A 230686-nucleotide genomic window follows, 5' to 3' on the forward strand; every position below is an offset into this window, starting at 1 on the left:
GCGGCGCCAGCTCCGCGTTCTCCAGGATGTCCCGCAGGTGCTTCTCGGCGACCGGCAGCACCTCCTCGATGGTGATCTCCCGGCCCAGCTCGTTGGAGAGGGACGTGACACCCGCGTCGCGGATGCCGCACGGCACGATCCGGTCGAACCAGGTGTTGTCCGGGTTCACGTTGAGCGCGAAGCCGTGCATCGTGACACCCTTGGCGACCCGGATCCCGATCGCGGCCAGCTTGCGGTCCTCGCGGCGCTGGCCGGCGTTGGACGGGGCGTACTCGGGGCCGTTCAGCCGCGGGTCGAACTCCTCGTCCTGGAGCCTCGGGTCGAAGTCCAGCGAGAGGCCGCCCAGCGCCTGGCGCTGCTCGACCGGATCACCGAGCACCCAGACGCCGCTGCGGCCCTCGACCCGGGAGGTCTCCACGCCGAAGTCGGCGGCCGTGCGGATCAGCGCGTCCTCCAGCCGACGGACGTGCGCGACGACGTCGACCGGGCGCGGCAGCTTCTGGATCGGGTAGCCGACGAGCTGCCCGGGGCCGTGCCAGGTGATCTTCCCGCCGCGGTCCACGTCGATGACCGGAGTGCCGTCCAGCGGACGCTCGCTCTCCGCCGTGCGACGCCCCGCGGTGTAGACGGGCGGGTGCTCCAGGAGCAGACAGGTGTCCGGCACCCGGTCCTCGAACCGGTCCGCGTGCACCTCGCGCTGCTTCTGCCAAGCCTCCGTGTACTCGACGGCCTGTTCGCCGAAGCCCAGACGGACGAACCGCAGTTCGCTCACCGATGCCTCCCTACGTGGGTCCCGGGTGCCCGGAGGGGTGTCCCCGGGGTGACGGAACCCTGCACTGATCGCGCCCGCGTCCACTGTACGACCGTCGCCCGGACGGCCCCCCGGCAGGTGCGGGACCGGTGCGGCGGTCCGGTCCCGGGCCCGTCGGCTGCCCGGGGCCGGACCGTCCACGGGCCGGACGTTTCCGTCAGCTCCGCCCGGAATCCTCACACGATCGGATGAACGTGGAGCAAAGGGTGGCTGTGGCCGCTCCGGTGGCCGCTAAATTCGCGCCGTTCCCATGAGGGCTGCCCGTCCGGCCCCGAAGGCAGGAGACCGTACAGCTGATGTCGGAACGACCCCCGCAGCGCACGCCCAACCGCAGACTCGCCTCACTCATCGCGGAAGCCGGCTTCTCGCACGCCGGCCTGGCCCGCCGGGTCGACCAGCTCGGCCTCGAACACGGCCTCGACCTGCGGTACGACAAAACCTCGGTCACTCGCTGGCTGCGGGGGCAGCAGCCGCGCGGCACCACGCCCGCGCTGATCGCCGAGGTGTTCACCCGGCGGCTCGGGCGGCGGCTCTCCGCCCAGGACCTCGGGCTCGACGCCTGCGCGCCCGTCTACGCGGGGCTGGAGTTCGCGGCCACCCCCGCCGAGGCGGTCGACATCGTCAGCGGTCTCTGGCGCAAGGACTCCGGCACCCACGTCGAGCTGCGCAAGATCGCCTTCACCCCGGCCGGACTCGTCGTCCCCAGCCGTGACTGGCTGATCGGCCGGGCCGACGAATGGGTGGCCCGGGACGGAGCCGCCGCCCGCCGGGCCGGGGGAGAGGCCGCGGCCCCCTCGCCGGGCCGCCCGGACGGGGCGCCGCGCACCGAGGCCAGGGGACTCCCGCGCCCGGCCACCGGGCCGGGCCGGCCCACGCCCCCGGGCCCGTCCGCCACGCACCCGCCCGTTACGTACCCGCCCGCCACGCATCCGCCGGCCACGCACCGGTCCGCCACGCACCCGACCGCCGCCGGGGCGTCGCCCGGGACCGCGGCACTGCCCATGGTCCCGCGCCAGCGCCAGACCGACCGCGGCCCCGGACAGCGGGTCGGCGGCGGGGACGTCGCCGCGCTGCGCTCGGTCGGCGAGCTGTTCCGTACCCTCGACCACGCCTACGGCGGCGGCCACGCCCGGCAGGCCCTCGTGCGGTATCTGGAGCACGAGGCCGAGCCGATGCTCCGGGGCACGTACGGCGAGGCCACCGGAAGGCGCCTGTTCGCGGCGGTGGCCGACCTGACCCGGCTGGCCGGCTGGACCTCGTACGACATCGCCGCCCACGGCCTGGCCCAGCGGTACTTCGTCCAGGCACTGCGGCTCGCCCAGGCCGCCGGGGATCGCGGGTACGGCGCCTACGTCCTGATCACGATGAGCCGCCAGGCGGTCTACCTCGGGCACGGCAGGGAGGCCGTCCAGCTCGCCCGCGTGGCCCAGCAGGGCGTCGGCTCGGCCGCCCCGCTCCTCGTCCAGGCGCTGCTGCACGCGGTCGAGGCGCGCGGGCACGCCGTGCTCGGCGAGGCGCGCTCCTGCACCGCCGCCCTGACCCGGGCGGAGCACGCCCTGGAGACCGCACGCCCCGGCGACGAGGTGCCGCACTGGGCCCGCACCTTCGACGAGGCGCAGCTCGCCGACGAGCTGGGCCACTGTCACCGCGACCTCCAGCAGTGGCGGGCCGCCGCCCAGCACGCCGAGCGGTCGCTCCAGCTGCGCGCACCGGCGTACGCCCGGAGCAGGCTGTTCTGCCGGGTGGTCCTCGCCTCGGCCCGGCTGGGCCTGGGCGAGCTGGACCAGGCCTGCCTGCTGGGCGCGGAGGCGGCCCAGCAGGCGGCCGAGATGCGCTCGGTGCGCGCAGCCGAGTACGTACGCGCCTTCGAGCGCAGCCTGGAGCCCTACCGGGACGCGGTCGCCGTACGCGGCTACCGCGACCGGGTCGCCGCCCTCGGCTGACCCGGCCGGGCGCGTGGCCGGAGCGCGGCCGGGTGCGTCACGCGGCATCCGGCAGGCGCGGGCTCCCCTCGTGCGTGCCCGGGACCGCCAGGTCGGTCAGGATCGCCTCGGCCGCCCGCCGCCCCGAGTGCAGCGCGCCCTGGACCGTGCTCGTGTCGCGGTGGTCGCCGCACACGTACAGCCCGGCCAGCACCCGCACCGGCCGGCGCGGATCGTGCGGGGCCTCCATCGCGGGCACCGCCTCCGGGTCGTGATGGGCCGCCAGCAGCTCCCAGCCGTCCGTCGGCACCCCGTACAGCGCCGCCAGGTGCGTCCGCACCGAGCGGTCCAGGTCCGGCGGCGGGGTCCCGAGCACCGTGGAAGTGATCAGCGTCCGGCCCTCCGGCGCCCGCGACGGATCGACCTCGCTCATCACCGCGGTGTACGCCACCGGGCCCGACCGGTCGCCGTCCAGCACCAGCGACCTGCCCGTGGGCGGCGGGGCGGGCGCGGTGTGGTGAAGGACCGTCACCGGGTGGAAGGACGGCACCCGCAGACCCGGCAGCAGCTCGGCCGCGGCCCCCGCGCCGGTCGCCAGCAGCAGGGAGCGGCACCCCAGTTCACCGTGCTCCTTGGTGCGTACGGAGGTGATGTCCGCGGCCGTGACGTGCACCCCGGTCCGGACCGTGCCCGGCGGCAGCGCGGCCGCCAGCAGCTCCGGCAGCACGGACGACCCGCCCGCCGGTACGCACAGGCCGCCGCGTGCGTAGTCCCGCAGGGCGAGATCGGCGCGCCGGCTCGACGTGGTGAGGGCGGGGTCGCTGAGCAGGGCCGTGAGCAGGGGGCGCAGGACGCCGTCCACCGTACGGGCGGGCAGGCCGACGCCGGGCAGGGCGCCGCCGGCGGTCCGCTCCGGGCGGGTCAGGAGCCGGGCCTGGGGGGTGGCCGCCAGCCGGGACAGCGCCGCGCCCAGCCGGGCCCGGTCGATCGCACCGGTCACCACGGCGCCGCGGCCACCCCCGCGCGCCGGGGCGCCGTGCTCGTGCCCGTACGCGCTCTGCGCCGCCCAGGGCGCGCGGGAAGCCCGGGCGGTTCGGAGGGCTCGGGGGGCTCGGGGGGAGCTCGAACGGGTGCGCACTGCCTTGAGTGCGCCCCTCGCGCTCCGTATGTCGCCGGTGAGCTGGCGGCGGCCCTCGCTGTGGACCAGGACGCCCGGCGCGAACTCCCGCAGCTCCGGAGCGTCGAGCCCCGGGGTGCCGGTCAGCTCGGGCCAGGACGTGCAGAGGAGGGGGCCGAGCCGGTCGAGCCGGAACCCGTCCGTCTCGTCGGTGGTGAGCCGGCCGCCCACCCGGGGCTCGGCCTCCAGGACACTGACGCCGAGCCCCGCCCGGACGAGCAGGTGGGCCGCTGACAGGCCGGCGATTCCGGCCCCGATGATGATCACGTCTGCGTGGTGTGCCGTGCTGCGCACGTGCCCCTCCCCGAGTCGGTGCGACTGGTGAGGGGCTCTTTCCCTCAACAGGCCCCAGGAATACCGGAGTTCGCAACGAAGCTAGGAGGATGGCTGATACTCGGTCAGACGCGCGTGCCGGGGAGCACGGGGGCACGGGGTCGCACACGCGCCCCGGTGCGGCCGGTCGGCCTCGTGAGAAACCGGGAGCGCGGCCGGTCGGCCCCGCGAGAGACCGCGACCGCGGCCGGTCGGCCCCGCGAAGAACGGCGCATGACCGCGAGGGACCGGTGGACGCGCGGCAGGATCAGCGCAGCGCGGCGCGGATCGCCCCGTCGATGCCGGGGAAGGCGAACGAGAAGCCGGAGTCCAGCAGCTTCGCCGGGATCACCCGCTGGCTGCCCAGCACATCCTCCGCGAACTCACCGAGCACGAGCCGCAACGCGGGCGCCGGCACGGGGAACAGCGTCGGGCGGCGCAGCACCCGCCCCATCGCGGCGGTCACCTCGGCGTTGGTGACGGGCTTCGGCCCGGTCAGGTTCACCGGGCCGGTCAGCGTCTCGGTGTCCAGGATGTGGCGCAGCGCGGCGACATGGTCGTGCAGCGCGATGAAGCTCCAGTACTGGCGGCCGCTGCCCAGTTTCCCGCCCAGCCCCGCCTTGAACAGCGGGAACAGCCGCCCCCAGGCTCCGCCCTCGCGGCCGACGACCAGCCCGGTCCGCGCGTGCACCGTGCGGACGCCCGCTTCCTCGGCGGCGGCGGTGGCCGCCTCCCACTCCTCGCAGACCGAGGGCAGGAACCCGTCCCCGGGCGGCGCGCCCTCGTCCACCGGGCGGTCCCCGGTGTCGCCGTAGAAGCCGATGGCGGACCCGGCGAGCAGCACGCGGGGCGGGGTGTCGAGCGAGGCGACGGCCTCGGCGACGGCGGCGGTCCCCAGGACCCGGCTGTCCCGGATCTCCCGCTTGTAGGCGTCGGTCCAGCGGTGGTCGCCCACCCCGGCCCCGGCCAGGTGCACGACGGCGTCGCAGCCGACGAGGCCGGCCACGTCCACGTAACCGCGCTGGGGGTCCCACTCGACCTCGTCGCCGGTTCTGGCGGCGCGGCGCACCAGGCGGGCCACCTCGTGCCCGTCGGAGCGCAGCGAGCGCACCAGCGCTGCCCCGATGAGTCCGGACGATCCGCTGACGGCGATACGGGAGCTCGGCATGGGCCCATCCTGCCCCATGAAACGCCTCGAACACCGGGGGCACCGCGTGACAAAGTGACCCCATGGCCGCACTCACCCTCCGCCCCGTCCGCACCGCCGCGCCCGCCGACGACGACCAGCTCGCCGAGCTCGACCGGTCCACCTGGTCGACGCTGCACGCGGTCCTGCCGCGGCCGACGCCCCCGTACGACCCCTTCTTCGGGGAGCGGTATCCGCCGGAGGACTTCCTCGTGGTGGAGGCGGACGCGGAGACGGAGGACGGCGCACCCCGCATCGCCGGGTACATACGCCTCGTCCCGCCCACCCCGCTCGCCGCCAACGCCCATGTCCGCCAGATCCGGGGCCTCGCCGTGGCGACCTGGGCGCGCGGGGCCGGTGTGGGGCGGACCTTGCTGCGGGCCGCGTTCGCCGAGACCCGCCGCCAGGGCGCCAACCGGATCACGCTGCGGGTGCTCGCGCACAACGACCCCGCCCGCGCCCTGTACGTCTCCGAGGGCTTCGCCGTCGAAGGGGTGCTGCCCGGGGAGTTCTTCCTGAACGGGCGTTACGTCGACGACGTCTGCATGGGACGCTCGCTCGGCCCCGCCTGAGCACCGGGCGGCCGGACGGGAGTTAGCGGGGCCCGAAGCGGTCCCACAGCTCGGGGAAGCGGGCGGCCAGCGCCTCCTCGTCCTCGAAGTCGACCGGGGAGCCCAGCGGCTCCGCGGCCTGCGGCGGCAGCCCCAGGTCCGGCGCGACCACACCGGTGAGCTGCTCGTACGCCTCGTCGGCCGCGTAGCCCAGCTCCTCGCCGTCCCCGTCGATGTCCTCGTCGAAGTCCTCCAGCAACTCCGCCAGGCCGTCCGGATCGTGCAGCGCCCCCTCGAAGACCTCCCGGCCCTGGCCGATCAGCCAGCAGCGGAAGTAGTCGAACGCGTCGTCGCTCGCCCCGCCCAGCAGCACGGCCGCCGCGCCCCACAGATCCCAGTGGTAGGCGCGGTTGTAGCGGGCCTCGAAGTGCCGGGCGAAGTCCAGCACGGAATCGGGATCGAGCTGCACCAGCCGTTCCACCAGCAGGTCGGCGTGGTCCTCGGGGTCGCCCTCGGCGGCCTCGCGGGTGCTGTCGATGATCTCCCAGAATTCCGTTTCGTCCATCACGGGTCCAGCATCCAGCCTGGCGGGGGCTCCCGCACGCGCAGACACCGAATTGACGCCTTTCAGCGATACATTTCGCGCAGACGTTCGGCGGCGTCCGCGAACCGGATCCGCAGCGACTCGGGTGCAAGGACCTCCAACTCGGGCCCCAGCGCCAGCAGCTGGCCATAGGCCACATCCAGCGATTCCACCGGCAGCGTGAGGGTGCGCAGCCCGTCCGGACCCGGCTCGGAGGCCTCCGCGAGCGCGGTGGCGGCCGCCGCCCGGTCACCGGTGTACGCCAGCATCCGCGCCCCGCGCCCGGACACCCGTACGGTCACCTCACTGCGCAGCAGGGAACGGGCGAACCCGGTGGCCCGCTCCTCCCAGAACCCGGGCAGGTCGAAGCTCACGTCCCGGTCGAAGCGTTCGTCGGCGGGCTCCACGGCGGTGAAGCGGTCGATCCGGTAGACCCGGAAGTCCTCGCCCGCCCGGGCGCAGAGATACCAGACCCCGGCCTTGAGGACGAGACCGTACGGAGCCAGCTCCCGCGCCACCTCCGTCCCCTCCCGCTCACGGCCCCCGCCCGGGCGGTAGCGGGCCCGCAGCAGCCGGTCGTCCCAGACCGCGTCGGCGATGACGGGCAGCAGTTCGGGGGGCTCCGGCTCGTGGTACCAGGAGGGCGCGTCCAGGTGGAAGCGCCGGGCGGCGGAGGAGGAGGCGTCGCGGAGGGAGGGCAGCAGCGCCGCCGACACCTTGAGGCGGGCGGCCGACGCCGCGTCCTCCAGCCCCATCTCGCGCAGCGCGGCGGGCAGCCCGGAGAGGAACAGCGCCTCCGCCTCGTCCCGGGCGAGGCCGGTCAGCCGGGTGCGGTAGCCGCCGACGAGCCGGTAGCCGCCGGCCCGGCCGCGCTCCGCGTACACCGGGACGCCCGCGTCGGAGAGCGCCTGCGCGTCCCGGGTGACCGTACGCTCCGACACCTCCAGCTCCGCCGCCAGCTCGGCGGCGGTCATCGCGGGGCGGGCTTGCAGGAGCAGCACCATCTTGATCAGCCGGGCAGCGCGCATGGCCCCATTGTGGCGGCACCGGCACCGGCACCGGCACCGTGGACCACGCCGGAACCCCCGGCCGCCGGGGCGGGCGCGTTGTCGGACGCGTCCGCTCCGGTGACCGGGGGTTCCGGCTCTGTACGGGAGCGGGCTCAGAGCCCGTAGCGCTCCCGGGCCTCCTTGATCGCGGAGGCCGGGACCTCGCCGCGCCTGGCGAGCTGGGCCAGCGAGGCCACCACGATCGACTGGGCGTCGACGCCGAAGTGGCGGCGGGCCGCGGCGCGGGTGTCCGAGAGGCCGAAGCCGTCCGTGCCGAGCGAGGACCAGTCCTGCTCCACCCACTGGCTGATCTGGTCCGGGACCTGGCGCATCCAGTCGCTGACCGCGAGCACCGGGCCCGGCGCGCCGGAGAGCGCCTGCGTCACGTACGGGACCCGCTGCTCACCGCGGAGCAGCGCCTCGTCGGCCTCCAGCGCGTCGCGGCGCAGCTCGCCCCACGAGGTGGCGGACCAGACGTCGGCCGTGACACCCCAGTCGGCGGCCAGCAACTCCTGGGCCTCCAGGGCCCAGTGGATCGCCGTACCGGAGGAGAGCAGCTGGATGCGCGGCGCGTCCGCCTTCGCGGGCGTGCCCTCCTTGAAGCGGTACAGGCCCTTGACGATGCCCTCCTCGACGCCCTCGGGCATCGCGGGCTGGGGCTTCGGCTCGTTGTAGACCGTCAGGTAGTAGAAGACGTCCTCGGCCTCGGGGCCGTACATCCGGCGCAGGCCGTCCTTGACGATCACCGCGACCTCGTACGCGAACGCCGGGTCGTAGTTGAGCGAGGCCGGGTTGGTGGCCGCGATCAGGTGCGAGTGGCCGTCCGCGTGCTGGAGGCCCTCACCCGTCAGGGTCGTACGGCCCGCCGTCGCGCCGACGATGAAGCCCTTGCCGAGCTGGTCGGCGAGCTGCCACATCTGGTCGCCGGTCCGCTGCCAGCCGAACATCGAGTAGAAGATGTAGAACGGGATCATCGTCTCGCCGTGCGTCGCGTACGACGTGGCGGCGGCGATGAAGTCGGCCATGGACCCGGCCTCGGTGATCCCCTCGTTGAGGATCTGGCCGTCCTTGGCCTCCTTGTAGTACATCAGCTGGTCGCGGTCGACCGGGTCGTACGTCTGCCCCAGCGGCGAGTAGATGCCGGCGGACGGGAAGAGGGACTCCATACCGAAGGTACGGGCCTCGTCCGGGACGATCGGCACCCAGCGCTTGCCGGTCTCCTTGTCCCGCATCAGGTCCTTCACCAGGCGGACGAACGCCATGGTGGTGGCCATCTCCTGCTTGCCGGACCCCTTGTACAGGGCCTTGAACGCGCGCTCCTCGGGCTGCGGCAGCGGCGCGGAGGCGTGCATCCGGCGGGCCGGGGCGGGGCCGCCGAGGGCGGCACGGCGCTCCTGGAGGTAGCGGACCTCGGGGGAGTCGGCGCCGGGGTGGCCGTAGGGGACGAGACCGTCCTCGAAGGCGCTGTCGGGGATCGGGAGGCCGAGCAGCTCGCGCATGCCCTTGAACTCGTCGATCGACAGCTTCTTCATCTGGTGGTTGGCGTTCTTGGACTCGAAGCCCTTGCCGAGCGTGTAGCCCTTGACCGTCTGGGCCAGGATCACGGTCGGCGCGCCCTTGTGCTCGACGGCCGCCTTGTACGCCGCGTACACCTTCCGGGCCTCGTGGCCGCCGCGCGAGGTGTAGAAGCACTCGCCGATCTTCGCGTCCGTGAGCAGCTTCGCCAGCTCGGCGAGCGCGGGCTCGGCGCCGAAGAAGTGCTCGCGGATGTAGGCGACGTCGCGGGTGGCGTACGTCTGGAACTGCGCGTCCGGGACCTCTCGCAGGCGGCGCAGCAGCGCGCCTGTGGTGTCCAGCTGGAACAGCTCGTCCCAGGCGTTGCCCCAGAGCGTCTTGACGACGTTCCAGCCGGCCCCGCGGAACTGCGCCTCCAGCTCCTGGACCACGCGGAAGTTGGCGCGGACCGGGCCGTCGAGGCGCTGCAGGTTGCAGTTGATGACGAAGGTCAGGTTGTCGAGCTGCTCACGGGAGGCCAGCGCGAGGGCGGCCGTCGACTCGGGCTCGTCCATCTCGCCGTCGCCCAGGAAGGCCCAGACGTGCGAGTTGGCCGTGTCCTTGATGCTGCGGTTGGCCAGATAGCGGTTGAAGCGCGCCTGGTAGATGGCCGAGAGCGGGCCGAGGCCCATCGACACGGTGGGGAACTCCCACAGCCAGGGCAGCCGCCGGGGGTGCGGGTAGGACGGCAGACCGTCGCCGCCCGTCTCCTGGCGGAAGTTGTCCAGCTGCCGCTCGTTGAGCCGGCCGTCGAGGAAGGCGCGGGCGTAGATGCCGGGGGAGGCGTGGCCCTGGATGTAGAGCTGGTCGCCGGAGCCGTCCCCCTCCTTGCCGCGGAAGAAGTGGTTGAAGCCGGTCTCGTAGAGCCAGGCGGCCGAGGCGAAGGTGGCGATGTGGCCGCCGACCCCGTACCTGGCTCCCCGGGTCACCATCGCGGCCGCGTTCCAGCGGTTCCACGCGGTGATCCTCGACTCCATCTCCAGGTCGCCGTCGAACGCGGGCTCGGCGGCGGTCGGGATGGTGTTGACGTAATCGGTCTCCAGCAGCTTGGGCAGCGCGAGACCGGCGCCCTCGGCGTGCTGCAGCGAGCGGCGCATCAGGTACGCGGCACGGTGCGGGCCGGCGGCCTGGGTGACGGCGTCCAGGGAGGCCGCCCATTCGGCGGTCTCCTCGGGGTCACGGTCCGGGAGCTGGTCGAGCTCGCTCGGAAGCTTTCCTACGGGGTCGGTCATGATCGCCGCCTTCCGGAGAGGAGGGGGGTGGAGAAGGCTCTATCTGGCAGGACAGAGCGATGGGGCCGGTGGGCCCGCGGATGAACTGTAAGGCGCTGATCGATGATCGATCAAAGGATTGAAGGCAAAACTTCTCGATACGAAGAAAAGTGGCATGGGGTGCCTCGAAAGGGGGCACGGAGTGACGCGAAATAGCGTGCAAATGGGGCGCTGACCTGCACGGAAGAGCGGACCGGGCGCCAGATGATCGGAGTTTCACAGGGGTCGTCGGGCGAAGGGCGCCGGGAGGCTCGCAGGCACCGGGAAGGCTCAGGCCCGAGGCGCGCAGCCCAGCACGTGCGCCTTCACCAGGGCCCCGATCGCCGGGTCCTCGGCGAGGAACGCGTCGATGAGCGCCTGGTGCTCCTCCGCGTACGACTTCTGCACCGTGCCCAGCCAGCGGATCGACAGGGCCGTGAACACCTCGATGCCCAGCCCCTCCCAGGTGTGCAGCAGCACCGCGTTCCCGGCCGCCCGCACCATCTCCCGGTGGAAGCCGACCGTGTGCCGCACCTGCGCCTCGCCGTCGGCCAGCCGGTCCGCCTCGTACAGCGCGGCCACGTGCGGGGCCAGCGCCGAGCAGTCCCGGCCGAGCCGCGGGGCCGCCAGCTCCGCCGCGATCTGCTCCAGCCCGGCCCGGACCGGGTAGCTCTCCTCCAGATCGGCCGCGGTGAGGTTGCGGACGCGTACGCCCTTGTTGGGGGCCGACTCGATCAGCCGCAGCGTCTCCAGCTCGCGCAGCGCCTCGCGCACGGGCGTCTGGCTGACCTCCAGCTCGGTGGCGATGCGGCGCTCCACGATCCGCTCACCCGGCTTCCAGCGCCCGCTGACGATCCCCTCCACGATGTGCTCGCGGATCTGTTCGCGCAGCGAGTGGACGACGGGCGGGGTCATGGAGGGCTCCTTCAGGGCAGACCGGTGCTGCCTACATCATCACGGCGGCGGTAGGCCTTCTGTGGTGGTTAGACAATACGGCGGCGCCCCCGCCCGGATGAGTTCCGGACGGGGGCGCCGCTGGTGAGGCTGGTTACAGCAGGGGAGTTCAGAGGCCGAGCTCGACCTCGAACTCACCCGCCTCCAGGATCGCCTTGACCGACGTCAGGTAGCGGGCGGCGTCCGCGCCGTCCACCAGACGGTGGTCGTAGGAGAGCACGACGTACGTCATGTCGCGCACCGCGATCGTCTCGCCGAGGTCCGGGTGGTCGATGACCACCGGACGGCGGACCGTGGCGCCGATGCCCAGGATGGCCGCCTGGTTCGGGGGCACGATGACGGTGTCGAACAGCGCACCGCGCGAACCGGTGTTGGTGATGGTGAAGGTGGCGCCGGACATGTCGTCCGGCGTCAGGCCGCCACCGCGCGCCTTGCCCGCGAGCTCCGCGGTCTTCTTGGAGATGCCGGCGATGTTCAGGTCGCCCGCACTCTTGATGACCGGGGTCATCAGACCCTTCTCGGCGTCCACGGCGATGCCGATGTTCTCCGAGTCGAAGTACGTGATGGTGCCCTCGTCCTCGTTGATCCGGGCGTTGACGACCGGGTGGGCCTTCAGCGCCTGGGCCGCCGCCTTCACGAAGAACGGCATCGGGGACAGCTTGACGCCCTCACGGGCGAGGAATGCGGCCTTCGCCTGGTTGCGCAGCTTCATCAGCTTGGTGATGTCGACCTCGACGACCGAGGTCAGCTGGGCCTGCGAGTGCAGCGCCTTCATCATGTTCTCGCCGATGACCTTGCGCATGCGGGTCATCTTGACCGTCTGACCGCGCAGCGGGGACGCCTCCAGCTTCGGCGCCTTGGCGGCCGCCGGAGCAGCGGCTGCCGGGGCCGGAGCGGCTGCGGCGGCCTTGGCAGCCTCCGCGGCGGCGACGACGTCCTGCTTGCGGATACGGCCACCGACACCGGTGCCCTTGACCGCGCTCAGGTCCACGTTGTTCTCGGACGCGAGCTTGCGGACCAGCGGCGTGACGTACGCGCCGTCGTCACCGGAGGGCGCGGCCGGGGCGGCCGGCGCCGGGGCGGCGGGGGCGGGCTGCGCCGGAGCCGGGGCGGCGGGAGCCGCCGGGGCCTGGGCCGGAGCGGCCGGAGCCGGAGCCGCGGGGGCGGCCGGAGCGGCGGGGGCCGGGGCGGGAGCCGCGGGGGCCTCCTGCTTCGGCTCCTCGGCCTTGGGGGCCTCGGCCTTCGGGGCCTCCTGCTTCGGTGCCTCCTGGGCCGGGGCGTCGGGCTGCGCCGGAGCGGCGGCCGGAGCCGAGCCCGGAGCGCCGATGACGGCGAGCTTGGCGCCGACCTCGGCGGTCTCGTCCTCGCCGACCACGATCTCCAGCAGCACACCGGCGACCGGGGCGGGGATCTCGGTGTCGACCTTGTCCGTGGAGACCTCCAGCAGCGGCTCGTCCTCGGCCACCTCCTCGCCGACCTCCTTGAGCCAGCGGGTGACGGTGCCCTCGGTGACGCTCTCGCCGAGCGCCGGGAGGGTGACGTCGGTGCCCTCGGCGGACGAAGCACCGGTGGTCGCCTCGGCGGTCGGGGCCTGGGCCGGAGCCTCGGTCTCGGTCGACGGGGCGGTGGGCGCCTCCTCGGCCTGCGGGGCCGGGGTGGAGGCGGGCTCGGCGGCGGGGGCCTCGGCGGCGGGGGCCGCCGCCTCGGCCGGCGCGCCCGAGCCGTCGTCGATGACGGCCAGCTCGGCGCCGACCTCGACGGTCTCGTCCTCGGCGACCTTGATGGAGGCCAGAACACCGGACGCGGGGGCCGGGATCTCGGTGTCGACCTTGTCGGTCGAGACCTCGAGCAACGGCTCGTCGGCCTCGACGCGCTCGCCCTCGGCCTTCAGCCAACGGGTGACAGTGCCCTCGGTGACGCTCTCGCCGAGCGCCGGAAGGGTTACGGAAACCGACATGGTTTCAGTTGCTCCTTACGAAATTGCGGAAGTGGTCGGTCGTCGCGCCCGGGACCGGGGGATCAGTCGTGGGCGTGGAGAGGCTTGCCGGCCAGCGCCAGGTGAGCCTCGCCCATCGCCTCGTTCTGCGTCGGGTGTGCGTGGATGAGCTGGGCGACCTCGGAGGGCAGCGCCTCCCAGTTGTAGATCAGCTGTGCTTCGCCGACCTGCTCGCCCATGCGGTCGCCCACCATGTGGACGCCGACCACGGCACCGTCCTTGACCTGGACGAGCTTGATCTCGCCCGCGGTCTTCAGGATCCTGCTCTTGCCGTTGCCCGCGAGGTTGTACTTGAGGGCGACGACCTTGTCCGCGCCGTAGATCTCCTTGGCCTTGGCCTCGGTGATGCCGACGGAGGCGACCTCGGGGTGGCAGTACGTCACCTTGGGCACGCCGTCGTAGTCGATCGGAACGGTCTTCAGACCGGCGAGTCGCTCCGCCACCAGGATGCCCTCGGCGAAGCCGACGTGGGCGAGCTGGAGGGTCGGGACGAGGTCGCCCACGGCCGAGATCGTCGGGACGTTGGTCTGCATGTACTCGTCGACCAGGACGTAGCCGCGGTCCATCGCGACGCCCTGCTCCTCGTAGCCCAGGCCCTGCGAGACCGGGCCGCGGCCGATGGCGACGAGCAGCAGCTCCGCCTCGAAGGTCTTGCCGTCGGCGAGCGTCACGCGGACGCCGTCCTCGGTGTACTCGGCCTTGTCGAAGAAGGTGCCGAGGTTGAACTTGATGCCGCGCTTGCGGAACGCGCGCTCAAGAAGCTTGGAGCTGTTCTCGTCCTCGACCGGGACGAGGTGCTTGAGACCCTCGACGATCGTGATCTCGGTCCCGAAGGACTTCCACGCCGAGGCGAACTCGACGCCGATGACGCCGCCGCCCAGCACGATCGCGGACTTCGGGACGCGGTCCATCTTCAGCGCGTGGTCCGAGGAGATGATCCGGTTGCCGTCGATCTCCAGGCCGGGCAGCGACTTCGGCACGGAGCCGGTCGCCAGCAGCACGTGGCGGCCCTGGACGCGCTGGCCGTTCACGTCCACGGAGGTGGGGGAGGAGAGCTTGCCCTCACCCTCGATGTAGTGGACCTTGCGCGAGGCGATGAGTCCCTGGAGACCCTTGTACAGCCCCGCGATCACATCGTCCTTGTACTTGTTGACGGCCTCCATGTCGATGCCCTCGAAGGTCGCCTTCACGCCGAACTGGGCCGACTCGCGGGCCTGGTCCGCGATCTCGCCCGCGTGCAGCAGTGCCTTCGTGGGAATGCAGCCGTTGTGCAGGCAGGTGCCGCCGACCTTGCCCTTCTCGATCAGGGCGACGTCCAGGCCCAGCTGCGCTCCGCGCAGGGCCGCGGCGTAACCGCCACTGCCACCGCCGAGGATCACTAGGTCGAAAACGGTGCTGGCGTCGTTCGCCACGTCACGTCCTCCATGCATGTGCGCCGTACGCCGGGCCCCGTCGCTGGGGTGTGACCGGCCGGTCGGCTGGTGTGCGGCCGCTTTTGTCTTCGGCCCTGTGGTGGGGGCCCTGTCCTGCCGAGAACCCATCTTCGCACTTGTCGACGGTGGGCGGGACGCGGGGCCCGGGTCCGGGACGGATGATCGTCCGTCCCGGAGGGTTACTGCTGCGTAGATACCTACGGTTTCGGCCGGTGTTCGTCGAGAGCGAAACCCACTCGCCGCCCGTCGCTCATCCGTCCTGTCCCGCTCATCCTTGCCGCTCCCGCTCAGAGAACACGTACGGCCCCGGACCTATGCCCGGGGCCGTACGCGACGGAAGGCGGGGACTCAGCCGAGGTCGCCGGCGGCGGTGCGCTCGGCGAGCCGCACCAGGGTGCGGACCGCGGAGCCGGTGCCGCCCTTGGGCGTGTAGCCGTACGGCGCGCCCTCGTGGAAGGCGGGGCCCGCGATGTCCAGGTGCGCCCAGGCGATGCCCTCGCCCACGAACTCCTTCAGGAACAGGCCGGCCACCAGGCCGCCGCCCATCCGCTCGCCCATGTTGGCGATGTCGGCGGTGGGGGAGTCCATGCCCTTGCGCAGGTCGGCGGGGAGCGGCATCGGCCAGGAGGGCTCGCCGACCTCCTCGGCGATCTCGTGGATCGAGGTGCGGAAGGCGTCGTCGTTGGCCATCACGCCGAAGGTGCGGCTGCCGAGCGCCAGCACCATCGCGCCGGTCAGAGTCGCCACGTCGACGATCGCGTCCGGCTTCTCCTCCGAGGCGCGGGTCAGCGCGTCGGCCAGGACGAGCCGGCCCTCGGCGTCGGTGTTGAGGACCTCGACGGTCTTGCCGCTGTACATGCGGAGCACGTCACCGGGGCGGGTGGCGTTGCCGGAGGGCATGTTCTCGGCCAGCGCGAGCCAGCCGGTGACGTTGACCTTGAGGCCCAGACGGGCGGCGGTGACGACGGCGGCGAACACGGCGGCGGCGCCGGCCATGTCGCACTTCATCGTCTCGTTGTGGCCCGCCGGCTTGAGCGAGATGCCGCCCGAGTCGTAGGTGATGCCCTTGCCCACCAGGGCCAGGGTCTTCTCCGCCTTCGGGTGCGTGTAGGCGAGCCTCACCAGGCGCGGGCCGCGCTCGGCGCCCTGGCCGACGCCGAGGATGCCGCCGAAGCCGCCCTTGACCAGGGCCTTCTCGTCGAGGACCTGGACCTTGACGCCGTGCTCCTTGCCCGCGGCGGTGGCCACGGCGGCGAAGGACTCCGGGTACAGGTCGTTCGGCGGGGTGTTGATCAGGTCGCGGGCCCGGTTGATCTCCTCGACCAGGGCGAGGGCGCGCTCGACGGCGGCCTTGTAGGCCTTGTCGCGCGGCTTCGCGCCGAGCAGGGCCACCTCGGCGAGCGGCAGTTTCGGGCCACTGTCCTTGGACTTCGCGTCCTTGGGGGCGAGCTTGTTCTCGCCGCCCTGGTAGGCGGTGAAGGCGTACGCGCCCAGGAGCGCGCCCTCGGCGACGGCGGCGGCGTCCTCGACGGAGGCGGCGGGCAGCGCGAAGCCGGCCTTCTTGGAGCCGGTCAGCGCACGGGCCGCGGTGCCCGCCGCGCGGCGCAGCGCCTCGGCGTCGTAGGCGTCCTCCTGGTCCGGGACCGGACCGAGACCGACCGCGACGACGAGCGGGGCCTTGAGGCCGGACGCGGCGGGCAGCTTGGTCAGTTCGCCCTCGGCACCGGTGGCGCCCAGGGTCGCGAGAACGGCGGCGAGCTTTCCGTCGAACGCCTTGTCCACGGCCTCGGCGCCGGGCGCGAGGACCAGGCCCGACTTGGACCCAGCGCCCTTGGCGACGCCGACGACGAGTGCGTCGGCGCGCAGCGTCGCCGCACCGGCAGTGCTGAGAGTGAGAGCAGTCACGGTGGTGAAATCTCGCTTCCGTTGAGTTCGAGTTCGGTCGAGGGGTGGGCCGACCGTGCCCGGCGCATCGTAGACGCCCCGACGATGTGCCGGGAATGAGCCTACGCGCGCGGTTCCTGCTCCGGGACGGCGGCGGGGCTTCCCGGCCCCTTTCCGACCGTCGAGGCGGTCCGGAACGGCCCCCGGGAAGCACGGCGGCCGGTGTGCCCCTCCGTCAGGCCCCGAGCGCCAGCGCCACCAGGGCCGCCGTCGCCGCCGTCTCCCCGACGCCCCCGAAGACGTCCCCGGTGACCCCGCCGAACCGCCGCACGCAGTGCCGCAGCAGCAGTTCGCCCGCGGCGAGCGCCACGAGCACCGCGAGCGCGTGGCGCAGCGCCCCGTACGGGCCGAGCGCCGCGCCCGCCACCGCGCACAGCGCCACCGTCACCACCGCCGCGAGCAGCGCCCGCCCGGCCGGGACGGTGGACGCCACCACCGCGCCCAGCCCCTCCGGCCGGGCCGCCGGGACGCCCTGACGGGACGCCAGGGTCAGCGTGAGGCGGGCGGCGACGCCCGCGACGACGGCCCCGAGGGCTCCGTGCGCCCAGCCCTCCCCGTACAGCTCGAAGAGGACGGCGACCTGGGCCAGCAGGACCAGCAGCAGCGTGATGACACCGAACGGCCCAATGTCGGACTGCTTCATGATCCGCAGCGCGTCCTCGGCCGGCTTTCCGCTGCCGAGGCCGTCCGCCGTGTCCGCCAGGCCGTCCAGGTGCAGCCCCCGGGTCAGGGCGGCGGGCACCGCGACGGAGGCGACCGCCGCGAGCAGCGGCCCCGAGCCGGCCAGCAGCGACAGGGAGCCGAGGGCCCCGGCGAGCAGCCCCACCACGAGCCCGGCGAGCGGGGCCCAGAGCATGCCGGAGCGGGCGGTCGCGCGGTCCCAGCGGGTCACGCGGACGGGCAGCACGGTCAGGGTGCCGAAGGCGAAACGTATGCCGTGGCTGTTCAGGGAGGTCACCGCGCGCAGGCTAGCCGCTGGGCCTCGCCGATAGATTGGGCGAAACGCGCCAATCGCCGCGAAACCTGACGTATCGGGAGTGGGTGGCATGGGTCACTGGTGGCACGACAACATCGCGGAGCCGGGCAAGACGCCCCTGCTCCTCGCGCTGGCCGCCTTCGTCCTGACCTTCGCGATCACCCGCACCGTCACCCGCATGATCCGCGCCGGGAAGGGCCCGTTCCGCGACATCACCCCGGGCGGGGTGCACATCCACCACGTGGTGCCCGGGGTCGTGCTGACGGTGATCGGCGGATTCGGCGCGGTGGCCGGCGGGCGGCACGGCGTGGCCGCGGGGATCTGCGCGGTGATCTTCGGGGTGGGGGCCGGTCTGGTGCTGGACGAGTTCGCCCTGATCCTGCATCTGGACGACGTGTACTGGACCGAGGAGGGCCGCCAGAGCGTGGAGGTGGTCGTGCTGACCGTCTCGCTGGTGGCGCTGGTCCTGGCGGGCTTCTCGCCGCTCGGCGTCGACGACGTCACCGACGAGGAGCAACAGGGGAGGCTCGGCCTCATCACGACCTACGTGATCAACTTCTGCTTCGTCCTGATCGCCCTGTTCAAGGGCAAGGCGCGGATGGCGGTGCTCGGCACCCTCGTCCCGTTCGTCGCCCTGGTCGGCGCGGTCCGGCTGGCCCGCCCCACCTCCCCCTGGGCCAGGCGCTTCTACCGCCACCGCCACCGGGCCCGCTCCCGGGCCCTGCTGCGGGCCTACCACCACGACGTACGCTGGGCCGGGCCGCGCCGGAAGTTCCAGGACCTCATCGGCGGCGCCCCGGACCGCGTCCCGCCGCCGACCGTGCCCGGATCCTGAACGCGCCGCCGCCCGCGCCACTCCCGTACGCGGCACACCACCAGGACGACGGCGATGGCGGCCAGATGCTCACGGCCCGCCAGGTTGTCCTTGACCAGGACCTCCACGACCATCGCGAGGACCACCAGCGCCCCGGTGAACCAGGCGCGATGCCGATGGCAGACGTAGACCGCGAGCCCCACGACGGCCGCCGAAGGGCCGGTGTCCACCACCTGCGCGTCGGAGGCGGGCAGCCCGAGGAGCGTCTCCGGACCGAGCGCGATGCCGATCCGCGCGTACAGCGTCCCCGCCAGCGTCGCCAGATACGCCACCGCGAGCGTGCGCCACCGGCCCAGGCACACCTCCGCGACGCCGAACACCAGCAGGATCTGGGCCAGCGCACCCCACACCGGCAGATCGAGCGCGGGTACGAACAGGGACAGCGGCGTACGCGCCAGGGCGAGCCAGAGCGGGTCCTCGGCCCGTACGGCTCCGAGGCTCTGCACCGGCCCGTAGCCCCAGGCCTGGACCTGCACCACCTGCACGGACGCGGTCAGCGCCACCGCGACCGTCGTCAGCGCGAGCGCCCGCGCACCGCGTCCGGCGGACCCCCGCCGTACGGCCGTGAACAGCGGGCCCCACTCCCGTACCGCCGCCCGGCGCAGGGCGGGCAGACGGCTCATCCGCTCTTCTCGGACAACAGCATGGAACGGGCCCCCGGTCGGTCGGACGGACGGTACGCGGCAACGGCGAGGAAGCGTGCCAAGCCGCGATCCCTCTCGAAGACGGACCGGGAGACGGCACAGTTGAGCGACGCCCGAGTGATGCCGATCTCGTCCGCGCGGCGGGGAGCCGGGAGCCTCAGACCCCGTCGACGGCAGCCGCCCCCGACTCGGCGTCCTCCGTGTTCTCCGCGTTCTCGTCCTCCACGGTCTTCTCCGGTTCCCGCTCCGGCAGTTCGGCGGCCAGCGCCGCCGCCGCCCGCACCAGCGGCAGCGCCAGCAGCGCACCGCTGCCCTCGCCCACCGTCACGCCGTGGTCCAGCAGCGGGGTCAGAGCCATCCGGTCCAGCGCCTTCGTCTGCGCGGGCTCCCCGCTGACCTGACCGGCCAGCCACCAGTCCGGCGCCCGGAACGCCGCCCGCTGCGCCACCAGCGCGCAGGCCGCCGAGACGACCCCGTCCAGGATCACCGGCATCCGGCGCACCGCGCTCTGCAACAGGAAGCCCGTCATCGCCGCCAGATCCGCCCCGCCCGACGTCGCCAGCAGCTCCAGCTGGTCGCCGAGCACCGGCCGGGCCCGGCGCAGCGCGTCCCGGATCGCCGCGCACTTGCGCATCCACGCCAGGTCGTCGATGCCCGCACCGCCGCGACCGGTCACCACGGAGGCGTCCGTTCCGCAGAGCGCCGCGACGAGGGTGGCCGCGGCCGTGGTCCCGCCCACGCTGAGGTCGCCGAGCACCACCAGATCGGTGCCGGAGTCCGCCTCCTCGTCGGCGATCGCCATGCCCAGACGGACCGCCTGCTCGGCCTCCTCCGCGCTGATCGCGTCCTCGACGTCGATCCGCCCCGAACCCCGCCGCACCCGGTGCCGCACCACGGACTCGGGCAGCAGCTCCGGATCGCAGTCCAGGGAGACGTCCACGATCCGCATCGGCACCGAGAAGCGCCGCGCCAGCACCGAGACCGGGCTCGCCCCGTCAAGGGCGGAGCGCACCAGCTCGTACGCGCTTCCCGCGGGCCGGCCGGAGACGCCCAGTTCCGCCACCCCGTGGTCACCGGCGAAGAGCACCAGACGCGGCTGCTCGACGGCCCTGACCGGCACGGACTGCTGCGCGGCGCTGAGCCACTCGCCCAGCTCGTCGAGCCGTCCGAGCGCCCCCGGGGGCACGGTCAGCCGCTCGCGCCGCTCCTCGGCATCGCGCCGCACACCCCCGTCGGGGCGTTGGATCAGGTCGGAGAAGTCGTCCAGGTTCACGGAGGTCTGCCTCGCGGGTCGTCACGTCGGGTCCGGTCCGGGAACCCGGCGGCGGGCCCCCGGGGCTGTCCGGATCAGCACCGGACAGGCCCCAGCCGGAACAGTACCGGTCGGCCCGCCCGGAGGACCGCGTCCCGAACAGGGGCTGAGGGCCGGCCCCCGCCCCCGCCACGAGCCGCCTACCCCCGCAGCACCAGCACCTGCCCCGCCACCACCAGCAGCACCTGCTCGCACTCGGCCGCCACCGCCGCGTTCAGCCGCCCCAGCTCGTCCCGGAACCGCCGCCCCGCCGACGTCGCCGGCACCACCCCGGACCCCACCTCGTTGGTCACCAGCACCACCGGCCGCCGGGCCCCGCGCACCGCGGCGACCAGCTCCACCACCCGCTCCCGCAACGCCGCCTCGCCGCCCCCGTGCCACCGCTCGTCCTCCCAGGCCTCCACCCGGTCCATCGCGTCGGTCAGCCACAGCGACAGGCAGTCGATCAGCAGCGGCGGCCCGTCCGCCCGCAGCAGCTCCGCGACCTCGCAGGTCTCCTCGGTCCGCCAGGCGCCGGGCCTGCGCTCGCGGTGCAGTCCGATCCGGGCCGCCCACTCCGGGTCCCCGTCGCGGCGGCCGCCGGTCGCCACGTACACCACCTCCGGGAACGTCTCCATGCGCTGCTCCGCCTCCAGCGACTTCCCCGACCGCGCGCCCCCCGTCACCAGCACCCGGCGCGGCACGTCCGGCACCGCGTGGTACTCGCCCACCAGCAGCGTCGTCCCGTCCGGCACCGCCCGCGCGCCGGCCGCCGCCAGCCGCCGGTCCAGCGCCGGGCCCGGCGGGGCGTCGTGGTCCAGGTGGACCGCGATCACCTCAGTGGCCGGCCCGACCGCTCCGGCCGCCCGCAGCCGGGCCACCGCGTCGGGGCGCCCGATCACATCGAGGACGACCATGTCCAGGGGCCGGTCCAGCCGCTCGGGCAGGCCGGAGGGGGCGGCCCCCGGCGGCAGGTACAGCAGCCGCTCGCCCTCCGGGGCGGTCACCTCGTAACCGGTCCCCGGGGCGTCCATCGCCATCGCCCGGACCCGGTGCCCGCTGATCAGCGTCAGGACCTGGCCGTCCGGAACCCGGCCGGCCGGCGGCAGCAGGGCGGGCAGCTCGACGGCGGGCCCGTCGTGCGGGTGCGTCAGCAGCACCTGTCGGACCGCGCCCAGCGAACGCCCCGCGCGGGCGGCGGCGAACACCGCCCCGGGGGTGAGGTCCAGCAGCAGCGCGCCGTCGACCAGCAGCGCCGTCGCGGCCCGCGCCCACGGGCCGCGGGCCGAGGCGCAGGCCGCGCAGGGACAGGAGGGGCGGGGCAGCCCGTCGGGGGCTCCGGTGCCGAGCAGAGTCAGTTCCACACCTTGATCCTCCCGTGTCCCCGCGTGAGGTGCGCGTCCGGCTACGCTTCGGGAAGCAACGTGACCCAGGAGGCTGGCATGGCGTGGACGTGGCGGTTCGAGAAGTCCGACGGTACGGAGACGGAGCCGGCGTTGCAGCCGGAGGAGTTCACCACCCAGGGCGACGCGGAGTCCTGGATCGGTGAGTTCTGGAAGGAGCTCCTGGAGGGCGGCGCCGCACAGGTGACGCTCTTCGAGGACACCACCAAGATCTACGGCCCGATGAGCCTGAAGGCGGACAGCGCCTGAGGTTCGGCCGACAGCGGAAGCCGGCAGCGGAAGCCGGCAGCGGAAAGGGCGGTACGGGAGACCCGTACCGCCCTTTCCGCTGTCGGAGGGGCTCAGATCTCCCCGAGCGTGACCTCCGCCGTCCGGCTGTCGCCGTCGCGCGTGTACGTCACGGTCACCTTCTGGCCGGGCTTGTCGCCCGCCAGCGCCTCGGAGAGCGAGGTGATCGTGGTGACCTCGCTGTCCTCGATCTTCGTGATGGTGTCCCCGGGCCTCAGCCCCGCGTCGTCCGCCGCGCCGCCCCGCTCCACGCTGACCAGCGCCACCCCCGCGGGGCGGTAGCTGTCGTCGACGACCGTGCGGCCCGTGATGTTCAGCGCGGCCCGGCCCGAATCGGTGACCTTGCCGTCCTTGATGATCTGGTCGGCGACCGTCCTCACCATCGAGACCGGGATCGCGAAGCCGATGCCCGGCGCCGCGCTGTCGCCCATCTGCGGGTCGGTCGCCGCGAGGGTCGGAATGCCGATCACCTGGCTGTCGAGGTTGACGAGCGCCCCGCCGCTGTTGCCCGGGTTGATCGCCGCGGACGTCTGCACCATGTTGGCGATCGTCGCGCCCGTGCCGCCGCCCGCCCGGCTCTCGCTCACGGTCCGGCCGAGCGCTGAGACGATGCCCTGGGTGACGCTGCTGGACAGGCCGAGCGGCGAGCCCATCGCCAGCACGATCTGCCCCACCTCGACCTTCTCCGCGTCGCCGAACTTCGCGGGCTTCAGCCCGTCCGGCACCTCGTCGAGCTTGATCACGGCCAGGTCCTGCTCCGGGTAGGAGGAGACCAGCGAGGCGCTCAGCACCGCCTCACCGGTGGCGACGCTGACCTTGAACTTCTCCTCGTCGCCGACCACATGGGCGTTGGTGACGATGTGCCCCCTGTCGTCGTAGACGACCCCGGAACCGAGGCCTTCCGAGGCGTCGATCTGCACCACCGACGGCAGCACGTCGTTGATGACGTCCTGGTAGGCGTTCTCCAGGTCGTCGGGGGCCCGCTTCGCCGCACCCTGCGCCGTACCGGACGCACTGGCTTCGGGGGCGGGAGCCGCCGGACTCGTACCGGAGCAGCCGCCCGCCAGGGCGATGGCGCAGACGGCCGCGGACAGGGGAAGCAGCAGCCTGCGCGCCCGGCTGCGGGAGGGGAATACGTCCATATCCGGAGTCTGGGGCCCGCCCCGTCCGGGTGCCCGAACTGATGAGCCGAACGGGCCTCCATGACGAACGGGCCCCATGACGAACGGACCCTCATGACGACAGGGCCTAGCCGCGCACGCCGCACAGGTGCAGCAGCGCAGCCACTCCCCGGTAGGGGTCGGTGCGCCCGGCCCGGTCCTCCAGGGCCAGGGCCCGCTCCAGCTCCTCGGCCGGCAGCTCCGCCCCGTCCGCCACGATGTCCGTGAAGACCCGCACCCCGTACCAGGCGTGCAGCGGGGCGGCGATCCCCGCGAGCGTGGCCCGCAGCGCGTCGAGCCGGTCGGCCCGCACGGTGAGGCCGAGGCGGTTGGTGTACGTGGCGGTGTCGAAGGCGGTCAGGGCCGCGCCGAAGTCACCGGCGAGCCCCGGGCGCATCGCGAGCGCGTCCGCGTTCCGTACGAGCAGGGAGAGCAGCCCGCCGGGGGCCAGCATCCGGGCGAGCCCGGCCAGCATCGGGTCCGGCTCCTCGACGTACATCAGGACGCCGTGGCACAGCACCACGTCGAAGCTGCCGGGCAGGAAGTGCACACCGGTGTCCCGGCCGTCGCCCTCGATGAGCCTGACCCGCTCCCGGATGCCCTCGGGCTCGGTCGCCAGGGCCTCACGGGCCGCCGTCAGCATCCCGTCGTCCGACTCCAGGCCGGTCACCGAGTGACCGGCCCGCGCCAGCCGCAGGGCCTGGGTGCCCTGGCCCATGCCGACGTCCAGGACGCGCAGCCGCTGCCCCACCGGGAACCGCCCGGCTATCTGCTCGTCCAGCTGACGCGCGACGAGCTCCTGGCGGACCAGGTCGCGTACGCCGCCGAGACCTGCCGGCCACGCCGAGGAGGCCCCGGTGAAGCCGGAGGCCTCCGTGCTCAGGGCCGCTCTCCGCGCTTGACCTGCGGCTTCGGAAGCCGCAGTCGGCGCATCTGGAGCGTACGCATCAGGCCGTACGCCACAGCTCCGCGCTTCGGCGTGTCCGGGAAGCGCTCGCGCAGCTGCTTCTTCAGGCGCATCGAGATACCGATCGAGTCGATCACGATCAGGATGATCACGCCGAGCCAGAGCAGCAACGAGATGCTCTGGATGTTCTGCACCTGGATCACGCTGAGGATCAGGATGATCACGGCGAGCGGCAGGAACCACTCGGCGATGCAGAAGCGCGAGTCCACGTAATCGCGGACGAAGCGCCTGACCGGGCCCTTGTCGCGGACCGGGAGGTAGCGCTCGTCGCCCGAGGCGAGCGCCTCGCGCTGCCGGGCCAGGTCGGTGCGCCGCGCTTCGCGCTGGCGCTTCATGGCCGCCTTGCGATCGGTCGGCGCACTCGACGCGGCACGACGGCGCTGCGTCTGGGCCTCGCTGCGCTTGGGGGTGGGGCGACCCTTGGGAGCCTGCGGGTCGCGGGGCTGCTGGGAGAGGTCCGCCGTCACCTTGTCGGTGGGGGCCTTCTCTGTCTTGGCACGGCTACGGAACACAAAACCCAAGGGTACGGGGTCGGCGCGCGGGCCCGGAGACCCGGGCGGGAACGATCCGGCAACGGACGGCGTGCCCACAGGTGTCCCGACGGGGCGAAAGGGGTGTCAACCACCCGTTCCCGCACCCGTCACCAGAATGTTCCGGGGCCTCACCTACACCCTGGGCGGGAGTGTTCACGGGGCGCAGTCGTCCTTGGGGAGGAGCACATCGACGTCCGAACAGTGCGGTAATAGAGACAGGCCCCGTACTGTGGGTTCTATCGGGAGTGCTGGAGTCCAGTCCGTCAGAAGGGGGCGCGCGAAGCCCATGAGCGGTGTCATGAAGCGTATGGGGATGCTCTTCCGCGCGAAGGCAAACAAGGCCCTTGACCGGGCCGAGGATCCGCGCGAGACCCTCGACTACTCGTACCAGAAGCAGCTGGAGCTGCTTCAGAAGGTGCGCCGCGGCGTCGCAGACGTGGCGACGTCCCGCAAGCGCCTGGAGCTGCAGCTGAACCAGCTGCAGGGCCAGTCGTCCAAGCTGGAGGACCAGGGCCGCAAGGCGCTGGCGCTGGGCCGCGAGGACCTGGCGCGCGAAGCGCTGTCCCGGCGCGCCGCCCTCCAGCAGCAGGTCACCGACCTGGAGACGCAGCACACCACGCTGCAGGGCGAGGAGGAGAAGCTCACCCTCGCGGCCCAGCGCCTCCAGGCCAAGGTCGACGCCTTCCGCACGAAGAAGGAGACCATCAAGGCCACCTACACGGCGGCCCAGGCCCAGACCCGGATCGGCGAGGCCTTCTCCGGCATCTCCGAGGAGATGGGCGATGTGGGCCTCGCGATCCAGCGGGCCGAGGACAAGACGCAGCAGCTCCAGGCGCGGGCCGGCGCCATCGACGAGCTGCTCGCCTCCGGCGCCCTGGACGACCCGACCGGCACGGCGAAGGACGACATCGCCGCCGAGCTGGACCGGATCTCCGGCGGCACCGACGTGGAGCTGGAGCTGCAGCGCATGAAGGCCGAGCTGGCCGGCGGCTCCTCGTCCTCGCAGCAGTCCATCGAGGGCGGCGCACAGGACAGTGGGCAGCAGCCGCAGCAGTCGTCCCCGCACAAGTTCGACAAGCAGTAAGGCAGCGTCATGATCGTACGGATCATGGGGGAGGGCCAGGTCAAGCTGGCCGACAGTCACGTCGTCGAACTGAACGAGCTCGACGACGTCCTGCTCAAGGAGATGGAGAGCGGCGACGGCCCCGGCTTTCGCACGACCCTCCACGCGCTCCTGGACAAGGTGCGCGAGCTCGGCACTCCGCTGCCGGACGACTCCCTGGAGCCGTCCGAGCTGATCCTGCCGGCGCCCGACGCCACCCTCGAAGACGTCACCGCCATGCTCAGCGACGGCGGGCTCATCCCCAACTGAATCCACGGGCCGGCCCCGGCGGGCCCGTGGATCGCCGCACCAGCACCCCGCACCTGCCCCGCGTCCGGTCCGCCGGAGGCGGGGCAGCGGCGCCCCGGGCCGCTCCCCGGGGAAGGCTCCCGTCCCCGAGCGGGGGCCGCGTACCGTAGCTGGACGTGACCACCCTCTCGTCCGGCTTCGCGCGCGCCCGCCGCTGGCTCCGGGACCATCCCCTCGCGTTCGACGCGACCCTCGCCCTCGGCTCCCTCGTCGCGATGATCGCCGGTTCGTTCGCGGACCCGGGCAGCGGACACGGGCCGACCTTCGGCACCCGCATCCCCGAGCCGTTCAGCGTGCTTCTGATGGTCCTCGCCGCCGTGGCGCTGGTCCTGCGGCGACGGCGTCCGATGGCGGTGCTCGCCGCCACCGGGGTTCTCTCGGCCACCGAGTACATCCTGATGGACCCGCCTGCCCCGGTCGTCATGAGCACGGTCATCGCGCTCTACACCGTCGCCTCGCGCACCGACCGCCCCACCACCTGGCGGGTCGGGCTGCTGACCATGGGGGCGCTCACGGCGGCCTCCATGGTCTTCGGCTCGACGCCCTGGTACAGCCAGGAGAACCTCGGCGTGTTCGCCTGGACCGGGATGGCCGGGGCCGCCGGGGACGCCGTACGCAGCAGACGCGCGTTCGTCGACGCCATCCGGGAACGCGCCGAGCGGGCCGAGCGCACCCGCGAGGAGGAGGCCCGCCGCCGGGTCGCCGAGGAGCGGCTGCGGATCGCGCGGGACCTCCACGACGTCGTCGCCCACCACATCGCCCTGGTCAACGTCCAGGCCGGGGTCGCCGCCCACGTCATGGACAAGCGCCCGGACCAGGCCAAGGAAGCACTCGCCCACGTCCGCGACGCCAGCCGCTCCGCGCTCAACGAACTCCGGGTCACCGTCGGCCTCCTGCGCCAGCAGGGCGACCCCGAGGCGCCCACCGAACCGGCCCCCGGGCTCGCCCTCCTCGGCGAGCTGGTCGACACCTTCCGCAACGCCGGGCTCCCCGTCGAGGTGGCCGGTTCCGACCACGGGAACCGGCTGCCCGCCGCCGTCGACCTCGCCGCGTACCGGGTCATCCAGGAGGCCCTGACCAACGTCCGCAAGCACGCGGGCGCCGGGGCCAGGGCCGAGGTGAGCGTCGTACGGGTGGGCGCCACCGCCGAGGTCACCGTGCTCGACAACGGCCGGGGGTGCGCCGCCCGACGGCCCGGCGCCGGAGCCGGCGACGACCTGGACAGCGGCGGTCACGGCCTGGTCGGCATGCGTGAACGCGTCACCGCCCTCGGCGGGGCCCTCACCGCGGGCCCTCGGTACGGCGGCGGATTCCGGGTCCATGCGATCCTTCCGGTCGAGGCCCGCAAGGGTGAACCGGAGCGGCCGGGCACAGCGGGCGGAACGAGGCTCTGCCGATGACCCAGCCGACGCCGGCACCGGAACCGACGACCGTGCCGCAGCAGGCTCCCATCAAGGTGCTGCTCGCCGACGACCAGGCGCTGCTGCGCAGCGCGTTCCGGGTGCTGGTGGACTCCGAGCCGGACATGGAAGTGGTCGGCGAGGCCGCCGACGGGGCCCAGGCCGTCGAGCTGGCCCGCGCCACGGGCGCCGACGTGGTGCTCATGGACATCCGGATGCCGGGCACCGACGGCCTCGCCGCCACCCGCATGATCAGCGCCGACCCGGAGCTGTCCGCGGTGCGGGTGGTCATGCTCACCACCTTCGAGGTCGACGAGTACGTGGTCCAGTCGCTGCGCGCCGGGGCCTCCGGCTTCCTCGGGAAGGGCGCGGAGCCGGAGGAGCTCCTCAACGCCATCCGGATCGCCGCGGCCGGCGAGGCGCTGCTCTCGCCCGCCGCGACCAAGGGGCTCATCGCCACGTTCCTGGCCCAGGGCGGCAGCTCGGGGGAGGGGCCGGACAGCGCGGAGTACGCGGAGCGGCTGGCGGCACTCACCGGCCGCGAACGCGAGGTGCTGGTGCAGGTCGCGGGCGGCCACTCCAACGACCAGATCGCCGAGCGGCTCGCGGTCAGCCCGCTCACCGTCAAGACCCATGTGAACCGGGCGATGGCGAAGCTGGGGGCCCGGGACCGGGCCCAATTGGTGGTAATCGCCTACGAATCGGGCCTGGTGCGTCCCCGGGCGGAGTGACCGGTGGAGATTCGGCGTACTGCGGCGTACTCCACCTGCGGTATGCGCGGCATAAGAAAGCAGCCCGGGGGGCGACGTTTCGGCGGCGCGGAGCGGAGATCGTAGGACTGGGCTGGAGGTGTAGGTCCCTGACGTTTTCCCCCTCCCCGCCCTCTGCCGCGTACGCCACAGAAGAGAGACCCACCCATGTCCTGGCTGTCCAGATTCAGCCTCGCGCAAAGGGCCCTGATCGGGCTGATCTCGATTGTCGCGCTGGTCTTCGGCGCGATAGCGATACCGCAGCTCAAGCAGCAGCTGCTGCCCACCATCGAACTGCCGATGGTCTCGGTGCTGGCGCCCTACCAGGGTGCGTCTCCCGATGTGGTCGAGAAGCAGGTCGTCGAGCCGCTGGAGAACTCCCTCAAGGCCGTCGACGGCGTCGAGGGCATCACCTCCACCGCCAGTGAGGGCAACGCCCTCATCATGGCGACCTTCGACTTCGGCGACGAGGGCACCAAGCAGCTCGTCGCGGACATCCAGCAGGCGGTCAACCGGGCCCGCGCCCAGCTGCCCGACGGCGTCGACCCGCAGGTCATCGCCGGCTCCACGGACGACATCCCGACCGTGGTCCTCGCCGTCACCTCCGACAAGGACCAGCAGGTCCTGGCCGACCAGCTCGACCGCACGGTCGTCCCGGCCCTGGAGGACATCGAGGGCGTCGGCCAGGTCGCGGTGGACGGTGTGCGGGACCTCCAGGTCTCCGTCGTCCCCGACGACAAGAAGCTCGCCGAGGCCGGCCTGGACGCGGGCGCGCTCGCCCAGGCCCTCCAGGCGGGCGGCGCCACCGTGCCGGCCGGCTCCTTCTCCGAGTCCGGCAAGAGCCGCACCATCCAGGTCGGCGGCTCCTACACCTCGCTGAAGCAGATCGAGGACCTCCAGGTCGTCGCCAAGGACCCGGCGGGCGGTGCGCCCGGAAAGCCGGTGCGCCTCGGTGACGTGGCCGAGGTGAAGCAGGAGCCGTCCAACGCGGTCTCCATCACCCGCACCAACGGCAAGCCGAGCCTCGCCGTGATGGCGACGATGGACAAGGACGGCAGCGCCGTCACCATCTCGGACGCGGTCAAGGACAAGCTCCCCGACCTCCGCAAGGACCTCGGTGAGGGCGCGGAGGTGACGGTCGTCTCCGACCAGGGCCCCGCCGTCTCCAAGTCGATCTCGGGCCTGACCACGGAGGGCGCGCTCGGCCTGGTCTTCGCCGTCGTCGTGATCCTGGTCTTCCTCGCCTCGATCCGCTCGACGCTGGTCACCGCGGTCTCCATCCCGCTCTCGATCGTCCTCGCGCTGATCGTGCTCTGGACCCGCGACCTGTCGCTCAACATGCTCACGCTCGGCGCGCTCACCATCGCCATCGGCCGGGTCGTCGACGACTCGATCGTGGTCCTGGAGAACATCAAGCGTCACCTCGGCTACGGCGAGGAGCGCCACGCGGCGATCATCACCGCGGTCAAGGAGGTCGCCGGAGCGGTCACCTCCGCCACGCTCACCACCGTCGCGGTCTTCCTGCCCATCGGGCTGGTCGGCGGCATGGTCGGCCAGCTCTTCGGCTCGTTCTCGCTGACCATCACCGCGGCGCTGCTGGCCTCCCTGCTGGTCTCGCTGACCGTCGTTCCGGTGCTGTCGTACTGGTTCCTGCGCGCGCCCAAGGGCACCCCCGAGGACGCGGCGGAGGCCCGACGCCTCGCCGAGGAGAAGGAAGCGGCGAGCAAGCTCCAGCGGATCTACGTCCCGGTCCTGCGCTTCGCGACCCGCCGCCGGGTCACCAGCCTCGTCATCGCCGTCGCCGTGCTCCTCGGCACCTTCGGGATGGTCCCGCTGCTGAAGACGAACTTCTTCGACGCCGGCGAGCAGGAGGTCCTGACCGTCAAGCAGGAGCTGACGCCCGGCACCAGCCTGGAAGCCGCCGACGAGGCGGCCCGCAAGGTCGAGAAGGTCATCGAGCAGGACAAGGGCGTCAAGGACTACCAGGTCACCGTCGGCTCCTCCGGCTTCATGGCCGCCTTCGGCGGCGGCACGGGCGCCAACCAGGCCTCCTACCAGGTCACCCTGAAGGACGCCGCGGACTACGAGGACGCCCAGGACCGCATCGACGAGGCCCTCGGCAAGCTCGACGGCATCGGCGACACCACCATCGCCGCGGGCGACGGCTTCGGCTCCCAGGACCTGAGCGTCGTCGTCAAGGCCGCCGACGGCGACATCCTGAAGAAGGCCGCCGAGGCGGTCCGCACCGAGGTCGCCACCATCAAGGACGTCACCGACGTCCAGAGCGACCTGGCGCAGAGCGTCCCGCGTATCTCGGTCACCGCCAACGACAAGGCGGCCGCCGCCGGATTCGACTCCGCCGCGCTGGGCGGCATCGTCGCCGGAGCCGTACGCGGCACGCCCGCCGGCACCGCGACGCTGGACGACACCGAGCGCGACGTCGTCATCCGGTCCTCCACCCCGGCCGCCACCATGGCCGAGCTGAAGGCCCTGCCGCTCGGCCCGGTCAAGCTCGGCGACATCGCCGACGTGAAGGTCGTCCCCGGCCCGGTCTCGATGACCCGGATCGACGGACAGCGCTCGGCGACGGTCACCGCCAAGCCCGTCGGCGACAACACCGGCGCGGTCAGCACCGATCTCGCCAAGAAGATCGACGCCCTGGACCTCCCGGACGGCGCCACCGCCACCATCGGCGGCGTCACCGAGGACCAGAACGAAGCGTTCATGCAGCTCGGCCTCGCCATGCTGGCGGCCATCGCGATCGTCTTCATGCTGCTGGTGGCCACCTTCCGGTCGCTCGTCCAGCCGCTGATCCTGCTGGTCTCCGTCCCGTTCGCGGCGACCGGCGCGCTGGCCCTCCTGCTCATCACGGGCACCCCGCTGGGCGTCCCCGCGATGATCGGCATGCTGATGCTCATCGGCATCGTGGTCACCAACGCGATCGTGCTGATCGACCTGATCAACCAGTACCGCGCCCAGGGCCTCGGCATCGTCGAAGCCGTCATCGAGGGCGGCCGCCACCGCTTCCGCCCGATCATCATGACGGCGCTCGCGACCATCTTCGCCCTGCTCCCGATGGCGCTCGGCGTCACCGGCGAGGGCGGCTTCATCTCGCAGCCGCTGGGCGTCGTGGTGATCGGCGGTCTGATCAGCTCCACGTTGCTGACCCTGCTGCTGGTGCCGATGCTGTACGCGATGGTCGAGCTCCGCAAGGAGCGCCGCGCCAAGAAGAAGGCGGCCAAGCGCGCCGCGAAGACGGGCGTCCCGGACCGGGCGGAGCCGGAGGAGGCCCGCGAGGCCGAGCCGGCGAAGGCCTGACACGAGAGAAGGGGCCTGTCCCACGCGAGTGCGTGGGACAGGCCCCTTCCGCGTTTCCCGCCTACTTGACCGAGGAGATGAACGCGTCCCAGGCGGTGGCCTGGAGGACGAGGGCTGGTCCGGTGGGGTTCTTGCTGTCGCGTACGGGGACGGTGCCGGGGAAGTCGTCGCTGATCTCGACGCATTCGCCCCCGTTGGAGTTGCTGTAACTGCTGCTGCGCCAGGTGGCGGTGCTCAGCTCGGGGGAGTGGGTCATGGTCGGTAGCCCTCCATCGCGGTACGAATCCGTTCCGCCGACTCGTCCAGCGTGAGGGAGTTGGCCCGCAGCACGTCGTACTGCCGCCGCCACTTCTTCACCGCGACCGGGTCCTCATAGAGGTGGCCGGCCTGGATGCCCTCCTCGTACGCCACACATGTGCGGTCGGGCAGGGTCAGGAGAGTCAGCGCGCCACCCAGGAGCGAGTGGAGCCCCGCACTGAACGGCATCACCTGAACTTTACTGTCCGGAGTATCCACCTGCTTCAAGAGCGAGGCCAGTTGCTCGCGCATGCAGGCGGCGCTGCCCATCTGACGTCGCAGTACGGCCTCGTCGATGATCGCCCACCGGAACGGCGGGTTCTCCGAGCGCTGCCGCTCCTGCCGCGACATGCGCGCTGTGACGCGTTCCTCGACCTGCTCGGCGCTCAGGTCTTCCTGGCAGCGGAGAAACGTGCGCGCGTACTCCTCCGTCTGCAACAACCCCGGCAACGCCTGCGCCCCGTACTGCTCTATCACCTCCGCCCGGAACTCGAAGTCCATGTACCGCTGGTACTGGTCCGGGTGGATCTCCCGCCGGGCCAGCTCGTAGAGCCCGTGGAAGTGCTTGTCCGTCCCGAAGGCGATGTCCAGGCGGCTCGGGATGTCCGGCGGCGGCATCAGCTCGGCCGTCTCGATGCGGCCCAGCGTGCTCTTGCTGGAGTTCACGATGCCCGCGAGCTGGACGAGAGACAGGGCCGCCCGCTCGCGGTGGCGGCGTTGCTCGGAGCCGAAGTAGTGGCGGGCGGACACATAGGGCGTGAGGGGCTGGGGCTTGAACGTCACGGTGCGTGCCTTTCGTGTGTCCCGTTCCCAAGGCCGGGACAGCTGCGCTCTGTTGAGGTCACATCCCGTAGGGCGACGATTGCGGCACACACCGTAACCGTCCTTTCGTGCAGTGCACCAGAGGGCCTTCTCCGGAGGTAGCGACCGAGATGATGTTCGACGGCAAGGGCCGGGCCCTGCGACTGCTCCCGTGGACCAACGACTTCGGGGGCCCGTGCTGGCTCAGCACGACGGACCCGGACAGTCGCGTCTCCCGGATGGCGGACGAACTGGAGGCCGCCATGCTCGCCTGGGCCGAGGAAGTGCTCTTCGAGGCGCGGGAGTTGCTGGCGGAGTCGGTGGTGGGGGAACGGGAGCTGCGGTTCGCGGGCACTCGGCTCGCCGAGTCGCTGGGAGACACCCTGCGGATCGCCGTGAGCCGGGGCGGACGGCTGGAGAACCTGGAGAACACCGACTGAGAGGCCCGGGCGGCTAGGTTGCGGCCATGGAGATACAGTCCCGCCCCTACCGTCACCCGCACGTCTCCCGGCTGGTCGACCGCTTGCAGGCGGAGTACGTCGAGATCTACGGGTCACCCGACGACAGCCCCACCGACCCGGGGCAGTTCTCGCCCCCTCGCGGGTCGTTCGCGGTCGGGTACGTGGACGGGGAGCCCGTCGCCATGGGCGGCTGGCGGCTCCGCGAGGACGGGCGCGCGGAGCTCAAGCGCATGTACGTCACCGACGAGCACCGCGGCCAGGGGCATTCACGCACCGTCCTGGCGTGGCTGGAGGGCTCGGCCGCCGAGGCGGGAGCGTCGGCCATGGTTCTGGAGACGAACCAGCGGCACCCGGCGGCGATCGGCCTGTACCGCTCGTGCGGCTACACCGAAACGCCCGCTTTCGGCCACTACGCCGACGACCCGCTCACCGTCTGCCTGGGCCGGCCGCTCCAGCCTCCTCGGGTGCGGCCGGCCGCCGTCGCCGACGGCGGGCCGCTGCCCCTCAGGCCTCCCCGCCCAGCGCCTGAATGATCCGGTGCCACGACTTCCCCCGCTGGTCGGGGAGCCGGGCGCTGAGGGCCACCGTCTCCCGCACCAGCTTGGCCCGGGTCTCCTCGGAGGCCTTGTGCAGGAGCGCGGCCAAGTCGTCCGGCTCGAAGCCCTCGGTGGCCCCCGCGAGGACCAGGGCCACCTGTGCGTGGGTGAGCGAGGAGAGCCGGTCGCCGAAGACCTGGCCCTCGATGCCCCCGCCGTGCATCAGCGCGACGCCGTCCCCGGCCTCCAACGCCCGGTCCACGTACGCCTGGAGGGCCTCGCGGTCCTCGACGAGGCGGTAGGCGGCGTCCAGGCCCTCGGCGCGGCCGATGTCGAGCATGGCAACGTGGGCCAGCGGGGTGTCCCCGGGCGGCTGGACGGTCAGCAGGCGCGGGTGCTCCTCCAGGTAGGCCCGCGACTCCGCCCAGTCCGCGCACTCCAGCCACTGCGCCAACTGCTCCTGGAGGATCAGCGGATCGTAGGCAGCGGTCACCCCGTGGGCGAGGACGGCCTCACGGAGCAGGGCGTGCCGCTGCGCACCGTGCGGGTCCAGGACGGCCAGCTCGTCCAGGGCCGTCGCCGCCTCCTCGCCGCCGAGGACCTCGGCGTGCTCGGACCAGAAGTCGCGTGACCGGGGCCAGTTGGGTGCGAACATCCAGGCGCTGACGAGGTCCAGCGTCCCCGGCGACAGGGCGAGCCAGTCCGGCACGGGCGTGAAGGTCTCGTCCTCCCAGGCCGTGTGCACCGCCGCGATGTCACCGTACGAGCGCAGCGCCTGCCGGGCCCGTACGGTCACGGTGTCCGCGCCGACGGTCCTCTCCGCGTCCTCGTCGAGCCAGTTCACCAGCTCGCTCACCCCGGTCGCGGGCCACGGGTCCGGGCAGCGCAGCAGGAAGGCGCTCCGCTCCACGGCCAGACGCCGGGCGGTCGCCGGCGCGGCCCCGGCGAACTCCTTGAGTGTCTCGTCGAACTCCTCGATCGCCGCCGCGTGCTCGCCGGTACGGGCGAGCGCCCGGGTCAGGCCGTCGAGGGCGGAGACCAGGGCGGCGTCGGGGGCGCCGGGAGCCTCCAGCGCCAGCGACCGGTGGAGGGCCACCGCCTCCCAGAACGCCTCCACCGCCCCCTCGGCGTCCCCGTTCAGCTCCACGTACGTGCCGAGCACCTGGAGGGAGTCGGCCAGCTCGGCCAGGACGGCGTCCCCCTGTTCGCGCAGGAGGTCGACGGCCTCCCGCGCCGGGGGCAGGGCCCCCTGCGGGTCGCCGGTGCCGGCCAGGCTCCGGGCGAGGGTGCGCAGCGCGGCTGCGAGGCCGGGGCGGCAGGCCGTGGGGTGACGGGCGGCCGGCTCGCGGCAGAGCGCGACGGCTTCCTCCGCCACCCGGAGGCCCGCCCCCGCGTCACCGGCCTTGTTGAGGTGACCGGCCAGGCCGTCGAGCGCCGTGGCCAGCTCCGGGCGGAAGACGTCCGGTCGCCGCGCGGCGAGCGCGCGGAAGAGGCCGCACGCCTCCTGGGCCGCTTCGACCGCCCCGGAGGCGTCGCTCACGGCCGCGCGGTGGCCGCCGAGGGCGTGGAGAGCCGCGGCGAGCCGGGGGAGGAAGGCCTCCGGATCCTCCTCGGCCAGGCCCCGGAGCAGGCCGACCGCCTCCTCTGCGTGGGGCACGGCATCCACGGCCTCCCCGGCGTCCGCCAGACGTGCGGCGTAGTTCAGGAGATACGCGGCGAGCGCCGGGACGGACGCGCCCGGCTGCTCCTCCTCGACCAGCTCGCGCTGGAGCCGCACGGACTGCTTCGCGAACGGCACGGCGGACGCCCGGTCCCCGGTGTCGGCGACGCGGTCGCCCAGGGCGCCCATGGCCAGGGCCAGCTCCGCCTGGAAGTCGCCGGGACGCTTCATGCCGAGTTCGGCGTAGATCCGGGCGGCCTCCTTCGCCGGGGGCAGGGCGCCGGTGCGGTCCCCGGCGGCGGCGAGCAGGTCCGACAGCCGGTGCAGGGCCCCGGCCAGCGCGGGCAGGCCGGTGGCGGGGTCCTCCTCGGCGGCGGCCCGCAGGCCGCTCACCTCCTCCCGCGCACGCGCCAGCTCCGCACGCGCCGGCTCCGCCTCCGACACCTCGGAGGCAGCGTCGTTCTGCCGGACCTCGTGCCCCGCGTGCCCCGCGCCCGCTCCCACCGCCTTGTCGCCGACGCCCGTTCCACGGTCCTCGTAACCCATACCCGCCCCATCGTTCTCGCCGTCCGTTCCGATCGGCCCCATCGGGCCTCACCGGTCCCGCACGCGAAGAAGCGCTGCGGTGAGTAGCAGCGTAGTTACGCGGTGGCGTCATCGGTCGCCGTATGGGAGAACCGGCCCGACCGGAACGTTCCTGCCCGCCCGCCCCGACCGCAGTGTCTCGGCCGGTGCGTCCCGGGCATACGGGAAAGCCCCGGCAACGACGCAGGTGGGCATTGCCCGGGCATACGGGAAAGCCCCGGTACGCCGACCTGCGGCGTACCGGGGCTTCCAGGTTCTCGGGGACCCGCGCGGCGCTACGGCAGCGCCAGCATCCGCTCCAGCGCTAGCTTCGCGTACTTCTCCGTCTCCGGGTCGACCTCGATCCGGTTGACCAGCTTGCCCTCGGCCAGCGACTCCAGGGTCCAGACCAGGTGCGGCAGGTCGATGCGGTTCATCGTCGAGCAGAAGCAGACCGTCTTGTCGAGGAAGACGATCTCCTTGCCCTCCGCGGCGAAACGGTTCGCCAGCCGGCGGACCAGGTTCAGCTCCGTGCCGATGGCCCACTTCGAGCCGGCCGGGGCCGCCTCCAGGGCCTTGATGATGTACTCCGTCGAGCCCACGTAGTCCGCGGCGGCGACGACCTCGTGCTTGCACTCCGGGTGCACCAGCACGTTGACCCCGGGCATCCGGGCCCGGACGTCCTCGACCGACTCGACCGAGAAGCGGCCGTGGACCGAGCAGTGCCCGCGCCACAGGATCATCTTCGCGTCGCGCAGCTGCTCGGCGGTGAGGCCGCCGTTCGGCTTGTGCGGGTTGTAGAGGACGCAGTCCGTGAGGCTCAGCCCCATGTCCCGCACCGCCGTGTTGCGGCCCAGGTGCTGGTCGGGCAGGAAGAGGATCTTCTCGCCCTGCTCGAAGGCCCACTCCAGGGCCCGCTTCGCGTTGGACGACGTACAGATCGTGCCGCCGTGCTTGCCGGTGAAGGCCTTGATGTCGGCGGAGGAGTTCATGTACGAGACGGGCACCACCTGATCGGCGACCCCGGCCTCCGTCAGCACGTCCCAGCACTCGGCGACCTGCTCGGCGGTGGCCATGTCGGCCATCGAGCAGCCGGCCGCCAGGTCGGGCAGGACGACCGCCTGGGCGTCCGTGGTCAGGATGTCCGCGGACTCCGCCATGAAGTGGACGCCGCAGAAGACGATGTACTCGGCCTCCGGACGCGCGGCCGCGTCGCGGGCCAGCTTGAACGAGTCGCCGGTGACGTCCGCGAACTGGATGACCTCGTCGCGCTGGTAGTGGTGGCCGAGGACGAACACCTTCTCCCCGAGCTTCTCCTTCGCGGCGCGGGCGCGCTCCACCAGGTCCGGGTCGGACGGCGAGGGCAGGTCGCCGGGGCATTCGACGCCGCGCTCGCTCCTCGGGTCGGCCTCGCGGCCGAGCAGCAGCAGCGCGAGCGGTGTCGGCTGAACGTCCAGGGGCTGGGCCGTGGTCACGTCACGCACCCTTTCTAGTCTGCGAACTCAAGATCACTCCGCGAACATCCGCGAAGAGCTTCGGCGAACTCGCCTTTTCGTCTATTTGACGCTATCTATCATAGCCGCTTCGTGTCAGTTTGACGATGCCGATAGCGTCGATGTGACGCATCCCCCGGGCGGCCCGGTGTGCGAGCATGAAAGGGAACAGACAAGCGCTTGGCCCGGAATGAATCCGCGGGTCTGGCGGTTGAACCGTCGGCAAGCAGTCCGTACAACCCGGGAGAGAAGCAGATGTCCGTATCGGACGAGACCACCACCGTGAGCGACGGCATCCTCCTGTCCGACGCCGCCGCCGCCAAGGTCAAGGGCCTGCTGGAGCAGGAAGGCCGCGAGGACCTGGCGCTGCGCGTCGCCGTTCAGCCCGGCGGTTGCTCGGGCCTGCGTTACCAGCTCTTCTTCGACGAGCGTTCGCTCGACGGTGACGTCGTGAAGGACTTCGACGGCGTCAAGGTCGTCACCGACCGGATGAGCGCTCCGTACCTGGGCGGCGCCTCCATCGACTTCGTCGACACCATCGAGAAGCAGGGCTTCACGATCGACAACCCGAACGCCTCCGGCTCCTGCGCCTGCGGCGACTCGTTCAGCTAAGCGCTGCGCGTACGGCATACAGAGGCGGCCCCGGGATCAGTCCCGGGGCCGCCTCCGTACGTACAACACCGCTCACCCGCTCACCCGCTCACCCGTTCATCCGCTCATCCGCGCGGCACCGCACCGCCCGACGCCGCGTCGATCACCGTGCGGTCGCCCAGCGGCTTCTCCAGCGTCACCGTCCGGGTCAGCTCCTTGGCGATCATGATGCAGGCCTTCTTGCCCTCCTGCGGCTTCTCTGTCACCGAGATCGCCACCTGGCCCGCGCTCTCCTTCGCGCTCGCCGTGTACGTACTGCACACGCCGCCCCAGAACGTCACCTCAAGGGTCCGCCCGTCCGCGCCGTACGACGTCACCTTCCGGTCCCCGGAGGGCGCGGGCGCCTCCGGCTTCTCGATGAACTTCGGGTCCACGGCGACCTGCGTGACCGTGTTCTCCGGGCCGCCGGGAGCCTGGCGGACCGTGAACAGCCAGGACGGCACCAGCGTCTGCCGGCCGTCCACGTAGTTCAGCGCGAGGCCGAACACCGCGTCCTCGACCGTCTGCTCCACCGGTGCCCGCTTGCCGTTCGACGGCACGCACTGGGGGTCCGAGGGCTTCGGCTCGCCCTGGTGCGGTACGGGAGTGGCGCAGCCGCCGACGTCCCGGCCGGCGTCGCCCTTGCCCCGGCTCACCGCGTTCCACTGCTTCAGCGCCTCGTCCGCGCCGACCGCCGGGTAGGTGCCGCCCTTCTCCAGCGCCTTCAGATGTCCGCTGCCGCCGGTCACCTCACCGTCCGGGCCCACCTGGACACCGGTCGACCAGCCGTAGGTCGGCAGCCCGTCGACCTTCGGGTCGGCGTTCACCACCCGGACGTCGCCCATCAGCTGGCCCGCGTTCAGCGCCGCGTCGTCCTGCCCGGCCGCCTTGAGCACCGGGATCGCGGCCGCCTTCGCCGCCTTCTCGCTCACCGGGTCGCCGCCCGGCTCCGACGCCCCGTTCGCGCACATCGTCCCCGGCTCACAGGGCTTGGCCGGGGTGGTGCCGGCGAACGTCCAGGTGCCCGGGGCCTGCTTCCCCACCTTCAGGAGCGCCCCGGGCCCGTCGTCGTCGCCGACCACCCAGGACGTGCCCTGGGTGCGCGGCGAGCCGGGGATGCCCAGCGCCTCGGCCAGCCGGGCGACGTCGGCCGACGCGACCGTGCCCTTCGCGTGGTGGACCGCCGCCTCGTCCGGGCCGTCCGGGAGTTCACCGGCGGCCCGGTAGATCACGGGCGGGCCGCCCGGGTCCGGTTCGCCGGGTGCGATGCCCGCGGGAGGGGTGTCCGAGGCCGAGGACGTGGAGCCCGGGCCGTCGCCGACAGGAGCGTCCAGGGCCAGCGGCAGGGCCTCGCCCCGCGCCGACGCATTGCTGTCCGCCGCGCCGCCGTCGCCCGCGGCGGTCGAGGCCCAGTACGCCCCACCGCCCCCGGCCAGCAGCACGGCCGCGGCCACCGAGGCCACCGCGAGCGGCGGACGCCGCCGCCGGGGGCCGGTCACGTCGTTGTCGGGTCGCTCGGTGCTCACCGGATCGCTCCTTCGACTGCGTTGCCGTCGCGGTGCCTGCCGCGTGTCCCCGGACGGGGACACCGGTGGGACGGAGCGGAGGAGCGCGCGGTTCCCGCGGCCGGGACCGGACCGGACGCGGACACCGTGCGGTCGCCGCCGGAAGCCCGGACGGAATGGCCGAAAGGTGATGTCGTCCGTGCCGGCGCGGTCGGTCCTCAGTCGCCGTACTCGGACATCGCGTCGATCAGCCGCGCCGACGAGGGCGGGACCGTCACCCCGTTGATCAGGGACGGCTTCACCGGAACCGGGGCGCTCTTCACGGACGCCGTCCAGTGCGGCGCCATGCGCGCGCAGTCACCGCGCAGTGCGGCCAGGCTCAATTCCGACTCGGGCAATGCGGTGTGCTTCGACATATCCGCACCGTAACCACGGTCGAGCACAGGTAGAAAGCCCTACTATCGGGTAGTTTTCCCTTTTCCTGGCCGTCGGCTCACCCGGTAGCGTGAACTGTCACGTCGTCCCGGAGGGCGCACACTCACGGCCCTTCGCCTTCCGCAGGAGTAGCCTCCCGTGCGCATTGCAGTCACCGGCTCGATCGCCACTGACCACCTCATGACCTTCCCCGGCCGCTTCGCCGACCAGCTGGTCGCGGATCAGCTGCACACGGTCTCCCTCTCCTTCCTGGTCGACAACCTCGATGTCCGCCGGGGCGGTGTAGCCGCCAACATCTGCTTCGGCATGGGTCTGCTCGGCACCAGCCCGATCCTGGTCGGCGCCGCGGGCGCGGACTTCGACGAGTACCGCTCCTGGCTCGACCGGCACGGCGTCGAGACCGGATCGGTCCGTATCTCCGAGGTACTGCACACCGCCCGCTTCGTCTGCACCACCGACGCCGACCACAACCAGATCGGCTCCTTCTACACGGGCGCGATGAGCGAGGCCCGCCTCATCGAGCTGAAGAGCGTCGCCGACCGCGTCGGCGGCCTCGACCTCGTCTCCATCGGAGCCGACGACCCCGAGGCGATGCTCCGCCACACCGAGGAGTGCCGCTCCCGGAACATCCCGTTCGCCGCGGACTTCTCGCAGCAGATCGCGCGGATGGACGGCGAGGAGATCCGCATCCTCCTCGACGGCGCCACCTACCTCTTCTCCAACGAGTACGAGAAGGGGCTCATCGAGTCCAAGACCGGCTGGAGCGACGAGGAGATCCTCGCCAAGGTCGGCCACCGCGTCACCACCCTCGGCGCCCGCGGTGTCCGGATCGAGCGGGTCGGCGAGCCGGTCATCGAGGTCGGCTGCCCCGAGGAGGACACGAAGGCCGACCCCACCGGCGTCGGCGACGCCTTCCGGGCCGGTTTCCTCTCCGGCCTCGCCTGGGGCGTCGGCCTGGAGCGCGCCGCCCAGGTCGGCTGCATGCTCGCCACCCTCGTCATCGAGACGGTCGGCACCCAGGAGTACACCCTGCGCCGTACCGCCTTCATGGACCGTTTCACCAAGGCGTACGGCCACGAGGCCGCCGCCGAGGTCCGGCAGCACCTGGTGTGATCAGCTGAGCCGGCGGACCACATAGGCCGAGCCGCGGTCCGCCGGCTCCTCGCCCACGTACTCCTGGCCCCGCATCTCGCACCAGGCCGGGATGTCCAGCCGCGCCGCCTCGTCGTCGGCGAGCACCGTCACCGTGGCGCCCACCGCTACCTCCCCGATCACCTTTGCGAGCTCGATCACCGGGATCGGGCAGCGACGGCCCAGCGCGTCGACCACCAGGGACGCGGCGGGCCCGGGGGAGCGGGGTGCGGAGACCGGGGCGCCGAGCCGCTCGCGGACCCCGGCGACCACTCCGGGCAGGACCTCCAGGAAGCGGTCCACGTCCGCCCCGTCCGTGCCCGGCGGCAGCGACACCCGGATGTTCCCCTCCGAGAGCACCCCCATCGCCTTGAGCACATGGCTCGGAACCAGGGTGCTGCTCGTGCAGGACGAGCCGGACGACACGGAGAACTCCCTCCGGTCCAGCTCGTGCAGCAGGGTCTCCCCGTCGACATAGAGACAGGAGAAGGTGACCAGATGCGGCAGCCGCCGCTCCGGATCGCCCACCACCTCCACATCCGGCACCCGCTCGGCCACGACGGTCCGGATCCGTTCCACCAGGGCGCGCAGCCGCCCCGACTCCGCCGCCGCCTCGCCCCGTACCGCGTGCAACGAGGCCGCCGCCGCCACGATCGCCGGCAGGTTCTCGAACCCCGCCGCCCGCCCCGACTCCCGCTCCCCGGCCGGTCCCCGGGGTGCGAACCGCACCCCCTTGCGGACGGCGAGCAGCCCGACCCCGGCCGGGCCGCCCCACTTGTGCGCGCTCGCCGTCAGCAGCGACCAGCCCGCCGGAACGGGCCCCCAGCCGAGCGACTGGGCCGCGTCCACCAGCAGCGGCACCCCGGCCTCCGCACAGCGCGCCGCGACCTCGGCGACGGGCTGCTCGGTGCCCACCTCGTGGTTGGCCGACTGGAGGCAGGCCAGCGCGGTGTCCGCCCGCAGCGCCCCGCCGTACACCGCCGGATCCACCGCCCCCGTGCGGTCCACCGGGACCTCGGTGAACGAGCCGCCCGCCGCCTCGTGGGCCGCCGCCGAATGGAGCACCGACGAGTGTTCGACCGCCGAGAGCGCCAGATGGCGGCCGACACGCCGACGCCCCGAAAGAGCTCCGTCAATTCCCGCGTGCACCGCCGTCGTCCCGGACGAGGTGAAGACCAGTTCGTCGGGGCGGCATCCGACGGCCTCCGCGGCGGCCTCCCGGGCCGCGTCCAGGAGCAGCCTGGCCCGCCGCCCCTCCCGGTACAGGCGGGCGGGATCGGCCCAGCCCTCGTCGAGCGCGGCAAGCAGGGCCTGGCGTGCGACGGGGTGCAGGGGGGCGGCGGAGGCGGCATCGAAGTAGGGCACCTGGCCACGCTAGCCCGCACCCGGCCCCACCTCGCCGGGGGCCGTTCCTACCGGACGGGCGAGTGGCCGTCAGATGAGGCCCGGAGGCCCGGATTCCACCCCATGGGCGTGTCGGGCGGCGCGTTGGGCACCCTCCCCGCGCGACCCTAAATAGCGTCCAGTAGGGTTTGGTCCGCATAAACATCCAAACCCCTGCCCGCGTCAGGGCCGGCGACCGACCAGAGACATACGGGCGCGCCGACCGTGCGGGCGAGACTCTCGGGAAGGCGCTACGTGAGTCCCAACGGCTCCGACCGCTCGTCGCGGCGCCCGATGCGGCGGAAGCTGCCGCAGGTGCTGACTGCGGGCCTGGTCCTGGCGACGGCCTCCGGTTGTTCATACAACTGGGAGGATTTCCCCCGCCTCGGAATGCCCACTCCGGTTACGGAAGAGGCCCCTCGGATCCTCTCCCTCTGGCAAGGCTCGTGGGCGGCAGCGCTCGTCACGGGTGTCCTTGTCTGGGGGCTGATCCTCTGGAGCGTCTTCTTCCACCGGCGTAGCAGGACCAAGGTGGAGGTACCTCCGCAGACCAGGTACAACATGCCCATCGAGGCGTTGTACACAGTGGTTCCCCTCATCATCGTCTCGGTGCTCTTCTACTTCACCGCACGTGATGAGTCGAAGCTCCTCGAGCTCTCCGACAAGCCCGCCCACACCATCAACGTGGTCGGCTTCCAGTGGAGCTGGGGCTTCAACTACATCGAGAAGGTGGATGGCCAGCCCGCGGCGGGCCCCGAGATCCCCAAGGAACTCGACGCCATCCCCGACCGGTTCCGCAAGGACTTCCCCGAAGGCGCCGGCGGCGTCTACGACGTGGGCATCCCCGGGACCCGTAACCCGCAGAACGGCAACCCGGGTCCGACCCTGTGGCTGCCGAAGGGTGAGAAGGTCCGCTTCGTCCTCACTTCGCGTGACGTCATCCACTCCTTCTGGGTGGTGCCGTTCCTCATGAAGCAGGACGTCATCCCGGGCCACACCAACGCGTTCGAGGTCACTCCCAACCGGGAGGGCACCTTCATGGGCAAGTGCGCCGAGCTCTGTGGCGCCGACCACTCCCGGATGCTCTTCAACGTCAAGGTCGTCTCCCCGGAGCGTTACCAGCAGCACCTCAAGGAGCTGGCTGAGAAGGGTCAGACGGGCTACGTGCCGGCAGGCATCGCGCAGACGGACCCGGCCAGGAATGCGGAGAAGAACCAACTGTGAGCATCCTCAACGAACCTCAGGGTGCCGCTCCGGCAGACGACTCGTACGAGGACGAGCTGCCCGTGCGGCGCAAGCAGCCGGGAAACATCGTCGTGACGTGGCTGACCACCACTGACCACAAGACGATCGGTACGCTCTACCTGGTCACGTCGTTCGTGTTCTTCTGCATCGGCGGACTCATGGCGCTCTTCATGCGCGCCGAGCTGGCCCGTCCGGGCACGCAGATCATGTCGAACGAACAGTTCAACCAGGCGTTCACGATGCACGGCACGATCATGCTGCTGATGTTCGCGACGCCGCTGTTCGCCGGATTCGCGAACTGGATCATGCCGCTGCAGATCGGCGCGCCCGACGTGGCGTTCCCGCGGCTGAACATGTTCGCGTACTGGCTGTACCTCTTCGGCTCGCTCATCGCGGTGGCCGGCTTCCTCACCCCTCAGGGTGCGGCCGACTTCGGCTGGTTCGCCTACTCCCCGCTCTCGGACGCGGTCCGTTCGCCGGGCGTCGGCGCCGACATGTGGATCATGGGTCTGGCCTTCTCCGGCTTCGGCACGATCCTCGGCTCGGTCAACTTCATCACCACGATCATCTGCATGCGCGCACCCGGCATGACGATGTTCCGCATGCCGATCTTCACCTGGAACGTCCTGCTGACCGGTGTCCTGGTCCTGCTGGCCTTCCCGGTCCTCGCCGCCGCGCTCTTCGCGCTGGAGGCGGACCGAAAATTCGGTGCGCATATCTTCGACTCCGCCAATGGCGGCGCACTGCTCTGGCAACACCTCTTCTGGTTCTTCGGCCACCCAGAGGTGTACATCATCGCGTTGCCATTCTTCGGAATTATTTCCGAGGTCATCCCGGTATTCAGCCGCAAGCCGATGTTCGGCTACATCGGTCTGATCTCCGCGACGATCGCCATCGCCGGCCTTTCCGTGACGGTGTGGGCACACCACATGTACGTCACGGGCGGTGTGCTGTTGCCGTTCTTCTCCTTCATGACGTTCCTCATCGCCGTGCCAACAGGCGTGAAGTTCTTCAACTGGATCGGCACGATGTGGAAGGGCTCGTTGTCCTTCGAGACACCGATGCTCTGGGCCGTCGGCTTCCTGATCACCTTCACCTTCGGTGGTCTGACCGGCGTCATCCTCGCCTCGCCCCCGATGGACTTCCACGTCTCGGACTCGTACTTCGTCGTCGCGCACTTCCACTACGTCATCTTCGGCACCGTGGTCTTCGCGATGTTCTCCGGATTCCACTTCTGGTGGCCGAAGTTCACCGGGAAGATGCTGGACGAGCGGCTCGGCAAGATCACGTTCTGGACGCTGTTCGTGGGCTTCCACGGCACGTTCCTGGTGCAGCACTGGCTCGGTGCCGAGGGCATGCCGCGTCGTTACGCGGACTACCTCGACGCCGACGGCTTCACCGCGCTGAACACGATCTCGACGATCTCCTCCTTCCTCCTCGGCCTGTCGATGCTGCCGTTCTTCTACAACGTCTGGAAGACCGCGAAGTACGGCAAGAAGATCGAGGTCGACGACCCGTGGGGTTACGGCCGTTCGCTGGAGTGGGCGACCTCCTGCCCGCCGCCGCGGCACAACTTCCTCACGCTGCCGCGGATCCGTTCCGAATCCCCGGCGTTCGACCTGCACCACCCGGAGATCACGGCGCTCGAACAGCTCGACCACCTCTCCGAGTCGGACAAGGCTCTCGCCGGCTCCAAGGAGGCAGGCAAGTGAAGATCCAGGGACAGATGTTCATCTGGCTGAGCGTCTTCATCCTCGCCATGGCCATCGTGTACGGCGTGTGGTCCAAGGAGCCGGTCGGCACCACGGCCCTCTTCCTGGCCTTCGGGCTGTCCGTCATGATCGGCTTCTACCTGGCCTTCACGGCCAACCGGGTCGACGCCATGGCCCAGGACAACAAGGAAGCGGACGTCGCCGACGAGGCGGGCGAGCTGGGGTTCTTCTCCCCGCACAGCTGGCAGCCGCTCTCCCTGGCGGTCGGCGGAGCCTTCGCCTTCATGGGCGTCGTCTTCGGCTGGTGGCTGCTGTACTTCTCCGCCCCCCTGCTCCTGATCGGCCTCTTCGGCTGGGTCTTCGAGTACTACCGGGGCGAGAACCGCACCCAGTGACACCGCACCCCGTGACACCGCACCGCCGGTGACACGCGCTACACCACGAAGGGCCCGCATCGCCGACAGCGACGCGGGCCCTTCGCTCGTTTGCAGTCACAGAACGCGCTGGAACGGATGAATCTTCTTAGCGTGGACGGCATGAACCACACGCCGCGCATTCGCACCGTAGTGAGCTGCACCCTGCTGGTCGTGACCCTCGCCGCGGGTGCGACCGCCTGTGGCTCGCCCGACGGCCACCCGCTCTCCACGAAGCCTTACGACGCGGGTGACCAGGTCTCCTTCAACGGCCCCTCCGACAAGGAGAAGGCCGACCCCGACAAGCCCCTGGAAGTCACCGTCGAGGGCGACGACGGGCGCATCACCGACGTCAGCGCCGTGGACACCGGCGGCCGCCACCTCGCGGGAGAGCTCTCCGCCGACGGGAGGCGCTGGCGCTCCACCGCCCCGCTCGCGGCCGGCACCGGATACACCGTCAGGGTCGCCACGGAGAACAGCGACGGCGCCCCAGGCGTCCGTACGCTCTCCTTCGACACCTCATCGCCCAAGAAGCTGCTCAAGGTCGCCTTCGGCCCGGAGACGGGCACCTACGGCGTCGGACAGCCCATCACGGCGGAACTCAGCGCTCCGATCACCGACAAGGCGGCCAGGGCCACCGTCGAACGCGCCCTGAAGGTCCGCTCCACCCCGGCGGTCACCGGCTCCTGGTACTGGGTCGACGACAAGAAGCTGCACTACCGCCCGAAGGAGTACTGGCCCGCGAACGCCACCATCGAGGTCCGCTCCAACCTGGCGGGCATCAAGGTGACCAACGCGCTCTACGGAGCCGAGGCCAAACCCCTGAAGCTCGCCACCGGCGACCGGATCGAGGCCATCACCGACGCCGCGGACCACACCCTGACGGTGCTCCGGAACGGAGAAGTGATCAACACCATTCCGGTCACCACCGGCAAGCCCGGCTTCTCCACCCGCAACGGGGTCAAGGTGGTGCTCGCCAAGGAGCAGTTCGTCCGTATGCGCGGCGAGAGCATCGGCATCGCCGCCGGCTCCTCGGAGTCGTACGACCTGCCGGTCTACTGGGCCACCCGGGTGACCTGGAGCGGCGAGTACGTCCACGCCGCCCCCTGGTCCACCGGCTCCCAGGGCAACGCCAACGTCAGCCACGGCTGCACCGGCATGAGCACCGACAACGCCGAATGGTTCTTCGACACCGTGCGCGAGGGCGACATCGTCAAGGTCGTCGGCAGCGCGGGCGAGGACATGGACCCGTTCGGCAACGGGTTCGGCGACTGGAACCTCTCCTGGGAGAAGTGGCAGAAGGGCAGCGCCCTCCACGAGGGGGCGCCGGACAGCCCGCAGACGCTCCAGGCCGCCCGGCTGCGTCCCCACGTCTGATCCGGGCAGGAAGGTGCCGTACGGCGCCGGACGCCCCTCAGCGGGCCGTGGGGGCCTCTCAGGCCTCCACGGCGAGCCGCTGCCGCAACAGCGCCGCCAGCGCGTCGGCGAACTCCACCGGGTCCACCGGGAGCGTCACGGCGGCCTCCGCCCGGCTCCAGGTGGCCAGCCACGCGTCCTGCGGGCGGCCGATCAGCAGGAGCACCGGCGGGCAGCGGAAGATCTCGTCCTTGATCTGGCGGCAGACGCCCATCCCGCCGATGGGAGCCGTCTCCCCGTCCAGCACGCAGACGTCGACGCCGCCGGCGTCGAGCGCCTTGAGGACGGCCGGGAGCGTGGCGCACTCCAGGAACTCCACCGGTGGCACGTCCGCGGCAGGCCTGCGACCGGCTGCCAGCCTCACCTGCTCGCGGATGTTGGCGTCGTCGCTGTAGACCAGGACCGTGGCGGTCGCCTGCATTGTTCCTCCGTGACATCGACGTCGTCGGGGCTCTCGGGGCATGAACCGATGCGCGGATCGTACTCCGCCCGACCGGCCGTCAGCACCGGTAATGACGACCTTCCGATGGGCCGTTCGGCGCAGGGCGCGACCCCTGCAGACGGTACGGACACACCGAACGGCACCCCCCGGGGTGAGGGCGGGATAAGCGACCGACATAATGTCGGTCGTGGCGACAGCAACGACAGTAGAAACCGGGCACGCGCACCCGTCGGTCAATCGGCCGAACCTCACCAGCGTCGGAACCATCATCTGGTTGAGTTCCGAGCTGATGTTCTTCGCGGCCCTCTTCGCGATGTACTTCACCCTGCGATCGGTGATGGGACCCGAATACTGGAAGGAGATGTCCGATCATCTGAACTTCCCGTTCTCGGCGACGAACACCACGATCCTGGTGCTCTCCTCACTCACCTGCCAGCTCGGCGTTTTCGCAGCCGAGCGGGGCGATGTGAAGAAGCTCCGCACCTGGTTCATCATCACGTTCGTGATGGGTGCGATCTTCATCGGCGGCCAGGTCCTCGAGTACGTGGAGCTGGTCAAGGACGCGGGGCTCTCCCTCTCGTCCGACCCGTACGGATCGGTGTTCTACCTGACCACCGGCTTCCACGGCCTGCACGTGGCGGGCGGCCTCATCGCCTTCCTGCTGGTCCTCGGCAGAACGTACGCGGCCAAGAGGTTCACCCACGACCAGGCCACCGCAGCCATCGTCGTGTCCTATTACTGGCACTTCGTCGATGTCGTATGGATCGGCCTGTTCGCAACGATCTACATGATCAAGTAACCGGGCTCGCACCCGCCCACCATCGACGCAGAAGATCCTGACACCGGGGTAATCCGTGAAAAAGCTCTCCGCACGACGACGCCATCCGCTGGCGGCGGTCGTCGTACTACTCCTCGCGCTGGCGGCTACCGGGGGGCTGTACGCCGCGTTCGCGCCTGCGGGCAAGGCGCAGGCCGATGAAACCGCCCAGTCCCTCGCCATCGAAGAGGGCAAGAAGCTCTACGCCGTAGGCTGCGCCAGCTGCCACGGAACCGGCGGTCAGGGCACCACCGACGGGCCGTCCGTCGTGGGCGTGGGCTCCGCCGCCGTCGACTTCCAGGTCGGTACGGGCCGTATGCCCGCGCAGCAGCCGGGCGCCCAGGTACCGAAGAAGAAGGTCATCTACACCCAGGCGGAGATCGACCAGCTCGCGGCGTACGTCGCGTCGCTCGGCGCCGGTCCCATCACGCCGACCGACAAGCAGGTCGACCCCGCGGGCGCGGACGTCGCCAACGGTGGCCAACTGTTCCGCAACAACTGTGCCCAGTGCCACAACTTCACCGGTAAGGGCGGAGCCCTGACGGAGGGCAAGTACGCCCCCGACCTCGAAGGCGTGAGCCCGAAGCACATCTACGAGGCCATGCAGACCGGCCCGCAGAGCATGCCCTCCTTCCCCGACACGACGATGCCGGCGCAGGAGAAGAAGGACATCATCGCGTACATCGAGACCGTGAACGGTGACGAGACGGAGAGCCCCGGCGGCCTGGCCCTCGGCGGTCTCGGTCCGGTCAGCGAAGGTCTGTTCGCGTGGATCTTCGGACTCGGCGCGCTCGTCGCAGTCGCCGTTTGGGTCGCGGCCCACACCGCTAAGGCCAAGAAGTCATGAGTAGCCAACAGATTCCAGAAGACAACCTGCCTGTGGTGCAGGAGACCGCGCACGGCGCGGTGGAGCGTCACGACGACCCGTTCGCCGACCCGGGACTGCCGGCCCACCAGCCGCGCATCCAGGACCTCGACGAACGCGCCGCGAACCGCTCGGAACGCGCCGTCGCGTTCATGTTCACCCTCTCGATGCTGGCGACGGTGGGCTTCATCGCCTCCTACGTCATCTTCCCGGTGGACAAGATCGTCTACATCTGGCCCTTCGGCCATGTGAGCGCGCTCAACTTCTCCCTGGGGCTCACCCTGGGTGCGGCGCTCTTCTTCATCGGCGCGGGAGCCGTCCACTGGGCGCGCACCCTGATGTCCGACGTCGAGGTCGCCGCCGACCGCCACCCGATCGAGGCCCCGCCCGAGGTCAAGGCCCAGGTCCTGGCCGACTTCAAGGCCGGCGCCGAGGAGTCCGCGATCGGCCGTCGCAAGCTGATCCGCAACACCATGTTCGGTGCGCTGGCCCTGGTGCCGCTCTCCGGCGTGGTCCTGCTGCGCGACCTCGGTCCGCTGCCGGAGAAGAAGCTCCGCACCACTCTGTGGGCCGAGGGCAAGCAGCTCATCAACATGAACACGATGAAGCCGCTGCGCCCCGAGCACATCACCGTCGGGTCGCTGGCCTTCGCCATGCCTGAGGGGCTCGACCCGGAGTCGCACGACTTCCAGACGCAGATGGGCAAGGCGGCCCTGATGATCGTCCGCATCGAGCCGGACGACATCAAGGACAAGCGCCAGCGTGACTGGGCCCACGAGGGCATCGTCGCGTTCTCCAAGATCTGCACCCACGTCGGCTGCCCGATCAGCCTGTACGAGCAGCAGACGCACCACGTGCTCTGCCCGTGCCACCAGTCCACCTTCGACCTCTCCGACGGCGCTCGCGTCATCTTCGGTCCGGCCGGCCACCCCCTTCCGCAGCTGCGGATCGGTGTCAACAGCGAGGGCAACCTCGAGGCGCTCGGCGACTTCGACGAGCCCGTCGGTGCTGCCTTCTGGGAGCGCGGATGAGTACTGCGACAAAGAACCCCTCCGCCGCCGGACCGGCGAGCGGGCGCAAGGCTCCGGCCGGTGAGCGGGTGGCCGACTGGGCGGACGGCCGGCTGGGCATCTACGGCCTCGCCAAGGCCAACATGCGCAAGATCTTCCCGGACCACTGGTCCTTCATGCTCGGTGAGGTCGCGCTCTACAGCTTCATCATCATCATCCTCACGGGTGTGTATCTGACGCTGTTCTTCCAGCCGAGCATGGGCGAGATCGTCTACCACGGTCCGTACGAGCCCATGCAGGGCATCCGGATGTCCGAGGCCTACGCCTCGACCCTGAAGATCAGCTTCGAGGTCCGCGGCGGTCTGCTCGTCCGGCAGATCCACCACTGGGCCGCGCTGATCTTCCTGGCCGCCATGTTCGTGCACATGATGCGCGTCTTCTTCACGGGCGCGTTCCGCAAGCCGCGCGAGATCAACTGGCTCTTCGGCTTCCTGCTGTTCGTGCTCGGCATGTTCACCGGGTTCACCGGCTACTCCCTGCCCGACGACCTGCTCTCCGGTACGGGTGTCCGCTTCACCCAGGGCGCGATCCTGTCCGTGCCGATCGTCGGTACGTACATCTCGATGTTCCTGTTCGGCGGCGAGTTCCCCGGCCACGACTTCGTGGCCCGGTTCTACTCGATCCACATCCTGCTGCTGCCGGGCATCATGCTCGGCTTGCTGGTGGCGCACCTGATCCTGGTCTTCTACCACAAGCACACGCAGTTCGCGGGTCCCGGCCGGACCAACAAGAACGTCGTCGGCATGCCGCTGCTGCCCGTGTACATGGCGAAGGCCGGAGGGTTCTTCTTCCTCGTCTTCGGCGTCATCGCGGCCATCTCGGCCATCGCCACGATCAACCCGATCTGGGCCATCGGCCCGTACCGGGTCGACCAGGTGTCCACCGGCGCCCAGCCCGACTGGTACATGGGATTCGCCGAGGGTCTGGTCCGTGTGATGCCGGGCTGGGAGATCAACCTGTGGGGCCACACGCTCGCCCTGGGCGTGTTCATCCCGCTGGTCGGCTTCGGCGTGGTCCTCACCGCGATCGCGGTGTACCCGTTCATCGAGTCCTGGGTCACCGGCGACAAGCGCGAGCACCACATCCTGGACCGTCCGCGCAACGCCCCGACCCGTACGGGCTTCGGCGTCGCCTGGATCACGGCGTACTTCATCGGCCTCGTCGGCGGTGGTAACGACCTGTGGGCCACGCACTTCCACCTGTCGATCAACTCCATCACCTGGTTCGTCCGGATCTTCTTCTTCGTCGGACCGGTCATCGCGTTCATCGTCACCAAGCGGATCTGCCTCGGCCTCCAGCGCCGCGACCGGGAGAAGGTGCTGCACGGTCGTGAGACCGGCATCATCAAGCGCCTGCCGCACGGTGAGTTCGTCGAGATCCACGAGCCGCTCAGCCCCGGGCAGCTGCACACGCTCACGGCGCACGAGCAGTACCAGCCGCTCGACCTCGGCCCCGCGGTCGACGAGAACGGCGTCAAGCGCAAGATCTCCCCGGTACAGAAGCTGCGCGCCAAGCTCAGCAAGGGGTACTTCGCCGACGGGAACCAGATCCCCAAGGCAACCCCCGAGGAGTACAAGGAGATCAGCGAGGGCCACGGCCACCACTGATCACCTGAACTGATCGCCACCGTGAGAGCCCCGTCCATCCGATGGACGGGGCTCTTCGCGGTCTCCCCGGCTGGATAGGGTGGAGCCATCTTTCCTGACCGGCTGTGGACCCTGGAGCGGACCATGAACGTTGTGACCCCGAACGGCGGCGACAGCGTGGCGGACCGTTCCTGGCCCGGCCTCCTGAACCCCCTCCTGCGCGGCGAGAACCTCAGCTCCGAGGAGACCGCCTGGGCCATGGACCGCATCATGAGCGGCGAGGCCACCGACGCGCAGATCGCCGGGTTCGCCATCGCGCTGCGGGCCAAGGGCGAGACCGTCGACGAGGTCACCGGACTGGTCCGCGCGATGTACGCGCACGCCAACACCATCCACGTGCCGGGCCGGACCGTCGACATCGTCGGCACCGGCGGCGACCTCGCCAGGACGGTCAACATCTCGACCATGTCCGCGATCGTCATCGCCGGCACCGGCGCCAAGGTCGTCAAGCACGGCAACCGGGCGGCCTCCTCCGCCAGCGGCTCCTCCGACGTACTGGAGAAGCTCGGCGTCAACCTGGAGCTGACCCCGCAGCGGGTCGTCGAGGTCGCCGAAACGGCGGGCATCACCTTCTGCTTCGCCGTGAAGTTCCACCCCGCCCTGCGGTACGCCGCCAAGGCCCGCAAGGAACTCGGCGCGCAGACCACGTTCAACATCCTGGGCCCCCTCACCAATCCGGCCCAGGTCCGCGCCCAGGCCGTCGGCGTCGCCGACGCCCGGATGGCGCCCATCGTCGCGGGCGTGCTGGCCGACCGGGGCAACTCGGCCCTGGTCTTCCGCGGTGACGACGGCCTCGACGAGCTCACCACCACCGCCACCTCCCGGGTCTGGGTGGTGCGCGACGGCGCGGTCCGCGAGGAGCCCTTCGACCCGCGCGACGTCGGGCTGCCCATCGTCCCCGTCGAGGCGCTGCGCGGCGCCGACGCCTCGTACAACGCCGATGTGGCCCGCCGGCTGCTGGACGGCGAGGGCGGCGCGGTACGCGAGGCGGTGCTGCTCAACTCGGCGGCGGCCCTGGTCGCCCTGGACCCGGGCCCCGGCACGCTGACCGAACAGCTCGCGGCGAAGATCCTCGTCGCGGCCGAGGCCATCGACTCCGGGGCCGCCAAGCGGGCCCTGGAGCGCTGGGTGGTGGCCAGCAACGCCTGAAGCGCGACGGAGCCGCCCGCGGCCCCCACGGTGTGACACAGGGCGCAGTCCGGATGCCGGACTGCGCCCTTGCGTGTGTGCACACGTATGGCAAGATGCTGCGCAGGTCATGAGTGACAGCGACTACGGCCCCGGCCCGCTGTCCGGCAACCCTCCGTCCGTGGCGGGGTGCCCCGGGTGAAGACCAGGCCGCAGGCAGCGAGGTCTGCGGCAAGCGCGGGCCCCTCGGCATCCAGCGGATGCCAGCTCCCGGGGTCCTGGTCCCTAGGGAGTCTTCTGTGAGCAAGCGAATGCGCTAGGGCTTGTAGCCCTCCTTCCGCGCACCCATTTCTCTTCCCCTCCCTGCGCTGCCGCGTACTGCCGGCGCATGGATTTCGCCTGCCTGTTACGGGAGTTCGTCATGTCTGTCCCCACCGCTGCCCTCGACTCGTCGGTTTGTGCCCCCCTGCCCGTTCTGGGGCAGAACGTCACGGTCCCGCTCGTCACCGGCGGTGAGGTGACCTACGCCGCGCTCGACTACGCCGCCAGCGCCCCGGCCCTCCAGCGCGTCTGGGACGACGTCGCCGCGTACGCCCCGTACTACGGCAGCGTCCACCGTGGCGCCGGCTACCTCTCGCAGCTCTCCACCGACCTCTTCGAGAACAGCCGCCGTACGGTCGCGGAGTTCCTCGGCTGCCGCGCGGACGACCAGGTGGTCTTCACCCGCTCCACGACCGACTCCCTCAACCTGCTGGCCGCCGCGATCCCCGCCGACTGCCAGGTCTTCGTCTACGAGACCGAGCACCACGCGTCCCTGCTGCCCTGGCGTGACGCCCAGGTCACCTACCTCAACGCGCCCCGCACCCCGGCCCAGGCCGTCGAGACCCTGGAGCGCGCACTCGCCGACCGCGACCCCTACGGCCCCGCCCTCGTCTGCGTCACCGGTGCGTCCAACGTGACCGGCGAGCTGTGGCCGGTACGGGAACTGGCCGCCGCCGCCCACGCACACGGCGCCCGGATCGTCCTGGACGCCGCGCAGCTCGCCCCGCACCACCCCGTGGACATCGCCGAACTGGACGTCGACTGGGTCGCGTTCTCCGGCCACAAGCTGTACGCGCCCTTCGGCTCCGGCGTCCTGGCCGGCCGCGCCGACTGGCTCCAGGCCGCCGAGCCGTACCTCGCCGGCGGCGGCGCGTCCCGCAAGGTCGCCCGGCGCGCCGACGGCGGCGTGGACGTCGACTGGCACACCACGGCCGCCCGCCACGAGGCCGGTTCGCCCAACGTCATCGGCGTCTACTCCATCGCCTCCGCCTGCAAGGCCCTGACCGAGGCCGGCTTCGAGGGCCTGGTCGCCCGGGAGCAGGAGCTCGTGGGCCGGGTCCGCGAGGGGCTCGCCGAGGTGCCCGAGGTGCGGGTGCTCTCGCTGTTCGGCGACGACGCCCCCCGGGTCGGGGTCATCTCCTTCGTGGTGAGCGGCTGGAACAGCTCGCACTTCGCCGCCGCCCTTTCCGCCGAGTACGGCATCGGCGTGCGCGACGGCCTCTTCTGCGCCCACCCGCTGGTGCGCACCCTGCTCGGCAGCGACCCGCAGGACCCGGGCGAGTGCGGGGCGCCGGAGGCGGAGCCGGGCGAGCGGTCGCTCAACGCGATCCGCGTCAGCTTCGGGGCCGGTACGCCCGACGAGCACATCGACCGGTTCCTGCGCGCGGTCTCCGAGCTGGTCCGTGAGGGCGCCCGGTGGAACTACCGCACCGAGGACGGCCGCTGCGTCCCGGACCGGGGCGAAGCCGCCCAGGTCTGACACGTTCTGATGAAACACCTCGGCCGGGGACAGGCGCGCCGCCCGTCCCCGGCCGAGGTGCGTCGCCGGTGTTCCCCAGGGTCCGTCGTCAGGCCCTACGCGTCGAGGCCGATGGCGAAGGCCGCTTCCAGGTCGTGCTGGGAGTACGTACGGAACGCCACGTGCGTGTCGGTGCCCTCGACGCCCGGGATCTTGCTGATCCGGCCGGGGATGACATCGGCGAGGTCGTCGTGCCGGGCGACCCGGACCATGGCGATCAGGTCGTAGGTACCGGTGACGGAGAAGACCTCGCTGACACTGTCCAGCGCGGCGATGGCCTCGGCGATCTCCGGAATCCGGTCCACGCTGGTCTTGATGAGCACGATCGCGGTGATCACGGCTGGCTGTCTCCCTCGGTGGCTGGAACCCTCACTCTAGCCCTCCGTCCATAGCCCACCCAGGCGCACAGGAACCCGGCCGCGAAGCCCGCCACATGCGCCAGGTACGCCACCCCGGGCCCGCTGCCCGCCCCCTGCGCCGCCGCCCACTGGAGCCCGAACCAGAAGACCAGCACCATCCAGGCGGGGAAGCGCAGAGGCAGGAAGAAGAGGAACGGGAACAGGCTGGTCACCCGGGTCCGGGGGAACAGGTAGAGGAACGCGCCGAGCACCGCGGAGATCGCCCCCGACGCACCGACCAGTGTCTGCTCGGAGTCCGCGTGCGCCGCCGCGTAGCAGACCAGGGCCACATAGCCACAGCCCACGTAGAACAGGGCGAACCGCAACCGGCCCATGCGCTCCTCGGCCATCGCGCCGAACACGTACAGGAACAACAGGTTCCCCAGCAGGTGCAGCCAGCTGCCGTGCACGAACAGCGCGGTGAACGGTGTGATCAGCGCATGCGTGGACCCCGCCCACAGCTCGGCGGGGACCACCCCCCACCGCTCGAAGTACCCGGCCTGCGCGGCGAGAAGCGCGTCCTCGCTCCCGTGGCCGGCACCGCCGAACCCGGAGAGCGGGCTGATCAGGAAGATCACACCGCAGACGGCGATCAGCCCGTAGGTGACCGGGGCGCCGCTCGACGCCGCCGCGTCCCGGAACTTCCCCGCCGTGGTCCGCCAGTCGGTCTGCCGCCCATCGATCATGGACAGAGCATGACGTACCGGGGGAGAAGCGGAGGAAGCGCCTCGCCGTGCCGATGCCTATACGCGAGGCCGTAGGGTTACGCCAGGACTTCCGCAGTTCGACGGCGCACCGCGAGATCCTTGACGTAGACAGGCGGAGACGCGGCGGCGCGCCCGGCGCGGGCTCCTGGCGACGACGAAAGAGGACGCAACGATGACGACGGTTCCCCTGCCGACCGACGGGACCCGCTGGCGCTGCACGTTGTGCGGCAATCTCACGCGCTTCGACGTGACCCGCTCCTCCAAGGTCGTGGAGTACGTGCATCTCGACCTGGCCGGTGAGTCGAGTGTCGAGGAGCGGGAGGTCGTCAGTGAGACCATCGAGTCGGTCCGCTGTCGTTGGTGCAACGCGGTGGACCAGATCGAACTGGTGGACAGGCCGGGTGCCGCTTCCTGAGGGAGCGCACCCTTCAACATATCTATGGGGTGACGGACGGTGGATCAGCCGACCAGCGGCGCCGGACCGGCCGATGAGGCCGACGGCGGTGCGGAGGTGCTCGGCCGTCCGCTGCCCGAGGGTGTCCGGCGGCGGGTGATCGCGCTGGTCTCGGACGCCTTCGGTGGCCTGACCGTCTCCGAATTGCCCGCCCAGCTACGACAGTACGCCCGGTTCACCCCGACCCGGCGGGCGAAGTTCGCGGGGAACGCGATGGCCGCCGCCCTGGAGAGCGACGCCCTCTTCCGGCAGCGCATCGGGGAGCGGCTCGGCCAGTCCCAGCCCGAGCTGACCGGCGCGCTGGAGGCCGGTTCGCCGCCCGCCGCCGCCGACCCCCTCGATGTGGCCGCGGCCGCCTACGTGCTGCGCCCGGTCGGCTGGGTCAAGCTGGTCGAATCGGCCGGCGAGGAGGTCCAGCGCGCCGACGCGGAACGGGCCGACGAGGAGACCCGGCGCGAACTGGAGCACCTGCGCGAGGAGCTGGAGCGGGCCCGCGCCCACACCCGCGCTGAGACCGAGCGGCTGCGCACCGAGCTGGAGGCGGCCCGCAAGGAGGCCGAGTCGCTGCACCGCAAGCTGCGCAGCGCCCTGAGCGAGGTGAAGCGCGGCGAGGCCGCCCTGCGCCGCGGCGCCGCCGAGGCCGACACCGCACGCGCCGAGTCGGCCGCCCAGCTCTCCGCCGCGGAGAGTGAGTCGCGCCGGCTCAAGGGGCGGCTGGGGGAGGCCGAGGCTGCCCTGGAGGCGAGCCGCCGGGCCGCGCGTGAGGGCCGCTCGGTGGAGGACATGCGGCTGCGGCTGCTCCTGGACACCGTGCTGGACGCGGCCTCGGGGCTGCGGCGGGAGCTGGCGCTTCCCCCGGCGACGACACGTCCCGCCGACACCGTGGACGCGGTGGAGCCCGGCCGGATGTCACCCAAGGACATCGCTGCCAGGGCCCTTTCGGAGACCGATCCGGCGCTGCTCGACCAGCTGCTGGCGCTGCCGCAGGCCCACCTCATCGTGGACGGCTACAACGTCACCAAGACCGGCTATCCCCAGATGCCGCTGGAGAAGCAGCGGTTGCGGCTGCTGGGCGGGCTCTCGGTGCTCGCGGCGCAGACCGGCGCCGAGATGACCTGCGTCTTCGACGGGGCCGAGCTGGCGGCCCCGGTGCTGCTGGCCCCGCCCCGGGGCGTACGGGTGCTGTTCAGCAAAGCCGGGGTCACGGCGGACGAGCTGATCCGTCAACTGGCGCGCGCGGAACCGCCGGGGCGGCCCGTGGTGGTCGTCTCCACCGACCGGGAGGTGGCGGACGGCGTGGCCAAGGCCGGTGCGCGACCGGTCGCGTCCGTCTTGCTCCTCAAGCGCCTTTCGCGCGTCTAGCGGAATATGCGCGACATGTGTGGCATGCCGGGTTTCTGGGAACGTACCGTCAAGTCGCCGCTACGCGCGGTGGGGTGAGAGTAAAGAAGTGCCTGGTGTGACGAGAAAAATCCTGTGAGGATTTGAACTGATCACAAGATGGTCACTAGGGTCAGGCCTCGAACCTTCGCACGGTTGATCACCCACTGGGGGTGGCGGCGAAGGAACCGCCGAGTCCGTCATGTGCACGGAGCCGGGGAATCTTTCCCCCACAGCCCGGTAGGCGGCTCTGAGGAAGAAGGAGCTCGCCTTCGTGGCGTCCCACCGTCGTCCCAAGCAGCCGAGCCGCACCCGCGTGACCGTGCTCACCGCGACCGCCGCCGCGGCCGTGGCCCTGACCTCCCAGGCCGCCCACGCCGACCCCAAGCCGAGCAAGAGCGAAGTCAAGGCGAAGGTCGACAACCTCTACCACGAGGCCGAGGCGGCCACCGAGAAGTACAACGGGGCCAAGGAGCAGCAGGACAACCTGAAGAAGGAAGTCGACGCGCTCCAGGACAAGGTCGCCCGCGGCCAGGCCGAGCTCAACACGCTGCGCACCGAACTCGGTTCGATCGCCACCGCGCAGTACCGCTCCGGTGGCATCGACCCCTCCGTGGCCCTCTTCCTCGCCTCGGACCCGGACAGCTTCCTCGACCAGGCCTCCGCGCTCGACCAGCTGACGGTCAAGCAGACGGAGTCGCTGCAGAAGATCCAGTCCAAGCAGCGCACCCTCGCCCAGCAGCGCAAGGAAGCCCAGGACAAGCTCGGCGACCTCGCCGACGTCCGCAAGGCGCTCGGCGAGAACAAGAAGAAGTACCAGGGCAAACTGGCCGACGCCCAGCAGCTGCTCAACACGCTGACCCAGGCCGAACGCGCCAAGATGCAGAAGGACGAGCAGCGCGCCAGCCGCGCCGCCAGCGACCGGGTCGAGCTCGGCAACGAGTCCCCCGCGTCCGGCCGTGGAGCCGCCGCCCTGGCCGCCGCCGCCACGCAGATCGGCAAGCCGTACGTCTCCGGCGGCTCGGGCCCCAACTCCTACGACTGCTCCGGGCTGACCCAGTGGGCCTTCGCCCAGGCCGGCGTCTCCATCACCCGGACCACGTTCACCCAGCACAACGACGGCACGAAGATCGGCCGCAGCCAGCTCAAGCCGGGCGACCTGGTCTTCTTCAACAACCTGGCGCACGTCGGCTTCTACGCCGGCAACAACCAGATCCTGCACGCCCCGAAGCCGGGCACCGTCGTCCGCTACGAGTCGATGGACTACATGGGCACCTTCCAGTTCGGCGTCCGCATCTGACGTCACGGCATGCCCGCGGCACGCCCGAACGAGGGAATCGCCGGGCACCACACTGACGCACCGCCCCGCCGGAGACCAAGGTCACCGGCGGGGCGGCGGCGTTGGACCCCTCCGCCGCCACCGGCGCGGTCTTTTGCCGGTGCGTAGTCGCGCGATTACTGTCTGGCTGCCGCGCAGCTCCCGGTCTCCGTCCGCCCGTCCCGGGCGGCAGGGGCTGCGCACTACCGCGTCAGCGGAAGGGAGTGCGGCTACCTGTGGTGTCCCATCGCCGTTCCACACCGTCCGGCTTCACCAGAGGCGTCCGGATCACGGTCGTCTCGGCGGCCGCCGCCACCGCGGCCGCGACGCTGACCGGGGCCCCGGCGAGCGCCGACCCGAAGGAGACCCGCGAGAGCGCCAAGGCAGCCGTCGACCGCCTCTACGGGGAGGCCGAGCAGGCCACCGAGCGCTACAACGAGGCCGGGGAACGCGTGGACCGGCTGCGCGGCGAGGCGGACCGCTCCCAGGACGCCACGGCCCGGGGCCAGGAACGCGTCAACCGGATGCGCGACGCGCTGGGCGCGATGGCGGGCGCGCAGTACCGCACCGGCTCCATCGACCCGGCGCTCGCCCTGCTGCTCTCCGCCGACCCGGACACCTACCTGGAGCGGGCCGCCGCCCTCGACCGGGCCGGCGCCCGCCAGGCGATGACCCTGGACAAGCTGCGGCACGCCCAGCGCAAGCTCGCCCAGACCCGCGCGGAGACCACCCGGGCCCTGACCGAGCTGGAGCGCAACCGGGCCGCCGTCACCCGCCACAAGCACGCCGTCGAGTCCAAGCTCCGCGAGGCCCGCCGACTGCTGGAGTCGCTGCCGCCCGAGGAACGCGCCACCTTCGACCGGGCCTCCCGCTCCGGCCGCGAGGGACCGCCCGACCTCTCCGGCGTCGCCCCCGGCTCGGGCCGCGCGATGTCCGCCGTGGCCGCCGCCCACCAGGCGCTCGGGAGACCCTACGTCTGGGGCGCCAACGGGCCCTCCGGATTCGACTGTTCCGGCCTGATGCAGTGGGCCTACGCCCAGGCCGGGGTGAGCCTGCCCCGCACCTCCCAGGCCCAGCGTCACGCGGGCCGCATGGTGCCCCTCTCCCAGGCGCGGCCGGGGGACCTGGTCGCCTACCGCGCGGACGCCAGCCACATCGGCATGTACGTCGGCAACGGGCAGGTCATCCACGCCCCCTACCCGGGCGCCCCGGTCCGCTACGACCCGGTCGGCATGATGCCCGTCTCCTCGGTGACCCGGATCTGACCGTACGACAGGATCTGACCGTACGATCGGCAGGGTGGCCGTACGAGGACGTGACGCGCGAGGGGGACGCCCCCGGGGACGACGGCGGGCGGCGGGCCCGCTGCTCGCCGTGCTCCTGACCGCGGCCGCCTGCACGGCCCCCGCCGACACGGACACCCACCTCACCACCGGTGCCCTCGACGCCACCCTGGAACGCCGCGCGGCGGCGGTCCTCGCCCACGACCCGGCGGGCTACGTCGACGGCCTCGCGCCGGACGCCGCGAAGCTGCGGGCCGCCCAGCGCACCGAGCTGGACCGGCTCGCCGACGTGCCCCTGAAGTCCTGGACCTACGACGTCAAGGACATCACCCAGCAGGACGGGCAGTGGGCCACCGCCGACGTGGAGCTGCGCTACCGCATCGACGGGTACGACACCGCCCCGGTCGCCACCCGCCGCGTCCTGGAGCTGATGCGCGACGGCGAGCGCTGGTACATCACCGCCGACCGGCCCGCCGAGGGAGCCTCCGGGCAGCTGTGGCAGCAGGGGGACGTCGAGGTCGTCGAGGGCGCCCACAGCATCGTCCTGGGCGTCGGACGGTCGGAGAGCGAGCTGCGCCAGGTCGCCGACACCGTGGACCTCGCCGTGCCGGCCGTCTCGGACGCCTGGCCGAGGCCCTGGACCCGCCGGGTGGTCGTCCTCGTCCCGGACTCCGTCGAGTCCATGGCGGGGTTGCTGGGCTCGCCGGAGTCCAGCTACCGGGGCATCGCCGCCGTCACCACCGGCGAGGTCGGCGGCACCGGCGAGCGCCCGGCCATCGCCGACCGGGTGATCGTCAATCCACAGGCGTACGCCACCCTGGGCAGCTTCGGGCAGCGGATCGTCCTGACCCATGAGACGACCCATGTCGCCACCCGGACCAGCACCTCCACCGCCACCCCGGTCTGGCTCTCCGAGGGCTTCGCCGACTGGACCGCCTACCGGGGCGAGGACCGCGCCGCCGACACCATCGCCCCCGAACTGGCCGACGCCGTCCGCAGCGGCCGGACCCCCGCCGAACTCCCCGCCGACCCGGACTTCGGCTTCGACGGCGACCCGGCGAAACTCGCGGGAGCCTACGAGGGCGGCTGGCTGGCCTGCGAGCTGATCGCGGAGCGGTGGGGCAAGGAGAAGCTGATCGCCTTCTACGAGGCCGTCGGCGCGCACGACGGGCGCGAGGGGGCGGTGGAGCAGGCGCTGAACGCGGTGCTCGACACCACCCCCGAGCAGTTCACCGCCGACTGGCGCGACTACCTCGCCACCCGGCTCGGCTGACCCCCGCCCGCGAGAAGGCCGCCCTGGACGCGCGGCCTCCCCGGCACCGTCGACCGCCACAGCCGCCGCGCCGCGACCAGCGAGGCGGCCACCAGCAGCCCGTTCCGTACGAGAAGGAGCGCCACGCCCCACGCGTCGCTCGCCACCACATGGCCGAAGCCGACCGGGAACTCCAGCAGCGTCACCCCCGCCGCCACCAGCACCAGCACGGCCGGAAGCGTCATCGCCGCCCCCCGGAACACGAGGCACACCGCCGCGAGCCCGACCAGCCACACCACGTACTGCGGGCTGATCACCCGGCTGGTGACCGTGAACAGCAGCACCGCGGTGAACGCCGCCTCGGCCGGGGTACGGGCGGCGAACGTCCGGGCCCGCAGCCGCCACAGCAGCAGCCAGCCCAGCGCCAGGACGCCGAGTCCCAACGCCAGCGTCGACACCAGCTCCACGTGCGGGCCGACGAACTCCAGCGAGCCGTAGCGCAGCTCCACCCGCCCCTCCCAGCCGAACCGCCGCGCCACGTGGAAGACCAGCGCCCCCAGGGACTCGACCTCGGTGCCCCGGTCCCGCTGGAAGGCCAGGAACGCGAACGCCCCCGGCATCCACAGCGCGAACGCCGCCGCGAGCCCCGCCGCCGTCAGCGCCGCCGACGTCCACGCGGCCCGCGTCGGACGCCCCTTGCGGACCCCGACCAGCAACAGCGCGGGCCACCCCTTCAGCAGCGCCCCGAACGCCGCCAGCGCCCCCAGCGCACGGGGCCGGCGCACCCCCGCCAGCAGCGCCGCCACCGCGACCGCCGTCACCATCAGGTCGTAGCGGGCGTAGACCGTCGGACCCAGCAGCGGCACCCCCGCGACCCACACCCAAGCGCCCGCCTCCCTTATCCCCGGCCGTCGGCCCGCGTACAGCAGCAGCCCCAGCACCAACGCGTCGCAGAGCAGCACCAGCACGAAGAACGCGGTCGCGTACTCCAGGAACGGCAGCAGGGCGGGGGAGAGGATCGCCAGAGCGGCCCCGGGCGGGTACTGCCAGGTGACGTCGGACAGCGGATACGTGCCGGTCAGCAGCGTCTCGTACCAGCTCCGGTAGATCACCGACACGTCCACCGTGACGTCCGGGCCGGGCACCGTGGCCACCTTGAACACACACGCCAGCAGCCAGGCCCGGGTCAGCGCCCACAGCGCGTACGGCCACGGACCGGCACCGACGGGTTCTCGTGCCGCCATCGCCGTCATCGCCGCCTCTTCGTCGCTCGTGTCCGGCCGGGTCTCCCGGCGGCTCATGATGCCGTCGGGAGAGCGCGTCAGCGGTGAAGCGCGGCCGTTCGGTACTGTCGGCGACGATGGACAAGACCTTGATCGTGACCAACGACTTCCCGCCCCGCCCCGGTGGCATCCAGGCGTTCCTGCACAACATGGCGCTGCGCCTGGATCCCGACCGGGTCGTCGTCTACGCCTCCACCTGGAAGCGCGGCGAGGAGGGCGCGGCGGCCACCGCCGCCTTCGACGCCGAGCAGCCGTTCCCCGTGGTCCGCGACCGGACGACGATGCTGCTGCCGACCCCGCGCGTCACCGACCGGGCCACCGGTCTGCTGCGCGAGCACGGCTGCACCTCCGTCTGGTTCGGCGCCGCCGCCCCGCTCGGCCTGATGGCCCCCGCGCTGCGCCGCGCGGGCGCCCGGCGGCTCGTCGCCACCACCCACGGCCACGAGGCCGGCTGGGCGCAATTGCCCGCCTCCCGACAGCTGCTGCGCCGGATCGGCGACGCCACGGACACGATCACCTATCTCGGTGAGTACACCCGCTCCCGGATCGCCGGCGCCCTCACCCCCGAGGCCGCCGGGCGCATGGTCCAACTGCCGCCCGGCGTCGACGAGAAGACCTTCCATCCGGAGTCCGGCGGGGACCGGGTCCGGGCCCGCCTCGGGCTCTTGGACCGCCCCGTGGTCGTCTGCGTCTCCCGTCTGGTGCCGCGCAAGGGCCAGGACACGCTGATCCTGGCCATGCCCGCGATCCTCGCGCGGATCCCGGACGCCGTGCTGCTGATCGTCGGCGGCGGACCGTACGCCAAGGACCTGGAGCGGCTCGCGGCCCAGACCGGGGTCCAGGACTCGGTGCGCTTCACCGGCCCGGTGCCCTGGGCCGAGCTGCCCGCGCACTACGGGGCCGGGGACGTGTTCGCGATGCCCTGCCGCACCCGGCGGCGGGGGCTCGACGTGGAGGGCCTCGGGATCGTCTACCTGGAGGCGTCCGCGACCGGGCTGCCCGTGGTGGCCGGCGACTCGGGCGGCGCCCCGGACGCGGTGCTCGACGGCGAGACCGGGTGGGTGGTGCGCGGCGGCAGCGCCGAGGAGTCGGCGGACCGGATCGTGACGCTGCTCGGCGACCCGGAGCTGCGGCAGCGGATGGGGGAGCGGGGCCGGGCCTGGGTCGAGGAGAAGTGGCGCTGGGACCTGCTGGCGGAGAAGCTCAAGACCCTGCTGTGACCACGCCGTACGACGGAGGGGCCCGCGCCCGGTCACCGGGCGCGGGCCCCTCCGTCCGCGTGACACCGCTCAGGCGCGGTCCATCCCTCAGGATCGGTAGATCGACTCCACCTCGTCCGCGAAGTCCTTCGCCACCACGTTCCGCTTCAGCTTCAGCGACGGCGTGATGTGGCCCGCCTCCTCGGTGAACTGGGCGGGCAGGATACGGAACTTGCGCACCGACTCGGCCTTGGAGACCGCAGCGTTGCCGTCGTCCACCGCCCGCTGCACCTCGGCCAGCAGCTCCGCGTCCTCGCGCAGCGACAGGGCCGTCGAACCGGCCGGCTTGCCGTTCTCCTCGGCCCAGCGGCTCAGGAACTCCTCGTCCAGCGTGACCAGCGCGCCGACGAACGGACGGCCGTCGCCGACCACCATGCACTCCGCGACCAGGGCGTGCGCGCGGATGCGGTCCTCGATCACCGCGGGGGCGACGTTCTTGCCGCCCGCCGTCACGATGATCTCCTTCTTGCGGCCGGTGATCGCGAGGTAGCCGTCCTCGTCGAGCGTGCCGATGTCCCCGGTGTGGAACCAGCCGTCGGCCAGCGCCTCGGCCGAGGCCGACTCGTTGTTCCAGTAACCGGTGAACAGGTGCTCGCCGTGCAGCAGCACCTCCCCGTCGTCCGCGATCCGCACGACCGAACCGGGCAGCGGCTGGCCGACCGTGCCGATCTTCGGCCGGTCCCACGGGTTGAACGCGGTCGCCGCGCAGGTCTCGGTCAGGCCGTAGCCCTCCAGGACCGTGAAGCCGATGCCCCGGTAGAAGTGGCCGAGCCGCTCGCCCAGCGGAGCGCCGCCCGAGATCGCGTACTCGCCCCGGCCGCCGAGGACGGCGCGGAGCTTGCCGAAGACCAGCTTGTCGAAGAGCTTGTGCTTGAGCCTCAGCCCCAGCGCCGGGCCCTGCGGGGTGCTCAGCGCCCGGCTGTAGGCGATCGCCGTGTCGGCTGCCCGGTCGAAGATCTTGCCCTTGCCGTCGGCCTGCGCCTTGGCGCGGGCCGCGTTGTAGACCTTCTCGAAGACCCGGGGCACGCCCAGGATCAGCGTCGGCCGGAACGAGGCCAGCTCGTCCGTGAGGTTCTTGATGTCCGGCACACAGCCGAGCTTGATCGGGGCCATCACCGAGGCCACCTCCACCAGCCGGCCGAAGACGTGCGCGGCGGGCAGGAACAGCAGCACCGAGCACTCGCCCGTACGGAAGAGGGGCTTCAGCCGCTCCACCACGTTGCCGCACTCCGCGAAGAAGCTGCGGTGGGTGAGCACACAGCCCTTGGGGCGGCCCGTGGTGCCCGAGGTGTAGACGATCGTCGCCGGGTCGTCGGCCTTGGCGCTGCGCGTGCGCAGGTCCATGGTCTCCTCCGAGACCTCGGCCCCCGCCATGCCCAGCGCGTCCACCGCGCCCGCGTCGATCTGCCAGACGTGCTCCAGCTCCGGCAGCGCGTCCCGTACGGACGCCACGGAGGCGGCGTGTGCCTCGCTCTCCACGAGCACCGCCACCGCCCCCGAGTCACCGAGGATCCACTGAACCTGCTCGGCCGAGCTGGTCTCGTACACCGGCACGGTCACCGCGCCCGCGCTCCAGATCGCGAAGTCCAGCAGCACCCACTCGAAACGGGTGCGCGACATCAGGGCGACCCGGTCACCGGGCTGCACGCCCGAGGCGATCAGACCTTTGGCGGCGGCTCTCACCTCGGCCAGGAACCGCGTGGCACTGACATCCGTCCAGACGCCGGCCACCTTGCGGCTCATCACCGCGACTTCGGGATGCTGAGCGGCATTGCGGCGGATGAGATCCGTCAGGTTGCCGTCCGTCGGGACCTCGTACAGGGCCGGAAGGCTGAACTCGCGCAAGACTGCTGCTCCTCATCGGGCTCCGGTGCCACGGCTCTGTGTGACGCACCGGCTGCGGTCCAAGATTGGCGGGTGCTCAGTGGGGTGAGCACGACTGGACTGCCCGGACGTTACCCACCGGTACTCGGTTCCGGATAGGGGGTTCCGGCCAGATGTCTTATGCATCACACATATAAATGGCCCTTTCGCGCACAGTAGTCCACCGCCGTCCCGACGTGGAAGTAACCGCAGGTCCGGACGGTCTACCAGCGACGGAAGCGGCACCCTAGGGTGATCCCATGCGAGGCAGCGAACCGGACAGCCGGGGCCGGGCCGGAGGATCGACCCGGATCCACGTGGTCAGCGACGTACACGGGAACACCGAGGCCCTGGCCCGCGCCGGGGACGGCGCGGACGCCCTGATCTGCCTCGGTGACCTGGTGCTCTTCCTCGACTACGCCGACCACTCGCGCGGAATCTTCCCCGATCTGTTCGGCAGGGAGAACGCCGACCGCATCGTCGCCCTGCGCACCGCCCGCCGCTACGACGAGGCCCGCGCCTTCGGCCGCGAGCTGTGGGCGGGCCGCGACCGCAACACCGAGATCCTCGGCGCGGTGCGCAGGCAGTACGCCGAACTCTTCGCCGCCTTCCCCACTCCGACGTACGCCACCTACGGCAACGTGGACGTCCCCGACCTCTGGCCCGAGTACGCCCGCCCCGGCACCACCGTGCTCGACGGCGAACGCGTCGAGATCGGCGGCCGGGTCTTCGGCTTCGTCGGCGGCGGTCTGAAGACCCCGATGAACACCCCGTACGAGATCAGCGACGAGGAGTACGCCGCCAAGGTCGAGGCGCTCGGTCCGGTCGACGTCCTCTGCTCGCACATCCCGCCCGAGGTCCCCGAGCTGACGTACGACACCGTCGCCCGCCGCTTCGAACGCGGCAGCCGCGCCCTGCTGGAGGCGATCCGCACCACCCGCCCCCGGTACGCGCTTTTCGGCCATGTTCACCAGCCGTTGGTCCGCCGGATGCGGATCGGTACCACCGAGTGCGTCAACGTGGGCCACTTCGCCTCGACCGGAACACCCTGGGCGCTGAGCTGGTGACCGCGGGCGGCCGGGGCGTGGACCGGAGCGCCTTGGGCACGCGATAGCCTGCACAGCGGCAGGCTCCTGCCGAACGCGACCGGTTACACCGCACTGGAGGGCCACGGCGATGGCTGAACACACCAGCTCGAGCATCACGATCGAGGCGGCACCGGCCGACGTCATGGGCGTGATCGCCGACTTCGCCCGCTACCCGGAGTGGACCGGCGAGGTCAAGGAGGCCGAAGTCCTCTCCACCGACGACCAGGGCCGCGCCGAGCAGGTCCGCCTCGTCCTGGACGCCGGAGCGATCAAGGACGACCACGTCCTCTCCTACACCTGGACCGGCGCGAACGAGGTCAGCTGGAGCCTCGTCAAGTCCCAGATGCTGCGCTCCCTCGACGGCACCTACGCGCTGGCCCCGCTCGGCGGCGGCGAACGCACCGAGGTCACCTACAAGCTCGCCGTCGACGTCAAGATCCCGCTGCTCGGCATGATCAAGCGCAAGGCCGAGAAGGTCATCATCGACCGCGCCCTCGCCGGCCTGAAGAAGCGCGTCGAGTCCGCACCGGGGAACTGAGGGCCGTGCGTACGGTCCTGGTCACCGGCCCCGGCGGCGCCGGCCGTTCCACCGTCGCCGCGGCCACCGCACTGGCCGCGGCCGCGAGCGGCAGCCGTACGCTCCTGGTCTCCGCCGAGGCCGTCCCCGGCTTCCCGGCCGCCCCGGAGCCGACCCGGGCCGCCGACCGCCTCGACCACGCCCGCATCGACTCCGGCGAGCACTTCCGCGCCGAACTCACCGAGCTCCAGAAGCGCGCCTCCGGCGTCCTGGACCTGCTCGGCGCCGGCCGGCTCGCCGGCGAGGAGCTCACCGAGCTCCCCGGCTCTCCGCAGCTCGCCCTGCTGCACACTCTGCGCCGGGCCGCCGAGGGCGACTGGTCCGGCTACGACACCCTCGTCGTCGACCTCCCGCCGCTCGCCGAAGCCCTGGCCCTGCTCGCCCTGCCGGAACAGCTGCGCCGCTACCTGCGCCGGCTGCTCCCCGCCGAACGCCAGGCCGCCCGCGCCCTGCGCCCGGTCCTGGCCCAGCTCGCCGGGGTCCCGATGCCCGCGCAGTGGCTGTACGAGGCCGCCGCCCGCAAGGACGCCGAGCTGGCCGCCGTCCAGGCCCTGATCGAGGACGGGGCCACCACACTCCGCCTGGTCGCGGAGCCGGGCCCCGCCGGCGAGGACACCCTGCGTGCCGCCCGTACCGGCCTCGCCCTGCACGGACTCCGCGCCGACCTGCTGGTCGCCTCCCGCGTGCTGCCCCGGCACTCGCCCGACCCCTGGTTCGCCGCGCTCGCCGCCCAGCAGGAGAAGTGCCTGGACCACTGGCACCAGGACGTGGCCCCGGTCCTCCCCGTGCACGAGGCCCTCCACCTGGGCCGCGACCCGCAGGGCGCGGAGGACCTGGCCGCGCTGGAGATACCCGCCCCCGACGACCGGCCGGCCGGCCGGTCCGAGGACCCCTGGTGGATCGAGGAGGACCCGGAGGCCGAGGACGGGACCCGCACCCTCACCTGGTGCCTGCCCCTGCCCGGGGCCGTCAAGGAGCAGCTGCGCCTGGTCCGCCGGGGCGACGAACTGCTCCTGACCGTCGGCCCCTTCCACCGCGTCGTGCGGATCGCCTCCGCGCTGCGCCGCTGCACCGTCTCCGGCGCGGCCCTGGCCGACGGGGTGCTGCGCGTGCGGTTCACGCCGGATCCGGCCCTGTGGCCGCGCACCTCCTGAACGGCCCGCGGCCATTCGGGTAACGTCGGTAGTACGTGTACCGCAGGCCGACCGTCGGCCGCCCCGCGTAGCAGGAGTCCGCCATGAGTGAAGCCACCGATCGTCCCGTCGACGGCGACGCGTGGGCCGACGCCTGCGCCGAGGACCTCGCGGCCGAGAAGGCCCGCCGCCGGGCCCAGTACGGCCCCCGGCCCGGATCCGCCGCCGAGGAACTGCGCAAGCTGGTCGACGCGGTCGCCGACAAGGTCTCCTCGCTCCAGACCCCGCTGCTGGGCGCCGCCGCGCAGGGCGCGGTCCAGCAGGCCATCCGGCAGGCGAAGTCGGCCGTCGAACCGGTCATCGAACGCAACCCCCAGCTCTTCGACCACCTCGCCGCCGCGGGCAGCGAACTGCTGGCCGCCTACCGCTCCGCGGTCGAGGGCCAGGAGAGCCGCTGGACCCGTACCACCGAGGGAGCGTCGGGCGCCGCGCGCCCCGCCGACCCCTCGAAGAAGGCCGCCGACGACCCCTCCGACCCCCGGGACGAAGGCCCTTCCGGCACCGAGCGCATCGACCTGGACTGACCGGGCACATCGGCCGTCACCGACCGGACGACAGGCCGTCACCGACCGGACGACTGGCCGGTACCCACAGGACACATCGGCCGGGACCGACCGGCCCCGGCCGGGCCGGGCCACGCCTCGGGTACGGTTGCCCCTAGCGGGGCTCGACCGAAACTGAGGGATTCATGGGACTCACCATCGGCGTCGATATCGGCGGCACGAAGATCGCGGCTGGAGTGGTCGACGAAGAGGGCCGGATCCTCTCGACGTTCAAGGTGGCGACCCCGCCGACGGCCGAAGGCATCGTCGACGCGATCTGCGCGGCGGTGGCCGGCGCGAGCGAGGGACACGAGGTGGAGGCCGTCGGCATCGGCGCCGCCGGTTACGTCGACGACAAGCGCGCCACCGTGCTCTTCGCACCGAACATCAACTGGCGTCACGAGCCGCTCAAGGACAAGGTCGAGCAGCGCGTCGGCCTGCCGGTCGTCGTCGAGAACGACGCCAACGCCGCGGCCTGGGGCGAGTATCGCTTCGGGGCCGGCCAGGGTCACGACGACGTCATCTGCATCACGCTCGGCACCGGCCTCGGCGGCGGCATCATCATCGGCAACAAGCTGCGCCGCGGACGCTTCGGCGTGGCCGCCGAGTTCGGCCACATCCGGGTCGTCCCGGACGGACTGCTCTGCGGCTGCGGCAGCCAGGGCTGCTGGGAGCAGTACGCCTCCGGCCGCGCGCTCGTCCGGTACGCGAAGCAGCGCGCCAACGCCACCCCCGAGAACGCCGCCGTGCTGCTCGGCCTCGGCGACGGCTCGGTGGACGGCATCGAGGGCAAACACATCAGCGAGGCCGCCCGCCAGGGCGACCCGGTGGCCGTCGACTCGTTCCGCGAGCTGGCCCGCTGGGCCGGCGCCGGACTGGCGGACCTCGCCTCGCTGTTCGACCCGTCCGCGTTCATCGTCGGCGGCGGCGTGTCGGACGAGGGCGAGCTCGTCCTCGACCCGATCCGCAAGTCGTTCCGGCGCTGGCTGATCGGCGGCGAATGGCGCCCGCACGCCCAGGTGCTGGCCGCCCAACTCGGCGGCAAGGCAGGGCTCGTGGGCGCGGCCGACCTGGCCCGCCAGGGCTGAGAACGGCTGCACCCGACCCACCGGACGCCCGTCGTCGCCCTCCCGGGCCACGGCGGGCGTCCGTCGTATCGTGGCCCGCATGGTCCTGACGCCCCTGCCCGTCTCCCGTACCGAGCCGGACGGTTCAGCCGTCATCAGAGTGCTGAGCTACAACGTCCGGTCGATGCACGACGACACTGCCGCGCTGGCCCGCGTCATCCGCGCGTGCGCGCCCGACCTGGTCCTCGTCCAGGAGGCCCCGCGCTTCTTCCGCTGGCGCAAGGCCGCGGCCCGGCTCGCGAAGAGCAGCGGCCTGGTGGTGCTGAGCGGCGGGGCCACCGCCGCCGGACCGCTGCTGCTGTGCTCGCTCCGCGTGGCCGTCGAGCGCACCGAGGACGTCCTGCTGCCGCTCACCCCCGGCCTGCACCGCAGGGGCTTCGCCACCGCCGTGGTGCGGATCGCCGGGACCAGGCTCGGGGTGCTGAGCTGCCATCTGAGCCTCCAGCGCGACGAACGCCTCGCCCAGGCCGGCCTGTTGCTGGAACGGCTGGCGGCGATGGGCGTGGACCACGCCGTGGCGGGCGGCGACCTCAACGACGTACCGGCCGGCAAGGCGTTCCGGCACCTGGCCGGGCCCCTCCAGGACTGCCGGGCCGTCGCTCCGTGGGGCGGCGAGCTGACGTTCCCGCCCGCCGAACCCCGTAAGCGCATCGACGCCGTCTTCGCGACCCCGGGCATCAAGGTGCTCGGCTGCGGTGTGCCGAGCGGGCTGGACGGGGTGAGCGGAGACGACCTGAGGGCGGCCACGGACCACCTGCCGGTCCTGGCCGCCCTCAGGATTCCCGCGGGCTAGGTCCTGTCGTCGAACTCCCGTCGTCGCCCGGAGGGCGGCCCTGCGGGGTCAGGCGGGAGTTCGACGACAGGGCCTCGGGCCCGTCCCGCCGGGAACAGCGGGACAGCCCTCACACCACCGCGCCGCGCCCCGGGTCGCCGTAGGTGTCGTCATCGTCGTCGTGCGGCATCCGGGCCACCAGGGTGGCGAAGCCGCCGAGGAAGCCGCCGACGCAGAGCGTGGTGAGCCACCACGTCATCTCCCAGCGGAGCATCACCGCGATCAGCATCAGGACCGGCCCGCCGATCACCGCGAGCCAGGCGAACTTCGCCGTGACGTCGGCCTCCGGCAGCGGCGGCGGCTCCGGGGGCACGAAATGGCCCTCGTCCCCGTCGTCCGGCTCGCCGACGCCGTCGTCCTTGGACTCGGGCAGCTCGTAGTCGCGGGGGCCGGCGACACCGGGCGCGAAGACCACGGAGCTGCCGAGCGGCTTCTTCTCCGGCGGCTTCGGGGGCGTCTTGCCCGACCCCTTGTCCGCCTGATCACCGGCGGAGCCGTCCCTCGGCCCCAGCACGTTGCGCTGATCGTCCTCCAGCAGCGCCAGGTCCTCGACAGCCTTGAACGGCTTGGCGCCCGGCGGGTCCGGCGGCTCCTCCCCGTAGCCCTCGACGATCGCGGCCCACGCCGCGTCCTCGTCGATCGCCCGCTCCTGCTCCGCTCCCTGCTCCCCCTCCGGCTTCGTCCCCTCAGGGACGGCCGCGGGCTCCGTGGGGCGCGGCTCGCGCTCCTCGTCGCTGCCTGTGCGTTCCGCGTCGTGCTCAGCCACCGGACGTGCTCCCCTTCATCCCGACGCTCGGTGCGAGACGGCCGATGAACCGGTAGCTCTCATCGAAGATCCGCTCCGCATCATGGTCCAACGTCGCCACGTGGTAGCTCTGTTCCAACAGGATCTCCGAGACGTCCGTGGAGGAGATACGGCTCAGGATCCGCGCGCTGTCCGCGGGCGGCACGACATGGTCCTGCGGGCTGTGCAGCACCACCACGGGCTGGGTCACCTGGGGCAGCTCCCCGTCGACCAGCCGGAAGAACTTCCGCACCGAGTGCGCGGCGTGCAGCGGAACCTTGGCGTAGCCCACCTCGTGCGAGCCCGGAAGCGCGATGTCGTCGGTCAGGCCCTTGGTCGTCCGCACCAGATGACGGGCCACCGGCAGCGCGTACGCCGAGAGGCCGTGCACCTTGTTGGCCGGGTTGACCAGCACCAGACCGCTGATCGCGTCCCCGTGCTTGGCCGCGAGCCGCAGGCTCAGCGCGCCGCCCATGGACAGACCGAAGACGAAGACCCGCTCGCACTTCTCCCCGAGGACCCGCAGCTCCCGGTCCACCTCCGCGTACCAGTCCTGCCAGCCGGTGACCGCCATGTCCTCCCAGCGAGTGCCGTGGCCCGGCAGCAGCGGCAGCGAGACCGTCAGCCCGCGCTCGGCGAGATAGTCCGCCCAGGGGCGCAGCGACTGCGGCGATCCGGTGAAGCCATGACAGAGGAGGACGCCGACCTCTCCGCCCTCGTGGCGGAACGGCTCGGCTCCAGGGAGGACCGGCACCAGGGTCTCCTGTTCGTGGGACGGGGCGGGCGGGCACCTGGGGGAGTGCTTGACGGATGACTTCACCGTACGCGACCGGACCGACACCGACCAGGGCCGTCACGCCCCCCTGGGGCCGCCCCGCACGGCCCGCGCGGGCAGTCCGGTCCGCCCATGCCGGGCACAGGCCGCGAGGACCTCACAGGCTAAGGTCTCCACGACAGCACACAGGAGGCACAAGAGTTGATCTACGGCGCAATGAAGTTCTCCATCGGCGGGTCCCTGAAGCTCGCCTTCCGGCCGTGGGTGGAGGGCCTGGAGAACATCCCCGAGCGCGGTCCGGCGATCCTCGCGAGCAACCACCTGTCGTTCTCCGACTCGTTCTTCCTCCCGGCCGTGCTGGACCGCAAGGTCACCTTCATCGCCAAGGCCGAGTACTTCACCGCCCCCGGGGTCAAGGGCAAGCTCACCGCCGCCTTCTTCAAGGGCGTCGGCCAGCTCCCCGTCGACCGCTCCGGAGCGCGCGGCGCGGGCGAGGCGGCGATCAAGGCGGGCATCCAGGTCGTCGAGAGCGGCGGCCTCTTCGGCATCTACCCCGAGGGCACCCGCTCGCCCGACGGCCGCCTCTACCGGGGCAAGCCCGGCGGTCTGGCCCGGGTCGCGCTGGCCACCGGAGCGCCCGTGATCCCGGTCGCCATGATCGACACCGAGAAGATCCAGCCGCCCGGCCAGGTGATGCCCAAGCTGATGCGCCCCGGCATCCGGATCGGCAAGCCGCTGGACTTCAGCCGCTACCAGGGCATGGACGGCGACCGCTTCATCCTGCGCTCGGTGACCGACGAGGTCATGTACGAGATCATGAAGCTCTCCGGCCAGGAGTACGTGGACGTCTACGCCACCGCCGCCAAGCGCCAGATCGCCGACGAGGCGAAGGCCAGGGCGGAGGAGGCGAAGGCCAGGGCCGAAGAGGCCAAGCGTGACCGGAAGCAGGCCGCCGCGAGCGACGAGAACGGAACGGAACGGTCCGGCGCGTAACCGCGTCGTTCACCGTCCGGGGGGTGTGGGGCCATGGCCAAGCGTGAGCGGGTCGTACGTATGTCGGTCGAGCAGCCGCTCTGGCGCGCGCTGACGGGCTACCGCGTCCTGACGATGCTCTACGCGGTGCTGCTCGCGATCTTCGGGAAGGACGACTTCGGCCGGCAGAGGTTCGAGCGGCCCTGGGTGGCCGTCGCGTATCTCGCGTTCCTCCTCGTCTGGACGCTCGCCACGCTGCCGAAGGTCCGCTCGGCCGCGAGCTGCACCAAACGCTTCCTCGTCGCGGACCTGGTCGTCGCGCTGACCGGCATCCTGCTCACCCCGCTCGCCGACTTCGACTCCCAGTCGTTCGACGGCCCGACGCTGCCGTCGATCTGGACGGCCGGCGCGGTCCTCGCCTTCGCGATCAAGGGCGGCTGGCGGTGGGCGGCCTTCGCCTCCACGTTCGTCGCCGCCGCCAACATCATCCAGCGCGGCGAGCCCAGCCGGGACACCTACCACAACGTCCTGCTGGTCTGGGTCGCCTCCATCGCCATCGGGTACGTCGTCGAGGTCGCCCGGGCCAGTGAACGCACCCTGGCCCGCGCCCTGGAGATCGAGGCCACCACCCGCGAACGCGAACGGCTCGCCCGCGACATCCACGACAGCGTGCTCCAGGTCCTCGCCATGGTCCAGCGCCGGGGCACCGCCATCGGCGGCGAGGCGGCCGAGCTGGGCCGGATGGCCGGGGAGCAGGAGGTCGCCCTGCGCACCCTGGTCTCCAGCGGCCTGGTCCCACCGACCCGGGTCTCCGAGGACGCCGCCGAGGGGGCCGTGGTCCGCACGGTCGACGTGGACGACGACGAAGGCGCCGGGGCCGCGTGCGACCTGCGCGCCCTGCTCGCCCCGCACGCGGGATCCCGCACGAGCTTCGCGGAGCCGGGCGCCCCGGTGCTGCTCCCCGCCGAGTCGGCCCGTGAACTGGCCGCAGCCGTCAGCGCCGCCCTGGACAACGTGACCGTGCACGCCGGTCCGGACGCCCAGGCGTGGATCCTGGTCGAGGACGAGCCGGACGAGGTGATCGTCACCGTCCGGGACGACGGCCCCGGCATCCCGGAGGGGCGGCTCGCCCAGGCGGAGGGGGAGGGGCGGCTCGGCGTCGCGCTGTCCATCCGGGGCCGGCTGCGCGACCTGGGCGGCACGGCAGAGCTGATCTCGGTGCCCGGCCAGGGCTGCGAGGTCGAGTTGAAGGTTCCCAAAGCACCGAAGGTTTCCCGGGGGAAGGCAGGATCGGCCCGATGAGTACACAGAGCACGGCGCAGGACGAGCAGGGGGCCGCAGACCGGCCCATCAGGGTCATGGTCGTCGACGACCACCCCATGTGGCGCGACGCGGTCGCCCGCGATCTGGCCGAGTCCGGCTTCGACGTCGTCGCGACCGCCGGGGACGGCCCGCAGGCGGTCCGCCGGGCCAAGGCCGTGAGCCCGGACGTCCTGGTCCTCGACCTGAACCTCCCCGGCATGCCCGGCGTCCAGGTCTGCAAGGAGCTCGTCGGCTCCCACCCGGGCCTGCGGGTCCTGGTCCTCTCCGCGAGCGGTGAGCACGCCGACGTCCTGGAGGCGGTGAAGTCCGGGGCCACCGGCTATCTGCTGAAGTCCGCCTCCACCCAGGAGCTGACCGACGCGGTCCGCTCCACCGCGGCCGGCGACCCGGTCTTCACCCCGGGCCTGGCGGGCCTGGTCCTCGGCGAGTACCGCCGGCTCGCCTCCGACCCCGTACCCGTGGCGTCGAACGAGCCCAAGGCCCCGCAGCTCACCGACCGGGAGACCGAGGTGCTGCGCCTGGTCGCCAAGGGGCTCTCGTACAAGCAGATCGCCGAGCGCCTGGTCATCTCGCACCGCACCGTGCAGAACCATGTGCAGAACACTCTCGGCAAGCTCCAGCTGCACAACCGGGTGGAGCTCGTGCGGTACGCCATCGAGCGCGGCCTCGACGACGTCTGACCGGCGGGTCCGGGGGCGGAGCCGTATATTCGCGATGTCCGGCCCCTCTTCGCGACGTCCGGATGTTCGCGATGTGCGGCCCCGCCCGCGGAAACAGATGGAGTACCGGTGGAAATCCTGGCCTTCGGTGTGCAGTCCGACGAGAAGCCCCTGATCGAGAAGGCCTTCGAGGGGCTGCACGAGGTCCGCTGCCTGGACGTCTTCCTGAACCGGGACACCGCCCCCATCGCGGCCGGCCATGAGATCGTCTCCACCAGCGTCAACGCCGATCTCGGCCCCCAGGTGCTCCAGACGCTCGCCGCGGGCGGCACGCAGATGATCGCCCAGCGCTCCACCGGCTTCAACAACATCGACCTGGAGGTCGCCGAGCGCCTCGCCCTGCGCGTCGCCCGGGTCTCGTACTACTCGCCGTACTCGGTCGCCGAATTCGCCTGGACGCTCGCCATGGCCGTCAACCGGCGCATCATCCGCGCCGCGAGCCGCACCCGGGACTTCGACTTCCGCCTGGACGGGCTGCTCGGCCGGGACATGCGCGGCCGGACCGTCGGGGTGCTCGGCACCGGGAAGATCGGCGAGGCGTTCACCCGGATCGCCCACGGCTTCGGCATGAGGCTGCTCGGCTGGGACGTGGCCCAGAACCCGGCCTGCGTCGAGCTGGGCATGGAGTACGTCGACAAGGACCGGCTGTTCGCCGAGGCCGACCTGATCAGCCTGCACGTGCCGCTGCTGCCCAGCACCCACCACATCCTGGACGCGGCCGCCCTCAAGGCGATGAAGGACGACGCGATCCTCGTCAACTCCAGCCGCGGCGGCCTCATCGACACCGCCGCCCTGGTCACCGAGTTGCGCGCGGGCCGCTTCCTCGGCGTCGGACTCGACGTGTACGAGGCGGAGGCCGGGCTGTTCTTCCTCGACAAGTCCCTGGAGGGCATCGACGACGACACCCTCGCCCGTCTGGTGACCTTCCCCAACGTCGTCGTCACCTCCCACCAGGCGTACTACACCGAGGACGCGGTGGGCCAGATCATCGACGCGACCGTCAAGAACGTCACCGACTACCTGGCCCGCCGCCACAGCGAGAACGTCCTCGTGCCGAGGGCGTGAAGCCGCACCTCAGAGGCCGTCGGGTGACCTCGGGGCGGGCAGCCCCTCAGCTCCGCACCACCGGCAGCCCCGCCAGCAGCTCCGTCACGATCACCGAGCCCCGCACCGTCAGCACCGACTCCGGGTGGAACTGCACCGAGGCGAAACCGGGACCGCGCAGCGCGTGCAGCTCGCAGCTCTCCTCGTCGCGGCTCACCTCGATCCCGTGCGCGGCCAGCTCGACCGCGGCCGGGCCGTCGCACCGCCCGGTGAAGCTGTTGTAGAAACCCACCGTCTCCGGCCGGCCGAACAGCTCGATCCGGGTCTGCGCCCCCTGGTACGGCACGGCCTTGCGCACGATCTCCAGACCCAGCTCCGCCGCGATCAGCTCATGCCCGAGGCAGACCCCCAGCAGCCCGTGCCGGTGGTCCCGCACCAGCTCCGCGGTGATCTCCCGCAGCAGCCGCATCTTCGGGTCGGTGAGATCGCCCGGGTCGCCCGGCCCCGGACCCAGCACCACGGGCCCCTCGTGCGCCCGGACCACCTCGCGCAGTCCCGGCTCGTCGTAGCGGCGCACCGAGACGTCAAGACCGGACGCCCGCAGCAGATGGGCCAGCATCGCGGTGAACGTGTCCTCGCCGTCCACCACCAGCGCGTGCCCCGAAAGATCCCGGGTGCGCTCCTGCATCCGCAGCCAGAACGGCGCGAGCCCTCCGCGCCGGTCGTCCAGCGCCGCCTGCACCCGGGGGTCGGACGCCAGCCGCGGGCGGTCCGCCTCCGCCCCGGGCCGGCCCGGCCGCACCCCCAGCGCGGCGAGCACCCCGGCCGCCTTGGCATGCGTCTCGGCGACCTCGCTCTCCGGGTCCGAGTGGCGTACGAGGGTGGCCCCGACCGGCACCTTCAGCGAGCCGTCCGGGGCGATGTCGGCCGTGCGGATCAGGATCGGCGAGTCCAGGGTCTGCGCCCCGCTCGCGTCCCGGCCCAGCAGGGCCAGCGCGCCAGCGTAGTAGCCGCGGCCCCCGGACTCGTACCGCTCGATGACCCGGCACGCGTTCTGCACGGGGGAGCCGGTGACGGTCGCCGCGAACATCGTCTCGCGCAGCACGTCCCGCACATCCAGCGAGGACTTCCCGCGCAGCTCGTACTCGGTGTGCGCGAGGTGCGCCATCTCCTTGAGCCGGGGCCCGACCACCACCCCGCCCATGTCGCCCACCGTGCACATCATCTTCAGCTCCTCGTCGACCACCATGGACAGCTCCTCGCTCTCCTTGCGGTCCCCGAGGAACGCCAGCAGGCTCTCGGCGGTGGGCCCATCGGCCGGGTAGCGGTACGTCCCGCTGATCGGGTTCATCACGACCGTCCCGCCGGACATCCGCACGTGTACCTCGGGGCTCGCCCCCACCAAGGTCCTGTCCCCGGTATGCACCACGAACGTCCAGTACGCGCCCCGCTCGCCCGCCAGCAGCCGCCGGAACAGCGCCAGCGCGTCCGCCCGCCCGAACCCGGGGATCTCGCCCCGGAACGTCCGCCGGATCACGAAGTTCGCCCCCTCGCCCTGCCCGATCTCGTCCCGGATCACCCGCCGCACGATGTCCGCGTACTCCGCGTCCTCCACGTCGAAGCCGCGGTCCTCCACCCGCACGTCATGGCCGGGCAGCGCCGCCAGCAGCTCCGCGAGCTCCAGCTCGTGCGTCTCGTCGGCGACCAGCACGCTCAGCGGGGTGCCGTCGTCGCGCACGTCGAAGCCGCGCTCGGCGATCTGCCGGAACGGCACCAGGGCCAGCGCGGGCGCCGCGCCCACCGGCAGGTCGGCCAGCCGGGCCGCCTCCCGCACCCCGCCGATCAGCAGTTCGACGTGATCGTGGTCACGGCCGGGCGTGCGACGGCGCAGCAGGGCGAACGGCGGGGCGTCCTCCGCCAGCAGCCGGCGGACGAGACCGGAGGCGGAGCGGGATGCGGTCTGCGACATGGGAGCAGGTTCCTTCCGGACGGCCCGTACGGCATTCCGTACGGGATTCACAGGGGGAGGAACGGCTCCGCAACGCAGAAAGGCCGCCCCTCGGGCGGCCTTCGCGAAGTGTCAGCGCGATGAATCAGCGGGCCGCCGGATGAGCGGTCCACCACCAGTTCTGGATCGAGATCTCGATCAGTCGCGTCGACATGCCCCGACCCTAGCGGACCGGTCCGGGCATCGGAGCGTGTGTCTCATCTGTTGAGCGCACGGCTGGACGCCTCTTGCGACCCCGTAATGTTGTGCTCGTGACCGTGAACGCCAATACCTCCGTCGCCGGTGGCAACACCTGGCGAGACCTTCCCGCGGCGCAGCAGCCCGAGTACCCCGACTCCGAGGCCCTGCGCGATGTACTCGCGGACCTCGCGTCGTATCCGCCGCTCGTCTTCGCCGGCGAGTGCGACCAGCTGCGCGCCCGCCTGGGAGCCGTCGCCAAGGGCGAGGCGTTCCTGCTGCAGGGCGGCGACTGCGCCGAGGCCTTCGACGCCGTGTCCGCCGAGCACATCAGGGCCAAGCTGAAGACGCTGCTCCAGATGAGCGCCGTCCTGACCTACGCGGCCTCCGTGCCCGTGGTGAAGGTCGGCCGCATCGCGGGCCAGTACTCCAAGCCGCGCTCCAAGTCGACCGAGACCCGCGACGGCGTGACCCTGCCGACCTACCGCGGCGACTCGGTGAACGGCTTCGCCTTCACCGAGGAGGCCCGGATCCCGGACCCCGCGCGGCTGAAGCAGATGTACCACGCGTCCTCCTCCACGCTGAACCTGGTGCGCGCCTTCACCACCGGCGGTTACGCCGACCTGCGCCAGGTCCACGCCTGGAACCAGGACTTCGTGAAGTCGTCCCCCGCCGGCCAGCGCTACGAGGCGCTGGCCCGCGAGATCGACAACGCGCTGAACTTCATGAAGGCGTGCGGCACCGACCCGGCCGAGTTCAAGGCGGTCGAGTTCTACGCCTCGCACGAGGCGCTGCTGCTGGACTACGAGTCGGCGCTGACCCGTACGGACTCGCGCACCGGCGAGCTGTACGACACCTCCGCCCACATGGTCTGGATCGGTGAGCGCACCCGCCAGATGGACGGCGCGCACATCGAGTTCGCCGCCCGGATCCGCAACCCGATCGGCATCAAGCTCGGCCCGACGACCACGGTCGACGAGGCGCTCGGCTACGTCGACCGCCTCGACCCGGAGCGCGAGCCGGGACGGCTGACCTTCGTCGTCCGGATGGGCGCCGACAAGGTCCGCGACAAGCTCCCCGAGCTGGTCGAGAAGGTCACCGCCTCCGGCGCGACCGTCGCCTGGGTGACCGACCCGATGCACGGCAACACCTTCGAGGCCGCCTCCGGCCACAAGACGCGCCGCTTCGACGACGTCCTGGACGAGGTCAAGGGCTTCTTCGAGGTCCACAAGGGCCTCGGCACCCACCCGGGCGGCATCCACGTGGAGCTGACCGGCGACGACGTCACCGAGTGCGTGGGCGGCGGCCACGAGATCTTCGTGGACGACCTGCACCAGCGCTACGAGACGGCCTGCGACCCCCGGCTCAACCGCAGCCAATCCCTCGACCTGGCCTTCCTCGTCGCCGAGATGTACCGCGACCAGTAGTCCGGCGGGCCGGGAGGGTTCCCGGCAGTCGCACCTGTGGGGCACGGATCCATGTGATCCGTGCCCCACAGGCGTATCCGGGCTTTTACGCCGGTTGAGCGGCGGGTAAGGTTAGGTTAGCCTCACCGTGGAAATCGGAGCGGCGCCCGTGACCGACCCGCAGGGAGGTGAACCGCATGTACGTCTGTTCCTGCTTCGGCATCACGGAAGCACAGGTAAAGAAGCATGCGGACGCCGGAGCCTGCACACCCCGCCAGATCGCCTCGGCCTGCAAGGCCGGGACGGACTGCGGTGGATGTGTACGCCGCATCCAGGCGCTGCTGGGCCGGGGCGACTGCCCCCGCCGTGAGCTGCTCGACCAGCGGCAGGAACCCGCGACCGCCTCCCTCGCGCACCCGGTCGCCGCGACCGTCGCGGCATCGGCCGCCGCGGCAGCCGCCATCGGCGCGATCCGCGACGTGACGCTCTCCGACGCCGCCTGACCGCCCCGCACGCCCCGCGAACAGCCTCCGACCCGGATTCGGCCCCGGTCAGCTCTCCGGCTGCTCGATCAGCTGGGCGATGTAGAGCGGCTCACCGAGCTTCTCGACCAGCTCCAGCTGGGTGTCGAGATAGTCGATGTGGTGCTCCTCGTCCGCCAGGATCGACTCGAAGATGTTCGCGGACGTGATGTCGCCCTTGCCGCGCATCACCTCGATACCGCGCTTGAGGCGGTCGATCGCCTCCACCTCGACCTGGCGGTCCGCCTGGAACATCTCGGTGACCGTCTGGCCCACCCGCACATGGAAGAGCCGCTGGTAGTTCGGCAGCCCTTCGAGGAACAGGATCCGGTCGGTGAGGATCTCGGCGTGCTTCATCTCGTCGAAGGACTCGGCCCGGGTGTATTTGGCGAGCTTCGTCCACCCGAAGTTGTCCTGCATCTTGGCGTGCAGGAAGTACTGGTTGATGGCAGTCAATTCGGCGGTCAGCTGCTCATTGAGAAACTCAAGGACCTCGGGGTCGCCCTGCATGGCAAAGGCTCCTTCCAACCGGTGATCGATCTGGCGAGTTGGCGAGATCCTCGCACCGCGCCCGGCGGCCGTCCAGTAAGTGCACGCTTAGTACGAGTTGCCCCGATGGGATACTCCCCTGGTCATGACCACCCCTGCCTGTCTGTCACCATGGAGGCATGGGTCAGCCGGAAAGCCGGGAAAACCGCGAGACAGAGCAGTCCGAGCTTCCGCCGGGACAGCGGCTGCAACGCGGATGGCCGGTCACCCACTACGGGCCCGTTCCCAAGTTCAAGCCCGACCGCTGGGAGTTCCGGGTCTTCGGGGCCACCGCCGACGGTGACAAGCACTGCTGGAACCACCAGGAGTTCTCGGCGTTGCCGTTCTCCTCGGTCGTCGCCGATCTGCACTGCGTGACGAAGTTCAGCATGATCGGCGCCGAATGGGGCGGAATCCCCGCCCGTACGGTCCTCGAACTGGCACCGCCCGCCCCCGACGCCACCCATGTGATGGTCTGGGCGGAGTACGGCTTCTCGTCGAACCTGCGCCTCGACGACTTCGCCTCCGAGCGCACCCTGTTCGCCACCCACAAGGACGGCGAACTCCTCACCGCCGAGCACGGCTTCCCACTCCGCCTCGTCGTCCCGCACCGGTATGCCTGGAAAGGCCCCAAATGGGTCCGGGGCATCGAGTACATGACGGCGGACCGGCGCGGATTCTGGGAGGAGCGGGGCTACCACAACATCGGCGACCCCTGGGGCGAGCAGCGCTACTCCTATCAGGAGGAGCCCGGCGACGGCCCCGAGCTCTGACCCGTCTCCCGTAGCCCTTTCAGCCGGGCCACGTCCGCCGCGTGCCCGTCCCTGCCGCCGGGCGTCTCGATGACCAGCGGCACGCCTTCGGTCGCCGGATGCGCGAGCAGCTCCCGGAAGGGCTCCACCCCGATGTGACCGGCGCCGATGTTCTCGTGCCGGTCCTTGTGGGCGCCCACGACGTCCTTGGAGTCGTTGGCGTGGATCAGCTTGAGCCGCCCCTCGCCGACCGTGTCCACCAGCAGGTCGAGCGTCTGCCGCATCCCCGAGGGGCCGGCCAGATCGTGCCCGGCGGCGTAGATGTGGCAGGTGTCCAGGCAGACGCCCAGCTTCGGGTGGGAGTCCAGCGCCTCGAAGTACGGACCGAAGTCCCAGGTCCGCGAGCAGAGCGAGAAGCCCTGGCCGGCCGTCGACTCCAGCAGCAGATCCGGGGAGTCGTCGTGGGTCAGCTCGTCCAGCAGCGGGCGCATGTGCTCGCGCACCTGGGCCAGCGCCTCGGCGCGCGGCCGTCCGCCGGTCGCCGAACCGGTGTGCACCACCACGCCCAGCGCGCCGATCTCGCGGGCCCGCCGCAGTGAGTGGCGCAGGGACTCCACGGACTTCTCGACCGTCGCCTCGGTGCCCGAGCCGAAGTTGATCAGATACGGGGCGTGGACGTACGCCGGGATCGATTCCGCCGCACACGCGGCCCGGAACAGCTCGTCCTGCGCCGGGTTCCCGGCGGGCGTGGCCCAGCCGCGCGGATTGGCCACGAAGACCTGCACGGTCTCCGCCGCCAGCTCCCGGGCGTACTCCAGGCCGACCTTGGCCAGACCGCCGGCCACCGGGACGTGTCCACCCACCGGGTTGCGCAGAGCGTGCATCTGGTTCTAGAACCCCTTGGTCTTGATCGTGATCGTGGACCCCTCGGGGGCCTGCTCACCGCCGTCCACGGACTGGCTCGCGATCGTGTCGCCGAAGGAGAGGAACGGCCGGTCGACCTTCACGTCGAAGCCCGCCTCCTCCAGGGTGCTCCGCGCCTCGTCGACGTCCCGGCCGGTGACGTCCGGGACGTCCAGCATCCGGGGGCCCTTGGAGACGGTCAGCTCGATCGTGTCGCCCTCGGCGGCCTCGGCCCCTCCGCCGGGGGACTGCTCGGCCACATCGCCCTCGGCCTCGGCGGAGTGGACCCGGCCCGGCAGCACCTCGGGCTTCAGCCCCTCGGCCGCCAGCTCGGCGGCGGCCTCCTCGGCGGAGAGCCCGGTGACGTCCGGGACGTCGATCGGGGCGCCCTTGCTGACGACGAGCGCCACGGCCGTGTCCGGGGTGCGGTCGGTGCCCGCGCGGGGATCCGTGCGGATCACCTCGCCGCGGTCCACGTCCTCGCTGAACTCCCTGGTCACCATCCCGGGGGCCAGGCCCACCTTCTTCAAAGAGCGCCGGGCGTCCGCGAGGGAGCGGCCCACCACATCGGGCACCCGCACGATCTCCGGACCCCGCGAGACGACGAGCTTCACCGAGCCGTTGCCCCGGATCCGGTCACCCGAGGCAGGGTCGCTGCTCACGACCGAGCCCCGTTCGACGGTGTCGCTGAAGACCCGCTCCACGCCCTTGAGCCCGAGCCCCTCGTCGGAGAGCCGCTTCTCGGCGGTCTGCTGGGTCTGGCCCAGCAGCGAGGGGACCTGGGTGAACTGCCCGGAGTTGATGTACCAGACGCCCGTCCCGATGCCCAGCGTCAGCAGGACGGCGGTGAGCGCCATGATCAGCTTGCGGTGCGGCCCGCCGAACGGGCCGCGACGGCCGGTCGCGCGCCGGGGAGCGGCAGGGTCCGCGGGCGGCATCACCAGCCGGCTGGTGCGGTGTACTCCGGCCCCGTCGCCGTCCGCCGGGAGGGCCCGCGGGATCACGCTCGTACGGTCGTCCGCGCCGTCATGGGCATCCGACAGGGCCCCCGGCGGTACGGCGTCCAGCTCGGCGTCGGTCAGCGTGGCACGGGCCTCACGCGCCTCGGCCAGCAGCAGCACCGCGTCGTGCGGGCGCACCTCGGGATTGCGGGCGGTCGCGCTCGCCACCAGGCTGTCCAGCGCGACAGGGAGCCCCGGCACGACGGCGGACGGGGCCGGGACGTCGGAGTTGAGGTGCCGGTAGATGACCTGGGCGGCGTTCTCCCCGGTGTGCGGCTTGACGCCGGTCAGCATCTCGTAGAGCACGACCCCGCAGGCGTACACATCGCTGCGGGTGTCGGCGCTGCCGTGCTCGATCTGCTCGGGGGCCAGGTAGGACACCGTGCCCAGCAGCGAGCCGGTCGTGTCGGTGGCCGTGCCGACCGCCCTGACCAGGCCGAAGTCGGCGACCTTCACCCGGCCGTCGTCCCCTATCAGGACGTTCTCCGGCTTCATGTCGCGGTGCACGAACCCGGCCCGGTGCGCGGCGCCGAGCGCCGCGAGGACCGGCTCCAGGATGTCCAGCGCCGCCCGGGGCTGCAGGGCCCCGCGCTCGCGCAGCACGTCGCGCAGGGTGCAGCCCGCCACGTACTCCATCGCGAGGTAGACATACGCGCCCTCGGCGCCCTGGTCGAAGACCGCGACGACATTGGGGTGCGCCAGGCGGGCCACCGACTTGGCCTCACGGATGAAGCGCTCGACGAACGAGACGTCGGCGGCGAGCGCCGGGTGCATCACCTTGAGGGCGAGCACCCGGTCCAGGCGGGTGTCCACGGCCCGGTAGACCGTGGCCATCCCGCCGACGGCGATGCGCGCCTCAACGCGATACCGGCCGTCGAGCAGCTGCCCGACGAGAGGGTCCTGGAGGGTCGTGTCCACCCCGAGAGTCTACGAGCCGCCGCCGACACCCCGGACGGGCGAGGGCGTTGCCGGGGCCGTTCCGCGATTCAAGCCCCTCCGGCGATTGAGGAGCGGGGGTTCGGGGGCGGCGCCCCCGAACACGTACCGGCGCTCAGAACGCGGGCCGCTCCGGGTCCAGCGTCGCCCGGCCGTCCACCGGGGACGAGGCCTGGGCGAAGTGACGGCGCGGAATCCGGCCCGCCCGGTACGCGAGCCGCCCGCCCTCCACCGCGTGACGCATCGCACCCGCCATCAGCTCCGGCTCCTGGGCCCGGGTCACCGCCGAGGCGAGCATTACAGCGGCGCACCCCAGCTCCATCGCCTGCGCCGCGTCCGAGGCGGTCCCGGCCCCCGCGTCGAGGATCACCGGCACCCCGGCCCGCTCGACGATCAGCTCGAAGTTGTGCGGGTTGCGGATGCCGAGCCCGGAGCCGATGGGGGAGCCGAGCGGCATGATCGCCGCACACCCCACGTCCTCCAGCTTCCGGGCCAGGACCGGATCGTCGTTGGTGTAGGGCAGCACGGTGAATCCGTCGTCGACCAGGACCTCGGCCGCGTCCAGCAGCTCGATCGGATCGGGGAGGAGGGTCCGCTCGTCGGCCACCACCTCCAGCTTCACCCAGTCGGTGCCGAGCGCCTCCCTGGCCAGCCGGGCGGTCAGCACCGCCTCGCCCGCGGTGAAGCAGCCGGCGGTGTTCGGCAGGACCTGGATGGAGAGCCGCTCCAGCACCGAGAGCACCGAACCCCGCACGGTCGGGTCCAGCCGGCGCATCGCGACCGTGGTCAGCTCGGTGCCGGACGCGATCAGCGAGCGCTCCAGCACCTCCAGGCTCGGGGCCCCGCCGGTGCCCATGATCAGCCGGGAGCCATACGTGGTGGGCCCCAGCGTGAAGACGTCGTCGGACATGTTCAGCCTCCCTGGACGGCGGTCAGGACCTCGACGCGGTCGCCCTCGCCGAGCGTCGTCGCGGCCCACTGGCCGCGCGGGACGACGCTCTCGTTGACGGCGGCGGCGACCCCGGAGCGGGCCGGGGTCAGCGTGGCGACGAGGGCGTCCAGATCCGTCCCGGCGGGAACGGCGCGGACGTCCCCGTTCACCGAGACGGCGACGGTGGCGGCGGACACCGGTACGGAGACGGTGGCGCCGGAATCCGGTACGGCGTGCTGCTGGGTCATACGGGCTGCTCCTGGAGTACGGGGGCGGCGAGGGCGGCGGTCTCGAAACGGCCGGGGGTGAAGGGGCGGGCCGTCTCGGGCAGCTCGCCGGTGGTCAGGACGTCAGCCATCGCGTCCCCGGTGACGGGCGTCAGCAGGACGCCGTTGCGGTGGTGGCCGGTGGCGAGCAGCAGACCGGGCAGGGCGGTCGGGCCGAGCAGTGGGGCGTTGTCGGGCGAAGCGGGACGCAGACCGGCCCGGGTCTCGGTGAGCGGCAGCTCGGTGATGCCCGGTACCAGCTCGTGGGCGTCGCGCAGCAACTCGTACACCCCGCCGGCGGTGACGGTCGTGTCCCAGCCCATCTCCTCGCTGGTGGCGCCGACGACCAGCTCGCCGTTCTCGCGCGGCACGAGGTAGACGTGACCGCCCCGGACCACGGCGCGCACGGTGCGGCTGAGGAAGGGGGCGTACGCCCGGGGCACGGTGAGCCGGAGCACCTGGCCCTTGACCGGGCGGACCGGCGGGAGGAGCTCCGGCGGGAGCCCGGCGAGCCGGCCGCTGAGACTGCCCGCGGCGAGCACGACCTGATCGGCCGCGAACTCCGTACCGTCGCCGAGCAGCGCCCCGGCGGCCCGGCCCCCGGCGACGGTGAGCCGCTCGGCGGTCGTCCGGCGGAACGCGACCCCGGCCCGTTCGCACGCGGTCAGCAGCGCCGCGGCGAGGCGGCGGGGATCCACCTGGTGGTCGCCGTCGACCCGGAGGCCGCCGCGGACGCCCGGGGCCAGCATCGGCTCCAGGCGGCGGCACTCACGGCCGCTCAGCCAGACCGACTCCAGGCCCGAACGCTCCTGGAGGGTGTGCAGTTCGCGCAGATGCGCCCGGTCGTCGGAGTCCAGTGCGACGGCGAGCGTGCCGCAGGTCCGGAAGCCGGTGTCCCGGCCGCTCGCCTCCTCCAGCTCGGCGACGAACGAGGGATAGCGGGCGGCGGAGGCGAGGTTGAGCCCGAGCAGCATCTGCTCGCCGTAGTGCAGTTCGGTGACGGCGGCCAGCATGCCCGCCGCGACCTGGGCGGCGCCGCCGCCCGGTTCCGGGTCCGCGACCGTGACGCGCAGCCCCCGCTGGGCGGCCCGCCACGCCGTGACCAGGCCGATGATTCCGCCCCCGATGACGAGGACGTCGGATCCGGGGCCTCTCTTGACGAGGACATCGGATCCGGAGCTTCTCTCCGAGACGCGCATGGGTGTCCAGCCCCTCCCTTCGCCGGCATGACCCGGAGCAGGTTCGTACGGTCGGAGGCCGGCCAGCCTCCCTCTCAGCCCGGTGCGTCCGGGCTCCCGCGAGTGTTCTACCTTGGCCACCCTAAACCCCGCCGCCCCCGGCCAGTAGAGGAGCGCCCGCCATGGCCCGTTCGCTCGACGGACTCGTCCTGTCACCCGTCGCCGACCAGGCCCCGGGCCAGGTCGGCACCCGCACCCGCTTCACGTACCACGAGCTGGACGGCCGGATCTGGGCCGAGTACGCGGGCGGCGACGTGGTCCGCGGTCATCTCGTCGGCACCCGCGACGGGGACGCGCTGGACTTCCGCTACGTGCAGCTCAAGCGGGACGGAACGACCTCGTCCGGGCACTGCCTCTCCACGGTCGTCGACCTCGCCGACGGCCGGGTGCGGCTGGAGGAGCGGTGGGCCTGGGAGTCCCAGGAGGGCAGCGGCACCAGCGTGGTGGAACAGCTTCCTTCCTGAGCTCCCTGCCGGGTTCCTTCCTGGGTTCCTTCCCGCCACCCCCTTACCTGACGACCTGTCAGATGATTAAGGTGGACGGGTGAGCGAGCAGACGGAACAGCGGACGGCGCGGCAGGCACGGCACGTCGTGGTCGTCGGGGCGGGCATGGCGGGCGTGCAGAGCGCCGTGGCCCTGCGCGAGGCGGGCTTCACCGGGCCCGTCACCCTGATCGGCGCCGAACCCCACCAGCCCTACGACCGGCCGCCGTTGTCCAAGGCCGTCCTGCTGGGCAAGGCCGAGGACTCCGCCTTCGACGTCGACTTCGAGGCCTTGGACATCACCCTGCGCCTCGGCCTGGACGTCACCGCCCTGCGCGCCGCCGACCATGTGCTGGACACCGCCGACGGGCCGGTGTCCTACGACGCCCTGGTCCTCGCGACCGGCGCGGAGCCCATGACCCTGCCCGGCGCCGAGGGCGTGCCCGGCGTCCACCTGCTGCGCACCCTCGACGACGCCGCCCGGCTGCGGCCCGTCCTGGACCGGCAGCACGACGTGGTCGTCGTCGGGGCGGGCTGGATCGGCGCGGAGTTCGCCACCGCCGCCCGCGCCGCGGGCTGCGCCGTCACCGTCGTCGAGGCCGCCGCCCGCCCGCTCGCGGGCACCCTGCCCGCCGAGGTGGCCGCCCCGATGACCGCCTGGTACGCCGACAGCGGCGCCGAACTCCTCACCGGCGCCCGGGTCGACCGCGTCGAGGAGGGGGCCGTCGTCCTCGACGACGGCCGGGTCCTGCCCGCCGGGGCCGTGGTCGTCGGCATCGGCGCGCGCCCCGCCACCCGCTGGCTCGCCGGCTCCGGGGTCGCGCTCGGCCCGGACGGCTCGGTCACCGCCGACAGCGCCCTGCGTACCTCGCTGCCCGATGTGTACGCGGTCGGGGACTGCGCCTCCTTCCCCTCCGCCCGCTACGGGACACGCCTGCTGGTCCACCACTGGGACAACGCCCTCCAGGGCCCACGCACCGCGGCTGCCGCGATCATGGCCGTACAGGCCGGGGAGCCGCTCCCCGTCTACGACCCCGTCCCGTACTTCTGGTCCGAGCAGTTCGGCCGCTTCGTGCAGTACGCCGGCCACCACGCCGACGCCGACACCCTGGTGTGGCGCGGCGACGGGGCGGACACCGCCTGGTCGGTGTGCTGGCTGCGCGACGGCGCGCTGGCGGCCGTGCTCGCCGTGGGCCGCCCGCGCGACCTCGCCCAGGGCCGCAGGCTCATCGAGTCGGGGGCCGCCCTCGACCCGGAGAAGGTGGCCGACCCCGCCGCACCGCTGAAGTCCGCCGCCCTGTGACGGACCGGCGACCCGCCGGGCCGCCCCGTACGGTCGGCCCGGCTACCGGCTGTCGGTCCGGGATGGCACGCTTGTCCCTGTGACCGAGATTGACGCAAAGACCGATGCTCTCGTCCCCGCCTGGCTCCACCTTCCCGACATCGCGGAAATGCTCGATGTCCAGGTGACGCGCGTACGGCAGCTGGTCAGGGATGGCCAGCTCATCGCCGTACGCCGTGGTGAGAACCGGGCGCTCCAGGTGCCCGCCGCCTTCATCGACGGCGACAAGGTGGTCAAGGGCCTCTCCGGCACCCTGACCCTCCTGAGGGACGACGGCTATTCCGACGAAGAGATGCTGGAGTGGCTCTTCACTCCCGACCCGACCCTGCCCGGCACCCCCGCGCAGGCGCTGAGCGAGAATCGCGGTACGGAGGTGAAGCGCCGCGCCCAGGCGCTCGCCGTCTGAACCGATACGACGGAAAACGGTGCACGGGCCGCCCGGCGCGGCCCGTGCACCGTCACGACCACGGGGGAGCCCACCCATGTCCACGCCTCGCGAGCAGCTGTCCGATGCCCGGCTCTACCTGTGCACGGACGCCCGCAAGCGCCAGGGTGACCTCCCCGCCTTCCTGGACGCGGTGCTCGCCGCCGGCGTCGACATCGTCCAGCTCCGGGACAAGGGCATGGAGGCCGCCGAGGAGCTGGAGCACCTCGCCGTGTTCGCCGACGCCTGCCGCCGGCACGGCAAGCTCCTCGCGGTGAACGACCGCGCCGACGTCGCCCACGCCATCGACGCCGACGTGCTCCACCTCGGCCAGGGCGACCTCCCGGTCCCCGCCGCCCGGGCGATCATCGGCGCCGACCGCCTGATCGGCCGCTCCACGCACGCCGAGGCCGAGGTCGACGCGGCGCTCGCCCAGGAGGGTGTGGACTACTTCTGCACCGGCCCCTGCTGGCCCACTCCCACCAAGCCCGGCCGCCACGCCCCCGGCCTCGGCCTCGTGCGCTACACCGCCTCCCTCGGCGGGTCACGGCCCTGGTTCGCGATCGGCGGGATCGACGCGGGCAATCTGGACCAGGTGCTGGACGCCGGAGCCCGCCGTGTCGTCGTCGTCCGGGCCATCACCGCGGCCGACGATCCCGCCGCCGCCACCGCCGAGCTGGCCCGACGCGTCAGGGCCCGCGCGCTCTGATTCTCCGCGCGCCGATCAGCGCGCCGATCAGCGCGCCGACCGTCGCGCCGCCCCGCATGCCGGCCCGCGTACCGACGCATCTGTCGGCTTGCGCGCCGACGCGGAACCTCCCGTCTCACTTGTCCGAGGGCTGGACAACAGTCCGGCAAAACGAGACAAAGTCGGTTGCTGCGGTTGGGGGAGCGTCCACCGCCTGGTTAACCTCCCCCTATGGCCCTTGGCACACCCTCCACCAGGACGGATCACGCGCGCACCGTGCGTGACCTGCTAGCGACCGGCAAGACGTCGTACTCCTTCGAGTTCTGGGCGCCCAAGACGGAGAAGGGCGAGCGGAACCTCTGGAACGCGCTCCGGCGCGTCGAGGCGGTCCGTCCCAGCTTCGTCTCCGTGACGTACGGCGCCGGCGGTTCCACCCGCGCCGGGACGGTCCGGGCCACCCAGCAGATCGCCGCCGACTCCACCCTCACCCCGGTCGCCCACCTCACCGCGGTGAACCACTCCGTCGCCGAGCTGCGCAACATGGTCGGGCAGTACGCCGACGCGGGCATCAGGAACATCCTCGCGGTCCGCGGCGACCCGCCGGGCGATCCGATGGGCGAGTGGGTCGAGCACCCGCAGGGGGTGAAGTACGCCGCCGACCTGGTCCGTCTCATCAAGGAGTCGGGCGACTTCTGCGTCGGCGTGGCGGCATTTCCCGAAATGCACCCCCGGTCGTCCGACTGGGAGACGGACATCGGTCATTTCGTGGACAAGTGCCGGGCGGGCGCGGATTATGCGATCACCCAGATGTTCTTCCGTCCGGAGGACTATCTCCGGATGCGTGACCGTGTGGTCGCCGCGGGTTGCGAAACGCCGGTGATCCCCGAGGTCATGCCCCTTACCAGCGTGAAGCAACTGGAAAAGTTCTCCCAGCTCAGCAACGCGACCGTGCCCGCGTCGCTGAAAGAGCGCATCCTCGCAGCCAAGGACGATCCAGCCGCTGTACGCTCCATTGGCATCGAGTTCGCAACGGAGTTCTGCGCGAAGCTGCTGTCCGAGGGTGTGCCCGGACTGCACTTCATCACGCTCAACAACTCGACGGCTACGCTCGAAATCTACGAAAAACTCGGACTGCACAAGCAGTCGTGACCGGTCGTACCCGCCGCCGACGCGGCTACGGCCGAAGGAGGGGGCGGGCGTGGGCTGGACGGTCCTCTACATCGCTTTCGGTCTGGTGGCCCTGTGGCTGCTCGGCGAGGTGCTGTTGCAGTACAAGGCACGACTGCGCTGGCGGCTCCTCGCCTTCGGCGGCTTCCTCGGCGTGGTGGTCGGGGTGCTGCTGGCCTCCGTTCCGGTCATCGTCGTCGGGACGCTGGCCTTCGCCACCGGCCAGACCTTTGTGACGCTGTCCTTCCGGCGCGGCTTCTCCACCGGCTGGGCCATAGGCGGCAGTCCGGGGGAGAGCCGTCGCCGCAGGGCCGGCAGCGAGGGCGCCGCCGTGAAGGAGCCCACGCTGGAGGTCTCGGACCTGGAGGTCACGGGACCCGGGTACGACCAGCCCCCGGCCGGCCCGCCCGCCCAGTCCGTCTACGAACCGCAGCCCCTGCCCGACGACACCGGCCAGTACGGCGTGTACGGGAACACGGGCTACGACGCGAACGGCAGCGCCCGACAGGACCACGGCCACGAGGCCGACCCCTCGGCCCAGCCGCAGTACGCCGCGTACGACCCGTACACCGGCTACGAACAGCCCCCGGCCCAGGACCCCTACGCCGGGACCTACGACTACGGCACCGACCCGCAGAGCTACGCCGCCTACTCCGACCCGTACATCGGCACCACCAACGGAGCCCCCTCCTACGGCGGTCACGACGCCTACGGTCATGGCGGCGACGGCTACGACAGCCAGGGCGGGCAGCAGAGCCACCCCGACCCCTACGCCCAGGGCTACGTCGCCGACACCCCGCCCGGCGGCGTCTGGGTCCCGCAGCAGCGCGACACCGAGCAGTACCCCCCGATGCCGCCGGAGCAGCCCGCGACGCCCGCTCCGTACGCCAACGGCAACGGCTACGACACCGGCCCGAACGAGCAGTACCGCTACTGAGGCCGCGCCGCTGCCGGGGGAGGGACGCTTCGGCAGCGGCACACGCGCAGCCCCCTCCCGATCAGCGTGAGCCGCGGAACGCGTCGCCCTCCACGACCAGCCCGGCCACCAGCGTCCCCGACATCCCGGCGTGCGCCAGCCCGCCGCCCGGGTGCGACCAGCCGCCGACGAGATACAGCCCCGGCAGCCGCGTGAGGTTGCCCGGGTGCAGATACGCTCCGCCGGCCCCGGCCAGCGCGGGCGGCGGCACCGCACCGCCCTCGGCCCCCGTCCCGTCCTCGGTCTCCGCGGGCGTGCGGACCTCGGTGTGCAGGATCCGCTCCCGCAGCCCGGGGACGGCCGCCGTCGCCCGCTCCACCAGGACCTCGGCGAACCGCTGCCGCACCCCGGCGTCCCGCCAGTCGACCGGCCCCTGCGGAGCCACCGTCGCGGTGAGCGTCACCGCCTCGTGCTCCGCGTCCGGACGGGTCGCCGGATCGTCGGGGCGCAGCACCGTCACCATGGGGCTCCCGGCGACCCGCCCCCCGAACACCGCCTCCTGCTCCGCCGCCCCGTCGGCGCCGTGCACCACGGTCCGGTGCACGGCGTCCGCCTCCCGGGCCCCGCGCAGCGACAGCAGCACCGTGAACCGGCCCGCCGCGCCCGCGCCGGAGCCCGGTCGGACCGTCACATCGCCTCCGCCCCACACCTGCTGACCCGGCACCAGACCCGGGCGCGGCCGGACCCCGAGCACCACCCGGTCCGCCTCGGCCACCTCACCGTCCGCCAGCTCCACACCCGCCGCCCGGCCGTCCTTATCGACGACCCGGACCACCTCGGCCCCGAAGACGAACCGCACCCTGCGGGCCACGCACCGCTCGTACACCGCCCGCGCCAGCTCGCGCATCCCGCCCATCACGTACCAGCTGCCGAAGGTCTGCTCCATGTACGGCAGCAGCGCGGCGCTCGCGGGGGCGGTGCGCGGGTCGAGGCCGTGGGACAGCGCGTACCCGTCGAGCAGCGCGGCGAGACGGGCGTCCGCCAGCTCCCACGCGCCGATCTCCGCGACCGTGGCCGCCTGCCGGGAACCGCGCAGCAGGCGGCGCCGGCGCACCGCCGGATACGGATCGCGCCCCAGCACCTGGTGGTCCGCCCGCAGGGGCTCCTCCAGGAGCGGCCGCCGCGAACGGTCCCAGGCGTCCCGGGCCCGGTCCATGAAGTCGCTCCAGCGTGCCCCGGCGCCCGTACCGAGGGCGTCGTCGAGGGCGGTGGCCACGCCGGCCCGGGAGGCGTTGGGCAGGGACACGGCCGTGCCGTCCGCGAAGAGATGGCGGCTCGCCGGATCGACCTGTGTCAGGGTCACGGACCGCTCCAGCGACTCCTTGCCGGTCTTCACGAAGAGGTCCCGCTGGACGGCGGGGAGATGCAGCAGCCCGGGCCCGGTGTCGAAGACGAAGCCCTCGTGCTCATGGCGGCCGAGCGCGCCGCCGTAACTCGCGGACCGCTCGTAGACCGTCACCGTCTCGCCCGCCACGGCCAGCCGGGCGGCCGCCGCCATCGCGCCCGTCCCGGCGCCGATCACCGCAATTCGTGCCATGCCGGTGACTTTATCGACCGGCGCCGACAGCTCAGCCGGGAGGCCGGGGGCACGACCTCTCCGGCGAGGCTTCTCTCCTCGCGGCCCTGCCCTGGGCCCGGCGGCGCGGGAAGCGGCGGATCCGCGAGGCGAGGAAGAGCACGGTGACGATGCCGAGCACCAGCGGCACGGCCGCGATCACGGCGGCCACCCAGCCGCTGGTGAACACCAGGGGGATGACCGACACGCAGGCGATCGCGACGACCCCGCGCGGGACCCGGATGGGGTTCGGCGCGGGGCCCTGAGTATCCGTACTCAGGGACGGAGATGAGTAGCTTCGCGGATAGGCCCCCACCTGCGGGGACGGCAGAGTGATGACCACGGAAGGGGCGCTGCGCCAGGACCGCCGGCACGGGGCGGCGGAACGGCGCGGTTCCCCCGACGCAACGGGGGTGCACGACGGAGACCTGGGGACCACGGGGGACACGGGGTCACGGGGAACGGGTTTCCGGAAGCACGGAAGACGCCGGTCCGGTGAGGTTCGCGGGGGATGCGAACGTCAGCGGCCGGCGTCTTCGGCTTTCCCGGTACGTTTTCCGGACCCGGACCCGGACCCGGACCCGGACCCGGACCCGGACGGCCGGAACGCCCAGGACCCGGTGCGCCCGGCCGGCCTCAGTGCCCGCTGACCCGCCCGTGCAGCAGCAGGGACAGCGCAGAGTGGACCTCGTCGATCGAGCGCTCCGGCTGGAACGCCTGCCAGTCCAGCGCCGCCACCAGCACCATTCCGACCAGCGCGGCGGCCGTCAGCGGGATGTCGATCTCCTCGCTCAGCTCACCGCTGTCCACGGCCTCCCGCAGCACGTCCTCGACGACCGCGACGGCCTCCTGACGTACCACCAGCAGCGTGGACTGCCAGGCGCGGTTGGTGCGCCAGAGCTCGGCCACGTACAGCTGGGTGAAGGCCGGGTAGCGGTCGATGAAGGCGAGCCCGGCCCGGATCATCGCGTCCAGCGCTTCGACCCGGGTGCCGCCGCGCTCCTCGGACTCCTCGGCCGCGGCCCGCAGCGAGGCCGTGAGCAGCCCCACGCCGTGCCGGAGCAGCTCCTCGAACAGCTCGGTCTTGCTCTTGAAGTTGTAGTAGACCGTGCCCTTGGCGACCCCGGCCCGCTCGGCGATCTCGTCGACGGTGGTCGCCGAGAACCCCTTCTCGGCGATGAGCGTCACCGCCGCCTCGTAGAGCTTCTGCCGGGTGGCCTGGCGGCGCGTGGTGCCACTGCTTTCCATGAGGCCGATTCTTTCAGGCCCCGCCGAGCTCGCAGGCGCGGCTCCTGGCCCGCTCACAGGCTCAGCTCCGGGTGCAGCCGGCTCAGGCTCCACACCTGCTTGCGGCGGGCGGTGAACGCGGTCAGGGCCAGCGCGCCGACGGTGAAGGCCCCCAGCACCGCGCAGCCCAGCCACACCGGGCCGAGAGGGCCGCCCGTGATCAGCCGGCGCAGCCCCTCGACCACATACGTCATGGGGAGGTACGGGTGGATCGCGCCGAAGAAGCCGGGGCTGGTCTGGACGGGGTAGGTGCCCCCGGCCGAGGTCAGCTGGAGCATCAGCACCACCAGCACCAGGATCCGCCCGGCCGCCCCGAAGCAGGCGTTCAGCCACTGCACGATCGCGGCGAAGCAGCAGGTCACCAGAGCCAGGAAGCCGATCGTTCCGGCGGCGTGGGTCATCTGGAGGCCGAGACCCCAGTGCAGGACGGCCATCAGGGCGCCGACCTGGAGCGTGCCGATGGCGGCGACCGGGAGCCAGCCGGCGAGCGCGATCCGCCACGACGAGGCCCCGGCGGCGAGCGCCCGCCTGTTGAGCGGGTGGATCAGCATGTACGCCACCATCGCGCCGACCCACAGGGACAGCGGGATGAAGTACGGGGCGAAGCCGGTGCCGTAATTGGGTGCCTCGTGCAGCGACTTGGAGGCCAGCTGGACGGGGTCGGCCATGACGTCGGTCCGCGCGTCGCGGTCCTTCTTGTCGTAGTCCGGGATCTTGTCGACGCCGTCGTTGAGGCCCCGGGCCAGCTCGGTCGAGCCGTCGCCGAGCCGGAAGAGTCCGCCGTCCAGGTTCTCCGCGCCGGTCTTCAGCTTGCCGACGCCGGTGTCCAGGTCGCTGGAGCCTGTCTGCGCGCCGCCGAGTCCGGTGTGCAGCGCCCGCGCGCCCTTGGCGACCTTCTGGGCGCCGGTGTTCAGCTCATTGACCTTGGCCACGGCCGACGCCAGGTCGTCGTCCAGCGTCGGCGCGCGCTTCGCGAGGTCGTCGGCCTGCTTCTGGAAGGCGGTCAGCTGGGTGCTCAGCTTCTTCAGGTCGCCGTTCTGGTTCGTGACCAGGGTGTTCACATCGGCGGCGATCTTCGCCACGTCGTCGGCCGTGACCTTCGCGCGCTCCAGCGGAGGGCAGACCGCGGTGTCGGGCTCCGCGGCCTCCTCGCACCGGGTGCGGTGGATCCCGGCCAGCTCGTCGGCCGCCTCCTTGGCTCCGGCGGCGGCGGTGGGCGCGCTCTTCACCAGCAGGTCCAGGTTGTGCCGTACGGCCCCGGAGGTGTCGGCGACCAGCCGGGCCGTGTCGCGGATGGACTTCCCGTTGTCCCGGAAGAAGGGGCGAACGTCATCGGCGATCCCGTTGACCTTGTCGGCCAGGACCTGGGTGCCGCCGGCCACCTGGGCGGAGCCCGTGGCGAGATCCCGCGAGCCCTGGTTCAGTTTGACGATCCCGTCGGAGAGCTTCTTGCTGCCCGCCTTGGAGTCCTTGAGACCGTCCGCGAGGTCCTTGGAACCCTGCTTCGCCTTCGAGATGCCGCCCTTGAGGTCGTCGGCGCCCTTGGCCGCCTCGGCGGTCTTGTCGTGCAGATCGGAGAAGTTGATGAAGATGCGGTCGAGGAAGGACCGGGAGGCGTTCGTGGAGGCGGCGTCGCGCACCTCTCCGAAGACCGTCCTGGAGATCTGACCGACGATGTAGTTGTTCGCGTCGTTCGTCCGCACCTGGAGCGCGCCGGTCTCGGGGGAGTCCCCGCCGCTGGACGCGATCTTCCTGCTGAAGTCCGACGGCATCGTCAGCGAGAGGTAATACGTACCGTCCTCGACGCCCTTCTCGGCCTCGGCCGAGCTGACCTCGTGCCAGTCGAACACCTTGGAGTCGAGCAGCTTCTCGCTGATCTCGTCCCCGGCCGCGACGCGCTTGCCGTCGTCGGTGGCCCCCTTGTCGTCGTTGACCAGGGCGACGGGCAGCTTGTCGAGCTTCCCGTACGGGTCCCAGAAGGAGTACAGGTACAGGGCGCCGTAGAGCAGAGGCAGGAGCAGCAGGGCCACCAGCGCGGCGGCCGGCAGCCTCCCCCGCCCGAACCGCTTCAACTCGAGCGCGGCCAGCTTCGGGCTACGCATCGGCCGTCTCCTCATCGGTGGTGGGTTCCTCGGCGACGGGCGCGGTACGCACGACCTGGGTGTTCCCGGGGGCCTCGCTGCATACGGCGAGCACGGTCGTCCCGCTGTCGGCCACGGCGCGCAGCAGCTCCCAGGCCCGGTCGCGTTCGGCGTCCGAGAGCTTGAGATCGGTGTCATCGACGGCGAGCAGCCGTGGCTCGCCGATCAGCGCAAGCGCCGTGGACAGCCGCAGCGCCTCAAGACGCTCCAGATCCCGTACGGAGGTGCGCCCCGCCTTGGGCAGCGTGGCGAGGTCGAGACCCGCGGCCTCAAGAGCCCCGTCGACCCGGGCCCGGGCCGCGGCCCGGCGTTCGGCGCGCGGGCGCAGCAGGGTGCGCAGGGAGGCGCCGTAGCGGCCCTGGAGGAGGGCGCGCTCGCCCAGGTGCTCGGCGACGGTGAAGGCGGGGTCCAGCTCGCTGACGCCCGGGACCGGGCCCAGGGCGGCGATCCGCCGGACGGCGGCGGCCTGCTCGGGCAGTCGCAGCCCGCCGGTCTCGGCGCGGCCCCCGGTGGGGCGCATCCGGCCGGTCAGGGCGAGCAGCAGGCAGGTGCGGCCCGATCCCGACGGTCCCTCGATGGCCACCAGCGTTCCTGGCTCGGCACTGAACGTCACGTTCTGGAAGACCCGGCCGCGCGGCCCTTCCAGTCCGAAGTCCTCGGCGGCGACAGCCGCGCCGTGCGGGCTCTCCACAGACCCTCCCCTTTTAAACTGACCAGTCAGTGCAAAAAGGTAGTCCGAACGCGCGCTCGAAGCAAAACGGCAGCTCAGGGGCGTATCGAGGTCGATTGTCAGTGGGGCCCGCCACCATGGACACAGACGGCCACGAAGCCGTCACACGACGACAGGAGGTTCGTCATGGCCAGCTCGTCCGCAGCCGCCGCCCCGCGGCGCCGCGCAGGCAGCCCTGCCCCCTCACTGACCGGTCCGGCCGGCGATGTCCACCCCGTGCTGCGCCGCAGCACGGCGCCGCCCGCCGCTCTCGAACTGCTCGCCAAGGCCCGCTCCGGCCTCGACGAGGCCGCCGTGCTCCACGAGCCGAACGAGCGGTACGCCACCGCGCACCTCGCCGCCCTGCGCACCGCGGCGGCCGTGCTGGCCGCCCGAGGCCGCCCCGAGACGAACAAGCGCCGCCGCGAACGCATCCGCAGCGCCTGGGAGGTCCTCCCGGAGATAGCACCGGAACTGACCGAATGGAGCGCCCTCTTCGCCTCGGGGGCCCTGCGCCGGGCCCGTGCGGAGGCCGGCATGCCGGGAGCCGCCAGCGGGCGCGACGCCGACGACCTGCTGCGCGACGCGGCCATGTTCCTGCGCCTGGTGGAACGGCTCCTGGTCCTCCAGCCGGTGCTCCCGCAACCACGCCCGGAGCGTCCGGGCGGCGGGTGACCCGGGGCGAGGCAATAGGGTGGTGACCGCTCACCGCACCACCCGCACTGTTCACGCTCCGCCGTCCCCGGCGGCACGTTGCCGAGGAGTCATCTGCCGTGTCGGACCAGCCGCGCCCCCGCGCCTCCCTCCGTACCGCCGTGGTCTGGGAGGTCCTCAAGGACGCTCTGGACCGTCAGGTCAAGGCGACCGGCAGGGACGCCCTGGATGTTCTGGACACCGGCGGCGGCACCGGCAACTTCGCCGTGCCCGCGGCCCGGCTCGGCCACCGGGTCACCGTCGTCGACCCCAGCCCCAACGCGCTCTTCGCGCTGGAGCGCCGCGCCGCCGAGGCCGGGGTCGCCGACCGGGTCCGGGGAGTCCAGGGCGACATCCTCGGTCTCTTCGACGTCGTGGAGCGCGACGGCTTCGACGCGGTGCTCTGCCACGGCGTCCTGGAGTACGTCGACGAGCCCGCCGAGGGCGTGCGCAACGCGGTCGAGGCGCTGCGGCCCTCCGGTGCGCTCAGCCTGCTGGCCGCCGGCCTGGGCGGAGCCGTCCTGGCCCGCGCGCTCGCCGGTCACTTCACGGAGGCCCGGCAGGCGCTCACCGACCCGGCGGGCCGTTGGGGCGAGGGGGACCCGGTGCCCCGCAGGTTCACCGCCGAGCAGCTCTCCGGCCTGGTCTCCTCGGCCGGTCTGGAGATCGCCGCGGTGCACGGGGTCCGGGTCTTCGCGGACCTCGTGCCGGGCGTCCTGGTGGACACCGAGCCCGGCGCCATGGAGGCGCTCCTCAAGCTCGAAGCGGCGGTCGCCGAGCAGCCCGCGTTCCACTCCGTCGCCACCCAGCTCCACGTTCTGGGCGAGAAGCGCCGCTGATCAGCAACGCAAGCGCGGACGGAGTGGGACTCAGGACCCCCGTACCGGGCGTACGCCCCGTATGATCGGGTGACACCATCCGGCATGGCGGATCGGTCGTCGGGGAATCTACGCCTCAGCAGCCGAGCCGACACAGCGGTCCGGACTGGCTGAGCGCTAGAGGGCGGGTTTCACGGGGGCGAATCCCTGCCTATCCTGGAAGGGCCGCATACCGGTCGCCCCCGCGGCCGACGACGAGGAGGATCCCGTGCCGCTCTCGGAGCACGAGCAGCGCATGCTCGAGCAGATGGAGCGAGCGCTGTACGCCGAAGATCCCAAGTTCGCGACAGCGCTCGAGGGAAGCGGACTGCGTACGTACACCCGGAAAAGGGTCTATCAGGCGGTCGCTGGCTTCCTGGTGGGTATCGCGCTCCTCATGGCCGGAATGGTCGCCCAACAGATCTGGATCAGCGTGGTGGGGTTCCTCGTCATGCTCGGCTGTGCCGTGCTCGCGGTCACCGGATGGCGTAAGGCGCCCAAGCCCGGTGAGCAACAGCCGGCTGCCGCAGGCAGCGGGGACAGCGGCGCAGGCCGCCGACCGAGACAACGCCGGTCGATGATGAACCGCATCGAGCAGCGGTGGCAGCGCCGCCGCGACGAACAGGGCCAGTAGACGCCTCGGGAGTGTCCGCACAGTTGTCGTCGTCCGCCCTCCGGGCGGGCCGGACGAGACCGTGCGGACACGACTCAGGTCCTGCTCTTCTCCGCAGGGCCGGGCGAAGGCACGTGACACCGATGGGTGAGGGGTGGCCGCAATCTCTGCGGCCACCCCTCAGCCGTTGTCCGTCGGCGCCACGCGAGCCGTTGCCCACGGCGCCGCTTGCCCGACCGCACCGCCGGCAGTGGCGCCGCTGCCCGACCCGACAGCGCTGAGCCTCCGGTCCCGGACCCTGCCAGGGCCGGGACCGGAGGCTCTGTCGTGCTTCGCCCCCGACCGCCTCAGCCGTGCTGACGGGTGAGGCGACGCAGCCGGGCCGTCCAGCGACCGGCTCCCGGGCGGCCCGCCCATCGCTCACCGAGGGCCGACCGGCGCTCCGCGAGGGCCCACACCACCCGGACGGACGATCGGGGCAGGAGGGTTGCCCGCAGCCGGGCGGAGCGGTCGGCCGATGACCGCAGACCCGCCCGTACCGCCTGCGCGTCTCCGGTCAGTCCCGACGCGGGGCGCGGCTCGGCGGCGTACAGCACCTGCTCCACCGAGCCCGCGATCCGGTGCACCGCCTCGGCCGCGGTGGTGTCGAGGCGGCCCAGCCGCACGATCCTGGCCGCCGCCTTCCGTGGCGTCAGCGACCCGTCCGGCGCGATGCCGTGGTCCCAGGCCGTGTCGGTGATCTCCCGCCAGACAGCCAGCGTGCGCGCGGCGGCGTCCGCGGGCGTCCGCCCCCCGGAGCCCAGCCGGCGATTCCGCGTCCGGATCCGCCACAGCAGCGGCGACAACGCCAGTGCCGCCACCAGCAGGACCGCCGCGGGGACCACCAGCAGCACCTTCCAGAGCGGAGTGCCCCGGTCGGTCGGCAGCGCGGCTCCCGGCTCCTGCGAGGGGCCGCACCCGCCTTCCTGACGCAACTGCGGCGGGCAGCTGTCCTCGGCGGAGGGCGCCGAGGACGGCTCGTCGGAGGTGTCCGCCGAGGGCTCGGCGGCGTCGCTCGCACTGTCCGTGGGCACCTCGGGGCGGGTCCACGAGGGCGTGCTGCCCCGGCTCGGGGTGGGCTCGAACCGGGTCCACCCGACCCCCTCGAAATACAGCTCGGGCCAGGCGTGCGCGTCGCGCAGCCCGACCGACATCGCCCCGTCCCCCTGCACGGTCCCCGGGGTGAAGCCCACCGCCACCCGGGCCGGGATGCCCAGCGTCCGCGCCATCGCGGCCATCGAGAAGGAGAAGTGGACGCAGAAGCCCTCCTTGTCGCGGAGGAACCGGGCGATGGCTGACGACCCCGTCCCCGAGGTGACCGTCGTGTCGTACGTGAAGCCGCCGTCGGACGCGAACCAGTCCTGGAGTTTCACGGCCTGCTCGTAGGCGTTGGACGCGCCTTCGGTGACCTGCTCGGCGGTCTCGGCGACCACCTTCGGCAGGGAGCCGGGAACCTGGGTGTATTCGCGGACCAGCTCCTGGGGCGGGGCGCCCGCGGCCGCGAGCTGGCCCGCCGTGGGTTCGACGACCAGACTGCCGACCTCGTAACGCGCGCCGCGCGTGGTCTGCCCGTCGTCGCCGACCAGGGTGCGGCCCTCGGGTTCGTACCGCCAGCGACCGCCGACGCGGACCTCGCTGGCCGGGTAGGGGAGCGGCAGATAGGTCTGCTGGTAGGAGCCCGACGCGGAGATGTTCGTCCGGACCTCGGTGACGGAGACGTCCCTGCCGAGACCGGTGGGCTGCGGGAGGCGGTCGGGAACGTCCGTCAGCCGGCGGGTGGAGGAACGCCACTCGCTGCCGTTGAACTCGTCCAGGGCCAGGATCCGGAGGTAGAGACTCTGCGGGTCCTCGATGTTGCTGCGGTACGTCATCACCTCCCGGTTGTCCGGCTGGTTGAGGTTGTTCTGCAGCGAGACCAGCGGATTCACCGCGGAGATGGTGCCACCGCCGCTGCCTCTGCCGTTCCCCGGTCCGTCGCCGCCCAGCAGGCCGCTGTCCAGGGCGGGCAGGGCCAGGGGGGCCACCAGGGCGATGCCGAGCGCGAACACGCCGATCCGCCGCCCGGTCCGGACGGGGGAGGAGCCGCCGCTCACCCCGGCCAGCCCGTCGGCCAGACCGCCCGAATTCCGCGTGGCGCCACCGAAGACGCGGCCCCACTGGGAGAGCCGGTCCCGGCCCTCCGCCAGCAGGAGCAGCAGATAGCCGGAGGCGGCCAGCAGGAACCACAGCCAGCTCGCTCCGCCGTCGGAGAGACCGGCCGCGACCGAATACAGGGCGAGGAGGGGCAGTCCCGCGGGGGCCGCGCTGCGGAAGGTCACCGCCAGGGCGTCCACGGCAAGGCCGATCAGGACCACCCCGCCGACCACCATCAGTTTGATGCCGTCGGTCATCGGGGCCGGGATGGCGTACGTGCCGACGTCCTCCCCGCCCGCCACCAGCAGCTCACCGAGGCGCATGAGGGCCCCCGGCCCCGGCACCACCCCGAACAGGGCGTGGTCCCGGACGAACACCAGCGTCAGCAGCAGCAGGGTGACCAGCGTCTGGACGCCGATGGTCAGCGTCCTCGCCAGCGGCACCCGGCGCGCGAGGGCGCCCACCCCGCTCTGGACGCCGAGCAGCACCGCCGCCTGCATCAGCCAGCCGACCCCCTCCACCAGCGGGATCAGCGCCCCCGCCGCCAGCAGAGTCGCCGCATAGGCGCACAGCGCCAGCCTGGCCCGCCCGCTCATGACCATCTCCCCGTGAAACCTGTCGCGCCGCCGCTCGTGGCCGACGGTGAATCCGTGCGCATCCCGCCCGCCAGCTGCCACAGTGCGGGCAGTTCGGCCCCAGGCTCCACGGGCACCGCGGTCCAGCCCGACTCGCGCAGCCGCCGCAGCCGCTCCTCGGCCCGTCCCACGCCGTCCTCGTCGCCGGCCCAGGCGGCGCTGTCGAGGACGAAGGCGACCCCAGCCCCGGCCCGCTGCCGCATCCGGGCCGCGACCGCGGCCTGTTCCTCGTCGAGATCGCCGAAGAAGGCGATGAGCAGTCCCTCGTTGCCGCCGCGCAGCACGTCATGGGCGCGCGAGAGGCCCCCGCCGTCGGAATGGCCGACCACCGCGAGCGTGTCGAGCATCAGGCCCGCCGAGTCCGCGGACTCCTGGGTCGAGCCCGCGTAACCGCCCGACCCCTCGCCGGGCACCGCGTTCCCGTCGTCCGTGAGCAGCCGTACGGCGAAGCCGCGCTCCAGCATGTGCACGAGCGCCGAGGCCGCCCCGGAGACCGCCCATTCGAAGGCCGAGTCGGGCCCGGCGCCCTGGTAGCCGATCCCCCGGGTGTCCAGCAGGACCGTGCACCTGGCCCGCTGCGGCTGTTCCTCGCGGCGCACCATCAGCTCGCCGTGGCGGGCGGTGGAGCGCCAGTGGACCCGGCGTAGATCGTCGCCGTGCCGGTAGCCGCGCGGAATGATGTCGTCCTCACCGGCCAGCGCGAGGGACCGCTGCCGCCCGTCGCCGTATCCGGAGGCCTCGCCCGCCAGCCGCAGCACGGGCAGCGGCACCGTGCGCGGGATGACGACGAGGGTGTCGTACGCGCTGAAGGAGCGGGTCAGCTCGCACATCCCGAACGGGTCGCTGAGCCGCAGCTGCAACGGGCCCAGCGGATAGCGTCCGCGCAGGTCGGAGCGGACCCGGTAGGACACCTCGCGCCTGCCGCCCGCCTCCACCCGGTCCAGGACGAAGCGGGGGCGCGGGCCGAGGACGTACGGAACACGGTCCTGGAGCATCAGCAGTCCGGTGGGCAGCCGGGAGACGTTCTCCATCCGCAGGTGCACCCGGGCCTCCGAGCCCGCGGGCACGCGCGACGGTGAGAGCCGCCGGGTGCCCGTCACCCGGTAGCGGGTGCGGTAGAGCACGATCACGCAGACCAGGGGCAGCACGGCCAGCAGCAGTCCGACCCGCAGCAGATCGCCCTGGCCCAGGACGTACGCGCAGGCGGCGGCGGCGAGACCGGCGGCCAGGAACGAGCGTCCCCGGGTGGTCAGTCCGCCCAGGGCCGCCCGGAGGCCGCCCTTCCTGTCGCCGTCCTCCACGGCGCCGGGCTCGCCGGCGGCCATCACAGCCGCCGTGCCCCGGGCTGCTGCTGGTGGTACAGCGGACGGCCCGGCTCCTGCCCGACCGGCGCGGTGCCACCGGCCGAGGTCGGCACGGGGGTGCGCTGGATGATCTCCAGGACCACCTGCTCCGCCGTGCGGCGGTTCAGCTGGGCCTGGGCGGTGGGCAGCAGCCGGTGCGCGAGCACCGGCGTGGCCAGCGCCTGCACGTCGTCCGGCAGGGCGTAGTCGCGCCCGCTGAGCGCGGCGGACGCCTTCGCGGCGCGCAGCAGGTGCAGCGTCGCGCGCGGGGAGGCGCCGAGTCTGAGGTCGGGGTGGCTCCGGGTGGCCCCGACGAGCTCCACGGCGTAGCGCCGCACGGCGTCGGCGACATGCACCGTACGGACGGCGTCGATCAGCTTCACGATGTCGTGGGCGTGGGCCACCGGCTGGAGGTCGTCCAGCGGGGAGACGCCCCCGTGCACGTCGAGCATCTGGAGCTCGGCCTCCGGGCTGGGGTAGCCGATGGAGACCCGGGCCATGAAGCGGTCGCGCTGGGCCTCGGGCAGCGGGTAGGTGCCCTCCATCTCGACCGGGTTCTGGGTGGCCACCACCATGAACGGGTCGGGCAGCTCGTAGGAGTGCCCGTCGATGGTGACCTGGCGCTCCTCCATCGACTCCAGCAGCGCCGACTGCGTCTTCGGCGAGGCGCGGTTGATCTCGTCGCCGATCACGATCTGGGCGAAGATCGCGCCCGGCTTGAACTCGAAGTCCCGCCGCTGCTGGTCGAAGATCGACACACCGGTGATGTCCGAGGGAAGCAGGTCCGGTGTGAACTGGATCCGTCGCACCGAACAGTCGATGGACCGCGCCAGCGCCTTGGCCAGCATGGTCTTGCCGACACCGGGGACGTCCTCGATGAGGAGATGCCCCTCGGCGAGGAGCACCGTCAGCGATAGCCGTACGACCTCGGGCTTGCCCTCGATCACACTCTCCACCGACCTGCGCACCCGCTCTGCTGTGGTGGTCAGATCCGTGAGGCTCGCTCGATCGTCATAGGTCGTCACCCGGCCCTCCTCGGCCCTTTTGCGCAGGGGCCGTCGCGCGTACCCGCGCGGCCCACCCCGAAAAAATCGGACACTCCGCCGGAAGGCCCGGGGATGTCACACCCGCATTCTTGTTGCCGTTACCGCTTCGTGTCACTCGCCTGTGGATAAGTGGGTGTGAAAAGTCAGCGTCTGTCGCGATTTCGGCACCGCGAGAAGCGGTGATGAGTGCGTGAGGTGCGGCGGAGGGCCGGGAAAGCGAGGTGGGTGCGTTCAGGAAACGGAGTGGATCTCGCGCAGCAGGCCGGTGGTCACGTCGAAGACGAACCCGCGCACGTCGTCGGTGTGGAGCAGGAACGGCGAGGTGCGCACCCGCTGCATCGACTGGCGCACGTCCTGGTCGGCGTCCGTGTAGGCCTCGACCGCCCAGACCGGACGCTGGCCCACCTCGCGCTCCAACTCCTGCCGGAAGTCCTCGGTGAGGGACTCCAGGCCGCAGTTGGTGTGGTGGATGAGGACCACGCTGCGGGTGCCGAGCGCCCGCTGGCTGATGGTCAGCGAGCGGATCACGTCGTCGGTGACCACGCCGCCCGCGTTACGGATGGTGTGGCAGTCGCCGAGCTCCAGACCGAGCGCCGCGTGCAGGTCGAGACGGGCGTCCATGCAGGCGACCACGGCCACCTGGAGGACGGGGCGCGCGTCCATACCCGGATCGCGGAAGTCCTTGGCGTACCCGGCGTTCAGGGCGACGAGCCGGTCGGTGACCTGGCCCCCCTCGCGGACCGCCGCAGCGGTGGACGTCACGGACTCGGCGGGAGAGTGAGCAGAAGTCGACATGGATACGACGTTAGCCTTCCCGCCTGGCCCGGGCGTGCTGTGAGAGCGGACAAAAAACGTCAACTCGGCTTGTTGTGAGCTAACCCACAAGACGCGCGGGGGTGCACCCGTTCGGGTGAGTTCGCCGCATCCGGACGGGTGGCGCGACTCGCTGCCCGGTTCGTTGATCGTGAATCGATCGAATGGCAGGGTGGACTAAAGTAACGCGAAGTCACCGACCACCGCCGTACCCACTGCCCCATCGCACCCCCTGCACCTCCTGCATATTCCGTATTTCCCCCGTGATGTGCGGCGTACGTGCGACCCGGCCCTCTCCCGCTCTCGGTCGGCCGACGCCTCTTCCCCGGCGCCGGCGGACCTCCCCTTCAGAGCGGGCGGGGACCAGGACGTACGTGCCGGCCGCGCGGGACAGAGCCTGAGAGGGCGCCTTGAGCCAGACCCGACACGTCCCCGTGATGCTCCAGAGGTGTCTGGACCTGTTGGCCCCGGCTCTCCAGGACCCGGCCCACCCGGAACCCGTGGTCGTCGACTGCACCCTCGGCCTCGGCGGCCACAGCGAGGCGCTGCTCGCCTCCTTCCCCACCGCCCGGCTGATCGCCCTGGACCGCGACAAGGAGGCCCTCCGCCTCTCCGGCGAACGGCTCGCCCCCTACGGCGACCGCGCCACCCTCGTCCACGCGGTCTACGACGAACTCCCCGAGGTCCTCGCGCGGCTCGGGATCCCCAAGGTCCAGGGCGTGCTGTTCGACCTCGGCGTCTCCTCCATGCAACTGGACGAGGCCGACCGCGGATTCGCGTACGCCCAGGACGCCCCGCTCGACATGCGGATGGACCAGAGCACCGGCATGGGCGCCGCCGAGGTGCTCAACACCTATCCGCCCGGCGAACTGGTCCGGATCCTGCGCCAGTACGGCGAGGAGAAGCAGGCCAAGCGGATCGTCTCCGCCGTCGTCCGCGAGCGCGAGAAGGAGCCGTTCAGCAACAGCGCCCGGCTCGTCGAGCTGATCCGCGACGCGCTGCCGCAGGCCGCCAAGCGCACCGGCGGCAACCCCGCGAAGCGGACCTTCCAGGCCCTGCGCATCGAGGTCAACGGCGAGCTGAGCGTCCTGGAGCGGGCCATTCCGGCCGCCGTCCAGTGCCTCGACGTCGGCGGCCGCATCGCCGTGCTGTCCTACCACTCGCTGGAGGACCGGCTGGTCAAGCAGGTCTTCGCGGCCGGCGCCGCCAACACCGCGCCCCCCGGCCTGCCCGTCGTCCCCGAGCGCTACCAGCCCCGGCTGAAGCAGCTCACCCGGGGCGCCGAGCTGCCCACCGAGGAGGAGGTCGCCGAGAACCGGCGCGCCGCTCCCGCCCGGCTGCGCGGCGCCCAGCGCATCCGCGCGGAGGAGCGATGAGCACCCGGCGTCGCCCGACGCGAAGCGGCCGCCCGGCGCCGGGCGGCAGGGGAGCCGTGCGGTGAGCAAACCGGCCGCACCACTGAAGGGGCGGGCCGCGAGGCTCGCCCGGCTGATGCCGTCCACCGGGCCCAGCACCGCGGCCCGCACCCCCTTCGTGCTGCTGGTCGTCCTGCTTCTGGGCGGCGGGCTCATCACCCTGCTCCTGCTGAACTCCGCGCTCAACGAGGGATCGTTCAGGCTCAGCGAGCTGAAGCGGGACACCACCGAGCTCACCGACGAGCAGCAGGCGCTCCAGCGCGACGTCGACAGCCGTTCCCAGCCCGACGCCCTGGAACGCCGGGCCCGGGAGCTGGGCATGGTCCCCGGCGGCAGCCCCGCCTTCCTGAACCCCGACGGCACGGTCCGCGGCAACCCCACCGAGGCCACCGCCCCGCCGTCGCCGAGCCCCAGCCCCACGCCGAGCCCCAGCGCCCCGGCCGACGCCGGGACCCCCGCCGCCGCCGGGATCCCGGACGTACCCTCCGGCTCCGCCCCGCCCTCCGGATCCGTCCCCGCGACCGCCCTCGCGACCGAGCCCGACCCCGCATCCGCCGCGGAGAGCACCCCGCCCCCGACGAGCCCCGGCAGGTGACGCAGTGCCGCCCAAGGAACCGCCGCGCCGCCGCGTACCCGGCCCGGCCCGGCCCCGTAACGGGGGATCAGGATCCGGCCGCTCCGGCGCGCGCCCACCGGCCCGCCGCCCCCGTTCCGCCCCGGGGCGCACCACCGCGCGCCCCGGCGCACAGCGCTCCCTACGCCTCGGCAGCCCCCGCCCCCGGCTCCGGCTCGTCAGCCTCGGGCTGACGCTGGTCATGCTGGCCTTCGTGGCCCGCCTGCTCCAGGTCCAGGCCGTCGACGCCGGCGCGTACGCGGCCAAGGCGGAGAAGAACCGCTACCTGGACTACACGGTCGCCGCCGAGCGCGGCGAGATCACCGACCGCAAGGGCGTCGCGCTCGCCACCAGCGTGGACGCGCACAACATCACGGCCGACCCGAAGATGTTCACGCCCGAGGACAGCAAGGCCCCGGACGCGCCCCAGCAGGCGGCGGCCCTGCTCGCCCCGATCCTCGGCAAGGACGTCGACGAGCTCGTCAAGAAGCTGTCGGCGCCCAAGTCCCGTTACACCGTCCTCGCCTACCGGCAGACCCCCCAGGTCTGGAAGCAGATCAAGGACCTCAAGTCCGTCTTCGCCGAGAAGGCGTACGAGGACAAGCTGAAGGGTGGTCCGGGAGCCGACGTCCTGGCCGGCGTCCTCCAGGTGCCCACCACCAAGCGCGTCTACCCCAACGGGGATCTCGCCGCCGGGATACTGGGATTCGTCAGCGCCGACGGCAAGGGCGGCGGCGGCCTCGAATCGCAGCTCGACAAGGAACTCGCGGGCGAGGACGGCAGGATCCGCTACGCCCAGGCCGGCGGCCGCCGGGTCCCCACCGCGGGCAGCAGCGAGATCCCGGCCGTGCCCGGCTCCGACATCGAGCTGACCATCGACCGCGACATCCAGTGGGCCGCCCAGAAGGCCATCAGCGACCAGGTCGAGAAGTCCAAGGCCGACCGCGGCTACGTCATCGTCCAGAACACGCGGACCGGCGAGCTGCTGGCCATGGCCAACGCCCCCGGCTACGACCCCAACGACCTCTCCCAGGCGACCTCCGCCTCTCTCGGCAACGCAGCGCTCCAGGACGTGTACGAGCCCGGCTCCACCAGCAAGGTCATGTCCATGGCCGCCGTACTGGAGGAGAAGGCCGCCACACCCGGCACCCACGTCACCGTCCCCAACCGGCTGCACCGCGGCGACCGGCTCTTCAAGGACGACGTGGACCACCCCACCTGGTACCTCACGCTCAACGGGGTCCTCGCCAAATCCAGCAACATCGGCACCATCCTGGCGACCGGTCAGCTCGGCAGGACCCAGGCGGAGTCCAACCAGGTCCTCTACTCCTACCTGCGCAAGTTCGGCCTCGGCTCCAAGACCGGGCTCGGCTACCCCGGCGAGTCGCCGGGACTGCTGGCCCACCCCAAGGACTGGTCGACCTCGCAGCAGTACACGATCCCTTTCGGCCAGGGCCTCTCGCTCAACGCCGTCCAGGCCGCCTCGGTCTACTCCACCATCGCCAACGGCGGCGTACGGATCGCCCCCACCCTCGTCCGCGGCGCCAAGGGCTCCGACGGGCGCTTCACGGCCGCCGAGGCCCCCGAGGAGAACCGGGTGGTCAGCGAGAAGACCGCCAAGACCCTGGCGACGATGCTGGAGTCCGTCGTCGACGACCGGGAAGGGACCGGCACCAAGGCCGCCATCCCCGGCTACCGGGTCGCGGGCAAGACCGGCACCGCCAACCGCGTCGACCCCGTCCGCGGCGTCTACAAGGGCTACACCGCCTCCTTCGCGGGCTTCGCCCCCGCCGACAACCCCCAGGTCACCGTCTACTGCGCGATCCAGAACCCCACCAAGGGCAGCTACTTCGGCGGCCAGATCTGCGGCCCGATCTACAAGCAGGTCATGGAGTTCGCGCTCAAGACGCTCCAGACCCCACCGTCCGGCAGCGAGCCGCCCCGGCTGCCGGTGTCCTTCAAACCCGGCGAGTGAACACGGGGATGCGCGAGCATCTCCTCCAAGGGAACCCTCAGTGACAACCATCACCCCCGATCCAGGGAACCGGAACGAGAACCGCCGGAACCAAGGTCCCTCGCTTCGCGAGACGCCGCACCGGCCCGGTACGCTCACCGCCGTGCCCCACGCTGATCAGTCCCAAACCTCTCAGAAGGACGCGCCTGTGACCTACCCGGGAGCGCCCCGACCGGACCGGCTCCGGCCCACCCCTCTCGGCGAGCTGGCAGACCGGCTCGGCGTAGAAACGGCCGGGACCGGTGAGGTCACCGGCATCACCCACGACTCACGGGCCGTGCGACCCGGAGACGTGTACGCGGCCCTGCCCGGCGCCCGCTTCCACGGCGCCGACTTCGCCGCCCAGGCCGCCGGCCTCGGCGCCGCCGCCGTCCTCACCGACCCCGCCGGCGCCGAACGCGCCGCGGCCACCGGCCTGCCGGTGCTGGTCACCGAGGACCCGCGCGCCGTCATGGGCGAGCTGGCCGCCGACATCTACGGGCGGCCCGGCATCGGCCTGCTCCAGCTCGGCATCACCGGCACCTCCGGCAAGACCACCACCGCGTACCTCGTCGAGGGGGGACTGCGCGCCGCCGGACGCCCCACCGGGCTGATCGGCACCGTCGAGATGCGGATCGGCGACGAGCGCATCAAGTCCGAGCGCACCACCCCCGAAGCCACCGACCTCCAGGCCCTCTTCGCCGTCATGCGCGAACGCGGCGTCGAGGCCGTCGCGATGGAGGTCTCCAGCCACGCCCTGGTGCTCGGCCGGGTCGACGGCTGCGTCTTCGACGTCGCCGTCTTCAACAACCTCAGCCCGGAGCACATGGAGTTCCACTCCGGCATGGAGGACTACTTCCAGGCCAAGGCCCAGCTGTTCACCCCCGAACGCAGCCACCGCGGCGTCGTGAACTTCGACGACGAGTACGGCCGCAGGCTCCTGACCGAGTCCGGGGTGCCGGTCACCAGCTTCTCCGCCGAGGGCCACCCGGACGCCGACTGGCACGCCGAGGACGTCGAGGTCGGACCGCAGGACAGCACCTTCACCGCCGTCGGCCCGAAGGGCGAGCGGATCACCGCCCGCGCCCCGCTGCCCGGCCCTTTCAACGTCGCGAACACCCTCGCCGCCATCGTCACGCTGGCCGTCGCGGGCGTCGACCCGCAGACCGCCGCCGACGGCATCGCGGCCGTCCCCGGGGTCCCCGGCCGGCTGGAGCGGGTGGACGCCGGACAGCCCTACCTCGCCGTCGTCGACTACGCGCACAAGACCGACGCCGTCGAGTCCGTACTGCGCTCCCTGCGCAAGGTCACCGAGGGCAAGGTGCACATCGTCCTCGGCTGCGGCGGCGACCGCGACACCACCAAGCGCGGCCCGATGGGCGCGGCAGCCGCCCGGCTCGCCGACACCGCCGTGCTGACCTCCGACAACCCCCGCTCCGAGGACCCCCTCGCGATCCTCGCCGCGATGCTCTCCGGCGCCGCCGAAGTGCCCGTCCACGAGCGCGGCGACGTGCTGGTCGACGCCGACCGCGCCTCGGCCATCGCCGCCGCCGTCGCCCGCGCGGAGGCGGGCGACACCGTCCTCGTCGCGGGCAAGGGGCACGAACAGGGCCAGGACATCCACGGGGTGGTACGCGCCTTCGACGACCGCAAGGTCCTGCACGCAGCCATCGAGCGGTCCCTGACGCGCCCCGGCGCCTCGGACCGTGCCCCTCACCTCGAGAACAACAGTCAGGGATGACCAAGTGATCACCCTTTCCCTCGCCGAGATCGCCGAAATCGTCGGCGGGCAGTCGTACGACATACCGGATCCGGCAGTCACCGTGACCGGACCCGTCGTCATCGACTCCCGCGAGGTCGCGCCAGGCAGCCTGTTCGCCGCGTTCGCCGGCGAACGGGTCGACGGCCACGACTACGCCCGGCGCGCCGTCGAGGCGGGCGCCGCGGCCGTCCTGGCGGCCCGCCCCGTCGGCGTTCCGGCGATCGTCGTGGACGACGTCGTCGGCGCGCTCGGAGCCCTCGCCCGTGCCGTGGTCGAACGCCTCGGCACCACCGTCGTCGGACTCACCGGATCCGCCGGCAAGACGTCCACCAAGGACCTGATCGCGCAGCTCCTCCGGCGCAAGGGCCCGACCGTCTGGACCCCCGGCTCCCTCAACAACGAGATCGGCCTGCCGGTCACGGCGCTGACCGCCACCGCAGAGACCGAGCACCTGGTCCTGGAGATGGGGGCCCGCGGCGTCGGCCACATCCACTACCTGGCCAACCTCACCCCGCCCCGCATCGGCCTCGTCCTGAACGTCGGCTCCGCGCACCTCGGCGAGTTCGGCAGCAGGGAGGCCATCGCCCAGGCCAAGGGCGAGCTGGTCGAGGTCCTGCCCGAGGACGGCTGTGCCGTGCTCAACGCGGACGACCCGCTCGTCCGCGCCATGGCCCCGCGCACCAAAGCCCGCGTCCTGCTCTTCGGAGAAGCCCCGGAAGCGGACGTACGGGGCGAGAAGGTCAGAATGACCGCCGACGGGCGGCCCGCCTTCGAGCTCCACACACCCACCGGGTGCAGCGACGTGACCATGCGCCTGTACGGTGAGCACCACGTGTCGAACGCGCTCGCCGCGGCCGCCGTCGCCCATGAGTTGGGCATGTCCGTGACCGAGATCGCCGAGGCGCTCTCGGAGGCGGGCACCCTCTCCCGCTGGCGCATGGAGGTCACCGAGCGTCCGGACGGTGTGACGGTCGTCAACGACGCCTACAACGCGAACCCCGAATCCATGAGAGCCGCACTGCGTGCGCTGGCTGCCATGGGTCAGGCCCGAGGGGCCGACGGGGGACGCACCTGGGCGGTGCTCGGTCAGATGGCCGAGCTCGGTGACGCGTCGCTCGCCGAGCACGACGCGGTCGGACGGCTCGCCGTCCGGCTCAACGTCAGCAAGCTCGTCGCTGTCGGGGGGAGAGAAGCCTCCTGGCTGCAACTGGGCGCATATAACGAGGGTTCGTGGGGTGAGGAGTCGGTGCACGTGTCCGACGCACAGGCGGCCGTCGACCTGTTGCGCAGTGAACTGCGCCCGGGAGACGTCGTGCTGGTGAAGGCGTCCCGGTCGGTCGGCCTGGAGAAGGTCGCCCAGGCACTGCTGGAGAACTCGACCGAGGGCGAGGTCGCCGGCCGATGAGGCAGATCCTCTTCGCGGGGGCCATCGGGCTCTTCCTGACCCTGGTCGGTACCCCGCTGCTGATCAAGCTGCTGGCCCGCAAGGGATACGGGCAGTTCATCCGGGACGACGGCCCGCGCACGCACGGCAGCAAGCAGGGCACGCCCACGATGGGCGGCATCGCCTTCATCACGGCGACGATCATCGCGTACCTCCTCGCGAAGGTCATCACGGGTGAGGACATCCGCTACTCCGGCGTCCTCGTGCTGTTCCTCATGGCGGGCATGGGCCTCGTCGGGTTCCTCGACGACTACATCAAGATCGTCAAGCAGCGTTCGCTCGGTCTGCGGGCCAAGGCGAAGATGGCGGGACAGCTGATCGTCGGCATCGCTTTCGCGGTGCTCTCGCTCCAGTTCCCCAACTCCGCGGGCAGCACCCCGGCCTCCGACCGGCTCTCCTTCGTGGAGGACTTCGGCTGGTCGATCGGCCCGGTGCTCTTCTGCGTCTGGGCGCTGTTCATGATCCTCGCCATGTCCAACGGCGTGAACCTCACCGACGGCCTCGACGGTCTGGCCACCGGCGCCTCCGTCATGGTCTTCGGCGCCTACACCTTCATCGGCCTCTGGCAGTTCCAGGAGTCCTGCGCCAACGCGGACAAGCTGACCAACCCGAGCGCCTGTTTCGAGGTACGCGACCCGCTCGACCTCGCCGTCGTCGCCGCCGCCCTGATGGGCGCCTGCTTCGGCTTCCTCTGGTGGAACACCTCGCCCGCCAAGATCTTCATGGGCGACACCGGCTCGCTCGCCCTCGGCGGCGCCCTCGCGGGCCTGGCGATCCTGTCCCGCACCGAGTTCCTCCTCGCCATCCTCGGCGGCCTCTTCGTGATGATCACCATGTCCGTGGTCATCCAGGTCGGTTCGTTCAAGATGACCGGCAAGCGGGTCTTCCGGATGGCGCCGCTCCAGCACCACTTCGAACTCAAGGGGTGGTCCGAAGTCCTTGTCGTGGTCCGCTTCTGGATCATCCAGGGCATGTGCGTGATCGTCGGCCTCGGCCTCTTCTACGCGGGATGGGCAGCCAAGAAGTGAGCAGCACCGTGGACTGGCAGGGCAAACACGTCACCGTCGCCGGGCTCGGCGTCAGCGGGATCCCCGCGGCCCGCGCCCTGCACGAGCGCGGCGCGCTCGTCACCGTCGTCAACGACGGCGACGACGAGCGCGCCCGCGCGCAGGCGGCCGAACTGGAGGCGCTCGGCATCACCGTGCGCCTCGGCGACGGCGCGACCCTGCCGCCGTCCACGGAGCTCGTCGTCACCGCCCCCGGCTGGCAGCCGGACAAGCCGCTCTTCCTGGCTGCCGCCGAGGCGGGCGTCCCGGTCTGGGGCGACGTCGAACTGGCCTGGCGACTGCGCGGGACCAACGGCCGCGAGGCCGCCCCCTGGCTCGCGGTCACCGGCACCAACGGCAAGACCACGACCGTGCGGATGTTGGCCTCGATCCTTCAGGCCGCGGGCCTGCGCACCGCGGCCGTCGGCAACATCGGCGTATCCCTGCTGGACGCGGTGCTCGGCGAGACCGAGTACGACGTCCTCGCCGTCGAACTCTCCAGCTACCAGCTGCACTGGGCGCCCTCCCTGCGCGCCCACTCCGCCGCCGTCCTCAACCTGGCCCCGGACCACCTCGACTGGCACGGTTCGATGGCGGCGTACGCCGCGGACAAGGGCCGCGTCTACGAGGGCAACACGGTCGCCTGCGTCTACAACGCGGCCGACCCGGCCACCGAGGACCTGGTGCGCGAGGCGGACGTCGAAGAGGGCTGCCGGGCCATCGGCTTCACCCTCGGCGCCCCCGGCCCCTCGCAGCTCGGCGTGGTCGACGGCATCCTCGTCGACCGGGCGTTCGTCGCCAACCGCCAGAAGCAGGCCCAGGAACTGGCCGAGGTCACCGACGTCAACCCGCCGGCTCCGCACAACATCGCCAACGCACTCGCCGCCGCCGCCCTCGCCCGCGCCTACGGTGTGGAACCGGCCGCGGTCCGCGACGGACTGCGCGCCTTCCGGCCGGACGCCCACCGCATCGAACACGTCGCGGACATCGGCGAAGTCGCCTACGTGGACGACTCGAAGGCCACCAACACCCATGCCACCGAGGCCTCCCTCGCCGCCTACGACTCCATCGTCTGGATCGCGGGCGGACTGGCGAAGGGCGCCACGTTCGACGAGCTGGTCACCGGCGCGGCGAAGCGGCTGCGCGGGGTCGTGCTGATCGGCGCCGACCGGGCGCTGATCCACGAAGCCCTGACGCGACACGCCCCCGAAGTCCCGGTGGTCGACCTCGACCGGACCGACACTGGGGCGATGTCCGAAGCGGTCGCGCGGGCGGCCGAGCTCGCCCGGCCGGGCGATACGGTACTGCTGGCCCCGGCCTGTGCCTCGATGGACATGTTCACCAACTACAACAAGCGGGGCGAGGCGTTCGCGGACGCGGTCCGCGCACGCGCCGACGAGAGCGCCTGACCGACCGGGCCTCCGCGCCCGGGGTTCACGGGCCCCGGGCACGAGCAGTGGAGGGGACAGCGACAATGCCGGCCGACGAGAGATTCGCCGTACGGCGGGACCGCGCGCGGGCCTCGGTTCCCCGCCCCCTCACCGCGACGCCCGCCCTCTCCGGAGTACCGCTGCCCGACGGGCTCGCCCTGCGCGGGCGCCTCGCCACCGGCTCCCGGCGCCCCGAGAAGCCCTGCGGCTCCGGACGCGGCGGCTCGGGACCCCGCCCCCCGCGCACCGGGCGCGGTGGTGGACCCCGCCGTACCTACGAGCGGGCACGACGGGCCTGGGACCGGCCCCTGACCGCCTACTACGTGATCCTCGGCTCCAGCCTCCTGATCACCGTGCTGGGCCTGGTGATGGTCTACTCCGCCTCGATGATCAAGGCGCTGGACATCAGCAAGCCCTCCACCTACTTCTTCGGCAAGCAGTTCCTCGCCGCCGTCATCGGCGGCACGCTGATGCTGATCGCCGCCCGGATGCCGGTGAAGCTCCACCGGGCGCTGGCCTACCCGATACTGATGGTCACCGTCTTCCTGATGGTCCTGGTCCAGGTGCCGGGGATAGGGATGTCGGTCAACGGCAACCAGAACTGGCTCTACCTGGGCGGCCCGTTCCAGCTCCAGCCCAGCGAGTTCGGCAAGCTGGCCCTCATCCTGTGGGGGGCGGACCTGCTGGCCCGCAAGCAGGACAAGCGGTTGCTGGCGCAGTGGAAGCACATGCTCGTACCGCTCGTGCCGGTCGCCTTCATGCTGCTGGGACTGATCATGCTCGGCGGCGACATGGGAACCGCGATCATTCTCACGGCGATCCTGTTCGGTCTGCTCTGGCTGGCGGGCGCTCCCACCAGGCTGTTCGCCGGGGTGCTCGGCTTCGCCGCCGTCATCGCGTTCCTGCTGATCAGGATGAGCCCGAACCGGATGTCCCGGCTCGCCTGCATGGGCGTGAGCGAGCCCGATCCGGAGGGCGGCTGCTGGCAGGCCGCACACGGGATCTATGCTCTGGCGTCCGGCGGATGGTTCGGTTCCGGACTGGGTGCGAGTGTGGAAAAATGGGGTCAACTCCCGGAACCTCACACCGACTTCATCTTCGCCATCACCGGTGAGGAACTGGGTCTGGCGGGGACGCTGTCCGTGCTCGCCCTGTTCGCGGCTCTAGGCTATGCGGGTATCCGCGTGGCCGGACGCACGGAGGACCCCTTCGTGAGGTTTGCCGCGGGAGGCGTGACCACGTGGATCACGGCCCAGGCCGTGATCAACATCGGTGCGGTGCTCGGTCTGTTGCCGATCGCCGGGGTGCCGCTCCCGCTGTTCTCCTACGGGGGGTCGGCCCTGCTGCCGACGATGTTCGCGGTCGGGCTGATGATCGCCTTCGCACGGGAGGACCCAGCCGCCAAGGCGGCCCTGGCCATGCGGAAGCCCGGGGTGAGATGGAAGACGATGAGACGGCGCGTCAAGAAGCGTCCGTCCGGAGAGCGGTGAATTTCGGTGCATGTCGTACTCGCCGGCGGGGGGACCGCCGGACACATCGAGCCCGCGCTTGCCCTCGCAGACGCCCTGCGCAGGCAGGACCCGACCGTGGGAATCACTGCCCTCGGCACGGAACGCGGACTGGAGACCAGGCTCGTGCCCGAGCGGGGGTACGAGCTGGCGCTCATTCCCGCCGTGCCACTGCCCCGCAAGCCCACACCCGAACTGATCACCGTCCCGGGCCGGCTGCGCGGCACCATCAAGGCCGCCGAGCAGATCCTGGAGCGCACCAAGGCGGACTGCGTGGTCGGCTTCGGCGGCTACGTCGCGCTGCCCGGCTACCTGGCGGCCAAGCGGGCCGGTGTGCCGATCGTGGTCCACGAGGCCAACGCCCGCCCGGGCCTGGCCAACAAGATCGGTTCGCGGTACGCCCACGGGGTCGCCGTCTCCACCCCCGACAGCAAGCTGCGCGGCGCCCGCTACATCGGCATCCCGCTGCGCCGCACCATCGCCACCCTGGACCGCGCCCGGGTCCGCCCGGAGGCCCGCGCCTCCTTCGGACTCGACCCCAACCTGCCCACGCTGCTGGTCTCCGGCGGCTCGCAGGGTGCGCGCCACCTCAACGAGGTGGTCCAGCGGGTCGCGCCGCTGCTCCAGCGCTCCGGGATCCAGATCCTCCATGTGGTCGGCCCGAAGAACGAATTGCCGCGCATCGACAACATGCCCGGGATGCCGCCCTACATCCCGGTACCGTACGTGGACCGGATGGACCTCGCGTACGCCGCGGCCGACATGATGCTCTGCCGCGCGGGCGCGATGACCGTCGCCGAACTCACCGCCGTCGGGCTCCCCGCCGCCTATGTCCCGCTGCCCATCGGCAACGGCGAACAGCGGCTCAACGCCCAGCCGGTGGTCAACGCCGGCGGCGGCCTGCTGGTGGACGACGCGGCGCTCACCCCGGAGTGGGTGCAGGGCAACGTCCTGCCGGTACTGTCGGACCCCCACCGGCTGTACGAAATGTCCCGCGCCGCGGCCGAGTTCGGCCGGCGCGACGCCGACGACCTGCTCGTCGGCATGGTGTACGAAGCGATTGCCGCGCGCCGCTAGGCGCCCGGCGCGATGCGGTGCGGGTCCGGGGCGGGCGCCCCGGGCCCGTCGAAGGAGCGAGCGTGGCCGGACCGACGACCGCCCAGCGCGGCGCACCCGGGCGGGCGGACACCTCCGCGGGCCCGTCTCACAGCGGCCCCGAGGGGCCACGGATCGGCCGCCGCACCCTGCTGATCCTGATCGGCGTCGCGGTCGCCCTGCTCACCGCGTTCGTGATCTGGGTGCTCTACGGCTCCTCCTGGCTCCGTGTCGAGAAGGTCAGCACGAGCGGCGTCGAGGTACTGACCCGCGAAGAAGTGGAAGCGGTTGCCGCCACCCCGATCGGCGCCCCGCTGGTCTCCGTGGACACCGGTGCCATGGAGCGCCGGTTGCGCCAGAAGTTGCCTCGTATCGACACAGTTGATGTCGTTCGGTCCTGGCCGGACGGCATCGGCCTTAAGGTGACCGAACGGAAGCCGGTCCTGCTGGTCGAAAAGGGCGGCGCGTTCGTGGAAGTGGATGCCGAGGGCGTGCGCTTCGCCACCGTGGACAAGGCGCCGAAGGGTGTGCCCCTGCTGGAGCTGACTCCCGAACCGTCCGCGAGCCTTCGCCGCTTCGGCGGTGACGGTCTGTTGCGGGAAGCGGTCCGGGTCGCCGGCGACCTTCCGGCAGGTGTGGCCGAGGACACCGAGACCGTACGGGTCACCTCGTACGATGCGATCTCCTTGCTGCTCACCCGGGATCGTGTGGTGACCTGGGGGAGCGGTGAAGACGGGGCGGTGAAGGCGCGCGTCCTCACCGCACTCATGAAAGCGGCCCCCAAAGGGGGACAGTTCGACGTAAGCGCCCCCACCGCCCCGGCGGTATCGGCGAGTTGACGGGTATTTGTGCTGGCCAGCACCCTGGTTGGTCAGCGCTACGGGTGATCACATAGGGTGAAAAGAAAAACGGGAGGTTCGGCGTGTTCGTTGAACGTGCGCCACTTGTCGACTTAGTGTCCTGTTCGGAAGAGTCCAGGAAGCAGACACACTGGTAACCCTAAACTTCAACGTTAGGGTTTGGGTCGGCGTTCGGACCGTCCCCATCGACATCAGTCGTCGCCGCGGAGCTACCGCAGAGCGACGACACGTAACTCGAGGCGAGAGGCCTTCGACGTGGCAGCACCGCAGAACTACCTCGCAGTCATCAAGGTCATCGGTGTCGGCGGCGGTGGTGTCAATGCCATCAACCGAATGATCGAGGTCGGTCTCAAGGGCGTCGAGTTCATCGCGATCAACACGGACGCACAAGCCCTGTTGATGAGCGACGCCGACGTCAAGCTCGACGTCGGCCGCGAACTCACCCGGGGCCTCGGCGCCGGGGCGAACCCGGCCGTCGGTCGTAAGGCGGCAGAGGACCACCGTGAGGAGATCGAAGAGGTCCTCAAGGGGGCCGACATGGTCTTCGTCACCGCCGGAGAAGGCGGCGGCACCGGCACCGGCGGCGCACCCGTCGTCGCCAACATCGCGCGCTCGCTCGGCGCCCTGACGATCGGCGTGGTCACCCGCCCGTTCACCTTCGAGGGCCGGCGGCGCGCGAACCAGGCGGAGGACGGCATCGCCGAACTCCGCGAAGAGGTCGACACCCTCATCGTCATTCCCAACGACCGCCTGCTGTCCATCTCGGACCGCCAGGTCAGCGTGCTCGACGCGTTCAAGTCGGCCGACCAGGTGCTGCTCTCGGGTGTCCAGGGCATCACCGACCTCATCACCACCCCGGGTCTGATCAACCTCGACTTCGCCGACGTCAAGTCGGTCATGTCCGAGGCCGGATCGGCGCTCATGGGCATCGGCTCGGCGCGCGGCGACGACCGCGCGGTGGCGGCCGCGGAGATGGCGATCTCCTCGCCGCTCCTGGAAGCCTCCATCGACGGCGCCCGCGGTGTCCTCCTCTCCATCTCCGGCGGCAGCGACCTCGGTCTCTTCGAGATCAACGAGGCCGCCCAACTGGTGAGCGAGGCCGCGCACCCCGAGGCCAACATCATCTTCGGCGCCGTCATCGACGACGCCCTGGGCGACGAGGTGCGGGTCACCGTGATCGCGGCGGGCTTCGACGGCGGACAGCCGCCGGCCCGCCGGGAGAACGTCCTCGGCGCGAACAGCAACAAGCGCGAGGAGCCGGCCGCCCCGGCCAGGTCCTCCGCCGAGTCCACGCGCCCGACGGGCGGACTCGGTTCCGTACCTCCGCGCGAGGAGAGCCCGGCTCCGGCCGAGCCCGCCCCCGCGTCGGCTTCGAGTGAGAGCGGGCTCGGGCCGGTCTCGCCGCCGCACGTCCCGCCGGCCCGTCCCTACCAGGACACCCAGGCCGAAGAGCTGGATGTTCCGGACTTCTTGAAGTGATAGCCCATCACCGGGCGGCACCCGTCACGGGCAGCGCTCATTTCGCCTTCACCGACCGGTGGGGCGGAGTGAGCGCGGCTCCGTACGGTGAGCTCAACCTCGGCGGCGCGGTCGGCGACGACCCCGCCGCCGTCGGCGCGAACCGGGAGCGCGCGGCCCGACGCCTCGGTCTCGACCCGGCCCACGTCGTCTGGATGAACCAGGTGCACGGCCGGGACGTCGCGGTGGTGGACGGACCCTGGGGCGCGGACGCGGAGATTCCGGCCGTGGACGCGGTGGTGACCGCCCGGCGCGGACTGGCGCTCGCGGTCCTCACCGCCGACTGCACCCCCGTTCTTCTCGCCGACCCGGTCGCCGGGGTCGTCGGGGCGGCGCACGCCGGGCGGCCGGGACTGGTCGCCGGGGTCGTTCCGGCGGCGGTCGAGGCCATGGTCGCGCTCGGCGCACACCCCTCCCGGATCACCGCGCACACCGGGCCGGCCGTCTGCGGACGGTGCTACGAAGTGCCGGAAGCGATGCGGGCCGAGGTCGCCGACGCCGTCCCGGGCGCGTGGTCCGAGACCAGCTGGGGAACCCCGGCGGTCGACGTCACCGGCGGAGTCCACGCCCAGCTCACCGCCCTCGGTGTGACGGACCGGCACTCCTCGCCGTACTGCACCCTGGAATCGGGCGACCACTTCTCGTACCGCCGCGACCGCACCACCGGGCGGCTCGCCGGATATGTCTGGTTGGACTGATAGGGCATGACGGATCGTAAGGCTGAACTCGCCGCGAATCTGGCGCAGGTGGAGGAGAGGATCGTCTCCTCCTGCGCCGCGGCCGGTCGTCAGCGCGAGGAAGTGACCCTGATCGTGGTCACCAAGACCTACCCCGCGAGCGATGTGCGGATCCTGCATGAACTCGGTGTGCGCCATGTCGCGGAGAATCGCGACCAGGACGCCGCCCCCAAAGCCGCCGCTTGTGCGGATCTTTCGCTGACATGGCACTTTGTCGGACAATTGCAGACGAACAAGGTTCGTTCTGTGACCAGTTATGCCGATGTCGTGCAGTCGGTGGACCGCGCCAAGCTGGTCACCGCCCTCTCCGCCGCCGCGGTGCGCGGGGAGCGTGAACTCGGCTGCCTCATCCAGGTCGCCCTGGACGCGGAGAGCGGTGAGCGCGGTGAGCGCGGCGGAGTCGCGCCGGACGGGATCGAGGAGTTGGCGGCCGCGATCGGGGCGGCGGGCGGACTCCGGCTCGACGGACTGATGACCGTGGCGCCGCTGGCCGGGGAGTACGCCGGCCGGCAACGGGCCGCGTTCGACCGGCTGATGGAAATCTCATCCCGCCTGCGCGCAGGTCATCCGGCTGCGAACATGGTCTCCGCAGGTATGAGCGGGGACCTGGAGGACGCGGTGGCGGCCGGAGCGACACATGTACGCGTCGGTACGGCGGTACTCGGAGTCCGACCCCGGCTCGGGTAACGTCGCGAAGCAAGTCGGACCACAGCAGAAAATATGGTCATTACCGCTCACAGCGGGCAGACCACAGTGGATCGCGGGCACTTGGTGACGAATGCCGATCCACCACAGAGCGGAGGACTCGGAGCATGGCCGGCGCGATGCGCAAGATGGCGGTCTACCTCGGCCTCGTGGAGGACGATGGGTACGACGGTCCGGGGTTCGACCCCGATGACGAATTCGAACCTGAGCCGGAGCCTGAGCGTGACCGGCGGCGGCATCAGCCCCCACACCAGGTGGAGCGGGAACGCGAGCGCGAGCGCGAAAGGGACGAATCGGTACGAGTAGTGCAACCGCCCGCCCAGCGCGAGCCGGTTCAGCTCCCCGCGGAAAGCGTGCGACCCGCCCGGATCGCGCCCGTGGCATCCATCACACCTGAACGCCCGAACATGGAGAAGAACGCGCCGGTGATCATGCCCAAGGTCGTGTCCGAGCGGGAGCCGTACCGCATCACCACGCTGCACCCCAGGACCTACAACGAGGCCCGTACCATCGGGGAACACTTCCGTGAGGGCACTCCGGTGATCATGAATCTCACGGAGATGGACGACACGGACGCGAAGCGACTTGTCGACTTTGCCGCGGGACTCGTCTTCGGTCTCCATGGCAGCATTGAACGCGTGACGCAGAAGGTGTTCCTGTTGTCGCCTGCTAACGTCGATGTCACGGCGGAGGACAAGGCCCGCATCGCAGAGGGCGGATTCTTCAACCAGAGCTGAGAACACGACACCGGAACAACCCGGCCGAGAGGCCGGTGCCGGCCACGAGGCCGGAGCTGACGAGAGCCAGGGGAGAGGGAACCGCGGGACATGGGCGTCGCACTGGATGTGGTCTATATCGCGCTGATGTGTTTCCTCATCGTGCTGATCTTCCGGCTGGTCATGGACTATGTCTTCCAGTTCGCACGTTCATGGCAACCCGGCAAGGCGATGGTGGTCGTACTTGAGGCCACCTACACTGTCACCGATCCACCGCTCAAGCTTCTGCGGCGGTTCATCCCGCCGCTGCGTCTCGGGGGCGTGGCACTCGACCTGTCCTTCTTCGTTCTGATGATCATCGTCTACATCCTGATCAGCGTTGTGGTCAGGTTGTGAGCGATACGGTCTTGCCGACTGCCGACGACTACGTAGAGGTGAAGAAGAGATGCCGTTGACCCCCGAGGACGTGCGGAACAAGCAGTTCACGACCGTCCGCCTCCGAGAAGGCTATGACGAGGACGAGGTCGATGCCTTTCTCGACGAGGTCGAATCGGAGCTGACCCGTCTGCTCCGTGAGAACGAGGACCTGCGCGCCAAGCTGGCCGCCGCGACGCGTGCCGCCGCGCAGAACCAGCAGCAGCAGCAACAGCAGCAGCAGGGTATGCGCAAGCCTCCGGAGCAGCAGGATCGCCCGGGTGCGCCCGTTCCCGCCGCCATATCAGGACCGCCGCAGCAGCAGCAGCCCCCGCAGATGGGTCCGCCCCAGCTGCCCGGTGGCGCGCCGCAGCTGCCCGCAGGTCCCAGTGGCCACGGCCCCCAGGGTGGCCATGGTCCCGGTCCGCAGGGCCCGCACGGCCCCGGCCCGATGCAGGGCGGTCCCATGGGTGGCCCGATGCAGGGCGGCCCCATGGGGCAGCACCCCCAGCAGCAGCAGATGCAGCAGATGCAGCCGCCGCAGATGCAGCAGCAGCAGGGCCCCGGTGGCGACAGCGCCGCCCGTGTCCTCTCGCTCGCACAGCAGACCGCCGACCAGGCGATCGCGGAGGCCCGTTCCGAGGCCAACAAGATCGTCGGCGAGGCGCGCAGCCGTGCCGAGGGCCTGGAGCGCGACGCGCGTGCCAAGGCCGACGCTCTGGAGCGGGACGCGCAGGAGAAGCACCGTGTGGCGATGGGCTCGCTGGAGTCGGCCCGCGCGACGCTGGAGCGCAAGGTCGAGGACCTGCGTGGCTTCGAGCGCGAGTACCGCACGCGGCTGAAGTCCTACCTGGAGAGCCAGCTGCGTCAGCTGGAGACCCAGGCGGACGACTCGCTCGCCCCGCCGCGGACTCCGGCAGCCGCTTCGCTGCCGCCGTCCCCCTCGCTGGCCCCGGCCGGTGCGGGTGCGATGGGTCACTCCATGGGCGGCTCCAACCACGGTGGCCACGGCGGCCAGCAGATGGGTGGCGGCCCGTCCACGATGGGCGGTGCGCCGTCCTACGGTGGCCAGCAGCAGATGTCGCCCGCGATGACGCAGCCGATGGCGCCGGTGCGGCCGCAGGCGCCGCAGCCGATGCAGCAGGCGCCTTCGCCGATGCGCGGGTTCCTGATCGACGAGGACGACAACTGAGCGGTTCGCGCTCGCTGAGCGCGTAGCCGTCGGCAGGCAGAGGGCCGGGCCCCGGGATTTCCCGGGGCCCGGCCCTTTGGCGTGGGTCCGGCCGCGTCTGCCGGGTGCGGGTGGGCCGCCTGCGGCGGGCTGTTCCCCTCCCCGCCCCTTCCCGAAACCGGGGCGCTGCCCCGGACCCCGCTCCTCAAGCGCCGGAGGGGCTATAGATAGCCTCGCCGGCGTTTGAGGCGCGGGGGTTCGGGGGCGGAGCCCCCGAGGGGGTACGCGGAAGGGCCCGGCCGGAAACCTTCCGGCCGGGTCCCGTAGACGTGCCGGCTACCGCTTGCGCAGGCGGAACGTGAGCTCCAGGCCCTCGTCCTCGAACACCTCGCCGTAACTCTCGTCTGCCTCGCCCTCCGCGTAGTCCGGGGCGAGCACCTCCTCGGAGATCAGCGGGGTGTGCTCGGTGAGTGCCTCCACTGTTGCCGGGGACGTCGAGGTCCAGCGGACGGCGATGCGGTCCGCGACGTCCAGGCCGCTGTTCTTGCGGGCCTCCTGGATCAGGCGGATCGCGTCACGGGCCAGGCCCGCGCGGCGCAGTTCCGGGGTGATCTCCAGGTCCAGGGCGACCGTCGCGCCCGAGTCCGAGGCGACCGACCAGCCCTCGCGCGGGGTCTCCGTGATGATGACCTCGTCGGGGGAGAGAGTGATCCGCTCGCCGTCGACCGCCACCGCCGCCGTGCCCTCGCGCAGGGCCAGGGACAGTGCGGCCGCGTCCGTGTTCGCCACCGCCTTGGCCACCGCCTGGACGCCCTTGCCGAACCGCTTGCCCAGGGCGCGGAAGTTGGCCTTCGCCGTCGTGTCGACCAGGGAGCCGCCCACCTCCGAGAGCGAGGCCAGCGACGTGACGTTCAGCTCCTCCGTGATCTGGGCGCGCAGTTCGGGGGAGAGGGCCGGGAAGCCCGTCGCCGCCACCAGCGCACGCGACAGCGGCTGACGGGTCTTCACGCCCGACTCGGCTCGCGTGGCCCGGCCCAGCTCCACCAGGCGGCGCACCAGCGCCATCTGCGTGGAGAGCGTCGGGTCGATCGAAGACAGGTCCGCCTTCGGCCAGGAGGACAGGTGGACCGACTCCGGGGCGTCGGGAGTGACCGGCGCCACCAGGTCCTGCCAGACCCGCTCGGTGATGAACGGGGTCAGCGGGGCCATCAGCCGGGTCACCGTCTCGACGACCTCGTGCAGCGTGCGCAGCGCCGCCTTGTCGCCCTGCCAGAAGCGGCGGCGCGAGCGGCGTACGTACCAGTTGGAGAGGTCGTCCACGAACGCCGAGAGCAGCTTGCCGGCGCGCTGGGTGTCGTAGCCGTCCATCGCGACGGTCATCTGGTCGACCAGCGCGTTCAGTTCGCTCAGCAGCCAGCGGTCCAGGACCGTGCGGTCCGCCGGGGCCGGGTCGGCCTCCGAGGGCGCCCAGCCCGACGTGCGCGCGTACAGGGCCTGGAAGGCGACCGTGTTCCAGTAGGTGAGGAGCGTCTTGCGGACGACCTCCTGGATCGTGCCGTGGCCCACGCGCCGTGCCGCCCACGGGGAGCCGCCGGCCGCCATGAACCACCGCACCGCGTCCGCCCCGTGCTGGTCCATCAGCGGGATCGGCTGGAGGATGTTGCCCAGGTGCTTGGACATCTTGCGGCCGTCCTCGGCGAGGATGTGGCCCAGGCAGACGACGTTCTCGTAACTCGACTTGTCGAAGACCAGGGTGCCGACCGCCATCAGCGTGTAGAACCAGCCGCGGGTCTGGTCGATGGCCTCCGAGATGAACTGCGCCGGGTAGCGGCTCTCGAAGACTTCCTTGTTCTTGTACGGGTAGCCCCACTGCGCGAACGGCATCGAACCCGAGTCGTACCAGGCGTCGATGACCTCCGGGACGCGATACGCCTCCAGTTGGCAGTTCTCCTGCGTGCAGGTGAAGGTGATCTCGTCGATGAAGGGGCGGTGCGGGTCCAGCCCCGACTGGTCGGTGCCCGTGAGCTCCGTCAGTTCCGCGCGTGAGCCCACGCACGTCAGGTGGTTGTCCTCGCAGCGCCAGATCGGCAGCGGCGTGCCCCAGTAGCGGTTGCGGGAGAGCGCCCAGTCGACGTTGTTGTTGAGCCAGTCGCCGAAGCGGCCGTTCTTGACCGAGTCCGGGAACCAGTTGGTCTTCTCGTTCTCCTCAAGGAGCCGGTCCTTGATCGCCGTCGTCCTGATGTACCAGGACGGCTGCGCGTAGTAGAGCAGCGCCGTGTGGCAGCGCCAGCAGTGCGGGTAGCTGTGCTCGTACGGGACGTGGCGGAAGAGCTTGCCGCGCGTGTCCAGGTCCGCGGTGAGCGCCTCGTCGGCCTTCTTGAAGAAGACGCCGCCGACCAGGGGGAGGTCTTCCTCGAACGTGCCGTCCGGGCGGACCGGGTTGACCACCGGAAGGCCGTACGCACGGCAGACCGCGAGGTCGTCGGCGCCGAACGCGGGGGACTGGTGGACCAGACCCGTACCGTCCTCGGTCGTGACGTACTCGGCGTTCACCACGTAGTGGGCTTCTGCGGGGAAGTCGACCAGGGTGAAGGGGCGCTCGTAGCTCCAGCGCTCCATCTCGGCCCCGGTGAACGACTGGCCCGTCACCTCCCAGCCCTCGCCGAGGGCCTTCTCCAGGAGCGGCTCGGCGACGACGAGCTTCTCCTCGCCGTCGGTCGCCACGACGTAGCGGACCTCGGGGTGGGCGGCGACCGCCGTGTTGGAGACCAGGGTCCAGGGGGTGGTCGTCCAGACCAGGAGGGCCGCCTCACCGGCCAGCGGGCCCGAGGTGAGGGGGAAGCGGACGAAGACCGAGGGGTCGACGACCGTCTCGTAGCCCTGGGCCAGCTCGTGGTCGGACAGGCCGGTGCCGCAGCGCGGGCACCAGGGGGCGACCCGGTGGTCCTGGACCAGCAGGTCCTTGTTGAAGATCTCCTTGAGCGACCACCACACGGAGTCCACGTACTCCGGGTCCATCGTGCGGTACGCGTCGTCCAGGTCGACCCAGTAGCCCATGCGGGTCGTCAGCTCGGCGAACGCGTCGGTGTGCCGGGTCACCGACTCGCGGCACTTGGCGTTGAACTCGGCGATGCCGAACGCCTCGATGTCCTTCTTGCCGTTGAAGCCCAGCTCCTTCTCGACCGCGAGCTCGACCGGCAGGCCGTGGCAGTCCCAGCCGGCCTTGCGGCCGACGTGGTAGCCCTGCATGGTGCGGAAGCGGGGGAAGACGTCCTTGAAGACGCGGGCCTCGATGTGGTGCGCGCCCGGCATGCCGTTGGCGGTGGGCGGACCCTCGTAGAAGACCCACTCGGGGCGGCCCTCGGACTGCTCCAGGCTCTTGGCGAAGACCTTGCTCTCCCGCCAGAAGTCGAGCACGGCGTGTTCGAGCGCGGGCAGGTCGACCTGGGCGGGCACCTGGCGGTACTGCGGCGATGTCATGTGCGGCTTCCTCCGGCGGACGTCTTCCACTTCCGTCGGAGGGACGAGAGCGTCTCGGCTCCCGCGGTACCACCCTCCTTGGCCCCGGGCGCAGGCCCGTGGCCCCCTCATTGGGGTCGCGATGCCGGGTCTAGTGGCCTTGCGTCGGTGGGCGGGGCCCATCGGTCAAGGCGTTCTTCCGGCGGCTCCGGGGTGATCTTCACGGCGCGCTCGCCCCCGGGCTCCCACCGTCCCCGGGTCGCTTCTGGCTGCGTACGACGCTACTCGTCCCATCCAAGCCTCTCGCTGGGCCCAGTGTACGGGCCCGTACGGGCGACGGCCGACCGGTTATCCGCGGCGCGAGGGTGTGACCCGGGTGGCGGGACGGGGTACAAGGACTTCCCGGCGGGGCCCGAGGGCCGGATTACCGGACGGGGAGCTGGGAACAACGGAGGCAGGCGCGCCACGACCGGATACGGGGAGGGGCGAGAAGGCGGCGTGCCCCGTTGCCGCGGGGCTGGAGTCGATTTATCGTCCCAGCACGACTCGCGAGCAAGATCACAATATGTGAAGGGGCCGCGGCCATGGTGGCGAAGAAGACGGCGGAAGAGACCGCGGCCGAGCACGACGGCAGCCACGAGTCGCCGGCCGAGCAGGCGCCCGCGCCCGCGAGGAGGACGGCGAAGAAGGCCGCCGCCAAGAAGGCGTCCGCCAAGAAGACGACGGCGAGGAAGACCGCCGCCAAGAAGAGCACCGCCAAGAAGAGCGCGGCCAAGAAGGCCTCGGAGAAGGCCACGGAGGCGGCCCGGGCCGCCGAGCAGACGGGAGCCCACACGGTGGTAGCCAAGAAGAGCGCGAGTCGTCCCGCAGCAGGCGCACAGGCCACGGCCCCCGTGCCGCCGGCCCGCGCCGCCGCCCCCGACGAGCTGGCCGTCCGGCCCGGGGAGGACCCCTGGACGCCGGAGGAGGTCACCGAGGCGCGCACCCTGCTGACGAGCGAGACGCTGCGGCTCCGCAGCGAGCTGGAGGCCTCCGGTGCGGCGCTCGCCGGGCTGATGCGGGACTCCGGCGACGGTGCGGGCGACGACGAGGCCGACACCGGCACCAAGAACATCACCCGCGAGCACGAGCTGTCGCTGGCCGCCCACGCCCAGGAGACGCTGGAGCAGACCGAGCGGGCGCTCGCCCGGCTGGAGGCGGGGACGTACGGGCTCTGCGAGGTCTGCGGCAAACCGATCGGCAAGGCGCGGATGCAGGCCTTCCCCCGGGCCACCCTGTGCGTCGAGGACAAGCAGAAGCAGGAGCGGCGCGGCTGATCCGCACTGGTGTGTCGTACCCTCATCCTCAGGCAGGCACCTAGGTTGAGGGACTCACGTGGCAGAGGCGGAGCGCATCATCGGTACGCCGGACGATCCCGAGGCCGAGGGCACGGACGAAGCCGGCAGCACGGCCGCCGACGCGGCCGTGAACGCGGGCAGGGGCAAGCGGAAGGTCCTCGTTCTCCTGAGCGTGGCCGTCGTGGCCTATCTGCTGGATCTGGTCACCAAGATGATCGTGGTCGCGAAGCTGGAGCACCAGCCGCCGATCGACATCATCGGCGACTGGCTCCAGTTCCGGGCGCTCCGGAACGCTGGCGCCGCGTTCGGGATCGGCGAGGCGTTCACGGTGATCTTCACCATCATCGCCTCCGGAGTGATCGTGGTGATCATCCGGCTGGCCCGCAAGCTCTACAGCCTGCCGTGGGCCATCGCCCTGGGCCTCCTCCTGGGCGGTGCGCTCGGCAACCTCACCGACCGGATCTTCCGGGCGCCCGGCGCGTTCGAGGGCGCGGTGGTGGACTTCATCGCCCCCAAGCACTTCGCCGTCTTCAACCTCGCCGACTCCGCCATCGTCTGCGGCGGCATCCTCATCGTGATCCTCTCCTTCAAGGGCCTGGACCCCGACGGGACCGTGCACAAGGACTGACCGTCCGGCGCGGGGACCCGCGGGCGCAAGGCATACTCGACAGGTGAGTACGCACCCCGAGATCCGCACCCTGCCCGTACCGGACGGCCTGGAAGGCGAGCGCGTCGACGCCGCCATCTCCCGGATGTTCGGTTTCTCCCGCACCAAGGCCGCCGAGCTGGCCGCAGCCGGGAAGGTCCAGGTGGACGGTTCGGTGGCCGGGAAGTCCGAACGGGTCCACGGGGGCGCCTGGCTGGAAGTGGAGATGCCGGGTGCGCCCGCCCCCGTCCAGATCGTCGCCGAGCCCGTCGAGGGCATGGAGATCGTCCACGACGACGACGACATCGTCGTCATCATGAAGCCGGTCGGCGTCGCCGCCCACCCCAGCCCCGGCTGGACCGGCACCACCGTCATCGGCGGCCTCGCCGCCGCCGGCTACCGGATCTCGACGTCCGGCGCCGCCGAGCGCCAGGGCATCGTCCACCGCCTCGACGTCGGCACCTCCGGGCTGATGGTCGTCGCCAAGTCCGAGCGCGCCTACACCCTGCTCAAGGCCCAGTTCCGCGACCGGGTCGTCGACAAGAAGTACCACGCGCTCGTCCAGGGGCACCCGGACCCGATGAGCGGCACCATCGACGCCCCCATCGGGCGCCACCCCAACCACGACTACAAGTGGGCGGTCACCGCCGAGGGCAAGCCGTCGGTGACCCACTACGACCTGATCGAGGCCTACCGCGCCGCCAGCCTCCTCGACATCAAGCTGGAGACCGGCCGCACCCACCAGATCCGGGTCCACATGTCCGCCCACCGCCACCCCTGCGTCGGCGACCTCACCTATGGCGCGGACCCGACCCTGGCCAAGCGCCTCGGGCTGACCCGCCAGTGGCTGCACGCCGTGCGCCTGGGTTTCGAGCACCCGAGCGACGGCAGCTGGGTGGAGTTCTCCAGCACCTACCCGGCCGACCTCCAGCACGCCCTCGACACCATCTCCGCGGAGAGTCAGTGACCGCCGTTCCCTCCCCGTACAGCACCCGCAGGGCCGTCGAGGAGAGCGACCTCCAAGCCTGCTTCCAGGTCCGCAAGGAGGTCTTCGTCGGCGAGCAGCACGTGCCCGAGGAGCTGGAGTACGACGCCTACGACGCGACCGCGGTGCATGTCCTGGCCGTCGCGGCGGACGGCACCGCGCTCGGCACGGGCCGGCTGCTGCACGGCGCCGACGCGGCCGGGAAGACCGGCGGCGACCCGGCGGCCGGCTCGCTGGGCCGGCTCGCCGTCAGCAGGGAGGCCCGTGGCCTCGGGGTCGGCGCCGCCCTCGTACGGGCCATCGAGGACGAGGCGCGGGCGCTGGGCCTGGCCGCCGTCGACCTGCACGCCCAGACGCACGCCCTCGGCTTCTACGAGCGGCTCGGATATGTCGCGTACGGCCCCGAGTTCCCCGACGCGGGCATGCCCCACCGGGCCATGCGGCGGGAGATCCGCCCGGCCTGAGTCCCGGTAGCGGAGGGTATCGGCCGAATCGCGTACCCCGCGTGGCAGGGTGGGAACCCTGTTCGGCAGCTCGTGGTGTGCCGGACCCGCACGCTCCGGAAGGCACCTCGTGGAACAGATGTCCCTGCTGCTCCTGCTGCTGCTCGGAGCCGTGGTCACGGTGCCGCTCGGCGACCGGCTGGGGCTGCCCGCGCCGGTGCTGATGACCCTCATCGGCGTCGCCATGGCCTTCATGCCGTTCGTGCCGAACGTCGACATCCCGCCGGAGATCATTCTCCCCGCGCTGCTTCCGCCGCTGCTCTACGCCTCCGTGCAGCGCACCTCCTGGCGGCAGTTCGCCGCCAACAGACGCCCGATCTTCCTGCTGGCCGTGGCCCTCGTCTTCGTCACCGCCGCCGCCGTCGCCGCGGTCGCCAACTCGATCGTGCCGGGGCTGCCCATCGCCGCCGCCGTCGCCCTCGGCGCTCTCGTCGCCCCGCCCGACCCGGTCGCGGCGACGGCCGTGGCGGGCTCCGTGGGACTGCCGCGCCGACTGGTCTCGATCCTGGAGGGCGAGGGGCTCTTCAACGACGTGACCGCCATCGTGCTCTACCACGTGGCCATCGCCGCCGCCGTCAGCGGCACCTTCTCGCTCCCCGAGGCCTTCGGGCTGCTGCTCCTCTCCGCCGTCGTCGCGGTCGCCGTCGGCCTCGCCCTCGGCTGGCTCACCATCAAGCTGATGAACCTGCTGGGCGACGCCACCCTCCAGGTCGGGCTGACCCTGCTGGTGCCGTTCGTCGCCTACGTCCTCGCGGAGGAGCTGATGGGCTCCGGTGTGCTGGCCGTACTGACCGTCGCGCTGTTCCTCGCCGAGCACACCGCCGACGCCGACGACGTGCTGGGCCGGCTCACCGGACGCACGTTCTGGGACATCGTCGACACCCTGGTGACCGGCGTGGCCTTCGGGCTGATCGGCCTGGAGCTGCACAGCGTGTTCGGCACCGCCGACGGGCACGCCCTGGAGATGGCCGGCTGGGGGCTCGCGGTCGTCGGGGTCGTCGTCGGCGTACGGCTGCTGTACCTGCTGCCCGCGACCTGGCTGGCCAAGCGGCTCCACACCCGCCGTGACGTCAGCGAGGAGATCCCCACCAGCTGGCGGGAGACCGTCGTGATGTGGTGGGCGGGGATGCGCGGGGTGGCCTCGGTCGCCCTGGCGCTGGCGATCCCGCTGGAGACCGACGACGGGCGGCCCTTCCCCGGCCGTGACGAGATCATCTTCATCGCGTTCGCCGTGATCATGGCCACCCTGGTCTTCCAGGGACTCACCCTGCCCTGGCTGGTGCGCAAGCTGAGGGTCCGGGCCGACACCGACGCCGAGGAGGCACTGGAGCGGGACCTCGCCGTCCGGGCCGCCAAGGCCGCCAAGTACCGCCTCAAGGAGATCCAGGAGGTCGAGGAGTTCCCCGAGGAGGTCATGGAGCGGCTCCAGCGCGCCGCGTACGACATCGGAGCCCGGATCAGCCCGGACATGGTCGACGAGGAACGGCGTGAGGCCTACGCACAGCGCGCGGAACGCTTCAGGGCGATCAGCCGTGTCCAGCGCGAGATGATGTCGGCCGCCCGCCACGAGGTGCTCTCCGCGCGCAGCGAGCCCGGCTCCGACCCGGAGGTCGTGGACCGGGTGCTGCGGTATCTGGACTTCCGCTCGCTGCGCTGAGGAGCCGTAGCGGGGCAGCCTCAGCCGCGGCCCGTGCGCGGGGCCCTGGAGTCGTCCCCGTCAGTGGGCTCCGCCTTCTCGCGGCCCGCCCGGGGCCCGGCACCCGTCAGCTCCGCCCACTGTTCGCCCGGCGGCAGTACGGCGGGCGAGGTGGCGACCCGCGGCAGGGCGTACGGGTGGTGGTCGCGCAGCCAGCCGATCAGCTGCTCGCGCACCGCGCAGCGCGCCGTCCAGATGTCGTCCGCGTCCTTCGCCGTGACCACCGCGCGCACCTCGATCGTGGTCGGCGTGGTGTCGGTGACCGCCAGCGACCAGTCCCGGCCGTCCCAGGCGGCGATGTCCCCGAGGAGGTCCCGCAGCTTCGTCCGCATCGCCGCGATCGGAGCGGAGTGGTCGAGGTGGAAGTAGACCGTGCCGGTCATCTGCACCCCGCCGCGCGACCAGTTCTCGAACGGCTGGCTGGTGAAGTACGAGACCGGCATCGTGATCCGCCGCTCGTCCCAGGTCCGTACGGCCAGGAACGTCAGGGTGATCTCGTCGATCGTGCCCCATTCGCCGTCCACCACCACGGTGTCGCCGAGCCGCACCATGTCGCCGAACGCGATCTGGAATCCGGCGAAGAGGTTCCCGAGCGTCGACTGGGCGGCGACACCCGCGACGATGCCGAGCAGACCGGCCGAGGCGAGCATCGACGTGCCGACCGCCCGCATCGGCGGGAACGTCAGCAGCATCGCCGCGACGGCGACCACCGCCACCACCGCGATGACCACCCGCTGGATCAGCGTGACCTGCGTACGGACCCGGCGGACCCGGGCCGGGTCGCGACCGGCCGTCGCGTACCGGGCATAGCTGGCCTCCACGACCGTCGCCGCGATCCGCACCACCAGCCAGGCGGACGCGCCGATCAGCACCAGGGTCAGCACCTGGCCGATCCCGGCGCGGTGGTCACGAATCCAGTCGACGCCCATCTGGCGGTAGCTGCTGCGCAGCAGCGCCGTGATGAGCACCACCTGCAAGGGAGGGCGGCAGCGCCGCAGCAGCCCCCACAGCGGGGTCTCGTGGTGACGGCTGTCGGCCCGCCGCAGCAGCCGGTCGACCAGCCAGCCGACCAGCAGGGTGATCACCACGGAACCGCCGATGACGATCAGCGGGCGCAGCACGCTCTCCATTCCCTCGTCCTCCAAGCTGTAGGGCGGGCCCCAGGGCACAAATGGCACCATGGGCCTCATGAACATCATGCTTTTCCACTCGACGTACGGGCTCAGGCCCGCCGTGCACGCCGCGGCCGCGCGCCTCAGGGACGCCGGCCACGAGGTGCGCGTGCCCGATCTGTTCGAGGGGCACACCTTTGACACGGTGGAAGAGGGCATGGCCTACAAGGACGAGATCGGCAAGGAGGAGCTGCTGAAGCGCGCCGTGCTGGCCGCCGCACCCTACTCCGACCAGGGGCTCGTCTACGCCGGCTTCTCCCTCGGGGCGGCGACCGCGCAGACCCTGGCGCTCGGCGACGCGAAGGCCCGCGGGCTGCTGCTGTTCCACGGCACCTCGGACCTCGCCGAGAACGCCTCCGTGGACGAGCTCCCCGTGCAGCTGCACGTCGCGGACCCGGACCCGTTCGAGTCCCACGACTGGCTGAACAGCTGGTACCTCCAGATGCAGCGCACCGGCGCGGACGTCGAGGTCTACCGCTACCCCGGGGCCGGGCACCTGTTCACCGACCCCGACCTGCACGACTACGACCAGGCGGCCGCCGAGCAGACCTGGAAGGTCGCGCTCGGCTTCCTCGCCACCCTGTAGACCCGGCGGAAAGCCCGACACCCGGCGCGTCAGGGCGGTCGGCCTGCCCGGTGCGCCGGGTGTCGCGGAAGACGAAGGCCGTTACGCCTTGAGTGCCTTGTCGATGGCCTTCGTGAACTCGTCGGCCGTCATCGGGGCGTTCTCGCTGCCCTCCGCCGTGATCTTCTTGTCGTCCATCTTCAGCGTCGGCGTGCCCTGCACCCCGCTCTTGTCGAACGTCTTGGACATCTTCATGGCCCAGGCGTCGTACGTGCCGTCCTCGACGTCCTTCCGGAAGTCCTTGTTCCCCTTCAACGCTTCGACCGAGTCCGCGACCTCGATGAGGTAGCTGTCCTTGGCGAACTTGTCGTCGCTCTCCTCGGGGTGGAACTTCGCTGAGTACAGCGCGGCCTTGTACTCCATGAACGCCTCGGGGCTCACGTCCAGTGCCGCACCGAGCGCGCTCAGGGCGTTCTTGGAGCCCTCACCGTTGTCCGTGTTGTCGATGAAGGTCGCGCCGACGAACTTGACCTTGTACTTGCCGGCCTCGACGTCCTTCGAGACGGTCTCGCCGACGCCCTGCTCGAACGTGGCGCAGACCGGGCAGCGCGCGTCCTCGTACAGCTCCAGGGTCTTCTGCGCGCCCGGCTCGCCGACGACCACGGTGGTGCCGTCGTCGCCCGAGGTGTTCTTCGGCGCGGTGACGTTCTTCGCGTCGGCGGCGCTCTCCCAGGCGTCCGGCTTGTTCAGCTGCATCACGCCGTAGCTGATGCCGCCGACCACGGCGAGGGCGGCGACGACCGAGACCGCCACGACGAGCTGCTTGCGGGTCCTGTCCTTCTTGGCCTGGGCCTCGCGCTCGGCGCGCAGCCGCTCGCGGGCCGCTGCCTTGTTCGCCTGGGTGTTGCGCTTGCTCATGATCGTTCTCCGTGAGTACGTGTGTGGGGGTGGGCGGGTGCTGCCGTCGTCGCGTGGCCGTGCCCTCAGGCGGCGGCGTACGTCGCGAGCGGCGGGCCCCTGCGCCCCACACAGTGCACGAGGAGGCGGGCGGTGAGCGGCGGGTGCGGACGCCCGGCGGGCCGGGAGAGGCGGGCCGCGGCCCGGACGCCCGCGCGCACCACCGCGACCGCGACCAGCAGCGGCCGGAACGCCAGCAGGGCCGCCGCGCGCAGCAGCCCGGCCAGGGCCGCCTCACCGCGCCGCAGCCAGGCCGCGGCGAGCAGCCCGACCGCCACATGGGCGACGAGCAGCAACCAGGGCACGGCCGGTCCCGGCTGTGCCAGCAGCGCCGCCGCACGGTCGCCCGCACCGGCCACATCGGCCAGCGGGGCGCCCACCGCGCCGACGCCCGCGATCCGGGCCCCGCCCGCGCCGACCTCGCCGCCGCCGCACAGGACGTCGAAGCCCACCGCGCGCAGCGTGCCCGCGACCGGGCCGCCCGCCGCCCCGTAACAGAGGTGCTGGCCCGTGGTGAAGAGGGTGTCGGCGGCCAGCTCCAGCGGGACGAGCAGGCCCGCGATCGCCCCGAAGCCGCGCTCCCGGCCGGCCAGCGCGTACGCCACCGCGAAGACGCCACCGGCGAGCAGCGCGACCGCGGTCAGCGGCAGCGGGACCCCGGAGAGCAGCACATGGGACGCCGTGGACAGGGTGACGACGAGCGCGGTGAAGACCGCCGCGCGCGCGACCCTGAGCTGCGTCCCTGAGATGTCCATCGCCGGAAAGTGTGTCATGCGCCGAGGTAAGCGGACCTTAAAAGAGGCTGAGAGCCCCGGGGTGGCTGCCCGGGGCTCCGGCGCCCTACAGGCCCGGGATCCGGCCGTTGCGGAAGAGGTCCACGAAGATCTGGTGGTCCGCGCGGGCTCTCGCCCCGTAGGTGTGGGCGAAGTCGACCAGCATCGGTGCGAAGCTCTCCTCGTCGGCCGCGATGGCCGCGTCGATCGCCCGCTCGGTGGAGAACGGCACCAGCGAGTGCCCGCTCTCGTCGTCGGCGGCCGCGTGCATCGTGGCCGTCGCTCGGCCCAGATCCGCGACGACCGCCGCGATCTCGTCCGCCTCGTCGATGTCGGACCAGTCCAGGTCGACCGCGTACGGCGAGACCTCGGCGACCAGCTGACCCGAGCCGTCCAGCTCGGTCCAGCCCAGCCACGGGTCCGCGTGGGCCTGGAGCGCGCGCTGCGAGATCACCGTGCGGTGCCCCTCGTGCTGGAAGTACTCCCGCACGGCGGCGTCCGTGATGTGCCGGGAGACCGCGGGGGTCTGCGCCTGCTTGAGGTAGATCACCACATCGTTCTCCAGGGCGTCGCTGTTGCCCTCCAGGAGGATGTTGTACGAGGGCAGGCCGGCGGACCCTATGCCGATGCCCCGGCGGCCCACCACGTCCTTGACCCGGTAGGAGTCGGGGCGCGTCAGGCTCGACTCGGGGAGCGTCTCCAGATAGCCGTCGAACGCGGCCAGCACCTTGTAGCGCGTCGCGGCGTCCAGGTCGATCGACCCGCCGCCGTCCGCGAACCGGCGCTCGAAGTCCCGGATCACCGTCATCGAGTCCAGCAGCGAGAAGCGCGTGCGCGACCGGGCGGCGCGGAGCGCGCCCAGCAGCGGACCGTCCGCGGTGTCCAGCGTGAACGGCGGCACCTCGTCGTTCTTCGCGCCCGTCGCCAGCGCGTGGATCCGCTCGCGGTAGGAGATGGCGAAGATCGTCACCAGCTCGCTGATCTGCTCGTCGGCCAGCGCCTTCGCGTAACCGATCAGCGCCACGGAGGCGGCGAAGCGCTTCAGGTCCCAGGTGAAGGGGCCCACGTACGCCTCGTCGAAGTCGTTGACGTTGAAGACGAGGCGGCCGTTGGCGTCCATGTAGGTGCCGAAGTTCTCCGCGTGGAGATCGCCGTGGATCCACACCCGGCCGGTGCGCTCGTCCAGGAACGGGCCGCCGTGCCGCTCCCGCTCCAGGTCGCCGTAGAACAGGCAGGCCGTGCCCCGGTAGAAGGCGAAGGCCGAGCCCGCCATCTTGCGGAACTTGACCCGGAACGCGGCCGGATCGGCGGCCAGCAGCTCCCCGAAGGCGGTGTCGAAAACGGCGAGAATCTGCTCCCCGCGCTGCGCTGCGCCGGTCTGCGTTTCCGACATTTCTTGCTGCCTCCTGCTGTAGCTGGCGGGTCTGGCCGGACCGTGGGTCCGCCCGATCGGGTCCTGACTGAGTGCATGACAAAACGGACAGGTGTCCCGCCCTGTCCAACGCTCGGCGGAAGCCGGGAGTGCCCGTCGTTCGACTCCGTCACGTCGTAGACTTCCACGCTGTCCCCCCGTCCGTCATCGCCCGACTTCCCGGAGGCCCGACGCCGTGACCAAGCCGCCCTTCACGCACCTGCACGTTCACACCCAGTACTCGCTGCTGGACGGTGCGGCGCGGCTCAAGGACATGTTCGAGGCCTGCAACGAGATGGGCATGTCGCACATCGCGATGACCGACCACGGCAACCTCCACGGTGCCTACGACTTCTTCCACTCGGCGACGAAGGCGGGCGTCACGCCGATCATCGGCATCGAGGCGTATGTCGCCCCGGAGTCGCGCAAACACAAGCGCAAGGTGCAGTGGGGACAGCCGCACCAGAAGCGCGACGATGTGTCCGGATCCGGTGGTTACACCCACAAGACGATCTGGGCCTCCAACAAGACCGGACTGCACAACCTCTTCCGGCTCTCCTCCGACGCGTACGCCGAGGGCTGGCTCCAGAAGTGGCCCCGAATGGACAAGGAGACCATCTCCCAGTGGTCCGAGGGCCTCATCGCGTCCACCGGCTGCCCCTCGGGCGAGGTGCAGACCCGGCTGCGGCTCGGCCAGTTCGACGAGGCGGTCCAGGCGGCCTCGGACTACAAGGACATCTTCGGGGCGGACAAGTACTTCCTGGAGCTGATGGACCACGGCATCGAGATCGAGCGCCGGGTCCGCGACGGGCTGCTGGAGATCGGCAAGAAGCTCGACATCCCGCCGCTCGTGACGAACGACTCCCACTACACGTACGCCCACGAGGCCACCGCCCACGACGCCCTGCTCTGCATCCAGACCGGCAAGAACCTCTCGGACCCCGACCGCTTCCGCTTCGACGGCACGGGCTACTACCTCAAGACGACGGACGAGATGTACGCCGTCGACTCCTCCGACGCCTGGCAGCAGGGGTGCGCCAACACGCTCCTGGTCGCCCAGCAGATCGACACCACCGGCATGTTCGAGGCGAAGAACCTCATGCCGAAGTTCGAGATCCCGGACGGCTTCACGGAGATCACCTGGTTCCAGGAGGAGGTCCGGGTCGGCATGGGCCGCCGTTTCCCGAACGGCGTCCCCGACGACCGGCAGAAGCAGGTCGAGTACGAGATGGACATCATCATCCAGATGGGGTTCCCGGGGTACTTCCTGGTCGTCGCCGACTTCATCATGTGGGCCAAGAACAACGGCATCGCGGTGGGCCCCGGCCGTGGTTCCGCCGCCGGATCGATCGTCTCGTACGCGATGGGCATCACCGACCTCGACCCGATCGAGCACGGGCTGATCTTCGAGCGGTTCCTCAACCCCGAGCGCGTCTCCATGCCCGACGTCGACATCGACTTCGACGAGCGCCGGCGCGTCGAGGTGATCCGGTACGTCACCGAGAAGTACGGCGCCGACAAGGTCGCCATGATCGGCACCTACGGCAAGATCAAGGCCAAGAACGCCATCAAGGACTCCGCCCGCGTCCTCGGCTACCCGTACGCGATGGGCGACCGGCTCACCAAGGCCATGCCCGCCGACGTCCTCGGCAAGGGCATCGACCTCAACGGCATCACCGACCCCAAGCACCCGCGTTACAGCGAGGCGGGCGAGATCCGGGGGATGTACGAGAGCGAACCGGACGTCAAGAAGGTCATCGACACCGCCAAGGGCGTCGAGGGCCTGGTCCGGCAGATGGGCGTGCACGCCGCCGGCGTGATCATGTCCAGCGAGCCGATCGTCGACCACGCGCCGCTCTGGACGCGGCACACCGACGGCGTCACCATCACGCAGTGGGACTACCCGCAGTGCGAGTCGCTCGGCCTGCTGAAGATGGACTTCCTGGGCCTGCGCAACCTGACGATCATGGACGACGCCATCAAGATGGTGAAGTCCAACAAGGGCGTCGACCTGGAGATGCTCTCCCTCCCGCTGGACGACCCCAAGACGTACGAACTGCTCTGCCGCGGTGACACGCTCGGCGTCTTCCAGTTCGACGGCGGGCCGATGCGCTCCCTGCTGCGCCAGATGCAGCCCGACAACTTCGAGGACATCTCCGCCGTCTCGGCCCTCTACCGGCCGGGCCCGATGGGCATGAACTCGCACACGAACTACGCGGAGCGCAAGAACGGCCGCCAGGAGATCACCCCGATCCACCCGGAGCTGGAGGAGCCCCTCAAGGAGGTCCTCGGCCTCACCTACGGCCTGATCGTCTACCAGGAGCAGGTCCAGAAGGCCGCCCAGATCGTCGCCGGGTACTCGCTGGGCGAGGCCGACATCCTGCGCCGTGTGATGGGCAAGAAGAAGCCCGAGGAACTGGCGAAGAACTTCGTCCTCTTCGAGGCGGGCGCCAAGAAGAACGGCTTCTCCGACGCCGCGATCAAGGCGCTGTGGGACGTGCTGGTCCCGTTCGCCGGTTACGCCTTCAACAAGGCGCACTCCTCCGCGTACGGGCTGGTCACCTACTGGACCGGATACCTCAAGGCGAACTACCCCGCCGAGTACATGGCCGCCCTGCTGACCTCGGTCAAGGACGACAAGGACAAGTCCGCGGTCTACCTCAACGAGTGCCGCCGCATGGGCATCAAGGTGCTCCCGCCCAACGTCAACGAGTCGCTGTCCAACTTCGCCGCCCAGGGCGACGACGTGATCCTCTTCGGCCTGACCGCCATCCGCAACGTCGGCCAGAACGTCGTCGACTCGATCATCCGGTCCCGCAAGGCGAAGGGGAAGTACAGCACCTTCCCCGACTTCCTCGACAAGGTCGAGGCGGTCGTCTGCAACAAGCGCACCGTGGAATCGCTCATCAAGGCCGGCGCGTTCGACGAGATGGGCCACACCCGCAAGGGCCTCGTCGCCCACCACGAGCCGATGATCGACAACGTGGTGCAGGTCAAGCGCAAGGAGGCCGAGGGACAGTTCGACCTCTTCGGGGGCGGCGAGGAGGAGAGCGGCGAGCCGGGATTCGGGCTCGACGTGGAGTTCTCCGACATCGAGTGGGAGAAGGCCTACCTGCTCGCCCAGGAACGGGAGATGCTCGGCCTGTACGTCTCCGACCACCCGCTGTTCGGCCTGGAGCACGTGCTGTCCGACAAGGCCGACTCCTCGATCTCCCAGCTCATGAGCGGGGACTACGGAGACGGCGCCATCGTCACCGTCGGCGGCATCATCTCCGGCCTCCAGCGCAAGATGACCAAACAGGGCAACGCCTGGGCCATCGCCACCGTGGAGGACCTGGCGGGCTCCATCGAGTGCATGTTCTTCCCCGCCACCTACCAGCTGGTCTCCACTCAGCTCGTCGAGGACACCGTCGTCTTCGTCAAGGGACGGCTCGACAAGCGCGAGGACGTGCCCCGGCTGGTCGCCATGGAGATGCAGGTCCCCGACATCTCCAACGCCGGGACCAACGCGCCCGTCGTCCTCACCATCCCCACCGTGAAGATCACCCCGCCCATGGTCACCCGGCTCGGCGAGGTGCTCAGCCACCACCGGGGCGACACCGAGGTGCGCATCAAGCTCCAGGGCCCCCGCAAGACCACGGTGCTCCGGCTCGACCGGCACCGGGTCAAGGCCGACTCGGCCCTCTTCGGCGACCTGAAGGTGCTGCTCGGCCCGGCCTGCCTGGCCGGCTGAGCAGACGCGCCACCGGACGCGAACGGCAGGAGGGGCGTCCCGCATGTGCGGGACGCCCCTCTCGCTGTCCTCGATGCCAGTCTCTACCGCGAGCGGCCGACGGGTCAGTTGTGGCCGAAGCGTCGCTGATGCTTGCGCGCCACGTCGGACGGGCTGCCCTGGGCCTGCGCCTGCGGCTGGTTCTGCGACTCGTACGCCGTCGACTTGGCCTCCTCCGCGCTGCGCTCCGACGCGGACGCGCGGTCGTGCTGGCTGCCCTGCTTGCGGTTCTTGTTCTTGGCCATGGTGAATGCCTCCTGTGGGGAATCCTGGGGGGCCAGGACCGCTGCCAGATTCACATAGCGCCGCAAACGCCGCATGTTGGATCATTACCGTGCGTAGCGGTTTCCGCAGTGGGGCCCGGTCCCGCCGCCCTCGCCCGGCCTCTCCGCGTCTCCGCAGCGCCTCGCGCGACGTGTCCCTCTTCGCTTCTCACCCTTCCTTCCCTCTTCCTTTCCGGATCCGCCACGCCGATGATCCAGTTCCGGCCGTTAACCCCCGCGCGGTCGGGCAGACTCGAAGGAAACCCTGGGTAAGCGGACCCGGTCATCGAGGAGCGGGCCGCTGAACCGTTCCCGAATTCGGAAGAGGGTGGAACGCGTGGACCGTTGCGTCGTCCTGGTGGACGCCGGCTACTTGCTGGGCGCAGCCGCGAGTCTGCTGGCCGGAGAGCCCGCTCGTTCCCGCATCACCGTCGACCACGCGGCCCTCATCCAGGGGCTGCGCGAGCGCGCCGAGGCCGACACCCAACAGCCCCTGCTGCGCATCTACTGGTTCGACGGCGCCCCCGACCGGGTGCCCCAGCCCGAGCACCGCCGGCTCCGCGTGATGCCCCGCGTGACCGTCCGGCTCGGCGCCCTGACCCGCAGCGACGGGCGCTGGGCGCAGAAGGGCGTCGATGCCGCGATGCACGCCGAGCTGACCGAACTGGCCAGGAACCGGGCCTGCTCGGACGTGGTCCTGGTGACCGGTGACGGTGATCTGCTGCCCGGTCTGATGTCCGCCAAGGAACACGGGGTCGCCGTCCACCTCTGGGCCGTGCAGGCCGCCGACGGCGACTACAACCAGTCCGAGGACCTCGTCGCCGAGGCCGACGAACGGCGGGTCCTGGACCGCGCCTGGATCACCAAGGCCGTACGCGCCAAGGAGCTCGGCGGCCCCTGCGCCCCGCCGCCCGTCCCGCGCCCCGAGATCGCCGCGATCCTCTCCGCACCGCTGCCGGAGGCGGCCATCGCCGCCTCCGCCGAACGCGCCTCCGAGGCCCAGGCCGCCGCGGCCCGGAGCGGCGCCCCCGCCCCCGCCGAGAACGCCGCCGCTTCGTCGTCCGACACCTCGTCCGCCCCCGGACACAAGGCCGTCCCCACCCCCAAGGACCTGGCCGCGTTGCGCGCCCACGCCACCCACCCGGACCGCCAGCACCCGCCCCAGCCCGCCAACGCCACGCTGCGCTGGTCCTCCGACAAGGGCTGGGTGGAGCGCGGCGGGCCCCTCGGCGAGCCGGCGGAGACCGCGTCCCTGCCGACCCTCGCCCAGGTCACCAGCGCCGAACAGCGCTGGGCGGACCGGGAGGAGGACATCACCACCGTCGGCGGCGACCCCTTCGAGGTGGGCCAGGTCTTCGCCCGCCGCTGGATGGAGCGCCTGCCGGAAACCGTCCACCTGCAGAAACTCTCCACCATGTACCCGCGCATCCCGCACCGGATCGACGGCGAACTGCTGCGTTACGCGGCCCGCTTCGGGCTCCTCGCCCACAAGGACGACCAGATCGACGAGCACGACCGCTACGCGATCCGGGCCGGCTTCTGGCGGGAGATCGACGTGCGGGCCGCCGCCGAGCACGTACCGGCGGGGGAGTAGCCGTCCCGCCCCGTTCCCGTGCCGCCCGGCGACGCGGGGTGGCCCCGGACGTGAACCGGGGCATGTGACCCCGTACCCTCATACCTCGTGAGTACGGGCACTGCACAGGCGCAGAGGGACACCGGCACCGTGTGCGCGGTGCGTGATCTGGTCAAGACCTATCCCGCCGTCCGAGGCCGCCGGGGCGCCCCCGCGACGCCCGAGATCCGCGCCACCGACAGCATCAGTCTGGACGTCGAGCGCGGCGAGATCTTCGGACTGCTCGGCCCCAACGGTGCTGGCAAGTCCACCCTGGTCCGCCAGCTCACCGGGCTGATGCGGCCCGACTCCGGCAGCGTCGAGGTGCTGGGCCACGACCTCGTACGCCACCCCGAGCGGGCCTCCCGGCTGATCGGCTACCTCGGGCAGGAGTCCACCGCCCTCGACGAACTGACCGTCTCGCTCGCCGCCGAGACCACCGGACGGCTGCGCGGTCTCGCCGTCCGGGACGCACGCGCCGAGCGCGACGCGGTCCTGGAGGAGCTGGGCCTCACCGCGATCGCCGGGCGGCCCCTGAAGAAGCTCTCCGGCGGTCAGCGGCGGCTCGCCTGCTTCGCCGCCACCCTGGTCGGCGACCGGCCCGTCCTCGTCCTCGACGAGCCGACCACCGGAATGGACCCGGTCGCCCGCCGCGCCGTCTGGGCCGCCGTCGACCGCCGCCGGGCGGAGCGCGGGGCCACCGTCCTGCTGGTCACCCACAACGTGATCGAGGCCGAGACCGTCCTCGACCGGGTCGCCGTCCTCGAACGCGGCCGGGTCATCGCCTGCGACACCCCCGCCGGGCTCAAGGAGCAGGTCGCCGGGGAGGTGCGCGTCGAGCTGGTGTGGCGTGAACGGGCCCCGCTGGACGTCCCCGAGGTGGCGGCCCTGCGGCCGTCCGCCCAGGAGTCCGGGCGGCGCTGGGTGCTGCGGCTCGGGCCGGACGAGGCACGGGCAGCGGTCGCCGCGGTGACGGGCGGCGCGGCCTTCGCCGCGCTCGACGATTTCACCCTGGCCACGCCCAGCCTGGAGGATGTCTATCTCGCGCTCGGGGGAGACGCGGCCAATGCGACCAAGGGGCTGGTCAAGGCGTGATCGGCGTGATCGGCATGAGAGACGGCGTGGGCATCGTGAACGCGGTGAACGCGATGGATGTATGTGGCAGTTCGGACGTGTCTCAGGGGGGCAGCCGCAGGTGACGAGCATCATTCCGGCCAGGACCGCACCGCCGAGCGTCCGGTCCGCGCCCGGCACCTCCCCTACGGGCCCCGCCCGTACCGTCGCCGCGCCCCTCGCGCCGCGCGCCCGGCTGCTGCCGTCGCTGGCCGCCGTCTACCGCGCCCAGCTCTCCCGGGCGCGCGTCGCCCGGATCCCGCTGCTCTTCGTGGCGACCTTCCAGTCCGTCGGGATCATGGTCCTGATGCGGGGCGTCGTCGACGGCGGTGCGGAGGCCCGCGCGGTGGTCGCGGGATCCAGCGTCCTGGTCGTCGCGTTCGTCGCGCTCAACCTGCTCGCCCAGTACTTCGGGCAGCTGCGGGCGGGCGGCGGGCTCGACCACTACGCCACCCTGCCGGTGCCGCCCGCCGCGGTGGTGCTCGGCGCGGCCGCCGCCTATGCCTCCTTCACCGTGCCCGGCACGGTCTTCACGGCGATCACCGGCAGCGTGCTGTTCCAGCTGCCGATGACCCATCTCTGGGTCCTGGTGGCCGTCGTCCCGCTCTCCGGCGCGGCCCTGGCCGGTCTCGGCGCCGCCCTGGGGCTGCTCGCCCCGCGCCCGGAGCTGGCGACCCTGCTGGGACAGCTGGGGATGTCCGCCGCCCTGCTGCTCGGGGTGCTGCCGGCCGACCGGCTGCCGGAGCCGGTGGGGTGGGCGCGTGACCTGCTGCCCTCGACGTACGGGGTCGAGGCGCTGGCCCGGTCCTTCGACGCCCGCCCGGACTGGGGGCTCATCGCGTTCTTCCTGGCGATCTGCGCGGCGGTGGGGGTTCTCTCGCTGGCCGTGGCGACGTGGGCGTACCGGCGGGCCGCCGTACGGTGAGCCCGGGTGCGGCATCCGGTGAGGCGCCTCACCGGGTGGCCTGGCACGATGGCACGGTGACCGCACCTCTGACGCCGCCCCACCAGCCCGGCCCCCATGACCCGTGGCAGGCCCCGCCCTCGGGCTCCCACCCAGCACCCTCGGTGGGCGGCCCGGACCACCCGGATACGGCCACGGAGATCCGTCAGGCCGCCGTCGTCCTTGTTCTGGTCGCGCTCGCGGGCATCGTGCTCGGGCTGCTGTGGCTGTGGCTCGCGCCGCGTGTGCCGCTGATCTCCGACGACACGGCCGTCTTCCTGGAGAACAGCGAGGGCGAGGAGGCGATCGGGGCCGACGGAACGTTCGTCCTGCTGGCACTCGGCTTCGGCGCGCTCTCGGCCGCCGCCGTCTTCTGGCGGCTGCGTCGCGGAGGCGTCCTCGTGGTCGTGGGGCTGGCGCTGGGCGCGCTGCTCGCCTCGCTGGTGGCGTGGCGGGTCGGCATCTGGCTGGGACCGTCGTCCGACGTGGTGGCGCGGGCCCGGGAGGCCGGCCAGGGCGTGACGTTCGACGCGCCGCTGGAGCTGCACTCGGTGGGGGTGGCGGTGCTGGCGTGGCCGTTCGCGGCGATGGGGATCCATCTGCTGCTCACGGCGGCGTTCGGGCCGCGGGATGTGGAGCCGGACTGGACGGGGTACTCCGGGTACGGGTCGTACTACGACGGGCCCGTGCAGGGGCCCCTGGCGGGGCCGGGGTCCGGGCCCCCATCGTCGCCCGCCGGTGGCGGTGGGGCGGCCTAGAGTCGCCTGCGGCGGGCTGTTCCCCACCCCGCCCCTTCCCGAAACCGGGGCGCTGCCCCGGGTCCCGCTCCTCAAGCGCCGGAGGGGCTGGAAGTGTGGGGCGCTGCCCCGGGTCCCGCTCCTCAAGCGCCGGAGGGGCTGGAAATACAGCCTCGCCGGCGTTTGAGGCGCGGGGGTGCGGGGGCGGAGCCCCCGTGACGGTGCTCAGGTACCCCGCGCGATCTCCGCGAACACCGCCCCCGTCAGCTCCGCCAGATCCGTCGCCGCCAGTTCCACCTCCAGGCCCCGGCGGCCCGCCGACACGCAGATCGTGGTGTGGGCGCGCGCCGAAGTGTCCAGCACCGTGCGCAGGCGCTTGCGCTGGCCCAGGGGGGAGATGCCGCCGCGTACGTAGCCGGTGGTGCGTTCCGCGGCGGCCGGGTCCGCCATCGCGGCGCGTTTGCCGCCCACCGCGGACGCCAGGGCCTTGAGGTCCAGGGAGCCGGCCACCGGGACCACCGCGACCGTCAGGGCGCCGTCCACGTCCGCCACCAGGGTCTTGAAGACCCGGTCGGGGGAGACGCCCAGGGCCTCGGCGGCCTCCTCGCCGTAGGACGGGCTCGCCGGGTCGTGGTCGTAGGCGTGGACCGTGAAGGCGGTGCCCGCCGCGGTCAGGGCGACCGTGGCGGGGGTGCCGCCCGCCTGCTGCTTCTTGGGTTTCTTCGCCACCGGGGGCAGGTCCTCGTCAGTTGGGGTGGGTGGGGGCCCTGGTCAGGTCGGTCGCGGGGAGCGAGGGCAGGTAGCGGATGACCGCGGTCTCCTTGCGCAGCAGCGTCAGCTCCTCGCGCAGCCGGGTCGCCGTGTCCGGGGCCTGGAGCAGGCGCTGCTTGGTCGGGACGTCCAGGACGGTCGCCGCCGCGACCAGGTAGGAGATCACGGACGGGTCGTCGGGGAGCTCGGCGCCGGTCGCCAGCGACCGTTCGCTCGCCCCGGCCAGCCGCTTCTGGTAGGCGCGGAAGGCCCGCAGGACGCCCTCGCCGAGCGCTCCCGCCTCGTCCCCCTCGTCCTCGCCCGGCGGTTCCTCGGCCACCTCCTCGACCTCGGCGGTCAGATACGGGCCGCTCGCCTCGACGGACAGCAGCCTGACCCGGGTGGTGCCGGTGGCCAGGACCTCGAAGCTGCCGTCGGCGCGCTCGCGGATCGTCGCCGCGTCGGCGACGCAGCCCACCCGGTGGAAGGTCTGGATCGGGTCGGGGCCGAAGCCCTCCGCCGGGGCCCGTTCGGGGGGAGGGGCGGCCGCGACGGTGTCCGGCATGCCGGTGGCCGTCGGGGCGGTCTCGCGGCCGTCGCGGATCGCGACCACGACGAAGCGGCGAGGTTCGTCCTCGTCGCTCTTCAGCAGTTCCCGCATCATGGCGCGATATCGCTCTTCGAAGACGTTGAGCGGCAGCACCAGGCCGGGGAACAGCACCGCGTTGAGCGGGAAAAGGGGAAGGCGGGCGGTGGTCACAACGCTCAAGCGTAATGGCCCCGGGGGCGGCCGTGGTCGGCCCGGTTGCGCAAGGGCGTCAGGGAGGCCGCCTGGAGCCGTGCGCCGTCCCGCGCGTCCAGGAACCGGCCGAGCGCGTCCTCGGACACCGACGACCACGGGAACGACGTCGCGTGCAGGCCGATCAGGTCGAACTGGTGCAGCGCCTCCGCCCAGCGCCCCCGGGCGAGCAGGACGTACGCGAGGAGGTTGCGGACCTCGGCCGGCCAGGGATCGCCGGGCCGGTAGGCGGCGGAGAGCCTGATCGCCAGGTCGGCCGCCGCGTCGATCCGCTCCTCCAGTACGGAGGTGGTGCGGCCCGCCGCCTGGGTGTCCAGGAGCAGCGCGAAGGCCGCCCGGGCCGGGAGGGCCTGCACCAGGGAGTCGGGCAGCGCGTCCTCGGCGGCCTGCTCGGCGAAGTCGAAGCATTCGCGGTGCGAGCCGTACCAGGCGGCGGAGAGGTAGCGCAGGGCCGCCACATGGCAGCCGTAGTGGTGCGCGGAGCGCCGTACGGCCTGCTCCCACAGCGCTTCGAAGGCGGTGTGCGTGGCGTGGGTGCCGCGCGCGTGGTCCAGGGCGAGCCGCCACGGCACGGGGTCGCGCGGGTCCGCGTCGGCGGCGGCGGTGATCAGCGGGCCGACCTCGCGGAGCCGTTCCGCGCGGGCGGGCGACTCCCAGGCCCTGCGGACCGACAGCTCCGCCTTGACCAGCAGCGCGTCCGGGTCGCGCGGGGCGGCGGCCAGCCAGTCGACGAGCCAGCCGTCCCGGCCGCGGGCGAAGGCGACGAGCCGGCCGAGGTAGCGGTCCCGGTTCTCCCAGTCGGCGGCGGACCGGGTGGTGGCGAGCAGTTCGGCGGCGGGTTCGTAGTCGCCCAGGGCAGCGGCGACCAGCGCGGGAGAGAGCCGCTCGTCCGGGGCGTCGAGCAGCACCGCGTCATCCGCGGACAGTCCGGCGGACAGCGGAGGGCTGTGCCGGATCATGCGCGCGGTACTGAGCAGAGCGCGAAGGAAGGCCATGGTGCAGACCATTGAAAAGCGCTGGTGAGGGCCGCGCCAGGGGTGTGCTGTGAAGCTTCTGTGCCGAGTGAATGGGTTGTATCGGACCGGGTCAAGAAAGGGCAAAGGAAATGTCCTCCGCTGGCTTGATCGCACCCTCTCGTGACGCTCGCTCCGCCCTCCGGTCACGGGGCGCGGGCGGTCGGGCCCCTGGCCCCGACCGCCCACAGCCTGCTGCAGAGCCCTCCGCGGTCAGCCCCTGCGCAGCATCCGGGACGCCCCCGCCGCCACCGTGGTGGCCAGAACCCACCCCACCAGCACCAGACCCGCCGCGGCCCACTGCCAGGCGTCCTCCATCCGCCAGTAGCCGTCCTGCCCGAGGTTGATCACCGGGATCAGCAGATCCAGCGCGTACAGGGCGGGGTTCCACTGCGGATGCTCCTCGCCCTTGATGGAGGGCGGAACGTGCTGCGCGAACGCCGCCGTGCCCGCCGCCCACAGCACCGCCATCCACACCGCGGCCCGCCCCGGCCGGTAGCCGTACGCCACCGTCCAGTCCTGGAGGTAGCCCCACGCCTTCGCGGCGGGCGGCAGCGTCTCGCGGCGGCGGCGCTGCTTGGCCAGCAACACCTCGCGCGCGTCCGCGTCCTCGCCGCAACTGCGCATCACCGTGGCCAGCCGCTCGTACGGCTCGGGGACGTACTCCGGCGTCGCGGCCTGCACCCACTCCAGCCGCCGGGAGAGCGGGAAGTGGCCGTAGGGGACGAGGTTCTCGTAGACGAAGCCGCCCATCGCCAGACCGCCCGGGCCCGGCCAGCTCGTCGACAGGTCGATCAGGGTCACCACCTTCGCGCCGTTCAGTACGACGCGGCCCTCCTCCGGGCGCTCCGCGTTGAACCGGAGCTCCGGCGTCACGATCCGGCGCAGCGACAGCTCCTCCTGCCGGGTCATGGTGAACCGGGCCTTGTGCAGGTCCACCGCGTCCCCGAACCGCCCGTCGTCCAGGCGCACCCCGCCCCGGCACTCGAAGATCTGCGAGCGGGTGCCGCGCGCCGGCGTCGGGGCGTAGACCACGCCGTACGGGGGAGTGGTGCCCTGGTTCCCCGTGTCGACGCTCACCCACGCCTCGGTCATGTAGAGCGTGCGCTCCACCGTCAGCTGTGGGGCGTTCAGTGCGCGACGGTCCTCCGCGGCGCGCAGCCGGCTGCCGCGCAGGCTCAGCGAACCGCCCACCTTCGCCCCGCGCAGGCTCAGCTCGCCGAGCGTCTCGATCATCTCGGCCTGGAGGTCCTGGGCCACCGCCATGCCGTCCCCGACGATGGCCCGACCGTGCCGGTCCGGGCCGACGCTGAGCTGGTTGATCAGCAGATCCGTCCCGATCTGGGCGTCGGTCAGCCGGACGCCCCGGTCGATCCGGCAGCGCGGCAGATGCAGATCGCCCTCCGTGCGCAGCCGCGCGGCCTCCAGCCGGGGCAGCGCGCACCCCACCAGCCGCAGGGTCGTGAAGTGGCACTCGGGGAGCGACACCTCCTGCTCGAAGCGGCAGCCGGTCAGCTCCACGTACGGAGCCACCCGGCCGCCCGCCAGGTCCAGCTTTCCGGTGATCCGCACCCCCCGGAGCTTCAGCGCCGCCACCCGGCCGGGCCGGGCCGCCGGGCCGCTCAGCAGCAGCCGCGCCACCGTGCGCGCGCCGACGCTCCGCTCGGGCCCCCACACCTGCGGGGCGAACGGGTCGTTGTGGGCCGGGTCGTAGCTGCGTAAGTCGTAGGTGGTCCCGTTGCGGAAGGACTGCCACATGCCCAGCTCCGCTGCGCTGAGGCCGTCCGGGATATCGCCTTCGTGCGGCTCGGTCACGGCCGCTCCCTCCGTGCACACATGCTGTAGTGCTGTTCTTCCCTCTGTGTGACGCCGTGAAAGCTAGCGGTCAGCAGTGACAGTCGGACATGGCCGATACGCGTATCGGCCAGTGGTACGGGCGACCGGTATCAGCCAGTGATACGGGCGACCGGCCGCTCCGAGCGGTCTGAGAGAATTGCCGTGTGATCTCTCGAATCGATCTGCGCGGTGACGCCCTCCCCGAGGGTGCCGCCCTGCGCGACCTGCTGCCCCGTGCCGAGTTCGACGTGGAAGCCGCCCTGGAGACGGTGCGGCCCATCTGCGAGGACGTGCGCCATCGTGGCTCCGCGGCAGTGATCGACTGGGGCGAGAAATTGGACGGTGTCCGGATCGAGTCGGTCCGGGTGCCCGCTGACGCCGTCTCCCGCGCTCTCCAGGAGCTGAATCCGGCCGTCCGGGCAGCACTTGAGGAGTCGATCCGCCGTGCCCGCCTCGTCCACCGCGAACAGCGCCGCACCACGCACACCACCCAGGTCGTTCCCGGCGGCACCGTCACCGAGAAGTGGGTGCCCGTCGAGCGCGTCGGGCTCTACGTCCCCGGCGGCCGCTCGGTCTACCCCTCCTCCGTCGTGATGAACGTCGTCCCGGCCCAGGAGGCGGGAGTCCGGGGCATCGCCGTCGCCTCCCCGCCGCAGAAGGACTTCGGCGGGCTGCCGCACCCCACGATCCTCGCCGCCTGCGCCCTGCTCGGCGTCGACGAGGTGTACGCCGCCGGCGGCTCCCAGGCCGTCGCGATGTTCGCGTACGGCACCGAGGACTGCCTCCCGGTCAACCTGGTCACCGGCCCGGGCAACATCTACGTCGCCGCCGCCAAACGCCTCCTCAAGGGCCGCATCGGCATCGACGCCGAGGCCGGGCCCACCGAGATCGCGATCCTCGCCGACGCCACCGCCGACCCGGCGCACGTGGCCGCCGACCTGATCAGCCAGGCCGAGCACGACCCGATGGCCGCCGCCGTCCTGGTCACCGACTCCGAGGAGCTGGCCGCCGCCACCGAGGCCGAGCTGGCCCCCCAGGTCGCCGCCACCAAGCACATCAAGGACCGCGTCGAGCCCGCCCTCGCCGGCCGCCAGTCCGCCATCGTCCTGGTCTCCTCCATCGAGGACGGCCTCAAGGTCGTCGACGCGTACGGCGCCGAGCACCTGGAGGTCCAGACCGCGGACGCGGCCGCCGTCGCCGACCGGGTCCGCAACGCCGGAGCGATCTTCGTCGGCCCCTGGTCGCCGGTCTCGCTCGGCGACTACTGCGCCGGCTCCAACCACGTCCTGCCCACCGGCGGCTGCGCCTGCCACTCCTCGGGCCTGTCCGTGCAGTCCTTCCTGCGCGGCATCCACATCGTCGACTACAGCCGCGACGCGCTCGCCGAGGTCACCCACCACGTCGTGACCCTCGCCGAGGCGGAGGACCTCCCCGCCCACGGCGCCGCACTGAAGGCAAGGTTCGGCTGGAAGGTTCCGCAGCAGTGACGAACGACCCCGTGCCCGGCAACCCCTGGGACGAGCTCCCCATCCGCGACGAACTGCGCGGCCAGTCCCCGTACGGAGCGCCCCAGCTCGACGTCCCCGTACGCCTCAACACCAACGAGAATCCGTACCCGCTTCCCGAAGCACTGGTCGACCGGATCGCCGAGCGGGTCCGCGAGGCCGCCCGCGGCCTCAACCGCTACCCCGACCGGGATGCCGTCGAGCTCCGCACCGAGCTGGCCCGCTATCTGTCCCGCACCGCCGGGCACGAGGTCGGCACGGCCAACGTGTGGGCCGCCAACGGCTCCAACGAGGTCCTCCAGCAGCTGCTCCAGACCTTCGGCGGGCCCGGCCGCACCGCGATCGGCTTCGAACCCTCGTACTCCATGCACGCCCTGATCTCCCGGGGTACCGGCACCGGCTGGATCTCCGGGCCGCGCAACGACGACTTCACCATCGACGTGGACGCCGCCCGCGCCGCCATCGCCGAGCACCGGCCCGAGGTCGTCTTCATCACCTCGCCCAACAACCCCACCGGCACCGCCGTCGACGCCGACACCGTCCTCGCGCTCTACGACGCCGCCCAGGCCGCCGGGCCGTCGATCGTCGTCGTCGACGAGGCGTACGGCGAGTTCAGCCACCACCCCTCGCTGCTCCCGCTGATCGAGGGCCGCCGCAACCTGATCGTCTCCCGGACCATGTCCAAGGCGTTCGGCGCCGCCGGGCTGCGCCTGGGCTACCTCGCCGCCGACCCGGCCGTGGTCGACGCGGTCCAGCTGGTGCGGCTGCCGTACCACCTCTCCTCCGTCACCCAGGCCACCGCGCTCGCCGCCCTGGAGCACACCGATACGCTGCTGGGATACGTCGCGCAGCTCAAGAGCGAGCGCGACCGGCTGGTGGCCGAGCTGCGCGCCACCGGCTACCAGGTCACCGACTCGGACGCCAACTTCGTCCAGTTCGGCCGCTTCGACGACAGCCACGCCGTCTGGCAGCAGATCCTCGACCGGGGCGTCCTGGTCCGGGACAACGGCGTACCGGGGTGGCTGCGGGTCACCGCGGGCACCCCGGCAGAGAACGACGCGTTCCTCGATGCGGTACGCGAACTCAAGAAGGAGCACGACGCATGAGCCCCCGCGTAGGCCGCGTGGAACGCACCACGAAGGAAACGTCCGTGCTCGTCGAGATCAACCTCGACGGCACCGGCAAGGTCGATGTCGCCACCGGGGTCGGCTTCTACGACCACATGCTCGACCAGCTCGGCCGCCACGGCCTCTTCGACCTCACGGTCAAGACCGAGGGCGACCTGCACATCGACAGCCACCACACCATCGAGGACACCGCGCTCGCGCTCGGCGCCGCCTTCAAGCAGGCCCTCGGCGACAAGGTCGGCATCTACCGCTTCGGCAACTGCACCGTCCCGCTGGACGAGTCGCTCGCCCAGGTCACCGTCGACCTCTCCGGCCGCCCCTATCTCGTGCACACCGAGCCCGAGAAGATGGCGCCGATGATCGGCGAGTACGACACGACGATGACCCGGCACATCCTGGAGTCCTTCGTCGCCCAGGCGCAGATCGCCCTGCACGTCCACGTGCCGTACGGGCGCAACGCCCACCACATCGTCGAGTGCCAGTTCAAGGCGCTCGCCCGCGCCCTGCGGTACGCCAGCGAGCACGACCCGCGCGCCGCCGGCATCCTGCCTTCCACGAAGGGCGCCCTGTGACCGGCCTCAACACCATCCTGATCGTCGTCGGACTCTTCCTGGCCGGCGGCGTCTACTCCTTCGCGAAGCAGGGGATGCCCAAGGGCGTCATCGTGCTGCTGTCGATCGGCTCCGTGATGTGCCTGGTGGCGGGCATCCTGCGGATCCAGGGACTGTGGGACTGAGAGGCACGCTGTGACTGACACCAAGAAGGTCGTCGTCTTCGACTACGGCTTCGGCAACGTCCGTTCCGCCGAGCGGGCCCTCGCCCACGTCGGCGCGGACGTCGAGATCACCCGCGACTACGACCGCGCGATGAACGCCGACGGGCTCCTCGTCCCCGGCGTCGGCGCGTTCTCCGCCTGCATGGACGGGCTCAAGCGGGCCCGCGGCGACTGGATCGTCGGCCGCCGGCTCTCCGGAGGCCGCCCCGTCATGGGCATCTGCGTCGGGATGCAGATCCTCTTCGAGCGCGGCATCGAGCACGGTGTGGAGACCGAGGGCCTGGACGAATGGCCCGGCACGGTCGGCCCCCTGAAGGCCGACATCGTCCCGCACATGGGGTGGAACACCGTCGAGGCCCCCGAGGACTCCCGGCTCTTCGCGGGGCTGGACGCCGAAGCGCGGTACTACTTCGTGCACTCCTACGCGGCGCACGACTGGTCCCTCGAAGTGACCAACGCCAAGATCCGTGCCCCCAAGGTCACCTGGGCCACGCACGGCGAACGGTTCGTGGCCGCCGTGGAGAACGGTGCGCTGTGGGCCACCCAGTTCCACCCCGAGAAGTCCGGCGATGCCGGCGCCCAGCTGCTGACCAACTGGATCGAGACGCTGTAATGCCGAAGCTTGAACTGCTCCCCGCCGTCGACGTCCGCGACGGCCAGGCCGTCCGCCTCGTGCACGGCGAGTCCGGCTCCGAGACCTCCTACGGCTCCCCGCTGGAGGCCGCCCTCGCCTGGCAGCGCGCCGGCGCCGAGTGGCTGCACCTCGTCGACCTGGACGCCGCCTTCGGCACCGGCGACAACCGCGCCCTGATCGCCGAGGTCGCCGGGGCCATGGACATCAAGGTCGAGCTGTCCGGCGGCATCCGCGACGACGCCTCGCTCGCCGCCGCCCTCGCCACCGGCTGCCGCCGGGTCAACCTCGGCACCGCCGCCCTGGAGACCCCGGAGTGGGTCGCCAAGGTCATCGCCGAGCACGGCGACAAGATCGCGGTCGGCCTCGACGTCCGCGGCACCACCCTGCGCGGCCGGGGCTGGACCCGCGACGGCGGCGACCTCTACGAGACCCTCGCCCGCCTCGACGCCGAGGGCTGCGCCCGCTACGTCGTCACCGACATCGCCAAGGACGGCACCCTGGAGGGGCCCAACCTGGGCCTGCTGCGGGACGTCTGCGCCGCCACCGACCGCCCGGTCGTCGCCTCCGGCGGGGTCTCCTCGCTCGACGACCTCCGCGCGATCTCCCTCCTCGTCCCCGAAGGCGTCGAGGGCGCGATCGTCGGCAAGGCGCTGTACGCGAAGGCGTTCACGCTGGAAGAGGCCCTCAAGGCGGTCGCCGCATGACCGGTTCTCCTGGGTCCACCGAAGCTTCCTCCGTACGCCGGATCTCCACCGGCGCGCCCTGGGAGGAGAAGTTCGGCTACTCGCGCGCGGTCGAGCTCCCCAACGGGCTCGTCCTGGTCGCCGGCTGCACCTCCGTGGTGAACGGCCAGATCTCCGCGGGCTCCCCGTACGAGCAGGCCATCACCTCGTTCGACGTCGCGTTCGCGGCGCTGGAGCAGGTGGGCCTCACCCGCGAGGACGTCGTCCGCACCCGGATGTACCTCACGCACGCCCGGGACGTGGAGGACATCGGCCGCGCCCACAAGGAGCTGTTCGACGCCGTGCGCCCCGCCGCCTCCCTGATCATCGTGTCCGGTTTCGTGGACCCGGGCCTGGTCGTCGAGGTCGAGGTCGAGGCCTACCGGGGAGGCGCGAAGTGAGCCTCGCCGTACGGGTCATCCCCTGCCTGGACGTCGACAACGGCCGGGTCGTCAAGGGCGTCAACTTCCAGAATCTGCGCGACGCGGGCGACCCCGTGGAGATGGCCAAGCTGTACGACGCCGAGGGCGCCGACGAGCTGACGTTCCTCGACATCACCGCCTCCAGCGGCGACCGCGAGACGACGTACGACGTGGTCCGCCGCACCGCCGAGCAGGTCTTCATCCCGCTCACCGTCGGCGGCGGCGTCCGCACCCCCGACGACGTCGACAAGCTGCTGCGCGCCGGGGCCGACAAGGTCGGCGTCAACACCGCCGCCATCGCCCGCCCCGACCTCATCCGTGAGATCGCCGAACGGTTCGGACGTCAGGTCCTGGTGCTCTCCGTCGACGCCCGCCGCACCCCGGAGGGCACCTTCGAGGTCACCACGCACGGCGGCCGCAAGGGCACCGGCATCGACGCCGTCGAGTGGGCCCACCGGGCCGCCGAGCTGGGCGCGGGCGAGATCCTGCTCAACTCGATGGACGCCGACGGCACGAAGGACGGCTACGACACCGAGATGATCGAGGCGGTACGGGGGCACGTCACCGTCCCCGTCATCGCCTCCGGCGGCGCGGGCCGGCTCGCCGACTTCGCCCCGGCGATCGAGGCGGGGGCCGACGCGGTGCTCGCCGCGTCCGTCTTCCACTTCGGAGACCTGCGGATCTCCGAGGTCAAGGGCGCCCTGCGGGAAGCGGGCCACCCGGTCCGCTGAGCACGTAGCGGGAATCGGCGGTATCACCGGTCCACCCGAGACCGGTGATACCGCCGATGCGTGTTCACGGGACGCGGCGTGAGAGTGGCGATCGCCGACGGACGACGCCGGTGGCCACGCGGCGCACCCCGAGCCCCCGGACGACGGGCTTCACGGCCTCGCGTGGTGCGGTTCCGCCACCACCGAGAGGATCCCCCTCGTGCATCAGCACCTTCTCGCCTCGCACCAGCACCCCCCACGCCCGAGCCGCCCCCGGGCACTCGCGGGTCTGCTGACCGCCGCCGCGGCCACCGCCGGTCTCCTGATGACCGCCCTGGCCCCGGGCGCCCAGGCCGCCGACAACCCCTACGAGCGCGGCCCCGCCCCCACCAACGCCTCCATCGAGGCGAGCCGCGGCTCCTACGCCACCTCGCAGACCTCCGTCTCCTCGCTCGCCGTGAGCGGGTTCGGCGGCGGCACCATCCACTACCCGACCTCCACCGCCGACGGCACGTTCGGCGCGGTCGTCATCTCGCCCGGCTTCACCGCCTACGAGTCCTCCATCGCCTGGCTCGGCCCGCGCCTGGCGTCCCAGGGCTTCGTGGTCTTCACCATCGACACCAACACCACGCTCGACCAGCCCGACAGCCGGGGCCGCCAACTCCTCGCCGCTCTGGACTACCTGACCCAGCGCAGCTCGGTGCGGACCCGGGTCGACGCCTCCCGCCTCGGGGTGATGGGCCACTCGATGGGGGGCGGCGGCAGCCTGGAGGCGGCCAAGAGCCGCACCTCACTGAAGGCGGCCATCCCGCTGACCGGCTGGAACACCGACAAGACCTGGCCCGAACTGCGTACGCCCACCCTCGTGGTGGGTGCGGACGGTGACTCGGTCGCCCCCGTCTCCACGCACTCCGAGCCGTTCTACGAGTCGCTGCCCGGCTCCCTGGACAAGGCGTACCTGGAGCTGCGCGGCGCCTCGCACTTCACGCCGAACAGCTCCAACACGACGATCGCGAAGTACAGCCTTTCCTGGCTGAAGCGGTTCATCGACAACGACACCCGCTACGAGCAGTTCCTCTGCCCGCTCCCGCAGCCGAGCCTGACCATCGCGGAGTACCGGGGCAACTGCCCGCACACCGCGTGATCCCGGCGTCCTCCAGCCCTGCCGCGCTGTGCTCCGGCACAGCGCGGCAGGGCTCCGGCTGGGAGCGCGCACCGCACCGGGCCGTCCCCGCCGGGTACCCGGACGCGGCGCTTCCACCCTCGCCGACGCGACCGTACGGTGCCGGTGTGACCCCATCGAAGACCGTGCCCAGTCCGCTCCGGCTGTACGGCCGGGACGATGAACTCGCCACTCTGAAAAGCCTGTTGGAGCTGTTGTGGCGGGGCGACGGAGGTGCGCTCGTGCTGGCCGCACCGCCCGGTCTCGGCCGTACGGCGCTGCTGCGCGCCGCCGCCGACGCTCACCGGGACCGGGGCCCCGTGCTGTACGCCACGGCCGCCTCCGCCGGACGGCCCGCGCCGGGCGGCGGGCCGGTCGCCCTGCTCGGCCCGTCCCTCACCACCGGCCAGTCGCCCGCCGCCCCGTACCCGGTCATCACCCCCGAGGCGCTCGCCCGCCGACTGCGGGAACCGGGCGCAGGGCACCCCCTGTTGGTCTGCGCCGACGACGCGCACGCCTGGGACCCGGCGTCCAGGTCCGCGCTCGCCCTCGCGGCCCGCGGGCTGGGTCTGGGCAGCCGGACCGCCGTCCTGCTCTCGGCCGCCGACGGCACCGCCTTCGCCGGGCTGCCCACGCTCCACCTCGCACCCCTGGACGAGGGCGCGGCCTCGGCGCTCCTGGACCGGCTGACCGGCGGGACGACGGCCCTCGGCGCGGATCCTGGTACGACCCTCGGAATGGCCCCTGGGGCCGCTCCCGGTGCGGCGCTCGGAACGGCCCCGGGTGCGGCTTTCGGTGCGGCCCCCGGATTGGCTCCCGGCGCGGCCCCCGGTACGGAGGGGATCGACCCGGTGGTGCGGGCCGAGCTGCTCCGTGAGGCGGCCGGAAACCCACGCCTGCTCGCCGGGTTCACCGGACGCCTCACCCCGGACCAGCTCGCCGGCCGTACCCCGCTGCCCTTCCCCCTGCCCGGCGGCGAAGCGGTGCTCGCCGCCCATGCCGAGCGGCTCGACGGCCTCCCGGACCGGACCCGCACCCTGCTCCTGCTCGCCGCCGCGGCCCAGGAGCACGAGCCGGAGGGCACCGGGGCGGACGCCCTGCTCCTGCTGCGCGCGGGCACCCGCCGCGGACTGCCCCGGGACTTCCTGGACCGGGCCCTGTTCGGCGCCGCCGCCACCGGCGGCCTCCTCCAACGGGCGGGCAGCCGCGTCCACTTCGCCCACCGCCTCGTCGCCCGTGCCGTACTCCACCACGCCCCTCGCTCCCACCGCCGCGCCGCCCACGAGCTGCTCGCCACCCTGCTGACGGAGGCCGGAGACCGGGTCTTCCCGGGAGCCTCCTCCGCGCCCCCTCCGGACGCCCCGGTCACCGCACCCCCACCCGTCCCGCTGGCCGCCCTCGTCCAGCGGGCCTGTGCCGCGTCCGGGCCGGACGCCGCGCTGGCCGCCCGGCTCGAAGCCGCCGCCGGAGCCCCCTTCCCGCATGCCGAACGTTCCGCCGCCCTGGCCCGCGCCGCTCTCCTCGCCACCGAACCGGCGCTGCGGGCGGCCCGCCTCGCCGCGGCGGCCGAGCAGGCGGGGCTCGCGGGCGACCCGGCCCGGGCCCGGGCCCTGCTGGCCAGGACCGGGCCCCGGACGCCCGGCGCGGCGGGGCCGGCCCCCGGGCCCGCACGGGGCCTCGCCCCCTACGTCCACGGCATGCTGGCCCTGCGCTCCGGGCCGGCGGCGGACGCCCACGAAGCGCTGCTCGCCGCGGCCGAACTGCTTGGCCCGCACGATCCCCGCAGGACCCTCGACGCCCTCCTCGGCGCGGCCGAGGCCGCCTGGGCGGCGGGAGACGCGCTCGGCTACCTCGACGCCATGAACCGTCTCGCCCGCACCCCGCCGGAAGCGGGCCTGGAGCACTACCGGGCCGGCATGTGCGCCGTGCTCGAAGGCCGCACCGCCGAGGGCCACGCCCTCCTCCGCCGCTGCCTCGACCCCGCCGGGGACCCCGTCGCACCGGCCGCGCTGCTCCGGGCCGGGGTCGCGGCGCTGGTCCTCGGGGACGTCGCCGCCGCCTGTCGCGCGGGCGCCCGCGCGCTCGCCGCCGTACGGACCAGGGGCCCCGACGCGCTGCTGCCCCAGGCGCTCGAACACCTCGCCTACGCCGAACTGCGGGCCGGGCGCCACGCCGGTGCGCGGGCCCACGCCCTGGAGGGGCTGCACGCCGCCCGCCGTACGGGGCAGCCCAACAGTTCCGCCCATCTGCACGCCGTGCTCGCCCTCGCCGCCTCCGTGGCGGGGCCCGCCGAGGCATGCGCCGCGCACGCCGACGCCGCGCTGACCGGGGCGGGGCCGCACGGGCTGGCCCAGGCCGTCACCCTCGCCACCTGGGCGCGGGCCCGCGCGGACCTGGCCTCCGGACGGCCCGGCGAGGCGGCCGCCCGGCTGGCCCCCGTCGTCGGTACCGGCCCCGGCCGAGGCCACTTCGCCGCCCGGATGCTCGCGGTGCCCTGCTGGGTCGAGGCCGCCGTGCTGGGCGGCCGACAGCATGAGGAGTCCCGCGAACTCCACGCCGCCGTCGACGCGTTCGCGTCCTGGGCCGCCCGGACCGCCGACCCGGGGGCGCCCGCCCAACTGGCCCGCTGCCGGGCCCTGCTGGCCCCTGCCGACGAGGCCGACGCCCGCTACGCCGAGGCCCTGGCCCACCACGGCCGGGCGGGCGGCGACTTCGAACGGGCCCGCACCCACCTGCTGTACGGTCAGTGGCTGCGCCGCCGTCGGCGCACCCGCGAGGCCCGCGGCCCGCTGCGTGACGCCCTGGTCGCCTTCCAGTGCTGCTCGGCCCGTGCCTGGGCCGACCGGGCGGCCGGGGAGCTGCGGGCGGCGGGGGAGCCGGTCGGGGCCCCACGGAACGCGGCGGAGGGACCGCTGGCGGCGCTCACCCCCCAGCAGCTGCGCATCGCCCGCTGCGTCGCCGAAGGGGCCACCAACAGGGAAGTGGCGCTGCGGCTGTCGCTCAGCCCGCGTACGGTCGACCACCACCTCCGCAACGTCTTCGCCGCCCTCGGTATCCGCTCCCGCACCGAACTGGCCCGGCTGCTGGGGCCGGTGTACTGACCTGACCCGCGGGGTTGTTCGAGCGGCCGGCCGGGGTGGGTCGATGCCAACGGCGAGGCAGCGGCCGCGCCTGCCCCCGTGTCCGGTGCCGCTGGGCGTACGACCAGGTCACCGCGGTCATGAGGGCCGGGATGGCGAACAGCGCAGCGAAGGCGAAGCCCCAGCCCGTCTGTGCCGTACCGCTCGACATGTACGTCTGGCTCTCGACGGTCACGGCGACCACGGGCTGCCACAACGCCCCCAGAACCAGGGCGCCCGAGACGGCCCAGGCCGGCGGGGCGAGGACCCTCGGGTGGAGCGGTCGCCACCGGTCGCTGACGAGCAGCAGCGGAAACAGCGCGGTCGGCTCGGCGAGGACGGAGAGGCGTACCCGCAGGGGAGGACCTGGAACCCTCAGAAGGGCCGAGGGCGGTCGGGGAGGAACCGGACCTGGTCGCCGAGTGTGACGCGGACCCGGACGCGGTCGGTTGCGAGACCGTGATGACGAGTTCCGCGCAGACCCCTAGGTACCGACTGGGCGGTATGTCATTCTGCGGGCGTCAGGATCGTGTCGCCGCGCTCGCGCCCCGCCCGGGCCGGGTGCCGGGCCCGCCGCTCGCGCGGCCGGTCGATTCCCGGTGGAGGCCGCCATGCCACAGGTCGTACGTTCGCGGATCGGGGCGCCGCACGGCCCCTCCCCGGCAACGCCGTTGCCGCACCGCTTCCGGTCCCTGGCCGACCGCGAAGCCGTCGAGGTGCTGCACCGGGCCGCCCGGGTCCTCGTCGCCTCGCTGCCGGCCCTCACCGACCGGCTCGTCGAGGCCCTGTACGCCCAGGAGCCCGGCTACCGGGCGGCCATCGACTCCGGCCGGGCCGAGGTCTGGCAGGAGGTCCACCACTCGCTGCGGCACAACGTCGGCTCCCTGATCCAGCCCCGGGAGTTCCGGGAGTCCGCCCACCGCACCTCCCGCTGGATCGGTGAGATCCGCGCCGAGCAGGGCGTGCCGCTCGACGCCGTCCTGCACGCCTTCCGGATGGGCGGCGCGATGGTCTGGCAGGACCTCGTGGACGAGACCGCCCGGCGCGACCCCGACGACGTGCGGCTGCTCGTCCACGTCGCCGCCGACGTGTGGAACTTCGTCGACGAGCACTGCGGGATCGTCGCGGACGCCTACCGGCAGGCCGAGCGGCGGCTGTCCTGGCGGCGCGAGAACCGGCAGCGGCTCATGGTCGCCGCCCTGCTGGACGGGACCGCCCGGATCGCGGACCTCGCCGAGGCGGCCGCGATGCTGGGCCTGCCGGAGCAGGGCCGCTACGCCGTGCTCGCGGTGGCCGCCGCCCCGCGCGGCCCGGGGCCCGCCGCCCGCCCGCCGCTGACGCTGCCCGGCGGCCCGGACGCCCCGGCGCTCTGGCACCCGGGCCCGGAAGCCGAGTTGGCGATCCTGCCGCTGGCGGGCCTGCCCGGCGAGCTGGGAGCACTGGCCGCCGCGCTGGACGTACCGGCCGGCGTCCGGGCCGGGATCGGCTCCGCCGTCGAGGGCCTGGCCGCCCTCGGCGACGCCCGGCGGCTGGCGGAGACCGCGCTGCGCGCCTGCCCTGCGTCCGGGGGTACCGTCCTGCTCGACGAGCACCTCCCGGACGCCCTGGTCGTGTCCTCCCCGGCGCTCGCCGAGGCGCTCGCCGACCGGGTGCTGGGCCCGCTGGGCCGGCTGGACCCCGCCGACCGCGACGTCATCGTGGAGACCCTCACCGCCTGGCTGGACGCGGACGGCTCGGCGCAGCGGGCGGGCGCGAAGCTCTACTGCCACCGCAACACCGTCCTCAACCGGCTCCGCCGCTTCGAACAGCTCACCGGCCGCTGTCTGACCCGCCCCCGGGACGCGGTCGAGGTCTCGCTCGCCCTGGCGGCGCGGAGGCTGCTCGGCGCCTGAAGAGCTGACGTCTGAAGAGCTGACGTCTGAAGAACTGACGTCTGAAGAACTGACGTCTGAAGAACTGGCACCCGGCACCTGGAAAACTTCGCAACAAATATTGCGCAGTTATTCTTGCGCAACTTTTCCTGTGCATCTACGGTCGAGTCATGCCCAGAGAAGAACGACGCCGCGTCTCCGACCTCGACACCCTCAAGGCGATCGGCCACCCCCTGCGCCTGAAGCTCTACCGAGCCCTGCACATCAAGCGCACAGCCACCGCCTCCCAGCTCGCCGACCAGGTCGACGAGGCGGTCTCCCTCGTCAGCTACCACCTGCGCAAGCTCGCCGACCACGGGCTGATCGAACCGGCCGCGGGCCAGGGCACCGACGGCCGGGAGCGCTGGTGGCAGCCGTCCTCCCGAGGACTGACCTTCAACGACACGGACTTCGACGACGCACCGGACAAGGCGGCCGTCTACGCGGCCGCCGGCCGGATGTCCTTCGACCAGCACGTCGAGCTCTACCGGGCCCACCAGGGCGCACGGCACACCTGGGACGCGGAATGGCGCGGCGCCTCCTGGAGCGCGGAGAACCTCCTGCGCCTCACCGCGGAGGAACTGGCCGCCCTCGGCCGGGAGATGGGCGCGCTGATCGACCGCTACGAGGAAACGGGCCGCGCCCGCGAGGAAGCGGGCGACACGGAGGGCCGCGAGAGCGTCGCCCTGCACACGTACGGATTCCCCTTCCGCCCCTGAGCCCGTCACTTCGCCCGGAAGGACGAACCACATGACCGTCACCGCCGTGGAAGCCCCCGAACGCCCCGCCCACCGCGACCCCAACGTCCAGCGCTGGCTCGGCGCGTACACCGCGTCGATGATCGGCGACAGCATCTACTTCATGGCCCTCGCCTGGGCCGCCGCCCGCACCGGCAGCGCCACCGGCACCGGCCTCGTCCTCGCCGCCGGCTCCATACCCCGGGCCCTCCTGATGCTCGGCGGGGGAGTGCTCGCCGACCGGCTCGGGCCCCGCCGCGTCGTCATCGGCAGCGACGCCGCCCGTGCGCTGCTCGTCCTCGGGCTCGCCGCGACCCTGGCCCTCACCGCACCCACGGTGGGCGTCCTGGTGGCCGTCGCCCTGCTCTTCGGCGCGGTCGACGCCCTGTTCCTGCCCGCCGTCGGAGCCCTGCCGCCCCGGATCAGCCCTCCGGGCCAGCTCGCCCGGATCCAGGGCCTGCGCGGACTCGCCGCACGCGGCGCCTCCATCGTCGGCGCGCCGCTGGGCGGGGTCGCCGTGGCCACGGGCGGCCCCGCGCTCGCCCTCGCCGCCGCCGGAGTGCTGTTCGCCCTGTCCCTGCCGCTGCTCCTGAGCCTGCGGATCAGACCGCTGCCCGGGCCGGTCAAGGACGGCGGGACCACGGCCGGGGCCGACGAGGCGCCCGCGGACACCGAGGAGACACCGAACGCCTGGCAGGACCTCGTCGACGGGCTCCGGTACGTCCGCCGCCACCCCGTGCTCGGCCCGCTCATGATCGTCATAGGCCTCAGCGAGCTCGGCTTCGTCGGGCCGCTCAACCTCGGGATGATCCTGCTCTCCGAGCAGCGCGGCTGGGGCGCGGCCGGCATGGGCTGGATCGTCGCCGGATTCGCCTCCGGCGCGGCCGGGTCCGCCCTCCTCCTCGCCGTCCGGGGCCGGGTGCCGCACGCGGGCCGGGTGATGTGCCTGACGGTCCTCGTCGGCGCGACGGGCATCGCCGCCCTGGCCCAGGTCCCCTCGGTGGCCCTCGCCGCCGCGACCGCCGCGTTCGTCGGCCTCTCCATCGGGCTGGCCGGTGCGCTGTGCGCCGCCCTCGTCCAGACCGCCGCCGACCCGGCGTACCTGGGCCGGGTCACCTCCGTATCGACGCTCTTCACCTACGCGCTCATCCCGCTCAGCTACCCCGTCACGGGGGCTGCCATCGCCCTCTGGGGCACCGGGCCGGTCTACGCCGTCAGCGCGGCCGTGTGCGCGACCGGTGGCGCGGCCGGCCTCGCCTTCATCGCACTCCGCCGCGCCGAACTGCCCCGCTGACCCGGAACCCCCTGAACCGCCGACTGATCCGGAATCGTAGGCGCCCCGGCACCCCCCGTGCCCCGGGCCTACATGCCCAGCTCGGCCGCCTTGAGCCGCTCCACCGCCGCATGGTCGCCCTCCACCTCGACGTCCGCCGCGTCCTGCCTGCCGAACGCGTACAGCAGCAGCTCGGCGGGCTCCCCGGTCACCGTCACCACCGGCGTCCCCTTGTGCGCCACCGCCGTCTGGCCGTCCGGGCGGCGCAGCACCAGCCCCACCGGGGACCTGCGGCCCAGCAGGCGGGCCGTCCTCTCGGTCCGGGACCACAGCACATCGGAGAAGACCGGGTCCAGCTCGCGGCGCGACCAGTCGGGCTGGGCCCGGCGCACATCCTCCGCGTGGACGAAGAACTCCACGGTGTTCGCCGCCTCGTCGATCTGCTTGAGGGACATCGGGGAGAACCGGGGAGGGCCGGTGCGGATCAGCTGGATCAGCTCCTCGTACGGTTTCGCCGCGAACTCCGCCTGCACCCGCTCCAGCCGGGCCTTCAGCGCGCTCACCAGCAGCCCGCCCGCCGCGTCCGCGCGGCGTTCGCGGACCACCACATGGGCGGCCAGATCGCGGGTCTTCCAGCCGTCGCACAGGGTGAGGGCCTCGGGGCCGGCCGCTTCCAACAGATCGGCGAGCAGAAGACGTTCACGCTTCGCATGGGTCGACATGCACGCCAGCGTACGACCGTCACCCCTGGTCCGCCCAGTGGACGTCCGCCCGGAAAGCCCTCGCGGCCACGGCACAATGGGCCCATGACGAGCACGCCCGGCGCCACGCCGCCCGCCAGCAGCCTCGACCCGGCCATCGCCGCCCGCCTCAAGCGCGGCGCCGACGGCCTGGTCCCGGCCATCGCCCAGCAGTACGACACCGGCGAGGTGCTGATGCTCGGCTGGATGGACGACGAGGCGCTGCACCGCACCCTCACCACGGGCCGCTGCACCTACTGGTCGCGCAGCCGTCAGGAGTACTGGGTCAAGGGCGACACCTCCGGTCACGTCCAGCATGTGAAGTCCGTCGCCCTGGACTGCGACGCCGACACCGTCCTCGTCAAGGTCGACCAGACGGGCGCCGCCTGTCACACGGGTGACCGCACCTGCTTCGACGCCGACGCCCTGCCCCTCCTCGACAGCTAAGGTCCGGCCATGGATCTCGACACCTTCCGCAAACTGGCCGTCGACCGGCGCGTCGTCCCCGTCAGCCGCCGCCTCCTCGCGGACGGCGACACCCCGGTCGGCCTGTACCGCAAGCTCGCCGCCGAACGCACCGGCACCTTCCTCCTGGAGTCCGCCGAGAACGGCCGGACCTGGTCGCGCTACTCCTTCATCGGCGTCCGCAGCGACGCGACCCTCACCGCCCGCGACGGCGAGGCCCACTGGCTCGGCACCCCGCCCGTCGGCGTTCCGGTCGCCGGCGACCCGCTGGACGCCCTGCGCGCCACCGTCGAGACCCTCCACACCCCACGCGACCTGGTGAGCGACGCGGGCCTTCCGCCCTTCACCGGCGGCATGGTCGGCTACCTCGGCTACGACGTCGTACGCCGTCTGGAGAAGATCGGCGAGCACGGCGGCGACGACCTGAAGCTGCCCGAGCTGACCATGCTCCTCACCTCGGACCTCGCCGTCCTCGACCACCGGGACGGCACCGTCCTGCTGATCGCCAACGCGATCAACCACAACGACCTCGTCACCGGCGTCGACGAGGCGCACGCGGACGCCGTCTCCCGCCTCGACGCGATGGAGCGGGACCTGCGCCGCCCGGTCGCGAGCGCCCCCGCCGCCCTGCCCCCGTCCGAGCTGCCGCCGTACACCGCACTCTGGGGCGGCGAGGCCTACAGGGACGCGGTCGTGGACATCAAGGAGCGCATCAGGGCGGGCGAGGCCTTCCAGGTCGTCCCCTCCCAGCGCTTCGAGACCCCGTGCACGGCGAGCGCCCTGGACGTCTACCGGGTGCTGCGGGCCACCAACCCGTCCCCGTACATGTACCTCTTCCGCTTCGACGGGTTCGACGTCGTCGGCTCCAGCCCCGAGGCCCTCGTCAAGGTCGAGGACGGCCGGGCCATGGTCCACCCGATCGCCGGGACCAGGCACCGGGGCGCCACCCCGCAGGAGGACCAGGCGCTCGCCGACGAACTCCTCGCCGACCCCAAGGAGCGCGCCGAGCACCTGATGCTCGTCGACCTCGGCCGCAACGACCTGGGGCGGGTCTGCGAACCCGGCAGCGTCGAGGTCGTCGACTTCATGTCGATCGAGCGCTACTCCCACGTGATGCACATCGTCTCCACCGTCACCGGCCGCGTCACCGAGGACCGCACCGCCTTCGACGTGCTCACCGCCTGCTTCCCCGCGGGCACCCTCTCCGGCGCGCCCAAGCCCCGCGCCATGCAGATCATCGAGGAACTGGAACCGAGCCGCCGCGGCCTGTACGGGGGCTGCGTGGGCTACCTCGACTTCGCCGGGGACTCCGACACCGCCATCGCCATCCGGACCGCCCTGCTCCGCGACGGCACGGCGTACGTCCAGGCCGGAGCCGGGGTCGTCGCCGACTCCGACCCGGTCGCCGAGGACACCGAGTGCCGCAACAAGGCGGCGGCCGTGCTCCGCGCCGTCCATACGGCCAACCGGCTCCACGACCGCTGAACCGCTGACGGCCGACCGGCTCCACGGGCGTCGGGGCGGTAGGGGATAGTGGAGGGCGTGAGTGCTGTCCCCGTACCCCAGCCCCGTGCCCGAACCGCCGACTCCGCGTCCGGCGCCGCGCCCGACTCCTCAGGGAGCCGGCGCAGTCTCGCGGCCGGTCTGCTCCTCGGCGCGGCCGGCGCGACCGTCGTCCTCCTCGCCTCCGGGCAGACCTGGGCCGAGGGCGACGCGGCCACCGGCGGCGGTGCCCTCCCGCTGAGCGTCGACGGCCAGGACGTCACCGGCGCCCCGGCCGCCCTGGCCGTCGTCGGGCTCGCCGCCCTCGTCGCCGTCTTCGCCGTACGCGGCGTCGGCCGCCGGATCGTCGCCGCCCTCCTCGCCCTCAGCGGGCTCGGAGCGACGCTCAGCGCCTGGGCCGGCGGCTCCGACAGCACGGCCCTCGACGAGGAAGCAGCCAGAACCACCGGCGACGCGGCGGCCACCATCCACGCCATCGGCTACACCGCCTGGCCCTACGTCACCGCCGCCGGCGGTCTGCTGATCCTGCTGGCCGGGCTCCTCGCCCTGCGCTACGGCAACCGCTGGCCCGCCATGTCCGGAAAGTACGAGCGCGACGGCACCCCCCGCCCCGGCAAGGCGCCCCGCACCGCCCCCGACCCGGACCGGCCCGAGGACCTGTGGAAGGCCCTGGACCGCGGCGAGGACCCGACGCGCGAGGCCTGACCCCACGCTCACCTCCCACGGTCCCGTACGGGACAATGAACCCGAGCCGTCCCCGGGCGGCGGCCACACGTACAGCGCCACCCACGGCGCAACACCAACGAGGAGCAACTCATGGCGGGCACGAGCCACGGACACACCCCGGCCGCCTGGACCGGTGTCATCATCGCCTTCATCGGCTTCTGCGTCGCAGGCGTCTTCATGGTCGCGGCCAACCCGCTCGGCTTCTGGGCCGGTATCGCCGTCATCTTCGCCGGCGGTCTCGTGGGCCTCGCCATGAAGGTGGCCGGCCTCGGTATGCCGAAGGAGTCGGCCGAGCTGATCGAGGCCAGGGAGCGCGCCGGGCGGGCGCAGATCTCCCACTGACCCCCCCGGACGCCGGCCCGTCCCGGCGCCCGACACGCCGACAGGCGCAGCCCTCACCCGGGGCTGCGCCTTTTCGCGTCGGCGGGGGACAATCAGCGGGTGGACGCCTCGCCTACTCCCTCAGCCGCCCAGCCCCCGGACCCGGAATCGGCCCCTCAGCAGGGCCCCGGCCCCATGCCGCTGACGGTCTGCCCGACCCCTGACATGGTCCGGCCCGCCCCAGCCCGTCCGGCTGCTGAGGACGGAACTCCCGCCGGGGTGGGCCCACACCCAGCCCGTCCGGCGTCTGAGGGCGGAACCCTCGCGGGGGTGGGCCCACACCCAGCCCGTCCGGCGCTTGAGGGCGGAACCCTCGCGGGGGTGGGCCCACACCCAGCCCGTCCGGCGTCTGAGGACGGAACCCTCGCGGGGGTGGGCCCACACCCAGCCCGTCCGGCGTCTGAGGACGGAACCCTCGCGGGGGTGGGCCCGGAGCTCACAGGTTCCCCGGGCGAAGGGCTCTCGCAGGTGCCCGGCCCCCAAGGCCACGGTTCCGTCCTCAAACGCCGGACGGGCTGGTTGGGCGCCCCGGAACGCCGGACGGGCTGGTCGGTCCGCCCGGCAGGCCGGGTGCGCCGCCTGGCCACCCCCATCGGCATCCTCGCCGCCGTCGCAGGCGCCTTCGCGTACGTCGGCGCCGTCGACCCCAACGAGTCCGGCCACTACCCGGTCTGCCCGCTGCTCAAGCTGACCGGCGTCCTCTGCCCCGGCTGCGGCGGGCTGCGCAGCGCCCACGCCTTCATCCACGGAGACCTCGGCGCGGCGCTCGAAGCCAACGCGATCGCCACCGTCGGCTACTTCCTCTTCGCCGCGGTCTGGGCCCTCTGGCTGGTCCGGGCCTGGCGCGGACAGCCCCTGCGCATCGGTCTGGCGCCCGTCTGGTGGTGGGGTGTGGGCGCCGTCCTGCTGCTCTTCACCGTGGTCCGGAATCTGCCGTTCGGCTCGGCCCTGGCCCCCTGAGCGCCCGGCCCGGCCCGGGCGAATGACCAGGAAGTGGGACGCGACGTGGCCGGATGCGACCCCCGGGGCGTCCTGCGGATACCATCGGCAGGGCTGATCCAGTCCACCGTCAACCGTTCGGAAGGGGGCCGCTCGCGTGAGTGTGCTCGACGAGATCATCGACGGCGTTCGCGCCGACCTCGCGGAGCGGCAGGCGCGCGTCAGCCTCGACGAGCTGAAGGAGCGCGCGGCCCGCGCTCCCCAGGCCAAGGACGGAGTCGCCGCCCTGCGCGGCGAGGGCGTGACCGTCATCTGCGAGGTCAAGCGCTCGTCCCCCTCCAAGGGGGCCCTCGCCGCCATCGCCGACCCGGCCGCGCTCGCCGCCGACTATGAGGCGGGCGGCGCGTCCGTCATCTCGGTCCTCACCGAGGAGCGCCGCTTCGGCGGTTCGCTCGCCGACCTGGAGGCCGTCCGCGCCAAGGTCGACACCCCGATCCTGCGCAAGGACTTCATCGTCACCTCCTACCAGCTGTGGGAGGCCCGCGCCTACGGCGCCGATCTCGCCCTGCTGATCGTCGCCGCCCTCGATCAGGAGGCCCTGGTCTCCCTCATCGAGCGCGCCGAGTCGATCGGGCTCACCCCGCTCGTCGAGGCGCACGACGAGGAGGAGGCGGAGCGCGCCGTGGACGCCGGAGCCAAGATCATCGGTGTCAACGCGCGCAACCTGAAGGATCTCAAGGTCGACCGCTCCACCTTCGAGCGCGTCGCCCCCGAGATCCCCGACCACATCGTCAAGGTCGCCGAGTCCGGCGTCCGGGGCCCGCACGACCTGATCGCGTACGCCAACGCGGGCGCCGACGCCGTCCTGGTCGGCGAGTCCCTGGTCACCGGCCGCGACCCGCGCGCCGCCGTCGCCGACCTCGTCGCCGCGGGCGCCCACCCGGCGCTCCGCCACGGCCGCGGCTGACGGGGAGACCGACGACCATGACCGACCGTCCCGTGCGCCGTACCCGGCTGGGCCTCCGCCCGGCCGGGGCTCCGGCCCGGGACCCGCACGCCCCGCTGGCGCGCGGGTGCAGGCCGCGAGGCTGCCGCGCCCCCGCCCGCCGCGTGCACGGCCGGCGCGTCCGGTACGTCATCGGCGACGAGCCCGGCCAGGTGAACGGCATGCGATGGCGCCCGGGGTCCGCGCAGTAGGCGAGCCCCGGCCGACGTACCGCAGTACCCCTTCTCGTACGTACGACCGCTCCGCCGCGACCGCACGCCGGTCCCGGTGGCGCTCGCCGCTTCGCGCATACGGTCGACCCATCCGTTGCCATGCCAAGGAGCACGTCGCATGTCGTCCGACTTCTTCATTCCGGACCCCGAGGGTCTGATCCCCAGCGCCGAGGGCTATTTCGGCGCGTACGGCGGCAAGTTCATCCCGGAGGCGCTCGTCGCCGCCGTGGACGAGGTCGCCGTCGAGTACGACAAGGCCAAGGCCGATCCCGCCTTCGCCGTCGAGCTCAACGAGCTCATGGTCGACTACACGGGCAGGCCCAGCGCGCTGACCGAGGTCCCGCGCTTCGCCGAGCACGCCGGCGGCGCCCGGATCTTCCTCAAGCGCGAGGACCTGAACCACACCGGCTCACACAAGATCAACAACGTGCTGGGCCAGGCCCTCCTCACCAGGCGCATGGGCAAGACCCGGGTCATCGCCGAGACCGGAGCGGGCCAGCACGGCGTCGCCACCGCGACCGCCTGCGCCCTCTTCGGCCTCGAATGCACCATCTACATGGGTGAGATCGACACCGAGCGCCAGGCGCTGAACGTGGCCCGGATGCGGATGCTCGGCGCCGAGGTCGTCGCCGTGAAGTCCGGCTCGCGGACGCTGAAGGACGCCATCAACGAGGCGTTCCGCGACTGGGTCGCCAACGTGGACCGCACGCACTACCTCTTCGGCACGGTCGCGGGCCCGCACCCCTTCCCGGCGATGGTCCGCGACTTCCACCGCGTCATCGGCGTCGAGGCCCGCCGCCAGATCCTGGAGCGCGCCGGCCGCCTCCCCGACGCGGCGGTCGCCTGCGTCGGCGGCGGTTCCAACGCCATCGGCCTCTTCCACGCCTTCATCCCCGACGCCGACGTCCGCCTGGTGGGCTGCGAGCCCGCCGGGCACGGGGTGGAGACCGGCGAGCACGCGGCGACCCTCACCGCGGGGGAGCCCGGCATCCTGCACGGTTCGCGCTCCTACGTCCTCCAGGACGACGAGGGGCAGATCACCGAGCCGTACTCCATCTCGGCGGGACTGGACTACCCCGGCATCGGCCCGGAGCACGCGTACCTCAAGGACGTCGGGCGCGGCGAGTACCGCGCGGTCACCGACGACGCGGCCATGCAGGCCCTGCGCCTGCTGTCCCGCACGGAGGGGATCATCCCGGCCATCGAGAGCGCCCACGCCCTCGCCGGCGCCCTGGACCTCGGCAAGGAGCTCGGCAAGGACGGGCTGATCCTCATCAACCTGTCCGGCCGCGGCGACAAGGACATGGACACCGCCGCCCGCTACTTCGGGCTCTACGACACGGACGCCGCCGTCGAGGCGGACGCCGACAGCGACCGTGCCGAGATCGAGGGGGACGCCAAGTGAGCGGCAACATCGAGCTGTTGAACACCACCCTGGCCGCCACCAGGGCCGCCGACCGGGCGGCGCTCATCGCCTACCTCCCGGCGGGCTTCCCGACCGTCGACGGCGGCATCGAGGCGGTCAAGGCCGTCATCGCGGGCGGCGCGGACATCGTCGAGATCGGGCTCCCGCACAGCGACCCGGTCCTGGACGGTCCGGTCATCCAGACCGCCGACGACATCGCCCTGCGCGGCGGCGTCCGGATCGCCGACGTGATGCGTACGGTCCGCGAGGCGCACGAGGCCACCGGCGTCCCGATCCTGGTCATGACGTACTGGAACCCCATCGACCGCTACGGCGTCGAGCGCTTCACCGCCGAGCTGGCCGAGGCAGGCGGTGCCGGGTGCATCCTGCCCGACCTGCCGGTCCAGGAGTCCGCGCTCTGGCGCGAGCACGCCGACAAGCAGGGCCTCGCGACCGTGTTCGTCGTCGCCCCCAGCAGCCAGGACGCCCGCCTCGCCACCATCACGGCGGCCGGGAGCGGCTTCGTCTACGCCGCGTCCCTGATGGGCGTCACCGGCACCCGCGCCTCCGTCGGAGCCCAGGCCCAGGACCTGGTGGGACGCACCCGCGCCACCACCGATCTCCCGGTCTGTGTCGGCCTCGGCGTCTCCAACGCGGCGCAGGCCGCCGAGGTCGCCGGGTTCGCGGACGGCGTCATCGTCGGCTCGGCCTTCGTCAAGGCCATGCTGGACGCCCCCGACGAGGCCGCCGGTCTCGCCGCCGTCCGCTCCCTGGCGGGCGAACTGGCCGAGGGTGTTCGAAAGCGCTGAGCCCTTGAATCACCCGAATGGGTGGATTGTGGACCGGGGAGGCGCGGAGGTGCCTCCCCGGTTCGTTCCCCGGGTGTGAGCGACAAGATCCCTGAGGGAAACAGAAGCGCGCGTGAGCGCCTGGCCCAGCAGCGCGAGCGGGAGAAGGGGCGCGAGAAGCGCCGCCGGACGCTGATCGTCTCCTCGGCGGTGGTCGGGGTGCTCGCCCTGGCCGCCGTGGTCGGCCTGATCGCGGCCAACGCGGGCAAGGACGACGGCGGCGACACCGCCTCCGGCCCCGCGGTCGCCCCTTCGGGCGCGATCGGGGAGGACGCCCTGACCGTGCCGGTCGGCGCCGCCGACGCCCCGTCCACCCTCACGATCTGGGAGGACTTCCGCTGCCCCGTCTGCGCCCAGTTCGAGACCGCCTTCAAGGACACCGTCACGGAGCTGGCGGACGCCGGCCAGGTCAAGGTGGAGTACCACCTGGCCACGATCATCGACGGCAATCTCGGCGGCACCGGGTCACTGCGCGCCGCCAATGCCGCCGCGTGCGCCCAGGACGCCGGCAAGTTCGCGCCGTACCACGACGTGCTCTTCGCCAACCAGCCTCCGGAGCCGGACGACGCCTTCGGCAAGAACAGCCGGCTGATCGAGCTGGCCGGCGAGGTCGAGGGGCTCGACACACCGGGCTTCCGCAGCTGTGTGGAGGACGGCGAGCACGACAGCTGGGTGAAGAAGTCCGACACGGCGTTCCGCGAGGGCGGCTTCCAGGGCACGCCGACGGTGCTGCTCAACGGGGAGTCCGTCTTCCCGAGCAAGGGCGGAGAGCAGATCTCCCCGGAGAATCTGAAGAAGTGGGTCGCCGCGGCCAACAAGGGCAAGAAGCCGGGCACCGCCACCCCGGCCGATCCGTCCGACTAGTTGTCGGGGTTCCGCTTCCTGAGCGCGCCCCCGCCCGCCCGTGAGGGCGGCCCCCGTTACCCAGAAGTTGCCGGGGAGCTTGCCGTACCCACCGCCCGGCAAGGTAGCGTCGACCTCGCCATGAATCTTGCCTTCATCCCCAGTCCGTCGACCGGCGTGATCGAGCTCGGCCCGATCCCGCTCCGCGGCTACGCGTTCTGCATCATCATCGGTGTCTTCGTCGCCGTCTGGTTCGGCAACAAGCGCTGGGTAGCCCGGGGCGGCAAAGCCGGCACCGTGGCCGACGTCGCCGTCTGGGCGGTGCCCTTCGGCCTCGTCGGCGGCCGGATCTACCACGTGATCACCGACTACCAGCTGTACTTCAGCGACGGTGAGGACTGGGTCGACGCATTCAAGATCTGGGAGGGCGGCCTCGGCATCTGGGGCGCCGTCGCCTTCGGCGCGGTCGGGGCCTGGATCGCCTGCCGCCGCCGGGGCATCCCGCTGCCCGCCTGGGCCGACGCACTGGCCCCGGGCCTCGCCATCGCCCAGGCCATCGGCCGCTGGGGCAACTGGTTCAACCAGGAGCTGTACGGCAAGCCCACCGATCTCCCCTGGGCGCTGGAGATCAGCGAGGGCCCGAACCGGCTCGCCGGGACGTACCACCCGACCTTCCTGTACGAGTCGCTGTGGTGCATCGGCGCCGCGCTCCTGGTCATCTGGGCCGACCGTCGCTTCCGGCTCGGCCACGGACGGGCGTTCGCGCTGTACGTCGCCGCCTACTGCGCGGGACGCGGCTGGATCGAGTACATGCGGGTCGACGAGGCCCACCACATCCTCGGCCTCCGCCTGAACGTGTGGACCGCGATCATCGTCTTCGTCCTCGCCGTCGTCTACATCGTGATCTCCGCGAAGATCCGTCCGGGCCGCGAGGAGATCGTCGAGCCCGACCGGGACGCCACCCCCGCGAAGGGCTCCGACCAGGACGGCTCCGACCAGGACGGCTCCGACCAGGACGGCTCCGACGAGGACGGCTCCGCGAAGGCGGACGCCGACGAGCAGGACGCCGGCGCGAAGAAGGACCCGCTCACGAAGGACGAGCCCGGCAAGGACGCCACCGCCGAGAACGCCGGAGCGGCCGGCGCGACCGGAGCAGCCGAGAAGAGCTGACCGGCCGCGCGCCTGGGTCCTGGTCCAGGGCGCACCCCCGCACACCTCCCGCTCGCCGGGTGGGCCCGCGCTCTCAGGCCCGCCCGGCGAGCGCGATCGTTCTGCGGGCGGACGCCACCACCGCCGCGTCCACGAACCTCCCGTCCGGCAGCGCCAGCGCCCCCGCCTCCACCGCCGAGGCCGCGACGATCTCCTCGGCCGCCTCGATCTCCTCGGCCGTCGGCCGGAACGCCCGCTCGATCACCGGCAGCTGCCGCGGGTGGATCGCCGCCCGGCCCAGCATCCCGAGCGCCCGCCCCCGCCCGCACGACGTCCACAGCCCGTCCAGGTCCCGGACGTCCGGGAACACCGACTGGGCGGGCGGCGGAAGAGCCGCCGCCCTGGCCGCCACCACGACGCGGCTGCGCGGCCAGTCGAGCCCCGCGTCCTCCCGTACGCCCAGATCCGCCCGCAGGTCCGCCTCGCCCAGGGCGATGCCGCGCACGGCGTGATGGGCCGAGGCGATCGAGTACGCGTGCTCGACCGCGAGCGCCGACTCCAGCAGCGGATACAGCGCCACGCCCGGGGCCACGGCCGCCACATGGGAGACCGAGACCGCATGGGTGATCTTCGGCAGCCGGAACGCGGCCAGGCCCGGCAGCTCCGCCAGCGCCCGGATGTCGTCCTCGCCGTGCACCCGGACATGGACCGGCACCGCGTCCGGGGCCGCCGTGACCTGGTCGCCGAGGAGTTCGGCGGTGGCGGAGCGCGCGTACTCCTTACGGTGCGGGGCGACGGCGTCCTCCAGATCGACGATCACCACGTCCGCCCCGCTGCCCAGCGCCTTGGCCACCACCTCCGGCCGGTCCCCGGGCACGTACAGCCAGGTCAGCGGCGGCCGTCCGAGGGGCGGCGGCGGGCCCTCCGGCAGCGGCGGGGCCGGGATCGGACGGCCGGTCACAGCGCCCCCTGGTCCCGCAGCGCCGCGATCCGGGTCTCCGAGAGGCCGAGGCCGGCCAGGATCTCCTCGGTGTCGGCGCCGTGCGGGCGGCCGGCCCACCGGATCCCGCCGGGGGTCCCCGAGAGCCGGAAGAGCACGTTCTGCATCCGCAGCGGCCCCAGCTCCGGGTCGTCGACCTCGGTGATCGTGTCCAGCGCCCGGTACTGCGGGTCCTCCATCACCTCCCGCACGTCATGGATCGGTGCGACGGCCGCCTCCGCCTTCTCGAAGCCGTTCAGCACCTCCTCGCGGCTGTGCCGGGAGATCCAGTGGCCGACGGCCCCGTCCAGCTCCTCGGTGTGCTCGGCCCGGGTGGTGCCCGCGCCGAACCAGGGCTCGTCGATCAGCTCCGGGCGGCCGACGAGGCGCATCACCCGCTCGGCGACGGACTGGGCGGAGGTGGAGACCGCGACCCAGTGGCCGTCGGCGGTGCGGTAGGTGTTGCGCGGGGCGTTGTTGCGCGAGCGGTTGCCGGTGCGCGGCTGGACGTAGCCGAGCTGGTCGTACCAGAGCGGCTGCGGGCCCAGCACGGTGAGGATCGGCTCGATGATCGCCAGGTCCACCACCTGCCCCTCGCCCGTCTTGTCCCGCCCGGCGAGCGCGGCCATCACCGCGTACGCCGTGGCCAGCGCCGCGATGGAGTCCGCGAGCCCGAACGGCGGCAGCGTCGGCGGGCCGTCCGGCTCCCCGGTGATCGCCGCGAAGCCGCTCATCGCCTCGGCGAGCGTGCCGAAGCCGGGGCGGTGGGCGTACGGCCCGAACTGGCCGAAGCCGGTGACCCGGGCCAGCACCAGACGCGGGTTGACGGCGTGCAGCTCCGCAGGGCCCAGGCCCCAGCGCTCCAGGGTCCCGGGCCGGAAGTTCTCGATGATCACATCCGTGCCGGCGGCCAGCTCCAACAGCACGTCCCGGCCGCCGGGCGCGGACAGGTCGAGGGTCAGGGTGCGCTTGTTGCGGCCGAGCAGCTTCCACCACAGGCCGATCCCGTCCTTGGCGGGCCCGTGCCCGCGCGAGGGGTCCGGCTTACGGGGGTGCTCGACCTTGATCACGTCGGCGCCGAAGTCCCCGAGCATGGTGGCGGCGAGCGGTCCGGCGAAGAGGGTGGCCAGGTCGATGACCTTGAGCCCGGTCAGGGGTCCTGCTGAGGTGGTGCTCATGAGGCCTCGATCTCGCTGCGGTAGGGCATGGACGTGGACGCGCCGGGCTTCTGGACGCAGAGCGCGGCGGCCGAGGAGGCGAACGCCACGGCCTCGGCCACCGGCCGCTCCTCGCCGAGCGCCACGGCCAGCGTCCCGACGAAGGTGTCCCCGGCGCCGGTCGTGTCGACGGCGGCCACCGAAGGCGCCGCGAAGAGCACCGGCTCGCCGCCACGGGCCGCGTACAGGCAGCCCTTCGCACCGAGCGTGACGATGACCTCGGGCACCCGGCGGAGCAGGATCTGGGCGGCGGCGTGCGGTTCGGCCTGCCCGGACAGCTCGGCGGCCTCGTGCTCGTTGGGCACCAACAGGTCGATGTGGTCGAGGAGTTCGTCCGGCAGGGGCTGGGCGGGGGAGGGGGTGAGGATGGTCCGTACCCCCTGGGCCCGGGCCGCGCGGGCGCCCTCGACGACGGCGGACAGGGGGAGTTCGAGCTGCATCAGCAGCAGATCGGCCGCGGCGATCGCGGCGATCTCCCCGGGCCCGAGCGCCGTGAGGACGCCGTTCGCGCCGGGGACCACCACGATCGCGTTGGCCCCGGTGTCGTCCACCACGATGTGCGCGGTGCCGCTGGGGCCCTCGGCGGTGTGCAGGAGGTCGGTGTCCACCCCCGCGTGTTCGAGTCCGTCGCGCAGCAGGGTGCCGTAGGTGTCGTCGCCGACCGCGCCGATCATCGTCACCTCCCCGCCCGCGCGGGCGGCGGCGACGGCCTGGTTGGCGCCCTTGCCGCCGGGTACCGTCCGGAACTCCCGTCCGGTGACGGTCTCGCCGCGTCCGGGGGCGCGGGCCGTGTAGGCGACGAGGTCCATGTTGGTGCTGCCGAGCACCGCGATGCGGGTCATGGGCGCAGAGCCTCCTGGTGGGTCAGTGCGGCGAGGGTGTCGAACCCGGTCCGGTCGAAGCCGGGTACGGAGGTGGCGAGCCGGTTCTTCAGCGGAGCCGTCCAGTGCTCGGGCAGGGCGTCCGGTCCGCCCGCCAGGAGTCCGGCCAGCGATCCGGCGGTCGCCCCGTTGGAGTCGGTGTCCCAGCCGCCGGAGACCGCGAGGCCGATTCCCCGGGTGAAGTCGCCGTCGGCGTGGGTGAGGGCGGCGGCCAGCAGCGCGGCGTTGGGCAGCACGTGCACCCAGTGATGGGTGTCCGCGTAGACGGCGTGCAGCCGGTCCACGACGGTGTCGAACTCCCTTTCCGTACGGGCCGTTTCGATGCCGAGGCGGATCGCGCGGGCGTACCGCGAGTGCGGTGGCACCACCCGCAGCCCGGCGGCCAGGCAGCCGTGCACATCGCTCTCGCCGCCGGCCGCGACGGCGAGGGCTGCCGCGGTGAACATCGCGCCGTAGACCCCGTTGCCGGTGTGGGTGAGGACCGCGTCGCGGTGGGCCTGGGCGGCGGCTCCGGCCGGGTCGCCGGGGTGGGTCCAGCCGTGCACGTCGGCCCGGATCTGCGCGCCGATCCACTCCCGGAACGGGTTGCGGCGGCGGGCGGTCTCCGGGGGCTCGACGCCTGCCAGGAGGTTGCCGTACGCGATGCGCTCGGCGGTGAAGGTCCGCCCGGCCGGCAGTTCGTCGAGCCAGAGGCGGGCCAGGTCGGCGGTGGTGAAGGAGCGGCCGTGCCGCTGGAGCAACAGCAGGGTGAGCAGCGGGTGGTTGAGGTCGTCGTCCTCCGGCATGCCGTCGATGTTCTCGGCCAGGGACGTGGGGGCCGAGCGGCGGTTCCAGGGGTGGGCGGCCAGCAGTTCGGCCGGTACGCCGTGCGCGGTGAACCAGCCGGCCGGGGGCCAGTCGCCGGCGGCGCGGCCCAGGGCGCGGATGCCCTCCAGCGGCAGTTTCTCGACCGGTTTGCCGAGCAGGCAGCCCGCCGCCCGGCCGAGCCACGCCGCGTGCAGCCGGTCCCGGCCGATGGCGGGCGCGCTGTCCACCGGGCCGGGCCAGTGCGGGCAGGCGGCCACGATCTCGTCCAGCCCGGTCGGCTCATCGGCCGCCAACGGCGAATCCAACAGGGCGAGTTCGTCGAGAAGTCGTTCGGCCAGCGCTCGCAGGCGCGGCGGCGCGGCCGGCTCGGACGCGCCTGCCCGGGCCGGCGCGGGGGCGCCCCCGGCCGCGTACCACCGCTCCTCGATCTCCCGGGCGTCCCGGCCGTCCTGTGCGGCCTGCCGCAGCTCGTGGCCGACCAGATCCTCTGGCTGCACCCAGGTGAGGCGGACGTTCACCGCTCACCGGCCAGCGCGCCGAACGCCTGCTCATGGGCCCGGCGGCGCTCCAGGTCCCGGGCGAAGACCTCCCGGGCCACCTGCGCCAGCGCCCTCGCCGGGGCGTCCAGGTCCAGCCGGCTCGCCTTCGCGACCGTGGCGGCCCAGTCGGCGGGGACCTCGCCGCCCAGCGCGCCCGCGATCGCCCCGCTCATCGTCGCGATGGAGTCGCAGTCCCGCCCGTAGTTCACCGAACCGAGCACCGTGCGCCGGTAGTCACCGCACCCGACCAGCAACATCCCCAGCGCGATGGGCAGTTCCTCGATGGCGTGCAACCGGGAGGGGCGGCGCGCGCCGAGCGAGGGGCTCCGGTAGTCGGGGCCGACCGTGTCGAAGGGCTCCACGGCCTCCCGCAGCGGGGCGAGCGCGGCCTCGAAGTCCTCGTGGCGCACGGCCACTTCGGCCACCGCCTCGATCGCGGACCGGGTGCCGTCCCTGGCCGTGGAGAGGGCCGCGTCGACCACGGTGCCGGGGGTGGCGCCCGGGCGGCAGGCGGCGGCGACGGCGGCGGCGAAGACCCCGGCGGCCTCCCGGCCGTAGGAGGACTGGTGGGGGGCCGCGACCTCCAGCGCCTCGGCGTACGCGGCCTCCGGGTGGCCGGCGTTGACCAGTCCGACCGGGGCCATGTACATCGCCGCCCCGCAGTTGACGATGTTGCCCGCACCGGCCTCGCGCGGGTCCACGTGCCCGTAGTGCAGCCGGGCCACGATCCACTTCTCCGCCAGGAAGATCCGCTGGAGGGGGAGGGCGTCCGCCTCCAGCTCGGGGATCCAGCGGGGCGACAGCAGGTCCGGGACGAGGTGGTCCGCGACGGCGTACGCGTCGAGGTGGTCGCGGACCCGGTCGTAGACCCGGATCAGGGCGTGGGTCATCAGGGTGTCGTCGGTGACGTGCCCGTCGCCCTTGTGGTAGGGGGCGATGGGGCGCGCGGTGCGCCAGTCCTCGCCGAACCAGGGGCCGACGATCCCGGTCACCCGGCCGCCGTGGCGCTCGGCGATCTGGTCGGGGGTCCAGCCCTCGACCGGGCCGCCGAGGGCGTCGCCGACGGCGGCTCCGACGAGGGCCCGGCGGACGCGTTCATCGAGTCCGGGCGTGGTGGGGGAGGAGGGGTGGCGGGCCGAGAGAGCGGCTTCCATGGCCGTTGTGGGCGTCATGTCGGAATTGTCCACCCGGGATGGCTGGTTCCGTGGCTGCCAGCAGCCCGGCGAGTTCGATCAGGTCCGTGCCCGCGAGCCGGGGCAGCGCGCAGCCCGCCAGCGTCCGGCACGCCTCGCGCCAGCCCGCCGGCACGGCCGTGACCGAGCCGATCGCCCCGGTCAGCGCCCCGGCCAGGGCGGGCGCGGAGTCCGCGACCCGGGACAGGCAGGCGGCGGCCGGGACCGCCTGGGCGATCTCGCCCCGGGCCGCCGTGGTGAGGGCCAGGGCGACCGGCACGGTCTCCGCCGCCGCGATCCCGTAGCTGTAGACGTGGTCCACGATCTGGTGTTCCAACACCGGGACCAGGGCGAACGCCCCGGCGGGCTCGTCCGCGAACTCCCGGGCCAGGCGGACGGCGTGCACGGCGTTGCGGGCGATCTCGGTGCCCTCGGGGAGCTGGGCGAGGGCCGCGTTCACCACGGTGTCGACGTCCGCCCCGGCCAGCGCCACGGCGATCGCGGCGGCCACGGCCCGTGCCCCGTGCACCCCGTCGCCGTCCTGGGTGTAGCGGGCGTCGAACTCGGCGAGCGCCGCCGCCTCGTCCGGGTCGCCCGGGTGGACCACGGCGAGGACGGCGGCCCGCACGCAGGCGGCGTCGTCGAAGTAGTGCGGGTTGTCGTGCCCGGTGGCGGGGGGCCGCAGCCCGGCGGCCAGGTTGCCGAGCCCGGCCCGCACCGAGATCCGGGCCCGCAGCGGGAGCACCGCGGCCTCGACCTCGGGGGCCCGGGCGCTGGCGGCGGCGACGGTGGCGGCCAGCGCGTTCCAGGCCCGGTCGACCGCGTCCCGCATCCGGCGGCCGGGGGCCAGGCCCACCGCGTCGTCGGCCGCCGCCAGCACCGTGCGGGCGGCGAACGCGGCCCACTCGGCGTCGTCGGACGGGCCGAGCCGCAGCGGCTCGGGAGGCTGATTGAGGGCGATGGGCACCGGCAGCGTGGTGGTGGCGTTCTGCTCGGCGAAGGTGTCCAGCTCCCGGGTGAGCCGCCGGGTCCACTCGGGCATCCGGGCCGCCCGGTGCCGGGCGGCGGGCCAACCGGCGGCGTCGCCCGCCGCGAGACCGAGCAGCAGCCCCTCGATCCGGGCGCGGCGGGAGGGGGCGGGGGGGCCGGGGACGGCGGTCCCCGGGCTCCCCGGGACGGCCGTCGGTCCGGCCGCGTCGCGTGCTGTCTCCGCCGGGCCCCCCATCGGGTCTCCCGCCGGGTCTCCCGCGGGCCCTCCGGGTGGCGTGGTCACGGCTGGTCCGCCTCCGGTCGCCCCGCCTGCCGTCGTCATCGCCGGTCCTCCCGTGCGGGCAGCGAGCAGGCCGCCGCGGACGCCATGTCCCGTACGGGCTCGGAGGGGGCCGCCACCGCCGCCAGGTCCCGTACGGCCGACGGCTCGTCGCCGCCCCGCTCGTGCGGGGACCCCGCCGGTTCGGTCCGGTCCGGGTCCTCCGGGGTCAGCAGTTCCGCGATGTCCAGCACGTGGTAGCCGCGCATCGAGGGCAGGCAGCTGCCCCGGACCGGTCCGATGGCGCTCGCCCAGTCCGGCGGGATGGCGCTCTCCCCGTTCAGCGCACCGGCCAGGGCGCCCGCCACCGCCGCCGTCGTGTCCGCGTCGCGGCCCATGTTGACGGCCGTGAGCACCGCCGTCCGGAAGTCCCCGCGCGCCGCCGTGAACGCCCCGAACGCCAGGCCCACCGCCTCCGGCGCGAGGTCCGTCCACGGGTAGCCGGCGATCACCACCGCCGAGCGCACCGCCCGCTCCATCGTGAGCCGGTCGGGGTGGGGCCGCTGGGCCGCCGCCACCGCCCGGCGCAGTGACCGGGCCGTCCAGGAGTCCATCGGGACCACCGAGAGCGCGGCCGCGATCACCGAGGCGAGGCCCGAGCCGACCATGGCCGCCGCCACCCCGGCCGCGACCGCCTGGCCCCCGTAGATCCCCTCGCCCTCGTGGCTGACCCGGCCGTCCACCGCGACCAGCCGGGCCGCCTCGGTGGGGCAGCCGGCCGCGAAGACCCCGAAGGGGGCCGCGCGCATCGCGAGCCCGTCGCTCCAGGCGTGCCGGTGCTGGGCGGAGATCGGCGCGGCCAGGCCCCGGCGCAGGTTCTCCAGCGTGCCGCGCTCGCTGAACCCGGCCCCCCGGAACGGGCCCTCGTCCAGATCGGCGATCCAGTGGTGCCAGGCCCGCTCCACATGGGAGACGTCGAGCGCCGAACCGTGCCGGGCCAGCAACAGCCCGGAGAAGATCGCGTACTCCGTGTCGTCGGTGCCCGCCGGATCATCGCTCACGAAGCTCTCGATCCGCCCCCAGCGGCGGCGGATCTCGGAGGGCCGCAGGTTCTCCGCCGGGGCGCCGAGCGCGTCCCCGACCGCCAGTCCCAGCAGCGCACCCCTGGCCCGGTCATTGCCGACGGCCGTGTTCATCGCGTCGCCCTTCGCTCGTCCGGCGGTGTGCATCCGCATCCGGGCCCGGATCCGATTCCGCTTCCGGGCCCTGTCCGCATCTGTGCCACGCGGAGGGCGAAGGGAGGCGGGAAACCCGAGGAAAGGGGCCGGGCGGATGACGGCCCGGATAGCTAAGGCTGGCCTTTCTTCGCAGGTCAGAGGGGCGGTTAGCCAGGCCTGGCTTGCTGGCGGAGGTCACCCGGACGGCGTAGTTTGGACTTTGTCGAAAGTTGTATTCAGCGGGAAACGGCGGGGTGACGGCCCGCCGGAGCGAAGGGGAGAAGCACGCCGTGGCCATCATCGAGACCGAAGCCGTCCTGCACGAGGCGCACCGGGACAACCACACCCACCGGGATGTGAACGGCGGCTGGCTGCGCCCCGCCGTCTTCGGCGCGATGGACGGTCTGGTCTCCAACCTCGCCCTGATGACCGGGGTCGCGGGCGGCGCGGTCTCCCAGCAGACCATCGTGATCACCGGTCTGGCGGGGCTGGCGGCCGGTGCCTTCTCCATGGCGGCGGGCGAGTACACCTCGGTCGCCTCGCAGCGTGAGCTGGTCGAGGCCGAGCTCGACGTCGAGCGCCGCGAGCTCCGTAAGCACCCCAAGGACGAGATGGCCGAGCTGGCCGCCCTCTACGAGTCCCGCGGCGTGGACGCCCCGCTGGCCGCCGAGGTCGCCCGGCAGCTGTCGCGCGACCCGGAGCAGGCGCTGGAGATCCACGCCCGCGAGGAGCTCGGCATCGACCCCGGCGACCTGCCCTCGCCGCTCGTGGCCGCCGTCTCGTCGTTCGGCGCGTTCGCGCTCGGCGCCCTGCTGCCCGTCCTGCCCTACCTCCTCGGCGCGAGCGCCCTGTGGCCCGCGGTGCTCCTCGCCCTGATCGGCCTGTTCGCCTGCGGTGCGGTGGTGGCCCGGGTGACCGCCCGCAGCTGGTGGTTCAGCGGGCTGCGCCAGCTCGCCCTGGGTGGCGCGGCGGCGGCGATGACGTACGGACTCGGCACCCTGTTCGGCGTCGCCGTCGGCTGACGGAGCGCCTTCCCCTTCCCCTGCACGACGAAGGCACGGCCCGCCCCGGGCCGTGCCTTCGTCGTGCACGCGCGACCGTTACCGGATACCGGCGAAGCTCTTCCAGCCGGTGCCGATCTTGACTCCCGCGCCGATGCCCCCCGTGCCGTTGCCCGCGTACCGGTAGAGGTCTCCGCCCGTCGTACGGCCCAGGACGTCGTCCGTGCCGTCGCCGGTGAGGTCGCCGATGCCGACGATGTCGGCCATCCCGCCCCAGCCGGTGCCGATCTTCACGCCGTTGCCGATGGCACCCCTGCCGGTGCCGTCGTACCGGTACAGGTCGCCCGCGGCGGTGCGGGCGACGAGATCGGCGTGCCCGTCGCCGTTGAGGTCCCCCGCGCCGACGATGGTCAGGTTCTTCCAGCCGTTGCCGATCTTTCCGGTCCGGGTGAGGCCGCCCGCGGCGGTGCCCGCGTACAGGTACAGGTCGCCGGTCGCGGTCTCCCGGGCCACCAGGTCGGGCCGGCCGTCCGCCGTGAAGTCGCCGGAGCCGGTCAGGCCGTCGAAGGCTTTCCAGCCGCTGCCGATCTTCTTCGCCGGCCCCTGGGGCGTGACGACGCTGCCCCGCTGCGGGCTGTGGCGGTACAGGTCGCCCGCGCTGTTGGTCACCAGGGTGTCGTTCGCCCCGTCACCGTCGAGATCCCCGAAGGGGATCAGCGTGGAGGTCGTGGGCCAGGTCCCGCCGTCGGCGGTGCCCGGCAGCTTCCCCGCGGCGTCGCCCCGGTACACGCGCAGCGAACCGTTCGTCCCCCGCGCGTAGAGGTCGGGGAAGCCGTCGTCGCCGACGTGGTCCCGGTGCGTCGGCTTCGCCGCTCCGGTGGCCGTCGCCCAGACCTGATCGATCGGGTGGTAGTCACTTGTCGTGCCGAGCCGCTTGTTCCATACGGCGACCGCGCTGCCGTCCGGGCCGGCAGCGACGGAGCCCACCGTGTGGAGGTCGGCCCGACCCACGTACAGCGGTTTGGGCCAGGTGCCCTCCGAGCGGACCAGCGCCCACAGGTCGCCTTCGAATGTCGTCCACATGACCGCGAGTGAGCCGTCCCGGCCGATGTCGGGGACCCAGAACCTGGACGCTTCGCTGTTCTCGACCAGGGTGCGGATCGGCGACCACGTCCCGTTCACCGCGCGGCTCGCCGTCCGGAGCTGGGCGCCTTCGAATTCCCAGAGAGCCGTCACCCGGCCGTCCGGTTCGAGCTGCGGCGCGAGCGTGGAGTTCCTGGCCTCGTCGACGGGAAGGTATTCGGTCCGGCCCCACGTCGTGCTGCCGGCCGGGCGGTAGACGAAGGAGCGGCCGGAAGTGATTCCCGACCAGCTGACCAGGGCAGCGCCGTCGGGTGCGGCCTGCACGTCGAGTTCGCCCGGGTTCGAAGCGTCGTCGTTCCTGATGACCTCGGGGACACTCCAGGCGACCGCCCCCGCCGCCCGGGTCGAGACCCGCAGCGCCTCCGGTCCGGAGATGTCCGCCTGCCAGGCGACGGTCACCGTGCCGTCGCCCGCCGCTGCCGCCCGCAGTTCGTAGGCCGACCCGCTGCTGATCTGCACCGCCTGTGACCAGGCGGCTCCCCGCTCCGCGAGATCGGAGGTGAAGACCCCCACGTCGCTCTCGTCCTCGCCCGGGGTCGGGTTCCCGTTCCAGACAGCGGTGAGGCGGCCGCCGGGACCGCTCACCAGCATGAGGTCGTACCCGAAGAGCGCGGACGTGATCGGCGCGGGCGCCGTCCAGGACGCGGCGCCAGGCAGCAGCGCCGAGGTGCTGTGCGAGTCGAAGCGATCCGAGGTGAAGCGGTCCCAGGAGACGGTGGCGGAGCCGTCCAGGCCCATGGCCAGGTGCACGTCGGACACACTTTGCTGATCGGTGGCGATCCGGACCGGAGCGCTCCACGCGGTGGCACCGGCCGGGCGGGTGGCGCCCCACAGCTCCTGAGGGCCGTCCTTGGTACCGCTGATCCACACCGTGACTGCGGTGCCATCGGTCGTGACCTTTACCCCCGAGCCGGTGTTGGCGCCGCGCTCGTCCGTCAGCGCGGCGGGCGTCCCCCACGCCCGCTCGGCGGCGGAGGCGGCGGGAGTCCCCACGACGAGGGCTGTGGTGAGGCCCGCGCCGACGACGCCGAGCGTCAGGGTGAGCGTAGGTACGAGTGCGATGCCGATGATCTTGATGCGGCGCATGTGGTCCCCCCTGCTGTCCATTGACAAACGCCCTGAACCTAGCAAGGGGGAACGGCCCCCACCAGCGACTTTTCCGCCTCCCGGCGCCTGCATCGACCTCTCGGTGTGATGTACGTCGTGACGCACCCCTCTGGGCGGAGGACGCGGGGCGGTCGTAAAGTGGGGCACTATGCAGGGCTACACATAAGTAGCCATTACTCGGCGGTTTCAATTCCGTGTCCGCCGGGAAATAGCCGTAGACACCGCAGGCAACGACGCCTGCTCTCTGCGGGTCCCCGGGCGCCGATCGTTCCGACCGCGACCCACCCCCTGGTCAACCCGGTCACCTCTGGTCACCCAGTCACTTCCGGTCACCACGGTGTCCGCATGTTGGAACACGCCTTCCGCTTCTTGAGAAGCGCCCCATCATGTAACCTGCACGAAATTTCGCAGAGGGCCAACGTCGTCCCTCGGCACCGCAAATGCCACGACGACGACGGGAGAGCCGATGCGTATCGACGCCTGGTCGCCCATGGACGGTCGCCCCGCCCAGCAGGGGATGTACGACCCCCGTAACGAACACGACGCCTGTGGTGTCGGGTTCGTGGCCACTCTGACCGGTGTGGCCAGCCATGAGCTGGTCGAGCAGGCGCTGACCGTACTGCGCAACCTCGAACACCGCGGCGCCACCGGCTCCGAGCCCGACTCCGGCGACGGCGCCGGCATCCTCTGCCAGGTCCCGGACGCCTTCCTCCGCGCCGAGACCTCCTTCGAACTCCCCGAGGCAGGCTCGTATGCCGTGGGCATCGCCTTCCTCCCCGCGGACGACTCCACCGAGGCCGTCCGCACGATCGAGCACATCGCCGCGCAGGAGGGCCTGACGGTCCTCGGCTGGCGCGACGTCCCGGTCACCCCCGCACTTCTCGGCAACGGCGCCCGCGCCACCATGCCCACCTTCCGCCAGGTCTTCGTCGCCGACGGCGAGTCCACCGGCATCGTCCTGGACCGCAAGGCCTTCGTCCTGCGCAAGCGTGCCGAGCGTGAGGCCGGGGTGTACTTCCCCTCGCTCTCCGCCCGCACCATCGTCTACAAGGGCATGCTCACCACCGGGCAGCTGGAGCCGTTCTTCCCGGACCTCTCCGACCGCCGCTTCGCCTCCACGGTCGCGCTGGTCCACTCCCGCTTCTCCACCAACACCTTCCCCAGCTGGCCGCTGGCCCACCCGTACCGCTTCGTCGCGCACAACGGCGAGATCAACACGGTCAAGGGCAACCGCAACTGGATGAAGGCCCGCGAGTCCCAGCTCGCCTCCGAACTCTTCGGCCAGGCGCAGCTGAGTCGGATCTTCCCCGTCTGCACCCCGGACGCCTCCGACTCGGCCTCCTTCGACGAGGTCCTGGAGCTGCTCCACCTGGGCGGGCGCTCGCTGCCGCACTCGGTGCTGATGATGGTCCCCGAGGCGTGGGAGAACCACGACTCCATGGACCCGGCCCGGCGCGCGTTCTACCAGTACCACGCCACGATGATGGAGCCCTGGGACGGCCCGGCCTGCGTGACCTTCACCGACGGCGTCCAGGTCGGCGCGGTCCTCGACCGCAACGGTCTGCGCCCCGGCCGCTACTGGGTCACCGACGACGGCCTCGTCGTGCTCTCCTCCGAGGTCGGCGTCCTGGACATCGACCCCGCGAAGGTCGTCCGCAAGGGCCGCCTCCAGCCCGGCAAGATGTTCCTCGTCGACACCGCCGAGCACCGCATCATCGAGGACGACGAGATCAAGGCGTCCCTCGCCGCCGAGCAGCCTTACCAGGAGTGGCTGGAGACCGGCGAGATCGAGCTGAGCGACCTGCCCGAGCGTGAGCACATCGTGCACACCCACGCCTCGGTCACCCGCCGCCAGCAGACCTTCGGCTACACCGAGGAAGAGCTCCGCGTCATCCTCGCGCCGATGGCCCGCACCGCCGGCGAGCCGCTCGGCTCCATGGGCACCGACTCGCCGATCGCCGCGCTCTCCGAGCGCCCCCGGTTGCTCTTCGACTACTTCACCCAGCTGTTCGCCCAGGTCACCAACCCGCCGCTGGACGCCATCCGCGAGGAGCTCGTCACCTCGCTGCGCTCCTCGTTGGGCCCCCAGGGCAACATCCTGGAGCCGACGGCCGCCGCGTGCCGCAGCGTCACGCTGCCCTTCCCGGTGATCGACAACGACGAGCTCGCCAAGCTGATACACATCAACGCCGACGGCGACATGCCGGGCATGACGGCCGCCACCCTCTCCGGTCTCTACCGGGTCGGCGGCGGAGGCGACGCGCTGGCCGCGCGGATCGAGCAGATCTGCACCGAGGTCGACGCCGCCATAGAGGACGGCGCCCGCCTGATCGTCCTCTCCGACCGGCACTCCGACGCCGAGCACGCGCCGATCCCCTCGCTGCTGCTCACCTCCGCCGTCCACCACCACCTCATCCGCACCAAGCAGCGCACCCAGGTGGGCCTGCTGGTCGAGGCCGGGGACGTCCGCGAGGTCCACCACGTCGCGCTGCTCATCGGCTACGGCGCCGCCGCGGTCAACCCGTACCTCGCCATGGAGTCCGTCGAGGACCTGGTCCGCGCCGGCACCTTCATCGAGAACATCGAGTCCGAGCAGGCCATCCGGAACCTGATCTACGCGCTCGGCAAGGGCGTCCTGAAGGTCATGTCCAAGATGGGCATCTCCACCGTCGCCTCCTACCGCGGCGCCCAGGTCTTCGAGGCCGTCGGGCTCGACGAGGCCTTCGTCGCGACGTACTTCAACGGCACCGCCACCAAGATCGGCGGCGCCGGCCTGGACGTCGTCGCCAAGGAGGTCGCCGCCCGGCACACCAAGGCGTACCCCGCCTCCGGCATCGCGGCCTCGCACCGCGCGCTGGAGATCGGCGGCGAGTACCAGTGGCGGCGCGAGGGCGAACCGCACCTGTTCGACCCGGAGACGGTCTTCCGCCTCCAGCACGCCACCCGCAACCGGCGCTACGACATCTTCAAGCAGTACACGGAGCGGGTGAACGAGCAGTCCGAGCGCCTGATGACGCTCCGCGGCCTCTTCGGCTTCGACTCCGGCCGCGAGCCGATCTCCCTCGACGAGGTCGAGCCCGCCTCCGAGATCGTCAAGCGCTTCTCCACCGGTGCCATGTCGTACGGCTCCATCTCCCGCGAGGCGCACGAGACGCTCGCCATCGCGATGAACCAGCTGGGCGGCAAGTCCAACACCGGTGAGGGCGGTGAGGACCCGGACCGGCTGTACGACCCGGCGCGCCGCTCCTCCATCAAGCAGGTCGCCTCCGGCCGCTTCGGTGTGACCAGCGAGTACCTGGTCAACGCCGACGACATCCAGATCAAGATGGCCCAGGGCGCCAAGCCCGGCGAGGGCGGCCAGCTGCCCGGCCACAAGGTCTACCCGTGGGTGGCCAGGACGCGGCACTCGACGCCCGGCGTCGGCCTCATCTCGCCGCCGCCGCACCACGACATCTACTCCATCGAAGACCTCGCCCAGCTGATCCACGACCTGAAGAACGCGAACCCCCAGGCGCGGATCCACGTCAAGCTGGTCTCCGAGGTCGGCGTCGGCACGGTCGCCGCCGGTGTCTCCAAGGCCCACGCGGACGTCGTCCTCATCTCCGGCCACGACGGCGGAACGGGCGCCTCCCCGCTCACCTCGCTCAAGCACGCGGGCGGCCCCTGGGAGCTCGGCCTCGCCGAGACCCAGCAGACCCTGCTGCTCAACGGCCTGCGCGACCGCATCGTCGTGCAGACCGACGGCCAGCTCAAGACCGGCCGCGACGTCGTCATCGCCGCGCTGCTCGGCGCCGAGGAGTTCGGTTTCGCTACCGCGCCGCTCGTCGTCTCCGGCTGCGTCATGATGCGCGTCTGCCACCTGGACACCTGTCCGGTCGGCATCGCCACCCAGAACCCGGTGCTGCGCGACCGGTTCTCCGGCAAGGCCGAGTACATCGTCAACTTCTTCGAGTTCATCGCCGAAGAGGTCCGCGAGATCCTCGCCGAGCTGGGCTTCCGCACCGTCGAGGAGGCCGTCGGCCACGCCGAGCTCCTCGACACCGACCGGGCGATCACCCACTGGAAGGCGCAGGGCCTCGACCTCGCCCCGCTCTTCTACGTCCCCGAACTGCCCGAGGGCGCGGTCCGTCACCGCATCGTCGAGCAGGACCACGGACTGACGAAGGCGCTCGACAACCAGCTGATCAAGCTGGCCGCCGACGCGCTCGGCGCCGAGACCCCCGAGGCCGCCCAGCCGGTCCGCGCCCAGGTCGCGATCCGCAACATCAACCGGACCGTCGGCACCATGCTCGGCCACGAGGTGACCAAGAAGTTCGGTGGTTCCGGCCTCCCCGAGAACACCATCGACCTCACCTTCACCGGCTCGGCCGGCCAGTCCTTCGGCGCGTTCCTGCCGAGCGGGGTGACCCTGCGCCTGGAGGGCGACGCCAACGACTACGTCGGCAAGGGCCTCTCCGGCGGCCGGGTGATCGTCCGCCCGGACCGGGGCGCCGACCACCTCGCCGAGTACTCCACCATCGCCGGCAACACCATCGGCTACGGCGCCACCGGCGGCGAGGTCTTCCTGCGCGGCCGCACCGGCGAACGCTTCTGCGTCCGCAACTCCGGTGCGCTCGTCGTCTCCGAGGGCGTCGGCGACCACGGCTGCGAGTACATGACCGGCGGCCAGGCCGTCGTCCTCGGCGAGACCGGCCGCAACTTCGCCGCCGGCATGTCGGGCGGCGTCGCGTACGTCATCGACCTGAACCGCGACCACGTCAACGTCGGCAACCTCGGCGCGGTCGAGGAGCTGGACGACACCGACCGGCAGTGGCTGCACGACGTCGTGCGCCGCCACCGGGAGGAGACCGGCTCCACCGTCGCCGAGAAGCTCCTCACCGAGTGGGACACCGCCGTGACCCGCTTCAGCAAGATCATCCCGTCCACGTACAAGGCAGTGCTCGCCGCCAAGGACGCCGCTGAGCTCGCCGGTCTCTCCGAGCAGGAGACCACCGAGAAGATGATGGAGGCGGCGACCCATGGCTGACCCCAAGGGCTTCCTGACCACCGGACGCGAGGTCGCCCAGACCCGCCCCGTGGCCGAGCGCGTCAAGGACTGGAACGAGGTCTACGTTCCGGGCTCCCTGCTCCCGATCATCAGCAAGCAGGCCGGCCGCTGCATGGACTGCGGCATCCCGTTCTGCCACAACGGCTGCCCGCTCGGAAACCTCATCCCCGAGTGGAACGACTACGCCTACCGCGAGGACTGGACCGCCGCCTCCGAGCGGCTGCACGCCACGAACAACTTCCCGGAGTTCACCGGGCGGCTGTGCCCGGCGCCCTGCGAGTCGGCGTGCGTGCTCGGCATCAACCAGCCCGCCGTCACCATCAAGAACGTCGAAGTCTCCATCATCGACAAGGCGTGGGAGAGCGGCGACGTCACCCCGCAGCCGCCCGAGCGGCTCTCCGGCAAGACCGTCGCGGTCATCGGCTCGGGCCCGGCGGGACTCGCCGCCGCCCAGCAGCTGACCCGGGCCGGCCACACCGTCGCCGTCTACGAGCGCGCGGACCGCATCGGGGGCCTCCTCCGCTACGGCATCCCCGAGTTCAAGATGGAGAAGTCGCACATCAACCGCCGCATCGAGCAGATGCGGCTGGAAGGCACCAAGTTCCGTACGGAGGTGGAGATCGGCAAGGACATCGACGCCGCGAAGCTCCGCCGCCGCTACGACGCGGTCGTCATCGCGGCCGGCGCCACCGTCTCCCGCGACCTGCCCGTCCCCGGCCGCGAGCTGGGCGGCATCCACTTCGCGATGGAGTACCTGCCGCTCGCCAACAAGGTGCAGGAGGGCGACCTGACCGTCGCCCCGATCCACGCCGGCGGCAAGCACGTCGTCGTCATCGGCGGCGGCGACACCGGCGCCGACTGCGTGGGCACCGCCCACCGCCAGGGCGCGGCCTCCGTCACCCAGCTGGAGATCATGCCGAAGCCGGGCGAGGACCGGAACGCGGGCCAGCCGTGGCCGACCTTCCCGATGCTCTACAAGGTCACCTCCGCGCACGAGGAGGGCGGCGAGCGGGTCTACTCCGTCTCCACCACCCACTTCGAGGGCGACGAGGACGGAAACGTCGCGGCCCTCCACCTGGTGGAGGTCGAGTTCAAGGACGGTAAGCTGGAGCAGAAGCCCGGCACGGAGCGGCGCATCCCCGCGCAGCTCGTCACCCTCGCCATGGGCTTCACCGGAACCGACCAGTCCAACGGTCTGGTCCAGCAGTTCGGCCTGGAGCTCGACCAGCGCGGCAACGTCGCCCGCGACGAGCACTACGCGACCAACGTCGACGGCGTCTATGTCGCCGGTGACGCGGGACGCGGCCAGTCGCTGATCGTCTGGGCGATCGCCGAGGGCCGCTCCGCCGCCCGCGGAGTGGACCGCTTCCTGACCGGGACCAGCGCCTTGCACGCGCCGATCCGCCCGACGGACCGCTCACTGCTGGTCTGAGCACCACCCGGGTTCCCCCTGGGCCACGCGGCCCGGGGGAGCCCCCACAAGACGTCCCGTACAACGGCGTACGGAACTGAACGCGGCGCCTGCCTGTCCCCGACCGGACTCCAGCGGGCGCCGTGGCGCGTCCGGGGCCGGGTTCCCGCCACGGGGCCCGGCCCCAGCGCCGACCGGCCTCAGCGCCGACCGGCCTCAGCGCCGACCGGCCTCAGCGCCGACCGGCCTCAGCGCCGACCGGCCTCAGCCGCCCGTCAGAGCCGAGGTCTTCAGTACCACCGCCACCGCGAACAGGCCCGCCAGCACCAGCCCGCCCGCGAGCTGGACCGGCCACACCCGCAGCTTCGCCGGTGCGAAGGCGAGCCCGTACGTCACCAGTGCCCCGGTCAGCAGCCCGCCCAGGTGCCCCTGCCACGACGTGAACGCGGCCGAGATCAGCATCCAGAGCAGGAATCCGGCCATGAAACGGTTGACGGCCGCCATGTCACGGCCGAGCCGCCGGTGGATGACCCAGTACGCGGCGGCCAGCCCGAAGACCGCGCCGGAGGCGCCGACCGTCGAGGTGTCCGGGGCCAGCAGATACACCAGGACCGAACCGCCCACCGCCGACAGCAGATACAGCGCCAGATAGCGGGCCCGCCCCAGCTGGCCCTCCACCGCCCGGCCGATGTTCCACAGCGCGAACATGTTGAACACCAGGTGCATCACCCCGAACGAGGCGTCCGGCGGAAGGTGCAGGAAGGCCCCGGTCACCAGCCGGTACCACTCCCCGTCCGCGATGCCCGTCAGCTCGTACCCGGGATAGGTGTCACCCCGGTAGTAGTACTGCTCGCCGTCCGGCCCCGTGAGCGCCGCCCCGAGCACCGCGAACCGGTCCACGATCTCCGGCCTGACCACCTCGCCGATGTAGACCAGGACGTTGAGCGCCATCAGGACGTACGTCACGATCGGCGCCGTCGCCCGGGACACCGCACCGCCGAAGACCGTACGTGCCTGGCGCACCGAGCGCTGCCCCTCCTTCACGCACTCCACGCAGTGGTGCCCTACGGCCGCCTCCCGCATGCAGTCCGGACAGATGTAGCGGTCGCAACGGGTGCAGCGGACATACGTCTCGTAGGACGGATGGCGGTAACACGCGGTGGCGGCGGCCTCCATGGCCGGCTCCTTCACTGGGGATGTGCAACGGGGGCCGGTGGGGGCGGCGGCGATCAAGATAGCGAACCGGTGCGGTGGGCCGTGTGCCCGGGGCCCGGCGGTGGCCTACGCTCAAGGTACGCGGAGCACCGAACGGGGGGCCGTCATGCAGGGTGCGAACACGGCTGTGGGCACGGGCCCGGCCATCAGCCTCACCAAGGTCCGGGAGACGGCTCCGGCCCTGGTCGGCCACTACACGAGCGCCGGGATCTCGCTGGAGAAACACGGACTGGACGGTCACCGCGCTGCCGTCTACCTCGTCCTCGACCACTCCGGCTCGATGAAGCCGTACTACAACGACGGCAGCGTCCAGGCGCTGGCCGACCGGGTGCTGGGCCTGTCGGCCAACCTCGACGACGACGGCACGGTACCGGTCGTCTTCTTCTCCACCGACGTCGACGCGGTCACCGACATCGCCCTCGCCAACCACCGCGGCCGGATCGACGAGATCCGGTCGGGCCTCGGGCACATGGGGAAGACCAGCTACCACCTGGCGATGGACGCGGTCATCGACCACTACCTCGACAGCGGCTCCACCGAGCCCGCCCTGGTCGTGTTCCAGACGGACGGCGGGCCGGTCAACAAGCTCGCCGCCGAGCGCTATCTCTGCAAGGCCGCGAAGCTGCCCCTGTTCTGGCAGTTCATCGGCTTCGGCAACACCCGCAGCAGCCAGTTCGACTTCCTCCGCAAGCTCGACGAGCTGGCCGTCCCCGCGAAGCGGGCCGTCGACAACGCCGGGTACTTCCACGCCGGCGAGGACCCCCGGGAGGTCCCGGACTCCGAGCTGTACGACCGGCTCGTCGCCGAGTTCCCGCTCTGGCTGGCCGCCGCCCGGGAACAGGGGGTCGTCCGATGACGGTACGGATCCTGCGCGCCGCCGACCGTACGTCCGTCCCGTGGAAGAACGGCGGCGGGACCGTCCGCGAGATCGCCACCGGCCCCGAGGGCGCCGGGACGGACGCCTTCGACTGGCGGGTGAGCCTGGCGGACGTCACCGCCGACGGGCCGTTCTCCGCCTTCCCGGGCGTGGAGCGCGTGCTGACCGTGGTCGAGGGCGCGGGCATGGACCTCGTCGTCGGCGGCGAGCACCACATCGTCGACGAGCCGCTGTGGCCGCACGGCTTCCCCGGCGACCTGCCCACCGAGGGCTTCCTGCTGGGCGGCCCCGTCGTCAATCTCAACGTCATGTACCGCAGGGCCCGTACGCGGGCGGAGACCGCCGTCGTCTGCGGCACGGTCCGCCTGCTGCCTCCGGAGGGCGGCGCGGTGCTGGCCGTCTCCCTGGACGACGGCGCGGAGCTGGAGGGCGGGGGCGTCCGGCTGGACCGCTACGACGCGGTGCTGGCGGCCGGGGCGTCGCCCGGGGTCCTGCGGACGATGGGCCAGGCGGTGCTGATCACCTTCTCGGACGCGTGACCGGCCGGTGCCCGGCGGACCCCAGGGCCTTTCGTGCGCGGGAAACTCGGCTGCCGATCGCCCGGCCGCGGGATACGGTCGCGCGCATGCCCGAAAACGCATCCGAAACCGCCGTGATCCGCCGCTATGCCGCTGCTGACGAGAACGCGGCGGTGGACGTCTGGTCCCGTGCCGGCAGCCTGGCCCACCCCTTCATCCCCGGCGAGGGCGAGGGCGAGCGCGCCCGCAAGATGCGCGAGGTCTATCTCGTCCACGCCGAGAACTGGGTCGCCGAGACGGACGGCCGTGTGGTGGCTCTCCTGGGGCTCCTGGACACCGAGATCGGCGGCCTCTTCGTGGCCCCGGAAGCACAGGGCACCGGGGTGGGCCGCCGCCTGGTCGAACACGCGGCGGCGCTGCACGGGGCGTTGACCCTGGAGGTGTACGAGAAGAACACGGGGGCCCGGAGCTTCTACGCCCGGATGGGCTTCGTGGAGGAGAGCCGCCGCGTCGACGAGGAGTACGACGAGGTCATGCTGAGGCTCACCCGGCCGGCTCCGGAGAACCACGCCTGAAGCGGCGAGACGGCGAGGCGGGGAGGCCGTGGAGGAGGTGAAGGCGTTCGGTTCGCCGGAATTCGTCCGCCTGTCGCGCGCAAATACGGACAGGAGCTGTCGGGTATCCGGTGTTCCATGGCATCCATGACGTCTTCATCGCCTTCGCACACGCCTGTCTCCTGGGACGGCTTCGCCGCCGCCGCACCCGAGTTCGCCGACACCGTGCAGCGCCGCTTCCGGCTCTACAAGCACCACGTCCTGGCCACCCTGCGGAAGGACGGCTCACCCCGGGTCAGCGGTCTGGAGGCCGACTTCCGCTTCGGTGAGCTGCTGCTCGGCATGATGCCGAACTCCCGCAAGGCCCTGGACCTGCGACGCGATCCGCGCTTCGCGCTCCAGGCCAACCCCGGGCCCGACGCCGAACTGAACGACGGGGACGTCCGCGTCAGCGGCCGGGCCGTGGAGGTCACCGACCCGCGGATGATCGCCCGCTTCATCGAGGAGGCGACCCCGCCGGAGCCGTTCCACCTCTTCCGGGCCGAGCTGGCGGAGGTGGTCCGCATCGGGCTCGACGGAGAGGCGCTGGTCATCCGGTCCTGGCGTCCCGGGCAGCCGCTGCGCACCGTGCGCCGCACCGGCGACGACACCCCGCCGACCGACGTGTCCTGAACCGGGGCGGCGCACGGGCCGGGCCCGGCAGGCGGACGGGTTTCAGCCCGCCAGCACCCGGGCCCGGCAGGCGGACGGCGTTCCCCAGGCGTCCCGCAGCGGCCGGGCCCGGCGCAGCCACCACGCGAGGTCCAGCTCCTCGGTGTAGCCGACCGCGCCGTGCGACTGGAGCGCGGTGCGGGCCGCCGCGTACCCCGCCTCGCCCGCCGCCGCCTTCGCCGCCGCGACCGCCGCCCCCGCCCCGGCCGATCCGCCCGCCAGCTCCACCGCCGCCCCGTACAGCAGCGGGCGCGCGAACTCCAGGCCGAGCAGGGTGTCCGCGAGGCGATGCTTGACCGCCTGGAAGGACCCGACGGGCACCCCGAACTGGGTGCGCTGCTTCGCGTACGCCACGGTCGCCCGCAGCAGCTCCTCCCCGCAGCCCAGCGCCAGGGCGGCCGTGGCGAACGCCGCCAGGTCGCCCGCCGCCCGCGCGGCCTCGCGCACCCCGGGACCGGCTGCCGCCACCGTGCCGCCCGCCTCCGGCCGGAACAGCCGCCGTGCCGGATCCGCCGACGCCGACGGCTCCCCGGGCCCCGGCGCGAGCCGCAGTTCGTCGCCGTCCACCGTGAACACCGCGTCCGCCGCGTCCGCGTCCAGGGCGTACGGCCCGTGCCCCGCCAGCCGCAGCGAGACGACCGCGCCGCCGGAGGCGATCCGGGGCAGCCACTCCTCGGCCGCGGGCCCGCCCGCCCCGCTCAGCAGCACCCCGGCCGCCAGGGTCTCCGCCACCGGTCCGGGCACCGCGTGCCGCCCCAGCTCGACGCAGGCGACGGCCAGCTCCACGGGGAGCGGCCCGAGACCCCCGTACGCCTCCGGGACCGCGAGCGCGAACACTCCCGCGTCCGCGAGCCGCCCCCACAGGGCCCGCCCCGGCTTGTGGTCCCCGGCGGCCCACGCCCGCAGGACCGACGGTGTGCCGGCCGCGTTGAGCATCGCGTCCAGCGACCGGGCGAACTCCCGCTGCTCGTCGTCGAGGAGGAAACGCATCAGCGCCGTCCCTTCGGCAGGCCGAGCAGCCGCTCGGCGATGATGTCCCGCTGGATCTCGTTGGTCCCGGCGTACACGGGGCCCGCGAGCGCGAAGACGTACCCCTCCGCCCACGCCGTGTCCGCAAGCTCCGCGTCCGGGCCCAGCAGATCGAGCGCCGTCTCGTGCAGCGCGATGTCGTACGTCGACCAGAACACCTTGTTCAGGCTGGACTCGGGCCCCAGCGAGGCCCCCGCCGCGAACCGGGCCGCGGAGGCGGCGGTGAACAGCTGATACGCCCGCGCCCCGATCACCGCGTCCGCCACCCGGTCCCGCAGCGCCGTGTCCGCCGGGTCGCCCGCCTCCCGCCACAAGGCCCGCAAACGGTCGGCTGCGGCCAGGAAACGGCCGGGGGAGCGGAGGGTGAGACCGCGCTCGTCGCCGGTGGCCGACATGGCGATGCGCCAGCCCCGCCCCGGCTCCCCGATGACGTCCGCGTCCGGTACGAAGACCTCGTCGAGGAAGATCTCGGCGAACGCGGGCTTCCCGTCCAGCCGCCCGATGGGGCGGACCGTGACTCCGGGGTCCCGCAGCCCGAACATCAGATACGTGAGGCCCTGGTGCGGTTTCGCGGCCCCCGGGTCCGTACGGAAGATACCGAAGGCCCGGTCCGCGAACGCCGCCCGCGAGGACCAGGTCTTCTGCCCCGACAGCAGCCAGCCGCCGTCCGTGCGCACCGCCCGCGACCGCAGCGCCGCCAGGTCCGACCCGGCCTCCGGCTCCGACCAGGCCTGCGCCCAGATGACCTCGCCGCTCGCCATGGGGGGCAGTACGCGGGCCCGCTGCTCGGCCGTGCCGTGGGCGAGGAGGGTCGGGGCGAGGAGACTGATCCCGTTCTGCGAGACCCGGCCCGGTGCGCCCGCCGCCCAGTACTCCTCCTCGAACGCCAGCCAGCCGAAGAGATCCGCGCCCCGGCCCCCGTACTCCTTCGGCCAGGAGACCGCCGACCACCGGCCGGTGCCCAGCAGCGCCTCCCACTCCCGGTGCGCGGCGAACCCCTCCTCGGTCTCCAGGGAGGGCAGCGGCCGGGACGGTACGTGGTCCCGGAGCCAGGCCCGGGCCTCGGCCCGCAGGGCTGCTGTCCGTGCCGTCTGCGCCAGATCCATGAAGCGCCCGCCTTCCGTCCGGTCGGCACCGTCGCCGTCGCCGAGAGTGTTCCCTAACAAGTGTTTGGTAGGTTAACGTACGGCCCACAGACCGTCGAGAAGTCGGGGGACCGGGCCATGGACACACCGCCGTACGTGCCGGGACACGGACTGCTGGCCGGCCGCACCGCCGTCGTCACCGCCGCCGCCGGAGCCGGGATCGGCGGCGCGACCGCCCGCCGCTTCCTGGAGGAGGGCGCCCGCGTCGTGATCGGCGACGCCCACGCCCGCCGGCTGAAGGAGAGCGCACACGCCCTCGCCGACGAGTTTGGCACCGACCGCGTCACCCACCTGACCTGCGACGTCACCGACGAGGACCAGGTCGGGGCCCTCTTCGCACACGCCGAACGCGCCCACGGCGGCCTCGACATCGTCGTCAACAACGCGGGTCTCGGCGGCACCGCCGAACTCACCGAGATGACCGACGAACAGTGGACGAGGATCCTCGACGTCACCCTGAACGGCACCTTCCGCTGCACCCGGGCCGCCCTGCGCTCTCTCAAGGCCGCCGGCACCGGCGGAGTCCTCGTCAACAACGCCTCCGTCGTCGGCTGGCGCGCCCAGCGCGGCCAGGCCCACTACGCCGCCGCCAAAGCCGGCGTCATGGCACTCACCCGCTGCGCCGCCGTCGAGGCCGCCGGCTACGGCGTACGCGTCAACGCCGTCGCCCCCAGCCTCGCCATGCACCCCCACCTGGCCAAGGTCACCTCCGCCGAACTCCTCGCCGAACTCACCGAGAAGGAGGCCTTCGGCCGGTACGCCGAACCCTGGGAGGTCGCCAACGTGATCGTCTTCCTCGCCAGCGGCTACTCCTCGTACATGACCGGCGAGGTCGTCCCCGTCAGCAGCCAGCATGCGTGAACACGCCTGCCGCGGGCGGACAATGGCCGGGTGCCTACCAAGAAGAAGCCCCAGGTGACCCCCACGCCGGAGCGACGCCGTGAACTGCTCGCCACCGCCGCCGAGGTCTTCGCCGCCCAGGGATACAACGCCACCACCGTCCGCCGGATCGCGGACGAGGCCGGGATGCTCGCGGGCAGCCTCTACTACCACTTCGATTCCAAGGAATCGATGATCGACGAGATCCTCTCCACCTTCCTCGACGAGCTCTGGCAGGGCTACGACACGGTCCTGGAGGCCGGCCGCGGCCCCCGCGAGACCATCGAGGCCCTGGTCACCGAGTCCTTCCGGGAGATCGACCGGCACCGCCCCGCCGTCGCGATCTACCAGAAGGAGTCCAAGCACCTCGCCACCCAGCCGCGCTTCGCCTACCTCGTCGACTCGCAGACGAAGTTCGAGAAGGCCTGGCTCGGCACCCTGGAACGCGGCGTCGCCGAAGGCGCCTTCCGCGACGACCTCGACATCCGCCTCACCTACCGCTTCGTCCGCGACACCGTCTGGGTCGCGGCCTCCTGGTACCGGCCCGGCGGACACCACAGTCCCGAGGAGATCGCCCGTCAGTACCTCTCGATGGTGCTCGACGGAATCGCCCTGCGTACGTAACCGGAGAACCGGTCCATCCGAGCGCACCGAGGAGCAGCAGCCATGGCCGAGGCCTACATCGTCGAAGCGGTACGCACCCCCGTCGGGCGGCGCGGAGGCGGTCTCGGGGCCGTCCACCCCGCCGACCTCGGCGCGCAGGTGCTGAAGGAGCTGATCGCCCGCTCCGGAGTCGACCCGGCGGCCGTCGAGGACGTCGTCTTCGGCTGCCTCGACACCGTCGGACCGCAGGCCGGCGACATCGCCCGGACGTCATGGCTCGCCGCCGGACTCCCCGAGGAGGTCCCCGGCGTCACCATCGACCGGCAGTGCGGCTCCTCCCAGCAGGCCCTCCACTTCGCGGCCCAGGGCGTCCTCTCCGGCACCCAGGACCTCGTCGTCGCGGGCGGCACCCAGAACATGACCCAGATCCCCATCGCCTTCGCCTCCCGGCAGGCCGCCGAACCCCTCGGCCTCACCCAGGGCCCGTACGCCGGCAGCGAGGGCTGGCGCGCCCGGTACGGCGACGCCCCCGTCAACCAGTTCCACGGCGCCCAGCTGATCGCCGAGAAGTGGGACATCAGCCGCCGGGACATGGAGGAGTTCGCCCTCACCTCCCACCACCGCGCGATCCGCGCCATCGACGAGGGCCGCTTCGCCCGCGAGACCGTCGCGTACGGGGACGTCACCGCGGACGAGGGGCCGCGCCGGGACACCACCCTGGAGAAAATGGCCGGTCTGCGACCTGTCGTGGAGGGCGGCACCATCACCGCGGCCTGCTCCTCCCAGGTCTCCGACGGGGCCGCGGCCCTGCTCATCGCCTCGGAGCGGGCCGTCGCCGAACACGGGCTCACCCCGCGAGCCCGGGTCCACCACCTGTCCGTACGGGGCGAGGACCCCATCCGCATGCTCTCGGCCCCGATCCCGGCCACCGCGTACGCCCTGAAGAAGGCCGGCCTCACCCTCGACACCATCGACCTCGTCGAGATCAACGAGGCGTTCGCCCCGGTCGTCCTCGCCTGGCTGAAAGAGACCGGTGCCGACCCCGAGCGGGTCAACGTCAACGGCGGAGCCATCGCGCTGGGCCACCCGCTCGGCGCGACCGGGGCCCGGCTGATGACGACCCTGCTGCACGAACTGGAACGCACCGGCGGCCGCTACGGGCTCCAGACGATGTGCGAAGGCGGCGGACAGGCCAACGTCACCATCGTCGAGCGGCTCTGAGAACCCGGCCCCAGGCCCGCCCGTGGGCCCCGGCGCCCCGCCCGTACACCCTCTGGTCAGCCAAGCTTTCCCTCCGGCGGCGCGGCGCGCTCCGCCGCCGGAGGAGAGGACGTGCTAGGGTGTTTCCCGTTGCAGTTTTGGTACCCATGAACTTTATGTGCGCCTGACGGGAATGCTTCCTCAGGCGCTTTATTGTTTTCCGGCTTTCTCCGGGTGGGGCTCAATGCGGCGACTTGGAATCCGTAAAGTGCGGATTCTCGGCACTGCACCTCTTTTAGGAGAATGACATGGCTACTGGAACCGTGAAGTGGTTCAACTCGGAAAAGGGCTTCGGCTTCATCGAGCAGGACGGCGGCGGCGCCGACGTCTTCGCCCACTACTCCAACATCGCCACCCAGGGCTTCCGTGAGCTCCAGGAGGGCCAGAAGGTCTCCTTCGACGTCACGCAGGGCCAGAAGGGCCCGCAGGCGGAGAACATCGTCCCGGCCTAATTGCCGGACGCGTACCTCGCTGACCGGGGCCCGCACCGTGAAGGTGCGGGCCCCGGTTTGTGCTGTCCGAGAAAAAACCCGTTTCGTGCGCACATCCTGGGGGCGCATCACAGACGGTCGGGCCGGCACATCGCAGTAATCCCACTCGGCAGTTGCCCAGGAATCCCCCAGGAGGGCAATTCCGTATGACCAGCTCCGAACGCCAGGACCGCACCCCCCGCTCGCGACCGGCCCGTGGCCGAGGCCGCGGCCAGGGCACCGGCGCCCAGGCTCCCGCGAACGGCCGGGGCGGCGCACCCCGCTCCAAGGCCCAGGGCGGCTCCAAGCCCCCGGCCCGCCGCCGCGCCACCCCGCCGCAGGGCGAGTTCGCCCTGCCGGAGATGGTGACGCCCGCACTGCCGTCCGTGGACGCCTTCGCGGACCTGGACATGCCCGCCGGGCTGCTGAAGACCCTCACCGCGCAGGGCGTCACCGAGCCGTTCCCGATCCAGGGCGCGACCCTGCCGAACTCGCTGGCGGGCCGCGACATCCTCGGCCGCGGGCGCACCGGCTCCGGCAAGACGCTCGCCTTCGGCCTGGCGCTGCTGGCCCGCACCGCCGGACGCCGCAGCGAGCCGCGCGCCCCGCTCGCCATGGTCCTCGTGCCGACGCGCGAGCTGGCCCAGCAGGTCACCGACGCGCTGACCCCGTACGCGACCGCCGTGAACCTGCGGATGGCCACCGTCGTCGGCGGCATGTCGATCACCAAGCAGTCCGCCACCCTGCGGCGCGGCGCCGAAGTGCTCGTCGCCACCCCGGGCCGGCTCAAGGACCTCATCGAGCGCGGCGACTGCCGCCTGGACGAGGTCTCCATCACCGTCCTCGACGAGGCCGACCAGATGGCCGACATGGGCTTCATGCCGCAGGTCGTCGCCCTGCTCAAGCAGGTCGAGACGGACGGACAGCGGATGCTGTTCTCCGCGACCCTCGACAAGAACATCGACCGGCTCGTGAAGATGTTCCTCACCGACCCGGTCGTGCACTCCGTCGACCCGTCCGCAGGCGCGGTCACCACGATGGAGCACCACGTCCTCCACGTCCTGGACGAGACCGACAAGAAGGCCGTCGCCACGAAGATCGCCGCCCGTGAGGGCCGGGTGATCATGTTCGTCGACACCAAGCGTGCCGCCGACCGCTTCGCCAAGCGGCTGCTCGCCAGCGGTGTACGGGCCGCCGCCCTGCACGGAGGGCGCTCGCAGCCGCAGCGCAACCGGACGCTCGACCAGTTCAAGAACGGGCAGGTCACCGCGCTCGTCGCGACGAACGTCGCGGCCCGCGGCATCCACGTCGACGACCTCGACCTGGTCGTCAACGTGGACCCGCCGACCGACCACAAGGACTACCTCCACCGCGGTGGGCGCACGGCGCGCGCCGGGGAGTCCGGCAGCGTCGTCACGCTGGTGCTGCCCGAGGAGAAGCGCGAGATGACCCGGCTGATGCAGGACGCCGGCATCGCGCCGCGCACCACGCGGGTCACCTCCAGCGACGCGGAGCTGGGCCGGATCACGGGGGCCCGCGAGCCCTCGGGCGTCGCGATCGTGATCGAGGTGCCGCAGCCGACGCCGCCGAAGCAGCGGACCCGGTCGGGCGGTTCCGGCACCGGCTCCGGCGGGGGAGCGGTGCGCTCCGGGAGCCGCGGGCGTGGGCGGCGCGGGGCCGGTACGGGCGCCGGGGCCGGCGGTGCCGGCGGCGGCGCGGCGCGCTCGGGCGGGGCGGCGCGCTCCGGGGGCGGGGCGCGATCGGGCGGCGAGTCCCGTGGCGCAGGCCGCTCCGGCGCGCCTGCGCGGGGGCGCCGGGCCGCGTAGGGCCCATCGTTTCCAGCCGTCCGGCGATTGAAGACCGGGGTCCGGGGCAGAGCCCCGAAAGCCCCGGGCCCCGGGGCTTTGTCCTCAAGCGCCGGACGGGCTGGGTGCGGCCGCCCGGTCGTTGGTGTAGGCCGAGGGATCAGTCTCGGGCCGATGTGGCCGGGGTCGTGTCCTCAATCGCCGGACGGGCTGGGTGTCGCGGACAGGCGGGATGCGGCCGCCCAGCCGTTGGCATCGGCCGAGAGCCCGGCCTCGGGCCTCGGCCCGATGCGGGGCCGGGCCTGCCTTCACGCGCCGGCCGGGCCGAATTCGGTGCCCAGGGTCGCGAGGGCCGTCTCCGCCTCGGCCACGATCCGGTCCACCAGCTCCGCCACACTCGGCAGGTCCTCGATCAGGGCCGCGACCTGGCCCGAGGCCATGATGCCGAGGTCCGTGCGGCCGTCGACCATGGACGCCCTCAGCAGCATCGGGGTGTTCGCCGCCAGCAGCACCTGGCTCCAGCTCAGCTCCTTGCCGTGCCGCATCGCCAGGCCGTCGCGGACCATGCCCGGCCAGCTCAGGCCGGAGATCCGACGGAAGCCGGACGCCCGGCGCAGAGCCCGGTACAGGGAGCTCAGCCGGCCCGCACCCTCCAACTCCGCCACCATCTCCGTACGGAGCATCCGGTGGGGGAGGCCGTCCACCGCCCTCGTCAGGGTGATGTCCTTGGCGGTCGCCGCCAGATAGCGGGCCTTCACCGCGCCCGGGACCGTCGAGTCCGAGGTCAGCAGGAACCGGGTGCCCATCGCGACGCCCGCCGCCCCGTACGCCAGCGCCGCCACCAGGCCCCGGCCGTCGTGGAAACCGCCCGCCGCCACCACCGGGATGTCCACCGCGTCGACGACCTGCGGCAGCAGCACCGTGGTGGCGACCTCGCCGGTGTGGCCGCCACCCTCGCCGCCCTGCACGATCACCGCGTCCGCGCCCCACGCCGCGACCTTCTCCGCGTGCCGCCGGGCCCCCACTGACGGAACGACGACCACGCCCGCGTCCCTGAGCTCCGCGATCAGCTCCCTCGACGGGGCGAGCGCGAACGACGCCACCCGCACGCCCTCCTCGACCATGATCCGGACCCGCTCCCGGGCGTCCCCCGCGTCCGCCCGTAGATTCACCCCGAACGGCGCGTCGGTCCGGGACTTCACCTCCCGTACGGCCGAACGCAGCTCGTCCGGTGACATGGTCGCCGACGCGAGGATGCCGAGCGCCCCGGCCCGCGCGGTCGCGGTGACCAGGCGGGGGCCCGCCACCCAGCCCATCCCGGTCTGCACGATCGGGTGCCGGACGCCGACGAGGTCGGTCAGGGCGGTGCGCATCAGGACCGGACCTCCCGGTCCCGGGTGCCGGCCGGGTCGACGACCTCGCGGATCAGGGCGAGTTCGGTGGGGGAGGGGTCGCGGGTGTCCGGGACGCCGTCCGGGACCGTGAGCGCGAAACCCGTCGCTTCCCGGACCTGGTCCACCGTGACGCCGGGGTGGACCGAGGCCAGGCGCATCGAACGGTCGGGCGTCGCGAAGTCGAAGACCCCGAGATCGCTGACGACCCGGGGGATGCGGTGGAAGCGGGTGGCGGAGGGGCCCGCCGCCCTCGCGCTGTCGTGGCCGACCCCGCAGATCATGTCGACGCGTTCGACGAAGACCCGGGGGGAGTGCCGGGGGATCCAGTAACTCACCGGGTTGTTCAGCGTGTTGACGGGTGCGCCACGGACCCCGAGCAGCTGGCGGGAGGGCTGTTCCCAGTCGCCGACGCAGGAGATGTTCTGGTTGCCGAAGCGGTCGATCTGGCTCGCTCCCATCATCACGTGCCGCCGCCCGCCGGTCACCAGGGCCAGGTGCCTGCGGTAGGGCAGCCAGCCCTCCGCCTCACCGTCCGGGCCGACGAGCGTCGCCTCGCCGTCCGTGAGCAGCAGGTCGGGGGCGAAGGTCAGCCGGGCCAACCGCGCCCCGGCCGACGGCACGGCGCCCATCGGGCTGGCCAGGATCTCACCGTCGCCCCGCCATGCCTCCGCGCAAGCGATCACGCAGTACTCGGCACGGGTGATGCTTCCGGTCGTGGACGCGTTCACTTCTGCTCCTCGTGCCAGGTGCGGACCGCCTGTCGGTAGCCCTTCTCGTCGCCGTCCGGCGGCAGGAAGCGGGCGGCGAACTCCGCCCAGGCCGCCGGGTCCGCCGCAGCGGCCGCGTACGCTTTCTGGAACGGCTCGTCACGCGGGTGGTCGGGTGCGCAGGACGTGAAGTGCGCCCCGCCCGGCGTCTCCACCACACCGGTGACCGAGTGCCGTTGGACGAGGAGGGTCTGCGGGGCGATGGAGTTCTCGGTCAACTCCCTCGTACTCACGATGCGTTCGCAGGAGACGTACGCGGCGTCCGCCGCTTCGCAGAACAGGTCGTCGAAGTACGGGTCGGGGCCCAGGTACTGGCCGTTGCCGAGCTGGTCCGCCCGGTTGAGGTGGACCAGCGCCGCGTCCATCCGCAGGGCCGGCGCCGCCACGAACTCCTCGCCGTCCTCGTACGGTGAAGTCACCGTGCGCAGCCCGGGGTTGACCCGCATCACGTCCGAACCGATGCCCGCGCGAACCGGCAGGAAGGGCAGCCGGTTCGCCGCCGCGTGCAGTCCCCACATGAACATCGCCTCGTCGATCTCCGTCAACGCGAACGCGCCGCGCTGCCGGGCCGCTCGGTAGTGCGGCTCCAGCGGGATGGAGTCGAGCGTCACGAACGCCGTGACCAGACGGGCGATCCGGCCCGCCGCGGACAGCAGTCCCACGTCCGGGCCGCCGTAGGAGATCACCGTGAGATCGGTGACGGGCGACCGGAGCAGCGCCCTGACCAGGGCCATCGGCTTGCGGCGCGACCCCCAGCCGCCGATCCCGATCGTCATGCCGCTGCTCAGCCGGTCGACGACCTCCTCGGGTGTCATCCTCTTGTCGCGCGGATGAGGGGGAGTGGTCACGGTTCAGGCCTCCTTGCCGAAGGTGTCGCGGACCCGGGAGGCGGTCCCGGCGAGGTTCGCCTCGAAGGTGAAACCCTGCTCGAAGCGGTAGCTGTGCTGTACGTCGACGGGGTCGATGCCGTTCAGTGCGGCTTTCGCGAGCCGCAGCAGATGACCGTCCTTGGTGGCGATCTCGGCCGCCAAATCCAGCGCGGCCTCCATCAGTTCAAGCGCCGGGACCACCCGCCAGACCGAACCGTGGGCGAGCAGCTCGGCCGCGGTGACGGTGCGGGAGGTGTAGTACAGCGTGCGCATCAGGTGCTGCGGGACCAGCCGGGCCAGGTGGGTCGCGGCGCCGAGCGCCCCCCGGTCCAGCTCCGGCAGGCCGAAGACCGCGTCCTCGCTCGCGACGATCGCGTCGGCGTTCCCGACGAGTCCGATCCCGCCGCCCAGGCAGAACCCCTGCACCGCCGCGACGACCGGGACCTCGCAGGCGTACACCGCGGCGAACGCCTCGGCGCAGCCGCGGTTGGCGCCGATCAGGGCCTCGTACCCCGTATCGCGCTGCAATTCCTTGATGTCGACGCCCGCGTTGAAGCCGCGCCCGGCGGCGGCCAGGACGACGCACCGGACCCCGGGGTCGCGGCCCGCCGCCCGGACGGCGTCCGCCAGGTCGTACCAGCCTTGTACGGGAAGCGCGTTGACGGGCGGATGGTCCACGGTGACGACGCGGACGCCGTCCGAGGGGCAGGCGGTGGAGACACTCATCGGAGGATCAGCTACCTTTCCACCAAACATTTGTTAGGTGGACGGTAGCAGTCCCGCCCCGGCGCGCCAACCGGCCGTCCACCGGTCGCCAACTGGCCGCCAACAGGCTGTCGGCCGTCAACCGGCCGTCGATCATGGGGAGATGAGATGACCGCATCCATCGCACGCCGTGCCGGACTCTGCGCGGACCGGGTCGTCGCCGTCACGGGCGCCGGGCGGGGGCTCGGCCGGGCCCACGCCCTGGCCTTCGCCGCCGAAGGGGCGCGCGTCGTCGTCAACGACCTCGGCGTCGGACCCGACGGGGACGGGGGATCCGTCGGCCCGGCCCGGGAGGTCGTCGACGAGATCGTGGCGGCGGGCGGCGAAGCCGTCGTCCACGCCGGCGACATCGCCACGGCCGAGGGCGCCGCCTCCCTGGTCATGACCGCCGTGGACGCCTTCGGCCGCCTCGACACCCTGGTCAACAACGCGGGCTTCCTGCGCGACCGGATGCTCGTCAACCTGGACGAGGACGACTGGGACGCGGTGATGCGGGTCCACCTCAGGGGCCACTTCCTGCCCCTCAAGCACGCCGCCGCCCACTGGCGGACCGAAGCGAAGGCCGGCCGGGCGCCGGTCGCCCGGGTGATCAACACCAGCTCCGGCGCCGGACTCCTCGGCAGCGTCGGACAGGGCAACTACGCTGCGGCCAAGGCCGGAATCGTGGCCCTGACCCTGGTCGCGGCGGCCGAGCTGGGCCGGTACGGGGTCCACGTCAACGCCCTCGCCCCGGCCGCCCGGACCCGGATGACCGAGCGGACCTTCGCCGAGACGATGGCGGCCCCGGGGGCGGGGGAGTTCGACGCCATGGCCCCCGCGAACGTCTCCCCCCTCGTCGTCTGGCTCGGCTCCGCCGCGAGCGAGGGGGTGACGGGCCGCGTCTTCGAGGCCGAGGCGGGCCGCATCACCGTCATGGAGGGCTGGCGCCCGGGCCCCACCGACGACCGGGGCGCGCGCAGGTCCCCGGCCGAGGCGGGGGAAGCGGTGCGCCGACTGCTGGCGGACGCGGAGGAGCCGGGGCGGGTCTACGGGGCGTCCTGAGGGGTGCCCTGCCGGTCATGCCGGGTCGGGGGCTCCCTGCCGGTCATGCCGGGGTTCCCCGTGCCCCGGGACGGCGCCCGCGTCGCTCGTGTGAGGGTCGCGTACCTTGGCGTCGCGCCCCGTCGATCATGTGCGGGGCGCGTACCTCGGCTTCGCGCCCACCGACCGCGTACGGCTCACGCACCCCGGCGTCGCGCCCGCCGACCGGGTACGCCACGGGAAACCCGCTTGCGCAGCCGTGCGGGCGCCCGGTATCCAGCACGGGACACCGGAGGAGCACACGATGACGCGGCACGGCCCGATGAACGAGTTCTGCTGGATGGACCTCAAGACCCGCGACCCGTCCGGCACCGCCGTCTTCTTCTCCTCGGTACTGGGTTGGGAGTTCGCCGTGGACGAAGAGGACTGGCGGCGGGCCGTCAAGATCTCCGCCGGGGGCGAGCGGATCGGCGGGGTGAGCGATCTCGCCCAGCCGGTCTACCCGCCCGGTACGCCGCCGCACATCGCCTACTACCTCGCGGTCGACGACGCGGACCACCGTACGGCTCTGGCGGTGGCGAACGGGGCGCAGGTCGTCGTCCCGCCGTTCGACGCGGGGGACCAGGGCAGGATCGCCACACTGATCGACCCGGTGGGCGCCGTCCTCTCCCTCTGGCGGCCGCGGGGGTTCGCCGGGTGGCCGGCCTCGGCCACCGCCGACGGCACGCCCCACCACGCGGTCCTGGCCTGCGAAGACCCCGAGCGGGCCCGGGAGTTCTACGCCAGGACGACGGGCACGCCCCTCGGCCGGGCGGTCTTCCGGGAAGCAGGCCCCGCCGTGACCGGCACCACCACCGGCTCCGCGCCCCAGTGGGAACTGGCCCTCGCCGTGGACGATCCGGACGCGGTGATCCGCCGGGCCCTCATCCACGGGCCGGACCTCGTCACCCTCGCCGGAGAAGGCGCCCGCCGCGTCGTGCGGCTGCGCAGCCCGGAAGGGCTGACGTTCCTGATCCAGGGCCGGGGCCAGGGCCCCGGCCCGGACCGCTGACCCCCGCACCTATCGGGTGGCGCGGCCCGGCCGCCGGCGGGGAGGATCGCCGTATGCGCACCTTCCTGGAGACCGACCGGCTCGTCCTGCGCCCGGTCGCGCACGCCGACGTTCCCGACCTGCTCGCCCTCGACAACGACCCCGCTGTCATGCGGTACATCAACGGCGGCCGGCCGACGAGCGCCGAGGACATCAGGGACCGGACCCTGCCGAGGCTCCTCCACGACCACCCGTGCACCGGAACCCGCGGCTTCTGGGTCGCGCGGGAGAAGGACACCGGGGCCTTTCTGGGCTGGTTCGAGCTCCGGCCGCTGGACGACCACGACCCCGCCGTCGCCGAACTCGGATACCGGCTGAACCGGGCCGCCTGGGGCCGGGGTTACGCCACCGAGGGCGCGCGGGCCCTGGTCGACAAGGGGTTCACCGACCTCGGGGTCCAGCGGGTCACCGCCAACACCATGGCCGTCAACACCGGATCCCGGCGCGTGATGGAGAAGACCGGGCTGACCTTCCTGCGGGCGTACACCGAGGACTGGCCGGAGGCCATCGAGGGCTCCGAGCACGGCGAGGTCGAGTACGTGCTCACCCGTGAGGTCTGGGAGCGCGGCCGGCCGGCAGCCCGGTAGCGGCTACGACGGCCCGCCCAGCAGGGCCGCGATCTCCCCGTGGCCCATGTGCTGGTCCATGCCCGCCGCAGGCACCCCGTCCCTGAGCAGCTCCACCGCCAACGTCTCCTCGCCTTCCCTGCGGTCCCGGAGCGTCGCCGTCTCGATGCCGGAGCCGTACGACTCCTCCAGCCGCCGCCGCAACTCCAGCTCCGGATCGAGCGCGGCGACGCGCCGCGCCTCGGCCAGCGCGAGCGCGACCACGGACTCCTGCCCCGCCGCCCCCGCGCCGTGCGCGAGCAGCGCCCGTACCGTCCGCGGGGATCCGCGCTGCGCCGCCAGCACCAGCATCGCCTCGCCCTGCGGGCCCGGCAGCAGCGGGTCCGCGCCCCCGGCCAGGAGCACTTCCACCGTCGGGGCGTGCCCCAGACCGACCGCCCACCGCAGCGCGGTGAAACCGAACTCCTCGCGCAGATCCGGCCGGGCCCCGGCGGACAGCAGCGCCTCCACCACCTCGGTGTGCCCGCCGCACGCCGCCCCGCACAGCGGCAGGTCGCTCGCCTCCGGGCCGCTCGCCCGGTTCGGGTCCGCCCCGACGGCGAGCAGCAGGCGCACCGCCCCCAGCAGGTCCTGCACCGACGCCAGATAGAGCGCCGTCGTGCCCTCCTCGTCGCTCGACTCGGCCGGCGCGCCCGAGCGCAGCGCCCGTACGACCGCGTTCTCGTCCTCGTACAGCGCGTCGAACAGGTGTAGTTCGTCCCTGATCGGCTCGTTCGTCATGCTTCGATCCTACGGTGGCCGGAACGACGCTCAGGTGTCGCATTCCAGGGCGGTCCGGCACAGCCCGCAGCGCGCGGTGAACCGGCCCCGGACGGGGACCCGGATGCGCTGGTGGCAGGTGGGGCAGGGGAAGGAGACGCGCAGTTGCCGATCGCCGGTCTCGAAGGCGTACGGGACGTTCGGGTCCGGGCTCGTGCCGGGGTGGTCCTGGGCGTACCGCCGGTCCTTGGCGTAGCGGCGGCGGCCCGCCCAGCCCGCGGCGGTCAGCGGGGGCCTGCGCAGATCGTGCAGTGCCCGCTCCCGCCCCTTGGTGTACGCGGTGTACGCCTGGGGGCTGGTGAACCACGGGGAGGGGTCCTCGCCGAAGGTGAACGCCCGCTTGGCCAGGACGTATCCGAACTCCTCGGGGGTGAGATAGCCGAGCTTCTGGCGGGACGTGGCGTCCTCCCGGAACGCGTCCAGCAGCAGCCAGCCCGCGCCGAGGTAGGCCGTCGTCGTGTCGGTCAGGATCTCGTTGGCGCGGGTGCCGGGGAACTCCAGGCCGAGCCGGTGCAGCAGCACATGGGTGACCTCGTGCGCGAGCGCCGCCCCGATGTCCCTGCGGTGGGTGCGGAAGCGGTCGTTGAGCTCGATGAAGTACTCGGGGCCGGAGGTCAGTTCCACGCTCGCCGCGTGCTCCATCGCCCGGAAGCCGACGATCATGCGGGCCTCGGGCAGATGGAGGTGCTGGACCAGGGCCCGGGCCACTCGCTGGGCGCCGAGGTGGAGATCGTCCGCGTCGGAGAAGGCGGCGTCGGCGGGGACCAGGCTGGTGCCGTAGGCGTGGACGCCGTCCGGTGAGAGCCGCCGGTACAGCGCGGTGATCGCGGACCGGACCGTGTCCAGATGCGGAAAGCCGTGGACGACGGGTGCGCCCGGACTGCCGTTGCTCACGTCCCTACCCCCATCCGCTCCGGCCGAGGCCCCCGCCCGCGGCCGGTCTCCACTGTAGGCCGGGCCGCCCGAGGGGCGCGGGAATCCGCCGCACCGGGCTTGGCCGAAAAGTGTGCCTTGTGGCAGCGGTGACCACATCCCGATAATCGGATGGTCTTGACGGGTTCATGACTAAGTCATGGAGTCGTCCCGTCGTGGTTCCCACAGCAACCCCCCACGAAAGAAGGCTCTCCGTGAAGCAGCTTCTGCGTGCCCTGAAGAGATGTTCCGTCGTCGTCGCCACCGTCGCCATAGCCGTCGTCGGCCTCCAGCCCGTCACCGCTTCCGCCGCCCCCAACCCCATCGTCGGCGGAACCCGCGCCGCCCAGGGCGAGTTCCCCTTCATGGTCCGGCTCTCCATGGGCTGCGGCGGCGCCCTCTACGCCAAGGACATCGTCCTCACCGCCGCCCACTGCGTGAACGGATCGGGCAACAACACCTCGATCACCGCCACCGCCGGCGTCGTCGACCTCCAGTCGACGAGCGCCATCAAGGTCCGCTCCACCAAGGTCCTCCAGGCGCCCGGCTACAACGGCACCGGCAAGGACTGGGCGCTCATCAAGCTCGCCCAGCCCATCAACCTGCCCACCCTGAAGATCGCCACCACCACCGCCTACAACCAGGGCACCTTCACCGTCGCCGGCTGGGGAGCCAACCGCGAGGGCGGCAGCCAGCAGCGCTACCTGCTCAAGGCCGACGTCCCGTTCGTCTCCGACACCGCCTGCCGCTCCGCCTACGGCAGCTCCTTCGTCGCCGGTGAGGAAATCTGCGCCGGCTACCTCAGCACCGGTGGCGTCGACACCTGCCAGGGTGACTCCGGCGGCCCGATGTTCCGCCGGGACAACGCCGGAGCCTGGGTTCAGGTCGGGATCACCAGCTACGGCCAGGGCTGTGCCCGGCCCAACTACCCCGGCGTCTACACCGAGGTCTCGACCTTCGCCTCCGCCATCGCCTCCGCGGCCGCCGGTCTCTGACGCTCCCGACCGCCCGCACCCCCGCGGGTGATCACGGCTGAACCACCCCGGGGGTGCCCGTCTGTACGGGCGCCCCCGGCCCCAGCTCCACACACGGCTCGCCCGCGTCCTCCAGCTCCAGGACCCACACCTCGTTGGCGCCGTCGCGGAGCACCGGGCCCGGCACGTACAGGGTCCGCTGCGGACCCGCCGACCAGTACCGGCCCAGGCAGAACCCGTTGACCCAGACGAACCCGCGCGTCCAGCCCGGCAGTTCGAGCCCCGCGTGATCGACCCCGGCAGGGCCGGAAGCGCCAGCAGCGCCAGCAGCGCCGGAAGCGCCGGAAGCGCCGGAAGCGCTGGAGGCAGCGGAACCGCTGGAGGGAGCTGAAGCGCCTGAGGCATCCGTGGTCCCCCCGATGGTGAACGTCCCCCGGAACAGGCCCGTCCGCCCCGCGTCACCCGCCCCGGCGGCGGTCTCCACCGGCCCGAACGGGACCCCGGTCAATGCGTCCGCAGCCTCGAACGCGTCCAGCCGCAGCCCCCGGGCCCGTACGCCGTGCAGATACTGCCGCTCGTGCAGCACCCCACCCGTGACGCCCTTCGGCTCGCCGAGGCGCGGCCCGTAGTTGACCCGGCCCAGCGACTCCACCCACAGCTCGACCTCCGCCGGGCCCGCCACCGGCTCGGGCAGCGTGCCGGACTCCTCGGTCAGCACCCCGGCCCGGACCCCGTCCACGTACACCACCGCCCGGTCCCGTAGCCCCGAGGCCCCCAGCGGATACGCCTGGCGCGGCCCCGGCACCGCCACCCGGTAGCGCACGAGACCCCGGTCCACGCCCAGCTCCTCGAACGTCGGAGGCACCCCCGACTCCGTCTCCGGATCGCCCAGCGCCTCCAGGACATCCCCGAGCCCGGCCCACTCCGCCAGCTCCACCCGCACCGGCCCGGCGAGCCCGACCGGCTCCGGCGGCAGCGCGGGCAACGGCCCCTCGGCGTAAGCCTCCAGGACCTCCCGGAACAGCCGGAACTTCTCCGTGGCCCGCCCGTACTCGTCGACCGGCGCGTCGTAGTCGTACGACGTCACCGTCGGCCGGAACGACTCGTCCTGATGCGGGCCGGACCGGTTCGCCCCCGCCCACCCCCCGAAGTTCGTCCCCCCATGCGCCATGTAGATGTTCACCGACGCCCCGCACTCCAGGATCTCCCGCAGCGCCCCGGCCGCCTGCCCCGGATCCCGGCGCACCGGCTCGGCCCCCCAGTGGTCGAACCAGCCGCACCAGAACTCCATGCACATCAGCGGGCCCCTCGACCGATGCCGGCGCAGCACCTCGAAACCCTCCCGCGCCCCCGAACCGAAGTTCGCCGTCGCGAGAAGCCCCGGCACCGAACCACCGGTCAGCATGTGGTCCTCCGGGCCGTCCGACGTGAACAGGGGAACCGTCACCCCGCACTGCCGCAACAGCCCCGCCAGCCACCCCAGGTACACCGCGTCGCTGCCGTAACTCCCGTACTCGTTCTCCGCCTGTACGAGGATCACCGGACCGCCCCGGGCCACCTGCCGCCGCACCACCTGCGGCAGCAGCTCCCGGAACCACCGCTCCACCACCGCCCGGTACGCCGCGTCCCGGGTGCGCACCCGACGCCCGAACCGGCCCGTCACCCACACCGGAAGGCCGCCGTTCTCCCACTCGGCGCAGATATACGGACCCGGCCGCACGATCGCCCACAGCCCCGCCCGCCCCGCCGCGTCCAGGAACCGGCCGAGGGCCCCGACATCCCGGACCTCGCCCTCCCGGGGCTCGTGCAGATTCCACGGCACGTACGTCTCGACGCAGTTCAGCCCCATCGCGGCGAGCATCGCCAGCCGGTGCTCCCACTGCGCCTCGTGCACGCGGAAGTAGTGCAGGGCGCCCGACAGCAGCCGCACGGGCTTCCCGTCGAGCCGGAAGCAGTCGTCCCCCACGGTGAAGTCGGTCATGGTGCTCGTACGCTCCTGTGCTCGGCCGCACCCGGCGGCCCTCGGGTCGATTGGTCCGACCACCTTCACCTCTGGCGCCGCACCCGGTCCATGGACAAAGATCGCTGTTGATTGGACACAACGGACCAGCGGGGACCGGACACCATGGGCCTGCCGGGTCGGCACCCGGGCCAGCCGGGTCGGTACCCGGGCCCGCCGGGTCGGTACCCGGACCAGCAGGGAGAGGGAGGACCGCGATGTACCACACCTGGATGCGCTTCTTCACCCCGAGCCCGCTCCACCACCGCCTGGGCCTCGTCTGCCTCGGCGTCGGACTCCAGCACGGGGCGCTGCCCACCGTCGGGCCCCGCACCCTCGACCACCACGTCGCCGTGATCGTCAACTCCGGCACCGGCTGGTTCACGGGCCCCGACGGCCGCCGCACCCCCGTCACCGGCCCCAGCCTCATCTGGCTGACCCCCGGCACCCGCCACCACTACGGCGCCGACCCCGGCACCGGCTGGGACGAGAGCTTCGTCGACTTCACCGGCCCCGCCACCACCACGTACACCGAACTCGGCTACATCGAGCCCGACCGCCCCCTCGTCCCCCTCTCCGACACCGCCGCCCCCCGCGCGGCTGTCGGACGCATCGTGCGCGCCGCCCGGCGCGGCAACCCCCTCCTGGAGGTGGAGACCGGGGCCGCCGTCCACGAACTCCTCGTCACCCTGCGCCGCGCCCGCGCCGACATCGGCCCCGACGGCGACCCGGTGCTCCAGGCGCTGGCCCGCGACGCGTACCAGCCGCTCACCGTCGCCGAGCACGCCGCCCGGCACGGCATGACCCCCGCCGAACTGCGCACCGCCGTACGGCGCGGCGCCGGCTGCAGCCCCAAGGACTACCTGCTGGGCATCCGCCTGGGCCGGGCCAAGGAACTCCTCGCCGCCACCGACCTCCCGGTCGCCGCCGTGGCCCGCCGCGTCGGCTACGACGACCCCGCCTACTTCTCCCGGCTCTTCGCCCGCCGGGTCGGCACCGCCCCCGTCCGCTTCCGCGAACAGCAGGGCCGCAGCGTGCCCGGCGGCTGGAGCGACCGGGTGCCCGACCCCGACGACCCACCGACGATCACCACCTGAGCGCGGCGGTCCACCACCCGCCGCCCACCGGCGATTGGGGGGCGGCGGCGCGGGGCCCTAAGCTCGCTGACCATGAGTACGAGCGAAATCGACGCGTCCGTCCAGGCCGAGCTGAACCGGCTGCGCGAGAGCATCGACAACATCGACGCCGCCGTCGTCCACATGCTGGCCGAGCGGTTCAAGGCCACCCAGCAGGTCGGCCGCCTCAAGGCGGACCACAGGCTGCCGCCCGCCGACCCCGCCCGCGAGACCCGACAGATCGCCCGGCTCCGGCAGCTCGCGCAGAGCGCCAACCTGGACCCGGCGTTCGCCGAGAAGCTGCTGAACTTCATCATCGCCGAGGTGATCCGCCACCACGAGCGCATCGCCGACGAAGCGGGGAACGGCGACGCCGACCGCACCGGAGACACGAGGGGCGCCACCACCGGAGCCTGACCATCCGGGCCCAGGGACGCGCACCGTGAAGTCCGACCGTCCGGACCGAAGACGCGCACTGTGAAGCCCGCCCGGTGAGATCCGCCCGGTGAGGCCCGCCCGCCACGGGGGACGCGCCCCGCGAGACCCGCACGCGCGCCCCCCGGACCGCCGCGTCCGCCCAGGGAGAACCCCGCTGCGCCCGCCGTCCCCCATACGGCAGCATGGGGCCATGTCCGTACTGACGCGCGACGAAGCGCAGACCCGAGCCCAGATCCTCGACGTGGAGCGGTACACGATCGCCCTCGACCTCACCACCGGCGAGGAGACCTTCGACTCCCGCACCGTCATCCGGTTCACCGCCCGCGCGGCCGGAGACACCTTCGTCGAGGTCCAGCCCGCCACCCTGCGCTCGATCAGTCTCGACGGACAACCCCTGGACCCCGCCCTCCTCGACGGCAACCGCTACCCCCTCACCGCACTCGCCGCCGGCCCCCACGAACTGCACATCGACGCCGCGATGCGCTACTCCCGCACCGGCGAGGGCATGCACCGCTTCACCGACCCCACCGACGGCGAGACCTACGTCTACACCCAGCTGTTCATGGATGACATCCAGCGCGTCTTCGCCGCCTTCGACCAGCCCGACCTCAAGTCCGTCTTCGCCATCGACGTCACCGCCCCCGAGGGCTGGACCGTCCTCGGCAACGGCGTCGCCGAACACACGGGGGAGGGGCGCTGGACCATCGCCCCCACACCCCTCGTCTCCACCTACCTCGTCGCGGTCGCCGCGGGACCCTGGCACTCGGTCACCACCGAGCACGCCGGGCTCCCCTTCGGCATCCACTGTCGCCGCTCCCTCGCCCCGTACCTGGACGCCGACGCCGACGAGATCCTCGACATCACCCGCGCCCTGTACGACCGCTACCACGAGAAGTTCGACGAGCCCTACCCGTTCGACTCCTACGACCAGGCCTTCGTCCCCGAATTCAACGCGGGCGCCATGGAGAACCCCGGACTCGTCACCTTCCGCGACGAGTTCGTCTACCGCTCCGCCGTCACCGACACCGAGCGGCAGACCCGCGCCATGGTCATCGCCCACGAGATGGCCCACATGTGGTTCGGCGACCTCGTCACCCTGGCCTGGTGGGACGACATCTGGCTCAACGAGTCCTTCGCCGAGTACATGGGCTACCAGACCCTCACCGAGGTCACCCTCCCCCGCGCTCTCGACTCCGTGCGAGCAGGGGAGACCCCCTTCCCCGACACCTGGGTCGACTTCGGCGTCGCCCGCAAGGGCTGGGGTTACGACGCCGACCAGCGCCCCTCCACCCACCCCGTCGCCCCGGACCCCGACGCCGTCCCCGACACCGCGTCCGCCCTCCTCAACTTCGACGGCATCAGCTACGCCAAGGGCGCCTCCGCACTGCGCCAACTCGTCGCCTGGCTCGGCGAGAAGGACTTCCTGGCCGGCATCAACACCCACTTCGCCCGCCACAAGTTCGCCAACGCCACCCTCGCCGACTTCATCGACAACCTGGCCTCCGCCACCGACCGCGACGTCCACGCCTGGGCCGAACAGTGGCTGCGCACCACCGGCATCGACACCCTCACCGCCGAGATCAGCGCCCCCGAGCCCACCGCCGGCCCCACCGAGCCGGCCGGCAACGGCCAGTCCTGGGCCCTCACCGTCACCCGCGACGGCTCCCGCCCCCACCGCGTCACCGTCGGCGCCTACGACCACGCCCTGGGCACCCAGCCCGGCCTCGGCCACCTCGCCCTGCGCGACCGCTTCGACCTCGACGTACCCGGCGACGGGACGCCCACGATCCGCCCCGGCCGTCGCCCCGCCCTCGTCGTCCTCAACGACGGCGACCTCACCTACGCCAAGGTCCGCCTGGACACCGCCTCCTGGGACACCGTCCTGACCAGCCTCTCCGGCATCCCCGACGCCCTCACCCGGGCCGTCGTCTGGAACACCGCCCGCGACATGGTCCGCGACGCACAGCTCCCTCCCGCCACCTACCTCGCGACCGCCCGCACGCACCTCCCGCACGAGACCGACCTCGCGCTCGTCCAGGGCGTCCTGTCCTTCGCCGCCGGCCAGGTCGTCGACCGCTACACCAACCCCGATGACCTGCCCGCCGCCCGCGCCACCCTCACCGACCTCTGCCGCGACCTCATCCGCCGCACCGAGGACGGCTCACGGCCGGGCCTCCGCCTCATCGCCGTACGCCACTTCATCGACGCCGCCACCCAGCCCGACACGCTCCGCAGCTGGCTCGACGAAGGCACCGTCCACGGCGGACCCGAGCTCGACCCCGCGCTGCGCTGGCGCATCCTCACCCGGCTCGCCGTCCTCGGCGCCACCGACGAGACCACCATCGCGGCCGCGCTCGAAGCCGACCCCAGCGCCACCGGCCGCCAGGGCGCCGCCCGCTGCCGTGCCGCGCTGCCCACCGCCGAGGCCAAGGCCGCCGCCTGGGACACCCTGTTCACCGACGACACCCTGTCCAACTACCTCTTCACCGCCACCGCCCAGGGCTTCTGGCAGCCCGGCCAGGAAGAGCTGACCGACGACTACGTGGCCCGCTTCTACCCGGACGCCATCGCCCTCGCCGCCCGCCGGGGCCCCGCCATCGCCGAAGCCGCCGGACGCTACGCCTTCCCCGCGTACGCCGTCGACCCCACGAGCCTCGGCACCGGCACCCGCGCCCTGGACGACCCGGCCCTCACCCCCGCGCTGCGCCGCAAGCTCGTCGACCAGCTCGACGACCTGCGCCGCGCCCTCGCCGTACGGTCGGCCGTCGTCCTCGCCGACTGAATGACGCGCACCGCCGCGGGACGGGAACCGTTTCCCGCCCCGCGGCCGGGCGGAACGGAGGATCAGCCGGGGCCGTCGCCGCTCCCGTCCGCGACGTCGTCCGCAGCCCCGACCGGGGCGTCGTCGTCCCCGGAGCCGCCCGTCGCCCGCAGATCGGCCAGCAGCTCCGCCTGGCCCGCCAGCACCCCGGTCAGGATCGTCCGCGCCACCCGCAGCAGCTCCGCCACCCCCGGGTCGGCCAGCGTGTAGTGGACGGCCGAGCCCTCCCGCCGGGCCGTCACGAGACCGGCACGGCGCAACACGGCCAGCTGCTGCGAGAGATGGGCGGCCTCGACCCCCACCTCGTTCAGCATCTCCGAGACCGCGTGCTCGCGTTCACTGAGCAGTTCGAGCACCCTGATCCGGACCGGGTGCCCCAGCGTCTTGAAGAACTCCGCCTTCAATCGGTACAGCGGTGTGCTCACCGGCGCGGCCCCGTTCCGCACACCGGGGATCCGTCGCACCACAGCTGACCAGAACTCTTCTCCATGGGTTCATCCTCGCGCCTTCGCGCCCCACGGATGAACCCGGGGACGGCACCCCGCCGCCAAGCCACCCGACAGCCCGGGAAGCCACCCGCCGGTCCGGGAAGCCACCCGCCGGTCCGTTCACCGGCCGCCGGGCCGCAGCGGAAGCGTGATCCAGATGCTCTTGCCGCCCTCGTCGACATCGCCCCGCACCACCGCGCTCCCACCCAGACCGTGGGTCAGCTCCATCACGGTGGCCAGGCCCCGCCCCGGAGCCGTACCGGCGGACGCGAACAGGGCCGGCCGGTAGGGGTGACGGTCGTGCACGCCGAACGCGAACGTGCCCGGCCCGCCCGCGAACACCACCGTCACGTTCGGCGAGAGCACCGCCGCATGCCGCACACTGTTGGCCACCAGCTCGCTGAGGATCAGCAGCGCCGGATCCCGGCACGTGTCGCCCGACCTCACCCCCCACTCCGCCAGCACCTGCTCGGCGGTCTCCCGGGCGATGCGCACGGCCGCCCCCACCGCGGGCAGCGTCAGCACATGCCGGTACGGCAACGTGTCGGGCGGCGTGATCATCGGGCGGACTCCCCGGCCAGGAAACCACCGCCGCGGGCCGGAAAGCCGCGCGGGGGCCGCGCGCCGGCGGCGGAACGGCCCGTACAGCATGTAGTGGATTGCCTAAATCCGCAATTCACTCATTGGGCAAGGATTGAGGAGGGCGCTGCCCCAGCCCCGACCCGGCCGCTCGCCCGAACCCCACCCCGACCCGCCCACTTCGGCCTCCCCACCACCCCGGCCCGCCCACAACGGCCACCCCCTCACCCTGGCCTCCCCACCACCCCAGCCCGCCCACCTCGGCCACCCCACCACCCCTGCCTCCCCGCCACCTCAGCCACCCCGCCGCCTCGGCCTCCCCGGACACGCACAGGCGTCCCACAACCGCACACCCCTACCGCACCGGCCTCCCCAACCGGGCCACACCCACCGGCAGTACCCCTTTCGAGTCCAGATCGTTGGGCTCTTCGGCCGCGCCACCCGAAACCCGGGACAAGCCGGCACGCCCACCCCCACGCACCCGAAGGACCACCTCACCCATGCCCACCCCGCCCCTCGCCGGAGGCACCGCGGGCCCCGCCGCCCTCCGCCCTCTCATCGACACCGTCCTCACCGCACTCCACGACGGCGCGACCCTCCGCGACGGCCCCCTCCCCGCCGGCGGACCCGACACCGTCACCCCCCGCACCCGCACCGCCACCCACCCCCTCATCCCCGACCACGGCACCGGACCTCACCACGCCCTCCGGAGCCTCGTCACCGCCCTCGCCGCAGGGGCCGCGGACCCCGCCCACCCCCACTGCGCCGCCCACCTCCACACCCCACCCCTCGCCCTGGCAGCAGCAGCCGACCTCGCCGCCAGCGCCCTCAACCCCTCCATGGACTCCTGGGACCAAGCCCCCGCCGCCTCCGCCCTCGAAGCGGACCTCACCACCGCACTCGCCGCCGAGATCTACCCCCACACCCGCTCACCCGACGCCGTCATCACCACCGGCGGCACCGAGGCCAACCAACTCGCCCTGCTCCTCGCCCGCGAACGCCACGGCCCCGTACAGACCATCTGCGGCGCCAACGCCCACCACAGCGTCACCCGCGCCGCCTGGCTCCTCGGCCTCCCCCAACCCGTCATCGTCCCCGCCCCCACCGGCACCCTCGACCTCGCCGCCCTCGACCAAGCCCTCACCGAACTCCACCGCCCCCTCCTCGTCGTCGCCACCGCCGGCACCACCGACACCGGCGACATCGACCCCCTCGACGCCATCGCCGACCTCTGCACCACCCACGGCGCCGAACTCCACATCGACGCCGCCTACGGCGGACCCCTCCTCTTCAGCCCCACCCACCGCCCCCTCCTCCACGGCCTCGACCGAGCCCACAGCGTCACCCTCGACCTGCACAAACTCGGCTGGCAACCCGCCTCCGCCGGCCTCCTCGCCGTACCCGAACACCACCACCTCACCCCCCTCCACCACCACGCCCCCTACCTCAACGCCGACGACGACACCGAAGCCGGCCTCCCCGACCTCCTCGGCCGCTCACTCCGCACCACCCGCCGCCCCGACGCCCTCAAGATCGCCGTCACCCTCCAGGCACTCGGCCGCACCGGACTCGCCGACCTCATCGACCGCACCCTCGCCACCGCCCACCACCTCGCCGACCTCGTCACCAAGCACCCCACCCTCGACCTCTACGACCGCCCCACCATCAGCACCGTCCTCCTCCGCCCCACCGGCGCCGACGACCACACCGTCGCCACCATCCGCCGCACCCTCCTCCAACGCGGCCGCGCCGTCCTCGGCCGCGCCCACGCCGAAGGCCGCCTCTGGCTCAAAGCCACCCTCCTCAACCCCCACACCACCCCCCAGGACCTCCAAGCACTCCTCGACCTCATCACCGACACCACCACCGAACACCTCACCCACCCACCCACCACCGCCCCCACCGCGACCCACCCCACCCCTCACCCCACGGAAAGCGACACCCCGCGATGACCGCCCGGCCCGCCCCCGCCCCCGACCAGCCACACGACCTCGTCGGCATCGGCATCGGCCCCTTCAACCTCTCCCTCGCCGCACTCGCCCACAACATCCCCGCGAGCACCGACGACCCCCGCCCCCTCGCCGCGACCTTCTACGAACAACGCCCCGCCTTCCACTGGCACCCCGGCCTCCTCCTCGACGGCGCCAGCCTCCAGGTCCCCTTCCTCGCCGACCTCGTCACCCTCGCCGACCCCACCAGCCCCTGGAGCTTCCTCAACTACCTCCGCACCCGCGACCGCCTCTTCCCCTTCTACTTCGCCGAGCGCTTCCACATCCAACGAGCCGAATACGACGCCTACTGCCGCTGGGTCAGCGAACAGCTCCCCGGCCTCCACTTCGGCCACCAGGTCGACGCCGTCCGCTGGAACACCGACCGCGCCCTCTTCGAAGTCGACTTCACCCAAATCGACCGCGACGGCGAAGCCGAAGCCCTCGGCCGCGCCTACGCCCGCCACATCGCCCTCGGCATCGGCACCGAACCCTTCGTCCCCGAACCCCTCAAACCCCTCGCCGAAGCCGAAACCGTCCCCGTACTCCACTCCGCCGACTACCTCCGCCACCGCGAACGGCTCCTCACCGCCGAACACATCACCGTCATCGGATCAGGACAGTCCGGCGCCGAGATCTTCCTCGACCTCCTGCGCGCCCGCCCCGAAGGCGCCGAGAAGATCCACTGGCTCGCCCGCACCCAGGCCTTCGCCCCCATGGAGTACTCAAAACTCGGCCTCGAACACTTCACCCCCGACTACAGCCGCTACTTCCACGCCCTCCCCGAAACCGCCCGCGACGAACTCGTCCCCCGCCAATGGCAACTCCACAAAGGCATCGACGCCGACACCATCGCCGCCATCCACGACGAGCTCTACCGCCGCACCCTCCACGGCGGCTGGCCCGACGCCACCCTCACCCCCGGAGTCCACGTCCGCACCGCCGGACGCGTCGCCAACACCCGCGTCGAACTCCACCTCGAACACACCCAGCAGGGCACCCGCTCCCGCCTCACCACCGACGCCGTCATCCTCGCCACCGGCTACCGCGAACGCCCCCTCGACGCCGTCCTCGGCAGCCTCGGCCCCTACCTCAGCCGCGACGCCTCCCACCGCCCCCGCATCGACGACCAGTACCGCCTGGTCCTCGACCCCGCCGTCACCGGACACGTCTACGTACAGAACGCCGAACGCCACACCCACGGAGTCGGCGCCCCCGACCTCGGCCTCGCCGCCTGGCGCAGCGCCACCATCCTCAACAACCTCACCGACGCCAACCCCTACCCCCTCCCCGCCCGCACCGCCTTCACCACCTTCGGCCTCGCCCCCCAACCCCCGAGAATCCCCGCCCAGGGCCACGCCCTCGTCCCCCTGAGCCAATCCGTCTAGCCCCCGCACAACGAACGGCCCGGGCCCCCACCGAAGGAGACCCGGGCCGAACGAACAACCCACCGCGAACAGCGCTACGGAAACACCGGCGCCAAGAGATCACGGCACCAACGGCGACACGGCAACACCGGCGTTACGGGAAAACAGGCGCCCCCTCACGCGTCAGCCGCCACCCCACCGAAGCGAACACGGCCGGATCCACCGACCCCTTCTCCCGCACCCACCCGATGATCGTGTTCCGGATCTCGTCCGAATCCGCCCACACCTGCCGCGCACCCGGCACATGCGGGAAGTTCCCCCCACCACTCGCCCGATAGTTGTTCACCGCGAACACGAACCGCGCCGCCGGATCGATCGACTTCCCCTCGAAGGACAGCCCCACGATCCGCGAACCCACCGGCTGAGCGATGTCGATGTCATACGTCACCCCCGACACCGCGTCGTAGTTGTAGTCCGGAATCCCGTCCGCGTTCGTCAACTTCGCCGTGTCCACCGGACCACCCGCGGGCGTCCGCACGAAATACCGCGCCGAATACTCCAGATACTCCTTCAACTGCGCACCCGTGAGCAGCCGCGCCTCCAGCGTGTTCTCGAACGGATACAGCCCCGCCGCGTCCCTGATCGTCACCTCACCGGCCGGAATCCCCGCCGTGCGCGAGAAACACGAAGCCTGTGACAAGACCGGCAACGCCGCGAACTCCCCACCCGCCAGCGCCGCCTTCACCGTCTCCGCCTGCACCTGGTTGATCAGATCGATGATCGGCTCGTCCTTCCACGGCGCGTCCGCGGTCGACATCGCCACCACCGACGTACCGATCACCTGATTGACGTACTCCACCACCTTGCGGTGCTCCGACCGCAGCAGCGACGTCACCTTCCGGTCCTCCGGCACCGTGTTGGAGTTCAACACCCGCGAACCGGCCCTCTCCACCGCCCAGCGGCCCTTCTCCCACACCAGATCGAAATCGAAAAGCGTCAGCCGCTGACCCCACTTCGCCGGCTCCGAGAGCACGACCCGCTTCCCGGTCTCCTTGTTCGTCACGAAGTGCTCGGCGATCTCCACATGCGCGTGCCCCACCAGAATCGCGTCGATCCCCGGCACCTGCTCCGCGACCAGCGCCGCCGCGTTCTCCACGTACGGCAACTGATCCCCCCACGACGACGTCCCCGACGAACCCGAATGCGCCGAGACCAGCACCACGTCCGCGCCCATGGACCGCAGCTTCGGCACCCACTTCGCCGCCTGCTCCTCCAGACCCGGGAACACCATCCTCCCGCCCACATTCGCCTTGTCCCAGATCGCGATACCAGGATTCGTCAGCCCCAGCACCGCCACCCGCACATCACGCCCGTACGGCGTCCGCATCCGCTTGATGACATACGGGGCGAACGCCGGTCGCAACGTCCTCGCATCCAGCGCATTCGCCCCGAGCAACGGAAAGTCGCACTGCTCCTCGAATTTCCGCAGCACCGGAATGCCGTAATTGAACTCGTGATTCCCGAGCGCCGCCGCGTCATAACCGATCGCGTTCATCGCCCGCGCCATCGGATGCACCGGACCACGCCGCGCCGTGATCGGATCGACCTTCGCGTAGTAGTACGACAACTGCGTGCCCTGGATCGTGTCACCCGCGTCGATCAACAACGTGTTCCGACGGCCCTTCTCCCGGCGCACCCGCTCCACCAACGTCGAGATCTTCGCCAGACCGACATCGTTGTGCGCGGAGTCGTCGTACTCCTTGTCCGTGAAGTAGTCCCAGTTGAAGACGTTCCCGTGCAGATCGGTAGTCCCCATCACCGTGAACGCATACCGCCTCGCCGGACCCCCATGACCGTGACCGGGCCCCTTCGCCTCCGCCGCGCCGGCCGAGCCCACGACCGCACCGCCCGCCATCGCCACACCCGCACCGGCGGCAGCCGAACGGCCCAGAAACGTCCTACGGTTCAACGGGTTCAACGGCATCTCTTCACTCCTCGTTCAGTAGGGCAACGCGCGTAGATTCTGGCCCAGCGGCCACCACGCACAACACCCCACGCAGGTTTCGATCCGATGACCACGCGACACACACCACGACACCCCACCCCCCATGCCACAGTGAACACATGACCGAAACCCCCACACCCGCCCCCCACCCCTCCCACGGCACCCCCACCGCCCCCCGCGTCACCGTCCGCGGCGAAGCCCACCTCGAAGTCGACCCCGAGATCGCCCGTATCGCCATCACCCTCACCGCCCGCAACACCGACCGCCGCACCACCCTCGACGACCTCACCCGCCGCAACACCACCACCCTCGACCTCATCAAGACCTACGGCGACACCATCGAGAAACTGGAGACCGGCACCCTCGCCATCCGCCCCGAACTCACCCGCCACGGCCGCGCCGAACGCATCCGCGCCTACCACGGCAGCATCCAACTCACCGCCACCCTCAACGACTTCACCACCCTCGGCGAACTCGTCACCCGCCTCGCCGACAACGACCTCACCCGCGTCGACGGCCCCTGGTGGGCGCTGCGCCCCACCTCCCCCCACCACGCCGCCGCCCGCCGCCAAGCCGTCCAGGAAGCACTCCAGCGCGCCCGCGAATACGCCGAAGCCCTCGACACCCGCATCGGCGCCCTCCTCGAACTCAGCGACACCGGAAGCGTCGGCGGAGCCACCTTCACCACCGAGACCTACGGCGGCGCAGGGATCCTCCGCTCCGCCCGCGCGGAAACCGCCGCCGAAGCAGCTCCCCTCGACCTCGAACCCGTACGCCAGAACGTCGACGCCCAAGTCGAAGCGGCCTTCACCCTCATCCCGCCGAACCTCGGATAAACGCTCATCAGAGCACCCCGCTGCACAATTCAACAGTTGTCAACAACCCTTCATGAGAAGGTTGTTGAGGTGTCATGCAGAGCCAAATACCTACCCGTAGGTAAGGTTTAGTCTCGAACCATGCGCCGAGCGAAAATCGTTTGTACCCTGGGACCCGCAACCGACACATACGACCAGATCAAAGCCCTGGTCGAAGCGGGAATGGACATCGCCCGCCTCAACCTCAGCCACGGCAGCTACGCCGAACACCAAGCGCGCTACGACCACGTCCGCAAAGCGTCCGAGGAAACCGGCCGCAACGTCGGCATCCTCGCCGACCTTCAAGGCCCGAAGATCCGCCTCGGACGCTTCCGCGAAGGCCCCGTACTCCTTGAACGCGGCGACACCTTCACCATCACCGTCGAACCCCTCGAAGGCGAAGGCACCGGCGACATCTGCGGCACCACCTACGCCGGACTCGCCGCCGACGTCACCACCGGCGAACGCATCCTCGTCGACGACGGCCGCGTCACCCTCGAAGTCACCGGCGTCGAAGGCCCCCGCGTCCACACCACCGTCATCGAAGGCGGCATGGTCTCGGACAACAAGGGACTCAACCTCCCCGGCGTCGCCGTCTCCGTCCCCGCCCTCTCCGAGAAGGACATCGACGACCTCCGCTGGGCCCTGCGCACCGGCGCCGACATCATCGCCCTGTCCTTCGTCCGCACCGGACGCGACATCGACGACGTCCACCGCATCATGGACGAGGAGGGCCGCCGCCTCCCCGTCATCGCCAAGGTCGAAAAACCCCAGGCCGTCGACAACATCGACGACATCGTCGCCGCCTTCGACGGCATCATGGTCGCCCGCGGCGACCTCGGCGTCGAAATGCCCCTCGAACAAGTCCCCATCGTCCAGAAACGCGCCATCAAACTCGCCCGGCGCAACGCCAAACCCGTCATCGTCGCCACCCAGATGCTCGACTCGATGATCGACAACTCCCGCCCCACCCGCGCCGAAGCCTCCGACGTCGCCAACGCCATCATCGACGGCACCGACGCGGTCATGCTCTCCGGCGAGACCAGCGTCGGCAAATACGCCATCGAGACCGTCCGCACCATGTCCCGCATCGTCGAGGCCGCCGAGGAAGACCTCCTCGCCAAGGGCCTCCCACCCCTCACCGAGCGCAACAAACCCCGCACCCAGGGCGGCGCCGTCGCGAGGGCCGCCGCCGAGATGGGCGACTTCCTCGGCGCGAAGTTCCTCGTCGCCTTCACCCAGAGCGGCGACACCGTCAAGCGCCTCTCCCGCTACCGCTCACCCATCCCGCTCCTCGCCTTCACCCCCGACGAGGCCACCCGCGCCCAGCTCAACCTCACCTGGGGCGTCGAGACCTTCCTCGGCCCGCACGTCGACTCCACGGACGCGATGGTCGCCCAGGTCGACGAGGAGCTGCTGCGCATCGGCCGCTGCAAGAAGGGCGACGTCGTGGTCATCACCGCCGGCTCCCCGCCGGGCGTCGCGGGCTCCACGAACCTGGTCCGCGTCCACCACATCGGCGAGGACGACAGCCCGAAGTAGGCGGCTTGAGGATCTGCTCAGTATTTCGGCCCGACGTGCGCATCCATGAGGGCGACGGATGCCCGTCGGGCTACGGAGATGTTGTAGGGCTTCCCCGCGCGGGTGCAGTGCGTCCAGGTAATGCCGAGCGCGTCGAGGGTGTCGGTGTAGAGGCGGCGGATGTCGTCGGAGACGTTGGTGAACCAGTACCGGGGGTACTCGTAGCGCTTTCGTTCGCCCTTGACGACCCTGGTTGTCCAGTTCATGTTCCGACATCCGTCGGAGTGGATGAGGCCCCTAAGGAAGTGCCAGGGGTGGGCGTCGACGATCTCCTGTTGCCACGCCTCGAGAACGATCGGCCGCTCATGCTTCTTGCCAGGCCCATGCTGTGGAAAGGCGCAGGTCCAGTGTTTGCTGTACGACTTCACTTCGACGCAGTTGTCTCGCTGCCGCCGACCGGTGCGCGGCATGGGCATGACCGTGCGCATGGCCGCTTCGGCCTCGTCGATCACGCCCGGCCAGCTGGCGTCGCAGAAGATCGACAGATGATGTTGCTTGGTCTTCGACGTGATGTGGCCGTCGCCGAGGTATAGCCCCAGTAAGTAGGCGTAGGCGGCGCGATCAACCTGTCGGCCCGTGCACACAGGGCAGTCGGTGGGCTGTTCGTACTGCACTCCGCGTCGCTTGCGGTCCTCATACAGCCACCAGCCGACGGTTCCACGTGGCACGTTGAGATGTTCTGCTACTGCTCGATTGGTGGTTCCGCTCCGCAAGAGGGCAAGCGCTTCGTCACGTATCGAGGGGTTGTGCTGCTCCATGCAGCGTAGTTTTCTGCGGCTCTCGAAGGCGTGTGCCTGGATCGAAGGTGCGTTCACCGGCAAGGGTGAAGATCGCCAAATTGTTGCTCGACCTTGGAAACCAAGGAGAAGTGCCCCGAGTCGGATTCGAACCGACGCTGTATGGGTTTTGAATCCATCGCCTCTGCCGCTGGGCTACCGGGGCCCCTTCGAAACGAAGGATACCGAGGACCCTCCGTGCCTCAAACATACCGTAACTAGGTAGGCTCTTGGGAGCTGCACCCCTGTCCTAACAAGGAGCCCCGTGACCACCCCCGAGTCGCCCCAGCCCGTAGACGCCGTCGACGACGACCAGTCGCACGTCCCGCCGCTGACGACCCGCGTCGTCATCGCCGAGGACGAGGCCCTCATCCGCCTCGACCTCAAGGAGATGCTGGAGGAGGAGGGTTACTCCGTCGTCGGTGAGGCGGGCGACGGGCAGCAGGCCGTCGAGCTGGCCCGGGAGCACCGGCCGGACCTGGTCATCCTGGACGTGAAGATGCCGGTCCTCGACGGGATCTCCGCCGCCGAGAAGATCGCCGAGGAGTCCATCGCCCCGGTCCTGATGCTCA

General features: G+C 72.2%; 207 protein-coding genes, 1 tRNA gene and 2 riboswitches (2 of these 210 cut by a window edge). Of the genes, 126 read left to right on the plus strand and 82 right to left on the minus strand.

What is annotated here, in order from left to right; all coding sequences use genetic code 11:
* Positions 1 to 772, minus strand: partial view of a lipoyl(octanoyl) transferase LipB gene (lipB, locus tag AB0F29_RS03885; RefSeq protein WP_361867240.1) — the 5' portion only. It extends 68 nt beyond the left edge of the window; only the first 772 of its 840 coding nucleotides appear in the window; it begins with the start codon at positions 770 to 772; its stop codon lies beyond the left edge, outside the window.
* 335 nt (positions 773 to 1107) lie between these two features.
* On the opposite strand from lipB, the gene AB0F29_RS03890 reads away from it, so the two are divergent.
* Complete coding sequence (locus AB0F29_RS03890; protein WP_361867241.1) at positions 1108 to 2754, plus strand: regulator; 1647 nt, start codon at positions 1108 to 1110, stop codon at positions 2752 to 2754.
* A gap of 37 nt (positions 2755 to 2791) precedes the next feature.
* Here AB0F29_RS03890 and AB0F29_RS03895 read toward each other — a convergent pair whose 3' ends face one another.
* Positions 2792 to 4204: an FAD-dependent oxidoreductase gene (locus AB0F29_RS03895; protein WP_361867243.1), complete on the minus strand. Its 1413-nt coding sequence runs from the start codon at positions 4202 to 4204 to the stop codon at positions 2792 to 2794.
* Positions 4205 to 4490: 286 nt separating this feature from the next.
* A complete protein-coding gene (locus tag AB0F29_RS03900; RefSeq protein ID WP_361867245.1) occupies positions 4491 to 5390 on the minus strand; it encodes a TIGR01777 family oxidoreductase in 900 nt (299 codons plus the stop codon).
* A gap of 62 nt (positions 5391 to 5452) precedes the next feature.
* Here AB0F29_RS03900 and AB0F29_RS03905 point away from each other — a divergent pair, with 62 nt between their 5' ends.
* Positions 5453 to 5980 carry a GNAT family N-acetyltransferase gene (locus AB0F29_RS03905; protein WP_361867246.1) on the plus strand — a complete coding sequence of 176 codons (528 nt, stop codon included), beginning with the start codon at positions 5453 to 5455 and terminating at the stop codon, positions 5978 to 5980.
* Positions 5981 to 6002: 22 nt separating this feature from the next.
* Here the strand turns inward: AB0F29_RS03905 and AB0F29_RS03910 are convergent, their stop codons facing one another.
* The 8 genes from AB0F29_RS03910 to AB0F29_RS03945 all read right to left on the minus strand — a co-directional run bounded on the left by AB0F29_RS03910 (position 6003) and on the right by AB0F29_RS03945 (position 17680).
* The gene (locus AB0F29_RS03910; RefSeq protein ID WP_361867248.1) at positions 6003 to 6524 is read right to left on the minus strand and encodes a DUF4240 domain-containing protein; all 522 of its coding nucleotides are present in this window, start codon (positions 6522 to 6524) and stop codon (positions 6003 to 6005) included.
* Positions 6525 to 6586: 62 nt separating this feature from the next.
* On the minus strand, positions 6587 to 7570 hold the full coding sequence (locus AB0F29_RS03915; RefSeq protein ID WP_361867250.1) for a YafY family protein: 984 nt from the start codon (positions 7568 to 7570) through the stop codon (positions 6587 to 6589).
* A gap of 134 nt (positions 7571 to 7704) precedes the next feature.
* Complete coding sequence (gene aceE, locus AB0F29_RS03920) at positions 7705 to 10377, minus strand: pyruvate dehydrogenase (acetyl-transferring), homodimeric type (RefSeq protein WP_361867251.1); 2673 nt, start codon at positions 10375 to 10377, stop codon at positions 7705 to 7707.
* 309 nt (positions 10378 to 10686) lie between these two features.
* Positions 10687 to 11310, minus strand: a complete 624-nt coding sequence (locus AB0F29_RS03925) for a GntR family transcriptional regulator (RefSeq protein ID WP_018958108.1) — start codon at positions 11308 to 11310, stop codon at positions 10687 to 10689.
* Between the two features lie 148 nt (positions 11311 to 11458).
* Entirely contained in the window at positions 11459 to 13306 is a 1848-nt protein-coding gene (gene sucB / locus AB0F29_RS03930) for a 2-oxoglutarate dehydrogenase, E2 component, dihydrolipoamide succinyltransferase (RefSeq protein ID WP_361867252.1), read from the minus strand.
* 62 nt (positions 13307 to 13368) lie between these two features.
* Positions 13369 to 14757 carry a dihydrolipoyl dehydrogenase gene (gene lpdA / locus AB0F29_RS03935; protein ID WP_018958106.1) on the minus strand — a complete coding sequence of 463 codons (1389 nt, stop codon included), beginning with the start codon at positions 14755 to 14757 and terminating at the stop codon, positions 13369 to 13371.
* A gap of 369 nt (positions 14758 to 15126) precedes the next feature.
* Positions 15127 to 16683, minus strand: coding sequence for a leucyl aminopeptidase (locus AB0F29_RS03940; RefSeq protein ID WP_361867253.1), 1557 nt, complete (start codon positions 16681 to 16683; stop codon positions 15127 to 15129).
* A 214-nt stretch (positions 16684 to 16897) separates the two neighbouring features.
* Positions 16898 to 17680: an adenosylcobinamide-GDP ribazoletransferase gene (locus AB0F29_RS03945; protein ID WP_361867255.1), complete on the minus strand. Its 783-nt coding sequence runs from the start codon at positions 17678 to 17680 to the stop codon at positions 16898 to 16900.
* A gap of 88 nt (positions 17681 to 17768) precedes the next feature.
* Here AB0F29_RS03945 and AB0F29_RS03950 point away from each other — a divergent pair, with 88 nt between their 5' ends.
* A complete protein-coding gene (locus AB0F29_RS03950) occupies positions 17769 to 18533 on the plus strand; it encodes a hypothetical protein (protein ID WP_361867257.1) in 765 nt (254 codons plus the stop codon).
* Here the strand turns inward: AB0F29_RS03950 and AB0F29_RS03955 are convergent.
* From AB0F29_RS03955 to AB0F29_RS03965, 3 genes are all read right to left on the minus strand, one after another.
* Positions 18431 to 19195, minus strand: a complete 765-nt coding sequence (locus AB0F29_RS03955) for a hypothetical protein (protein WP_361867258.1) — start codon at positions 19193 to 19195, stop codon at positions 18431 to 18433. The two genes, AB0F29_RS03950 and AB0F29_RS03955, sit on opposite strands and share 103 nt — an antisense overlap.
* Positions 19196 to 19373: 178 nt before the next feature.
* A complete protein-coding gene (gene cobT, locus AB0F29_RS03960; protein WP_361867260.1) occupies positions 19374 to 20489 on the minus strand; it encodes a nicotinate-nucleotide--dimethylbenzimidazole phosphoribosyltransferase in 1116 nt (371 codons plus the stop codon).
* A gap of 179 nt (positions 20490 to 20668) precedes the next feature.
* Positions 20669 to 21871 (minus strand): bifunctional adenosylcobinamide kinase/adenosylcobinamide-phosphate guanylyltransferase, encoded by a 1203-nt coding sequence (locus tag AB0F29_RS03965; protein WP_361867262.1) that lies wholly within the window; start codon positions 21869 to 21871, stop codon positions 20669 to 20671.
* 78 nt (positions 21872 to 21949) lie between these two features.
* Here AB0F29_RS03965 and AB0F29_RS03970 point away from each other — a divergent pair, with 78 nt between their 5' ends.
* On the plus strand, positions 21950 to 22159 hold the full coding sequence (locus tag AB0F29_RS03970) for a hypothetical protein (protein WP_018958100.1): 210 nt from the start codon (positions 21950 to 21952) through the stop codon (positions 22157 to 22159).
* 92 nt (positions 22160 to 22251) lie between these two features.
* Here the strand turns inward: AB0F29_RS03970 and AB0F29_RS03975 are convergent, their stop codons facing one another.
* The 3 genes from AB0F29_RS03975 to AB0F29_RS03985 all read right to left on the minus strand — a co-directional run bounded on the left by AB0F29_RS03975 (position 22252) and on the right by AB0F29_RS03985 (position 24837).
* On the minus strand, positions 22252 to 23340 hold the full coding sequence (locus tag AB0F29_RS03975) for a trypsin-like peptidase domain-containing protein (protein WP_361867264.1): 1089 nt from the start codon (positions 23338 to 23340) through the stop codon (positions 22252 to 22254).
* 106 nt (positions 23341 to 23446) lie between these two features.
* The gene (locus tag AB0F29_RS03980) at positions 23447 to 24169 is read right to left on the minus strand and encodes a methyltransferase domain-containing protein (protein ID WP_361867766.1); all 723 of its coding nucleotides are present in this window, start codon (positions 24167 to 24169) and stop codon (positions 23447 to 23449) included.
* A gap of 68 nt (positions 24170 to 24237) precedes the next feature.
* The gene (locus AB0F29_RS03985; RefSeq protein ID WP_026290538.1) at positions 24238 to 24837 is read right to left on the minus strand and encodes a DUF3043 domain-containing protein; all 600 of its coding nucleotides are present in this window, start codon (positions 24835 to 24837) and stop codon (positions 24238 to 24240) included.
* Between the two features lie 319 nt (positions 24838 to 25156).
* Here AB0F29_RS03985 and AB0F29_RS03990 point away from each other — a divergent pair, with 319 nt between their 5' ends.
* The 5 genes from AB0F29_RS03990 to AB0F29_RS04010 all read left to right on the plus strand — a co-directional run bounded on the left by AB0F29_RS03990 (position 25157) and on the right by AB0F29_RS04010 (position 31736).
* Positions 25157 to 25942, plus strand: a complete 786-nt coding sequence (locus AB0F29_RS03990) for a PspA/IM30 family protein (RefSeq protein ID WP_361867266.1) — start codon at positions 25157 to 25159, stop codon at positions 25940 to 25942.
* A 9-nt stretch (positions 25943 to 25951) separates the two neighbouring features.
* A complete protein-coding gene (locus AB0F29_RS03995) occupies positions 25952 to 26230 on the plus strand; it encodes a hypothetical protein (protein ID WP_361867267.1) in 279 nt (92 codons plus the stop codon).
* A gap of 155 nt (positions 26231 to 26385) precedes the next feature.
* Positions 26386 to 27669, plus strand: coding sequence for a histidine kinase (locus tag AB0F29_RS04000; RefSeq protein ID WP_361867269.1), 1284 nt, complete (start codon positions 26386 to 26388; stop codon positions 27667 to 27669).
* Positions 27666 to 28400 (plus strand): response regulator transcription factor, encoded by a 735-nt coding sequence (locus tag AB0F29_RS04005; protein WP_361867271.1) that lies wholly within the window; start codon positions 27666 to 27668, stop codon positions 28398 to 28400. Before AB0F29_RS04000 ends, AB0F29_RS04005 begins: the two co-directional genes overlap by 4 nt.
* A 186-nt stretch (positions 28401 to 28586) precedes the next feature.
* Positions 28587 to 31736, plus strand: coding sequence for an efflux RND transporter permease subunit (locus AB0F29_RS04010; RefSeq protein WP_361867273.1), 3150 nt, complete (start codon positions 28587 to 28589; stop codon positions 31734 to 31736).
* A gap of 61 nt (positions 31737 to 31797) precedes the next feature.
* Here AB0F29_RS04010 and AB0F29_RS04015 read toward each other — a convergent pair whose 3' ends face one another.
* On the minus strand, positions 31798 to 31992 hold the full coding sequence (locus AB0F29_RS04015; RefSeq protein ID WP_274345482.1) for a DUF397 domain-containing protein: 195 nt from the start codon (positions 31990 to 31992) through the stop codon (positions 31798 to 31800).
* Complete coding sequence (locus AB0F29_RS04020; RefSeq protein ID WP_361867275.1) at positions 31989 to 32816, minus strand: helix-turn-helix transcriptional regulator; 828 nt, start codon at positions 32814 to 32816, stop codon at positions 31989 to 31991. Before AB0F29_RS04020 ends, AB0F29_RS04015 begins: the two co-directional genes overlap by 4 nt.
* 149 nt (positions 32817 to 32965) lie before the next feature.
* Here AB0F29_RS04020 and AB0F29_RS04025 point away from each other — a divergent pair, with 149 nt between their 5' ends.
* Both AB0F29_RS04025 and AB0F29_RS04030 read left to right on the plus strand, forming a co-directional pair.
* Positions 32966 to 33274, plus strand: a complete 309-nt coding sequence (locus AB0F29_RS04025) for a hypothetical protein (RefSeq protein ID WP_361867769.1) — start codon at positions 32966 to 32968, stop codon at positions 33272 to 33274.
* 26 nt (positions 33275 to 33300) lie between these two features.
* Positions 33301 to 33828, plus strand: a complete 528-nt coding sequence (locus AB0F29_RS04030) for a GNAT family N-acetyltransferase (protein WP_361867276.1) — start codon at positions 33301 to 33303, stop codon at positions 33826 to 33828.
* Here AB0F29_RS04030 and AB0F29_RS04035 read toward each other — a convergent pair.
* Positions 33800 to 36037 carry a tetratricopeptide repeat protein gene (locus AB0F29_RS04035; protein ID WP_361867772.1) on the minus strand — a complete coding sequence of 746 codons (2238 nt, stop codon included), beginning with the start codon at positions 36035 to 36037 and terminating at the stop codon, positions 33800 to 33802. The genes AB0F29_RS04030 and AB0F29_RS04035 overlap by 29 nt on opposite strands.
* Before the next feature lie 314 nt (positions 36038 to 36351).
* Positions 36352 to 37539: a quinolinate synthase NadA gene (gene nadA, locus AB0F29_RS04040; RefSeq protein WP_361867278.1), complete on the minus strand. Its 1188-nt coding sequence runs from the start codon at positions 37537 to 37539 to the stop codon at positions 36352 to 36354.
* A 264-nt stretch (positions 37540 to 37803) separates the two neighbouring features.
* Here nadA and AB0F29_RS04045 point away from each other — a divergent pair, with 264 nt between their 5' ends.
* Positions 37804 to 38160 (plus strand): iron-sulfur cluster assembly accessory protein, encoded by a 357-nt coding sequence (locus AB0F29_RS04045; protein WP_007451212.1) that lies wholly within the window; start codon positions 37804 to 37806, stop codon positions 38158 to 38160.
* Positions 38161 to 38264: 104 nt separating this feature from the next.
* Here AB0F29_RS04045 and AB0F29_RS04050 read toward each other — a convergent pair whose 3' ends face one another.
* Both AB0F29_RS04050 and AB0F29_RS04055 read right to left on the minus strand, forming a co-directional pair.
* Positions 38265 to 39704 carry a hypothetical protein gene (locus AB0F29_RS04050; RefSeq protein WP_361867279.1) on the minus strand — a complete coding sequence of 480 codons (1440 nt, stop codon included), beginning with the start codon at positions 39702 to 39704 and terminating at the stop codon, positions 38265 to 38267.
* Between the two features lie 197 nt (positions 39705 to 39901).
* Positions 39902 to 40099 carry a hypothetical protein gene (locus tag AB0F29_RS04055; RefSeq protein ID WP_361867280.1) on the minus strand — a complete coding sequence of 66 codons (198 nt, stop codon included), beginning with the start codon at positions 40097 to 40099 and terminating at the stop codon, positions 39902 to 39904.
* A 157-nt stretch (positions 40100 to 40256) separates the two neighbouring features.
* Here AB0F29_RS04055 and AB0F29_RS04060 point away from each other — a divergent pair, with 157 nt between their 5' ends.
* Positions 40257 to 41231: a carbohydrate kinase family protein gene (locus AB0F29_RS04060; RefSeq protein ID WP_361867281.1), complete on the plus strand. Its 975-nt coding sequence runs from the start codon at positions 40257 to 40259 to the stop codon at positions 41229 to 41231.
* Here AB0F29_RS04060 and AB0F29_RS04065 read toward each other — a convergent pair whose 3' ends face one another.
* On the minus strand, positions 41232 to 42614 hold the full coding sequence (locus tag AB0F29_RS04065; RefSeq protein ID WP_361867283.1) for an aminotransferase class V-fold PLP-dependent enzyme: 1383 nt from the start codon (positions 42612 to 42614) through the stop codon (positions 41232 to 41234).
* A 273-nt stretch (positions 42615 to 42887) separates the two neighbouring features.
* Between AB0F29_RS04065 and coxB the strand changes: the two genes are divergently transcribed.
* The 4 genes from coxB (at position 42888) to AB0F29_RS04085 (ending at position 47379) form a co-directional block, all read left to right on the plus strand.
* Positions 42888 to 43856 (plus strand): cytochrome c oxidase subunit II, encoded by a 969-nt coding sequence (gene coxB / locus AB0F29_RS04070; protein WP_026290535.1) that lies wholly within the window; start codon positions 42888 to 42890, stop codon positions 43854 to 43856.
* Positions 43853 to 45589, plus strand: a complete 1737-nt coding sequence (gene ctaD / locus AB0F29_RS04075; RefSeq protein ID WP_361867284.1) for a cytochrome c oxidase subunit I — start codon at positions 43853 to 43855, stop codon at positions 45587 to 45589. The genes coxB and ctaD overlap by 4 nt, the downstream gene beginning before the upstream one ends.
* Positions 45586 to 45984 (plus strand): cytochrome c oxidase subunit 4, encoded by a 399-nt coding sequence (locus AB0F29_RS04080; protein WP_361867285.1) that lies wholly within the window; start codon positions 45586 to 45588, stop codon positions 45982 to 45984. The genes ctaD and AB0F29_RS04080 overlap by 4 nt, the downstream gene beginning before the upstream one ends.
* Before the next feature lie 141 nt (positions 45985 to 46125).
* A complete protein-coding gene (locus tag AB0F29_RS04085) occupies positions 46126 to 47379 on the plus strand; it encodes an Ig-like domain-containing protein (RefSeq protein ID WP_361867287.1) in 1254 nt (417 codons plus the stop codon).
* 58 nt (positions 47380 to 47437) lie between these two features.
* On the opposite strand, the gene AB0F29_RS04090 is transcribed toward AB0F29_RS04085, so the two are convergent.
* The gene (locus AB0F29_RS04090) at positions 47438 to 47839 is read right to left on the minus strand and encodes a hypothetical protein (protein WP_361867288.1); all 402 of its coding nucleotides are present in this window, start codon (positions 47837 to 47839) and stop codon (positions 47438 to 47440) included.
* 199 nt (positions 47840 to 48038) lie between these two features.
* Between AB0F29_RS04090 and AB0F29_RS04095 the strand changes: the two genes are divergently transcribed.
* From AB0F29_RS04095 to AB0F29_RS04120, 6 genes are all read left to right on the plus strand, one after another.
* A complete protein-coding gene (locus tag AB0F29_RS04095; protein WP_361867289.1) occupies positions 48039 to 48659 on the plus strand; it encodes a heme-copper oxidase subunit III in 621 nt (206 codons plus the stop codon).
* A 55-nt stretch (positions 48660 to 48714) separates the two neighbouring features.
* The gene (locus AB0F29_RS04100) at positions 48715 to 49524 is read left to right on the plus strand and encodes a c-type cytochrome (RefSeq protein WP_361867291.1); all 810 of its coding nucleotides are present in this window, start codon (positions 48715 to 48717) and stop codon (positions 49522 to 49524) included.
* Positions 49521 to 50573, plus strand: a complete 1053-nt coding sequence (locus tag AB0F29_RS04105; protein ID WP_215102947.1) for a Rieske 2Fe-2S domain-containing protein — start codon at positions 49521 to 49523, stop codon at positions 50571 to 50573. The genes AB0F29_RS04100 and AB0F29_RS04105 overlap by 4 nt, the downstream gene beginning before the upstream one ends.
* Positions 50570 to 52219 (plus strand): cytochrome bc complex cytochrome b subunit, encoded by a 1650-nt coding sequence (locus tag AB0F29_RS04110; RefSeq protein ID WP_361867294.1) that lies wholly within the window; start codon positions 50570 to 50572, stop codon positions 52217 to 52219. The genes AB0F29_RS04105 and AB0F29_RS04110 overlap by 4 nt, the downstream gene beginning before the upstream one ends.
* Positions 52220 to 52342: 123 nt before the next feature.
* Complete coding sequence (trpD, locus tag AB0F29_RS04115) at positions 52343 to 53407, plus strand: anthranilate phosphoribosyltransferase (RefSeq protein ID WP_361867295.1); 1065 nt, start codon at positions 52343 to 52345, stop codon at positions 53405 to 53407.
* Positions 53408 to 53512: 105 nt separating this feature from the next.
* Positions 53513 to 53630: riboswitch (SAM riboswitch) on the plus strand.
* 177 nt (positions 53631 to 53807) lie between these two features.
* Positions 53808 to 55187: an aminotransferase class V-fold PLP-dependent enzyme gene (locus AB0F29_RS04120; protein ID WP_361867297.1), complete on the plus strand. Its 1380-nt coding sequence runs from the start codon at positions 53808 to 53810 to the stop codon at positions 55185 to 55187.
* Positions 55188 to 55282: 95 nt separating this feature from the next.
* Here AB0F29_RS04120 and AB0F29_RS04125 read toward each other — a convergent pair whose 3' ends face one another.
* Positions 55283 to 55564 carry an Lrp/AsnC ligand binding domain-containing protein gene (locus tag AB0F29_RS04125; protein ID WP_003969641.1) on the minus strand — a complete coding sequence of 94 codons (282 nt, stop codon included), beginning with the start codon at positions 55562 to 55564 and terminating at the stop codon, positions 55283 to 55285.
* Entirely contained in the window at positions 55561 to 56310 is a 750-nt protein-coding gene (locus AB0F29_RS04130; protein WP_361867299.1) for a rhomboid family intramembrane serine protease, read from the minus strand. The genes AB0F29_RS04125 and AB0F29_RS04130 overlap by 4 nt, the downstream gene beginning before the upstream one ends.
* A 193-nt stretch (positions 56311 to 56503) precedes the next feature.
* Between AB0F29_RS04130 and AB0F29_RS04135 the strand changes: the two genes are divergently transcribed.
* From AB0F29_RS04135 to AB0F29_RS04155, 5 genes are all read left to right on the plus strand, one after another.
* On the plus strand, positions 56504 to 56746 hold the full coding sequence (locus AB0F29_RS04135) for a hypothetical protein (protein ID WP_015608051.1): 243 nt from the start codon (positions 56504 to 56506) through the stop codon (positions 56744 to 56746).
* A 39-nt stretch (positions 56747 to 56785) separates the two neighbouring features.
* The gene (locus AB0F29_RS04140) at positions 56786 to 58147 is read left to right on the plus strand and encodes an NYN domain-containing protein (protein WP_361867301.1); all 1362 of its coding nucleotides are present in this window, start codon (positions 56786 to 56788) and stop codon (positions 58145 to 58147) included.
* Positions 58148 to 58439: 292 nt separating this feature from the next.
* Positions 58440 to 59465, plus strand: coding sequence for an NlpC/P60 family protein (locus AB0F29_RS04145; RefSeq protein WP_361867303.1), 1026 nt, complete (start codon positions 58440 to 58442; stop codon positions 59463 to 59465).
* 254 nt (positions 59466 to 59719) lie between these two features.
* Positions 59720 to 60748: an NlpC/P60 family protein gene (locus AB0F29_RS04150; protein WP_361867305.1), complete on the plus strand. Its 1029-nt coding sequence runs from the start codon at positions 59720 to 59722 to the stop codon at positions 60746 to 60748.
* Between the two features lie 34 nt (positions 60749 to 60782).
* Complete coding sequence (locus tag AB0F29_RS04155) at positions 60783 to 62039, plus strand: hypothetical protein (protein WP_361867306.1); 1257 nt, start codon at positions 60783 to 60785, stop codon at positions 62037 to 62039.
* On the opposite strand, the gene AB0F29_RS04160 is transcribed toward AB0F29_RS04155, so the two are convergent.
* Positions 62015 to 63271, minus strand: a complete 1257-nt coding sequence (locus tag AB0F29_RS04160) for a glycosyltransferase 87 family protein (RefSeq protein ID WP_361867775.1) — start codon at positions 63269 to 63271, stop codon at positions 62015 to 62017. The genes AB0F29_RS04155 and AB0F29_RS04160 overlap by 25 nt on opposite strands.
* 107 nt (positions 63272 to 63378) lie before the next feature.
* Between AB0F29_RS04160 and AB0F29_RS04165 the strand changes: the two genes are divergently transcribed.
* Positions 63379 to 64521 (plus strand): glycosyltransferase family 4 protein, encoded by a 1143-nt coding sequence (locus AB0F29_RS04165; protein ID WP_361867307.1) that lies wholly within the window; start codon positions 63379 to 63381, stop codon positions 64519 to 64521.
* Between the two features lie 87 nt (positions 64522 to 64608).
* Here AB0F29_RS04165 and AB0F29_RS04170 read toward each other — a convergent pair whose 3' ends face one another.
* Positions 64609 to 66405: an AMP-dependent synthetase/ligase gene (locus tag AB0F29_RS04170; RefSeq protein ID WP_361867309.1), complete on the minus strand. Its 1797-nt coding sequence runs from the start codon at positions 66403 to 66405 to the stop codon at positions 64609 to 64611.
* A 278-nt stretch (positions 66406 to 66683) separates the two neighbouring features.
* Between AB0F29_RS04170 and AB0F29_RS04175 the strand changes: the two genes are divergently transcribed.
* The 6 genes from AB0F29_RS04175 (at position 66684) to AB0F29_RS04200 (ending at position 71743) form a co-directional block, all read left to right on the plus strand.
* The gene (locus AB0F29_RS04175) at positions 66684 to 67490 is read left to right on the plus strand and encodes a metallophosphoesterase (protein ID WP_361867311.1); all 807 of its coding nucleotides are present in this window, start codon (positions 66684 to 66686) and stop codon (positions 67488 to 67490) included.
* A gap of 109 nt (positions 67491 to 67599) precedes the next feature.
* A complete protein-coding gene (locus AB0F29_RS04180) occupies positions 67600 to 68049 on the plus strand; it encodes an SRPBCC family protein (RefSeq protein ID WP_018957439.1) in 450 nt (149 codons plus the stop codon).
* 5 nt (positions 68050 to 68054) lie between these two features.
* On the plus strand, positions 68055 to 69242 hold the full coding sequence (locus AB0F29_RS04185; protein WP_361867313.1) for an ArsA-related P-loop ATPase: 1188 nt from the start codon (positions 68055 to 68057) through the stop codon (positions 69240 to 69242).
* A gap of 83 nt (positions 69243 to 69325) precedes the next feature.
* The gene (locus AB0F29_RS04190; RefSeq protein ID WP_361867314.1) at positions 69326 to 69805 is read left to right on the plus strand and encodes a DUF5304 domain-containing protein; all 480 of its coding nucleotides are present in this window, start codon (positions 69326 to 69328) and stop codon (positions 69803 to 69805) included.
* A gap of 164 nt (positions 69806 to 69969) precedes the next feature.
* A complete protein-coding gene (locus tag AB0F29_RS04195) occupies positions 69970 to 70911 on the plus strand; it encodes an ROK family glucokinase (protein WP_018957442.1) in 942 nt (313 codons plus the stop codon).
* Positions 70912 to 70990: 79 nt separating this feature from the next.
* Positions 70991 to 71743, plus strand: a complete 753-nt coding sequence (locus AB0F29_RS04200; RefSeq protein WP_361867316.1) for an endonuclease/exonuclease/phosphatase family protein — start codon at positions 70991 to 70993, stop codon at positions 71741 to 71743.
* Positions 71744 to 71852: 109 nt separating this feature from the next.
* Here AB0F29_RS04200 and AB0F29_RS04205 read toward each other — a convergent pair whose 3' ends face one another.
* Both AB0F29_RS04205 and AB0F29_RS04210 read right to left on the minus strand, forming a co-directional pair.
* The gene (locus AB0F29_RS04205) at positions 71853 to 72548 is read right to left on the minus strand and encodes a hypothetical protein (protein WP_361867317.1); all 696 of its coding nucleotides are present in this window, start codon (positions 72546 to 72548) and stop codon (positions 71853 to 71855) included.
* On the minus strand, positions 72541 to 73320 hold the full coding sequence (locus AB0F29_RS04210) for an alpha/beta fold hydrolase (RefSeq protein ID WP_361867319.1): 780 nt from the start codon (positions 73318 to 73320) through the stop codon (positions 72541 to 72543). The genes AB0F29_RS04205 and AB0F29_RS04210 overlap by 8 nt, the downstream gene beginning before the upstream one ends.
* A gap of 237 nt (positions 73321 to 73557) precedes the next feature.
* Between AB0F29_RS04210 and AB0F29_RS04215 the strand changes: the two genes are divergently transcribed.
* From AB0F29_RS04215 to AB0F29_RS04230, 4 genes are all read left to right on the plus strand, one after another.
* The gene (locus AB0F29_RS04215) at positions 73558 to 74334 is read left to right on the plus strand and encodes a lysophospholipid acyltransferase family protein (RefSeq protein WP_361867778.1); all 777 of its coding nucleotides are present in this window, start codon (positions 73558 to 73560) and stop codon (positions 74332 to 74334) included.
* Positions 74335 to 74367: 33 nt separating this feature from the next.
* The gene (locus AB0F29_RS04220; RefSeq protein WP_361867321.1) at positions 74368 to 75615 is read left to right on the plus strand and encodes a DUF5931 domain-containing protein; all 1248 of its coding nucleotides are present in this window, start codon (positions 74368 to 74370) and stop codon (positions 75613 to 75615) included.
* Positions 75612 to 76316 carry a response regulator transcription factor gene (locus AB0F29_RS04225; protein WP_361867323.1) on the plus strand — a complete coding sequence of 235 codons (705 nt, stop codon included), beginning with the start codon at positions 75612 to 75614 and terminating at the stop codon, positions 76314 to 76316. The genes AB0F29_RS04220 and AB0F29_RS04225 overlap by 4 nt, the downstream gene beginning before the upstream one ends.
* Positions 76317 to 76424: 108 nt before the next feature.
* A complete protein-coding gene (locus tag AB0F29_RS04230) occupies positions 76425 to 77420 on the plus strand; it encodes a 2-hydroxyacid dehydrogenase (RefSeq protein WP_361867324.1) in 996 nt (331 codons plus the stop codon).
* Between the two features lie 46 nt (positions 77421 to 77466).
* Here AB0F29_RS04230 and AB0F29_RS04235 read toward each other — a convergent pair whose 3' ends face one another.
* A complete protein-coding gene (locus AB0F29_RS04235) occupies positions 77467 to 79368 on the minus strand; it encodes an anthranilate synthase family protein (RefSeq protein ID WP_361867326.1) in 1902 nt (633 codons plus the stop codon).
* Positions 79369 to 79492: 124 nt separating this feature from the next.
* On the minus strand, positions 79493 to 79561 hold the full coding sequence (locus tag AB0F29_RS04240; RefSeq protein ID WP_106431529.1) for a trp operon leader peptide: 69 nt from the start codon (positions 79559 to 79561) through the stop codon (positions 79493 to 79495).
* Positions 79562 to 79664: 103 nt separating this feature from the next.
* Between AB0F29_RS04240 and AB0F29_RS04245 the strand changes: the two genes are divergently transcribed.
* Together AB0F29_RS04245 and AB0F29_RS04250 are read left to right on the plus strand one after the other, a co-directional pair.
* Positions 79665 to 81011, plus strand: coding sequence for a class II 3-deoxy-7-phosphoheptulonate synthase (locus tag AB0F29_RS04245; protein WP_361867780.1), 1347 nt, complete (start codon positions 79665 to 79667; stop codon positions 81009 to 81011).
* 176 nt (positions 81012 to 81187) lie between these two features.
* A complete protein-coding gene (locus AB0F29_RS04250) occupies positions 81188 to 81493 on the plus strand; it encodes a (2Fe-2S)-binding protein (protein ID WP_215104477.1) in 306 nt (101 codons plus the stop codon).
* Positions 81494 to 81541: 48 nt separating this feature from the next.
* On the opposite strand, the gene bfr is transcribed toward AB0F29_RS04250, so the two are convergent.
* Entirely contained in the window at positions 81542 to 82021 is a 480-nt protein-coding gene (bfr, locus tag AB0F29_RS04255; RefSeq protein ID WP_215104479.1) for a bacterioferritin, read from the minus strand.
* A gap of 158 nt (positions 82022 to 82179) precedes the next feature.
* Here bfr and AB0F29_RS04260 point away from each other — a divergent pair, with 158 nt between their 5' ends.
* The gene (locus tag AB0F29_RS04260) at positions 82180 to 82812 is read left to right on the plus strand and encodes a sulfite oxidase-like oxidoreductase (RefSeq protein ID WP_361867327.1); all 633 of its coding nucleotides are present in this window, start codon (positions 82180 to 82182) and stop codon (positions 82810 to 82812) included.
* On the opposite strand, the gene AB0F29_RS04265 is transcribed toward AB0F29_RS04260, so the two are convergent.
* From AB0F29_RS04265 to thiO, 5 genes are all read right to left on the minus strand, one after another.
* Positions 82779 to 83675, minus strand: a complete 897-nt coding sequence (locus AB0F29_RS04265) for a deoxyribonuclease IV (protein WP_361867328.1) — start codon at positions 83673 to 83675, stop codon at positions 82779 to 82781. The two genes, AB0F29_RS04260 and AB0F29_RS04265, sit on opposite strands and share 34 nt — an antisense overlap.
* Before the next feature lie 6 nt (positions 83676 to 83681).
* Positions 83682 to 85613, minus strand: coding sequence for a Stk1 family PASTA domain-containing Ser/Thr kinase (gene pknB, locus AB0F29_RS04270; RefSeq protein WP_361867329.1), 1932 nt, complete (start codon positions 85611 to 85613; stop codon positions 83682 to 83684).
* A gap of 133 nt (positions 85614 to 85746) precedes the next feature.
* A complete protein-coding gene (locus AB0F29_RS04275; RefSeq protein WP_361867330.1) occupies positions 85747 to 86541 on the minus strand; it encodes a thiazole synthase in 795 nt (264 codons plus the stop codon).
* A 2-nt stretch (positions 86542 to 86543) separates the two neighbouring features.
* Positions 86544 to 86810: a sulfur carrier protein ThiS gene (thiS, locus tag AB0F29_RS04280; RefSeq protein WP_361867332.1), complete on the minus strand. Its 267-nt coding sequence runs from the start codon at positions 86808 to 86810 to the stop codon at positions 86544 to 86546.
* A complete protein-coding gene (gene thiO / locus AB0F29_RS04285; RefSeq protein ID WP_361867334.1) occupies positions 86807 to 88027 on the minus strand; it encodes a glycine oxidase ThiO in 1221 nt (406 codons plus the stop codon). The genes thiS and thiO overlap by 4 nt, the downstream gene beginning before the upstream one ends.
* Positions 88025 to 88137, minus strand: a riboswitch (TPP riboswitch). It overlaps the preceding gene by 3 nt.
* A gap of 51 nt (positions 88138 to 88188) precedes the next feature.
* Here thiO and AB0F29_RS04290 point away from each other — a divergent pair.
* The 6 genes from AB0F29_RS04290 to AB0F29_RS04315 all read left to right on the plus strand — a co-directional run bounded on the left by AB0F29_RS04290 (position 88189) and on the right by AB0F29_RS04315 (position 93106).
* Positions 88189 to 88530 (plus strand): hypothetical protein, encoded by a 342-nt coding sequence (locus AB0F29_RS04290; protein WP_361867335.1) that lies wholly within the window; start codon positions 88189 to 88191, stop codon positions 88528 to 88530.
* A 79-nt stretch (positions 88531 to 88609) separates the two neighbouring features.
* The gene (locus AB0F29_RS04295) at positions 88610 to 89851 is read left to right on the plus strand and encodes an FAD-dependent oxidoreductase (RefSeq protein ID WP_361867337.1); all 1242 of its coding nucleotides are present in this window, start codon (positions 88610 to 88612) and stop codon (positions 89849 to 89851) included.
* Positions 89852 to 89930: 79 nt separating this feature from the next.
* Positions 89931 to 90296: an Rv2175c family DNA-binding protein gene (locus AB0F29_RS04300; protein ID WP_007451303.1), complete on the plus strand. Its 366-nt coding sequence runs from the start codon at positions 89931 to 89933 to the stop codon at positions 90294 to 90296.
* 76 nt (positions 90297 to 90372) lie between these two features.
* Positions 90373 to 91023 carry a thiamine phosphate synthase gene (thiE, locus tag AB0F29_RS04305; RefSeq protein ID WP_361867339.1) on the plus strand — a complete coding sequence of 217 codons (651 nt, stop codon included), beginning with the start codon at positions 90373 to 90375 and terminating at the stop codon, positions 91021 to 91023.
* A gap of 210 nt (positions 91024 to 91233) precedes the next feature.
* Positions 91234 to 92151, plus strand: a complete 918-nt coding sequence (gene metF / locus AB0F29_RS04310) for a methylenetetrahydrofolate reductase [NAD(P)H] (protein WP_073867604.1) — start codon at positions 91234 to 91236, stop codon at positions 92149 to 92151.
* A 49-nt stretch (positions 92152 to 92200) separates the two neighbouring features.
* Positions 92201 to 93106 carry a hypothetical protein gene (locus tag AB0F29_RS04315; protein WP_361867341.1) on the plus strand — a complete coding sequence of 302 codons (906 nt, stop codon included), beginning with the start codon at positions 92201 to 92203 and terminating at the stop codon, positions 93104 to 93106.
* A gap of 61 nt (positions 93107 to 93167) precedes the next feature.
* Here the strand turns inward: AB0F29_RS04315 and AB0F29_RS04320 are convergent, their stop codons facing one another.
* The 5 genes from AB0F29_RS04320 to AB0F29_RS04340 all read right to left on the minus strand — a co-directional run bounded on the left by AB0F29_RS04320 (position 93168) and on the right by AB0F29_RS04340 (position 98819).
* Positions 93168 to 94682 (minus strand): NAD(P)/FAD-dependent oxidoreductase, encoded by a 1515-nt coding sequence (locus tag AB0F29_RS04320; protein WP_361867342.1) that lies wholly within the window; start codon positions 94680 to 94682, stop codon positions 93168 to 93170.
* A gap of 31 nt (positions 94683 to 94713) precedes the next feature.
* Complete coding sequence (locus AB0F29_RS04325; RefSeq protein WP_361867343.1) at positions 94714 to 94908, minus strand: hypothetical protein; 195 nt, start codon at positions 94906 to 94908, stop codon at positions 94714 to 94716.
* A gap of 428 nt (positions 94909 to 95336) precedes the next feature.
* Positions 95337 to 95948 carry a TetR/AcrR family transcriptional regulator gene (locus AB0F29_RS04330; RefSeq protein ID WP_047176188.1) on the minus strand — a complete coding sequence of 204 codons (612 nt, stop codon included), beginning with the start codon at positions 95946 to 95948 and terminating at the stop codon, positions 95337 to 95339.
* Positions 95949 to 96001: 53 nt separating this feature from the next.
* The gene (locus AB0F29_RS04335) at positions 96002 to 98089 is read right to left on the minus strand and encodes a YhgE/Pip domain-containing protein (RefSeq protein ID WP_361867345.1); all 2088 of its coding nucleotides are present in this window, start codon (positions 98087 to 98089) and stop codon (positions 96002 to 96004) included.
* Positions 98082 to 98819 carry an ATP-binding cassette domain-containing protein gene (locus AB0F29_RS04340; RefSeq protein WP_361867346.1) on the minus strand — a complete coding sequence of 246 codons (738 nt, stop codon included), beginning with the start codon at positions 98817 to 98819 and terminating at the stop codon, positions 98082 to 98084. Before AB0F29_RS04340 ends, AB0F29_RS04335 begins: the two co-directional genes overlap by 8 nt.
* Positions 98820 to 98984: 165 nt before the next feature.
* On the opposite strand from AB0F29_RS04340, the gene AB0F29_RS04345 reads away from it, so the two are divergent.
* From AB0F29_RS04345 to AB0F29_RS04355, 3 genes are all read left to right on the plus strand, one after another.
* Positions 98985 to 99512, plus strand: a complete 528-nt coding sequence (locus AB0F29_RS04345; RefSeq protein ID WP_361867347.1) for an SAV_6107 family HEPN domain-containing protein — start codon at positions 98985 to 98987, stop codon at positions 99510 to 99512.
* 98 nt (positions 99513 to 99610) lie between these two features.
* Positions 99611 to 100369 carry a methyltransferase gene (locus tag AB0F29_RS04350; protein WP_361867349.1) on the plus strand — a complete coding sequence of 253 codons (759 nt, stop codon included), beginning with the start codon at positions 99611 to 99613 and terminating at the stop codon, positions 100367 to 100369.
* A gap of 247 nt (positions 100370 to 100616) precedes the next feature.
* Positions 100617 to 101021 (plus strand): DUF3040 domain-containing protein, encoded by a 405-nt coding sequence (locus AB0F29_RS04355; RefSeq protein ID WP_018957470.1) that lies wholly within the window; start codon positions 100617 to 100619, stop codon positions 101019 to 101021.
* Positions 101022 to 101347: 326 nt separating this feature from the next.
* Here the strand turns inward: AB0F29_RS04355 and AB0F29_RS04360 are convergent, their stop codons facing one another.
* The 4 genes from AB0F29_RS04360 to AB0F29_RS04375 form a co-directional block, all read right to left on the minus strand.
* Entirely contained in the window at positions 101348 to 103768 is a 2421-nt protein-coding gene (locus AB0F29_RS04360; RefSeq protein WP_361867350.1) for a DUF3488 and transglutaminase-like domain-containing protein, read from the minus strand.
* Positions 103765 to 105132: a DUF58 domain-containing protein gene (locus AB0F29_RS04365; RefSeq protein WP_361867351.1), complete on the minus strand. Its 1368-nt coding sequence runs from the start codon at positions 105130 to 105132 to the stop codon at positions 103765 to 103767. The genes AB0F29_RS04360 and AB0F29_RS04365 overlap by 4 nt, the downstream gene beginning before the upstream one ends.
* Positions 105132 to 106175 (minus strand): MoxR family ATPase, encoded by a 1044-nt coding sequence (locus AB0F29_RS04370; RefSeq protein ID WP_361867352.1) that lies wholly within the window; start codon positions 106173 to 106175, stop codon positions 105132 to 105134. Before AB0F29_RS04370 ends, AB0F29_RS04365 begins: the two co-directional genes overlap by 1 nt.
* 252 nt (positions 106176 to 106427) lie before the next feature.
* Complete coding sequence (locus AB0F29_RS04375; protein WP_361867353.1) at positions 106428 to 106991, minus strand: carbonic anhydrase; 564 nt, start codon at positions 106989 to 106991, stop codon at positions 106428 to 106430.
* Positions 106992 to 107419: 428 nt separating this feature from the next.
* Between AB0F29_RS04375 and rsmH the strand changes: the two genes are divergently transcribed.
* The 16 genes from rsmH to AB0F29_RS04455 all read left to right on the plus strand — a co-directional run bounded on the left by rsmH (position 107420) and on the right by AB0F29_RS04455 (position 125457).
* Positions 107420 to 108385: a 16S rRNA (cytosine(1402)-N(4))-methyltransferase RsmH gene (gene rsmH, locus AB0F29_RS04380; protein WP_265602146.1), complete on the plus strand. Its 966-nt coding sequence runs from the start codon at positions 107420 to 107422 to the stop codon at positions 108383 to 108385.
* Positions 108386 to 108446: 61 nt separating this feature from the next.
* The gene (locus tag AB0F29_RS04385) at positions 108447 to 109019 is read left to right on the plus strand and encodes a septum formation initiator (RefSeq protein ID WP_361867354.1); all 573 of its coding nucleotides are present in this window, start codon (positions 108447 to 108449) and stop codon (positions 109017 to 109019) included.
* A gap of 4 nt (positions 109020 to 109023) precedes the next feature.
* Complete coding sequence (locus tag AB0F29_RS04390; RefSeq protein ID WP_361867355.1) at positions 109024 to 111012, plus strand: penicillin-binding protein 2; 1989 nt, start codon at positions 109024 to 109026, stop codon at positions 111010 to 111012.
* A gap of 187 nt (positions 111013 to 111199) precedes the next feature.
* Positions 111200 to 112771, plus strand: coding sequence for a UDP-N-acetylmuramoyl-L-alanyl-D-glutamate--2,6-diaminopimelate ligase (locus AB0F29_RS04395; RefSeq protein WP_361867356.1), 1572 nt, complete (start codon positions 111200 to 111202; stop codon positions 112769 to 112771).
* A gap of 4 nt (positions 112772 to 112775) precedes the next feature.
* Entirely contained in the window at positions 112776 to 114197 is a 1422-nt protein-coding gene (gene murF, locus AB0F29_RS04400; protein ID WP_361867357.1) for a UDP-N-acetylmuramoyl-tripeptide--D-alanyl-D-alanine ligase, read from the plus strand.
* Positions 114194 to 115264: a phospho-N-acetylmuramoyl-pentapeptide-transferase gene (gene mraY, locus AB0F29_RS04405; protein ID WP_215111057.1), complete on the plus strand. Its 1071-nt coding sequence runs from the start codon at positions 114194 to 114196 to the stop codon at positions 115262 to 115264. Before murF ends, mraY begins: the two co-directional genes overlap by 4 nt.
* Positions 115246 to 116691 (plus strand): UDP-N-acetylmuramoyl-L-alanine--D-glutamate ligase, encoded by a 1446-nt coding sequence (murD, locus tag AB0F29_RS04410; RefSeq protein ID WP_361867358.1) that lies wholly within the window; start codon positions 115246 to 115248, stop codon positions 116689 to 116691. The genes mraY and murD overlap by 19 nt, the downstream gene beginning before the upstream one ends.
* Before the next feature lie 65 nt (positions 116692 to 116756).
* Positions 116757 to 118202 carry a putative lipid II flippase FtsW gene (ftsW, locus tag AB0F29_RS04415; protein ID WP_361867359.1) on the plus strand — a complete coding sequence of 482 codons (1446 nt, stop codon included), beginning with the start codon at positions 116757 to 116759 and terminating at the stop codon, positions 118200 to 118202.
* A 6-nt stretch (positions 118203 to 118208) separates the two neighbouring features.
* On the plus strand, positions 118209 to 119297 hold the full coding sequence (gene murG / locus AB0F29_RS04420) for an undecaprenyldiphospho-muramoylpentapeptide beta-N-acetylglucosaminyltransferase (protein WP_215106295.1): 1089 nt from the start codon (positions 118209 to 118211) through the stop codon (positions 119295 to 119297).
* A 62-nt stretch (positions 119298 to 119359) separates the two neighbouring features.
* Entirely contained in the window at positions 119360 to 120154 is a 795-nt protein-coding gene (locus tag AB0F29_RS04425; protein WP_361867361.1) for an FtsQ-type POTRA domain-containing protein, read from the plus strand.
* 276 nt (positions 120155 to 120430) lie between these two features.
* Positions 120431 to 121654, plus strand: a complete 1224-nt coding sequence (gene ftsZ, locus AB0F29_RS04430; protein ID WP_361867363.1) for a cell division protein FtsZ — start codon at positions 120431 to 120433, stop codon at positions 121652 to 121654.
* Positions 121651 to 122391, plus strand: a complete 741-nt coding sequence (pgeF, locus tag AB0F29_RS04435) for a peptidoglycan editing factor PgeF (protein ID WP_361867365.1) — start codon at positions 121651 to 121653, stop codon at positions 122389 to 122391. Before ftsZ ends, pgeF begins: the two co-directional genes overlap by 4 nt.
* 6 nt (positions 122392 to 122397) lie before the next feature.
* Positions 122398 to 123117, plus strand: a complete 720-nt coding sequence (locus AB0F29_RS04440; RefSeq protein ID WP_361867367.1) for a YggS family pyridoxal phosphate-dependent enzyme — start codon at positions 122398 to 122400, stop codon at positions 123115 to 123117.
* Positions 123118 to 123242: 125 nt separating this feature from the next.
* Positions 123243 to 123872, plus strand: a complete 630-nt coding sequence (gene sepF, locus AB0F29_RS04445; protein WP_361867368.1) for a cell division protein SepF — start codon at positions 123243 to 123245, stop codon at positions 123870 to 123872.
* Between the two features lie 90 nt (positions 123873 to 123962).
* Positions 123963 to 124247, plus strand: coding sequence for a YggT family protein (locus AB0F29_RS04450; RefSeq protein WP_006123846.1), 285 nt, complete (start codon positions 123963 to 123965; stop codon positions 124245 to 124247).
* Positions 124248 to 124296: 49 nt separating this feature from the next.
* Complete coding sequence (locus AB0F29_RS04455) at positions 124297 to 125457, plus strand: DivIVA domain-containing protein (RefSeq protein ID WP_361867369.1); 1161 nt, start codon at positions 124297 to 124299, stop codon at positions 125455 to 125457.
* Positions 125458 to 125772: 315 nt separating this feature from the next.
* Here AB0F29_RS04455 and ileS read toward each other — a convergent pair whose 3' ends face one another.
* Positions 125773 to 128916 (minus strand): isoleucine--tRNA ligase, encoded by a 3144-nt coding sequence (gene ileS / locus AB0F29_RS04460; RefSeq protein WP_361867370.1) that lies wholly within the window; start codon positions 128914 to 128916, stop codon positions 125773 to 125775.
* 563 nt (positions 128917 to 129479) lie between these two features.
* Here ileS and AB0F29_RS04465 point away from each other — a divergent pair.
* From AB0F29_RS04465 to AB0F29_RS04485, 5 genes are all read left to right on the plus strand, one after another.
* Positions 129480 to 130211: a TraR/DksA C4-type zinc finger protein gene (locus tag AB0F29_RS04465; RefSeq protein WP_018957490.1), complete on the plus strand. Its 732-nt coding sequence runs from the start codon at positions 129480 to 129482 to the stop codon at positions 130209 to 130211.
* A 58-nt stretch (positions 130212 to 130269) separates the two neighbouring features.
* Entirely contained in the window at positions 130270 to 130860 is a 591-nt protein-coding gene (gene lspA, locus AB0F29_RS04470) for a signal peptidase II (protein WP_361867371.1), read from the plus strand.
* 43 nt (positions 130861 to 130903) lie between these two features.
* Positions 130904 to 131845 carry an RluA family pseudouridine synthase gene (locus AB0F29_RS04475; protein WP_003969718.1) on the plus strand — a complete coding sequence of 314 codons (942 nt, stop codon included), beginning with the start codon at positions 130904 to 130906 and terminating at the stop codon, positions 131843 to 131845.
* Positions 131842 to 132327, plus strand: coding sequence for a GNAT family N-acetyltransferase (locus tag AB0F29_RS04480; RefSeq protein WP_361867372.1), 486 nt, complete (start codon positions 131842 to 131844; stop codon positions 132325 to 132327). Before AB0F29_RS04475 ends, AB0F29_RS04480 begins: the two co-directional genes overlap by 4 nt.
* 109 nt (positions 132328 to 132436) lie before the next feature.
* Positions 132437 to 134023, plus strand: a complete 1587-nt coding sequence (locus AB0F29_RS04485; RefSeq protein WP_361867373.1) for a Na+/H+ antiporter — start codon at positions 132437 to 132439, stop codon at positions 134021 to 134023.
* A 20-nt stretch (positions 134024 to 134043) separates the two neighbouring features.
* Here the strand turns inward: AB0F29_RS04485 and AB0F29_RS04490 are convergent, their stop codons facing one another.
* Positions 134044 to 135192 carry a mechanosensitive ion channel domain-containing protein gene (locus tag AB0F29_RS04490; RefSeq protein WP_361867374.1) on the minus strand — a complete coding sequence of 383 codons (1149 nt, stop codon included), beginning with the start codon at positions 135190 to 135192 and terminating at the stop codon, positions 134044 to 134046.
* 49 nt (positions 135193 to 135241) lie between these two features.
* On the opposite strand from AB0F29_RS04490, the gene AB0F29_RS04495 reads away from it, so the two are divergent.
* On the plus strand, positions 135242 to 135820 hold the full coding sequence (locus AB0F29_RS04495; RefSeq protein ID WP_361867375.1) for a dienelactone hydrolase family protein: 579 nt from the start codon (positions 135242 to 135244) through the stop codon (positions 135818 to 135820).
* A gap of 81 nt (positions 135821 to 135901) precedes the next feature.
* Here AB0F29_RS04495 and AB0F29_RS04500 read toward each other — a convergent pair whose 3' ends face one another.
* The 3 genes from AB0F29_RS04500 to AB0F29_RS04510 form a co-directional block, all read right to left on the minus strand.
* Positions 135902 to 136717, minus strand: coding sequence for a DsbA family protein (locus AB0F29_RS04500; RefSeq protein ID WP_361867376.1), 816 nt, complete (start codon positions 136715 to 136717; stop codon positions 135902 to 135904).
* 65 nt (positions 136718 to 136782) lie between these two features.
* Positions 136783 to 137511 (minus strand): hypothetical protein, encoded by a 729-nt coding sequence (locus tag AB0F29_RS04505; RefSeq protein WP_361867378.1) that lies wholly within the window; start codon positions 137509 to 137511, stop codon positions 136783 to 136785.
* A gap of 85 nt (positions 137512 to 137596) precedes the next feature.
* Complete coding sequence (locus AB0F29_RS04510) at positions 137597 to 138922, minus strand: DUF2252 domain-containing protein (protein ID WP_361867379.1); 1326 nt, start codon at positions 138920 to 138922, stop codon at positions 137597 to 137599.
* 214 nt (positions 138923 to 139136) lie between these two features.
* Here AB0F29_RS04510 and dnaE point away from each other — a divergent pair, with 214 nt between their 5' ends.
* Positions 139137 to 142673, plus strand: coding sequence for a DNA polymerase III subunit alpha (gene dnaE / locus AB0F29_RS04515; RefSeq protein WP_361867381.1), 3537 nt, complete (start codon positions 139137 to 139139; stop codon positions 142671 to 142673).
* A gap of 104 nt (positions 142674 to 142777) precedes the next feature.
* Here the strand turns inward: dnaE and AB0F29_RS04520 are convergent, their stop codons facing one another.
* Entirely contained in the window at positions 142778 to 142957 is a 180-nt protein-coding gene (locus AB0F29_RS04520; protein ID WP_007456121.1) for a hypothetical protein, read from the minus strand.
* A gap of 346 nt (positions 142958 to 143303) precedes the next feature.
* Between AB0F29_RS04520 and AB0F29_RS04525 the strand changes: the two genes are divergently transcribed.
* The 4 genes from AB0F29_RS04525 (at position 143304) to AB0F29_RS04540 (ending at position 147401) form a co-directional block, all read left to right on the plus strand.
* A complete protein-coding gene (locus AB0F29_RS04525) occupies positions 143304 to 144569 on the plus strand; it encodes an NYN domain-containing protein (RefSeq protein WP_361867382.1) in 1266 nt (421 codons plus the stop codon).
* A 129-nt stretch (positions 144570 to 144698) separates the two neighbouring features.
* Positions 144699 to 145682 (plus strand): ABC transporter ATP-binding protein, encoded by a 984-nt coding sequence (locus AB0F29_RS04530; RefSeq protein WP_026290447.1) that lies wholly within the window; start codon positions 144699 to 144701, stop codon positions 145680 to 145682.
* 100 nt (positions 145683 to 145782) lie between these two features.
* Complete coding sequence (locus tag AB0F29_RS04535) at positions 145783 to 146625, plus strand: ABC transporter permease (protein WP_361867383.1); 843 nt, start codon at positions 145783 to 145785, stop codon at positions 146623 to 146625.
* A 35-nt stretch (positions 146626 to 146660) separates the two neighbouring features.
* On the plus strand, positions 146661 to 147401 hold the full coding sequence (locus AB0F29_RS04540; RefSeq protein WP_361867384.1) for an ABC transporter permease: 741 nt from the start codon (positions 146661 to 146663) through the stop codon (positions 147399 to 147401).
* 204 nt (positions 147402 to 147605) lie between these two features.
* Here AB0F29_RS04540 and ybaK read toward each other — a convergent pair whose 3' ends face one another.
* From ybaK to AB0F29_RS04560, 4 genes are all read right to left on the minus strand, one after another.
* Complete coding sequence (gene ybaK / locus AB0F29_RS04545) at positions 147606 to 148109, minus strand: Cys-tRNA(Pro) deacylase (RefSeq protein WP_361867386.1); 504 nt, start codon at positions 148107 to 148109, stop codon at positions 147606 to 147608.
* Between the two features lie 16 nt (positions 148110 to 148125).
* Positions 148126 to 148890 (minus strand): LON peptidase substrate-binding domain-containing protein, encoded by a 765-nt coding sequence (locus AB0F29_RS04550; protein ID WP_361867388.1) that lies wholly within the window; start codon positions 148888 to 148890, stop codon positions 148126 to 148128.
* Between the two features lie 5 nt (positions 148891 to 148895).
* Positions 148896 to 149936 (minus strand): hypothetical protein, encoded by a 1041-nt coding sequence (locus AB0F29_RS04555; protein ID WP_361867389.1) that lies wholly within the window; start codon positions 149934 to 149936, stop codon positions 148896 to 148898.
* 219 nt (positions 149937 to 150155) lie between these two features.
* Entirely contained in the window at positions 150156 to 151757 is a 1602-nt protein-coding gene (locus AB0F29_RS04560) for an oxidoreductase (RefSeq protein WP_361867390.1), read from the minus strand.
* A gap of 185 nt (positions 151758 to 151942) precedes the next feature.
* Between AB0F29_RS04560 and hisD the strand changes: the two genes are divergently transcribed.
* From hisD to AB0F29_RS04625, 13 genes are all read left to right on the plus strand, one after another.
* On the plus strand, positions 151943 to 153265 hold the full coding sequence (gene hisD, locus AB0F29_RS04565) for a histidinol dehydrogenase (RefSeq protein ID WP_361867391.1): 1323 nt from the start codon (positions 151943 to 151945) through the stop codon (positions 153263 to 153265).
* The gene (locus AB0F29_RS04570; protein ID WP_361867392.1) at positions 153262 to 154389 is read left to right on the plus strand and encodes a histidinol-phosphate transaminase; all 1128 of its coding nucleotides are present in this window, start codon (positions 153262 to 153264) and stop codon (positions 154387 to 154389) included. Before hisD ends, AB0F29_RS04570 begins: the two co-directional genes overlap by 4 nt.
* Positions 154386 to 154982, plus strand: coding sequence for an imidazoleglycerol-phosphate dehydratase HisB (gene hisB / locus AB0F29_RS04575; RefSeq protein WP_015607963.1), 597 nt, complete (start codon positions 154386 to 154388; stop codon positions 154980 to 154982). The genes AB0F29_RS04570 and hisB overlap by 4 nt, the downstream gene beginning before the upstream one ends.
* A complete protein-coding gene (locus AB0F29_RS04580; RefSeq protein WP_003969742.1) occupies positions 154979 to 155146 on the plus strand; it encodes a hypothetical protein in 168 nt (55 codons plus the stop codon). Before hisB ends, AB0F29_RS04580 begins: the two co-directional genes overlap by 4 nt.
* A 10-nt stretch (positions 155147 to 155156) precedes the next feature.
* A complete protein-coding gene (gene hisH, locus AB0F29_RS04585; protein ID WP_361867394.1) occupies positions 155157 to 155798 on the plus strand; it encodes an imidazole glycerol phosphate synthase subunit HisH in 642 nt (213 codons plus the stop codon).
* On the plus strand, positions 155798 to 156523 hold the full coding sequence (priA, locus tag AB0F29_RS04590; RefSeq protein ID WP_018957513.1) for a bifunctional 1-(5-phosphoribosyl)-5-((5-phosphoribosylamino)methylideneamino)imidazole-4-carboxamide isomerase/phosphoribosylanthranilate isomerase PriA: 726 nt from the start codon (positions 155798 to 155800) through the stop codon (positions 156521 to 156523). The genes hisH and priA overlap by 1 nt, the downstream gene beginning before the upstream one ends.
* Positions 156520 to 156942, plus strand: coding sequence for a RidA family protein (locus AB0F29_RS04595; protein ID WP_361867396.1), 423 nt, complete (start codon positions 156520 to 156522; stop codon positions 156940 to 156942). The genes priA and AB0F29_RS04595 overlap by 4 nt, the downstream gene beginning before the upstream one ends.
* Positions 156939 to 157694, plus strand: coding sequence for an imidazole glycerol phosphate synthase subunit HisF (hisF, locus tag AB0F29_RS04600; RefSeq protein ID WP_018957515.1), 756 nt, complete (start codon positions 156939 to 156941; stop codon positions 157692 to 157694). The genes AB0F29_RS04595 and hisF overlap by 4 nt, the downstream gene beginning before the upstream one ends.
* 199 nt (positions 157695 to 157893) lie before the next feature.
* Entirely contained in the window at positions 157894 to 158817 is a 924-nt protein-coding gene (locus AB0F29_RS04605; RefSeq protein ID WP_361867398.1) for an alpha/beta hydrolase, read from the plus strand.
* Between the two features lie 146 nt (positions 158818 to 158963).
* The gene (locus AB0F29_RS04610; protein WP_361867400.1) at positions 158964 to 161936 is read left to right on the plus strand and encodes a LuxR C-terminal-related transcriptional regulator; all 2973 of its coding nucleotides are present in this window, start codon (positions 158964 to 158966) and stop codon (positions 161934 to 161936) included.
* 629 nt (positions 161937 to 162565) lie between these two features.
* Positions 162566 to 163846 carry a helix-turn-helix domain-containing protein gene (locus tag AB0F29_RS04615; protein WP_361867401.1) on the plus strand — a complete coding sequence of 427 codons (1281 nt, stop codon included), beginning with the start codon at positions 162566 to 162568 and terminating at the stop codon, positions 163844 to 163846.
* A 149-nt stretch (positions 163847 to 163995) separates the two neighbouring features.
* Entirely contained in the window at positions 163996 to 164583 is a 588-nt protein-coding gene (locus AB0F29_RS04620) for a helix-turn-helix domain-containing protein (protein ID WP_361867403.1), read from the plus strand.
* Between the two features lie 31 nt (positions 164584 to 164614).
* On the plus strand, positions 164615 to 165895 hold the full coding sequence (locus AB0F29_RS04625; RefSeq protein WP_361867404.1) for an MFS transporter: 1281 nt from the start codon (positions 164615 to 164617) through the stop codon (positions 165893 to 165895).
* A 68-nt stretch (positions 165896 to 165963) separates the two neighbouring features.
* Here the strand turns inward: AB0F29_RS04625 and AB0F29_RS04630 are convergent, their stop codons facing one another.
* On the minus strand, positions 165964 to 166596 hold the full coding sequence (locus AB0F29_RS04630) for a TIGR03085 family metal-binding protein (RefSeq protein ID WP_361867405.1): 633 nt from the start codon (positions 166594 to 166596) through the stop codon (positions 165964 to 165966).
* A gap of 84 nt (positions 166597 to 166680) precedes the next feature.
* Between AB0F29_RS04630 and hisI the strand changes: the two genes are divergently transcribed.
* The 11 genes from hisI (at position 166681) to lgt (ending at position 176112) form a co-directional block, all read left to right on the plus strand.
* Positions 166681 to 167061 (plus strand): phosphoribosyl-AMP cyclohydrolase, encoded by a 381-nt coding sequence (gene hisI / locus AB0F29_RS04635; RefSeq protein WP_361867406.1) that lies wholly within the window; start codon positions 166681 to 166683, stop codon positions 167059 to 167061.
* 9 nt (positions 167062 to 167070) lie between these two features.
* Entirely contained in the window at positions 167071 to 168564 is a 1494-nt protein-coding gene (locus tag AB0F29_RS04640; protein ID WP_361867407.1) for an anthranilate synthase component I, read from the plus strand.
* Between the two features lie 48 nt (positions 168565 to 168612).
* Complete coding sequence (locus AB0F29_RS04645) at positions 168613 to 169287, plus strand: TIGR02234 family membrane protein (RefSeq protein WP_361867409.1); 675 nt, start codon at positions 168613 to 168615, stop codon at positions 169285 to 169287.
* Between the two features lie 111 nt (positions 169288 to 169398).
* Complete coding sequence (locus AB0F29_RS04650) at positions 169399 to 169650, plus strand: HGxxPAAW family protein (RefSeq protein ID WP_018957525.1); 252 nt, start codon at positions 169399 to 169401, stop codon at positions 169648 to 169650.
* Between the two features lie 507 nt (positions 169651 to 170157).
* Positions 170158 to 170649 (plus strand): DUF2752 domain-containing protein, encoded by a 492-nt coding sequence (locus AB0F29_RS04655; protein WP_361867411.1) that lies wholly within the window; start codon positions 170158 to 170160, stop codon positions 170647 to 170649.
* A gap of 136 nt (positions 170650 to 170785) precedes the next feature.
* Positions 170786 to 171595 (plus strand): indole-3-glycerol phosphate synthase TrpC, encoded by an 810-nt coding sequence (gene trpC / locus AB0F29_RS04660; RefSeq protein WP_010064524.1) that lies wholly within the window; start codon positions 170786 to 170788, stop codon positions 171593 to 171595.
* Between the two features lie 17 nt (positions 171596 to 171612).
* Positions 171613 to 171825 (plus strand): tryptophan synthase subunit(beta), encoded by a 213-nt coding sequence (locus AB0F29_RS04665; RefSeq protein WP_361867413.1) that lies wholly within the window; start codon positions 171613 to 171615, stop codon positions 171823 to 171825.
* Positions 171826 to 171964: 139 nt separating this feature from the next.
* Entirely contained in the window at positions 171965 to 173251 is a 1287-nt protein-coding gene (gene trpB, locus AB0F29_RS04670; RefSeq protein ID WP_361867415.1) for a tryptophan synthase subunit beta, read from the plus strand.
* Positions 173248 to 174060: a tryptophan synthase subunit alpha gene (trpA, locus tag AB0F29_RS04675; protein WP_228926659.1), complete on the plus strand. Its 813-nt coding sequence runs from the start codon at positions 173248 to 173250 to the stop codon at positions 174058 to 174060. Before trpB ends, trpA begins: the two co-directional genes overlap by 4 nt.
* 75 nt (positions 174061 to 174135) lie before the next feature.
* Entirely contained in the window at positions 174136 to 174963 is an 828-nt protein-coding gene (locus AB0F29_RS04680; protein WP_361867417.1) for a thioredoxin domain-containing protein, read from the plus strand.
* Between the two features lie 120 nt (positions 174964 to 175083).
* Positions 175084 to 176112 carry a prolipoprotein diacylglyceryl transferase gene (gene lgt, locus AB0F29_RS04685; protein WP_361867419.1) on the plus strand — a complete coding sequence of 343 codons (1029 nt, stop codon included), beginning with the start codon at positions 175084 to 175086 and terminating at the stop codon, positions 176110 to 176112.
* Between the two features lie 73 nt (positions 176113 to 176185).
* Here lgt and AB0F29_RS04690 read toward each other — a convergent pair whose 3' ends face one another.
* Genes AB0F29_RS04690 through AB0F29_RS04720 form a run of 7 tightly spaced genes read right to left on the minus strand, consistent with a single transcriptional unit; the run spans position 176186 to position 184131 of the window.
* On the minus strand, positions 176186 to 177052 hold the full coding sequence (locus tag AB0F29_RS04690; protein ID WP_361867420.1) for an aldolase/citrate lyase family protein: 867 nt from the start codon (positions 177050 to 177052) through the stop codon (positions 176186 to 176188).
* Positions 177049 to 178248: a CoA transferase gene (locus tag AB0F29_RS04695; protein WP_361867422.1), complete on the minus strand. Its 1200-nt coding sequence runs from the start codon at positions 178246 to 178248 to the stop codon at positions 177049 to 177051. The genes AB0F29_RS04690 and AB0F29_RS04695 overlap by 4 nt, the downstream gene beginning before the upstream one ends.
* On the minus strand, positions 178245 to 179129 hold the full coding sequence (gene rbsK / locus AB0F29_RS04700) for a ribokinase (protein WP_361867424.1): 885 nt from the start codon (positions 179127 to 179129) through the stop codon (positions 178245 to 178247). The genes AB0F29_RS04695 and rbsK overlap by 4 nt, the downstream gene beginning before the upstream one ends.
* Positions 179126 to 180493, minus strand: coding sequence for an ADP-ribosylglycohydrolase family protein (locus tag AB0F29_RS04705; RefSeq protein ID WP_361867426.1), 1368 nt, complete (start codon positions 180491 to 180493; stop codon positions 179126 to 179128). The genes rbsK and AB0F29_RS04705 overlap by 4 nt, the downstream gene beginning before the upstream one ends.
* Positions 180490 to 181686: an ADP-ribosylglycohydrolase family protein gene (locus AB0F29_RS04710; protein WP_361867427.1), complete on the minus strand. Its 1197-nt coding sequence runs from the start codon at positions 181684 to 181686 to the stop codon at positions 180490 to 180492. The genes AB0F29_RS04705 and AB0F29_RS04710 overlap by 4 nt, the downstream gene beginning before the upstream one ends.
* The gene (locus AB0F29_RS04715; protein ID WP_361867428.1) at positions 181610 to 182998 is read right to left on the minus strand and encodes an ADP-ribosylglycohydrolase family protein; all 1389 of its coding nucleotides are present in this window, start codon (positions 182996 to 182998) and stop codon (positions 181610 to 181612) included. The genes AB0F29_RS04710 and AB0F29_RS04715 overlap by 77 nt, the downstream gene beginning before the upstream one ends.
* Positions 182995 to 184131, minus strand: a complete 1137-nt coding sequence (locus AB0F29_RS04720) for an ADP-ribosylglycohydrolase family protein (protein WP_361867782.1) — start codon at positions 184129 to 184131, stop codon at positions 182995 to 182997. Before AB0F29_RS04720 ends, AB0F29_RS04715 begins: the two co-directional genes overlap by 4 nt.
* Positions 184132 to 184442: 311 nt before the next feature.
* Here AB0F29_RS04720 and AB0F29_RS04725 point away from each other — a divergent pair, with 311 nt between their 5' ends.
* Positions 184443 to 185174, plus strand: a complete 732-nt coding sequence (locus AB0F29_RS04725) for a VIT1/CCC1 transporter family protein (RefSeq protein WP_361867429.1) — start codon at positions 184443 to 184445, stop codon at positions 185172 to 185174.
* Between the two features lie 78 nt (positions 185175 to 185252).
* On the opposite strand, the gene AB0F29_RS04730 is transcribed toward AB0F29_RS04725, so the two are convergent.
* A complete protein-coding gene (locus tag AB0F29_RS04730; protein ID WP_361867430.1) occupies positions 185253 to 187382 on the minus strand; it encodes a VCBS repeat-containing protein in 2130 nt (709 codons plus the stop codon).
* A 487-nt stretch (positions 187383 to 187869) separates the two neighbouring features.
* Between AB0F29_RS04730 and gltB the strand changes: the two genes are divergently transcribed.
* On the plus strand, positions 187870 to 192429 hold the full coding sequence (gltB, locus tag AB0F29_RS04735; RefSeq protein WP_361867431.1) for a glutamate synthase large subunit: 4560 nt from the start codon (positions 187870 to 187872) through the stop codon (positions 192427 to 192429).
* Complete coding sequence (locus AB0F29_RS04740) at positions 192422 to 193882, plus strand: glutamate synthase subunit beta (protein WP_215110020.1); 1461 nt, start codon at positions 192422 to 192424, stop codon at positions 193880 to 193882. The genes gltB and AB0F29_RS04740 overlap by 8 nt, the downstream gene beginning before the upstream one ends.
* Positions 193883 to 194125: 243 nt before the next feature.
* On the opposite strand, the gene AB0F29_RS04745 is transcribed toward AB0F29_RS04740, so the two are convergent.
* A complete protein-coding gene (locus AB0F29_RS04745; RefSeq protein WP_361867433.1) occupies positions 194126 to 195037 on the minus strand; it encodes a rhomboid family intramembrane serine protease in 912 nt (303 codons plus the stop codon).
* Positions 195038 to 195182: 145 nt separating this feature from the next.
* Between AB0F29_RS04745 and AB0F29_RS04750 the strand changes: the two genes are divergently transcribed.
* The 4 genes from AB0F29_RS04750 (at position 195183) to AB0F29_RS04765 (ending at position 197697) form a co-directional block, all read left to right on the plus strand.
* Positions 195183 to 195932: a VWA domain-containing protein gene (locus AB0F29_RS04750; RefSeq protein ID WP_361867434.1), complete on the plus strand. Its 750-nt coding sequence runs from the start codon at positions 195183 to 195185 to the stop codon at positions 195930 to 195932.
* The gene (locus AB0F29_RS04755; RefSeq protein WP_361867436.1) at positions 195929 to 196492 is read left to right on the plus strand and encodes a HutD family protein; all 564 of its coding nucleotides are present in this window, start codon (positions 195929 to 195931) and stop codon (positions 196490 to 196492) included. The genes AB0F29_RS04750 and AB0F29_RS04755 overlap by 4 nt, the downstream gene beginning before the upstream one ends.
* Positions 196493 to 196578: 86 nt before the next feature.
* Positions 196579 to 197046 (plus strand): GNAT family N-acetyltransferase, encoded by a 468-nt coding sequence (locus AB0F29_RS04760; protein ID WP_361867438.1) that lies wholly within the window; start codon positions 196579 to 196581, stop codon positions 197044 to 197046.
* Between the two features lie 117 nt (positions 197047 to 197163).
* Positions 197164 to 197697 (plus strand): pyridoxamine 5'-phosphate oxidase family protein, encoded by a 534-nt coding sequence (locus tag AB0F29_RS04765; RefSeq protein WP_361867440.1) that lies wholly within the window; start codon positions 197164 to 197166, stop codon positions 197695 to 197697.
* A gap of 42 nt (positions 197698 to 197739) precedes the next feature.
* Here AB0F29_RS04765 and AB0F29_RS04770 read toward each other — a convergent pair whose 3' ends face one another.
* Positions 197740 to 198726, minus strand: coding sequence for an acyl-CoA dehydrogenase family protein (locus AB0F29_RS04770; RefSeq protein ID WP_361867442.1), 987 nt, complete (start codon positions 198724 to 198726; stop codon positions 197740 to 197742).
* Positions 198726 to 199871, minus strand: coding sequence for an acyl-CoA dehydrogenase family protein (locus tag AB0F29_RS04775; RefSeq protein ID WP_361867443.1), 1146 nt, complete (start codon positions 199869 to 199871; stop codon positions 198726 to 198728). The genes AB0F29_RS04770 and AB0F29_RS04775 overlap by 1 nt, the downstream gene beginning before the upstream one ends.
* A 117-nt stretch (positions 199872 to 199988) precedes the next feature.
* Between AB0F29_RS04775 and AB0F29_RS04780 the strand changes: the two genes are divergently transcribed.
* From AB0F29_RS04780 to AB0F29_RS04800, 5 genes are all read left to right on the plus strand, one after another.
* A complete protein-coding gene (locus tag AB0F29_RS04780; protein WP_361867445.1) occupies positions 199989 to 200771 on the plus strand; it encodes an SDR family oxidoreductase in 783 nt (260 codons plus the stop codon).
* Positions 200772 to 200801: 30 nt separating this feature from the next.
* Positions 200802 to 201413 carry a TetR/AcrR family transcriptional regulator gene (locus tag AB0F29_RS04785; RefSeq protein WP_361867447.1) on the plus strand — a complete coding sequence of 204 codons (612 nt, stop codon included), beginning with the start codon at positions 200802 to 200804 and terminating at the stop codon, positions 201411 to 201413.
* Between the two features lie 42 nt (positions 201414 to 201455).
* Positions 201456 to 202613, plus strand: coding sequence for an acetyl-CoA C-acetyltransferase (locus tag AB0F29_RS04790; protein WP_361867449.1), 1158 nt, complete (start codon positions 201456 to 201458; stop codon positions 202611 to 202613).
* Positions 202614 to 202900: 287 nt separating this feature from the next.
* A complete protein-coding gene (locus AB0F29_RS04795; RefSeq protein ID WP_015607926.1) occupies positions 202901 to 203104 on the plus strand; it encodes a cold-shock protein in 204 nt (67 codons plus the stop codon).
* A gap of 185 nt (positions 203105 to 203289) precedes the next feature.
* The gene (locus AB0F29_RS04800) at positions 203290 to 204948 is read left to right on the plus strand and encodes a DEAD/DEAH box helicase (protein WP_361867451.1); all 1659 of its coding nucleotides are present in this window, start codon (positions 203290 to 203292) and stop codon (positions 204946 to 204948) included.
* 287 nt (positions 204949 to 205235) lie between these two features.
* Here AB0F29_RS04800 and AB0F29_RS04805 read toward each other — a convergent pair whose 3' ends face one another.
* The 4 genes from AB0F29_RS04805 to AB0F29_RS04820 are packed head-to-tail and all read right to left on the minus strand — an operon-like array spanning position 205236 to position 208683.
* Positions 205236 to 206300, minus strand: a complete 1065-nt coding sequence (locus AB0F29_RS04805; protein WP_361867453.1) for a nitronate monooxygenase — start codon at positions 206298 to 206300, stop codon at positions 205236 to 205238.
* Positions 206300 to 207049 carry a CoA-transferase gene (locus AB0F29_RS04810; RefSeq protein WP_361867455.1) on the minus strand — a complete coding sequence of 250 codons (750 nt, stop codon included), beginning with the start codon at positions 207047 to 207049 and terminating at the stop codon, positions 206300 to 206302. The genes AB0F29_RS04805 and AB0F29_RS04810 overlap by 1 nt, the downstream gene beginning before the upstream one ends.
* Complete coding sequence (locus AB0F29_RS04815) at positions 207046 to 207936, minus strand: CoA-transferase (RefSeq protein ID WP_361867457.1); 891 nt, start codon at positions 207934 to 207936, stop codon at positions 207046 to 207048. Before AB0F29_RS04815 ends, AB0F29_RS04810 begins: the two co-directional genes overlap by 4 nt.
* Positions 207937 to 207939: 3 nt before the next feature.
* Entirely contained in the window at positions 207940 to 208683 is a 744-nt protein-coding gene (locus tag AB0F29_RS04820) for an enoyl-CoA hydratase family protein (RefSeq protein ID WP_361867458.1), read from the minus strand.
* 147 nt (positions 208684 to 208830) lie between these two features.
* Here AB0F29_RS04820 and AB0F29_RS04825 point away from each other — a divergent pair, with 147 nt between their 5' ends.
* From AB0F29_RS04825 to AB0F29_RS04835, 3 genes are all read left to right on the plus strand, one after another.
* The gene (locus tag AB0F29_RS04825) at positions 208831 to 209763 is read left to right on the plus strand and encodes an SDR family oxidoreductase (protein ID WP_361867460.1); all 933 of its coding nucleotides are present in this window, start codon (positions 208831 to 208833) and stop codon (positions 209761 to 209763) included.
* Between the two features lie 283 nt (positions 209764 to 210046).
* Positions 210047 to 210793 carry a VOC family protein gene (locus AB0F29_RS04830; RefSeq protein ID WP_361867784.1) on the plus strand — a complete coding sequence of 249 codons (747 nt, stop codon included), beginning with the start codon at positions 210047 to 210049 and terminating at the stop codon, positions 210791 to 210793.
* Between the two features lie 53 nt (positions 210794 to 210846).
* Positions 210847 to 211419, plus strand: coding sequence for a GNAT family N-acetyltransferase (locus AB0F29_RS04835; RefSeq protein WP_361867462.1), 573 nt, complete (start codon positions 210847 to 210849; stop codon positions 211417 to 211419).
* Positions 211420 to 211422: 3 nt separating this feature from the next.
* Here the strand turns inward: AB0F29_RS04835 and AB0F29_RS04840 are convergent, their stop codons facing one another.
* Both AB0F29_RS04840 and AB0F29_RS04845 read right to left on the minus strand, forming a co-directional pair.
* Positions 211423 to 212178 carry an ankyrin repeat domain-containing protein gene (locus tag AB0F29_RS04840; RefSeq protein ID WP_361867464.1) on the minus strand — a complete coding sequence of 252 codons (756 nt, stop codon included), beginning with the start codon at positions 212176 to 212178 and terminating at the stop codon, positions 211423 to 211425.
* Between the two features lie 30 nt (positions 212179 to 212208).
* Positions 212209 to 213111: a hypothetical protein gene (locus tag AB0F29_RS04845; protein ID WP_361867466.1), complete on the minus strand. Its 903-nt coding sequence runs from the start codon at positions 213109 to 213111 to the stop codon at positions 212209 to 212211.
* A gap of 233 nt (positions 213112 to 213344) precedes the next feature.
* Between AB0F29_RS04845 and AB0F29_RS04850 the strand changes: the two genes are divergently transcribed.
* Positions 213345 to 214124 carry a serine protease gene (locus AB0F29_RS04850; protein ID WP_329154197.1) on the plus strand — a complete coding sequence of 260 codons (780 nt, stop codon included), beginning with the start codon at positions 213345 to 213347 and terminating at the stop codon, positions 214122 to 214124.
* 31 nt (positions 214125 to 214155) lie between these two features.
* On the opposite strand, the gene AB0F29_RS04855 is transcribed toward AB0F29_RS04850, so the two are convergent.
* Positions 214156 to 216084: a beta-galactosidase family protein gene (locus AB0F29_RS04855; RefSeq protein WP_361867467.1), complete on the minus strand. Its 1929-nt coding sequence runs from the start codon at positions 216082 to 216084 to the stop codon at positions 214156 to 214158.
* A 236-nt stretch (positions 216085 to 216320) separates the two neighbouring features.
* On the opposite strand from AB0F29_RS04855, the gene AB0F29_RS04860 reads away from it, so the two are divergent.
* The 3 genes from AB0F29_RS04860 (at position 216321) to pepN (ending at position 220437) form a co-directional block, all read left to right on the plus strand.
* Complete coding sequence (locus AB0F29_RS04860; protein ID WP_361867469.1) at positions 216321 to 217199, plus strand: AraC family transcriptional regulator; 879 nt, start codon at positions 216321 to 216323, stop codon at positions 217197 to 217199.
* 72 nt (positions 217200 to 217271) lie between these two features.
* Positions 217272 to 217634, plus strand: a complete 363-nt coding sequence (locus AB0F29_RS04865) for a chorismate mutase (protein ID WP_018957565.1) — start codon at positions 217272 to 217274, stop codon at positions 217632 to 217634.
* 211 nt (positions 217635 to 217845) lie between these two features.
* Positions 217846 to 220437: an aminopeptidase N gene (pepN, locus tag AB0F29_RS04870; RefSeq protein ID WP_361867471.1), complete on the plus strand. Its 2592-nt coding sequence runs from the start codon at positions 217846 to 217848 to the stop codon at positions 220435 to 220437.
* A 62-nt stretch (positions 220438 to 220499) separates the two neighbouring features.
* Here the strand turns inward: pepN and AB0F29_RS04875 are convergent, their stop codons facing one another.
* Positions 220500 to 220901: a metalloregulator ArsR/SmtB family transcription factor gene (locus tag AB0F29_RS04875; protein ID WP_032752702.1), complete on the minus strand. Its 402-nt coding sequence runs from the start codon at positions 220899 to 220901 to the stop codon at positions 220500 to 220502.
* Between the two features lie 183 nt (positions 220902 to 221084).
* Complete coding sequence (locus AB0F29_RS04880; protein ID WP_361867473.1) at positions 221085 to 221525, minus strand: ATP-binding protein; 441 nt, start codon at positions 221523 to 221525, stop codon at positions 221085 to 221087.
* Positions 221526 to 222043: 518 nt separating this feature from the next.
* On the opposite strand from AB0F29_RS04880, the gene AB0F29_RS04885 reads away from it, so the two are divergent.
* Both AB0F29_RS04885 and AB0F29_RS04890 read left to right on the plus strand, forming a co-directional pair.
* The gene (locus AB0F29_RS04885) at positions 222044 to 223495 is read left to right on the plus strand and encodes an aminotransferase class V-fold PLP-dependent enzyme (RefSeq protein ID WP_361867475.1); all 1452 of its coding nucleotides are present in this window, start codon (positions 222044 to 222046) and stop codon (positions 223493 to 223495) included.
* On the plus strand, positions 223492 to 224919 hold the full coding sequence (locus tag AB0F29_RS04890) for a SidA/IucD/PvdA family monooxygenase (RefSeq protein WP_361867477.1): 1428 nt from the start codon (positions 223492 to 223494) through the stop codon (positions 224917 to 224919). The genes AB0F29_RS04885 and AB0F29_RS04890 overlap by 4 nt, the downstream gene beginning before the upstream one ends.
* A 133-nt stretch (positions 224920 to 225052) precedes the next feature.
* On the opposite strand, the gene AB0F29_RS04895 is transcribed toward AB0F29_RS04890, so the two are convergent.
* The gene (locus AB0F29_RS04895) at positions 225053 to 226882 is read right to left on the minus strand and encodes a 5'-nucleotidase C-terminal domain-containing protein (RefSeq protein WP_361867478.1); all 1830 of its coding nucleotides are present in this window, start codon (positions 226880 to 226882) and stop codon (positions 225053 to 225055) included.
* A 140-nt stretch (positions 226883 to 227022) separates the two neighbouring features.
* Between AB0F29_RS04895 and AB0F29_RS04900 the strand changes: the two genes are divergently transcribed.
* Positions 227023 to 227739, plus strand: a complete 717-nt coding sequence (locus AB0F29_RS04900; RefSeq protein WP_361867480.1) for an SIMPL domain-containing protein — start codon at positions 227023 to 227025, stop codon at positions 227737 to 227739.
* 120 nt (positions 227740 to 227859) lie between these two features.
* Positions 227860 to 229299 carry a pyruvate kinase gene (gene pyk, locus AB0F29_RS04905; RefSeq protein ID WP_361867482.1) on the plus strand — a complete coding sequence of 480 codons (1440 nt, stop codon included), beginning with the start codon at positions 227860 to 227862 and terminating at the stop codon, positions 229297 to 229299.
* Positions 229300 to 229316: 17 nt separating this feature from the next.
* Here the strand turns inward: pyk and AB0F29_RS04910 are convergent, their stop codons facing one another.
* Both AB0F29_RS04910 and AB0F29_RS04915 read right to left on the minus strand, forming a co-directional pair.
* Positions 229317 to 230096, minus strand: coding sequence for a helix-turn-helix domain-containing protein (locus AB0F29_RS04910; protein WP_361867483.1), 780 nt, complete (start codon positions 230094 to 230096; stop codon positions 229317 to 229319).
* Between the two features lie 111 nt (positions 230097 to 230207).
* Positions 230208 to 230280 (minus strand) — tRNA-Leu (locus AB0F29_RS04915).
* Positions 230281 to 230379: 99 nt separating this feature from the next.
* Between AB0F29_RS04915 and AB0F29_RS04920 the strand changes: the two genes are divergently transcribed.
* Positions 230380 to 230686 carry the 5' end (the start) of a response regulator gene (locus tag AB0F29_RS04920; protein ID WP_361867485.1) on the plus strand. Its footprint extends 350 nt past the window's final position, so 307 of the gene's 657 nt are visible here — the first part of the coding sequence; it begins with the start codon at positions 230380 to 230382; the stop codon falls past the right edge of the window.

This window comes from Streptomyces sp. NPDC026589 (assembly GCF_040638385.1).
GTDB lineage: Bacteria > Actinomycetota > Actinomycetes > Streptomycetales > Streptomycetaceae > Streptomyces.

Coding starts and splice junctions, on each gene's coding strand:
- AB0F29_RS04360 (WP_361867350.1), bottom strand. CDS start 103,768: ATGAGCGGGCGGGCCAGGCTGGCGCTGTGCGCCTATGCGGCGACTCTG.
- AB0F29_RS04260 (WP_361867327.1), top strand. CDS start 82,180: ATGGGTCAGCCGGAAAGCCGGGAAAACCGCGAGACAGAGCAGTCCGAG.
- AB0F29_RS04595 (WP_361867396.1), top strand. CDS start 156,520: ATGACCGGTTCTCCTGGGTCCACCGAAGCTTCCTCCGTACGCCGGATC.
- AB0F29_RS04500 (WP_361867376.1), bottom strand. CDS start 136,717: ATGAGCAAGCGCAACACCCAGGCGAACAAGGCAGCGGCCCGCGAGCGG.
- hisI (WP_361867406.1), top strand. CDS start 166,681: ATGACGAGCACGCCCGGCGCCACGCCGCCCGCCAGCAGCCTCGACCCG.
- AB0F29_RS04555 (WP_361867389.1), bottom strand. CDS start 149,936: ATGGTCTGCACCATGGCCTTCCTTCGCGCTCTGCTCAGTACCGCGCGC.
- AB0F29_RS04860 (WP_361867469.1), top strand. CDS start 216,321: ATGTACCACACCTGGATGCGCTTCTTCACCCCGAGCCCGCTCCACCAC.
- AB0F29_RS04755 (WP_361867436.1), top strand. CDS start 195,929: ATGACGGTACGGATCCTGCGCGCCGCCGACCGTACGTCCGTCCCGTGG.
- AB0F29_RS04175 (WP_361867311.1), top strand. CDS start 66,684: ATGCGAGGCAGCGAACCGGACAGCCGGGGCCGGGCCGGAGGATCGACC.
- AB0F29_RS03900 (WP_361867245.1), bottom strand. CDS start 5,390: ATGCCGAGCTCCCGTATCGCCGTCAGCGGATCGTCCGGACTCATCGGG.
- AB0F29_RS04650 (WP_018957525.1), top strand. CDS start 169,399: ATGGCGGGCACGAGCCACGGACACACCCCGGCCGCCTGGACCGGTGTC.
- AB0F29_RS04830 (WP_361867784.1), top strand. CDS start 210,047: ATGACGCGGCACGGCCCGATGAACGAGTTCTGCTGGATGGACCTCAAG.
- AB0F29_RS03995 (WP_361867267.1), top strand. CDS start 25,952: ATGATCGTACGGATCATGGGGGAGGGCCAGGTCAAGCTGGCCGACAGT.
- AB0F29_RS04790 (WP_361867449.1), top strand. CDS start 201,456: ATGGCCGAGGCCTACATCGTCGAAGCGGTACGCACCCCCGTCGGGCGG.
- AB0F29_RS03925 (WP_018958108.1), bottom strand. CDS start 11,310: ATGACCCCGCCCGTCGTCCACTCGCTGCGCGAACAGATCCGCGAGCAC.
- pyk (WP_361867482.1), top strand. CDS start 227,860: ATGCGCCGAGCGAAAATCGTTTGTACCCTGGGACCCGCAACCGACACA.
- AB0F29_RS04765 (WP_361867440.1), top strand. CDS start 197,164: ATGGCATCCATGACGTCTTCATCGCCTTCGCACACGCCTGTCTCCTGG.
- AB0F29_RS04695 (WP_361867422.1), bottom strand. CDS start 178,248: ATGAGCACCACCTCAGCAGGACCCCTGACCGGGCTCAAGGTCATCGAC.
- AB0F29_RS04740 (WP_215110020.1), top strand. CDS start 192,422: ATGGCTGACCCCAAGGGCTTCCTGACCACCGGACGCGAGGTCGCCCAG.
- AB0F29_RS04110 (WP_361867294.1), top strand. CDS start 50,570: ATGAGTACTGCGACAAAGAACCCCTCCGCCGCCGGACCGGCGAGCGGG.
- AB0F29_RS04200 (WP_361867316.1), top strand. CDS start 70,991: ATGGTCCTGACGCCCCTGCCCGTCTCCCGTACCGAGCCGGACGGTTCA.
- AB0F29_RS04750 (WP_361867434.1), top strand. CDS start 195,183: ATGCAGGGTGCGAACACGGCTGTGGGCACGGGCCCGGCCATCAGCCTC.
- AB0F29_RS03915 (WP_361867250.1), bottom strand. CDS start 7,570: ATGCGCGCTGCCCGGCTGATCAAGATGGTGCTGCTCCTGCAAGCCCGC.
- AB0F29_RS04130 (WP_361867299.1), bottom strand. CDS start 56,310: ATGATCGATGGGCGGCAGACCGACTGGCGGACCACGGCGGGGAAGTTC.
- AB0F29_RS04900 (WP_361867480.1), top strand. CDS start 227,023: ATGACCGAAACCCCCACACCCGCCCCCCACCCCTCCCACGGCACCCCC.
- AB0F29_RS04885 (WP_361867475.1), top strand. CDS start 222,044: ATGCCCACCCCGCCCCTCGCCGGAGGCACCGCGGGCCCCGCCGCCCTC.
- AB0F29_RS04215 (WP_361867778.1), top strand. CDS start 73,558: ATGAAGTTCTCCATCGGCGGGTCCCTGAAGCTCGCCTTCCGGCCGTGG.
- AB0F29_RS04800 (WP_361867451.1), top strand. CDS start 203,290: ATGACCAGCTCCGAACGCCAGGACCGCACCCCCCGCTCGCGACCGGCC.
- hisB (WP_015607963.1), top strand. CDS start 154,386: ATGAGCCCCCGCGTAGGCCGCGTGGAACGCACCACGAAGGAAACGTCC.
- AB0F29_RS04710 (WP_361867427.1), bottom strand. CDS start 181,686: ATGACGCCCACAACGGCCATGGAAGCCGCTCTCTCGGCCCGCCACCCC.
- AB0F29_RS04450 (WP_006123846.1), top strand. CDS start 123,963: ATGGGCGTCGCACTGGATGTGGTCTATATCGCGCTGATGTGTTTCCTC.
- AB0F29_RS04745 (WP_361867433.1), bottom strand. CDS start 195,037: ATGGAGGCCGCCGCCACCGCGTGTTACCGCCATCCGTCCTACGAGACG.
- AB0F29_RS04825 (WP_361867460.1), top strand. CDS start 208,831: ATGACCGCATCCATCGCACGCCGTGCCGGACTCTGCGCGGACCGGGTC.
- AB0F29_RS04840 (WP_361867464.1), bottom strand. CDS start 212,178: ATGACGAACGAGCCGATCAGGGACGAACTACACCTGTTCGACGCGCTG.
- AB0F29_RS04335 (WP_361867345.1), bottom strand. CDS start 98,089: ATGCGTAGCCCGAAGCTGGCCGCGCTCGAGTTGAAGCGGTTCGGGCGG.
- AB0F29_RS04220 (WP_361867321.1), top strand. CDS start 74,368: ATGGCCAAGCGTGAGCGGGTCGTACGTATGTCGGTCGAGCAGCCGCTC.
- AB0F29_RS04290 (WP_361867335.1), top strand. CDS start 88,189: ATGGCCCGTTCGCTCGACGGACTCGTCCTGTCACCCGTCGCCGACCAG.
- AB0F29_RS03990 (WP_361867266.1), top strand. CDS start 25,157: ATGAAGCGTATGGGGATGCTCTTCCGCGCGAAGGCAAACAAGGCCCTT.
- AB0F29_RS04135 (WP_015608051.1), top strand. CDS start 56,504: ATGACGACGGTTCCCCTGCCGACCGACGGGACCCGCTGGCGCTGCACG.
- priA (WP_018957513.1), top strand. CDS start 155,798: ATGCCGAAGCTTGAACTGCTCCCCGCCGTCGACGTCCGCGACGGCCAG.
- thiS (WP_361867332.1), bottom strand. CDS start 86,810: ATGACCCAGCAGCACGCCGTACCGGATTCCGGCGCCACCGTCTCCGTA.
- AB0F29_RS04105 (WP_215102947.1), top strand. CDS start 49,521: ATGAGTAGCCAACAGATTCCAGAAGACAACCTGCCTGTGGTGCAGGAG.
- AB0F29_RS04520 (WP_007456121.1), bottom strand. CDS start 142,957: ATGGCCAAGAACAAGAACCGCAAGCAGGGCAGCCAGCACGACCGCGCG.
- AB0F29_RS03975 (WP_361867264.1), bottom strand. CDS start 23,340: ATGGACGTATTCCCCTCCCGCAGCCGGGCGCGCAGGCTGCTGCTTCCC.
- AB0F29_RS04090 (WP_361867288.1), bottom strand. CDS start 47,839: ATGCAGGCGACCGCCACGGTCCTGGTCTACAGCGACGACGCCAACATC.
- AB0F29_RS04895 (WP_361867478.1), bottom strand. CDS start 226,882: ATGCCGTTGAACCCGTTGAACCGTAGGACGTTTCTGGGCCGTTCGGCT.
- AB0F29_RS04120 (WP_361867297.1), top strand. CDS start 53,808: ATGTCTGTCCCCACCGCTGCCCTCGACTCGTCGGTTTGTGCCCCCCTG.
- AB0F29_RS04085 (WP_361867287.1), top strand. CDS start 46,126: ATGAACCACACGCCGCGCATTCGCACCGTAGTGAGCTGCACCCTGCTG.
- AB0F29_RS04345 (WP_361867347.1), top strand. CDS start 98,985: ATGGCCAGCTCGTCCGCAGCCGCCGCCCCGCGGCGCCGCGCAGGCAGC.
- sepF (WP_361867368.1), top strand. CDS start 123,243: ATGGCCGGCGCGATGCGCAAGATGGCGGTCTACCTCGGCCTCGTGGAG.
- AB0F29_RS04330 (WP_047176188.1), bottom strand. CDS start 95,948: ATGGAAAGCAGTGGCACCACGCGCCGCCAGGCCACCCGGCAGAAGCTC.
- AB0F29_RS04025 (WP_361867769.1), top strand. CDS start 32,966: ATGATGTTCGACGGCAAGGGCCGGGCCCTGCGACTGCTCCCGTGGACC.
- AB0F29_RS04465 (WP_018957490.1), top strand. CDS start 129,480: ATGGTGGCGAAGAAGACGGCGGAAGAGACCGCGGCCGAGCACGACGGC.
- AB0F29_RS04190 (WP_361867314.1), top strand. CDS start 69,326: ATGAGTGAAGCCACCGATCGTCCCGTCGACGGCGACGCGTGGGCCGAC.
- AB0F29_RS04805 (WP_361867453.1), bottom strand. CDS start 206,300: ATGCGCACCGCCCTGACCGACCTCGTCGGCGTCCGGCACCCGATCGTG.
- AB0F29_RS04455 (WP_361867369.1), top strand. CDS start 124,297: ATGCCGTTGACCCCCGAGGACGTGCGGAACAAGCAGTTCACGACCGTC.
- AB0F29_RS04505 (WP_361867378.1), bottom strand. CDS start 137,511: ATGGACATCTCAGGGACGCAGCTCAGGGTCGCGCGCGCGGCGGTCTTC.
- thiE (WP_361867339.1), top strand. CDS start 90,373: ATGTCCACGCCTCGCGAGCAGCTGTCCGATGCCCGGCTCTACCTGTGC.
- AB0F29_RS04045 (WP_007451212.1), top strand. CDS start 37,804: ATGTCCGTATCGGACGAGACCACCACCGTGAGCGACGGCATCCTCCTG.
- AB0F29_RS04320 (WP_361867342.1), bottom strand. CDS start 94,682: ATGGCACGAATTGCGGTGATCGGCGCCGGGACGGGCGCGATGGCGGCG.
- AB0F29_RS03910 (WP_361867248.1), bottom strand. CDS start 6,524: ATGGACGAAACGGAATTCTGGGAGATCATCGACAGCACCCGCGAGGCC.
- trpB (WP_361867415.1), top strand. CDS start 171,965: ATGTCGTCCGACTTCTTCATTCCGGACCCCGAGGGTCTGATCCCCAGC.
- AB0F29_RS04160 (WP_361867775.1), bottom strand. CDS start 63,271: ATGACGGCGATGGCGGCACGAGAACCCGTCGGTGCCGGTCCGTGGCCG.
- mraY (WP_215111057.1), top strand. CDS start 114,194: ATGAGGCAGATCCTCTTCGCGGGGGCCATCGGGCTCTTCCTGACCCTG.
- AB0F29_RS04640 (WP_361867407.1), top strand. CDS start 167,071: ATGGATCTCGACACCTTCCGCAAACTGGCCGTCGACCGGCGCGTCGTC.
- AB0F29_RS04375 (WP_361867353.1), bottom strand. CDS start 106,991: ATGTCGACTTCTGCTCACTCTCCCGCCGAGTCCGTGACGTCCACCGCT.
- AB0F29_RS04010 (WP_361867273.1), top strand. CDS start 28,587: ATGTCCTGGCTGTCCAGATTCAGCCTCGCGCAAAGGGCCCTGATCGGG.
- murD (WP_361867358.1), top strand. CDS start 115,246: ATGGGCAGCCAAGAAGTGAGCAGCACCGTGGACTGGCAGGGCAAACAC.
- AB0F29_RS04250 (WP_215104477.1), top strand. CDS start 81,188: ATGTACGTCTGTTCCTGCTTCGGCATCACGGAAGCACAGGTAAAGAAG.
- AB0F29_RS04715 (WP_361867428.1), bottom strand. CDS start 182,998: ATGACGACGGCAGGCGGGGCGACCGGAGGCGGACCAGCCGTGACCACG.
- AB0F29_RS04495 (WP_361867375.1), top strand. CDS start 135,242: ATGGGCCTCATGAACATCATGCTTTTCCACTCGACGTACGGGCTCAGG.
- AB0F29_RS04665 (WP_361867413.1), top strand. CDS start 171,613: ATGACCGACCGTCCCGTGCGCCGTACCCGGCTGGGCCTCCGCCCGGCC.
- AB0F29_RS04865 (WP_018957565.1), top strand. CDS start 217,272: ATGAGTACGAGCGAAATCGACGCGTCCGTCCAGGCCGAGCTGAACCGG.
- AB0F29_RS04820 (WP_361867458.1), bottom strand. CDS start 208,683: ATGAGTGTCTCCACCGCCTGCCCCTCGGACGGCGTCCGCGTCGTCACC.
- gltB (WP_361867431.1), top strand. CDS start 187,870: ATGCGTATCGACGCCTGGTCGCCCATGGACGGTCGCCCCGCCCAGCAG.
- AB0F29_RS04630 (WP_361867405.1), bottom strand. CDS start 166,596: ATGTCGACCCATGCGAAGCGTGAACGTCTTCTGCTCGCCGATCTGTTG.
- AB0F29_RS04855 (WP_361867467.1), bottom strand. CDS start 216,084: ATGACCGACTTCACCGTGGGGGACGACTGCTTCCGGCTCGACGGGAAG.
- AB0F29_RS03890 (WP_361867241.1), top strand. CDS start 1,108: ATGTCGGAACGACCCCCGCAGCGCACGCCCAACCGCAGACTCGCCTCA.
- lgt (WP_361867419.1), top strand. CDS start 175,084: ATGAATCTTGCCTTCATCCCCAGTCCGTCGACCGGCGTGATCGAGCTC.
- AB0F29_RS04730 (WP_361867430.1), bottom strand. CDS start 187,382: ATGCGCCGCATCAAGATCATCGGCATCGCACTCGTACCTACGCTCACC.
- AB0F29_RS03950 (WP_361867257.1), top strand. CDS start 17,769: ATGGGTCACTGGTGGCACGACAACATCGCGGAGCCGGGCAAGACGCCC.
- AB0F29_RS03905 (WP_361867246.1), top strand. CDS start 5,453: ATGGCCGCACTCACCCTCCGCCCCGTCCGCACCGCCGCGCCCGCCGAC.
- AB0F29_RS04235 (WP_361867326.1), bottom strand. CDS start 79,368: ATGTCGCAGACCGCATCCCGCTCCGCCTCCGGTCTCGTCCGCCGGCTG.
- AB0F29_RS04265 (WP_361867328.1), bottom strand. CDS start 83,675: ATGCACGCTCTGCGCAACCCGGTGGGTGGACACGTCCCGGTGGCCGGC.
- AB0F29_RS04275 (WP_361867330.1), bottom strand. CDS start 86,541: ATGTCCGACGACGTCTTCACGCTGGGGCCCACCACGTATGGCTCCCGG.
- AB0F29_RS04775 (WP_361867443.1), bottom strand. CDS start 199,871: ATGGATCTGGCGCAGACGGCACGGACAGCAGCCCTGCGGGCCGAGGCC.
- sucB (WP_361867252.1), bottom strand. CDS start 13,306: ATGTCGGTTTCCGTAACCCTTCCGGCGCTCGGCGAGAGCGTCACCGAG.
- pepN (WP_361867471.1), top strand. CDS start 217,846: ATGTCCGTACTGACGCGCGACGAAGCGCAGACCCGAGCCCAGATCCTC.
- ileS (WP_361867370.1), bottom strand. CDS start 128,916: ATGACATCGCCGCAGTACCGCCAGGTGCCCGCCCAGGTCGACCTGCCC.
- AB0F29_RS04795 (WP_015607926.1), top strand. CDS start 202,901: ATGGCTACTGGAACCGTGAAGTGGTTCAACTCGGAAAAGGGCTTCGGC.
- AB0F29_RS04770 (WP_361867442.1), bottom strand. CDS start 198,726: ATGCGTTTCCTCCTCGACGACGAGCAGCGGGAGTTCGCCCGGTCGCTG.
- AB0F29_RS04835 (WP_361867462.1), top strand. CDS start 210,847: ATGCGCACCTTCCTGGAGACCGACCGGCTCGTCCTGCGCCCGGTCGCG.
- AB0F29_RS04620 (WP_361867403.1), top strand. CDS start 163,996: ATGCCCAGAGAAGAACGACGCCGCGTCTCCGACCTCGACACCCTCAAG.
- ftsW (WP_361867359.1), top strand. CDS start 116,757: ATGCCGGCCGACGAGAGATTCGCCGTACGGCGGGACCGCGCGCGGGCC.
- metF (WP_073867604.1), top strand. CDS start 91,234: ATGGCCCTTGGCACACCCTCCACCAGGACGGATCACGCGCGCACCGTG.
- trpD (WP_361867295.1), top strand. CDS start 52,343: ATGAACGTTGTGACCCCGAACGGCGGCGACAGCGTGGCGGACCGTTCC.
- AB0F29_RS04035 (WP_361867772.1), bottom strand. CDS start 36,037: ATGGGTTACGAGGACCGTGGAACGGGCGTCGGCGACAAGGCGGTGGGA.
- AB0F29_RS04720 (WP_361867782.1), bottom strand. CDS start 184,131: ATGAACACGGCCGTCGGCAATGACCGGGCCAGGGGTGCGCTGCTGGGA.
- AB0F29_RS04780 (WP_361867445.1), top strand. CDS start 199,989: ATGGACACACCGCCGTACGTGCCGGGACACGGACTGCTGGCCGGCCGC.
- AB0F29_RS04440 (WP_361867367.1), top strand. CDS start 122,398: ATGACGGATCGTAAGGCTGAACTCGCCGCGAATCTGGCGCAGGTGGAG.
- AB0F29_RS04510 (WP_361867379.1), bottom strand. CDS start 138,922: ATGTCGGAAACGCAGACCGGCGCAGCGCAGCGCGGGGAGCAGATTCTC.
- AB0F29_RS03955 (WP_361867258.1), bottom strand. CDS start 19,195: ATGAGCCGTCTGCCCGCCCTGCGCCGGGCGGCGGTACGGGAGTGGGGC.
- AB0F29_RS04030 (WP_361867276.1), top strand. CDS start 33,301: ATGGAGATACAGTCCCGCCCCTACCGTCACCCGCACGTCTCCCGGCTG.
- AB0F29_RS04095 (WP_361867289.1), top strand. CDS start 48,039: ATGTCGGTCGTGGCGACAGCAACGACAGTAGAAACCGGGCACGCGCAC.
- AB0F29_RS03970 (WP_018958100.1), top strand. CDS start 21,950: ATGGCGTGGACGTGGCGGTTCGAGAAGTCCGACGGTACGGAGACGGAG.
- AB0F29_RS04760 (WP_361867438.1), top strand. CDS start 196,579: ATGCCCGAAAACGCATCCGAAACCGCCGTGATCCGCCGCTATGCCGCT.
- AB0F29_RS04005 (WP_361867271.1), top strand. CDS start 27,666: ATGACCCAGCCGACGCCGGCACCGGAACCGACGACCGTGCCGCAGCAG.
- rbsK (WP_361867424.1), bottom strand. CDS start 179,129: ATGACCCGCATCGCGGTGCTCGGCAGCACCAACATGGACCTCGTCGCC.
- AB0F29_RS04015 (WP_274345482.1), bottom strand. CDS start 31,992: ATGACCCACTCCCCCGAGCTGAGCACCGCCACCTGGCGCAGCAGCAGT.
- AB0F29_RS04055 (WP_361867280.1), bottom strand. CDS start 40,099: ATGTCGAAGCACACCGCATTGCCCGAGTCGGAATTGAGCCTGGCCGCA.
- AB0F29_RS04225 (WP_361867323.1), top strand. CDS start 75,612: ATGAGTACACAGAGCACGGCGCAGGACGAGCAGGGGGCCGCAGACCGG.
- AB0F29_RS04625 (WP_361867404.1), top strand. CDS start 164,615: ATGACCGTCACCGCCGTGGAAGCCCCCGAACGCCCCGCCCACCGCGAC.
- AB0F29_RS04195 (WP_018957442.1), top strand. CDS start 69,970: ATGGGACTCACCATCGGCGTCGATATCGGCGGCACGAAGATCGCGGCT.
- AB0F29_RS04615 (WP_361867401.1), top strand. CDS start 162,566: ATGCCACAGGTCGTACGTTCGCGGATCGGGGCGCCGCACGGCCCCTCC.
- AB0F29_RS04490 (WP_361867374.1), bottom strand. CDS start 135,192: ATGGAGAGCGTGCTGCGCCCGCTGATCGTCATCGGCGGTTCCGTGGTG.
- aceE (WP_361867251.1), bottom strand. CDS start 10,377: ATGACCGACCCCGTAGGAAAGCTTCCGAGCGAGCTCGACCAGCTCCCG.
- AB0F29_RS04365 (WP_361867351.1), bottom strand. CDS start 105,132: ATGGCCGCCGGCGAGCCCGGCGCCGTGGAGGACGGCGACAGGAAGGGC.
- AB0F29_RS04890 (WP_361867477.1), top strand. CDS start 223,492: ATGACCGCCCGGCCCGCCCCCGCCCCCGACCAGCCACACGACCTCGTC.
- AB0F29_RS04910 (WP_361867483.1), bottom strand. CDS start 230,096: ATGGAGCAGCACAACCCCTCGATACGTGACGAAGCGCTTGCCCTCTTG.
- AB0F29_RS04165 (WP_361867307.1), top strand. CDS start 63,379: ATGGACAAGACCTTGATCGTGACCAACGACTTCCCGCCCCGCCCCGGT.
- AB0F29_RS04180 (WP_018957439.1), top strand. CDS start 67,600: ATGGCTGAACACACCAGCTCGAGCATCACGATCGAGGCGGCACCGGCC.
- AB0F29_RS04880 (WP_361867473.1), bottom strand. CDS start 221,525: ATGATCACGCCGCCCGACACGTTGCCGTACCGGCATGTGCTGACGCTG.
- bfr (WP_215104479.1), bottom strand. CDS start 82,021: ATGCAGGGCGACCCCGAGGTCCTTGAGTTTCTCAATGAGCAGCTGACC.
- thiO (WP_361867334.1), bottom strand. CDS start 88,027: ATGCGCGTCTCGGAGAGAAGCTCCGGATCCGATGTCCTCGTCAAGAGA.